We start from the raw sequence: 226,785 nt of genomic DNA, 5'->3' as shown, positions 1-226,785 counted from the left end.
GCGACAGCACACGGCCGGCGTCGAAACCCTTCTCGAGGACGATGGTCCCGCCCTTCATGAGCACGGGCAGCGCGCCCATCCCGAGCGATGCCACGTGGAAGAGCGGTGAGATGAGCAGATTCACGTCGTTCGAGACGACGTCATAGTCAACGATGCAGTTGAGTGAAACCCAGGTCAGATTGCCGTTCGAGAGCAGGGCGCCCTTCGGTTTGCCGGTCGTGCCCGACGTGTAGATGATGACGGCTGGATCGTCGAGGACGACCGTCACGTCCGCATGCCCGCCCGCCGATTGGCGCATGAGCGTTGACAGCCCGGGGTGCGACGCGTCGCCTTCGGCCGTGGGGATGACGTGCGCGACCTTCGCTTCGCCGATCCCGGGCGCGAGGCGCTCCCCGAACTCGGGATCGTGAACCACCAGGCGCGCTCCAGAATCCGCGAGCATGTAGGCGAGTTCCGGCGCCGCGAGCCGCGTGTTCAGAGGTACGAAAATCGCACCCAGCTGGGCAGCGCCGAACAGCACGCGCAAGAAGTCCGGGCTGTTCTCACCCAGGTAGGCAACGGCATCGCCCTTGCGGATGCCGCGGTGCCAGAGCAGGGCCGACACCCGGTCCGCGTCATCGGCGAGTTCGCGATAGGTGAGGGTCTCACCCTCGCCGTGGATGAGCGCCACCTTGTCCGGGCTCTTCAAGCGGCGCGTGGACATCCACGCGCCCACACCGTGGTTGTGCATCGTCGGACGACCCGCGGCTCAGGCGTAGAAGCGCTGCAGGCTGCGCGCGACGACCGCCGGCTTGGTGCCGCCTTCGATCTCGATGGTCGCGTCGACCACCATCTGGATGCCCCCGCCGGCCTCGGTGACCTCCGCCACGGTCGCGGTGAGCCGGATGCGCGAGCCCGCGGGAACCGGCGAGACGAAGCGGACCTTGTCGAGGCCGTAGTTGACCTTCGTGGTCGCGCCCTGCACATCGAGCAGGTCGACCCAGAGCGGGATGAACAGGGCAAGCGTCAGGAAGCCGTGCGCGATCGGGGCGCCGAAGGGGCCTTCCTTGGCGCGCTCGGGGTCGACGTGGATCCACTGGTGGTCATCGGTCGCGTCGGCGAACGTGTTGATGCGCTCCTGCGTGACGTCGAACCAGTCGGAGTATCCGAGGTTCTGTCCGACGAGGCTCTGCAGGTCGGCGTAGGCGACGGTGGTGGTCATGATGTTCTCTCTTTCGCGTTGGCGGATGTCCGCGGGTCAGGTGAAGGCGTTCTCGCCGGTCAGGGCGCGCCCGACGATGAGGGCATTGATCTCGTGCGTGCCCTCGTATGAATAAACGGCTTCGGCGTCTGCGAAGAACCGGGCGGCATCGTGCTCGAGCAGGATGCCGTTGCCCCCGAGCACTTCGCGCGCGAGCGCGACCGTCTCGCGGGCGAACAGGGCTGTCTGCATCTTCGCCAGCGCCGAGTTCTCGTCGACGAACTCGCCCTCGTCCTGGCGGACCGAGAGCCGCGTCACGAGGGTGAGCGAAGCGGTCAGGTTTCCGAGCATCCGCGCGAGCTTCTCCTGGATGAGCTGGAACCCGCCGATCGGCCGGCCGAACTGCTCGCGTTCGCGGACATATCGGACGGCGGCTTCGAGAGCCCCGGCCTGCAACCCCGTGGCGATCCACGAGACGTCCGAACGCATCACCCGAAGGATGCGCGCCACATCCCGCCACGAATCGACGCGCTGCAGGCGGTCGGTCTCGGCCACGCGGACCCCATCGAGAGCGATCGTGTAGTTCTGCATCGGGCGGAGCGAGATCTTGCCCTCGATCCGGGTCAGGGTGACGCCGGGCGCATCGCGGGTGATGAGGAACGCCTTGACGTGTCCGTCGGCGATGTCGCGGGCGAATACCGCGAGCAGGTCGGCATCGCCGGCGCCCCCGATCCATCGTTTCGCCCCGTCGATGACCCACTCATCGCCGTCGCGCCGGGCCGCTGTCGAGAGCCCTCCGGCGATGTCCGATCCGTGGCCGGGCTCGGTCAGCGCGAACGTGCCGCGGACATCGAACGACGCGATCCGCGCATCGAGCGCGGCGACCTGTTGCGGCGAACCACCCAGGGCGACGGTCGATCGGAAGAGCCCGGACTGCGCGTTGTACAGCGTCGCGACCGACGCATCCGTTCGCGCCAGCACGAAGTTGCGGTAGCCGGAGAAGAGCGACGATCCCGCCTCTTCGGGGGTTACGCCCTCCGGATGCATCAGCTCGAGCGGGATGAGTGCGTCGAGTACTGCGGCGGGCATCGTCGCCGTCTCCCACGCATTCGCCAGCAGGGGGCGCACGTCGTGATCGAGCACATCCCCCAGCCGGGCGAGCGCCCCGCGGGCGGCTTCGCTCAGGTGAGCGTCGGCGAGCCCGAGCGGATCGAATCCGAACGGCTCGGTGCTGCGGAGAGTGAGGAGGCTCACAATTCAGCCCAGCCCCAGCAGGCGCACCGCGTTCTGCTTCAGAATCCCCGGCATCACCTCGGGCTTCAGGGCGGTCTGCTCGACGTCCCGCATCCATCGGTCGGGCGTGAGCAGGGGGAAGTCCGAGCCGAACAGCACCCGGTTCTTCAGATACGAGTTGGCGGCGCGCACCAGCTCGGAGGGGAAGTACTTCGGGCTCCAGCCCGACAGGTCGATCCACGTGTTGTGTTTATGCGTGGCCACCGAGAGGGCCTCGTCCTGCCACGGGACGGAGGGATGCGCCATGATGATCTGCAGCTCGGGAAACTCGGCCGCGACCGTGTCGAGCAGCATGGGGTTCGAGAGCGCGAGGCGGAATCCGCGCCCACCGGGCATTCCTGCGCCGATTCCGGTCTGGCCCGTGTGGAACAGGGCCGCCACCCCCGCGTCCTGGAGTGCCGCGTACAGCGGGAACCAGGCGGGGCTGCTCGGATCGAAATTCTGCACCGTGGGGTGGAACTTGAACCCGCGAACGCCGTGATCCTCCACCAACCGCCGAGCCGTGTCGATGGCGGCGACGCCCTTGTGCGGATCCACGGAGCCGAACGGGATCAGCACATCGTTGTTGCGCGACGCGCCCTCGGCGATCTCTTCGCTCGAGATGGGCGAGTGTCCGAGGGCCGTCTCGGAGTCGACCGTGAACACGACTGCCGCCATGCTGCGCTCGCGGTAGTACGCGGCGACCGAGTCCAGGTCGGGCTGCCCGATGTCCGAGCTGAAGTACTTCGCGGCCGCTTCGGAGAGGTCGGGCGGGAGCGACGCGTGGCCATGTCCGTCGAGTTCGATGTGCACGTGCACGTCGATGGCGCGGATGACCTCGAGGTCGAGGGCGGGTTCGTATCTGCTCATCGTCGAGAGGTTCGTTTCGGTCGGGCGCGTGGGCGGTCAGGCCTGCGCGGGCCGCTGGTGCTCCTCGGGCAGGGGCGGGAACGTCTCCCCGACGCTCTGCCCGTGCTCGGAGATGAGGGCCGGGAAGTCCGCGGCGAGGTCGTCGGCCGACCATCCGCCCTCGTGATACGCCGTGGCCACGGCCTCCGGGTGCGACCAGATCTGCACGCGGTCGCCGCCGACGCCGATCGCCTGACCCGTGACATCCGCCGCAGCGTCCGAAGCGAGGTAGGCGATGAGCCCCGATACGTCGTCGGAGGTGCCGAAGCCGAGGTCGTGGCGGAAGAAGGCGGGCATCGGCTCGCCCTTCTGCTCGGCCTCGACGGCCGCGGCGAAGTACGGAACGGTCGCCGTCATGGCGGTAGCGGCGACGGGGATGACCGCGTTCGCCGTGATGCCGGCTCGCTTGAGCTCGAGCGCCCACGTGCGGACCATGCCGACGATGCCGGCCTTCGCGGCGGCGTAGTTCGTCTGTCCGAAGTTGCCCCGCTGGCCTGTCGGCGAGCCGATGCAGATGATGCGCCCACCCTGGGCCTGCTCGCGCATGCGGATCGCGGCCTCCCGCACGCACGTGAACGTGCCGCGCAGGTGGACCCCGATGACGGTGTCGAAGTCGTCGTCGCTCATCTTCCACAGCACGGTGTCGCGCAGCACGCCCGCGTTCGTGACCAGGATGTCGAGACGCCCGAACTCCTCGAACGCGGTGTCGACCAGGCGCTTGGCGGTCTCGGTCGGACCGACCGGTGCGACGACGGCGACGGCTTTGCCCCCGGCCGCTTCGATCGCGGCGACGGCGTCCGCGGCGATCTGCTCATCGACGTCGTTGACGACGACCGATGCTCCTTGGCGAGCGAGTTCGGTGGCGTATGCCAGCCCGAGGCCGCGCCCCGAGCCGGTGACGATGGCTACTTTGCCTTCCAGCGACATGGATGACTCCTTCGTGTCTCTGCGTCCCATTAGAGACCCGACAGTTGAGATTGTCAATTATTGAAAGTTCCCATCTTTGCTAGGATCGCTCCCATGAGCGCCGAGCAGCCCGCCGTGACCCGGAAGGGAAGGCTCAGTGCTGCCCTCGGGGACGACCTGAGCTTCCTGCTGGCCCGCGCGAACGCCTACTCGCTCGCCGCCGGCAATGCCGCGCTCGCAACGATCGGGTTGCGGGCTCGCTCGTACTCGGTTCTCGCGCTGGCCGCAGACGGCTCACGTCCGTCCCAGCGTGATCTGGCCGATTTCCTTCGTCTCGATCCCAGTCAGGTCGTGGCACTCGTCGACGATCTGCAGACGCGCGGGCTCGTCGCCCGAGAAGCCGATCCGGCTGACCGGCGGACGAACGTGGTCATCGCCACCGCCGCAGGGCGAGTGCTGTACGAGCAGGCCCGCGCCGAGGCGCAGCGCGCCGAGGAGCAGGTCTTCGCGCGTCTTGCGCCACGCGAGCGCGAGCAGCTGGCGAGCCTGCTGCAACTCGTCGCCTTCCCCGACTGATCCGCTCGCGGCCGAATCCCCTCACATGCGGTGATCGATGTCGCCTCCGTACGCGTACCGTGGAGGGGTGAAGATCACCGGATCGTCGGACTGGCGCGAAGACCTCCCCTTCGACGTCCCCGTGCTCGTCGCGGACCTGGTTCCCGGAGAGCCCACCCGCTGCTCCGAGTGCGGCATCGCCTCCGAGCCCCGGGACCGCACCGAGTTGTGGGCCGTCAAACGCCGCAATCCGAAGAGCCACGCGGGTGTCGTGCGCTTCCACTGCGCGCTGCATCTGCCGCCCCCGCCGGCTCCCGTCGAGTCCGAGCCCGATGCCCGACTGCGACGTTCGACCGCTCGCGCGGCACGCGCCGCTGCGCCGCGCCGGCCGGTCGTGCCGGAGCGGATCGCACCCGTCTGCCCGACATGCTTCGTCGAGGTGCCGCCGACCGGAGTCTGCGGCATGTGCGGCGAGCGGGTGGCGTAAGCCGCCGCCCAGCCCCGCCTGACCGGCCCCCGCCTCACCCGCCCCGCCTGGTCAGTCCCTCGGCACCGGTCGGGATCGGGGTGATTCGAGCACGAACCTCGGCCGCCCGGCGAAGACGCCCGTGACCGATTGCGCGACGAGCACGAGCATGAGAAGCGCGAGCGAGAAATTCCAGCCGCCGAGTCCCGCGTGCAGCCAGCCGAACAACACCGGTCCCGCGGCGGCGATCAGATAGCCGACGGACTGGGCCATACCCGAGAGAGCGGCGGACACGTCCGATGTGCGAGCGCGCTGGGCCATGAGTGTCAAGGCCATGCTGAGCGAAGCGCCCGACGACAGGCCCGCGATCAGCACCCACACGACGATGCCCTCCGGCGCCAGCATCAGGCCGGCGATCCCTGCTACCCCGACGATCGGAATCGCCGCCGGCACGTATCGCTCGGCGGGCCCGCGAAGCAGGAGCGGGACGATGATGGACCCGGCGATGGTCGTGAGCTGGTAGATCATCACGTCAAAGCCGGCGACCACCTCGGATCGTCCGATCGACGTGGAGATCGCGGCCAACCACGTCAGCATCATGTAGAACGTCGCGGCTTGAAAACCCATGTAGGCCGCGACCTGCCAGGCGAGCGCGTCGCGCCAGATTCCCGTGCGGACGCGTGCTGTGACGGGGCGGGCGAGATGCACCGCGTGGTGGCCGCGCGTGGCCCACGCCCAGACGCCGATGGCGGGGATCAACAGGCCGGCGCCCGTGACCAGCAGCGCGATGCGCCATCCGGACTGTTCGTCGCCGAGGAACGACAGCGGTACGGCGACACCTGATGAGATCGCACCGACGCCCCCGAGCAATCCCGTGTAGGCCGCCATCACGACCGGCACGCGTGTCGGGAAGTCCCGCTTGATCACGGCGGGCATCAGCACGTTGGCGATCGCCAGGGCGAGACCGATGAGCACGGTCCCGATCCACAGGCTGACGGTCGGACCGGGCAGCGAGCGCACGATCGTGCCGGCGAGCAGCACGAGCAGCGAGCCCAGCACGACCCGGGACATCCCGAACCGAAGACTCAGCCCGAGGGCGAAAGGGGACACCGCCGCCCACGCGACGAGCGGTACGGCCGCGATCAGGCCGAGCGTGCCGACCGAGAGTCCGGTGTCGGTGCCGATCTGATCGAGCAGGGGTCCGACCGCCGTGATGCTCAGTCGCATGTTCGCAGCGACCAGGCACACGGCGACGAGCAGGGCCGCTCCCGCGCCCCGCGAACCGGGGCCTTGCGTGCCGGTCGCGACGGGATCCGCGGGATCGGATCCCGTCGCGCTCGTCATCTCCGACGCATCCGTGCGAGATTCGTCGTTGGAGCCCATGATCACCGGACTATAGCCGACGTTTCCGGCCCCACTCCGGTGCGCTCCCGCCCACTGGAGGGGGCGGCTACAGCGCCGTCGAGAGCGGCCACCCCGTGTACGCCTCGGCCAGGTAGGTCCGTCCCGCCTCGGACTCCACGACGCTTCGCAGCTCGCCGACCTGGCGCAGACGATCGAAGTCCGAGGCCTCCGGTGCGACGTGCAGCATGCTCGTCATCCACCACGAGAAGTGCTGCGCCTTCCAGATGCGCTGCAGGGCCGTCTCGGCGTAGGCGTCGATCAAGCGTTCGTCGTTCTCGAGCAGCAGCGCCCGGAGGGCGCGTTCGAGAAGGAGCACGTCGGCCACGGCCAGGTTCATACCCTTCGCGCCCGTCGGTGGCACCGTGTGGGCGGCATCGCCGACGAGCGCGACGCGACCCGCGCGCAGTTCATGTGCCACGAAGCTCCGGAAGCGCAGGACGTCGCGCTGGAAGATCGGACCCTGCTGCAGAGTCGTGCCCGGCACGCGGATCTGCAGCTGTTCCCAGATTTCTTCTTCGCTCAGCGCTGTCGGATCGGCTTCCGGGTCGCACTGGAAGTACATGCGCTGAACCGTCGCGCTGCGCTGGCTGATCAGCGCGAACCCGTCGGCTGAGTTGCTGTAGATGAGTTCTTCCGAGCTCGGCGGCGCCTCGCAGAGGATGCCGAACCACGCGAAGGGGTACTCGCGGAAGAATCCGCCGGTCGACGAGCCCGTGACGGCCGCGCGGGCGACGCTCCGTGAGCCGTCCGCACCCACCACGAACTCGGCGTCGATCTCGAAAGGCGTGCCCTCGGCATCCTCGGCGAACACCCGCGGGCGATCGGTTTTGGCGTCCTCGATGCGCAGCGCCGTGACCCCGAATCGCAGGTCCTGGCCGCCCGCGAGGCGAGCCGCGATGAGATCCTTGAGTACTTCGTGCTGGGGGTAGAGCCAGACGCTCCGGCCGGTGAGGCCGGGGAAATCGATGCGGTGGCCCTGGCCTTCGAAGCGCAGTTCGATGCCATCGTGGCGGTGCCCGACGGTCCGGACTCGGTCCGAGGCGCCCGACGAGTCGAGGACGTCGACCGTGCCGTGCTCGAGGATGCCGGCACGGATCGTGCTCTCGATCTCGTCGCGCGTGCGCTGGTCGATCACGACCGACTCGATGCCCGCCGCAGCGAGGAGGTGGGAGAGGAGCAGCCCCGCGGGCCCGGCTCCGACGATCGCGACCCGGGTGCGGACGGTCTCTGTCATGGTGGCGTCTCCTTCGACGTGGTGTTCCCCTCAGCATCCCGCCGTCCCCACCATCGCGCACGCCATTTCCCATTGAATGGGCACCGTCCCTTCAGTGCGGCGCGAGACTTCACCTACGTCATGTAATCGCGGCAGAACGGTGACATAGCTGACGTCGCGGGGAGGGACGGGCTAGGGACGGTCGGCGGACAGGGCTGCCGAGATTCCGGTGGAGGCGCGGCGGAGCTCGTCGAGCGGCCCGGCCGTGGGGGCATCGCGGGGGAGGACCATAGACAGGGCTGCGATGACCGCGCCCCGGGCATCCCGGATGGGCACCGCGATGCCCGTCGACACGCTCTCGATCGACCCGGGCGCGACGACGTACCCCACGCGCCGGATGTCATCGAGCACACGCGCGAGCTCGCCCCCATCCGTGATGGTCTCGGCTGAGACGGCAACGAGCGGACCGCCGAGAACACGCCGGCGCAGCTCCTCGGGTCCGTAGGCGAGCAGCACGAGGCCGGACGACGAGGCGTGCAGGGGCAAGCGCCCGGCGATGCGCGTGATGTTGGCGCCGGCCTCGGGGTGCGAGAGGCGCTCGACGAACAGGGCCTCGTCCAGTTCGAGCACCGCGAGCTGGGTGTGCTCGCGCACCCGAGCCTGCACCATCGTCATCCAGGGAAGCGCCGCTTGGCGCAGGCGCAGCGCGCTCGATCCGCGCAGCGCGAGCTCCCACAGCCGCATACCGAGGCGGACGCGGTGCTCCTCGTCGCGCTCGAGCAGGCCGGCGCGCACCAGCTCGTCCACGATCCGATGCGCCGTCGACGACGGCAGCCCCGAACGGCGGCCGATCTGCGCCGCGGTCTGGATCGTGCGGTCGGCGCCGAAGGTGTCGAGTACGCGCACGATCCGCTCCGCCATCGTGTCGCCCGTCGGCGAGTTCGCCATCCGCCCAAGATAGCCTCGGTGAGGGAGGGGGAGCGACGATGCGGAGCGACAGCACGATGCGGAGGGACGAAGGGGCTGACGGTGTCCTCGAGCGCGCCCTCGACGTGCTGCAATGCTTTTCGGATGACGAGCCGGCGCTCTCGGCCGCCGTCATCGCCGAACGAACGGGCCTCGCGACATCCACCCTGCACCGGCTGCTGACCCGCCTGACGGCGCTCGGACTCCTCGCCCGCGCCCCGGGTCATCGCTACACGATCGGGGTGCGCCTGTGGGAGCTCGGCGAGTTGTCGCCGCTCTCGGTGCGCCTGCGCGAGACCGCGCTTCCGCTCATGGTGCGGTTGTATGAGGCGACGGCCGAGAACGTCCACCTGGCGGTGCTGGATGCGCCCACCCCCGAGCGGGCGACGGCGCTGTACGTGGGTCGGGTGACGGGTCAGACATCCATTCCCACTCTCAGCCGTATGGGTGGTCGGCACCCCCTTCACACCACCGGGGTCGGCAAGGCGCTGCTGGCGACGCGCGAGGAAGACTGGCTCGCGGAGTACTTCTCGACGCCGCTCGTGCGCGAAACGACGCACTCGATCACGACGGAAGACGTGCTGCGCAGCGAGCTCGCGTTGGCGCGTCGGCGCGGGTACGCCACGACGCGTGAAGAAATGACCCTCGGCAACATCTCGGTTGCAGCACCTCTCGGCAGGGTTGCGGGACTCCCGCCCGCAGCCATCGGCATGGTCGTGCGACTCGAACGAGCGGACGAGCGGCGGCTGGCTGCGCTCGTGACGCAGGCGGCGGCGGATCTGACGCGGATACTGCGTGACGAACATCCCACTCAGTGAGAATCGGTCCCGGATGCCCGGGGTGCGCCTGTCACCCTTTCGATAGCTCTTTGTCGAAGGAGACACCATGACAGACACATCCCCGCAGGCGGCGGCACCCGAGTCCTTGCTCGCCTCGCCGGACATGCCCTCGCAGCGCGAGATCAACGCCGAGATCGCCGAGATCCACGCCGATCACGCCGCCCGTGAAGCCCGTGGCGAGACACCCGCCCCGACGACGCTGTACGACTTCGCGCCCTACCGCTCGAGCGTGCTGCGCCATCCCACCAAGAACCCGCGCCTGGTCGACCCCGAGACGATCGAACTGTGGTCGCCGGCGTTCGGCCAGCGCGATGTCGCGGCGATCGAGACGGACCTGACGCTGCAACACACGGGCGAACCCCTGGGCGAGCGCATCACGGTGTCGGGCCGCGTGCTCGACAGCTGGGGCCGACCCCTCGCGAATCAGCTCGTCGAGATCTGGCAGGCCAACTCGGCCGGGCGCTACATCCATCAGCGCGACCAGCATCCCGCGCCGCTCGATCCGAACTTCACCGGGGCCGGCCGGACGATCACGAACGACAACGGCGAGTACTTCTTCACCACGATCAAGCCCGGTCCGTACCCGTGGAAGAACCACGTCAACGCGTGGCGTCCGGCGCACATCCACTTCTCGCTCTTCGGCACGGGCTTCACGCAGCGCATCATCACGCAGATGTACTTCCCGGGCGACCCGCTCTTCGCGCTCGACCCCATCTACAACACCATCCGCGATCAGAAGGCCCGCGATCGTCTGGTCGGCGTCTACGACCACGACCTCACGGTGCCCGAGTTCTCGATGGGTTACACGTGGGACATCGTCGTCGACGGTCCGTCCGCCACCTGGTTCGAGCCCGAGGGAGAGCACTGATGACCACCGAAACGCGCCTGGAGCCCACCCCCGGCCAGACCATCGGCCCCTTCTTCGCCTTCGGCCTCAACTATCCGAAGATGCACGAGGTCACCTTCCCGCACTCGCCCGGAGCGATCGTGCTCTCGGGCACCGTCTACGACGGGGCCGGGTCGCCCATCCCCGACGCGATCGTCGAGATCTGGGGCGCCGACAGCGATGGCACCGTTTCGCGCGAGCGCGGGGCGCGTCGTCGCGATGACCACACCTTCACCGGTTTCGGCCGTGCGGCCACGACCGACGACGGTCGATTCGAGTTCTGGACGCGAAACCCCGGAGCGATCGACGGCAAGGCGCCGTTCTTCGCCGCGGTCGTCTTCGCCCGCGGACTGCCGAACAAGCTGCACACACGCATCTACCTCCCCGAGGATGAGGCGCTCCTCGCGGCCGACCCGTTGCTGGCGGACCTCTCCGCGGACGAGCGCGCTACGCTCGTGGCAACGCGCACGCCCGACGGCTACCTGCGGCACGACATTCGGCTGCAGGGCGAGAAGGAGACCGTCTTCCTTGCCTTCTGATGCAACCCCCGATCGATCCGGCGCGCGCGAGTCGTTGCCCGCGTTCGATGTGGGGTTGCTCTCGCCCGTGAGCGTCGGTCACGACGCCCTGGTCGCGGATCAGGCGGTTCTGGACGCGCTCGTGGCCGCCGAGGTCGCGCTCGTTCGTGCGTACGGAGCGGTCGGCGTCGCCCCCGCGGCGGTCGTCGAAGACGTCTCGTCCGCGCTCGGCTGGCAGGGTGACGGACGCGGATGCCTCGGGCACGGGCTCGATGCGGTCGTGCTGGCCGAGGCATCCGTCTCGGGCGGCAATCCGGTCATCCCCCTCGTCGGCGAGCTGAAGGCGCGGGTGCCCGAGTCCGCGCGGCGCTGGGTGCATCGCGGAGCGACGAGTCAGGACATCCAGGATTCCGCTCTGATGCTCGTGTCGTGCCGTGCGGGTCGGGCGATCGTCGCCCACCTGCGCAACGTCGAGGCCGAGCTCGCGACGTTCGCTCGCGCACATGCCGACGATGTCGCGGCGGCGCGCACGCTCACGCAACATGCCGTGCCGACCACCGTGGGTCTGCGGGCCGCCGTCTGGTTGCGCGGCGTGCGCCGGGCGACCGACCGGCTCGAGGCGGCGGTGACGGAACTTCCCGCCCAGCTCGGCGGTGCCGGCGGCACGCTCGCAGCGATCGTCGAGATCGCCGGCGCGGATGCGGCGGCTCGGCTGTCCTCGCCATTCGCGGCCGCGCTGGGCCTGGCCGTGCCGGATGCGCCCTGGCACACGAACCGGTGGCCCGTCAGCGAACTCGGCGACGCACTCGTGCAGGCGATCGACGCGATCGGCAAGATCGCGACCGACATCGCCACGCTCTCGCGCACCGAGATCGGTGAACTCGCCGAGGGCGCGGCCGGCGGGTCTTCCGCGATGCCGCAGAAGCGCAACCCCTCGGGCTCCGTGCTGATCCGCTCGGCCGCGCTCCGAGCACCTCAGCTCGGCGCGACGCTGCATCTGGCCGCCGCGCTCGCCGCGGACGAACGTCCGGATGGCTCGTGGCATGCGGAATGGCCGACGCTGCGCGAACTGCTGCGGCTGGCACTCGGGGCGACGGCGACCTCGGCTCGTGTCGTGGCCGGGCTGTCCGTCGATCGCGCGGCGGTCTCGCGCAACCTTGCGCTGACCGGAGCGCTCATCGTCAGCGAGCGCCTCTCGCTCACGCTCGTACCGCTCATCGGGCGCGAGCGTTTCGATGCGCTCGTGGCCGATGCATCCGGCGGCGCAGACCTCGCCGACCTCGTGCGGGCACTGCCCGAAACGGCCGAACTCGACGTCGACGCCCTCGTCGACCCCGCCCGATACCTGGGCCTCGCCGATGCGTACCTCGATGGCGCGCTACGCGAGCGCGGCCCGCACGGCGAAACACCGGAGGTTCTCTCATGACCGTCCCCCGCATCTCGATGACCGCACCGGCCGGCCCAGAAGGCGCGCCGGTCGTCGTCCTGGGGCCCTCGCTCGGCACCTCGACGATCCTGTGGGAAGACGTCTCGCCCTCATTGGCTGCCGACTATCGCGTCGTGGCGTGGGATCTGCCGGGCCACGGGGCATCTCCCGCCGCCGAGGAGCCGTTCACCGTCGGCGAGATCGCGGATGCCGTCGCCGGAGCCATCCGTGAGCTGGGCGGCGGTCCGGTCCGGTACGCGGGGGTGTCGCTCGGCGGTGCGGTCGGACTCGAGCTGTGCCTTCGGCATCCGGATCTCGTCGATCGGGCCGCGATCGTCGCGTCGGGTGCGCAACTCGGCGACTCGGTCGCGTGGCGCGAGCGTGCGGCACAGGCGCGCAGCCAATCCACGTCGAGCCTGATCGTCGGCTCCGCGCAACGCTGGTTCGCGCCGGACTCCATCGCGCGACGACCCGAACTGACGGGCCGGCTGCTGCACGCGCTGCAGGACGCCGACGACGACAGCTACGCGCGCTGCTGCGAGGCGCTCGCCGAGTACGACGTGCGGGATCGGCTGCCGTCCATCGGTGTGCCGATCCTCGCGGCGTGGGGCGAGTTCGACGCCGTGGCGCCCGAGGTGAAGGCGGTCGAGATCGCGGAAGGCGTTCGTGACGGTCGCGCGGCCCGCATCGACGGTGCGGCACACCTGCCGCCCGCCGAACAGCCCGAGGCGACCGCCCGGCTGCTGCACGAGTTCTTCGAGGGGACGAGCCGATGACCAGACCCGCGGGCGAAGGCCTGAGCGACCAGGAGCGCTACGACCAGGGCATGGTCGTGCGTCGCGCGGTGCTCTCGGACGAGCACGTGGACCGTTCGATCGCGAACACGACCGATCTGACGGCCGACTTTCAGGACTTCATCACGCGGGTCGCCTGGGGCGACGTGTGGTCGCGCCCCGGATTGCAGCGCCGCGACCGCTCGATCGCGGTGCTCACGTCGCTCATCGCGCTCGGGCATCACGAAGAGCTCGCGATGCACCTGCGCGCGGCCCTGCGCAACGGTCTGACCGTGGACGAGATCCGCGAGGTCATCCTGCAGTCGGCGATCTACGCCGGCGTCCCCGCGGCGAACACGGCGTTCCGCATCGCGACCGAGGTCTTCGCCGAGGCCTGAGTCCTGAGTCCTGAGTCCCAAGGGTCGCGGTGCCGACGGCATCCGTCCCTCCCCGTGCCCGGTGCATCCGTCCCCTGTCGTGGGGCAGGTTGCGCACCGTGGGGCGGGTTTCGTCGTGCCCCACAGCACTCGAGGCGCCCCACTTCGTGATCTTTGGTCTGGTCAATGCAGCCAAGCGGCGGTAGACTTGGACACCTAGCGAACAACTGTTCGCACAGCGAACATGTGCAAGGAGGCGGCATGATCGACAAGACCGTACCGAGCGTCGCAGAGGCGGTCGGTGACATCCCGGATGGCGCGACCGTCATGATCGGCGGATTCGGCCGCGCCGGTCAGCCGGTCGAGCTGATCGACGCGCTCATCGCCCACGGCGCCAAGAACCTCACGATCGTCAACAACAACGCCGGCAACGGTGACACCGGGCTCGCGGCGCTGCTGGCGAACAAGCAGGTCCGCAAAATCGTCTGCTCGTTCCCGAGGCAGAGCGACTCGTGGGTTTTCGATGGCCTCTACCGCGCCGGAGAGATCGAGCTCGAACTCGTGCCGCAGGGCAACCTCGCTGAGCGCATCCGTGCCGCCGGCGCGGGCATCGGCGCCTTCTTCTCACCGACGGGCGTCGGCACGGAGCTCGCCGATGGCAAGGAAGAGCGCGAGATCGACGGCCGTCGCTACGTGCTCGAATACCCCATCAAGGCGGACTTCGCGCTGATCAGTGGGCTGCGCGCCGACCGTTGGGGCAATCTCGTCTACCGCGAAACCGCCCGCAACTTCGGACCGATCATGGCCTCGGCCGCGACCACGACGATCGCGCAGGTCGACGAGCTGGTGCCCCTCGGCTCCATCGAGCCCGAGACGGTCGTCACGCCCGGCATCTTCGTCGACCGCGTCGTCGCGGTCGGCCACCGCCCCTGGCTGCGCGACGGCGAGTTCGTCGGCGGCGTCGACATCGAAGGTCGTCCGATCGAGGCATCCGCGTCCGACACGAAGAAGGAGGATGCCGCGTGAGCACCCGTATCAGCCGCGACGACCTCGCGAAGCGCATCGCCGCCGACATCCCCGAGGGTGCGTACGTCAACCTCGGCATCGGCGCGCCGACCCTCGTCGCGAACTTCCTGCCCGCCGATCTCGAGATCATCCTGCACACCGAGAACGGACTGCTCGGCATGGGACCGGCGCCCGAGCCGGGTCTGATCGATCCCGACCTCACCAACGCCGGTAAGCAGCCCGTCACGGCGCTCGCGGGCGCGGCGTACTTCCATCACGCCGACTCGTTCGGCATGATGCGCGGCGGCCACCTCGACGTCTGCGTGCTCGGCGCGTTCCAGGTGGGGCAGAACGGCGATCTCGCCAACTGGTCGACGGGCGCACCAGGCGCGATCCCCGCTGTCGGCGGTGCCATGGACCTCGCGATCGGCGCGAAGGACGTCTACGTCATGACTGACCTGCTCACCAAGCAGGGCGAGTCCAAACTCGTCGAGTCCTGCACCTATCCGCTCACCGGCGTCGGCTGCGTCAGCCGCGTCTACACCGACCACGCCATCTTCGACGTCACGCCCGACGGCTTCGCCGTGCGCGAGGCGTTCGGCGACAACACCCTCGACTCCCTCGCCGAGCTCACCGGGCTCACGCTCATCCCGAGCGCAGAGGATGCCGGGGCCCCGACATCCTCGGAAGGAAAGACAGCATGAGCGCCACCTACGTGTACGACGCCGTCCGCACCCCGTTCGGCCGCGCGGGGGGAGCACTCTCCGGCATCCGTCCCGATGATCTCGCCGCCGTCGTGATGAGGGCCGCGGCAGAGCGCACGGGTCTCGACCCGGCGCGCATCGACGACGTCATCTTCGGCGACGCCAACCAGGCGGGTGAGGACAACCGCAACGTCGCCCGTTTCGGCGCCCTTCTCGCGGGGTTCCCATCCAGCGTTTCCGGAGTGACGGTCAACCGCCTCTGCGGCTCGGCCGTCGAGGCCGTGATTCAGGGATCGCGGGCCATCGAGGCGGGAGACGCCGAGATCATCCTGGCGGGCGGCGTGGAGTCGATGAGCCGCGCACCGTTCGTCGTCGAGAAGTCGCCGAAGCCGTGGCCGGCGACGGGCAACCCCACGATGTGGAACACCTCGATCGGCTGGCGCATGGTCAACCCGGCGCTGCGCGAGGACTGGACGATCAGCAACGGCGCCTCCGCCGAGAAGCTCGCCGAGATCTACGACATCTCGCGCGAGGCGCAGGACGAGTTCGCGCTGCGCAGCCACCGGCAGGCGGCCGAGGCATGGGAGGCGGGCGTCTACGACCGCGAGATCGTGCAGGTCGAGGGCGCCGAGCTCGCGCGCGACGAGGGCATCCGTCCCGATACGACGCTCGAGAAGCTGGGGGGGCTCCGGGCACTCTTCGCCAAGGACGGGTCGGTCACGGCGGGCAACGCGTCGTCGATCAACGACGGCGCCTCCGCCGTGCTGCTCGGCGCCGAGGGCGCTCTCGACATCGAACCCCTCGCGCGCATCACGGGACGCGGTGTCTTCGGCAACGATCCGGACGTCTTCGGCATCGCGCCCGTCGAGGCCGCCAACCGCGCCCTCGCACGCGCGGGCCGCACGTGGGCCGAGGTCGACTTCGTCGAGCTCAACGAGGCGTTCGCGTCGCAGTCGCTCGCGTGCCTGAAGCTCTGGCCCGAACTCGATCCCGCCAACCTCAACATCCACGGTGGCGCGATCGCGATCGGCCACCCCCTCGGAGCCTCGGGTGGACGCATCATCGGGCACGCCGCCCACGAGCTCGCGCGCCGCGGTGGCGGTGTCGCGGTCGCGGCGATCTGCATCGGCGTGGGACAGGGTCTCGCCGTCGTCCTCGAGCGCTAGAGCATGGACCAGGACGAAGCGGATGCCGCGGCATCCGGGACGTTCGTGCAGTCGTTCGCCCGCGGGCTCGGCGTCATCCGCGCGTTCGACGCGGATCATCCGGAGCTCTCGCTCAGTGATGTCGCCCGGCGTGCCGAGCTGACCCGCGCCGCGGCTCGGAGGTTTCTGCTGACGCTCGAGACGCTCGGTTACGTCCGTAACGACGGCCGGATGTTCGCCCTCACCCCGCGGGTGCTGGAACTCGGCTTCAGCTACCTCTCGGCGCTCTCGCTGCCCGAGATCGTGCAGCCGCACCTCGAGCGGCTCTCGCGTGAGGTCGACGAGAGCGTGTCGGCCGCCGTGCTGGACGGCACCGACATCGTGTACGTCGCGCGCGTGCCGACACGGCGCATCATGAGCGTCCGCATCACGATCGGGACGAGGTTCCCGGCCTATGCCACCAGCATGGGGAGGGTGCTCCTGGCCGGGATGCCGGATGAGTCGCTGCTGGGCGTGCTGGACGCATCCGATCTGCGGGACCTCACGGGGCGAACGGTAACCGACCGATCCGCGCTCTCCGACGAGATCCGGCGCGTCCGCGAGCAGGGCTGGTCTCTCGTGGACGGCGAGCTCGAACCGGGACTGCGGTCGATCGCCGTGCCGCTGCACGATCGCGACGGCCGGGTCGTCGCGGCGCTCAACGTGTCGACGAGTGCGACGCGAGATTCGGCCGAACGTGTACGGGATGCCTCTGTGCCACCGCTTGTGCGTGCCGCGGCCGCGATCGAGGCAGAGCTGCGCCTGGTCTAGCCGCGCGTCGACCGCTGGCCGAGCTGTCCCGACCGTCGCGGCGAGCCCGTATAGACCCGCTCGATACGTCGCATCGACAGGATCACGTTCCCTTATGCGATGGTGGCGCGGAAGATGAATTGGCGGGGCAGAGTCGTGCCCGCATGGTTCGTGAGGGATCGAAGACGATCAGAACCCACGTCATGCAATCCCGTCGCACTGCTGTAATCCCTCACCACCCGGGACAGAGAGGTTCTCACCATGACCACCACCCCGACTGCCGTGAGCAGTGTCAGCATCGTCGGAAGCGGCGTCGCGGGACGGGCCGCGGCGATCCAGCTCGGGAAGGCCGACGCGGATGCCGGCGGCCTGATCTTCGGCATCGCGCAGAAGATGGCGCAGCCCGCATGACCGGCGTGCAGACCGGCGTGATCGACGTGCACGCGCACGTCTTGCTGCCCTCGCTCCACGCCGAGGTCGAGCGCCGAGCGCCCGACCTCGTGGCTGAGGCCGCCGCGCTCGACCTGCGCCGCAACGGCGCCGCGAGCCAGGCAGTCTCGGGGCCCATGATCGGGCAGCGCATCCCGAAGCTGACCGATGTGAACGTGCGGCTGGCTGACATGGACGCCCAGGGCGTCGAGCGCCAGTGGGTCAGCGCATCGCCGAACCACTTCTACCCGTGGGCGCCCGAGGGCCTCGCGGTTTGGGTCGCGGGCGAGGCGAACCGCCTGATCGCGGAGTATGTCGCGCAGGCCCCGGACCGCCTCACGGGACTCGGGCTGGTGCCGATGCAGCACCCCGAGCGGATGGTCGAGTACCTCGACGATGCCGTGCTGGGCCGCGGGCTCGCGGGGGTCGAGATCTCGTCGTTCGCCGGCGACGTGGAACTCTCGGACGAGCGTCTCGAGCCCTTCTGGGCGCGCGCCGCAGAGCTCGGGATCGTCATCTTCCTGCACCCGTTCGGCTGCAGCCTCGACGAACGCCTCGACAGGTTCTACCTCGCCAACACCGTCGGGCAGCCGACCGAGAACGCGGTCGCGCTCTCGCATCTGATCTTCGCCGGTGTGCTCGATCGCCACCCGGGGCTGAAGATCGTCGCCGCGCATGGCGGGGGATACCTGCCGACGGTCATCGGCCGCTCGGACCACGCCTGGCGGGTGCGTCCGGATGCGCGGGGTTGCGAGCATCCGCCGTCCACCTATCTGCGCAAGCTCTGGTTCGACACCGTCGTGCACGACGAGCGCACCCTCCGCGCCCTGGTCGAGGTCGCGGGCGAAGACCGCGTGGTGCTGGGCAGTGACTACCCCTTCGACATGGGTCTCGACGAGCCGGTCGCGAAGATCCGCGAGGCGGGGCTGTCGGAAGAGATCACGCAACGCATCCTCGGCGGCAACGCGGCAGCACTCCTCGAGATGAAGAGCCGGGTATGAGGCTCGCCCGCTGGCAGGACGGCGACCGCACCGTCGCCGGATTGTCGTGGGTGCCGAGGTCGTGCCGTTCCCGGACGGCGAGGGTGTGAGCGCGTGGGTCCGCGTGCGAGCGGCCCGAGGTCAGCGCACGCCTTTCATCAGCTTCAGCACCGGACGCACGGCGAGCACCATGCCCAGCCCGACCACGATGGCGATCGTCCCGAGGACGGCGAAGTAGGGCCCCTCGTCGTTCACGTCGAAGAACTGCGCCAGCCATCCCGAGATCGCCGTGCCGAGCGCGACCGAGAGGAAGAACAGCGCCACCATCTGGGTGTGGAACATCTCGGGCGCGAGCTTTGTGCTCACCGAGAGTCCGATCGGCGACAGCAGCAGTTCGGCGACCGTGAAGACGAACAGGATTCCGACGATCGCGAGCAACGGCGTGGAGTTCGCGCCGCCACCGGCGAAGGGCAGGAACAGCAGGAACGCGACACCCATGATCGCGACGCCCATCGCGAACTTGACCGGTGTCGACGGCTGACGGCGCCCGAGCTTCAACCACAGGGCCGAGAAGACGCCCGACAGGATGATGATGAACACCGGGTTGATCGACTGGACCCACGAGACCGGCATCTCCCAGCCGAACAGGTTGCGATTGAGTTTCTCGTCCGAGTAGATCGTCAGGATGGTGAACTGCTGCTGGTATAGCGACCAGAAAGCCACGCTTGTGATCCACAGAGGGATGAATCCGAGGACCCGCGAACGCTCGGTGGCCGTGATGCGCTTGCTGGACAGGATGACGACGAAGTACGCGATCGTCGCGACGAGAGTGACCACGATCACGACGAGCGAGAGGTTGTCGACCCGCACCACTCCGACCAGCACGGCGACGGCGACGAGGGCGATCCCGGAGAGTGCCGCCCCGATCACGAGGGCCCGACGGGAGCGGGGCAGCGGATTCGGCACCCGGCGCGCCTCGTCGGGAAGCTGTTTGCGTCCGAACGAGTACTGGATCAGGCCGAGTGCCATGCCCACCGCCGCCAGGCCGAAACCCCAGTGGAACCCGAGCGTCGTCTGAAGCAGGCCGGTGAGCAGCGGCCCGAGGAAGGCCCCGAGGTTGATGCCGAGGTAGAACAGCGAGAAGCCCGAGTCGCGGCGCGGGTCGTCGGCCGAATAGAGCGTGCCGACGACGGAGGTCGCGTTCGCCTTCAGCCCGCCCGACCCGACCGCTACCAGCACGAGCCCCACGCCGACGCCCGAGACGCCCGGGAGCAACGCGAGCGCGATGTGTCCCGCCATGATCACGATGGCGCTGGAGAAGAGCACGCGCTCCGAGCCGAGCAGGCGGTCGGCGATCCATGCCCCGAGAATCGTCGACAGGTAGACGGCGCCGCCGTACGCCCCGACGATTCCCGCCGCGATCGGTTTGGGGATCGCCAGGCCGCCTTCGGCGACCGAGTAGTACAGGTAGATCAGCAGGATCCCCTGCATGCCGTAGAAGCTGAAGCGCTCCCACATCTCGACGCCGAAGATGTGGGCGAGCTCCCACGGCTGACCGAAGAAGCGGGTGTCGCGGTTGCCCGATTGCCGGGTTGCGGATGCTTCGTCGGTCGGCGTCGGCGCCGAGCCCTGGTGCTCGCTCATGGGCGCCAGGCTAGTAGGCCCCGACTTACCGGGTCGGCCGCCGCGCTCGCCATCCGGGTTCCGGGTCAGCGTCCGTCGGGAATCGACGCGTGATCCACGGGCGTCGCGTGCCGTGGGATCAGCAACGACAGCACGAGGGCGATGACGGCGGCCCCACCGGCCAGCAGGAAGCTCGTCTGGAACGCCGCGGCCGTCGGCACGGCGACACCTTCGTACGGTTGCGACATCGCCGCGAGCACGGCCCCGAGGACGGCGGCCGCCGTGCTTGTGCCGACCGAGCGGAAGAGGGCGTTCAGGCCGTTCGAGGCCCCGGTCTCGTTGGCCGGAACGGCGCGCATGATCAGCATCGGCATACCCGCGAAACCGAGCCCGATACCGACGCCCACGAGGATGTTGGCGAGCAGGATGTGCCAGACCTCGCTCGAGAAGAAGTAGACGAATGCGTAGGCGACGACGAGGGCGATGGCGCCGCCGGTCAAGAGCGCGCGGGGCCCGATCGTGCGTTCCAGGCGTCCGGCCAGCGGAGAGATCAGCATCATGACGAGTCCCGCGGGCATGACGACGAGCGCCGCTCCGATCAACGAGAGCCCGAGGCCGGCACCCGATCCGACGGGCAGCTCGAGCAGCTGGGGGAAGACGATGTTCGAGCCGAACAGTGCGAAGCCCATCCCGATCGAGGCGAGGTTCGTGAGCAGGACAGGGCGGCGGGCCGCTACGCGCAGGTCCAGCAGCGGTTCCGCGGTGCGCAGCTGATACCAGCCCCACACGAGCAGGACGGCGATGCCACCGAGACCGCAACCCAGCGTGGGTGCGGACGCCCAGCCCCACTCGTTGCCGCGCGAAACGGCGAGCAGGATGCCGGTGAGGCCCACAGCGAGTCCGAGCGCCCCGATGTAGTCGAATCGGCCGGGGGTGCGCAGCACACTCACCGGCACGATCCAGACGACCAGTACCAACACGATCGCGCCGAGTCCGGCCGCGACCCAGAACAGCACGTGCCAGTCGGTCCGCTCGGTCACCAGGGCGCTGAGCGGCAGACCCAGCGCACCGCCGACGCCCATCGTCGCGCTGATCAGGGCGACGGAGGTGGCAAGCCGGTCACGGTGGACGACATCGCGCAGGATCGAGATGCCGAGCGGGACGACGCCCGTGACGGCCCCTTGGAGTGCGCGCCCGACGATGACGCCGACGATATTGCTGGAGAGCCCCGCGATGACGGACCCGACGATCAGGCACGCCAGCAGTGCGATGACGATGCGCCGCTTGCCGTACATATCGCCCAGGCGTCCGGCGATCGGGGTGACGACGGCGGCGGTCAGCAGAGTCGCGGTGACGACCCACGCGGTGTCTTCGCGCGAGGCGTTGAGCAGCTCGGGAAGCTTCGCCTGGATGGGCACGACCAGCGTGTACATGAACGACGCGCAGAGCCCCGCGAGGGCGAGAACGGCGACGATGGCGCCCTGCGGGGGGATACGTGTCAGGCGATTTCTGTCGCCTGCTTCACGTGAACCCACCGACTCAGGCTATCGGCGGGTCGGGAGGTTGCGGGCCGCGGGCACCCAGTGAGAGGGAGCCGGCGCTCACAGGACCGCGCCGTCGCGCTCATGCAACGACGTCGCGCAGACCCTGTTCGATCACGTCGAGCCACCCGCCGACGTTCGTGCGCGCCTCAGGGGTGTCGGGGTAGCGGCAGCGCAGGTGCAGGCCGTCGTCGTTGACGATGAACCAGATCATCACGCCGTCCGTCTCGATGACGGCCGAGACGTACTGGATACCCAGTGCACCCTCGACGGGGGGCAGGCGCCGGGTGTCGAGCCAGGAAATCGCGAACATGCCGGGCCCCGCGGGCATGCCGCCGTAGGGCGCAAAGATGGGTGCGAGCGGATACGAACCGAGGGTGAGCGCGTCTTTGACGGCGCCGGCGGATGTGACGGGGTCGCTCGCGGCGAACTGGATGACCGAGTTGGTGATGAACCAGCCGACGGAGTCGTGCCAGCGCGGCTCGTTCCGGCTGTGCACCGGGAAGACGGCCCGAAGCGGCGCCCCACTCATCCGCGCCGTGGTCTCGGCGAGCACCGACAAAGCGAGCGCCGTCATCCGCACGCCTCGGTCGGTCGCGCGTGCCTCGAAGACGCGGGTCTCTTCCGCCGACAGGACGTCGCGCACCTCGACGACCTCGCGGCGCGGGGACGAGAGATCACCGAGGGGGAGGGGGAAGGCGGGCATGGCGCCGCCCTCGATCTCCAGGATGTCGCTCCAGCGCCGCCTGACATCCGCCGGAGCCGGAGGCATCCGTTCCAGTACATCGGAGTGCTCGACGAAGGATGCCGCGGGCACCGGTTCCCCGCCCGGTTGCCCGGCCAAGCGGGTCATCATGTCGCGCACGAGCACGAGCAGCGACCACATGTCGACGTGGGCGTGGTCCGAGCCGATCACCGCCGTCGGGCGGGGGTCTAGCGGGTCGGGGGCGTCGGGAATCACGACGCACACCCGGTGGGAGGGCCGCTCGAAGGGTGAGCAGGCGGTGTCGAGCACCCCACGCAGCACATCGCGGGTGAGTTCGTCGTCGCCGACCGGATGCTGCAGCCACTCGCCGCCCTCGATCTCGACCTCGTGCAGCGCGAGCTCACCCGCATCGTCGTACGAGAAGGCGCTTCGAAGCGTCCCGTGCCGGCCGATCACCGCCATCCACGCCGCCGCCACATCATCAAGGCTCGCGCCCACCGGAAGGCGGAAGGCGACCGCCATCCATGAGCCCGGGCGGGCGCCCTCGCCGACGTGCCGACGCTGGTCGAACGAGATCGGCAGCCGTCTGCCGCGCCGCTCGCTCGCGCGCGTGGCGAAGCTCATCAGGGTGCCCCGCGGCAGGGACATCTGGGCGACATTCGTCAGGCGCATGGCGCCGTAGTCTAGGGGGCGAATATCTCGTGCCTGTGACTCCCGCCTGCAACCGGAGGTTTCGTGCCCACACTCGACGTCGGGGGTGCCACGCTCGACTACGACATCACGGGCGACAGCGGCCCCCTCGTGGTTCAACTGCACGGTCTGACGTCGAGCCGCGTCCGCGACGCCCAGCTGGGGCTGGATCTGGGTCGCGCGCTCCGCGACCACCGCGTGCTGAGGTACGACGCGCGCGGGCACGGCGGGTCCACGGGCAAGAAGAATCCGTCGAGCTACCGCTGGGATCGCCTGGCGCAAGACCTGCTCACGCTGCTCGACCACGTCGCGCCGGGCGAGAAGGTGCACGGTATCGGCCCCTCGATGGGCGCGGGCACCCTGCTGCATGCCGCGGTGCGCAAGCCGAAGCGGTTCGCGAGCTTGACCCTCGTGGTGCCCCCGACCGCGTGGGGCAGTCGCCGGGCGCAGGCGGCGACGTATCTGCAGAACGCCGACCTCGTCGAGCAGCACGGTATCAGCGCCTTCGTCGAGGCGGGCAGCACGGCGCCCGTTCCGCCCGCGCTCGCCGATATGCCCGAGACGCGGCCCTCGATCCCTGAGAAGCTGCTCCCGACGGTCATGCGCGGGGCGGCCTCGACGGACCTGCCCGACCGCAAGGCCATCGCGCGCATCGACGTGCCGACGCTGATCCTCGCGTGGACGGGTGATCGGACGCATCCGGTCAAGACCGCGAACAAGCTGCACGAGCTGATCCCCGACAGCCGGATCGTCATCGCGCGGACGCCCTACGGGATCATGGCGTGGCCCGGTCTGTTCGCCGAGCATGTGGCGACCGTCGGCTCAAAATGAGGGTGGTGCCCGCTCGCTCCCTGAGCTTGGCCTCCCGCTCCCTGAGCTTGTCGAAGGGTGCTCGTGTGGCCGCGTTGCTCGTCTCCGTGCTCGCGGCCGGGCTGGCGCTGGCGGCCTGCGCTCCGTCCGATCCGCCGTCGGACTCGTCGCTCGGGGCCCTGCCGCCGGGAGTGAGCGTCGAGCTCATCCAGTTGCGCTCGGATGTCGTCGATCGCGCCGCCCAGGTCCGGTTGGTGAACGCGGGCGAGGACGATCTGGTGATCACGGGGCTCGAGATCATGGATCCGCGGTTCGAGGAGTCCATCGTGCGCGACAAGCGCGCGCAGGTCACTTCTGGGCGCACCCTCGACATGCGGATCGCCCTGCCGTCGGTCGCGTGCGACGCGGACGCGGCGGACGATGCGGCGACGATCGAGCTGGCGTACGAGGTGGACGGACGAGCCGCGACCGCCGCGGCATCCATCGCCGACCCGCTCGCGTTCATCCCGCTGCTGCACGAGAAGGAGTGCTTGCGCGAGCGCCTTGCGGACGTGGCGGTGCTGTCGTGGTCCGGATTCGAGGCGTCGGATGCCCTGGCCCCGGCGCACCTGACGCTCGAGATCGATCCCTCGGGCGGCGGCGCTTCGGCGCGCGTCGAGACCGTCGAGACGACCCCGCTGCTGATGTTCGACGCGGCGGGTGCGGCACCGTTCGTCGTGCGTGCCGAGGTCGAGGGTTCGGGCTCGCCTCAGCGGGTTCGGGTGCCTCTCGTGCCGCTGCGCTGCGATCCGCACGCGGTGATGGAAGACAAGCGCGGCACGATCTTCGATGTGACGGTCTCGGTGGGTGGTGTGGTCGGTGTCGTCGAGGTCGCGGCCCCCGCCGAGGTCAAGGGTGAGGTTCTGCGGTGGGTCGCCGCGTGGTGCGGTTTCGGCGGTTAGGCCGTGTCGCGGCCGAGCGCCTCGAGCAGTCGCAGCCACACCTCGCTGAGCGTTGGGTAGGACGGCACGGCGTGCCACAGACGCTCGATCGGAACCTCGCCGACGACTGCGATGGTCGCCGAGTGCAGCAGGTCGGCGATCCCTGCGCCGACGAAGGTCGCGCCGACCACCGTGCGGGTGGCGGGATCCACGATGAGTCGCGCGCGCCCCGTGTAGCCCTGCGCGGTGACCGAGGCCCCGGCGACGTTGTGAAGGTCGTAGTCGACGACCTTCACGTCGCGGCCCGCGCGCTCGGCCTCGGCCGCGGTGATGCCGACCGCCGCGACCTCGGGTTCGGTGAAGACGACCTGCGGCACCGCGGCGTGATCTGCGGTCGCGACGTGCCGGCCCCAGGGGGCGTCGTCGATCGGCTGTCCGAGGGCGCGGGCCGCGATGACGTCACCGGCGGCACGCGCCTGGTACTTGCCCTGGTGCGTCAGCAGCACACGGCCGTTGACGTCGCCGACCGCGTAGAGCCAGCCCGGGTCGTCGCCCTCGGCACCGACCGGCTCTCCGTCTGCGTCGAGCACGCGCAGGGTGTCGTCGGTCTCCAGCGAGCGCCCGGCCTCGAGGTCGATCGAGTCGAGGCCGATGTCGTCCGTCCGGGGGTGCCTGCCCGTGGCGATCAGGATCTCGTCGGCCTGTAGTTCCTCGGCATCGGGGGAGTCGCCGAGTGAGATGGTGAGCGAGCCATCCGCCGTCCGTTCGATGCGCGCCGCAGAAGTCTCGGTGCGGACGTCGACGCCCTCATCGCGCAGTGCGTCGAGCACGAGTTCGCCTGCGAACGGTTCGTTCGCCGTGAGCAGCGCATCGCCGCGGACGAGCATCGTCACTCGCGAGCCGAGGCTCGAGAACGCCGTGGCGAACTCGGAGGCGACGACCCCGCCGCCGACGATGACGAGGCGCTTCGGCACGGTCTGTCCTGCCGCGGCTTCGCGGTTGGTCCAGGGCGACGCATCCGCGAGTCCCGGGATGTCGGGGATGACCGCGGATGTGCCCGTGCAGACCGCAACCGCGTGACGAGCGACGAGGGTTTCGACCGAGCCATCCGGGGTCGTCACCTCGACACGACGCGCACCGGCGATCCGTCCGTGTCCACGGACGAGGGTGATGCCCGCGCTGTCGAGCCACGACACCTGACCCGCGTCATCCCATCCCGACGTCGCCTTGTCGCGGAAGTGCAGCGCCGCCTCGGCATCGAGGGGAGCGCCGAACGCCTCCCGCGCGCCGGGAACGCTCCGCGCCGCACGCAGTGCGGCACCCGGTCGCAGCAGAGCCTTCGTCGGCATGCACGCCCAGTACGAACACTCGCCGCCGACCAACTCGCCCTCGACGATTGCGGCGGTGAGTCCGCCTTGCACGGCTCGGTCGGCGACGTTCTCGCCGACGGGCCCCGCACCGATCACCACGACATCGAACACGCGCTCGCTCATGCTCCGATGCTAGGCCTGCGGTGCCACTCGGGGGCAGGTCGCCCCAGAACCGGCGGCCTCGCAGAGCGCCCCGGACTAAGATCGGGGAAGGATGCCGCGGCTCTGCCGCTCCAGTGATGACAGCCCCGCCGCGCCCGTGATCTCGCGCTTCGTGCGCCCACCCGCCCCGCCGCCACCCCGACCATTGGAGCCACCATGGCCGAACAGTCCCGCCTCGATAAGGTCATCGCCCTCGCCCGCCACCGCGGGTTTGTCTTCCAGGCCGGTGAGATCTACGGCGGTTCGCGTTCGGCATGGGACTACGGTCCCCTCGGCACCGAGCTCAAAGAGAACATCCGACGCCAGTGGTGGCAGACGTTCGTCCGCGGCCGGGGCGACATGGTCGGCCTCGATTCGTCGATCATCCTGCCCAAGCGTGTGTGGGAAGCATCCGGTCACGTCGCGACCTTCACCGACCCGCTCGTGGAGTGCCTGCACTGCCACAAGCGCTTCCGCGCCGACAACCTGATCGAGGACTTCGAGGCACGCAAGGGTCGTCCGGCCGAGAACGGACTGGCGGATGTCCCGTGCCCGAACTGCGGCACGAAGGGTCAGTACACCGAGCCTCGGGCATTCTCGGGCCTGGTGAAGGCCTACCTCGGGGTCGTCGATGACGAGACCGGCCTGTACTACCTGCGCCCCGAGACGGCGCAGGGCATTTTCGTGAACTTCACCAACGTGCTCACGGCGTCGCGCAAGAAGCCGCCGTTCGGCATCGGCCAGGTCGGCAAGTCGTTCCGCAACGAGATCACGCCGGGCAACTTCATCTTCCGCACGCGTGAGTTCGAGCAGATGGAGATCGAGTTCTTCACCCCGCCGGCCGAGGCGCAGGAATGGTTCGAGCACTGGGTCGAGGCCTGCTGGGACTGGTTCATCGACCTCGGGATCAACCCCGACAACATGCGTCGCTACGACGTGCCGAAGGATGACCGGGCGCACTACTCCGCGGGCACGATCGACGTCGAGTACGCGTTCGGGTTCCCGGGCAAGCAGTGGGGGGAGCTGATGGGTGTGGCCAACCGCACCGACTACGACCTCACGAGCCACAGCGAGGCATCCGGTCAGAGCCTGTCGTATTTCGATCAGGCGACCGGCGAGCGCTACACGCCGTACGTGATCGAGCCCTCGTTCGGACTGACGCGCGCGATGATGGCGTTCCTCGTCGACGCGTACCGCGAGGAGCAGGTACCGAACGCCAAGGGCGGCACCGACACCCGCACGGTGCTGGGCCTTGACCCGCGCCTCGCGCCCATCAAGGTCGCGGTGCTGCCGCTGTCGCGCAACGAGCAGCTCTCGCCCATCGCTCGCGAGCTCGCCGCCGACCTGCGCGGCGACTGGAACATCGACTTCGACGACGCCGGGGCCATCGGGCGCCGGTACCGTCGCCAGGACGAGATCGGCACCCCGTTCTGCATCACGGTCGACTTCGACTCGCTCGAGGACCGCGCCGTCACGGTCCGCGATCGCGACACGATGGCCCAGGAGCGCGTTCCGCTCGACGAGGTCCACGCGTACCTCGCCGCGCGCCTGAAGGGCGCCTGACCCGCGTCCTCCTTCGCCGAGACCGCCGGTTGTTGCCGAGTGCGCCGGCTATCTGCGGTGAATAAGCGGCCCGCTCGGCGCTAACCGGCGGTCTCGCGCTTCTGCGCGGGGCCGTCTTCGACGAGTGCACGGCTTACGCCCGAGTGCACGACCTATGCACGGTGCGCACGTCGTGCACTCGCGCGTAGATCGTGCGTTCGCGGGACGCGGTGACGAGCTGGGGGCCTCGGCATCCGGGTGACCCATCCTTCGCCGAGTGCGCCGGTTGTTGCCGAGTCCGCCGCTTATCCGCGGTGAACAAGGGGCCCGCTCGGCGCTAACCGGCAGTCTCGGTGCCCACACCGGTGCCGAGGCCCGCGCCCGCGGAGAGCGCGCGTCAGGCCTCCTTCGCCGCGGCCTTCATCGCCTGCTTGTGCTCGCGAACCTTCAGCAGCGACTCGGGACTGACGATGTCGGCGACGCTCCGGAACGAACCGTCTTCACCGTAGGGAGCGGATGCCTCGCGCCATCCGTCCCCCGTGTATCCGTACTGCTTGCCGAGCAGGGCGAGGAAGATCTTGGCCTTCTGCTCACCGAACCCCGGCAGGGCCTTGAGGCGCTTGAGCACTTCGCGCCCGTCCGGGGCATCGCGGGTCCAGAGGGCCGAGGCATCTCCGCCCCAGTCCTCCTCGATCGCGGTGCACAGCGACTGCACGCGACCGGCCATCGACCCGGGGTAGCGGTGCACGGCCGGCGTCTTCTTGAACTCTTCGGCGAGCTGGTCGGGGTCGTAGTGGGCGAGTGTCGCGGCATCGACCGACCCGACGCGCTCCTGGATCTTGAGCGGACCGGCGAAGGCCGTCTCCATCGCCACCTGCTGGTCGAGCAGCATCCCGATCAGCAGGGCCAGGGGGTCATCGCTCAAGAGGCGGTCGGCGGCGTCGTCGCCCGTGATGTGCAGCGTCATGCCAACAGTTTCCCACCCCGTCGCGTCGGCGTGTTCGGGTCGCCGGATGTCCCGTCCGCACGACCCGGACGGGACGCGCCGGGTCCGGGTCCCGGTTCGACGGCGCGTCGCGGTTCGAATCGTGCGGACGGCGCGCACCCCAGGCTGCGGGCGCCGGCCGGGTCGGGGCGGCTCAGGCCGGGAGCCAAGCCTCGGCGAACGCCTCGGGGGTCAGGGTCTCGAGGTCGGAGACGATGGCCCGCATCGTCTTCTCGAACTCCACGACCGAAGACTCGCGGATGCGTCGAACCTCACCGCCGTCCGCGATCCGGGTGATGACGATGTCGCTCAACGCGGGAGCGTCCCCGACATCCACCAATCCGGCGACGAGGGTTCCGACCCACCGCGCACCGCGGGCGATCGGGCCGAGCTGCCGGTCCTCACCGGTCACACGGTAGACATCGCGCGCGAGGGCCCCGGGCTCAGCGGGCGGGGTCACGGGTCAGGCGACGCCGTCGACGACGGCCGCGGAGTCCCGCAGCGCCGCGGCATCCCGCGCCGTGGAATCCTGCGCGCCGACGTCGATGCCGAACAGCGTGCCGAGAGCCGCGACGTAATCGTCCGCGCGCCCGCGGGCTGCGAGGTCCTGGGCGCGGCTCGTCGGCACATGCAGCAACCGGCCGACGAGATGGCGCATCGCCTGTTCGGTGCGACCGTCTTCGTCTCCGCGTGCCCGGACGCGCGCGATCTCGTCTTCCAGCACCGCGAACGCGTGCTCGCGGAGCGCCACGACAGCGGGCGCGAGGCTCTGGCGGCGACCCGCGAGCGCAAACTTCTGCGCGGCATCCCGCACAATCTCGCGCGCCTCGGCGGTCGCCTGCAGCTCTTCGAGGGGGGCATGCAGTCGCACGGTCTCGAGGTCGAGCAGGTCGACGCCCGGGACCGTCACGACATCGGGGTCGACGTTGCGTGGCAGACCGAGGTCGATCACCAGGCGTCGCGCACCCGCCGCGTGGGGCACGGGACATTCCGCAGCCCCGGCCGGAGTGATGCGGCGCAACTCGCCCGAGAGCTCGGAGCGCCCGCGCTGCAGCAGGGCCGCATCGAGGACGTGGTGGTCCACGCTCGTGCAGGTGATGACGAGGTCGGCGGATGCCGCGGCGCGCGCATAGCCTCCGTCGTCGATGGAGGCGATGCCGTGCTTGGCAGCGAAGACCTGCGCGCGCCCCGAGGGCGAGAAGACCGTGATGCGCTCGGCGCCATGATCGCGGAGAGCGGCAAGGGTGGCGGCGGCGTACGCCCCGGTGCCGACGAGGAGGACGTCGAGGTCGGCCCAGTCCGCAACTCGACTGTCGGCCAACTCGAGCGAGAGGCGGACGAGGGAGCGCCCGGCCCGGCCGATCGCGGTGGCGTTCTTCACGCCTCGCTGCGCCTCGCTCGCGCGCTGGAACAGACGCTCGAGCTCACCCGAAGTGGTGCCCTGTCGGCGTGCGTCGGTCAGCGCCCGGCGCACCTGACCCGCGATCTCGCCCTCGCCGACGACGACGGACTCGAGGCCCGAGGCAACGGCGAAGAGGTGCTCTGCGACGTCCGGACCGGTGACGACGCGGTACGAACCCTCGAACTCGGATGCGGCGACGCCCGTGGCGGCCTCGGCCGCGAGCAGAACGGCCTCGACGCCGACCGGCCCTGCGGCGGTAACGGGCTCGTCCATGTCGACGTACGCCTCGAAACGGTTGCACGTCGCCAGCACGACGGCTCCGCGGACGCACGAGTCGTGCTCCGCGATGAGGGGAGCTATATCGGTCGTGTGTACGCTGAGCCGCTCGAGAAGGTCGAAGGCGGCGGTCTTGTGACTCGCCGAGATACACAGCAGCACACACCCAGCCTACCTTTCGTGCGCACCCCTGGCCGTGCGTGCGGGAGTTCGCCCTGACGCCGGGGCGCGAGGGAGGATGGAGTCATGCAACTCTCCGACGCCCCGCTCCTGCGCGCCCTCCGTGGCGACCGACCCGATCGCGCCCCGGTCTGGTTCATGCGCCAGGCGGGTCGATCCCTGCCCGAATACCGCGAACTGCGTGTCGGCACGCGGATGCTGGACGCCTGCCTCGACCCCGAACTGGCCTCCGAGATCACGCTCCAGCCCGTCCGCCGCCATCACGTCGACGCCGCCATCTTCTTCAGCGACATCGTCGTTCCGCTCCGCCTCGCCGGCGTGGACGTCGAGATCGAACCCGGTCGAGGCCCGGTCTTCGCGAACCCGATCCGCAGCGCGGAGGATGTCGCACGCCTCACGGCGATCGATCCGGCCGAGGTGGCGGAGGCATCCGGTTCCGTGGCCGAAGCGATCGGACGCGTCACCGACGAGCTCAGAACGACGCCGCTGATCGGTTTCGCGGGTGCCCCGTTCACCCTCGCCGCGTACCTCGTCGAGGGTGGCCCCTCCAAGGAGCACATGCGGGCGCGCGCGATGATGCACGCCGACCCCGCGTCGTGGCACGCGCTCGCCGACTGGCTCGGGCGGGTCGCCGGGGTCTTCCTCGACGTGCAGGTGCGCGCGGGAGCATCCGCCGTCCAGCTCTTCGACTCGTGGGCCGGTTCGCTCTCGCGTGCCGACTATCGCGCCTTCGCTGCGCCCCACTCGCGCACGGCGGTGGAGGCCGTGGCCGGCCGGGTGCCCATCATCCACTTCGGCGTCGGTACCGGGCCGATCCTCGACGACATGCGTCTCGACGGCCTGGCCGACGCGGTCGGCGTCGACTGGCGCACGACCCTCGACGACGCCGCCCGTGTGCTCGGCCCCGACGTCACCGTGCAGGGCAACATCGACCCGGCGCTGCTGCAGGCGCCGTGGCCCGTGCTCGAGGCGCACGTTCGCGACGTGCTCGAGCGTGGACGCGCGGCGCGCGCCCACATCCTCAACCTGGGGCACGGCGTCACTCCCGACACCGACCCCGACGTGCTGACCCGCATCGTGCGACTCGCACACGGCGAGGACGCATGAGCCCAGACGCTTCGCCGCCGTTCTCGGCCGAACTGATCGAACGGGCCCGCGATACGCGGGTCGTCGTCGTCGGCGGTGGGATCGCGGGCCTCGTCGCGGCCTGGGAGTGCGCGCGGATCGGGATGGACGTCACGGTCCTCGAGGCGTCGTCGCGAGTCGGCGGGGCGATCCGCACGGCCGAGGTCGGTGGGTTGACCCTGGATGTCGGGGCCGAAAGCTATGCCACGCGCGGCGGGCACGTGCGACGCCTGATCGACGAGCTGGGCCTCGGGGCTGAGGTCGTCGCGCCGAGCGGCGGTCGTGCGTGGCTCGGCGGGATTCCCGGCGTGCCGGGCGGCGCGGCACCGCTTCCCGCGGGAGGAGTGCTCGGTATCCCGGCGAATCCGTTCGACCCGGATGTTCGCCGCATCATCGGCTGGTCTGGAGCCTGGCGTGCATACCTCGATCGCCTGCGCCCGGTCTTGACGATCGGCCACACCCACAGCCTCGGTTCCCTGGTCTCGACGCGGATGGGCTCGCGCGTGCTCGACCGTCTCGTCGCCCCCGTCGTGCAGGGTGTCTACTCGGCCCGCCCCGCCGACATCGACGTCGACCTCGCAGCGCCCGGCCTGAACGCCGCGCTCACCCGCACAGGATCACTCAGCGGTGCCGTCTCGGTGCTCAGCGCCGAACGTGCGACGAAGGCGCCCGGAGGTGCGGTCGAGGGAATCCGCGGGGGGATGCAGCGCATCGTCGATGCCCTGCTCGCCCGTCTCGATGAGCTGGGCGTGACCGTGCTGACGGAGGCGCCCGCGACTGCACTGAGGCGGAACGCGGACGGGTGGCAGGTCGACATCGAGGGCACCCTCGGTGGAGGAACGGGCACCCTCGCGCCGGGAACGGGCACCGTCGCGCCGGGAATGGGCACCCTCGCGGCGGAAGCCGTGATCGTCGCGACGGAGGAACGGATGGCACGGGCTCTGTTGCATCCCTCGGTTCCCGCGCTGGACGCCGGAGCGCGTGAGGCACCCACAGGCACATACACACCCACAGGCACATACGCACCCACAGGCACAGACGCGCCGGGAGCGAGCGGCGCAAGCCCAGGCGTCGCGCCCGAGATCGAGGTCGTTTCGCTGGTCCTCGACGCGCCGGCGCTCGACGCAGCACCCCGCGGCTCGGGCGTGCTCACCGTGCCCGGTTCGTACACCGCCAAGGCCCTCACCCACGCGACCGCGAAGTGGGCCTGGCTCGCCGAAGCCGCGCGGGCGCTCGCACCGCACCGCCACGTGGTCCGCGTGTCGTTCGGCAGCCAGGGTGAACCCGCCGCGACCGCCGGGCTGACGGACGAGGATGCCGCCGCGCTTGCGCTGACCGAGGCATCCGCACTCCTCGGCGTTCCGCTGGACTCGAGTCAGCTGGTCGGCGCGCACCGCGAGCGCTACACGCAGAGCCAGCCGGCATCGGTCATCGGTCGTGAGGCGCAGACCGCGGCGGCCCGCGCCCACATCGCCGCGATGCCGGGCCTCGGGATCGTCGGCGCGTGGGTTTCGGGAACAGGGCTGGCGCAGGTCGTCCCCGACGCGCTGACCGAGAGCGAACGCGTGCGCACCGCCCTTTTGTGGGACAGGGGGCCATGATGTCAACCCGGATGCCGAAATTGGCATACGGGACTAACCTAAAGACTCGGACCGAAGATCTAAACGACGTAGCACGAGTGTGAGGAGATCCCTATGAAGGGCAAAGTGGGACTCGTGATCGGCTTGGCGGCGGGGTACGTCCTCGGAACCCGCGCGGGACGTGAGCGGTACGAACAGATCAAGGAACAAGCCCTCAAGGTGTGGAACCTCGACCCCGTGCAGAAGCAGGTCGACCGCGCCAAGGACTTCACGACTTCCACCGCGATGGCGATCCCCGGCGCAGTGTGGAACGGCGCCGTCAAGGTGACCCGCGCGGTGCAGGGCAAGGACGCCACCCCGGGTCAGCGACTCGACGCGGCGATCAAGGCCGGCAAAGACGGCTCGGAAGACGTGGCCAAGGCCGCCGAGCGGTCCGTCTCGAACATCGAGAAGAAGATCGACGACGCGTCCACCGACGGCGCCAAAAAGAGCTGACCGTGGCATCCCCCCGAGGTATGCGAGACCGCGCCGACGACTCTCTGTTGACGCTCGTCGGTGACGTTCCCGAACTCGTCCGCAACCTGGTCGTCGCCGAGGTCGACCAGGCGAAGTCGTGGCTTGCCAAGACTGCCAAGGACTACGGGATCGGCGCGGGATGGCTCGTCGTCGCCCTCGCCGTTCTGTTCTGGACGATCCCCGTTTTCGGCACCGCGGCCATCGCGGGGTTGGCGACGGTGTGGCCGGTGTGGCTGTCGGCGCTGGTAATCGGTGCGGGCCTGCTCGTCGTGGTCGCGATTCTGGTGCTGCTCGGCATCGCCCGATTCAAGCGAGCTTCGCGGCGACAGAGTCCCATCGGCGCCGTGAAAGAGGACTTCGACATCGTCCGGGAGGTACGCGATGAGTTCTGACCCCACAGGTTCGGACATGGCACGCCAGCCTCGTCCCCATAGCTCGCCGCGTCCCGACAGTCTTCTCGTCCCGATGCCGCGGACCCTCGTGCCGCAGCTCGGCGACCCGGTCGCCCAGGCGCGGGCCGAGCTGAAGGCTGCGCTCGCGGCAATCGAGGAGAAGGCAAACCTCCCCAAGCGCGCGGCGCGCGTGACGGACAAGGCGGTGCACCGCGCCCGAGCTTTCGCGAAAACCCGGCCCCTACAGGCGGCCGCCGTCGCTGTCGGCGTGGCCGCGGTCGTCGGGCTGGCCGTCTGGGAGGGCGTGCGCCTGTATACGGCGCCGCGCCGCTGATCGGTGCAGGGCTGATCGGCCAGGTTTGGCCGATCCGAAGCGCTGGGTGAGACTGGGGAGTATGACCGTGAGTCACGCGCACTCGTCCACGCCCGCCGACGACACAGCAACCGAGCATCCCTCGGGCTTTACGCTGTGGGCTGTCTGGCGACGCGATCCCGATCGGCCCGTCGTCGCGGTCGACGAGACCGAGCTCGAAGACATCGTCGCGCTCATCGAAGAGGGCGGCGTTACGGTGCGCGGCTTCTACGACGTGAGCGGGATGCGTGCCGACGCCGACCTGATGGTCTGGCTGCACGGCGACAACGCGGAAGATCTGCAGCGGGATCTGCGGCGCCTCCGACGCACGGAGCTGCTCCGCAACCTCCTTCCGAGCTGGAACGCGATGGGTGTCCACCGTGACGCGGAGTTCAATCGCGCGCACGTGCCCGGATTCCTGCGTGGTATCGAGCCGAAGGGCTGGCTCTGCCTGTACCCGTTCGTCCGGAGCTACGAGTGGTACCTGCTGCCCGAGGCCGACCGGCGACGGATGCTTGCCGAGCACGGCCGCCAGGGTGCGGCGTTCACCGGGGTGCTGGCGAACACCGTCGCGTCGTTCGCGCTCGGTGACTACGAATGGCTGCTGCCGCTCGAGGCGGACGATGTGGTCGAACTCGTGGATCTGATGCGCGACCTCCGCTCGACCGAGGCGCGCATGCACGTTCGTGAAGAAGTGCCTTTCTACACGGGACGTCGCTTGCTGCTCAGCGAGGTGCCCGAGGTCTTGCAGTGACGCGTCGAGCCGCGGCGCGTGCCGTGACGGGCGCAGCGTGAAGGCCGGAACGCTCAGGCTGGGAACGCGGCGCAGTGCCCTCGCTCTCGCGCAGTCCGGACACGTCGCCGACGCGATCACCGCGGCGACCGGCGTGCCCGTCGAACTCGTGCCGATCGTCTCCGAAGGGGACGTCACGCGCGCCCCGCTCGCCCAGCTCGGCGGTACGGGCGTCTTCGCGACCCGTCTGCGCGAGGCCCTCCTCGCCGGTGAGTGCGATCTGCTCGTCCATTCGCTCAAAGACCTTCCGACCGCCGAAGCGCCGGGTCTGCGCGTAGCGGTGACCCCGCGCCGGGCCGACCCACGCGACGTCTCGGTCACCCGTGGCACGCTGCTCGCCGGCTTCGGTACGGGAGAGAACGTCACGGCGACGATCGGTACCGGTTCGCCCCGCCGCCAGGCCCAGCTGCGCCGACGGGCTCCGCGCGTGCGGGTCGCCGAACTGCGCGGCAATGTGGACTCGCGCCTCGCACGAGTCCGCGACGGAGAGCTCGACGGCGTGGTGCTGGCGGCTGCGGGGCTCACGCGACTGGGTCTGATCGAGACGGGCGGCGGCGAGGCCGTGTGGGGCAGCGGTTCGGCCGAAGGCCTCCTGCTGGAGCCGCTCGGGCTGGCGGAATGGCCGACGGCAGCGGGGCAGGGCGCTCTCGCGATCGAGGTGCGAGCGGATGCTTCGCCCGACATCCTCGCGGCCATCGCACCGCTCGAAGACCCCGCCACCCGATTCGCGGTGACGATCGAGCGCACGATCCTGGCGGGAATCGAGGCCGGGTGCCATGCTCCGGTCGGTGTGCACGCGAGCGTGACCGACGACGATGTGCGTGTTCGCGCCGTCGTGTACGCGGTCGACGGTTCGCACAGGGTCGGGCTCGATCACGCTGAGCCCCTGGCTAAGGGGTATATTCGACAAACGGGCGGCGGCGATGGCGCGAACGCCGCCGACAGTGCGGACCCGACCGTGCGAGCAGCGCTGATCGGGTCTGCGATCGCACGTCGTCTCCTTGATGGTGGGGCAGCCGACTTGGTGTCACGAGAGTTTTCCACATGAATTCAGCAGCCGAGCGTCCCGCGAAAGCGGTGAAGCCCCTCACCGGGTGGCGCGTGCTCGTGCCCCGTGGGGGACCCTGGGGCGATGGTGTCGCCGCGAGTCTGCGATCGCAGGGGGCGACCCCAGTCGTGGCGCCACTGATCAACTTCGCTCCGACCAGCGACCAGGCGTCCCTCGATGCGGCTCTCGACGATCTGGTTGCGGGCCAGTTCGACTGGCTCACGGTCACCAGTGCGACCACCGTCGACGTGCTCTACGCCCACCGCGTGCACATCCCGGTGTCGACCCGTGTCGCCGCCGTCGGCGAGACCACCGCCGCGGCCCTGCAGGCCGTGGGGTACCGGGTCGACCTCGTTCCGACCCAGGACAACTCGGCCGCGGGCATGGCTGACCAGCTGATCGCCCTCGAGCCGGAACCGCGACGCATCCTGACGCTCCGCAGCGAGATCGCCAAGCCCGTGTTGACGCGGCGCCTGAGCGACGCGGGTCATCACGTCCGCAGCGTTGTGGCCTATCGGACGATCGGTGTTCCCGTGACCGAGCGCATCGCGCACGATGTCGCCAACGGCCGCATCAACGCGATTTTGGTGACGAGTGGGTCGGTGGCAGAGCAGGTGCACCTGCAGTTTCCGGAGATCCCCGCGGGCACCGTCATCGCCGCGATCGGTCCGCGCACGGCCAAGGACGCACGGCGCGCGGGGCTCGACGTCGACGTCGTGGCAGAACAGCAGACCGTCTCTGCCCTGATCGACGCGGTCTCGCGGCTCGCCTTGCCGCATGCCGCCGACGAGTTCTCACCGTGACTTTTCCCGAACGTCGCCCCCGCCGCACCCGCCAGTCGCCCGCGATGCGACGCCTCGTTCGTGAGACGCGTCTCGCCCCGGAGCAGCTGATCCTGCCCGTCTTCGTGCGCGAAGGACTTGGCGAACCTCGCGCGATCGAGTCCATGCCGGGGGTCGTCCAGCACACCCTCGATTCTTTGCGCGCGGCCGCGTCCGCAGCTGCGACGGCCGGAATCGGCGGCATCATGCTGTTCGGTGTGCCCGAGGTCCGCGACGCGGTCGGCTCGGGCGCCGACGACGACAACGGCATCCTCAATGTGGCGACGCGAGCCGTGGTCGACGAGGTCGGCGACGCGATCGTCGTTCAGACGGATCTCTGCCTCGACGAGTTCACCGATCACGGCCACTGCGGTGTGCTCGATGCGCGCGGACGCGTCGACAACGACGCCACGCTCGAACGCTACGTCTCGATGGCGCTGGCGCAGGCCCGTGCGGGGTCCGAGATGCTGGGCCTGTCGGGCATGATGGACGGCCAGGTCGCGGCCGTTCGCGCCGGCCTGGATGCGGCGGGCTTCGCGGACACGACACTGCTCGCCTACGCCGCGAAGTACGCGGGGTCTTTCTACGGCCCCTTCCGCGAGGCCGTCGACTCGCAGCTGAAGGGTGACCGTCGTACCTACCAGCTCGATCCCGGCAATGCGCGCGAGGGCGTGCGCGAGGCGATCATCGATGTCGAGGAGGGCGCCGACATCGTGATGGTCAAGCCCGCGCTGCCCTACCTGGACGTGCTCGCGTCGGTACGGGCCGCCGTCGACGTGCCCGTCTGGGCGTACCAGGTGTCGGGGGAGTATGCGATGATCGCGGCCGCGGCAGCCAACGGGTGGATCGACGGCCGGGGCGCCACGATGGAGGCGCTGCTCGCCATCCGTCGCGCCGGCGCGGGTGCGATCCTGACCTACGCCGCCATCGAAGCGGCCGGTTGGCTGCGCGACGACATCACGTGAACGGCGAGAATTGAATCATGGATGATCGCAACGCCCTCCTGTTCGACCGCGCCCGCTCGGTGATTCCCGGCGGTGTCAACTCGCCGGTCCGGGCCTACGGTTCGGTGGGCGGCGCGCCGCGGTTCATGGCGTCTGCGCGCGGTGCCTACATCACCGATGCGACCGGTCGCGAGTATGTCGATCTCGTCGCTTCGTGGGGCCCGGCACTGCTCGGCCATGCCGCTCCCGAGGTCGTGGAGGCGGTGCGGGACGCCGCGGGCCGGGGGCTCTCGTTCGGTGCACCGACCGAGGCCGAGGTCGAGTTGGCGGAGCTCATCGCCGCGCGCGTGAGCGTCGGCGAGCATCGCCCGGTGGAACGCGTGCGCCTGGTCTCGACGGGCACCGAGGCGACGATGACGGCGATCCGTCTCGCCCGCGGCGCCACCGGCCGCGATCTGCTCGTCAAGTTCGCCGGGCACTACCACGGCCACTCCGACGGGCTGCTGGCGTCGGCGGGCTCCGGCCTTGCGACCCTGGGTCTGCCGGGCTCGGCGGGCGTACCGGCACCCATTGCCGCGCAGACGCTCGTCATTCCGTACAACGACCTCGACGCCGTGCGTGAGGTATTCGCGGTGCACGGCGACCGCATCGCGGCCGTCATCGTCGAGGCCGCGGCCGCCAATATGGGCGTCGTCGTGCCTCGGCCCGGTTACAACGCCGAGCTCAGCAACATCGTTCACGCGCACGGCGCGCTGCTCATCCTCGACGAGGTGCTGACCGGATTCCGCGTCCACCCCGCCGGCTACTGGGGCCTGCAGCAGGACGCGGGCGAGACCTACACGCCCGACCTCTTCACCTTCGGCAAGGTCGTCGGCGGCGGGATGCCGCTCGCGGCTCTCGGTGGTCGGGCCGACGTCATGCAGATGCTCGCTCCCACCGGGCCCGTGTACCAGGCGGGCACCCTGTCGGGTAACCCGCTGTCGGTCGCGGCCGGGCTCGCGACGCTCCGCGCAGCGACGCCCGAGGTGTACGCGCGGGTGGATGCCGCGGCATCCGTTGTCGCCGATGCCCTGACCGCTGCGTTGGGTGATGCCGGCGTCGCCCACTCCGTCCCGCGCGCCGGGAGCCTGTTCGGTGTCGCATTCGCGCCGCAGGCGCCCCACGACGACGACACGGTGCACGCTCAGGATGCCTGGCGCTACCCGGATTTCTTCCATGCCATGCTCGACGCCGGCGTGGCTCTGCCGCCCAGCGTCTACGAAGCCTGGTTCCTCACCGCCGCGCACGACGACGCGGCCCTGGGACGCATCGTGGAGGCGCTGCCGGCGGCCGCCCGAGCCGCGGCCATCGCCGTCGCCACGACACGCTGACACCGGCGCGCACCGGCAGCGTCCTCGCCGAACGGACCCGACACGCCGTCTCTGCCGGGCGCGAACGGCGTGTTGCGTCCGTTCGGGAGGCAGCGATCGTTGCTGCACTGTGAGCAAAGCGATCGTCGAGCCGTAGCTCCCGCTGGCAGACTAGAAGAATGGTGACGCTGCTCCTCGACTCGGAACGACTCGAGGTCGTGCTGTCGCCGATCGAGCGTGCCGTGGGATTCCGGCGGGGGAATATTCAGGTTTTGCGTGAGCAGATCGCCAAGGTCATGCTCACTGACGACGCGTGGATCTGGCTCCGCGGTGTGCCGAGCCCCGCCACGACGGTGCCGAGCGTCATGGCGATCGGCACGTGGAAGACCGGTTCGGGACGGGACTTCGCCGTCATCCGAGGCCGTCGGCCCAGTGTCGTCATCGACCTCGAGGGGCACGAGGACTACGAGCGCCTTCTCGTCACGACGCGCCACGGCCTCGAGCTCGTCCGAGCTCTGCGCCTCGAGGGCGACCACGACAAGCGCCCCGGCTCCGAGACCGACCCCGAGTCAACCGTCTGACGCGCGCGCGTCGCGCGGTGACGGCGTTCAGGTGACGTCGCGCGTCCAGCTGGCGATGTGCCCGATCAGCAGCAGGATGAGCGCGTAGGCGAGCAGGACGATCCCGCCGTGCCACCATTCCAGGTTTTCGCTCGCGCCTGCGCCCATCACGTTGTAGATGCTCGCCCCGATCAGTGCGTCGCTCGCCGCACCAGGCAGAAAACGGGTGACCTCGGCGAGCCAGTCGACGAACCCTCCCGCCAACCGAAGGAGCGGCTCCACGAACTGCGTGAAGGCGAGGACGATGACGATCGCGACGACCTGGTTGCGCACCAGCGTGCCGACGCCGATGCCGACGAGGGTCCACAGCACGAGCGCGAGCAGGGTGCGGGCGAACAGCGCCCAGGTGTCGCCCGAGCCCAGTTCGGTGTCCAGCCCGAAGCCCGCGAGAACCCCCGCAGCGGGTGCCGCCGCCGAGATCACGGCGATCAGCCCGTACATCGCCCCAATGACGACGCCGGCCGCGAGCTTGGCCCACAGCACCAGGCCGCGCTTCGGGGTGGCGAGAAAGGTCGGGGTCAGCGTCTGGTGGCGGAACTCCGTCGTCACCATGAGCGTGCCGATGAGGAGCGGGAAAACGTATCCGATCGAGCCGCCGATGCTGTAGAGCACCGGAGCCAATCCGTCGGCGGGAACGGGCGGGGCACCGGCGCCGCCGGTCAGGTCACCGGATGCCGAGGCCGCGAACACGAAGGCAAGGCCGGCGGCCGTGCTGCCGACGTAGAGGACGAGGACGATCGCGAGGATCCACCATCCGACGGTCGAGAAGACCTTCGTGGTTTCGGACCGGGTAGCGGCGACCAGGCTCATGATCGCTCCTCGTCGTCGTCGTTTTCGCGGGGTTTGTCTTTTGCGCCGGTGTCGGTGCGGTTGGCCCGCTCGTCCTGATCGTCATCGTCGTACGCCCGGGGCACGACCTCGATGACGCCCGTCGCGGCCACGGCGAACGAAGACACGGGGGCGAAGGTCGGCGAAGCCTGTTCTTCGTCCTCGTCATCATCCGGGTCAGACGCCGTAGACGCGGCGGTCGGCTTCTCCGCGACGGGCTCGTTGTCCGAGGTCTCGGGAACAACGGGTTCGGTCGTGACGGGCGCGTCAGCTAGGGGCGCGTCAGCGACGAGCTGGTCGGAGACGGATTCTTCGGCAACCGCTTCTGAGGCAACCGCTTCTTCGACAACCGCTTCTTCGGCAACCGCTTCTTCGGCAACCGCTTCTTCGGCAACCGCTTCTCGGGGCGCGTCTTCTTCGGCGGCTGGTTGCTCGGGCAGGGGAGCGGCTCCCGGAACTGTCGTGTGCGACGTCGCAGCGCTCGGATGCACCCGAGCGCCGTTGACCAATTCCAGGAAGACCTCTTCGAGCGAGGGCCCCTTCTTCTGCAGCCCTGAAAGGGCGACGCCGGCCGCGAGGGCTATGGCGCCGATGTCGGCGGGATCGCCACCGCGGACCGAGACCCCGGTCCGCAGGTTCTCATAGGCGACGCCGGCCGCGGTGAGGGCGTCGGCAAGGCCCTGCCGGTCGGGCGAGTCCACGACGACGGCCTGTTCGGCGGGCTCGGCGAGGTCTTCGACCGACCCCTGGAAGACGAGGGACCCGTTCGAGATGATCAGGAGCCGGTCCGCGGTCTGCTGCACCTCGGTGAGCAGGTGCGACGACACCAGCACGGTGCGCCCCTGGCGGGCGAGCTCGCGGAGCAGTCCGCGCATCCAGATGATCCCCTCGGGATCGAGGCCGTTCGTCGGCTCGTCGAGCACGAGTACCCCGGGGTCGCCGAGCAGGGCGAACGCGAGTCCCAGGCGTTGACGCATTCCGAGCGAGTATCCGCCGACCCGTCGACCCGCGACATCCGCGAGTCCGACGGTCGTGAGCACCTCGTCGACGCGCGTGCGCGGCAGCCGCGCGGCCTGGGCGTAGACCTTCAGGTGGCTGGCGGCGGAGCGCCCCGGGTGGAAGCTTGCCGCCTCGAGAGCGGCACCGACCGAACGCAACGGCGAGGCGAGGTCGGCGTAAGCCGTACCGCCGATGGTCGCCCGGCCGCTTGTGGCGCGCACGAGCCCGAGCAGGATCCGCAGCGTCGTCGTCTTTCCGGCGCCGTTGGGCCCGAGGAATCCGGTCACGACTCCCGGCTCGACGCGCGCCGAAAAGTCCTGGACGGCCGCCACCGCACCGAATTGTTTGGTGACTCCGGTGAACTCCAGAACCTCGCCTTGGGGCATGCCGTACCTCTCTCTCGGACGCCGTACCCCTCATCTTGACCGATTTACGGGCGTGAGACGGGATCCACGCAGGGGAACCGGCGGTACGGTCGGGACATGAGAACGCAGCCCCTCGAGTCCTCGCGCGTCTCCGCTCGCTTCACCCGGGGTGTCGGCCGGCTCGTGCTCGAACGGCCCGAAGCGCTCAACGCGCTCGACCTCGGGATGGTGCGCGGCTTGCGCGAAGCGCTCGAGGCGTGGCGCGACGAACCCGATGTCGAACGCATCCTGCTCGAGGGCGCGGGTGATCGCGGGCTGTGTGCCGGCGGGGATGTGCGGGGCCTGGCCGAGAGCATCATGTCGGGCAACGCCGAGGCTGCCGGGATGTTCTTCCGCGAGGAATACGCGCTGAACGCCGCCATCGCCGAGTACCCGAAGCCGATCGTGGCGCTCGCGGATGGCGTCACCATGGGCGGCGGCATCGGCCTCGCGGGGCACGCCGCCGTGCGCATCGTGACCGAGCGCTCGGCCCTCGCGATGCCCGAGACGCGCATCGGTTTCACCCCGGATGTCGGCGGCACCTGGCTCCTCGCCCGCGCCCCGGGACGGGTGGGGGAGTATCTCGCTCTGACGGGCGGGACGATGTCGGCAGCCGACGCGATCTACGCCGGATTCGCGGACCTGCTGGTGCCATCCGAGCGATTGGACGCCGTCCGTGAGGCCCTCGAATCGCGCGCCGACCCGGGCGGTGCCACCGAGGTCGCGATGCTGTTCGACGAGTCGCCCGAGCTGTCGGAGCTGGCCCGCCGACGGCCGTGGATCGACCCGGTTTTTGCGGCCCCCGACGCGGCGTCGATCATCGTGGGGCTCCGCGAACGGCCCGAGCCGGAGGCATCCGCCACGGCCGAGCTGCTCGAAACGCTTTCTCCGACCGCGCTGACCGTGACGCTGGCCTCCGTTCGCGCGGCCCGCACCGATGCGAGCCTGCGCACGACGCTCGAGCGCGAGTACGGGTTGGCGATGTGGTTCGCCCACACCCAGCCGGACCTGCCGGAAGGCGTTCGCGCGCGTCTGATCGACAAGGACGGAGCGCCGCGCTGGCGACCGGCGTCGCTGGCCGAGCTGCCGGACGACCTCGTCGAGCAGGCGTTCGCCTTCCGTCCGGACGTGCCGCTCTGGGGCTGAGGGGGCAGCAGGGCTGACGGCCGGGCGCGGTATCCCTAGAGTGACCCTATGGAACGGTCGGAGCCCCCGCACCGCAGACGCCGCTACTCGGTGGGTGTGGCGCTGGACTGGTTCTTCTTCGTCTTCGCGGGGCTGGCGGCTATCTGGCTCGCCTACCTCGGGTTCACCGAGACGTTCCGCGTCGGGTGGTGGGGCATCCCGTTCGCGATCGTGTTCTGGGTCATGCTCGCCTACCTCGTGCTGCCGCGGCTCCATCGCATCCTCACGACGATCTACGTACCCGACTACTTCATCGGCCGCACGCGCACGAGCGACGGGCTGCTGGGTGACCCGGTCAACCTGGCCTTCCGCGGCACCGCCGAAGAGATCGAGGCCGCACTCCAGGCCGCGGCATGGCGGCGCGCCGACCCGGTGACCCTCGCGTCGTCGTGGCGGATCATCACGTCGACCCTCAGCCGCCGCAGCTACGACGAAGCGCCGGTCAGCCCACTGTTCCTCTTCGGCCGGCAGCAGGATTTCGCCTACCAGCAGGAGGTCGACGGCAACCCGGCGCAGCGCCATCACGTGCGCTTCTGGAAATGCCCGGACGGATGGCTGCTGCCGGGCGGCACACGAGTCGAGTGGCTCGCCGCGGGTACCTTCGACACGGCGGTGGGGCTCTCGCTCTTCACCCTGCAGGTCACCCACCGCATCGATGCGGATACCGACATCGAGCGCGACCACATCATCCAGACGCTCGTCGCAGCCGAGCCCACCATCCGCATCGACGTCATCAAGGACTTCTCGAGCGGCTATCACGCACGCAACGGCGGTGGCGACACCATCCGCACGGACGGGGATCTGCCGATCGTGGATGTCTCGGGCGTCCCGGTGCCGGCCGTGCACGGTTTGCTCGCCGCCGAAGGGAGCGTGTCGTGATGAGAACCCCCGAGAAGCGCCCCGCGTTCGAATCTCCCGGCGACCTCGTCCGGCCGGTCGGCTACGACCCGGACATGCCCCGGCCGGCGGCGATCAGCGCCGGTGCCGGACTGGTCATGTTGCGGGTGCTCGCGGGCTTCCTGTGGCTCGCGGCTCTGGCCTTCAACTGGGGCGACGTCGCGCACAGCATCGAGGTCGAGCTGGGCGATGACGTGACGCTGCCGGAGGATGTCAAGGCCATCGGGCTCGCCTTGATCCTGACGGTCGGCGGGGTCGCCACGCTGCTCGAGGGCGTCCTCGCGGTGTTGATCTATCGCGGACACAACTGGGCGCGTGTGCTCGTCATGCTCTACGCCGTCGCGTCGATCTCGGCGGCGTTCACGACATGGTGGGTCGGTGGCCAAGACATCCGGATCGAGACGACCCTCGTGACGCTGAGCCTCGACATCCTCGTGCTGTTGGCGCTCTCGAGCCGGCAGGCCGCGGCGTACTCGCGTCGTCGTCAGCTGCGCTGACAGGTCCCTCTGGGTCGTCAGCTGCGCTGACAGGTCCCTCTGGGTCGTCAGCTGCGCTGACAGGCCCCTCCCCGGCTGCGGGCGTTAGCCTGGAGTCCGCCCTTTCGGCGGCGGAGGAGGCAGCGCGGTGTTCGACAGTCCCCTCTCGACGTCTGCCTACGGTGTGCTCGGCGTCGAACCGGACGTCGACGATGAGCAGCTGCGCAGGGCCTATCGTCAGCGCCTTCGCGCGACGCATCCCGACACCGGGGGCGACGCCGCCTCGTTCGGTCGGGTGCAGCGTGCCTGGGAACTGGTCGGCACGCCGGCGGCACGTGAGGCGTACGACCGCGGCCACGGGTTTGCCACGTTCAGTGCCGATGGCGGTGCCGGTGCAGGCGCCGACACGGATCCGTCCGGCTGGCGTCCGGCGCGTGCGAGCGCCGACACCCGGCCGCGCGCGCGAGCGCACGGCCACCCGGGCGGTTGGAGGCGGGAGCGCTACCTCACACTGATGCGCGAGTGGATCGGCCGAGGCATCCCTCTCGAGGACCCCTACGCCCCGGCCCTGGTGCGATCCGCCCCGCACGAGATCCGGCGCCTGCTGGCAGACGCGCTTGCCGAAGAGGCGACAGCACGCATCGTCGCGGACCTCGGCATGGGCTTCACGGTCTGGCATGACGTCGCGGCTTCCGGCCGGCGCAGCGATGATCCCGACGCCAAGCTCGACCACATCGTCCTCGGCCCGAGCGGACTCTACGGGGTGCTGTCGGAGGACTTCGGTGGACCGGTGACACTCCGCCGCGGCGAGCTGCAGGGCGATGACGTCGAGGGGTCACCGATCGGCGACCTGATCGCACGGATGCGTGTGGTCTCGCGGGCGGCGGGCGTGCGCTTCAGTGGTGCGATCGTCGTGCTGCCGGACGACGATCTGCCGCAGGCGATCCTGGACGCCGGTCGCGTGCGGGGACTCCCGGTCGTGGTGTGCGGTCGGGCCGCGCTCGCGACGGTGCTGCGTCGTGGCATCCCGGGCGCCCGGGATATGGGCGGCAACGAGGTCTTCGACGTCCGCACCCGGCTGCAGCACAGCGTGCGTTTCGTCTGACTCGTCGCCGTTCGCCCGCGGCTCAGTCGGCGATGCCGAAGAGTTGGAGCGGATGCGTCATCCGCCACCACGGGCTCGGTCCCGTCACCTCTGCCGCGAGGACCGCATCGACCTCGACCTCGTCGACCGGCCCGCTGACGGTCACGGTGCCCGCGGAAGCGCTGTTCGCCCAGTCGTCGCCCAGCGACAGGTCGGAGGCGGCGGCGGACGCGGACCCGTTCCACAGGATGACCGATCCGTCCGTCGCCGTCACGATGTAGACCGGATCGGCCCACAGTGTGGAGATCGTTCCGACGACCGAACCCGCGGGCAGGGCGATCGTCGGGGAGAGTTGCGCGTCGAGACCGTTCAGCAGGTCTCGCGCGGTGGCGAAACGCGTCTCGCTGTCGGGTTGCCCGAGCGCCGAGGCGTATGCCCGCACCGTCGTGTCGCCGATCGTCACGTCGCGCGCCGCCAGCAGGTTGTAGTCGCCGAAGAGCAGGCCGGTTTTGACGCCCACGAAGCCCGGCTCACCGAGGAGGGCGTTGGTGTTCTCGACCAGACCGGCGCCGGGAATCTCGACAGAGGGCTTGGCCACGATCTCGGCGATGACAGGGTTTGCGAGAGCCCGGCGGGCGAGCGCGACGAGCGCGGCGGGCGTCGCCGTGTTGCGGGGGCTGATGCCCGACGAGTCGACGACGGTGATGCCCGCCAGGCCGTGCTGGGTGAGCCACTGCATGGCCGCTCGTGCGTAGACCGTGTCTGAGGGATAGAGGCCGTCCACGAGTTTGTCGGCGTAGTTGCCGGCCGAGCCGATCAACATCCCCTCGAGGAGCTGGTACTGCGTCAGCGTTCCGCCGACGGGAACATCGAGTGCGGACTCATCGGCGGCGAGCGTGTTCTGGTATGCCGTGCGGTCGGCTCGCGTGAAGGTGTACTCGGGCCCTGTCTCGCCCACCGCGAGCGGAAGTGCGTCCAGAACGACGAGTGCCGTGATGACCTTCGTGATGCTGGCCATCGGAACGGCCTCGTCCGAGCTCGCGGCGGTCGTGCCGAGCCCCTCCACACCGAGGGAAGCCGACCCTGAGGCGGGCCAGGCGGGGGTCGCCGCGACACCCGCTGCCGTCTGCACGGCGACGGCGTCGACGCGGGGGGCGACGGCGTAGAGCGGCCAGACGAGCATGGCGATGACGTAAACGAGTGCCAAACCGACGACGCTCCCGAGCGGCACGAGCACACCCGGGCGAAGCGGGGAGCGACGCGGCCACCGTTCGATCAGTTCCGCATCCGGGTCGATCTCGGCATGGCCCACGGTCGACGTGCCGTCTTCTCGCACCCAGGTGAGCGCTCGCGTCGTCGTCGGGACCTCGGTCGGGACCCCTTTCGCGGGCCGGCCGGTGGCGGGCGTCTCGGTGAGCGTCGTTGCTGCGCCGAGCGTGGGTGTCGCGTCGACCCGCGCGGGCGCCTCGCCAGCGCGTGCGGGAGTGGCGGGGTCGTGCACTGGATCTGCGACGACGGTGGGTGCCACGGCGGGTTCCGCGGTCACATCCGTCGCGCCTGTTTCGTTCCGACGCAACGCCCGCCGGCTGAGCACGGGCTCGTGCGGCGGGTCGTTCGAGATCATTCGCCTACGGTACCGCGACAGCTATACTCATCCCGTCAACCACGGGAGTCCGGTGTGCCGGGCTGAGAGGAAGCGACCACGCTTCGACCGTCGAACCTGATCTGGGTCATGCCAGCGCAGGAAGGAGCACTAATGGGTACGTCCACGTCCACATCGGCCCCCGCATCCACCGGGCGTCGCGGATTCGCCGCAATCACCTGGCGCTGGAGGGTCGTCGACATCGTCGTCGCCAGCGTCATCGGCGTCGCGTGCGCCGCCATCTTCCTCGTCTGGAACATCGGATACGAGGGGCCGACCTCGGTCCTCTCGCCGCTGCTTCCGGGTCTGCAGGGTCTGCTCGCCGGTCCCTGGCTCATCGCGGGTGTCCTCGGTGCCCTGATCATCCGCAAGCCGGGGGCCGCCCTCTACACCGAGCTGCTCGCCGCCGTGATCTCGGCGCTGGTCGGCAACCAGTGGGGGCCGCTGACGATCGTGTCGGGACTCGTGCAGGGTCTTGGCGCCGAGCTCGTCTTCCTCGTGTTCGCGTACGCCGTCTGGCGCCTGCCGGTCGCGATCCTCGCGGGCGCCGGTGCGGGGCTCGCCTGCGGAATCAACGACCGCATCCTCTGGTACGCGGGCGCCGACACGACCTTCACGATCGTCTACATCGCTGCCACGACCATCTCGGGCGCCGTGATCGCGGGCGCGGGGGCGTGGTTCGTCGCGCGCGGACTCGCGGCGACGGGTGCACTCGGGCGCTTCGCCTCCGGACGCGAGGTGACGCGGCGCGTCTGACGTGACGGATCCTTCGATCGCGCCTCGTGCGCTGATCCGACCCGCCTCGGTCGAGGCGCGGGGCTGGGGCTGGCGCTTCGCCTCGCGTCTCGACTGGGCGGTGGCGGATGCCTCGTTCCGCATCGAACCCGGCGAGCGCGTCCTGCTGCTCGGCGCATCCGGGGCCGGCAAGTCGACCCTGCTGCACGCGCTCGCCGGAGTGCTCGGGGGCGACGACGAGGGCGAGTCGCGCGGCGAGCTCACGATCGACGGCCTGCCCCCCGCTCGCGCCGCCGGGCGCGCCGGGCTCGTCCTGCAAGACCCCGACAGCCAGGCGATCCTGGCTCGGGTCGGGGACGATGTGGCTTTCGGCGCCGAGAATCTCGGAATCCCCCGCGATGAGATCTGGCGGCGGGTGCGTGAGTCGCTCGATGCGGTGGGCCTCGACGTGCCGCTCGATCGGTCGACCTCCGCGCTCTCGGGTGGACAGAAGCAGCGCCTCGCGCTCGCGGGCGTGCTCGCGATGCGCCCGGGGCTCATCCTGCTCGACGAGCCGACGGCCAACCTCGATCCCGAGGGCGTACGCGAGGTGCGCGACGCGGTCGAGCGGGTGGCCGAGCGGACCGGTGCGACCTTGATCGTCGTCGAGCACCGCATCGACGTGTGGTTGCCACTCGTCGATCGGGTGATCGTGCTGGGCGAGACGGGCGGCGCCGAACGCGACGGTGCCGAACGTGGCGGTGCCGAACGTGACGGTGCCGAACGTGACGGTGCCGATGTCGGCGTGCTTGCCGACGGAGACACCGCTTCCGTGCTCGGTGCCCTGGGCCCCCGCCTGGCCGCGGGCGGGGTCTGGGTCCCGGGCATCCCTCCCCGGCATCCCGCGCCGCCCGTACTCGAGCCCGGTCCGGTCGTTCTCGGGGCACGCGACCTGCGGGTCGGTCGGGTCAAGGGCGTGCCCGTCGCGGGCCCGGTTCACATGGACGTGCGCGCGGGCGAAGTCCTCGGCATCACCGGGCCGAACGGGGTCGGCAAGTCGACCCTCGCGCTGACCCTCGCGGGGCTCCTGCCCTCGCTCGGCGGTCGGGTCGAGGCATCCCGTGTCCTCGCGGACGGCCCGCAGCGCGATCCCCTGAAGTGGACCTCGCGCGCGCTTCTGACCCGCATCGGCACCGTGTTCCAGGAGCCCGAGCACCAGCTGCTCGCGACGACCGTGCGCGGAGAGCTCGAGATCGGCCCGCGCTCCCTCGGGCTGACGGAGGGCGAGATCGCGCGCCGCGTCGATGACCTGCTCGTGCGGCTGCGGTTGGACCGGCTCGCCGCGGCGAACCCGTACACACTGTCGGGCGGTGAGATGCGCAGGCTCACGGTCGCGGCGACCCTCGCGACGCGGCCACGGGTGATCGTGCTCGACGAGCCGACGTTCGGTCAGGATGCCGTGACCTGGGCCGAACTCGTCGCCATCATCGCCGAGCTGCGAGAGGGCGGCACGGCGGTCGTCGTGGTCACGCACGACGACGGCGTGCTCGATGCCCTGCACGCGCGCCGCTTCGAGCTCGAGGCGCCGGCATGAGCGCGACCGTCGGCATCCGGAGCGGTCCGATCGCCACCATCAACCCGGTCGCCAAGCTCGCGGCCGCCCTGCTGATCGCGGTGCCGCTCGTGCTGACGATCGATGCGGTCTCGGCGGCGACCGCGCTGACGCTCGAGCTCGTGCTGTTCGCCCTCTCGGGCCTCCGGTGGCGCGAATTCTGGTTGCGCACGCTGCCCGTCTGGATCGCCGCTCCGCTGACGGCGGTCACGATCGCCCTGTACGGGGCACCATCCGGAGCGGTCTATTTCGAGTGGCTGTTCGTTCGCGTGAGCGACGGATCTCTCGAGTTGGCGCTCGCGACGTTCTTCCGTGTTCTGGCGATCGCGCTGCCCGGAGTGGTGCTCTTCGTCACGGTCGACCCCACGGACCTCGCCGACGGTCTCGCGCAACTCGTGCACCTGCCCGCGCGGTTCGTGCTCGGGGCTCTCGCCGGGATGCGGCTGCTCGGGCTGCTGGGCGACGACTGGCGGGCGCTCGCCCTCGCGCGCCGGGCCCGTGGGGTCGCGGATGTCGGTCGGGTGCGACGCACGCTCGGCATGGCTTTCGCCCTGTTCGTGCTCTCGATCCGGCGGGGGTCGAAGCTTGCGACCGCCATGGAGGCCCGCGGGTTCGGCGGGCACATCGTCGATGCGGACGGGCGGCCCGTGCCGCGCACCTGGGCGCGGCCGTCGCGCTGGGGCACAAGCGAATGGGTGCTGCTGGCGTCGGGCGCCGCGATCTCGGCCACCGCTATCTCGGTCGCCGTGGCAACCGGCAGCTGGAACTTCATCCTCGGCCCCGCCTGACTCCGCCACCTGCGCGCGAGCCTTCACCTATGTCTTGTTTTGCGCGCCGTTCGGTGACATAGATGACGTTTCGCGCGCCAGGGCGGGAACCCGGGCGCGCGCGGCGGGGACCGCGTGTCGCATAGGCTGGAACTGAATGCCAGCGGTTCGAAGGAGAGCGCATGCAGATCGAGAGAGCAGGAGCCCTCGTCACGGGCGGGGCGAGCGGGCTGGGTCTCGCCACCGCACGACGCCTGGCCGCGGATGGTGCGCTCGTCACGATCCTGGATCTGCCGACATCGCGCGGGGCCGAGGTGGCGGCCGAACTCGGTGGTGTCTTCGCCGCCGCGGACGTCACGAGTGTCTCTGACGTCCGGGCCGCTGTGGCCGAGGCATCCGCTCTCGCCCCGTTGCGGGTCGTCGTGGCGTGCGCCGGGATCGCGACGGCCGCGAAGCTGCTCGACCGGGACGGAAACCCCACGCCCCTCGAGGACTTCGAACGCACGGTGCGCGTCAACCTCGTCGGCACCTACAACGTCATCGCGCAGTCCGCCGCGGCGATGATCGCAACGGAACCGAATGCTTCGGGCGGACGTGGTGTCATCGTCACGACGGCGAGCGTCGCCGCCTTCGACGGCCAGATCGGGCAGCCGGCCTACTCCGCCAGCAAGGGCGGGGTGCACGCGATGACGCTGCCGATCGCGCGCGAGCTCGCGCGCCACGGCATCCGGATCTGCACCATCGCGCCGGGCATCATGGAGACCCCGATGCTGCACGGGCTGCCGCAGGCGGCGCAGGATTCGCTCGGCGCACAGGTTCCGTTCCCGCCGCGCCTCGGGCGGCCCGACGAGTTCGCGGCCCTCGTGGCGCACATCGTCGACAACCGCTACCTCAACGGCGAGACGATCCGCCTCGACGGCGCGATCCGGATGGCGCCCAAGTGAGTGCCACACGCGGCGCGTTCACAATTCAGTCTCGGGGGTTGGGTGACTTCCGTCGGCTCGCGGAACGGAGGGGCTTCCACTCCGCGCGCCACTCGCATCGAATGAATACCGAACAGCTCGGTAAGGAGAACGCAGCATGACCGACTCGATTCTGTACGCCCGCGACGGCGCGCTGGCCCGACTGACCCTCAACCGACCGGGGTCGCTCAACGCGATGGGGTTCGAGATGGGTGCTCGCTGGCGCGACCTCGCGCGCGAGATCACCGCCGACCCGACCGTCGGCGCCGTGATCCTGGATGCCGCGGGCCCGGCCTTCTGCGCCGGAGGAGACGTCGTCGAGATGGCGACCTCGGGTGCCGCCGGCGCCGACGTCACCGCGGCAGCGCACACGATCCACGAGGGCATCCGCGTGTTCGTCGAGTCGGACAAGCCCGTCGTCGCGATCGTGCAGGGCGCCGTCGCGGGCGGGGGCCTAGGCCTCATGCTCGCGGCGGACTACATCGTCGCCGGCGACCGTGCCCGCTTCGTCAGCAAGTACGCCAACATCGGCCTCACCCCGGACCTCTCCGTCTCGACCCTGCTGCCCGCGGCCATCGGACAGACGCGGGCGCTCCGGATGCTGCTCGACGACCTCACGATCGACGCCGCGATGGCGCTCGAGTGGGGGCTCGTGACCGAGCTCGCCGAGGATCCCGCGGCCCGCGGTGAAGAGATCGCCAAGTTCTGGCTGAACGGCGCGACCGCCGCGTTCGGGCAGGCCAAGCGCCTCGTGCGCGCAGGCTCCCGGCGATCGTTCGCCGACAACCTCGACGACGAGGCGCGCACGATCGGCGCGGCCTTCGACACCCCCGATGCCCGGGCTCGGGTCGCCGCATTCGCCGCGGCATCCGCCCGAGCAGCTGCCCGCACCGATGCTCCGAAGGAGACCCCGTGACCGACCAGACCCTCGCCGGCAAGACCATCCTGATGTCCGGTGGCAGCCGCGGCATCGGACTCGCGATCGCGCTGCGCGCGGCGGCGGATGGCGCGAACATCGCGATTCTCGCCAAGACCGACACGCCGCACCCGCACCTGGAGGGCACCGTCCACTCGGCCGCCGATCGCATTCGCGAGGCCGGCGGACAGGCGCTGGCGATCGTCGGCGACGTGCGGAACGACGACGACATCACCGAGGCCGTGCTGAAGACCACGGGCGAGTTCGGCGGGATCGACATCGTCGTCAACAACGCCAGTGCGATCGACCTGTCGGGATCGCTCGACCTGTCGCCGAAGAAGTACGACCTGATGCAGGACGTCAACGTCCGCGGCACCTTCATGCTCTCGCGCGCGGCCGTTCCCCTGCTCCGCGAGAGCGGCAACCCGCACATCCTGTCGCTGTCGCCCCCGCTCAACCCGTCGCCGCGCTGGCTCGGCGCGCACACGGGTTACACGCTGTCGAAGTTCGGGATGACGATGGTGACGCTCGGGCTGGCGGCCGAGTTCGCGCCCGACGGGATCGCCGCGAACACGCTCTGGCCACGCACGACGATCGCCACGGCGGCGGTGCAGAACCTGCTCGGCGGCGACCGGGTGATGGCCGCGAGCCGCACGCCCGAGATCTACGCCGACGCCGCGTACCTCGTGCTCACGTCGCCGTCGCGCGAGAACACCGGGCAATCGCTGATCGTCGAGGACGTGCTCGAAGAGAGCGGCGTCACCGACTTCTCGGGGTACGCGGCGGTTCCGGGGACGCCGGACGACCGGCTCTTCCCCGACATCTTCCTCGACTGAGGCACGTGTCATGCCCGTGATGAGCGCCGGCATCCTGCTGTATCGGATCCCCCCGCACGTCGACGCCTTCGAGGTTCTGATCGCGCACATGGGTGGACCGTTCTGGGCGCGCAAGACCGAGGGCGCCTGGTCGATCCCCAAGGGGGAGTTCGACCCGGATGCGGAGTCCGCCCTCGATGCGGCGCGGCGCGAATTCCGCGAGGAGCTCGGCGTCGAAGCTCCCGACGTCGCGTACGCCGAGCTCGGCACGTTCGCGTACGCGTCGGGCAAGCGCGTCGTCGTGTTCGTGGGGGATGGCTCCGCGTTCACCCCCGCGGAGTTCACGTACGGCACGTTCGAGTTGGAGTGGCCGCCCCGCTCGGGCCGCAGCGTCGCGTTCCCCGAGGTCGAGGACGCGAGGTGGGTTGCAGCGGGTGAAGCATCCGCACTGCTCGTGAAAGGTCAGCGCGCCGCGCTCGAGGCGCTCGCGCAGAATCTCCGCGAGGCGGCCGGCACCGGCTGAGCCCGCTCAGCCCAGGCGTTTGCGCAGGAACACCTGCTGGATGCCGTCATCGCCGTCGACCCGCTCGCTCTCGACGTATCCCTCGCGCTCGTACAGCCGCAGGTTGGCCTCGCTGAGCGACCCCGTGAACAGCTCCGCTTCCGTTGCCCCCGCGTCGCGGCCCGCCGCCTCGACGGCGTCCAGAAGGCACGATCCGATCCCGTGCCCCTGCTGATCGGGAGCGATCGCGAGCCGACCGATCAGGAGCAGGTCCCCGTCGCGCCGGGCGCGGACGGCACCCACCATGCGCGGCCCGAGGTGCGCGACGCATCCGTCGTTCTGCTGCAACTCGGCCTCGACCTCGGCGAGCGTCTGCGTGAGCGGCGGCATGTTCGGCGTGCCGTAGATGAGGGCTTCCTGCACGAAGGCGGCGCGCTGCAGGGTCATCACCTCGCCCGCGTCGCCCGGTCGGATGGGTCGCACGGTGATCTCGTCACTCACCTTTTCCACGGTAGTCGTCCCGTAGCCTGGAATCATGACCTCCCTGCCTCCCGAGTCCCCCGTCCGCCCGACGGGCCCGGGTCCCGTGCGCCAGGTGCGCCCGGCGACCGAGGGATGGCAGCAGCAGAAGGATGCCTCGGGCAAGCCCCTGCTGCAGTTCGCGAGCCCCAAGCGGGGCAAGCCCCCCGTGCACCTCGCCGACCTCACGCCCGAGGCGCGCGTCGAGCGCGCGAAGGAGCTCGGCCTGCCGGGCTTTCGCGCCAAGCAGATCGCGACGCACTACTTCCGCCACCACACGTCCGACCCGGCGCTCATGACCGACCTGCCGGCTGAGCGTCGCGAAGAGCTCGTCGCGGGATTCCTGCCGCCCCTGCTGACCGAGGTCCGGCGTCTGCAGACCGACGGCGGCGACACGATCAAGTTCCTCTGGAAGCTGCACGACGGTGCGCTCGTCGAGTCGGTGCTGATGCGCTACCCGGGTCGCATCACCCTGTGCGTCTCGTCACAGGCCGGGTGCGGCATGAACTGCCCCTTCTGCGCGACCGGTCAGGCGGGGCTCACGCGCAACATGTCGGCGGCCGAGATCGTCGAGCAGATCGTGCGCGCCAACGCGCTGATCGCGGCGGGCGAGCTCGGCGGCAAGCACTCCGACGACCACAGCATGGAGCGGGTCAGCAACATCGTCTTCATGGGCATGGGTGAGCCGCTCGCCAACTACGCCCGGGTCATGCAGGCGGTCCGCGTGATGGTCGCCCCGCAACCCGAAGGCCTGGGCATGAGCGCCCGCGGCATCACGATCTCGACCGTCGGGCTCGTCCCGGCGATCCTGAAGCTCGCCGAGGAAGACATCCCGGTCACGTTCGCGCTGTCGCTGCACGCGCCCGACGACGTCCTGCGCAACGAGCTGATCCCGGTCAACTCGCGCTGGAAGGTCGATGAGGCCCTCGATGCCGCCCGCAACTACTTCGAGAAGACCGGTCGCCGCGTGTCGATCGAGTACGCCCTGATCAAGGACATGAACGACCACGCCTGGCGCGCCGACCTGCTCGCCGACAAGCTCAATGCCCGCGGGCGCGGCTGGGTGCACGTCAACCCGATCCCGCTGAACCCGACGCCGGGGTCGATCTGGACCGCATCCGAGAAGTCGGTGCAGAACGAGTTCGTCCGCCGCCTGAACGACGCGGGCATCCCGACGACCCTCCGCGACACCCGCGGTAAGGAGATCGACGGGGCGTGCGGTCAGCTCGTCGCGACCGTCGAGGATGAGGCCGCCGCGGCCGACGCCTGATCGGGCGATCCCGCGCCGCACGCCGCCGCGTCGAGATCCAGGATCTCGAGGAGCCGGAGCGCGGCAGGCTCGGCGGTGCTCGAGGCTATCGCCGACACGATCCACACGGGCGTCTCGTCGGGCGGCAACGTCACGGTGACGAGGCCATCGGCCTGTGGTTTCGCGGCCACGTGCTGCGGAACGAGCGCGATGCCGAGGCCCCGGTGGATGAGGTCGAGCAGGGTGTGGATGTCATCGACCGTGCACGGGATGCGCCGCGGAATGCCGTGCGCGGCGAACGCGGAATCGGTGAGGGTGCGAACGCCCCAGGATTCACGGAAGTCGATGAAGTCCCGCTCGCGCAGCTGCGTCCATTCGACACGGCTCGATGCCGTCAGCGGGTCTCCGGGCGGGACGAGCAGCACGAGCGGGCGCCTGCCCAGTTCGGCGGGTCGCATCGACGCGAGGTGGTCCGTCGTCGCGACGAACGCGACGTCGAGGTCGCCCGCGCGGACCTGCGCGGCGAGTTCGTGCGACCCGGCCTGGACGAAGTGGATGTCGACCAGCGGATAGCGGCGGTGGAATCTCTCGAGGAGCGGCGGGACGTCGACGACGCCCAGGCACTGCTCCGCACCGACCCTCAGCGTTCCGGCGAGCTGGCGGGTCGCGCGGACGACGGCGTCCCTGCCCGCCGAGGCCTGCGCGAGCATCTCCCGGGCGAAGGGCAGGAGCGCACGTCCGGCGTCCGTCGCCACAACGCGCCGTGTGGTTCGCGTGAAGAGGCTCGTCGCGAACTCCTCCTCGAGGCTGCGGATCGCGGCCGAGAGACCGGACTGCGAAACGCCGCAGACGGATGCCGCTCGCGTGAACTGCTGCTCCTCGGCCAGCGTGACCAGGTACTCCATCTGTCGAAGATCCACTTATCGATCATCCTTCTGAATCACAGAACACACAGTTGTTGGACTTCTAGCATCCCTCCTTCTAGCGTTGAGAGGCAAGACGCAGAAGACGCAGGAATCGCGCGCACAAGCGCTCGATTCGAGAGAAAGAAGCACATGGTCAACTATCGCTATCTCGGCAACTCCGGTCTCAAGGTCTCGGAGATCACGTACGGAAACTGGGTGACCCACGCCTCGCAGGTCGAGAACGACGCGGCCATCGCGACAGTGCACAAGGCGCTGGATCTCGGCATCACGACCTTCGACACCGCGGATGCCTACGCCAACACCGCCGCGGAGTCCATCCTCGGCGAGGCGCTGAAGGGTCAGCGTCGTGCGTCGCTCGAGATCTTCACGAAGGTCTACTGGCCCACCGGCCCCATGGGCCCGAACGACTCGGGCCTCAGCCGCAAGCACATCATGGAGTCGATCGACGGCTCGCTCCAGCGTCTCGGCATGGACTACGTGGACCTCTACCAGGCCCACCGCTACGACTACGAGACCCCGCTGGAAGAGACGATGCAGGCCTTCGCCGACATCGTGCGGCAGGGCAAGGCGCTCTACATCGGCGTCTCGGAGTGGACGGCCGACCAGCTCCGCGCCGGTCACGCGCTCGCGAAGGAGCTGAAGTTCCAGCTCGTGTCGAACCAGCCGCAGTACTCCGCGCTCTGGCGCGTCATCGAGGCCGACGTCGTCCCGACGTCGGAGGAGCTCGGGATCTCGCAGATCGTCTGGTCGCCGATGGCGCAGGGCGTCCTCAGCGGCAAGTACCTGCCGGGCCAGGCCGCGCCCGCGGGATCGCGTGCCACGGACGAGAAGAGCGGCGCGAATTTCATCAAGCGCTTCCTCGACGACGACGTGCTGACCGCCGTGCAGAACCTGAAGCCGATCGCCGAGCAGGCGGGCCTCACGATGCCGCAGCTCGCGATCGCGTGGGTGCTGCAGAACCCGAACGTCGCCGCGGCGCTCGTCGGCGCCTCGCGTCCCGAGCAGCTCGAGGACTCGGTCAAGGCGTCGGGTGTCGTTCTCGACGCCGACACGATGGCCGCGATCGACGCGGCCCTTGAGTCGGTGGCGGAGAAGGACCCGGCCCAGACCCTCGAGGTCTCACCGAAGTCCCGCCCCTAGCGCCGAGCGCACGACTTCGTGCCGAGTGCACGACCTGCGGACCGTCCGCAGGTCGTGCACTCGCGCGTAAGTCGTGCACTCGCGCGTAAGTCGTGCACTCGCGCGCAGGTAGAGGCTGAGGGTCAGCGGCCGTTCTTCGGGGCGACGGACACGTCCAGGACGGGGTGCAGGCCGCCGAGGGACGACCACGCGCTCTCGACGCCCTTCGCCGCGTGCTCCGAGGACCGCACTGCGCGCTCGTCCGCCCAGGCGTTGAGCACGTGACCGGAGTGGCCGCGCACGTGCTCGAGCACGACATCGGGCATCCCGGACGCGCGGCGCGCATCGCGGGCCACGATCAGCCGCTCGAGGATGTCGACGTTCTTGGTGGGCGCGCCGGTGGAGGTCTTCCAGCCCCGTCGCCGGTGCCCGTCCATCCACTTCGAGTACGTGTCGATCGCGTACTTCGAGTCCGCCTGCACGACGAGTTCGGCCACGTTCGGGTGATCCTCGATGGCCTTCAGCAGCCCCAGCAGTTCGCCGATGTTATTGGTGCCCTCGCGGATCGAGCCGGACGCCCAGTGCCCGTCTTCACCCACCCAGGCCCAGCCGGCGGGACCGGGGTTGCCCTTGCACGCGCCGTCGGTCGCGACGAGGTAGCGGGAGGGTTCGGTCACTCGGGCAAGGCTACCGGCGCTCGCGGGTCAGCCCCGCACGCCGGCGTCGGCGCCTAAACCGTCGGGGTCGCCGCCGCGGCCAGTCGGATCCATGTTTCGACGACCGTGTCCGGGTTGAGCGAGATCGACTCGATCCCCTCTTCCACGAGCCACTCGGCGAGATCCGGATGGTCCGACGGGCCCTGCCCGCAGATGCCGACGTACTTGCCGCGCGCCAGGCAAGCCGTGATCGCCATCGACAGCATCTTCCGCACCGCGGGGTTCCGCTCATCGAACGTCGCCGCGACGAGCGAGCTGTCGCGGTCGAGCCCGAGGGTGAGCTGCGTCATGTCATTGGAGCCGATCGAGAACCCGTCGAAGTAGTCGAGGAACTCGTCCGCCAGCAGGGCGTTCGAGGGCAGCTCGCACATCATGATGACCTTGAGGTCGTTCTCGCCGCGGCGGAGACCGTTCTCGGCGAGCAGTTCGACGACCGCATGACCCTCACCGACGGTGCGGACGAACGGCACCATGATCTGCACGTTGGTGAAGCCCATCTCGTCGCGCACGTGGCTGAGCGCCTCGCACTCCATGTCGAAGCACGGGCGGAAGTCGGGGGAGATGTATCGCGAGGCGCCGCGGTACCCGAGCATCGGGTTATCCTCGTGCGGCTCGTAGCGGTCGCCGCCCAGCAGATTGGCGTACTCGTTCGACTTGAAGTCGCTGAGGCGCACGATGACGGGCTCGGGCCAGAACGCCGCGGCGATCATCGAGATGCCCTCGGCCACGCGCTGCACGAAGTAGTCGCGCGGCGACGAGTAGGCGGCGGTCGCCGTGCCGATCTGCTCCTTGAGGTCCGCCGGGAGGGTGTCGAATTCGAGCAGCGCCCGCGGATGGATGCCGATCTGCCGGTTGATCACGAACTCCAGGCGCGCGAGGCCGACGCCGTCGTTCGGCAGGCGCGAGAACGAGAACGCCTGGTCGGGCGTGCCGACGTTCATCATGATCTTCACCGGAGCCTTCGGCATCCGATCGAGGTGCGTCAGCTGCTCTTCGAAGTCGAGCAGCCCGCGGTACACGAACCCGGTGTCGCCCTCGGCGCACGAGACGGTGACCTCGTCGCCATCCGTGATCACCCGTGTCGCGTCGCCCGTGCCGACGACGGCGGGGATGCCGAGTTCGCGCGCGATGATGGCGGCGTGACAGGTGCGGCCGCCGCGGTTCGTGACGATCGCGCTCGCGCGCTTCATGATCGGCTCCCAGTCGGGGTCCGTCATGTCGGCGATCAGGACCTCTCCGGGCCGGAACTCGTCCATCTGCGATACATCCCGCAGCACGCGCGCGGGGCCCGAGCCGATCCGCTGGCCGATCGCTCGCCCCGCGACGGCGACCTCGCCCGAGTCGTTCAGCACGAAGCGACGGATGACTCCGACATCCGTCCGCGACACGACCGTCTCGGGACGAGCCTGCACGATGTAGAGCCCGCCGTCGATGCCGTCCTTCGCCCACTCGATGTCCATCGGACGCCCGTAGTGCTGCTCGATCACGAGGGCGTGACGGGCGAGCTCGGTGATGTCGTCGTCGCTCAGCGAGAAACGGATGCGGTCGGCCTGCGGCACGTCGACGAACGCCGTGCTCGCGCCCGCGTGACGGTCATCGGTGTAGCGCATCGCGATCGCCTTCTCGCCGACCGAGCGCTTGAGGATCGCCGGGCGATCAGCGGCCAACGCGACCTTCGACACGTAGAACTCGTCGGGATTGACCGCGCCCTGCACGACGGCCTCGCCGAGTCCGTACGAACTCGTCACGAAGACCGCGCCGTCGAACCCCGACTCGGTGTCCACGGTGAACATGACCCCGGCCGCGCCGAGGTCCGAGCGCACCATCCGCTGCACGCCGGCCGAGAGGGCGACGTCATGGTGCTCGTACCCGTGGTGTGCGCGATAGGCGATCGCGCGGTCGTTGTAGAGCGAGGCGAAGACGGAGCGGATGGCGCCCAGCACGTTGTCGATGCCCGAGATGTTGAGGAACGTCTCCTGCTGACCCGCGAAGGATGCATCGGGCAGGTCCTCTGCAGTCGCGCTCGAGCGCACGGCCCAGGTGACGTCCGCGCCGGTGTCGGACGTGAGTCGTTCGTACGCGGAGCGGATGTCCCGCTCGAGGTCTGCGGGCAGCGTCTGCTCTTCGATCCATGACCTGATCTCCGACCCGGCCGCCGCGAGACCCGCGACGTCCTCGACATCGACGACGTCGATCCGCCGGCGGATGCGGCCCTCCAGGTCGTCCGCGGTCAGGAACGAGCGGTACGCGTCGGCGGTCGTCGCGAATCCTCCCGGCACCTTGACCCCGAGAGCGGACAGGTGCGAGACCATCTCGCCGAGGGAGGCGTTCTTGCCGCCGACACGGGCGACGTCGGCCATGCCGACCTGATCGAACCAGAGGATGTTCGTCATGAGAGAACCTTTCGAAGGGGATGAGCACACGCGGTAGGCGGTGGGCGAGAGGGGTCAGGGGCGGAGGCGCAGGGACTGCATGATGACGGCGGACATCTCCTCGACGCTCTTGGTGGAGGAGTTCACGAACGGGATGTGCGCTCGCCGGTAGAGGTCTTCGGCTCGGCGCAGCTCGAGGGTGCACTGGGCGAGGCTGGCGTAGGTCGAGTTGGCGCGCCTCTCGTGGCGGACCTGGCTCAGGCGGAGGGGAGTGGTGGTCAGGCCGAAGCACCGCGCGCGGTACCGCTCGAGTTCACGAGGCAGGCCCTCGGTGGGGTAGTCGTCGTCGGTCAGGGGGTAGTTCGCCACGAGCAGCCCGTATTGCAGCGCGAGATACATGGTCGTCGGGGTCTTGCCGCACCGCGACGGGGCGACGATGACGACGTCCGCCTGGTCGAGCGCGCGGAAGCTCTGGCCGTCGTCGTGCTCGATCGCGTATTCGACCGCCCGCATCCGCGCGAAGTAGCGCTCCGTATCGCCCACGGTGTGGAACTGACCGAGCTGCTCGGATGCCGTCGTTCCGAGCGCGCCCTCCAGCTCGGTGAGGTGGCCGCTCAGCAGGTCGATATGGGTGGCGCGTGCCGCCCGGATGGTCGCACCCAGTTCGTGCCCCTTGACCGTACTGAAGACGATCGGCTCGGTGCCCGAGGCTCCCGCGGACTCGATCTCGCGCACTACGGCCTGAGCCGCCGGAACGGAGTCGATGAAGGGCAGAGTGCGTCGCGAGAAGGTGACGCCCGGAAAATTGGCCAGCAGGGCGTTGCCCAGGGTCTCGGCTGTGATCCCGGTGCTGTCTGACACGAAGAAGGCCGTGCGATCGGGCTGTCTTGCGCTCACGCCGGTGCTCACCACGGGTGCTCTCTCTCGGGGCGCGGGTGCGCCCCTCGAATCGAACCTAGGAAACTTCGGCAGGTCTCAGTGCGCGATGTGGCCGAAAGTTCGGCGAAACTTACGCCGACGGTAGGAACTCGTGTGCTCTAGCTCGTGCCGGCTCCGGCGCGTTCGGCCCGCCACTCCTCCGCCAATCGAGGCATCCGCTCGGCGAGATAACGCAAGAAGTCCGCGGTGTCACGCGCACGATCGACCGAGAGGGGGGCGTCGACGTTCTCGTCGGCGATGGCGTCCATCTGCGTCGCCAGGTTCGCGTACAGGGGAGCATTGACGGTGATCATGTCCGCCCACGCGTCATCAACGAGGTCGTAGCGGTCACGGCGATCACCCGGGCGAGGCAGTCTCTGGATGAGGCGCATCGACACGAGGTACCGCACGGCACCCGACACCGCAGCCGCGGAGACGCCCAGGCGATCCGCCAACTCGGCGGCGGTGTAGCCCTCGTCAGGCGAGCCGACGAGAGCCATCATGACGCGCGCGGGCATCCGTGCCATTCCTGCGGCGGCCAGCAGCGCGGCCGCCTGCTCGGCCGGCTCCGTCCCGGGATGCTCCATGATCCGAATCTATCCGCCGGTCACCAGTTCCCGGCGCCGCATGAGGCCCAGCGACCCGATCGCCCCGACGGCCGTCGTGCCGAGCAGCCACCACAGTCCGCGCATGTCGACGGTGTCGCCCTCGATCAGCGGTGCGATGCCCACGGGGGAGAGGTCCGTGAGCCACGCCGGGAATCCGAACAGCGGGCCGAAGAGCCCGAGCACCATCCCCACCAGCACAAGGGTCCAGCCGAGCGCGATCGTCGCGCGCGGCAACACGACGAAGACGAGGGCGGTGACCACGAGGAAGACGGATGCCGCGGCAACCTGTCCACCGCCGACCACCCCGACGTCTCGCATCAGGGCGAGATCGCCGCCCTGTCCGACGATGCCGAGCGCCGCTCCGACGACACCGGCGAACACGACCGTCACGAGGGCGACGAACCCGATCACGAGGTACCCCCCGAGCCACCGCACGCGGTGGATGGGGGTCGCGAGCAGCACCTCGGCGGTGCCCTGCGTCTCCTCTTGGCGGGCGCGGCAGACGGTCTGCACGGCGGCGCATGCGGCGAGGACACCGAGCATCGTGAAGAAGATCGTCACCGTACCCTGCTCGACGTTGCCGGCGCCGGCGATCTGTTCGAGCATCGCCTGGACGGTCGGGTTCGTCGACCCGATATCGGCCACGATCGACGCGAGCGACGTGGACAGGGCCCCGAGCAGGAGGCCTGCGGCAGCCCAGCCGACCACGGCTGCGCCGGAGAGCCGCCAGATGAGCGCCACCGGGGTCGCCAGTGCGGGGGACGCCTCGTCGCGGCCCGCTCGTTCCGCGACGAAGCTCTCGCCGAGATCGCGGGATCCTTGCGCGAGGACCGCCCCCGCGATGAGGGCCGCAGCGACCGCGATGGCGAGGATGAGGGGGGATGCATTGTCTGTGAATTTGGTCGATCCGTGTCGGCAGTTTGCGTGGGCAACGTGTCGCTCCCGGGCCGGTGGGCTGTTCGGAATCAGCACTGAGGCTCTGCCGACTTCGTATGGCAATGCTGGGTCCTACGCGTGACGATCGGGCTGGCTTGCTTCGGGTTGTACGGTCCAGCTCGGCGCGTGGTCAGTACCGATGGACTCATCGTTTTCCGCGTCGGTGCTCGTTACCTGGACGGTTCCGGCGGCGTGGTGCACCGGTGCGTATACGGTGTACAGGCGTAGCGGTTGATTGCCCGTATTGCGGACGTCGTGCCACGTTCCGGCAGGTACTTGAATTGCCCACCCATCTGAGACGGCCTGTTCGAAGTCGAGTTGGTCCTTGGCGCTGCCCATGACGGCTTGGCCTTGACCGGCGTCCACGCGCAGGAACTGGTCCGTATCCGGGTGGCATTCCAGGCCGACGGACTCGCCAACCGGGATGGTCATCAGCGTGACTTGCAGATATTTCCCGGTCCAGGCGACAGTGCGGTAGTTCTCGTTCGCTTGGGTCGCCGCCTCGATGTCGAAGGCGTGCGGGCGCGGGCCGATGTCTGTTGTATCCATGGTTGTTCTTCCTTTATCGAGTGCCGAGGTGGAGCGATGGTGACTGATTGAAGGCAGTACATCCCGGTGGTGGCGATATGTGGGGCTTCCGCGATGCGGCTTAGATGAGGCCGGTTGTGCCGAGGAGGGTGCCGACGGCGAAGGTGGCGATCAGGGCCAAGGCCCCGCCGGCGACGACCCTGAGGGTTGCCGTCAGTGGGCGGCTGCCGCCGAGGAGGGCACCGATCGCACCGGTCCCGGCGAGGGCGATGAGTACGACGACGAAGGTCACCGGCACGCGGATGGTGTCGGGGGTCAGCAGGATGGCGAGTAGAGGAAGTATTCCTCCGATGAGGAAGGCTAGGGCCGAAGCGCCCGCTGCGTGCCAGGGGCTGACGACGTCAGCCTCATCGATGTTGAGTTCCATCGACAGGTGCGCTTTGAGGGCGTCCTTGGCCGTGAGCTCGAGGGCGACTTGCTGCGCGGTGTGTGGCGACAGCCCTCGGGCCTCGTAGAGCGCAGAGAGTTCGGCGAGTTCGCCTTCGGGATCGTCCCGCAGTTCGGTCCTTTCCTTCTCGATCAGGGCACGTTGGCTGTCGCTTTGGCTACTCACGGAGACGTACTCGCCTAGCGCCATCGAGATCGCACCGCCGACGAGAGCGGCAGACCCGGCGGCGACTATCGCGGCGGTGGAGGAACCTGCGCCGGCAACACCGACCACGATGGCGGCAACGGAAACGATTCCGTCGTTCGCGCCGAGCACCCCGGCGCGCAGCCAGTTCAGCCGGCCGGCCAGGCTTCCCGAGTGCGGCTCATCGCGCGGGACTGCGGACTCTGTCGGTGCGTGTGTCATCAGTTTTCCATGTCCCCTGACCACACGGCTGTCGCGCCGCTGTGGCCGATCAGGATGGCTTGCACTGTCGTGCCGCCGGATACCACAAGGGCGAGCACCAGGAGGGTCGCGGGGATCCATCGCATTCTTCCCTTCACCTCCGGTCGCGGCGCGACTGCGGAATCTGGCGCACGAACCGCGGCGGCCTGGGCACGCTTTTCACGGATGTTCCACCAGAGGAGTGCCGCGGCGATGAGCACGAGACCACCGACCCAGGGCAAGAGACCGTCGGCCAGTTCGGCGTGAGTTTCGATCAGCGCGTTCTCCCCGACGCGCGCTTCCAACTTTTCACCGGATTGGGTGGATAGCGGCACGAGGGCAAGTGCGAGGAGGCAGATACCCAGCGTGAGATAGCCGGCCCATCGGCGAAAACGCGGCCACGCAGCGGTGAGAATGACGAGCACGGCTGCCAGCGGGACGATGACTTCCGTGGCGTGTACGACGAGGGGATGCAGCGGGAGGCCGAAGAACGTGTCAAACATTTTGCTCCTAGGGAGGGTGGGCGACGGTTCGCTGTCCTCGAGGGTAACGCTAAGCCGCGAACCCTCGAGCCACCACGGAGGGTAGCCTGCGCTTTGGTGGGAATGGCGGCCGGATCTACCAACGTCCGGAGACCTCCTTTCCCCGCAGATGGCCAAGACTTTCGGTTTGGGTAGTTGAGGTTTCCCCGAACGGTGGTTGCCGGCGATGGCGCTTGTTCGCCGCACGAACGACGGGTCTTGCGTGTTAGGTCACGGCTGACAGAATCGCCGCAGACGCTGTTGACCTCAGTTCACCCTGCGGATGTGGCCGCCGCTAGGGGCGAAGGTCCCGCGCGAACCAGGCGCACAGTCATGGCGATCGTTGTCGCACCGCTTTCTGGTGCAGCACCGGTCATGCACGGGTGGGCTGGGCCCGCTCGAGGCACTGGCGCTTCCTCGGAAATCAAAGGCGAGTCCTATGAAGTTGCTGTGGGCGGACCATTCTTAGAGCTGTCTCAGCGGCCGGGTCGGACGATTCAGATATGACCAGCCTTGCCACTAGACCCACCCGCTCGACGCCTCGCGTCGCGTCGCACGCAACACGGCCCGTGCTGTGGCGGATGGGCGCGACCACTGTCATCTGGTTGACGAGTCTGTTCGTCGTGGCGTTGTGGGTCGCGGGCGGTGGTGTAACGAGTGTCTTCGCCGTTAGCGGAGAGACATTGACGACGCTGGGCCGGCTGGCCGGCCTGGTTTCTGCAAACCTGCTGCTGTACCAGGTGCTACTGATGGCGCGGGTCCCCATTTTTGAGCGCGGTTTCGGACGTGAGGCGATCACGCGGATGCACCGGTTCGTCGGCTTTTGGTCGTTCTGGCTCCTCGCCGCACACATCGTGCTGCTTGTGGCCGGGTACTCGGTTGCCGCGAATGTGAATCCCCTCGCCCAGTTGTGGGACTTCGTGTGGAACTACCCGGGGATGTTGCTGGCAACGGCAGGCACGCTGGCGATCCTCATGGTGGTGGTGACCTCGATTCGACGCGCCCGCCGCCGCCTCCGCTACGAGTCCTGGCACCTGCTCCACCTGTACGCGTACCTCGGTGTCGGCCTGGCACTTCCGCACCAGCTGTGGACGGGGGCAGACTTTCTCTCCACGCCGGTGGCGACCGCGTACTGGTGGGCGCTGTGGGCGGCAGCTGCAGCATCTGTCCTGGTGTATCGGGTCGGCGTACCGCTGTTTCGATCGTGGCGGCACGGGATCCGTGTCAGCGGTGTCGACCTTGACGGTGCACGCGGAGTGACCGTACGCATGTCCGGCCGGGCGATGAACCGGCTGGGTGCGCGTGCCGGGCAGTTCTTCATCTGGCGCTTCCTCGACGGCCCCGGGTGGACACGCGGTCACCCGTTCTCACTCTCCAGCGCGCCGACCGGGGACCGGCTGTCGATTTCGGCGCGGTTCGCGGGGGATGGCACCCACCGACTGGCCACACTGCACCCCGGAACGCGTGTCCTCATCGAAGGACCCTACGGTCATATGACCGGTGCGTTGCGGACCGGATCGAAGCTGCTGTTGTTCGGTGCGGGAGCCGGTGTCGCCCCACTCGTCTCTCTCCTGGAGGCGGAAACGTTCCAGCCCGGCGACGCGACTCTCATCACTCGGGACTCGGATCCGGCCGACGGTCTCCGGCAGTCCGTTATCAGAGACCTGGTCGCTCACCGCGGGCTTCGACACGTCCCGTTGCCCGGGCCGCGCTCCACAGGCAGCTCACCCTGGATGCCCGCAACCCACTCTGCATGGCAGGGACCGGACCTCATCCGGCACCTGGCCCCCGACATCACGTCGTACGACGCGTACCTCTGCGGGCCCATTCCCTGGATGGCCGACCTTGAACGCGACCTCCGGCACGCCGGGCTCGCGCCCGAACGCATCCACTCCGAAGCGTTCACGATCTGACACGGAGGACCCCATGAAGAAGATCATCTACGCGCTCCTCACCACGCTCACCGGGCTGGTGCTGCTCTTCAGCTACCGGACATCTCTGGACGCCATCCCACCGACCGCGACTGAACCCGCCGTCAGCGGATCCACGACTACCGGGACCACCGCCAGCGGTGGAACTACCGGGGGCGATGCCAATCTCAACGGCAGTGCTTCCTCACCCCCGAGCCCGTCTCCGACGGCCGCGTCGTCGCTCGCTGATGGCACGTACACGGGCGATTCAACGGGCACGCGATACGGGCCCGTGCAGGTGCAGGTCACCGTCGCGGGGGGTCAGATTAGTGATGTGCAGGTGGTGGACTACCCGGACGGCAACGGTCGTGACCGTCAGATAAATCAGAACGCGATCCCGCAGCTTGTCAGCGAAACGGTGCGAGCGCAGAGCGCGCAGATCGACATGGTGTCAGGTGCGACGTACACCAGTCGCGGCTACGTGACCTCTCTGCAAAGCGCGCTCGACCAGGCGCAGAGCTGATGCGCGCCATCATCCCTCCCCGCCACGTGTGGGTCGAAGAGATCATGGGGATACCGATCAGCGTCCACGTCCGCTCCCGCGGCCCGCAACCGGCCACCGGCACCCGGCGTGCCGTGGACGCGTGCTTCAGCGAGCTCCGCGACATCGACCGTGTCTTCTCCACCTATCGGGACGACTCCGATATCAATCGGATCCGCAGGGGCGAGCTGACCATCAAGGACGCGGACCCCAGGGTTTCGCGAGTCGCCGAGCTGTGCTGTGAGGCCGAGCGCGAGACGAATGGGTTGTTCTCGGCCGACTGGCAGGGCTGGTTCGACCCGACCGGCCTAGTCAAAGGGTGGGCGGTGGAAATAGTTGCGCGCACACATCTCGCGTCGTTGGTCCCGCAGGACATCGCTGTTGGCATCAACGCGGGCGGCGACATGCAATTGTTCACCGCCCCCGACACCGACTGGCGCTGGAATGTCGCGATCGCGGACCCGTGCCACCCGGGTGAGGTAGCGGCGACCATCACTATTGAGAACGGGGCTGTCGCCACCTCAGGAGTCGCGGAACGCGGTCGGCACATCGTCGACCCGCGAACAGGCAATCCCGCAGTCACGGTAGCAAGCGCAACCGTTGTAGCCGATGGTCTCGCCCAGGCGGATCTCTGGGCGACGGCGGCGGTGGTCGCCGGCTACGCGGACCGGTCGTGGATTTCCCGCGCAGAGACTCGCACAGGCCTCATCATCGCGGCGGACGGGCGAACCTCACGTTGGCTCGGGAGAACGTGCGTTGACACGGTTGCCGTGTGATCAGGCCGCAGGCAATCGCACCAAGAAGGTCGTCCCTCTATCGGAAGTTGCTTCCACCTCGATGGACCCGCCCGCCCTGACGGCGATGTCGCGCACGAGGGAAAGGCCGAGCCCGAACCCACGCCTGCGGCCGCTGTCCGCCGAGCGGGCGAAACGGTCGAACACCCGGTCGACTGCGATCCCGGAAATGCCGCCACCTTCGTCGGCGACCCGGATGAGCGCGAACGACTCCGCGCTTCTGACGGTGATGCGAACGATTCCATCCTCGGGGGAGTGTTGGACGGCGTTGTCGACGAGAGCGACTATCGCCCTCATCAGCGTGACCGGCGGCACCCGCACCGCCACATCCTGGTCGGCATCGACGATCAGGGTCACGGATGCCTGATCGGCAAGCGCCTGCAGGGATGCGGCGGCAGCCTCCGCGGCGACAGACACGAGCGCCGGACCTGCTGCGGCGGGTGTGTTCTGCTCTGCCGATATCAAGAGGTCGTTGAGCACGTCGTTCATCATGGTCGCATCCCGACGCAAAGCCGCGAGGTTGTCCTCGATCGGCTCACCTCGCGCATGTCGACGCTGCAGGACCTGTATTCGGCTGGTCAGGGTGGTGAGTGGGGTGCGCAGCTCATGGCTGGCGTCTGCAACGAAATCTTGCTGAAGGCGGAGGGCATCACTGAGAGGTTGCACAGATCGCCGCGCTGCGAGCCACGCGACGACCGCTAAGAGCAGCACACCGACGACCCCGAGGAGGATCACAGCCGGCAATACCTTATCGATGTCGACGACGAAGTCGTCGCCAGAATGATCACCGCCTACCCCCGGGCCGTGTTCTGCCCCCTCCCGGCGAGAGGTGAGCAGGATCACCAGAACGAGGAGGCCCACACCTGCGGCGATGATGAGTGCCGACGCGACTCCTACGTACAGGCCCACGGCGCGGGACGCGCGGCGAACATAGAGGAAGTCGTTGCTCATGACGGACTCCCGGCCCGGTATCCGCGGGAACGAACGGTCTCGATCATGTCGGGAGTGGACTTACGCCGCACGTAGTGCACGTAGGTGTCGACTGAGCTCGTTGTCTCGCCATCAGGAAAGACCGCGCGGACGATCTCTTCACGACTGAACACGTGGTCGGGACTGCTGGTGAGGAGTGCGAGCAGAGCAGATTCAGTCGCCGTGAGCGAGATCCGGAAGCCGGACGGGTCGTAGAGCGCCTGCGACTCCGGGGTGAAAACCCAGTCCCCGATGCCACGCCGTTCGCCGTCTGCGCGGAATGCGCGGCGCAGGGCACGTAGCCGCGCGAGCAACTCGCCATAGTCGAACGGCTTCACCAAGTAGTCATTGGCGCCGCCATCCAACCCGGATACTCGATCGTCGATTGTTCCGAGCGCGGTCAGCATGAGAATCGGAGTTGTGATCCGGGCAGCACGGACTGACCGGATGAATTCCACGCCGTCCATCCCCGGCAGTCGACGATCCACCACCATCACGTCGTATGGACGGCCGAGCGCCTTTCGAACACCCGACTCCCCGTCCGTCGCGAGATCGACGGTATACGCGTCGGACAGCATCTCCACGGTAAGAGCGGCGATCTCTGCGTCGTCCTCGACGTAGAGAAGTGAACCCCTCTCGGTGCCCGGAGTGCGGTCCATGCGCCCCCTCCCCGGAGTGCGGTCCATGCGCCCCCTCCCCGAAGTGATTCTCCAGCTTAGGCGCCAGGGCATGTATCGCGACTTGTGCGGCGGCCGAAGGCTCCCACCCGCGTACCCGCATCACGCACGAGGGTCTCAGTTAAGTACAGCTTTTCAAGACATCGGCCCCCACCTTTCGCCCCGGTCGGCGTCAGCGTGATTCCGCGGCGCGAGTCGTCTCGGAAAGTTGTCTTGCCGTGATCTGTCTTACCCCGCTGCGTTGCTGGGTTTATTGAGGCACACTGGCGGTATGAGGCTTTTGGGATACACGCGAGTGAGCACGTCCAGTCAGGATGCGCAGCTGCAGCTCGACGCGCTCGTCTTAGCCGGCGTGCAAAAGCGCGACGTGTTCGCGGACGTCACGTCGGGAAGTCGGGCGGCGATCGAACGCCCCGGGATGAAGAAGCTTCTCGAGCATGCTGCCGAGGGCGACACGGTGGTCGTCTGGCGGGTTGACCGTCTCGGCCGTTCTCTGATCGACGTGCTGAACACGGTGAACCTGTTGCGCGGGCGGGGCGTGCACGTCCGATCCATCTCGGACGGGATCGACCCTGCGACATCGACCGGGCGGTTGATGTTGAACATGCTGGCCACCCTCGCGGAGTACGAGCGCGAACTGATCGTCGAGCGAGTCACCGCCGGGATAGCGGCCGCCCGACAAAACGGGACACGGTTCGGCCGCCCCGTGTCCGACCCCGCGGTGATTGCGGACAAACTTCAGCTGGCAAGGGAGGCGCGGGCGAAGGGACGCACCGCTGAGGACGCTGCCCGCCTGGTCGGGTGGAGCCGCGCCACTCTCTACCGTCACCAGCAAGCGGACGCTGCGCGCGGAAGCGCCGCGATGTAGGTGAGGCGTGGACGCCGAGGAGCGGTGGCGGGTGCTTCGACTTCATGTCGAAGACCAGGTTCCACTCGCGGCCCTCGCCCGCGACACCGGAATCAGCGCCCGCACACTGCAACGCTGGCACCGCCGCTACCTGGACGGCGGGATCTCCGGACTGGACCTGCAGCCCCGCATCGACGCAGGAACCCGGCGCACAGCTCCCGAGACCGTCGCGTTCATCGAACGGCTCGCGCTGACCAGACCACGGCCGAGCCTCGCGACGCTTCATCGGCTGACCGTTGCGGAAGCGACCCGGGAAGGTAGGCCGGTCCCCAGTTACGCGACGGTGCGAGAAGTCGTGCGCGGGCTTGATCCTGCGCTTGTGACGCTGGCGCTGGAGGGGCCGGCGTCGTACCGCGACCGGCACGAACTTGTCCTTCGCCGTCGTGCTGACCGGCCGAACCAAACCTGGCAGTCCGATCACACCGAGCTAGACATCCTCATCGTCGGCTCCGACGGGAAGCCGGATCGACCATGGCTGACGACGGTAATGGACGACTACTCTCGTGCGATCTGCGGATACACCGTCTTCACCGGGGCACCCTCGGCGCTGAACACGGCACTCGCGCTCCGTCAAGCGATCTGGCGAAAGACCGACCCGGCATGGGCCATGTGCGGTCTCCCCGACATCCTGCACGTCGACCACGGCTCTGACTTCACCAGCCACCATCTTGAGCGCACCGCGATCGCGTTGCACATCCGCATCATTCACTCGATCGTTGGCCGCCCTCAGGGTCGAGGCAAGATCGAACGATTCTTCGGCACGATCAACACCGAACTCCTCGCCACACTCCCCGGCCACCTCGGACCAGGCAGCCGCACCCCTACACCGTCGATGGATCTACCCGCGTTGGATCAAGCGATTGGGGCGTTCATCACCGTCTACAACGACCGACCGCACTCCGAGCTTGGAGTTTCGCCGAGGGACGCATGGGTCGCCGACGGCTGGCTTCCGCGGATGCCCGACAGTCTCGAGTACCTCGACACACTCCTCCTTACTGTGCCGAAGAACCGGATCGTGCAAAGAGACGGGATCCACTTCCAAGGCCAGCGCTACCTCGCTCCCACCCTCGCCCCGTTCGTGGGACACCCGATCACGATCCGGTACGACCCGCGCGACATCTCCGAGATCCGCGTCTACGACCACGACACCTTCATCTGCGTCGCCATCGACGAAGCCCACCCGAACCTCAGACTGAGTCTCCGCGACGTCGAAACCGCCCGACGAGCACGCCGACGCGAACTGCGCAAGATCATCAACGAGCGCATCCCGACTACCGCCGCCCGACCTGAACTCCGCCGCGCACCTCAGCCGGCGCGGCGGAACAGGCTGCGCACCTATGAAGAGGACGAGTGATGGGCCAGGCATTCATCGTGACCAAGGAGCACCGACGCTTCATCGAGTTCGCGAATGCCGTCCGGAAAGAGCGAACCATCGGCATCTGCCACGGCGACGCTGGCGTGGGAAAGACCCAATCCGCCCGTAGATACGCCAACTGGGACACTCTCGAGCCGTACATCGATGAGTGGGGACCGCGCAGCGATGCGGACGATGCGTTTTACGCTCTGGCCAACCGGTCCCGCACTGTCTTCTACACGCCAGAAGTTCTGCCTCGACCAAAGGAACTCGTCCGCGAGATCGGTCATTGGCAGATCAAGGTGGACATCTGCGTGGAGGAACACCAACGCACGATCGGTAACGTCACCGGCCAGCGCTCACACAAGAATTCCTTCGTCGAGCTGCTCATCATCGACGAAGCCGAACGGCTCACCCCGATGGCCCTTGAACTGCTCCGGGACCAGCACGACCGCACCCACCTCGCCATCATCCTGGTCGGCATGCCCGGCATCGACCAACGCTTCAGGCACTACCCGCAGCTGTACAGCCGGCTCGGGTTCTCCCACCACTATCGAGCGCTGGGACGCGACGAACTGCTCTTCGTCCTCGACAGACACTGGAAACGAATCGGACGCACCCTCGACCCTGAAGACTTCACCGACGCCCAGGCCATCGCCGCCATCGAACGAATCACGCGTGGCAACTTCCGGCTTCTCGAGCGCCTCTTCCCCCAGATCGCCCGGATACTCAAGATCAATCAACTCGAAGCCATCACCGACGACGTCGTCGAAGCCGCCGCAAGCATCCTCGTCATCGGCGACTAGACGACACCGAGCAATCAAAATCCGCCGCCACCAAGACCTGAACTCCACATGCATTGTCCTCGGAGAAGGGGCGGGTGTTCTCGGCCCAACCGACGGGCGAGAGCCAGGTGAGCCAGGAGCTGTCTATGCGTTGCAGGTCATCACTCGGGGTGCCCAGGGCGTTGCCCAACCCGGCCACGACGAACAGCGCGAGCAGAGTCCAGACGGATGCGGAGTTGGCGCCTCGTGACGTTCGGAACAGCTGGCCCCCGACGAGCCCGACACCGAGGAAGACGAGCCCGACCGAGCCGGCCGCGCCGCCTGTGACGACCGAGCCGACCGGCTCGAGCCCCGTCGCGATGAACGCGACGGCGACAAGCGCCGCGAGAAGCAGGTTGGACAGCGTTCCGTGGACGACGGTGGCTATAAGAGGCGCAGAACGCGATGCGGGCGTGGCGCCGAGCAGCTCCGCACGCCCCGTCTCCTCCTCGCCACGTGTGTGGCGGACCGCGAGGAACGTGCTCATGAACGCCGCGAGCAGACAGAGCCACGGGAGGATCAGGAACGTGATGAACGCGCCTTCGTCGGCGCCCGACGGCAGGCCACGAAAAAGCAGGATGACGGGGTTGGCGATCGCCGCTGCGAGCAGGGACGTGCGGTCCTGGGCGGTCCCGTATGACTCGGAGACGCCGATGTACGCGAAAGCGGCGAGCAGCGATGTCCCGATCGTCCACATCGCGATCTGCAGTCGGTCGCGCCGGATGCGCTGCCCGAGCAGCGTGGCGACGCCGTTCATCGCGCCCCGCCCACGCTGGTTTCGCTGCGCCCGCCGTCGCGTTCGCCGAAGTGACCCCCTTCTCCGTAGTGCCGCAGGAACAGCTCCTCGAGCGAGGGAGGTGTGATGTTCAGGCCCTGCACCTTCTGGCGGGCGAGTTCGGGGAGTACGTCCGTGACGGCATCGGAGTCGACGGTGAAGCGCACGCGTCCGTCTTCGACGACGAGGTCGTGTGCCCCGGGGAGCGCCTCGTCGCCCCGTGCTGGGGTCGGCGCGTCGAACGAAATCTCCGTTCGCGTGAGGTGCCGCAACTCTGCGAGGGTTCCCGTCTCGACGATTCGACCGGACCGGATGATGGACACCCGGTCGCACAGCTGCTCGACCTCGGACAGGATGTGGCTCGAGAGCAGGACGGTGGCCCCGGCATCCCGGATCCGCGCGATCTCGCGGCGGAACATCACCTCCATGAGGGGATCGAGTCCGCTCGTCGGCTCGTCGAAGATGTAGAGGTCTGCGGCAACCGACAACGCCGCGATGAGGGCCACCTTCTGGCGATTGCCCTTGGAGTACGCCCGACCCTTCTTGCGGGGGTCGAATTCGAAGGCAGCGCCCAAGCGCTCCTTCTCGGCGCGGAACACGGGGTCCCGCGTGTTCGCTCCTCGAAGGCGTGCAAGCAGGTCGATAGCTTCGCCGCCCGACAGGTTGGGCCACACGCTCACGTCGCCCGGGATATAGGCGATGCGCCGGTGGATGGCGACCGCGTCGTGCCACGGGTCGAGTCCGAAGACGGATGCTTCACCCGAGGTGGCGCGTGCGAGCCCCAGCAGCACCCGGATGGTGGTGGATTTTCCGGCGCCGTTGGGGCCGAGGAATCCGTGTATCTGACCCGCGTCGACCGCCAGGTCGAGGCCGTCGAGGGCGTGAACGCGACCGTAGTACTTCGTCAGATTGCGTGCGGAGATCACAGGGTTCTGTGGCGTGGACATGCCTCGGAAGGTACACCCGTTTCAGGAAATTGTGAATACGAGAAATTGGCGGAGGAGGCAACCTTCGACGCTCTGCAACGCCATGTATACGCTGTCAGGCAGATTACTGACATAAATGCCCATGGAAGGTGTTTTTGTATACACTATTCACGTCCGCGATGAGGGGAGTGTGCTGTGCGAGCCAGCGATCGAGCGTACGCGACCCTCCTCCGCGAGATCCAGGACGGTGACCTCGCACCCGGTGCCGTTCTGGCCGAGGTCGAGCAGGCCACTCGGCTCGGCGTCAGCCGCACGCCTCTTCGTGAGGCCCTCGGCCGCCTCGCCGCAGACGGGCTCGTGGTCCAGCAGTCGCCGCGGGTGACGGTCGTCGCCGCGATCGACATCGCGGACATCCGTGGTCTCTTCGAAGTGCGGCGCGCGCTCGAAGAAGCAGCCGCACGCCTCGCCGCTGAGCGAGGCGACGCCACGGCCTTCGCGGACCTGGCTCGCGCGTTCGGGGAGGCCGACCTGACGGCCTCCGAGAGTGTCGAGGACTACTACGAATTGATCAGCCGCTTCGAGCGCCAGCTCGACAGCTCGGTCGCGAACGTCTTCCTGACCGCCGCCCTGAGGAACGTCCGCACGCACCTCGTGCGTGTACGGCGGCTGGCGCGCGACAATCCCGATCGCCTCGAAGCCTCCGCCGGCGAGCATCGGCTCATCGCCTCGGCGATCGCGGCGGGTGACGCTGACCTCGCGGCTCATGCGACCCACGTGCACCTTCACAACGCGCTCGAGAGTGCGCTCGCCAACATCTCCGAACTGTCGAACATCCCCGCCCCGCTTCTGGAAGGCACCTCATGACCCAGCTTCACCACGTCCGCGTCCACCGCAGCGACGAGAACCTCGACCGTGAGGGCCAGCTCGCGTGGAAGATCGCCGCGGTCGCGACAGACCCGGTTGCGGTCGAGTCGGCGGTCATCGACATGATCATCAACCGCGTGATCGACAACGCGGCCGTCGCCGCGGCCTCGCTGACTCGCGCCCCCGTCAGCGCCGCGCGCCAGCAGGCCCTCGACCACGCCGTCTCGGCGAACGGCCACGGCGGCACGATCTTCGGATGTGCGATCGAGCGCCGGACGAGCCCCGAGTGGGCGGCGTGGGCGAACGGCGTGGCCGTTCGCGAGCTCGACTACCACGACACCTTCCTCGCCGCCGAGTACTCGCATCCGGGCGACAACATCCCGCCCATCGTCGCGGTCGCGCAGCACGTCGGCGCGGATGGTGCCGCGCTCGTCCGCGGACTCGCGACGGGGTACGAGATCCAGATCGACCTGGTGCGTGCGATCTCGCTGCACAAGCACAAGATCGATCACGTCGCCCACCTCGGCCCCTCGGCAGCCGCGGGCATCGGCACGCTGCTCGACCTCGACGCCGACACCATCTACCAGGCCGTCGCACAGGCGCTGCACACGACCACGGCCACGCGGCAGAGCCGCAAGGGCGAGATCTCGACATGGAAGGCGCACGCCCCGGCCTTCGCCGGCAAGATGGCGGTCGAGGCCGTCGACCGGGCGATGCGCGGCGAGACGAGCCCGTCGCCGATCTACGAGGGCGAGGACGGCGTGATCGCGTGGTTGCTGGACGGCAAGGATGCGTCGTACGACGTTCCGCTGCCCGCGCCGGGTGAGGTCAAGCGCGGCATCCTCGATTCGTACACGAAGGAGCACTCGGCCGAGTACCAGGCGCAGGCGTGGATCGACCTGGCCCGCAAGCTTCACGAGGGCCGCCCTGAGCTGGCCGACCCTACGCGTATCGAGAGTGTCGTGCTGCACACGAGCCACCACACGCACTACGTGATCGGCTCGGGGGCGAACGACCCGCAGAAGTACGACCCCACGGCCTCCCGCGAGACCCTCGACCACTCGATCCCGTACATCTTCGCCGTCGCGCTCCAGGACGGCGGATGGCACCACGTCGATTCGTACACCCCCGAGCGCGCACAGCGCCCCGACACCGTGGCGCTGTGGCAGAAGATCACGACCGCCGAGGACGCCGAGTGGACCCGCCGCTACCACTCCGAGGATCCGAACGAGAAGGCATTCGGGGGTCGCGTCGTGATCACCCTCACGGATGGCACGGTCATCGAGGACGAGATCGCGGTGGCTGACGCGCATCCGCTCGGCGCTCGACCCTTCGCGCGGTCAGATTACGTGCGCAAGTTCCGCCTGCTCGCCGAGCCCGTGCTCGAGCCGGCCGAGATCGAGCGGTTCCTTTCGCTGGCCGAGCGGCTGCCCGAACTCACCGCCGATGAGGTTCGGGAGCTCACGTTCGTCGCGAAGCGCGGTGTGCTCGAGGCGGCGCCGGCGCCGAGGGGCCTCTTCTGATGCTGTACGCCACGACCCCGGCCGCCGAAAAGCGCCGCCTGTTCCGCGAGCGCCTCGCCACGGGCGAACTGCTGCGGTTCCCGGGCGCGTTCAACCCCCTGAGTGCTCGGCTCATCGAGCGCAAGGGCTTCGAGGGCGTCTACATCTCGGGCGCGGTGCTCGCGGCCGACCTTGGCCTTCCCGACATCGGCCTCACGACCCTCACCGAGGTCGCCGGGCGCGGACAGCAGATCGCCCGGATGACCGAGCTGCCCGCGATCATCGACGCCGACACGGGCTTCGGCGAGCCCATGAACGTCGCGCGCACGATCCAGACCCTCGAGGACGCGGGCCTGGCGGGGGCCCACATCGAAGACCAGATCAACCCGAAGCGGTGCGGGCACCTCGACGGCAAGGCCGTGGTTGACGAGAACACCGCGATCAAGCGGATCCGCGCCGCGGTCGACGGCCGCCGCGACCCGAACTTCCTCGTGATGGCCCGCACAGACATCCGTGCTGTTGAGGGAATGGATGCCGCGACGGACCGCGCCCGTGCGCTCGTGGATGCCGGGGCCGACGCGATCTTCCCCGAGGCCATGCGCACGCTCGAGGAGTTCGCCGCGATGCGCGCCGCGGTCGACGTGCCGATCCTGGCCAACATGACCGAGTTCGGCAAGAGCGAGCTGTTCACGGCGGATCAGCTGCGCGATGTGGGCGTGAACATCGTGATCTGGCCCGTCTCTCTGCTGCGGATCGCGATGGGTGCTGCCGGGCGAGCCCTGGACACACTCGACACCGAGGGGCATCTCACGGGCAAGCTGGATGAGATGCAGCATCGCGCAGACCTGTACGACCTGATCGACTACGAGCAGTACAACCGCTTCGACACCAGCGTCTTCAACTTCACCATTGCGAAGGAGTGACCATGACCGACATCGAGATCAAGAAGGGCCTGGCGGGAGTCACGGTCGATTACACCGCCGTCAGCAAGGTCAATCCCGAGACGAACTCTCTGCTCTACCGCGGCTACCCCGTGCAGGAGCTGGCGGCGACCCAGCCGTTCGAGGCCGTCGCCTACCTGCTGTGGCACGGAGAGTTGCCGGATGCCGAGCAACTGGCCGAGTTCGAGGCATCCGAGCGCGCGCAGCGATCCCTCGACGACAACGTGAAGCAGACGATCGACCTGCTGCCGCTCGACGCGCACCCGATGGATGTCGTGCGCTCCGCCGTATCTGTGCTCGGAGCGTCGGCAGCGGATGTCTCGGACAACTCACCCGCCGCGGACCTCGCCAAGGCGAAGCTGCTGTTCGCGAAGATCCCGGCCATGGTCGCCTATGACCAGCGCCGTCGCCGCGGGCAGGATGCGACCCCGCCGCGGGCGGATCTGGACTACTCGCGCAACTTCCTCTGGATGACTTTCGGCGAAGAGCCCGACGAGGCCGTCGCCCAGGCATTCAACGTCTCGATGATCCTGTACGCCGAGCACTCCTTCAACGCCTCGACGTTCACGGCCCGCGTCATCACGAGCACCACGGCGGACCTGTACTCAGCCGTTGTGGGGGCGATCGGGGCACTCAAAGGCGCACTGCACGGTGGCGCGAACGAGGCTGTCATGCACATCTTCGACGAGATCGGCACCGCCTCGAACGTCGTGCCGTGGCTCGATGACGCCCTCGAGAACAAGAAGAAGATCATGGGCTTCGGGCATCGGGTGTACAAGCGCGGCGACTCGCGCGTACCCACGATGAAGGCCTCGCTGGATGAGCTCGTCGAGCACTACGGCGCCCGCGATCTCGCCGATCTGTACGCGGCGCTCGAGGCTGAGTTCGTCGGCCGCAAGGGGATCTATCCCAACCTCGACTACCCGTCGGGCCCGGCATACCACCTGATGGGCTTCGACACCCTGACCTTCACGCCGCTGTTCGTCGCCGCGCGGGTGACCGGATGGACCGCGCACATCATGGAGCAGACGGCGTCGAACGCCCTCATCCGCCCGCTGTCGGAGTACATCGGACCCGATGAGAGGCACGTCCCGGGCAGCTGAGGCTCGACACCCCGACGAACGGACGCGGCCCCCCACCCGAAGGTGAGGGGCCGCGTCCGTCGCTTGTGCGGGGTCAGTCCTGTAGCTGGTTCCGCCGGCGCATGGCGTACAGTGCACCGCCCGCGACGAGCAGCATCGTGGCCCCCAGGGCGAGGCCCATCGGCAGCTCCGATCCGGTCGTGCTCAGCTGGCCCGCACGGACCACCGTGACGCCGATCCGCAGCGGCTCGAGGCCCTCCGATGTGATGACCAGCGTGTGCGCACCGAGAGCGAAGTTCGCGGGGATGGCCACCGAGAACGCGATGCGCCCCGAAGCATCCGCCGGCGGGATACCCGTCACGACGATCGGATCGCTGAAGAGCGTCGCTCCGACGACCTGGCCGGGCTTCAGCCCCGTCAGGACGACGTTCAGCGTGCCGCCCTGCTCGACGTTGCCCGAGCCGACGTTCACGGTCGCCCACATGTCGTTCGTGGGGGTCGTGGGCGTGGGGCTCGGCGTCGCCGTCCCGACGACCGCGCGGCCGAGCGGTGCCGGATCGACGGTCTCGAACTCCTCGAAGTACGCCACGGATGCCGACAGGTCGACCTGCCCGGTGTCCGTCCGCTCCGTGCCCTGGGCGAAGGTGACGAAGTTGTCGCCACCCGCCGCGAGGAACGAGTTGGTCACGATCGTGACCTCGTCGCCGGGCTCGACCGCGGAGCCGTTCAGGCTCATCGACAGGATGCGCGAGCCGGATGCCGCGGCCGCGTCGTACGTGTACGTGAAGCCCTCCGAGATGCCGAGGTGCAGCTTCGGTCGCGAAGAGCTGACGGGCTGCCACTGCTCCTCGAGCACCTGCATCAGCTGCGCGCCGGTGAGCGTCATCGTGACCAGCGTGTTGGCGAACGGCTGGACGTTGGCGACGTCGCGGTATGTCATCGTGCCGTCCTCGCCGTACAGCAGGTCGGCGCGGAGCCCTCCGGGGTTCATCAGGCCGATGACCGCAGGCTCGCCCGCGTAGTCATCGTTCGACGTCGCCCAGAGGTACATGTCGGCGACCAGGTTGCCGAGCGTCGACTCGACGCCGCGGTCATCGCCCGGGGGCGTTCCGCCGCGCACGATGTCGGCGCTGATGGCGCCCACCTCGACCGCGCCCGCTTCCTCGGCGGCAGCCGAGGCTTCGTCGACGATCTCCTGCACGGTCGGGTCGGCCGGGTAGTGCGGGAGCTCGTCGTCGCCGACCAGCGGCACGAGCGAGCCCGCGATCGACACGAGCTCCTTCGATTCGGTGTCCACCGAGATGTCGAGCTTGCCGAGCGTCGTGCCGTACTGGTGGGCCTGGATCACCGGACGCTCCGTCCCGACGACGCCCTCGACGGGTACCTCGCAGACGTAGGACTGGTGGGTGTGGCCCGAGACTATGGCGTCGATCTCGACCGAGGCGCCGTTCACGAGGGCTGCGTAGTCCGAGTCGCCCGAGGCGATCGTCGTGCAATCCTCGGTCGGTGCGCCGTCGTGCGTGAGCAGGACGATGACATCCGCCGCCTCCGCTTCGGTGATGTCCGCAGCGACGCGGTTGGCCGCCTCGAGCTGGTCACCGAATTCGATGTCGGCGATGCCCGTGGGTGTGACCATTCCGGCCGTGTCGGGGGTGACGGTGCCGATGAAGGCAACCCGCACTCCGTCGATGTCCTCGACGACGTACTCCTGCAGGGCGGGGGTCTCGGTGCCCTTCAGGTAGACGTTCGCGCCGAGGCCGAACTGTCCGCCGCCGAAGCGGGGCAGCACGCGGTCGGTCAGGTCGTCGAAGCCGGCGTCGAACTCGTGGTTGCCGACGGCGCTCACATCGAGGCCGGCGGCGACGAGTGCGTCGATCGTCTGGTTGTCCTGCTGGATGAACGACGTGAACGTCGAGGCGCCGATGTTGTCGCCCGCCGACACGAAGAGCGTGTTGGGGTTAGCGGTCTCGAACGAGTCCACGGCGCCCGCGAGCACGGCGGCGCCGGCCTCGCCGTTGCCGAAGTTGGCTTCGAGGCGGCCGTGGAAGTCGTTGATCGTCAGGACCTGGATGTCGGTTGTCTCCGGGGCCAGTGCGTCATCGATTGCGAAGAGCGTCGTCGTTCCCGAGACCTCGTTGCCGACGGCGAGCATCGGCTCACCGGTGGGGGAGGCGTCCGCCGAAATGAACGTGATGCCCTCGGGGCCGAGGTCGCCGGCCGCGGACAGGACGGACGAGGGGTCGTCAGCGTCTTCGACCGAGACCGAGAAGTCGCGGTTGTTGATGTAGGTGACGAACTCGGATGCCGCGGGCGAGGTGACGTCGTAGACGGCGATGCCGCCCACCCGCTCGAAGCCGATGAACGCGTACGTGCGTCCGCTCAGCTCACCGATCACGACGCTTTCCGGCTCGGGGCCCTTGTCGTCGGAGCGACCCTCGAGGTTCGACTCGGAGTGGTTCGAGTTGAAGTACTCCGGCGCCGCGGCGTGCGTGATCTCTTCGAAGTCCGAACCGGAGTCGAAGACCTGCTCGCCGGACGTGGTCCAGATCGAGAAGGAGCGCGCCCCGAAGGAGTAGAGCTCTTCGTAGCAGGTGGCGTCCGCATTCAGCCCATCGGCAGTGGTCACGTTCAGGCGGCCGAGGTCGGCGTCGCCGGTCATGTCGGCGAGCGGGCTGGACTCGCAGATGGGAAGGAGCCCATCGTCACCCAGGTCCTTCACGCGTGCACCCTCGACATAGTCGCCCCACTCGCGGGCGTCTCCCTCGTTGGCGGTGACCAGGTAGGTCTGGCCACCCGCGCTGTACGAGGCCATGCCGTCGGGCATGTAGATGCCGTTGAGCCCATCGAAGGTGCGCAGGTTGAAGGTGGGGGCATCCCGGGGGTCGCGGTCGCTCGCGTCCAGCGCGTTCTCTGCGAGCCCGTGGTCCTTGAATCCGAGTGGCCACAGCGCCGTGACGGTCGCGGACACGAGGTCGATCTCGGCGATCGCGTTCGCCTCCTGCAGAGCCGCGTAGGCGGTCGTTCCATCGGTGACGATGTACTCCGGCTCGAGGTTGCGCGAGACCGGGAAGTCAGCCCCGACGGTGGGGCCGAACACGCGCACGCCGTCGGGCAGGTTCTCGCCCTCGAAGGCATGGAAGTCCGCGATGCGAACGGCGCCCTGGTCGGGCGCGGCGACCGTGCCGAGTGCGGGCAGCGCGACGACGCCGATCGACCCTTCGGGGTCGTTCGTGAAGTCGTCAGAGGGCTCACCCTCGTTCGCCACGACGGCGTAGGCGCCGTCGGCCGTAACGGTCACCATGTCGGGCAGCGCCCCGACGGCGACACTGCCCAGAATGGTAGGCGCATCTGCGTTTGCGTCGAAGAAGACGAGGGTTCCGGCATCGGTCTTCGTCTCGTTCTCGAAGGCGACGACGCCCAGGCCGTCCTCGCGGACCGTGACCGAGTTCGCAACGCCGGCGCTCTCGATCGCGTACAGCTTGGCGATGGCCGTCGGATCCGAGTAGTCGAGCACGTCGACGGCGCCGGCCTGCGCGTTGACCACGAACAGGCGGTCGCCGTGCGCGGCGACGATTTCTGCGGCGGAGGCGTCGAAGACGCCGGTCTCGAAGGTACCCACCGGAGAAAGCGACAGTGCGGCGCCCTCCGAGGAGTATGTGATCGGGTCGGCGACGATCGCCGCGGTGGCCGGCGACGGAGCCGGCGCAACGATCAGGGTGGCGGCCGCTATCGCTGCGGCGGCGGGGAACGCGACGAAGCGAGCGCGTCGCGGTCGGGATGTCAGGCTAGGCATGGAGTCCTTTGGGTCGGCATCTCGTGCGGGCGGATCGCCCACGCTCCTGCCTAACGAGGTGTGGTGTCGCACGGATGACCGGTGGTGTCGTGCCGGTGAACGGAGCGCGAACCCCGTACGAAGACCGGCGGGGCGCCCGGGCGACAGGCCTTGCCGCACCCGGCGAATAGACTCGAGCGGAAGGAGTGGGCCCCATGAAGACGCCGCTGCCGTTCACCCGCACGGCATGGCCGGGGGTCGCGGCGTCGAATCGGGACGCCCCGAAACCGGCGCCTCGATCGCAGGCGCATCGCATTCGGGGCCTGACACGCGGCCAGTGGCTCGCCGCCGTTGTGATCGGCGGGGCCGCGATCCTCTTCGCGACCGGCATGGTCATCGCGCTGACCCGCTGGGTCGTGAGCCTCGACGAGGTCCGTGCGTTCCTCATGACATACCCCGGCATGTACACGCCCCCGATCGCCGTGGCGCCGGGCTTCCCCGCGTGGGTGCAGTGGCAGCACTTCTTCAACGTCTTCCTCATGGTGCTGATCATCCGTACGGGGTGGCAGGTACGCACGGAGAAGCGACCGGCCGCGTTTTGGTCACCGCGTTCGAACAAGAAGCGCCGCATCAGTCTGAACCTGTGGTTTCACAACGCACTCGACCTGCTCTGGTTCGCAAATGGCGTGATATTCGTTGTGCTGCTCTTTGTCACAGGGCACTGGGTGAGGCTGGTCCCGACCAGCATCGAGGTGTTTCCGAACGCGGTGTCGGCGGGGCTGCAGTACGTGTCGCTGAACTGGCCGACCGAGAGTGGCTGGGCCAACTACAACAGCCTGCAGCAGTTGGCGTACTTCACGACGGTGTTCATCGCGGCGCCGCTCGCCGCGATTACGGGAGTGCGGATGTCGGGGGTCTGGCCGAAGAATGCCGCCCGACTGAACCGGGCGTTCCCGATCGAGTGGGCGCGGGCCCTGCACTTCCCGGTGATGCTGTACTTCGTGGTGTTCATCATCGTTCACGTCACCCTCGTGTTCGCGACGGGGACGTTGCGCAACCTGAACCACATGTACGCCGGAAACGACGGCCTCGGCTGGACGGGCTTCTGGATCTTCTCTGCCTCGACGGCCGTGATCGTCGCCGCGTGGATCGCCGCGCGCCCGGTGGTGCTGGTGCCTATCGCGCGCCTGTTCGGCACGGTCAAGACCCGCTGACGCCGCCCGTCGCCCGACGGCGGCTATGACGGCCAAACACCTCTTTCGCGACGAGACACCTCCAGCCACAGGGTGTTTGGCCGCAGGATGGGTGTTTCGGCGACGTAGCGGGCGGCGGGCGGGCGGGAACGCGGGCCGGACCCGGGGGATATCCCCCTGTGGAGTTTCCGGATGCCTCGGGCGCGCGCCAATAGGGCCCAGGCCTACCGTGGAGCCATGTCCAGCACAGTCCTGACCGAACCCCGCGTGCGGTCGCCCCTCGCCTCCCCGGGACGCATCTCGCTCTCGGCCCTCCACCTCGTCGCCCTCGGCCTGGTGGGCCCGATCGTCTTCACGATCCTCATCACCCTGCTGAGCGTCGGCCTGAGCCTCGTCCTCGTGGTCGGGATCGGCCTGATCTTCCTGATCGCGTTCGTCTATTCGCTCTTCGCGATCGGATGGCTCGAGACGGCGCGCATCGACGGGCTCTACAACTTCGGGCTCCCGGTGCGGCGCGCCCGGCGCAGTCCCAAGTCCGGTTTCGGCGGCTTCCTGCACACGATCTGGCTCCAGTTCATCGATCCCGGGATGTGGCGCGGGGTCGCGAACTTCGCGATCGCGTCGGTGCTGGGAATGATCGTCCTGGGGTTTCTGGGTCTTCTGACCTCGGGCATCGTGCTCTCCTTCGCCCCGATCTTCGCCGATGCTGGCACGGTTCCGCTCGGCAATACGGGGCTCGATGTCGCGACCGCGTGGGCCGTACCCGCGGGCGTCATCGCGGCGATCTTCTCGCTCGCGGCGATCATCGGGCTCGCCATCCTGCAGGGTGTGATCGCCCGCGCCGTCCTGGTTCCCTCCCGCGAGGCGCAGCTCGCCGAAGCGGCGCGCGCCTCTAACGTGCAGCGCGCCGGTGCCGTGCGCTCGGCCGAGGTCGAGCGGACGCGCATCGAGCGCGATCTGCACGACGGGGTTCAGCCCCGACTCGTCTCGGTCGGCATGACGCTGGGTCTTGCCCAGCAGAAGGTGGATGACGATCCGGCCGCCGCCAAGGCGCTCATCGCCGAGGCGCACACCTCCACCAAGGCCGCGATCACCGAACTCCGTCAGCTCGCCCGGGGAATCCACGCATCCGTGCTCGATGACCGCGGACTCGACGCCGCGCTGTCGGCGCTCGCCTCGCGATCGCACATCCCCGTCGTGCTCGACGTTCGCCTGACCGCGCGGTGCAGCAAGGCGGCCGAGGCGGCCGCCTACTTCGTCATCGCCGAGTCGCTCACCAACGCCGCCAAGCACTCGCGGGCGAGCGAGGTGCGGGTCCTCGTCCGAGAACGCGAGGGCGGCATGCTGTGGGCCCGCGTCGAAGACAACGGCATCGGCGGTGCGCACGTCACCCCCGGCGGCGGCATCGACGGCATCTCGCAGCGCGTGATCGGGGCGGGCGGTTCGTTCCGCCTCGACAGCCCGGTCGGTGGACCGACGACCGTAGAGGTGAGTGTGCCGTGCGCATCCTGATCTGCGAGGACTCGGTCCTGCTACGCGAGGGGCTCGTGCGCCTACTCGAGGACGCCGGTCACACCGTGGTCGCTGCCCTTCCCGAGGCGTCGGAGCTGGACGCGCGGGTGGCGGCGGATGCGCCGGAGCTCTGCATCCTGGACGTCCGGCTGCCCCCGACCTTCACCGACGAGGGTATCCGTGCCGCTCTGCGCCTGCGCGCGGCACACCCCGATCTACCGGTGCTCGTGCTCTCGCAGTACGTCGAGGAGCGGTACGCGACCGACCTGATCGCCGGTGAGGGCGGGGCGTTGGGGTACCTGCTGAAGGACCGCGTGGCCGATGTCACCGAGTTCCTCGAGACGGTCGCCCGGATCGGCGCTGGAGCCACAGTCTTCGACCCCGAGGTCGTCGCCCAGTTGCTCGGACGCCGTCGCCGGGACGAGAGGATGCGCCGCCTCACCGAGCGCGAGCGCTCCGTGCTCTCGCTCATCGCCGAGGGCAACTCGAACCAGGCCATCGCCCGCGCCCTGCACGTCAGCGAGGGCAGCGTCGAGAAGCACATCACGGCCGTCTTCCAGAAGCTCGATCTCGAGCAGGACGACTCCGGCAACCGGCGGGTGCTCGCAGCACTCGCACACATCGAACACGGCGGCGACGCGAACTACGGCGACGCCCCTCAGACAGGAGCACTCCGATGACCGACCAGCTCACACCCCCGGCGCCGCCCGCACCTCCCGCACCCCCGACGGGCGCGGAGGACGGCCCGGGCCCCGTGCCCGAGAACAGGCCCGGTCCAGCCTCGCAGTCCGCGAAGGTCGTCGCGATCCTCACGGCGTCGCTCGGCGGCGTCATCGCCCTCGCACTCGTGGGCGGCACCGTGATCTCGACGATCGCTGCCGCATCAGTGCGCACCGAAACACAGGCCGTCGACGCCACCGGCGTGAACGGGCTCGACGTCGACGTGTCGGCCGGATCCTTCCGCATCGACTTCGCCGACGTGGACGACGCGACGCTCGATGTGACGGGTGGATGGGCCGGCGGCGGATGGACTCTCGAGCGCGACGAGGACGAGCTCATCGTGTCGGCGCCCGACTGGTCCTTCGGTGGCGGGTGGCTCTTCGGCGGCGATGTCCGCGCGACGCTCACGCTGCCGCGCGAGCTCGAGGACACCGTGCTCGATGCGCAGTTCACCGTCGCTGCCGGCGACCTCGACGCCTCCGGTCGTTTCGGCGAACTCGAGGTCGATCTCGGCGCCGGAGAGGTGAACGTCTCGGGTGAGGCGCGCGATATCAGCGCGGACATCAGCGCGGGCCGCGCCGAACTCGACCTGTCGGGTGTGCAGTCCGCGGATCTCACGGTCAGCGCCGGCCAGCTCGACGGTCGATTCGACGGTTCGCAGCCACGACTCGTCGAGGTGAATGTCAGTGCCGGATCCCTTGACCTGGCCCTGCCGGACGGTGACTACGACGTCACGTCCAACGTGTCTGCCGGCCAGCTCGACAATCGGCTCGATACGTCGGCCTCGGCGTCGAACCGTATCGCGGTGGAGCTGTCAGCGGGTCAGGTCATCCTGCGCAGCGCCGACTGAGAACGCGCCGTTCGGTCGATTCGGGCTCGCTCGGTGGATCTGATCCGCAGAAGGGACCCGAATCGACCGAGTCGCGCGTGAGCCGAGGCTCAGCGGACGAAGCGGACTTCGGTGATCGTCTCGCCGAGGAAGGGCTCCTTGTGCGATGCTCCGTCGAGCGTGAAACCGTTGCGGTGGTAGAAACCGTGGGCCCGCGGGTTGTCGTCCGCGACCCAGAGGTAGACCTTCTCGTCGGCTGGGACGACGGCGTCGAACAGTCGCTGACCGATGCCCGTGCCGTGCCAGGCGGCGAGCAGGTAGATGAAGTAGAGCTCGCGCGACCGCGGGGCGTCATCGTCCCGGGCGGGACCGGCGCCGGCGAAGCCCACGATCTCGCCATTCACGAGGGCGGCGTACTGGATGTAGTCGGGGCCCTGGTTCATCCAGTGGGTCCACAACTCGGCCATGCGCCGGGCGGATACGCTCTCGAGCGCAGCGCGGCTGATGAGGTGGTCGTAGGTCTCGTGCCAGCAGGTGGCGTGGACCCGACCCAACGCCTCGGCGTCTACGTCTCGAACAGGGCGGACAACGACATCGGTCTGGAGCTCGGCTTCCATGGCGAGACTCTACGTCAGCCTCCCGCGCGGGGGAAATCGAGGTGTGCACGGGGAGGGGATACCTCCGGCTCCGGTCTACCGAGCCCCCGGCAACCTGTCGGGAGCACACAACGAATCTCGGCGGATTCGACGGCAGGGTCCGGCCATCGGTAGCGTCACGCCTCGTGAATGTGATCTGGCGCACGCTCCTCGTGATGCTCGCCGCGCGGCGTCGGCTGCGGCGCGAGGGGCTTCTTCCGCCCACGACGGTGGGACGCATCCGGCTGCGGACTCTCCCCACGGACATCGACGTCCTGCGGCACATGAACAACGGCCGGTACCTCTCGCTGTTCGACCTCGGGCGCTGGGACCTGCTCGTGCGCACGGGGCTCGCCGACGCGATGAGGGAGCACGCCTGGTACGCGGTGGTTTCGAGCGAGACGATCACCTTTCGAAAGTCGCTCGGGCTCTGGCAGCGCTTCACGCTCGAGTCGCGCCTCATCGGCCACGACGATCGGGCGATCTACCTCGAGCATCGCGCCGTCGTGGACGGCGAGATCTATGCACGCGCCATCATCCGTGCCCGGATGCTGAAGCGCTCGGGCGGTTCGCTCGGCCACGAGGAGCTGTTCGCGGCGGTCGGGCGTCCCGAGGGATTGCCCGAGGTGCCGGACTGGGTGCACGAGTGGGCCGCGGCATCCACCCTGCCCTCGCCCCGATCGGCGGCGCCGAGCGACTGGTCCTGACCCACCGCTCCTGACGGCGCGCGCAGATCGACGCGCCGAGGTGAGCCCGGCCCGCTCGAGGCCTCGGACGTAGTCTGAGGAAATGCCGCAGCCCGAGCCGAACGACGCCTCGTCCGAGCGGACGAATGCACGCGAGGAAGAGGCCGTGCGCCTCGCCGAGAAGTGGGTCGCCGAGTCCGCCGAGGGTGCTGTCGACCCCGCGGCGCGTCGCCTGGCCGGGATCCTCGGTGACCGAAACGGATTGCCCTTCACCGTGGGGTTCGTCGACGGGGTCATGCGTCCCGAGAGCTTGGTGGCCGCAGCGTCCCACCTCCACCGTGTCGCCCCGCTCGTCCCCGAGTTTCTGCCCTGGTATCTCCGAGCGGCGGTGCGACTCGGTGGCCAGGTGGCGCCCGCCCTGCCGAGCCCCGTCGTGCCGATCGCGAGGCGCGTGCTGCGCGAGATGGTGGGGCACCTGGTCGTCGACGCACGTCCCGCCAAGCTCGGCCCGGCGATCGAGCGGCTGCGCGCCGACGGGTCGCGTCTGAACCTCAACCTGCTGGGCGAGGCGGTTCTGGGTGAGACCGAGGCGCGGCGGCGGCTTGACGGCATCCATGAACTGATCCTCCGCCCGGACGTCGATTACGTGTCGGTCAAGGTCTCGGCGATCGTGTCCTCCGTGTCGATGTGGGCGTTCGACGACACCGTCGAGCGAGTCGTGGAGCGCCTGCTTCCGCTCTACCTCAGCGCGGCAGGGGACGGCACGTTCATCAATCTCGATATGGAGGAGTACCGCGACCTCGACCTGACGATCGCGGTGTTCACCCGCCTGCTCGAGGACCCGCGCCTGGCCTCGCTCGAGGCGGGCATCGTGTTGCAGGCCTACCTGCCGGATGCCCTCCCCGCGCTGCGCGAACTGACAGCATGGGCTCGCGTCCGGGTCGCGTCGGGAGGTGCACGCATCAAGGTACGCCTGGTGAAGGGTGCCAACCTCGCCATGGAGCGGGTGGATGCCGTGATGCACGGCTGGACGCTGGCGACCTACGACAGCAAGCTCGATACCGACGCCAACTATCTGCGCTGCCTGGACGAGGCTCTGCGCCCCGAAGCGACGGCCGCCGTGCGGTTGGGAATCGCCGGACACAACCTGTTCGACATCGCCTACGCCTGGCTGCTCGCCGGCGAGCGCGGCGTGCGGGAAGACGTCGACGTCGAGATGCTGTTGGGAATGGCGCAGGCGCAGGTCGCCGCCGTCGAGCGCGAGGTGGGACGGGTTCTGCTCTACGTCCCCGTCGTCCGGCCTGACGAATTCGATGTCGCGATCAGCTACCTCGTTCGTCGCTTGGAAGAGAGCGCGTCGAGCGAGAACTTCCTGTCCGCCGCCTTCGACCTTCATCACGACCCGGCCCTGTGGCAGCGGGAACGCGCGCGCTTCGGATCGTCCATCGCCCGTGCATCCGAGGCCTCCCTGCCGACAGGCCCGCGCCGTCGTCCCCGGGCCGCCGTCGTCACGCGCGAACCCTCCGTTGCCGGTGATCTGGACCTGGACGAAACGCTGCCGGCCATCCGTCGCCCCGCGCCCTCGGAGCCCGATGCGGGACTCACGCAGGTCGTGCTGGGCATCGCCGAGGGAGCCAACGCGGGCACGCTCGGCGAGATCGACGCCCCCGCGCCGTCGCCCTTCCGGTTCAGCGACGACCTCGTCGAGACCGCGGTCTACGCGCCGCGGGAAAAGGACGCGGATGCCGCAGCTCTCGGCCCCTCGAACGCCCGGTTCTCTAACGCCCGCGACTCCGACCCGTCACTGCCCGAGACACGTCTGTGGGCGGGCGACATCCTGGCCCGCGTGCCCGGCTCCGAGGCCGGAATCCGCACGATCCTCGCCGCCCGTGTCGACTCCGAGTCGCGGCTCGACGATCTCGTTTCTCGGACGCGCGAGGCGGGCGGCGCCTGGGGTTCGCGTTCCGCCGCTGAGCGTGCCGCGGTTCTGGTGCGTGCTGCATCCGTTCTCGAAGCCCGTCGCGGGGACCTGATCGAGGTCGCCGCATCGGAGACGGGGAAGGTGTTCGCGGAGGCGGACGTCGAGGTCAGTGAGGCCGTCGACTTCGCCCGCTACTACGCCGCCACCGCACGCGAGCTCGACGCCGTCAGCGGCGCCGTTTTTGTACCCGCGCGGTTGACCCTGGTCGCACCGCCCTGGAATTTTCCGCTCGCGATCCCCGCCGGTGGTGTGCTCGCGGCGCTCGCCGCCGGATCCGCGGTCGTGTTCAAGCCCGCGCCCCAGGCGCGGCGCTGCGCGGCCGTGCTCGCCGACGCCCTGTGGGACGCCGGGGTTCCCCGTGACGTGCTCGCCCTCGTGGATATCGAGGAGGGCGAACTCGGACGGCAACTCGTCACACACGAGGGCGTCGATCGGGTCATCCTCACGGGTTCGTGGGAGACGGCGGCGCTCTTCCGCTCATGGCGCCCCGATCTGCCCCTGCTCGCGGAGACGAGCGGCAAGAACGCGATGATCATCACGTCGACCGCGGATCTGGATCTCGCGGCACGCGACCTGGTGCGAAGCGCGTTCGGGCACGCCGGACAGAAATGCTCGGCGGCGAGCCTCGCGATCCTCGTCGGCCCGGTCGCGCGGTCTCGCCGGTTCGCCCGCCAGCTCGTCGATGCGACCGCGTCGCTGCGGATCGGGATGCCCGAGGATCCGCGCTCCGATGTCGGACCCCTCATCGAGCCCCCGACGGGCAAGCTCGACTGGGCGCTGACGACACTCGACGACGGCGAGCGCTGGCTCGTGAAGCCACGGCCGCTGGATGCCCAACGGCGGCTCTGGACCCCCGGCATCCGCACCGGTGTGGAACCGGGTTCGCGCTTTCATCGTGAGGAGTTCTTCGGCCCGGTTCTCGGAATCATGCGTGCCGGTTCGCTCGAGCAGGCCATCGAGTTGCAGAACGCCGTCGACTACGGGCTGACCGCCGGGCTCTACACGCAGGACCCGGCCGACCTGCAGCGGTGGCTCGAGAGTGTCGAAGCCGGCAACCTGTACGTCAATCGCGGGATCACGGGCGCGATCGTGCGGCGCCAGCCGTTCGGTGGCTGGAAACGTTCGTCGGTCGGCGCCGGAACTAAGGCCGGTGGGCCGAACTACCTGGTGGGCCTCGGCTCGTGGCGACCCTCGGCGGGCGGTGCGCGCTCGACGTCGCTGCACCTGCGCGGGTTGGACTCGCGCCTGACCGCGATCATCGAGGCGGCTCAGGCCACGCTCGATTACGAGGCCTTCGAGTGGGTGCGCCGCGCAGCCCTGTCGGACGCCATCTCGTGGGATCGCGAGTTCGGGCAGGTGCGCGATGTCTCGCGCCTCGGCGTCGAGCGCAACCTCTTCCGATACCGCCCCGTCCCCGTCGCCGTACGCGCGGCGGGAGACGCCGACTGGCGTGCCGTGCTGCGCGTGGTGCTCGCCGGCGTTCGTGCTCGGTCGCGCTTCTCGCTGAGCGCGCCGGTTGCGCTCCCGCCCGCGGTTCGACGCGTCCTGTCCGAGCTGGACGTGGAGGTGCGCGTCGAAACCGATGAGCAGTGGATCGAGAGGATGGCGAAGCGCGCGGCCGAGGTCGTGGCGGCGTCCCTGCTCTCGGCGGGCGCGGACGACGTGGCTGTCACCCCCGAGCCGCGTGCGCGTCTGGTCGGGTCGCCGGGGGCCGTCGCGTCCCTGCGCGCGGCCCTCGCGGAAGCCACGGGCGGCCACCCCGACCTGGCCGTGTACGCCGACGAAGTGACGACCGCGGCCCGGATCGAACTGCTGCCGTTCCTGCGTGAGCAGTCGATCTCGATCACGGCCCATCGCTTCGGCACGCCCGACCCGTGGAGCGAATCCGTCATCTAGAGGTATTCGTCTTCCGAGAAGACCCGAGATAAAGAATTTATCTATCTGGACCTTGCCGCGGTCGCCCGCGACTATGGCTGTGGGGGGATGAGTAACGCCGTCCGGATTCGGGCTCGACGGCGGGTCTCTCTCGCTGAGTGATCAGCGACCCCGGTCGCCCGCAATCTGAGTCGGGCGGCCGGGGGACGCCTCACGTTCGAGAGGTCTCGCGCGTGCTGTCCTCGAGGGGAACGGTGAAGCCCTCGATCATGCCGAGGATGCTTATCCCGAACAGCGTCCACTCGCCGCTCGGTATGTCGGCGCCGTCGGGGACGTCGTACATCGGATGGTTCAAACCCTCCGCCGCGCGAATCGCAAAGCCCTCGCCGAGCGCCGCCATCGCTTCCGTGAAATCGACGATCGTCATGGGCTCACGCATCCGGCGCTCGTATCGCTGAAGCAGAGCGCCGTAGAGCGCGGCGAATGCATCGATCGACTCGCGATGCCGCACGGCGCTCGCCGCGCGAAGCTCGGGCCACGCTCCCGCGGCGGTTCGGAGCGCAAGCGCTGTGATGAACGCATGGGAGTCGCGGGACTCGGGCTCGAGGTGGAACTTCGAGGAGTAGGTGACCTGGTCGAGCGCCGCCGCGCGCACCACTTCCACGAGCGGACCGTTCGCGGCCAGGATGTCTTGGATCGCGATCATCGCACTCGTGACCGGCGGGGCGAATCGCACGCCCACCATGGCGACGGCGAGATCGCGATGGAAGTCGTCCTGATCGGCCCAGATCCGGTACGCCGCGCCTGTTGTCAGGCCCACGGAGCGGAGTACCTCTTGCAGTCGGACGTGCTGCACGCCGGCGGTGACCCCTCGTTCGAGCAGCAGATGGATGGCTGCTTCGAGGATGAGTGTCCGAGTTTCGTCGGCGGAACGGCGCGGCATGCCCATAGCCTGGCAGGATTCCGGGGCGGTTTCCGTCTCACTTCGACGCATGTCAAGAATAGTTGACATGCGTCGCGCGGTCGCAGTACCGTAGCGATGTCAATAATTCTAGACATCGGAGCGATCGTGGTCTACGAAGAACGCAATACCTGGGTCGGGCTCATCGTCAGCGTGGTCGGTGTGGGCGTCTATGTGCTGCTCGTGCTGCAGCAGGCCGGCGACGGTCCGCTGACCGACGTCGTCTGGTGGCCGATCATGCTGTGGACGATCGTCGGAAGCATCGTCGCCTCCATCGTGATCAGCATCCTGTGGGGGATCCTTGCCGGTATGCGCGATCGCGACGGCGTCGGAAAGTCCGATCAGCGCGACCGGGACATCGCCCACATGGGCGGCCGCGTCGGACAGGCGTTCATGGTGATCGCGGGACTCGGCGTGATCGTGCAGAGCGCTCTCCAGGTGGATTGGTTCTGGATCGCGAACACGATGTTCGCGGGATTCGCCCTCTCGGCGTTCGTCGGGGGAATCGCGAGCGTCGTCGCCTATCGGCGCGGGCTCGTCTGATGGTCAAACCCACGCGGGTGACCAACTCGATCCGCACCATCCGTGAGAGGGCCGGTCTCACGCAGGCCGAGCTCGCCGCCCGGATCGGGGTGACGCGACAGACCCTCATCGCGATCGAACAGGGCAAGTACTCACCGAGCCTCGAACTCGCGTTCCAGATCGCGCGCGTCTTCGCCGTCGGGCTCGACGACATTTTCCAGTACCCCGCCGACCACTCTGCGAAGGACACTTCATGATGGATGCATCGGTCCCCGAAGCGATGACGGCTTGGCGTCAGACGGCCTACGGTGGCCCCGAGACCGTGCAGTCCGCGCGTATCCCGGTGCCCCGTCCAGGCGCGGGCGAGGTTCTCGTGCGCGTTCGGGCGACGGCCCTGCATGCGGGTGACGTCCACATCATGCGCGGCGAGCCTCTGCTCGTCCGGGCCTTCTTCGGGCTGCGCGGACCGAAGGCCGTGACGCGCGGGATGGATGTCGCGGGCACGGTCGTTGCGGTCGGGCCCGGGGTGGGCGCGCTCGCTGTCGACGATGAGGTCGTCGGGGAACTGCCCGGCGGCGGGCTCGCGGAGTATGCGATCGCCCCCGTCGCGCGGGTGGTGGCTCGACCGGCGACGATCGACGCGGTCGTGGCGGCAGCGCTGCCCGTGTCCGCGGGGACGGCGTGGCAGGCGCTCGACCTCGCGGGCGATCGGGCGGGGACCGGTCGGCGCGTGCTCGTGATCGGGGCGAGCGGGGGAGTCGGCACCTACACCGTTCAGCTCGCTGCCCTCTGGGGAGCCGAGGTATGGGCGGTCTGCGGGGCTCGCAACGAGCGACTCGTCGCCGATCTCGGTGCCGTGCGGACGTTCGACTACGCGCGGGTCGACGCCGGGGCATCACCGCCCGAGTTGCCCGCGGCATCCTTCGACGCCGTCATCGACATGGTCGGCCGCGCGCCGCTGCGTGCCCTTCGCCGACTGGTCGCGCCCGGGGGTTGCGTCGTCATGGTGTCGGGCGAGGGCGGACGCGTGCTCGGCCCGATCGGACGGATCCTGCGTGCCGGGTTGCTCTCCCTCACCCCGGGTCCGCGACTCAAGCCGCTCGCCGCGACCGCCAAGCCCGACATCACCCGTCAGCTTCTGGCGCTGGTCGTCGAGGAGCGGTTGCGCCCGGTGATCGAGCGGACATACGACCTGGCAGAAGCAGGGTCGGCGCTCGCGCACGTCGACGCGGGCCATGCGGTCGGCAAGGTCGTCGTCTCGGCCGGGTGAAGGTTGTGCGACGGGAGTCATGTCCCACTTTTCCTCGCTTTCGGTCCTTCATAGCGGCAGAAAGTGGGACATCAGCTTCAGGGATGTCCCACTTTTCGGTGATTCCGCCCGCCATACCGAGCGGAAGCGGGACATGGACGCTGGGGCGGGTGATCGCGCGGAAGGCCCCCCGGGTGAGAGAATGCCCGTGGCGTGTTCGTGCCGACCTTTCCTCGCCGCCCCCGGGGGCCCGAGTCGAAGGGCCGCCGAACCTCAGGACAGCGTCCGCCGCACCTCTACCGCAGGAGCAGAGATGTCGACGCACCCCGTTTCACCCGCCCCCACCTCGTCCGCCGAGCGCGTGGCGCAGCACCGCCGGTACCTGATGTGTCGGCCCGACCACTTCACCGTGAGCTACAGCATCAACCCCTGGATGGTGCCCAGCCGCCCGACCAACACCGAGACGGCGTTGCGGCAGTGGCAGAACCTCTACGACACATACGTCGCGCTCGGCCACGAGGTCGAGCTGATCGATCCGGTGCCGGGGCTCCCCGATATGGTCTACACGGCCAACGGCGGATTCCTGATCGACGGCGTCGCGTACGGACCGAAGTTCCACTTCCCCGAGCGGGCTCCCGAGGCCGCGCACTTCAACGCCTGGTTCGCTGCCAACGGATTTCAACTCACCGAGGCCGTCGAGGTCAACGAGGGCGAGGGCGACTTCCTGCTCGTCGGTGACACGATCCTCGCCGGTACGGGATTCCGCTCGACGGGCGACAGCCACCGCGAGGTGGGCGAGGTCTTCGGACGCGAGGTCGTGAGCCTGACCCTGACCGACCCCCGGTTCTACCACCTCGACACCGCGATCGCCGTGCTCGACCCCGTGCATGGTGCCGATCACGGGGGACCCGACCACGCAAACATCGCCTACCTGCCCCAGGCCTTCGACGACGCGAGCCAGGCGATTCTCGCCGAGCGCTACCCCGACGCCATCCGCGTCTCGGAGGCCGACGGTGACGTCTTCGGCCTGAACTCGGCGAGCGATGGGCTGAACGTCCTGATCTCGCCCCGCGCGACGGGCTTCGAGGCGCAGCTGCGCGAGCGGGGTTACAACCCGATCCTGATCGATCTGTCCGAACTGCTGCTCGGCGGCGGCGGCATCAAGTGCTGCACGCTGGAACTGCGCGCTGCGAGCGGGGAACTGCGGGGACGCGCATCATGACGAATCTCGATACCGCCAGCATCCGCGTCGTCGCGCTCGAAGACGAACACCTCGCCCACAACTACCACCCGCTGCCCGTCGTCATCGCGCGGGGCGAGGGCGCATGGGTGACGGATGTCGAGGGGAAGCGATACCTGGACCTGCTGTCGGCCTACTCGGCGCTGAACTTCGGCCACGGGCATCCAGCCATCCTCGAGGCCGCCCACGAGCAGCTCGATCGCCTGACGCTGACCAGCCGGGCGTATCACAACGATCGCCTCGGCCCATTCGCCGCGGCACTTGCCGAGCTCGCGGGCAAAGACATGGTGCTGCCCATGAACACGGGCGCCGAGGCCGTCGAGACCGGCATCAAGGTCGCCCGCGCCTGGGGGTATCGGGTGAAGGGCGTCGCCCCGGATGCGGCGACGATCATCGTTGCAGACGGCAACTTCCACGGCCGCACGACCACGATCGTCGGTTTCAGCGACGACCCGCAGGCGCGCGACGATTTCGGGCCGTTCGCGCCGGGATTCGTCCATGTACCGTTCGGCGATGCGTCCGCGATCGAGGCGGCGATCGACGAGAACACCGCGGCCGTGCTGATCGAGCCGATCCAGGGCGAAGCGGGAGTGATCGTGCCACCCGAGGGGTACCTCCGCGCGGTGCGCGAGATCACCGAGCGTCGCGGCGTGCTGATGATCGCGGACGAGATCCAGTCCGGACTCGGCCGGGTCGGCACGACCTTCGCCTGCGATCGCGAGGGCGTCGTGCCCGACGTGTACCTGCTGGGTAAGGCGCTGGGTGGAGGCATCCTGCCGCTGTCCGCGGTCGTCGCCAACAAGGATGTGCTGGGAGTCATCCGGCCCGGCGAGCACGGGTCGACGTTCGGCGGCAACCCGCTCGCGGCGGCCGTGGGGCTGCGGGTCGTCGAAATGCTCGCGTCGGGCGAGTTCCAGGAGCGTGCCCTCGCACTGGGCGAACACCTCGGGGGGAAGCTCGCCGAGCTGGTCGACTCGGGTGTCACGTCCGTTCGTCGGGCGGGCCTGTGGGCCGGGGTCGACATCGATCCGGCCGCAGGCACGGGACGCGAGGTAGCGGAGCGCCTGCTCGCGCGAGGTGTGCTGGTGAAAGACACGCACGGACAGACGATCCGGATGGCTCCGCCCCTGGTCGTGCGGGCCACCGAACTGGACTGGGCGGTCGAGCAGTTGCGGGTCGTGCTCGCCGGCTGACGCCTTCCGGTCCACGCTCGCCACCGACTCCGCTGATTACTCGCGAGCCCGCCGGTAATCCACCGCATGGAACGGGCCATCTCGGCGACAACCGGCGCACTCGGCGGGTCACGTCGAGGGGGGCGGCCGGAACGACCGGGCGAGACTCAGCTCACGCTGATGCTGAGCTCGTCCCAGCCCGTCGCGCCATCGGGCACGACGGGCTGCACGTCGCTCGTCTGCGTTTCGCCGTCGACGTTCGTCGCGCGGCAGCGAATCGTGTGCTCGCCGGATGTTGCGGCCCACGGCAGGCTCCACTGCACCCACGTGTCGTCCGAGATCGCGGTGGCGAGCGTCGCGTCCTGCCAGTCACCGCCATCTATCTGCACTTCTACACCCGAGATGCCGACATGCTGCTGCCACGCCACCCCCGCGATGACCGTGTCGCCGGCCGCAAGCACCGACCCGCTGCGGGGGACATCGATGCGCGACTGGAGCTTGATGGGGCCGAGTTCGGACCATCCGCGGTCGGTCCAGTACGCGGTCGCATCCGCGAAGGTCGTGACCTCCATCTCGACGACCCACTTCGTCGCGGAGACGTAGCCGTACAGGCCGGGGACCACCATGCGCACGGGGAAGCCATGCTCGGCGGGCAGGGGGTCGCCGTTCATGCCCACCGCGAGAATCGCATTGCGGTCGTCGGTCAACGCCTCGATCGGGCTGCTCGCCGTAAAGCCGTCGATCGAGCGCGAGAGCACCATGTCGGCCCCCGCCGTCGGGCGCGCGCGCTCGAGCAGCAGCCGAATCGGATAGCCGAGCCACAGGGCATTTCCGATCAGATCGCCGCCCACATCGTTCGAGACGCAGGTCAGGGTCGTGACGCTCTCTTCCAGCGGCAACGCGAGCAGCTCGCCCCACCCGATCGTGATCTCTTCTTCGACCATCCCGTGGATCCGCAGCGACCACTCGGCGGGGTCGACCTGCGGCACGATCAGCGCGGTGTCGATGCGGTAGAACTGGTCGTTCGGCGTGATGACCGGGGCGAGGCCCTCGATGTTCAGCTCGGCTCCGGGCGGCACGGGTGCCGCCGTGGTTGCGGGAGCGGGAAGACGGATGGCGTCGCGAACGACCGTCGCGGCTCTGCTCCCCGAGCGCACCACAGTGGAACCGACGGCGGCGAAGCCTCCGATCACCGCGGCCCCCACGCTCCAGACGAGGAAGCGACGTCGATCCGGATCGGCACCGTCCCGGCCGGGAATGCTGGGCGCATCCGTCGCCGTATCCGACACCGCCGCGCTCGCCGGGGTCCGCAACGGGAGCCGTCGCACGATCAGGCCGAGGGCGACCGCGGCCGTCACGGCCGAGATCACCGAGGGCAGCCACGACACCCCCGTCGCGTTCGCCCGGGTCACGGCGGCCAGAACGCCGAACGCGCCGAGAGCCAGGACGATCACGCGTCCCCAGGGCGGGCGTCGCGCTTCGAGCAGGCCCGCCACCGCGGCGACAAGCGCGAGGACGACGGCGATGCCGGTGAGGAGCGCGATCTTGTCGAGCGTGCCGAACAGGGCGATCGCCAGGTCCTTGGCCCACGGTGGGGCCAGGTCGATCATGAGCGAGCCGATGCTCGCCGTCGGGCTGGCTGTGGGCGAGATGATCGCTGCGGCCAACTCACCCAGGCCGGCCCCGAACGCGACCGCTGCGATGCCGGCCCAGCCGGCGGCGACGCGACTCGGTGCGCGCTCACTCTGCGTCATGGTGAGAGCCTACGCGCGCGCACGAGGGGGCGGGCGGGGCCGAGCAGTGCATTCGCTATGAGGCATCGCGGAGGGTGGAGCCCGCGCCGGGACCGAAACATCGCGGCAACACGGCCGGGGCTAGGCTCGGTGCATGGGTGACCTTTTCGACGGCTACGGCTCGACTCTTGCGCCGCGGAAGACAGCCGGGGGCCTTCCCGCCTATGACGAGATGTTCGGTGGGCCGGAGCATCCGGGGGCCCTCGCGGAGTCCCGGCAGGCGTATCGCGAGCTCTATCAGGCTCTGGCGCGGATGACTCAGGAAGAGCTGCGCGGGCGCACCGACTCGCTCGCGAGCTCGTATCTGGCGCAGGGTGTCACGTTCGACTTCGCGGGCGAAGAGCGGCCGTTCCCGTTGGATGCCGTCCCGCGCATCATCGACTTCGACGAGTGGTCGCATGTCGAAGCGGGAATCAAGCAGCGCGTTCGTGCGCTTGAGGCGTTCCTGGATGACGCGTACGGACGCCAGAACTGCGTCCGCGACGGCGTTATCCCGGCGCAGCTCATCGCCTCGTCGCAGTACTTCTATCGGCAGGCCCACGACATCCATGCCGCCAACGGCGTGCGCATCCAGGTGTCGGGAATCGACCTGATCCGCGACGAGCACGGCCAGATGCGGGTTCTCGAAGACAACGTCCGGGTGCCGAGTGGCGTGAGCTACGTGATCTCGAATCGTCGGGTCATGGCTCAGACGCTGCCCGAATTGTTCGTGTCGATGCGGGTCCGGCCGGTCGGCGATTACCCGAACAAGCTTCTCGCCGCGCTCCGGGCATCCGCCCCGCCCGGGATCGACGAGCCGAACGTCGTCGTGCTCACCCCGGGCGTTTACAACTCGGCGTATTTCGAGCACACGCTGCTCGCCCGGCTGATGGGTGTCGAGCTCGTCGAAGGCCGCGACCTGCTGTGCGCCGGCGGCAAGGTCTTCATGAGGACGACCCGCGGCCCGCGTCGCGTGGACGTCATCTACCGCCGCGTCGACGACGACTTCCTCGACCCCCTGCAGTTCCGCGCGGACTCCATGCTCGGCGCCCCGGGCCTGATGCTCGCCGCGCGCCTCGGCAACGTCACGATCGCGAACGCCGTGGGCAACGGTGTCGCCGACGACAAGCTGCTCTACACGTACACGCCGGACCTGATCCGGTACTACCTCTCGGAAGAGCCGATCCTGCCGATCGTCGACACGTGGCGCCTTGAAGATCCGGGCGCTCTCGAAGAGGTCCTCGATCGCCTGCCAGAGCTGGTCGTTAAGCCCGTGGACGGCTCGGGCGGCAAGGGCTTGGTCGTGGGGCCGGATGCCTCGCGCGCCGAACTCGATCAGCTCCGCAAGCGCCTCATCGCCGACCCCCGCGGCTGGATCGCGCAGCCCGTGATGATGCTGTCGACCATCCCCACGCTGGTCGAGGACGGGATGCGTCCGCGTCACGCCGACCTGCGGCCCTTCGCTGTCAACGACGGCGACGACATCTGGGTGCTGCCCGGCGGGCTGACCCGCGTGGCGCTGCCCGAGGGCGAACTCGTCGTCAACTCGAGCCAGGGCGGCGGATCGAAGGACACCTGGATCGTCGGCGGCTCCGCCCCGACCCACATCGAATATGGCCAGGGACACGGCATGGCCGGACTGGTCGCCGACCAGGCATCCACCATCACCGAGTCGATCTCGATCATCTACGCCGAGGACGGCGACGAGGAGCAGTCCGAGGTCACGCATTCGCCGCAGGATCGCCCGCGCAACCGCTCCGAACAGCAGGAACAGCAGCAGCAGAGCGGGGAGGAAGCGCCATGCTGAGCCGCATCGCCGCACTTCGACACGCGCCCTGCGGGCGCTGCTCAGTGACCGGAAAGGACGGCTCATGCTGAGCCGCATCGCCGAGAGCCTGTTCTGGATCGGCCGCTACATCGAGCGCAGTGACGGAACCGCGCGCATCCTCGACGTCCACCTGCAGCTCCTGCTCGAAGACCCCTGGATCGACGAAGAGACGGCCTGCCGCGCCATGCTCACGGTCATGGGTTCGACGGCGCCGGCAGCCGCCGAGAGCGTCCGCCGCGAAGACGTGCTTTCGCGACTCGCCGTCGACCGCATGAACCCCGCGAGCATCGCCTATTCGCTCACCGCGGCTCGGGAGAACGCCCGTCGTGCCCGCGAGATCGTCTCGACCGAGCTCTGGGAGGTTCTGAATACCACGAGCGCCCGGATGCCTCGCCGCCTGCAGACCGACAAGGTGCACGAGTTCTTCCAGTGGGTGCGCGAGCGCGCGGCCCTCGCGACCGGTATCGTCGACTCGTCGACCAGCCGAGACGAGTCGTGGCAGTTCTTCACGCTCGGGCGGAGCATCGAGCGCGCCGACATGACGGCACGTCTGCTCGCGACGCGGTCTCTGACCGAGGCGTCCGGTCCGTCGTGGACGACGATCCTGCGATCGTGCGGCGCCTACGAGGCGTATTTGCGGACGTACCGCGGCATGCCGAGTGCGAAGAACGCCGCCGAATTCCTTCTGCTCGACCGCCTGTTCCCGCGATCGATCATCTACTCCATCCAGCGTGCCGAGGACTGCATGAGCGCCATCGACCCCCGCGAAGATCGCGTCGGCCACTCCAACACGGTGCTGCGGGCGCTCGGGCAGATCCGTAACGACCTCGAATACCGGCCGATCGGTGAGATCCTCGGTGAGCTGCCGCGGCACATGGATCGGGTGCAGCGCGTCACGCGCGAGGCGTCCGAGGCGATCCGCGCCCGGTTCTTCCCGACGCAGGCGGAGCCGAGCTGGATCGGAGAGATCTCGTGAAGCGCCTGAGGATCGAGCACGCGACCGGCTTCTCATACAAGGGGGATGTCTCGGCGTCGTACAACGAGGCTCGGATGCTTCCCGGCACCACGGATAGCCAGTTCGTGCTGAGCTCGTCGCTCGATATCGAGCCCTCGACATCCGTCAACACCTACGTCGACTACTTCGGCACCCGGGTGAGCGCCTTCGACGTGCTCTCGCCCCATGCCGACCTGCAGATCACCGCTCGCAGCCTCGTCGAGGTCCGCCCGCGGCCCATCGAGCACAGTGGCATCACGTGGGAGCGGCTCGCGGTCGAGGCGGCTCGATCGATCGAAACGGTCGAGCAGCTGACCCAGACGAACCGCACGATGCCCCACCCGGATGTCGCCGAGATCGCTCGGACCATCGCCTCCCAGCACGATGACCCGGGCCGAGCGGCACACGACATCGTCGTCGCGATCGGCGACGCGGTGGAGTACATGTCCGGCGTGACCGGGGTGCACTCGACGGGCGCCGAGGCGTGGGAGGCCCGCAAGGGCGTCTGTCAGGACATGGCGCACATCGCTCTCGGGGCGCTGCGCTCCGTCGGGATCCCCGCGCGGTACGTGTCGGGATACCTGCACCCGAAGCCCGACGCTGCGGTCGGTGTCGCCGTCACGGGCGAATCTCACGCCTGGGTGGAGTGGTTCGCGGGCGAGTGGCAGGGGTTCGACCCCACCAACAACATCGAGATCGGCGACCGTCACGTGCTCGTCGGGCGTGGCCGCGACTACAACGACGTACCGCCGCTGCGCGGTGTGTACGCGGGACCGTTCAAGAGCCAGCTGTTCGTGCGCGTCACGATCACCCGCGAAGCCTGACCCGGCTGTTCGGGCCAGGCATTCCTGAGGCCCGAGACCGGGCGAGGGAGTCAGTGGTCCCGGAGGGCGCGGATCAGTTCGTCCTTTTTCTTGCCGGAGTAGCCGGACAGGCCCAGTTCCTTCGCGCGCTTCTTCAGCTCGGGGACCGTCCAGTCTTCGTACCTGCCGGACTGGCCGCCTGTGCTGCCGACGCTGGACCTGCCGGATTTGGTACCGCCGGTGGCATTGGAGATCCGTGCCGCCTTCTCTTTCGAGGCGCCATCGTCGCGCAGTGCCTCGTACATCTCCGGGTCCTTCAGGCGTGAGTCCTTTCCCTGCGGCATGACCGCCTCCTCTCGGTAAGACGGCAAACCAACCACGAGCGCGGGCGCACACGGAAGAGAGTTGACAACGCGCGGTCGTGGATATCGGCGGCGGAGGGCACGGGGCCGTTCGGCCGGGCTATGCCTGGGTCGGGTTCGCGCCGGTGACGACCGAGATCGGCCGAGTCTGATCCAGCGCCAGCGCGAAGCGGCGCGTGCGGTGGCGGTGCAGGCGGCCCGAGGCCAGCAGCCAGGTCGCCCCGATGATGAACGCCGTCAGGCCTGCGGCCGAACCGACGAGGATGGCCGCGCGCGGGCCGAGTTCGGCCGCGACCCAGCCGACGATCGGTGCGCCGATGGGTGTGCCGCCCATGATGACCGCGAGGTAGAGGGCCATGACGCGCCCGCGCAGGCTCGGTTCGGTCGTCGTCTGCACGTAGCCGTTGGCCGTCGTCAGCATCGTCACGATCGACAGGCCCACCAGGATCTGGGTCGCGGCGTACGTCCAGTACGTGGGCATCAGGACGGATGTCGCGGATGCCAGGGCGAATCCGATGGTCGCCAGCACGATGACCCGGAGGCGTGCCCGGTCGCGCCGGGCGGCGAGCAGCGCGCCGGCCACAGAACCGATCGCGAGGATCGACGAGAGAAGACCGAAGCCGTCGGCTCCCTGACCGAACTCGAGCGCCATGGTGGACGCGAAGATCGGGAAGTTCATGCCGAACGCGCCCACGAGGAAGACCATCACGAACACGACGATCAGATCGGGCCGGCCGCGCACGTAGCGGAAGCCGTCGGCGATTCGCGATCCGGTGCGCGAAACGGCGCGGGGCACGAGTTCGCCCTGGCGGATCAGCAGGAGGGCGACCACGGTCGCGAGGAAGGTGACCGCATTGACGAGGAACACCCATCCCGTGCCGACCGCGACGATCATGAGCCCCGCCACCGCGGGGCCGATCAGGCGGGCGCCGTTGAACGAAGCCGCGTTCAGGGCGACGGCATTCGAGGTGTTCTCGCGCGAGACCAGGTCGGTCACGAACGTCTGACGTGCCGGATTGTCGAAGGCCATGACGACGCCGAGCGCGAGCGCGAAGGCGTACATCAGGGGCAGGGTCATGGCGCCGGCGAGGAGTAAGACGCCCAGCGCGATGGCGAGCAGCAACAGGATGCTCTGGGTGAGCATGAGCAGCCGCCTCCGCTCGAACCGGTCGGCCACCCAGCCCGTCACGCTCACGAGCAGCAGAGGTGGTCCGAACTGCAGAGCCATCGTGATGCCGACGGCGGTGGCGTCGTTGTCGGTCAACTGTGTCAGGACGACCCAGTTCTGGGCGGTCGACTGCATCCACGCCCCGACATTGGAGACGAGTGCGCCGATGAACCAGACCCGGTAGTTGAAGATCGAAAAAGATCGGAACATCGCGCTCATCGTTCGGAGATCCGTGCCAGCAGCGCGGCGGCCTGCGCGAGTGTCTCCCGTTCCGCCGGCGTGAATTCCGAGAGGGTCGCCTCGAGCCAAGCGTCACGTAGACGCGCGGTTTCGGTGATGACATCGTGCCCGGCAGTGCTCAGGGCGATATTGACCTTGCGGCGGTCGTCCTCGTCGGGCGTGCGGGTGACGTATCCCCACTCCTCCAGGCAGTTGACCGTGCGATTCATGGATGGGGCGGACACCCGTTCGCGCTCAGCGAGTTCGCCCAACGTGTGCGGACCCTTCATGCGCAACCAGCCGAGCACAGCGATCTGTCCGTCGCTCATCGTGTCGACCGCGCGCTCCGCCCGGAGGCGGCGCGAGAAGCGCATCACGGACATGCGTAGCGCGGAGGCCTCTTCGTAGAGGCCGGGCGACGTCGTGGTGAGGTCGTCACGGGGGGCGGCGGAATCGGTGGTGGTCATTTCGATAGTTAGCCTACCTCATTACCCATGCTAACGATATCGAGGAACACCTCGAGTGACCGACGAGGGCCCCCGGTAGAGTCGGGCGCATGCCGGAGTTCATCGACGCGCACGGCGTCGCGATCGTCTATGACGTCCATCCCGCGACCACCGCCCCGCGCGCCGTCGTCCAACTGCTCCACGGAGTGGGCGAACATGCGGGTCGATACGGCACCCTGATCGCTCAGCTCACCGCCAACGGGTACATCGTGTACGCCGACGACCACCGCGGCCACGGGCGCACGGGGCTACGTCAGCACGGGGATCCCGCTCGCCTCGGCCGCCTCGGGCCCGGGGGAATGCCCGCGACCGTCGCCGCGCTCAGGCAGTTCACCGAGCTGATCCGCGCCGAGAACCCGGATCTTCCGCTCGTGCTGCTCGGCCACTCGTGGGGCTCGTTCCTCGCGCAGATCCTCGTGAACGACGACCCCGAGGCCTACGACGCCGTTGTGCTCACCGGCACTGCCCTGCGCTGGCCGGGGTCGCTCAACGCGGGCGCTCTCAACGCGCCCTGGAAGGGACCGGATGCGACGGGTCGCGAATGGTTGTCGTCGGATCCTGCGGTGGGTGCGGCGTTCGGCGAAGACCCTCTGACGACGGATCGACCGCTGCTGGCGCTGTTCGGACCGATCGATGCCGCCCGCCTGTTCGGCCGCCCCGCACGAGGGCTGCGCGACCGTCGGACGGCTGACCTGCCCGTGTTGATCATGGTGGGACGCGAGGACACGGTGGGCGGCGCCGCATCCGCTCATCGCCTGGCGCGCGCCTATCGCGACCGCAGCGGCCTCGACGACATCACCACGCTCATCTACCCCGGTGCCCGGCATGAGGTGTTCAACGAGGTTCAACAGGCCGATGTCCGTGCCGACCTGCTGGCCTGGCTCGAGAAGCGCTTTCCCTTTCGCGCCTAGTCTGGAGCCATGCACGGCGAATACAAGGTCCCAGGCGGCAAGCTCGTCGTCGTCGACCTCGAGACACGCGACGGCCTGATCTCGGACTTCCACCTGGCCGGCGACTTCTTCCTCGAGCCCGACACGGCGCTCGAAGCCATCGACTCCGCTGTGCAAGGCCTCCGCGAAACGGCGGATGTCACGGCGATCGCGGCGGCGGTACGCGCTGCTCTTCCGCCCGACACTCAGATGCTCGGTTTCACCCCGGAGTCCGTCGGCACCGCGGTGCGGCGGGCGCTCGTGACGGCTCCCGGTTGGAGCGACTTCGACTGGGAGGTCGTGCACGAGCCGGCCGTCTCGCCGCGCATGAACCTCGCGCTCGACGAGGTGCTCACGGCTCGAGTCGGCGACGGGCGGCGGCGACCGACCCTGCGCATCTGGGAATGGGACGAATCCGCGGTCGTGATCGGATCGTTCCAGTCGTTGCGCAACGAGGTAGACCCCGAGGGTGCGGCACGGCACGGATTCGATGTCGTCCGTCGAATCTCGGGCGGCGGGGCGATGATGATGGCCGCGGGCCAGATCATCACGTACTCCTTATACGTTCCGGCGGCTCTCGTCTCGGGCATGACGTTCGCCGACTCGTATGCGTTCCTCGACGACTGGGTGCTGCAGGCGCTTCGCTCGCTCGGCATCGAGGCGACCTACCAGCCGCTGAACGACATCGCGAGCCCCACGGGCAAGATCGGCGGGGCGGCCCAGAAACGTCTCGCGAATGGCGGGGTGCTGCACCACGCGACGCTCAGCTACGACATCGACGGCCAGATGATGACCGAGGTGCTGCGCATCGGTCGCGAGAAGTTGAGCGACAAGGGTACGGTATCTGCCGCGAAGCGGGTCGACCCGCTTCGTCGGCAGACCGGGCTCGCCCGCGACGTCGTGATCGAGCGTTTCATCGAAACTTTCACGCGCCTCTACGGTGCCGAGCCCGGGCATATCACGGCCGAGGAATATACCGAGGCTGAGGAACTCGTCGAGTCCAAGTTCGCGACCGACGCCTGGCTGCGCCGGGTGCCGTGACCGACGCGGCGCCGGACGCGGTCGTCGTCGACGCGGAGCCCGGAGCATCCGTCGTCGTCGTCGAGGGCGACAACCTCGCGGCGATGGCAGCGATGCCGGATGCCTCGTACGCACTCGTCTATCTCGACCCGCCGTTCAACACGGGTCGGGTACAGGGCCGAGCGGTTCACACGTCCCGTCCCCTCGTGACCGAGAACCCCGCTGGGCCGCAGCCCATCGAGGGAGGCGGTGTGGCAAGCACCGCCCCGGTCTTCCGCGGTTTTCACGGCCGCGACTACGAGCGGGTCGTCGGGCTTCTTCGCTCGTACGACGATCGCTTCACCGACTACTGGGACTTCCTGGCGCCGCGCCTCGCCGAGGCCTGGCGTCTTCTGGCGGCGGACGGCACGCTGTACCTCCACCTCGACTACCGCGAGTCGCACTACGCCAAGGTCGCGCTCGATGCGCTCTTCGGGCGGGACTGCTTCTTGAACGAGATCATCTGGGCGTACGACTACGGGGCGAAATCGCGCAGCCGATGGCCGACCAAGCACGACACGATCCTCGTCTACGTCAAGAATCCGTCGAACTACGTCTTCGATTCCGACGCCGTCGACCGCGAGCCGTACATGGCGCCGGGACTCGTCACCCCCGAGAAGGCGGCGCGCGGCAAACTGCCGACGGATGTCTGGTGGCACACGATCGTGCCCACCACCGGTCGTGAGAAGACCGGCTATCCGACGCAGAAGCCCGAGGGGATCCTGCGGCGCATCATCTCGGCATCGACGCGGGTCGGGGATGCCGTGCTCGATCCCTTCGCGGGCAGCGGCACGACGGGCGCGGTCGCCGGTGGGCTGGGGCGGCGTGCGGTGCTGATCGATCACAACCCCGACGCCATCGAGGTGATGGCGAGACGGATGCCCGAGGCCGAGATCCGGCGTCAGCCGAGCGCGACCACCGAGGCGTAGGCGTCCGAGACGACGTCGGGAGATGAGCTTCCGACGTCGAACACCCGCGCGGCGCCGCGTCTGCCGTTGGATGTTGCTGCCCACCCGGGTTCCCCGTCGCGCATGAACTCCACCGCGGCTCCGTGGATCGAATCGGCGAGTGCGCGCGGGGGAGCGTCCCCGGCGATGGCGCTCACCCGCGGTGCATCCAGTACGTCGAAGAGGAAGGGCACATCGAGGCAGTGCAGGGCGATGCCGTGGGTCGGCGAGACCCACGAGAGTCGGTACAGCCAGGTGCGGGCGGTCGGCGCATCCGTGCTCCCCGCTGCGATGGCTCGGGCGTCGGCGACGCGCGCCACGCCCGCGCGGAACGTGTGGTCGGTCACGTACCGGCCCACCAGCCGCCCGGCCCCCCGTTTGCGAACCGCACGATTGCCTTTCAGGTAGCCCGAGGCAACCCGCCGGCTCGCGCCGAGAGCTCGCAGGGCGAGGCGCGCAGGGACGAACCGCAAGATCTTCGAACCCATCGTGATCATGGTGAACTCGTCGTCGTTCGCGCCGATGACGAGTGGCTTATCGGCGCCGACTCCCGTGCGGAGGGATTCGAGCGGCGGTCGGGGAATCAGGTCGCCGTCGACGACCGGGCCGAGGCCGACACCGTCGCGCAGCAGGCCGCGGGCGACGGCGAGCCCCTTCGCGTCCGGCTCTTGCGTGGCGCGTTCCTGGGCGTCGACGATCACCTCGGGGTCGACCGTGGCGAAGCCCTCTCGGTCGGGCGCGACACCGAGGTGCTCGGCGAGGCGAGCACCGATCGCGCGAGCACGATCCACCGCGATGTCGCCGAGGGCGGGGGAGGAGCACCAGACCTGGTGGAACAAATGTTGTGCCGACGGCATCCCGAGCAACGTCAGGACGGCACCGCCACCCGCCGACTGCCCGGCGATCGTGACACGGTCGGGGTCGCCGCCGAAGAAGCCGATGTTCGCACGTATCCACTCCAGGGCCGCGAGCCAGTCGCGCACGGCGCGGTTCTGCGGTGCTCCGTCGATCCATCCGAAGCCGTCGAAACCGAGCCGGTACGAGAGCGTGACCGTCACGACCCCGTCGCGGGCGAATGCCGCACCGTCGAACCAGGGGCTGGCAGGCGAACCGGTCGTGTACCCGCCGCCGTGAATCCAGACCCACACCGGCAGGCGCGCGCCGGGATCGGCGGCGGGGGTGAAGACGTTGACGTTCAAGGTGGCATCGCCCGGGACGGGCGGTTCGGGAATCAGGGTCGTGTCGGCGAAGTCGTGCCGCAGGGGAGTGGGGCCGTAGGCGGATGCATCACGCACCCCGGCCCAGGGGCGGGGAGCTGCGGGGGCGGCGAAGCGCAGGTCGCCGACGGGCGGTTCGGCGAACGGGATACCGAGGTAGGCCTCGCCGGTGCCGCCGGCCGTGCTGTGACGAATGCCACGCACGGCTCCCTGCAGCGTGCGTGCTTCGGGGGCGGCCGGGCTCATCGCGTGGTCTCCTGTCGGGGGTCGAGGGCGCCGAGGAGGGCGTCGATCGTTCCCGCCATGTCGAGGTTCGGATCGAGCAGCCAGTGCGTCTGCAGACCGTCGGCGAGAGCGTGCACGACCGTCGCGAGGGTGGCAGCCGGGATGGTATCGACGATCCGCCCCTCGGCCTGGAGAGTCGTGATCGCCGGGATCAGGAGCTCGCCGAGGTAGCGCTGACGGTCGAGGAAGAACTCGTGCGCCGGATGCTCGGGCGCTGCTGCGTCGACCGAGATGTGCGCGAACAGCTGCACCAGGCCCGGTACATCCGCGTTGTGCCGAACGATCTCGAGGAAGGATGCCAGCACTGCTTCGGCAGCATCACCGGGTGCCCCCTCGCTCTCCGGCCGGGGCGCATGCGCCGCGTGGTCGACCTCGTCGCGCTTGCGGAGGATCGCGGTGTACAGCTCTTCCTTGCTGTCGAAGTAGTGCAGCAGTCCCGCTTGACTCAGGCCAGCGGCGTCCGCCAGCTCTCGAACCGACGTGCGGCGCAGGCCTTCGCGAGCGATCACGTCGAGCGCTGTCGTGAGGATCTCTTCGCGTTTGGCAACGCCCTTCGCGTAGGAGCCTCGTCGATTCATGGGTAGAGCGTAGACCGGATGCCTCTTGCCAATAAAAACCGAGCAGCATACGCTTTTTATGGCGCATGAAGTTCGCACGCCATCCACGAGGGAGTGAACATGTCCGATTCCGTCACCCAGCCATCCGTCGCCGACCTGACTCTCGAAGAGAAGGCGTCGCTCACGAGCGGGGCGGATTTCTGGACCACCACGGCCATCGATCGTGCCGGCGTACCCAGCATCATGATGACCGACGGGCCGCACGGCCTGCGCAAACAGGCCGACGGCAACGATCACGTCGGCCTCGCGAACAGCGTGCCCGCGACCTGCTTCCCGCCCGCCGTCGGGCTCAGCGCGACCTTCGATCCCGAGCTCGCGGTACGAGTCGGCGAAGCGTTGGGTGTCGAATCCGCCATCGAGAATGTCGCCGTCATTCTCGGCCCCGGCATCAACATCAAGCGCTCGCCGCTCTGCGGCCGGAACTTCGAGTACATGTCCGAAGACCCGATCGTCTCGGGTGTGATGGGTGGCGCGCTCGTCCGCGGCATCCAGTCGCGCGGGGTCGGGGCGTCGCTCAAGCACTTCGCCGCGAACAACCAGGAGACCGACCGGCTGCGCGTCTCGAGCGATGTCGACCCGCGCCCGCTGCGCGAGATCTACCTCCGCGGGTTCCAGATCGCCATCGAGGGCGCACAGCCGTGGACGGTGATGTGCTCGTACAACCGCATCAACGGGGTCTATGCGTCCGAGGACCCGTGGCTGCTGACGAGCGTCCTCCGCGACGAGTGGGGATTCGAGGGGCTCGTGGTCTCGGACTGGGGTGCCGTCAGCGATCGCGTCGCCGGAGTCATCGCGGGACTCGACCTCGAGATGCCCTCGAGCGGCGGAGCAACCGACGCGCAACTCGTCGCGGCCGTGCGGGACGGATCGCTCGACGAGGCCGCGCTCGATGTCGTCGCGCGCCGCGTGCTCGACCTGGTGCAGAAGGCCGGTCGGCGGCCCGCTATCGACGGTCACCTCGACATCGATGCGCACCATGCGTTGGCCCGCGAGGTCGCCGGACGGGCGATCGTGCTGCTGAAGAACGATGACCGCGTGCTGCCGCTCGCCGCCGAGCAGAAGGTCGCCGTCATCGGTGCCTTCGCCGAGACGCCGCGCTTCCAGGGCGCCGGGTCATCGCTCATCAACCCCACCCGGCTCGACAGTGCCCTGGATGGCTTCGCCGAATACGCGGCTGAGGGCGCCGTGACGTACGCGGCGGGCTTCGCCCTCGATGGTTCGGGTGATGCCGACGTGCTCCGCGCCGAGGCTGTTGCTGCGGCATCCGCGTCCGAGGTCGCCGTCGTCTTTCTCGGTCTTCCCGCGTCTGCTGAGTCGGAGGGCTTCGACCGCGAGCACATCGATCTGCCGGCGGATCAGCTCGCACTGCTCGACGCCGTCCTGGTGGCGAACCCGCGCACGGTCGTCGTTCTGTCGAACGGCGGGGTCGTGGCGTTGCCCTTCGCCGACCGGGTTCCCGCGATCATCGAAGGATGGTTGCTCGGTCAGGCCGGGGGGTCGGCCACGGCGGACGTGCTCTACGGCGCGGTGAACCCGTCGGGGCGCCTCGCCGAGACCATCCCCGTGCGGCTCGAGGACAACCCCTCGTACGGCAACTTCCCGGGCGAGCACGGTCACGTGCGCTACGGCGAGGGCTTGTTCGTCGGGTACCGCTGGTACGACGAGCGCGGCCTCGACGTGACGTTCCCCTTCGGGCACGGCCTGTCGTACACGACGTTCGCCTACGGCGAGGCCCAGGCATCCGTTCGCTCCGACGGCGACATGGCTGTGCGTATCGCCGTGACCAACACGGGTGAGCGGGCGGGCCGCGAGCTGGTTCAGGTCTATACGGCACTGCAGGGATCGGCGGTGCAGCGGGCGCCGCGCGAGCTCAAGGCCTTCCAGAGCGTTGCGCTCGAGGCGGGCGAGACGCGTGAGGTCGAACTGATCGTCCGGCGCGACGACCTGGCGTACTGGGATGTGCGCGTGGACCGCTGGGTCGTCGAGGGGGGCGAGTACGAGGTGCACGTCGGTGCCTCGAGTCGCGACATCCGTTCGGTTGCTTCGGCCGAGGTCGCGGGCGACGAACTCGTTCTCCCGGCCTCGCTCAACTCATCCATCACCGAGCTTCTGGCGCACCCCGTGCTGGGTGAGCGGATGCGTGCGCTCGTCGCCGCCGCGTTCGGGCCGGGAGCGGAGTCCGAGGGAGCGCTTCAGGTTCTCGGATCGTTCCCGATCGGTCGGCTCGCCGCCTTCCCCAATGTGCCCGCGACGCGGGACGAGATCGAGCGGATGATCGCTCAGGCCTGACCCGCGGGGGTCAGCCACAGTCGCCGAAACACCCCGCGTGCGCCGAGACACCCCACGACACGGGGTTTTTCGCGGCACACGGGGTGTTTCGCGGGATGTGGCGGGGCGACCGGCGCGCCGGTCGGGCGGAGCGGATGCCGAAGGTCAGGCGTCGCGACCGGCCCCACGAGAGGGTGTCACCGTGAAGATGTGCGGTGCGGCGTAGCCGCGCTCCGCGAAAGCGGAGGTCGCGGCATCCGTCACCCTGCCCACGAGGCCCTCGGCGACGAGCGCGATCGCCGCTCCGCCGAAGCCGCCGCCCGTCATCCGCGCGCCGACCGCTCCAGCCGCGAGCGCGGCGTCCACCGCGGTATCGAGTTCGGGTGTCGAGATTTCGAAGTCGTCGCGCATCGAGGCGTGCGAGGCGACGAGCAGGTCGCCGATCGCGTGGGGTCCGCTTTCGCGCAGGGTCCGTACGGTGTCGAGCACGCGATAGTTCTCGGTGACGATGTGGCGGACGCGCCGGAATGTGACGTCGTCGAGCAGCGCCTGGGCCCGAGGGAGGTCGTCGAGCGTCAGGTCGCGCAGCGCGGGCACACCCATCGAGGCCGCGCCCAGCTCGCACGACGCACGCCGTTCGCCGTAGCCGCCGGTCGCGTGCGAGTGCTTGACCCCTGTGTCGATGACGAGCAACCGGAGATCCGCCGCGTCGAACCCGAGGTCGATGCTCTCGGTCGCGAGCGTCCGGCAATCCAGGAACGTTGCGGCGTCGGCGCGCCCGAGCATCGAGGCGACCTGGTCCATGATGCCCGTGGGGGCGCCGACGGCGTCGTTCTCGGCCGTCCGACCGATCTTCGCGAGCTCGAGCGGAGAGAGGCCCAGGGCCCAGAGATCATTCAGCGCACTCGCGGTCGCACCCTCGATCGCGGCCGACGACGACAGGCCGGCCCCGATCGGAACATCCGACGAGAATGCGAGGTCGAGGCCCGGTAGTTCGCGCGCATCGATGCCGGTCGCCCGCAGCGCGGCCCAGGCGACCCCGAGCGGATAAGCGGCCCACTCCGGGATGCCGTGGTCCGGGTGGTCGAAGAGCGACGGCAGGTCGTCGAGTGCCACCTCGACCGGCGTCGGATCGAACGTCGACGTCACGCGGATGATGCCGTCATCGCGGCGGGACGCTTTTGCGCGGGTGCGGTACTCGATGGCGAACGGCAGGACGAAGCCCTCGTTGTAGTCGGTGTGCTCGCCGATCAGGTTGGCGCGCCCCGGGGCCGACCAGACGCCGGAATCGCTCGCAGGTGTGGGGATCATCGCTCGATTGCCTCTCGGATGCGGGCGGCGGCGTCCTCGGGGGCGATGTCACCGATCCATGCGCCCATCGCCGCCTCGGAACCCGCGAGGTACTTCAATTTGTCCGCCGCGCGCCGCGGGGAGGTGAGCTGCAGGTGCAGACGCACGGTGTCGCGCCCGGTGTGAACGGGCGCCTGGTGCCAGGCCGCAATGTACGGAGTCGGGGTTTCGTAGATGCGGTCCACGCCGCGCAAGAGGCGCAGATAGACATCCGCCAACTCGTCGCGCTCTTCCGGGCTCGTGGCGGCGAAGTCGGGTACGTGCCGTTTCGGTGCGAGATGGATCTCGACGGGCCAGCGGGCCGCGAACGGCACATACGCGATCCAGCGGTCCGATTCGAGGACGACACGGGGTCCCGCGGTCTCGAACGCGATGATCCGCTCGAACAGATCGGGCCCCTCGCGATCGATGGATGCGAGCAGGGTCGATGTGCGGGGGGTGATGTAGGGGTACGCGTAAATCTGACCGTGAGGGTGGTGCAGCGTCACGCCGATCTCTTCGCCGCGGTTCTCGAACGGGAAGACCTGCTGGATGCCGGGAAGTGCCGAGAGCGCCGCGGTGCGATCTGCCCACGCCTCGATCACGGTGCGGGCGCGCGTCGTCGTCTGCGTGCCGAAGGATCCCTCGTGTTCGGGGCTGAAGCACACCACCTCGCAGCGACCGACGGACGAGCGGGTGCGGCCGAGTCCGGGGGCGACGAGGTCTGCCAGACCGTGTGGGGGATCGTCGGCGCGGGGGGCCGTGTCGGTCGGTTCGGCCAGACCGGGCCCGAATGACGGCGACTTGTTCTCGAAGACCGCGACGTCGTACAGGGAGGGGATCTCGGAGGGGTTGGTGGGGGTTTGCGGCGAAAGCGGATCGAGGTGGGCGGGCGGAAGGAACGCCCGGTTCTGTCGCGCGGCGGCGACCGAGATCCAGTCGCCGGTCAAGGCATCGCGGCGCATGGTCGCGGTGGCCGGCCGATCGCCGAAGGCTCGGGAATCGATGGCGCGCTCGGAGCTGAGCGCAGTGCCCGGGTCGTCGTAGTAGAAGAGTTCGCGGCCGTCCGCGAGGAGGCTGGCGCGGCGGACGACTCCGCCCGAGAGGGGCACGGCGTCAGGGAGCATGTTCACGATAACACGCTATATTCCGGGGCTGATATCGTCAACATCGGAGGCATAAATGGCGAACTCGCGGCGACCGTCGATGGCCGATGTGGCGGCTCTCGCCGGTGTTTCGGCTCAAACGGTGTCGCGGGTCGTGAACGCGAGCCCACGCGTCGACCCCGAGACGCGGCACCGGGTCGAGGCCGCGCTGGCGCGATCCGGGTATCGCGTGCACCGCGCCGCGCGCGCCTTGCGAACAGGGCGGACCGGCATCATCGGCGCCGTGGTCTCCACGCTGGCCACGGTCGGCAACTCGCTCATGCTGCAGTCGGTCGTCGACGAAGCATCCGTCCGCGGATACTCGGTCGTCATCGCCCGGATCGGTACGGACGGACCCGCCGAGGCTTTCGAACGTCTGCGCGAACAGGGGGTCGACGGTGCGATCGTGGTGAACGAGGCATCCGCCCTGCTTCGGGACGTGGCGTTGCCCGACGAGTTGCGCCTCGTCGTCGTCGATTCGCCGCCCGACCCGCGCTACGCCGGAATCGAGACGGCGCACGCCGACGGTTCCGCCGCGGCGACACGTCACCTCCTCGAACTCGGCCACCGCACGATTGCGCACATCGCCGGGCCCGACTCTTCGTATGCCGCCGCCGAGCGCGAGCGTGGCTGGCGCGAAACGCTCACGGCCGCGGGGTGCGCCCCCGGGCCCGTGGTGCGAGGGCAGTGGACCTCGGCATCGGGATTCGAGGCGGGGGGATCGCTCATGGATGTCGGCACGGCGACCGCTGTCGTCGTCGCCAACGATCAGATGGCGCTGGGGGTGCTGCGCGCGGCGACCGAACGCGGCATCCGGGTGCCCGAGCGGCTCAGCGTGGTCGGGTTCGATGACGTCGACGACGCCGCGAACTACAGCCCCGCGCTCACGACCGTCCACCAGCCCTTCGATGAGCTCGGACGCCGTGCCGTGGCTGCCGTCCTGGGCGATGCCGAGCCGGGCTCGCGCGAGGTCGTGGCCGCGCCCCTCGTCGTGCGCGCCAGTACGGGAGCGATCAGCGCACGCGCGTGAGTTCCAACAGCGTCGCAAGTGACCGCCGCGAGAGAATGGGCAGATGCCCCGGATCGTGATGGCGCCCGACAGCTTCAAGGGCACGCTGACCGCGACGGATGCTGCGAACGCCCTGGCCGACGGTTGGGGCTCGGTACGCCCGGGCGACGAGATCGTGTTGGCGCCGATGGCCGACGGTGGCGAGGGGACGCTCGACGCCCTGGCGGCGGCCGTCGCCCGCGCGGTGCGTGTGCCCGTCACGGTGCCGGGCCACGATGGAACTCCTATCGAGGCCATGTGGCTGCGTCTGCCCGCACCGGACGGTGCGGGAGACGGTGCTGAGGGCGGGGTCGGTGTCGTCGAGCTCGCGCAGACCTCGGGCATCGAGCTGCTCGGCGGCCGGCTCCTTCCGTGGACGGCGTCCACGCGCGGGTTCGGCGTCGCGATAGCGGACGCGCTCGCGGCCGGAGTCTCTCGCCTCGTGCTCGCTATCGGCTCGAGCGCTTCGACGGACGGTGGGGTCGGTGTGCTGCAGGCCCTGGGAGCCCGCTTCACGGACTCTGGGGGTGCCTTGATCGGCGACGGCGTCGCGGGGTTGGAGCAGCTCGTCGCGGTCGACCTCGAGGGACTCGCCGCCCTTCCGCCGGGCGGCGCCCGGGTGCTCACCGACGTGACGAACCCGCTTCTCGGTCCCCAGGGGGCGGCGTCGGTGTTCGGGCCGCAGAAGGGCTTGGATGCTCAGGGCGTCGCCCGCGCCGACGTGGCGCTCGCGCGGTTGGCGAGCCTGGTGCCGAGCTTCGACCCCGCAACCCCGGGTGCGGGTGCCGCCGGCGGTACGGGTTGGGCGTTGGGTGCGTGGGGCGCTGAGCTGGTCGCCGGGGCGCCCGAGATCGCGGCGCTCACGGGCTTGGCCGACCGGGTCGCGTCCGCTCAGCTCGTGATCACGGGCGAAGGGTCGTACGACCCGCAGTCCGCGGCGGGCAAGGTCCCGGCTTACGTAGCCTCACTCGCGCACGGCCGCACGGCCCTTGTCGCGGGCCGTATCGACCCGGACGCGGACACTTCGCCGTTCGCGACATCCGTCTCTCTCGCCGACCTGGCGGGTTCTCTCGAAAGCGCGATCAAGGATCCTGCCGTCTGGCTCCGCGCCTCGGGGGCCCACCTCGCGCGGGAACTCGGCCCCCCGCTCGCGGGCGACACCTGACTCAGTACGTCGAGCTCGAGCGCTGGACGTCAGTCGCCGAGGGCTGCCGCGACGACCGCGCGGGCCTCTTCCTGCACCTCGGCGAGGTGTTCGGGCCCACGGAGCGACTCGGCGTAGAGCTTGTAGACGTCTTCCGTGCCGGACGGGCGTGCGGCGAACCACGCGTGCTCCGTCTGCACCTTCAGCCCGCCGATCGCCGCACCGTTGCCGGGAGCGTGCGAGAGCTTCGCCGTGATCGGCTCTCCCGCGAGTTCTGTTGCCGTGACGGCGTCGGGGGACAGCTTCGCGAGCGTCGCCTTCTGCGCGGGCGTCGCGGGCGCGTCCACCCGCTGGTAGGCGGATGCGCCGAATTCGGCTTCGAGTTCGGCATACCGCGCCGACGGGGTCTTGCCGGTGACGGCGAGGATCTCGGCGGCGAGCAGGGCGAGCAGGATCCCGTCCTTGTCGGTCGTCCACACCGAGCCATCCGTCCGCAGGAACGAGGCGCCGGCGGACTCTTCGCCCCCGAAGGCGACCGAGCCGTCGAGCAGCCCGGGCACGAACCACTTGAAGCCGACCGGCACTTCGAGCAGGCGACGACCGAGTGATTCGGTGACCCGGTCGATGATCATCGACGACACGAGGGTCTTGCCGACGGCCGCGCCGGCCGACCAGCCGGGTCGGTGCGAGAAGAGGTAGTCGATCGCGACGGCGAGGTAGTGGTTGGGATTCATCAGGCCGGCGTCGGGCGTGACGATTCCGTGGCGGTCGGCATCCGCATCGTTGCCGGTCAGGATGTCGTACTCGTGGCGGCGGGCGACGAGCGATGCCATCGCGTTCGGTGAGGAGGGATCCATGCGGATCTTCTCATCCCAGTCGAGCGTCATGAATTTCCACGTCGGGTCGACGTCGGGGTTCACGACCGTGAGGTCGATCCCGTAGACCTCGGCGATCAGAGCCCAATACTCCACCGACGCCCCGCCGAGGGGGTCGGCGCCGATGCGGACGCCTGCGTTCTTGATCGCATCGATGTCGATGATGTTCGCGAGGTCCCGTACGTAGGCGTCGCGGAAGTCGTACCGTCCGAGCCCGTCGATGTCGATGTCGGCGTGGCGGACGCGCGCGACCCCTTCGAGGCCGGCCGTGATCAGCGCGTTGGCGCGGTCCGCGATCCAGGACGTCGCGTCGGTGTCTGCCGGACCGCCGTGCGGCGGGTTGTACTTGAAGCCGCCGTCGCGCGGCGGGTTGTGGCTCGGCGTGACGACGATGCCGTCCGACCGACCCGCGTCATCCGCCGCAAGCGCGCGGTTGTATGCGAGGATCGCGTGGCTGAGGGCCGGCGTCGGCACCCACGATTCGCGCGCATCGACCCGCACGTCGACACCGTTCGCGACGAGAACCTCGATCGCCGTCCGCTCGGCGGGCAGCGACAGCCCGTGCGTGTCGCGTCCGAGGAACAGGGGGCCCGAGATGCCCTGCGACGTTCGGTAGTCGACGATCGCCTGGGTCGTGGCAAGGATGTGGTCCTCGTTGAAGCTCGTCGACAACGACGAGCCGCGGTGGCCGCTCGTGCCGAAGGCGACGCGTTGCTCCGGAACGGAGACATCCGGCTTCAGGTCGTAGTAGGCGGCGATCAACGCGTCGACGTCGATCAGATCGGATGCTTCGGCTGGCTGTCCTGCGCGGCTCATCGTCCTAGTCTGCCTCGCCCGAGTGGCCGACGGCACCCTCACGCGGATGTCGATATGGTTCGAGAACCGACGGTGCGACGAAAGTGGAGCTGATGGCGGACCAGACGCGGGTCGCGATCGTCGACGACCACGAGCTCGTGGCGATGGCGGTGCGCGAAATCATCGACGACACCCCGGGGCTGGTGTTCGCCCGGCACGAGATGTCCATGGCCGCGCTGGTCCGGCGCGGGCGAGACGCAGACCTCGTCGTGCTGGACCTGAGCCTCGGCGATGACACCACGCCCGGCGAGAACGTGGAGGCGGCGGCGAAGTGGGGAGCGTCGGTCCTGATCCTGACGGCCGCCGAGAATCCCTACCTCGTCCGTGAGGCGTCTCGCACCGAAGCCCTCGGAATCGTTCGCAAGTCCGCTCCGCCTCGCGTGATCGCCGACGCGCTGCTCGCCGCGGCGCGGGGCGAGTACGTGCCCACGACGGAATGGGCATCCGCGCTCGACACAGATCCGCTGCTGCACGCCGCCCCGCTCACCGCGCGCGAGCGCGAAGTGCTCGGATTGTACGCGGTGGGGATGGGTGCGAAAGAAGTCGGAGCCGCGCTGTTCGTGAGCGAGAACACCGTGAACGACCACCTGCGTCGCATACGTACGATCTACCACCAGCTCGGTCGCCCCGCAGCGACGAAGGTCGAGCTCTACCAGCGCAGCCTCGAAGACGGGTTCCTGCCGGCTCCGCGCAGTGGTTGATTCGCCCCCCGGGGTGCGGGATGGCGCCGCATCGCATGCCGCCGAAGTGTCGACGCTTCGCCTCCTGCTGATCGGCGTGGCCGTCTCGGTCGTGGTGTCGGTCATCGTCACGCTGGCCGTCGCGGATACGCGCGGCCGAGTCCCGGTGCCCGGGTGGTTCAGCATCCTGCTCGCATCCGCTTTCGCCGCGCTCGTGGTGGTGGGCGCCGCCGCACCCTGGCTCAGGGCTCGGGCGCTCAGGTGCGGTGCAGCGGTCGGGGTCGCCCTGTTCTTCGCGGCGCTGGTGCTGTTCGCGCCCGCGAGCGGTGCACTCGGCGGAACCGGATCGAACGGCACCCTACCCTGGGCGTTGACCGCGTTCGGCGGCATCGTCGTGGCGGCGGTCGTCACCGGCGGGGCTCGGCTCGGATGGTCGTTGATCGTGGCGTGGATCGTCATCGTGGCGTGGTTTCGGCTGCTTCTTGGTGGATACTCGCTCATCGGCCTCGCTAACGACGCGCAGGCGCTGACAACCGCCGCGACCCTGTGTGTGATCGCTGTTCACGCCGTGAGAGCGAGCCGCGAACTGGACGCGGCGGCATCCCGCGCCGAAACCATCGGTGCCGAGCAGGGCGCGGCCCACGGTCGGCTGGCGGCGCGCGCGCGGGTCGCCGCTTTCGTCCACGATGAGGTGCTCGCGGCTCTGCGCGGCGCGGCGGGTGGCGCGCCCGAACAGGCGGACGCCGTACGGGCCCAGGCCCGGCGAGCCACCGCCGTGGTCGGTGCGGACCGAGGGGCGAGCGACTGGGTGGAGAAGCTTCGTGCGATGGCGGATGCCGCGGGTGCCGAGCTGCGGATCGACCGCGCTCCGCGTGCTGTTGTACCGAGCGCTCTGGCCGTCGAGGCTCTTCTGATCGCGGCTCGTCAGGCGCTCGACAACAGTGTCAGGCACGCCGGCCCGTGTGATCGTCGGATTCTACTCGAGATGGATGAATCCGGGGTGTCGTTCGTCGTCGTGGATGACGGTGTCGGATTCTCGCCGGAGTCTGTCCCTCCGGGACGCCTGGGTATCGCTGCCAGTATCGAGGGCGCGATGCGCGACGTGGCAGGCGGAACTGCCCGGGTGACGGCGAGTCCCGGTCGGGGCGTGAGGGTCGAGCTTCGCTGGGACGACACCCCGCAGATCGAGGGAGATTTCGTGGAACGCCCCCCGCTGCCGCCCCGTCGCGGAGCCCGCGCGGACGTGGTCGTCGCCGGGACCCTTTTTGTCGTCGCCCAGTCGCTCGTCGCGGGGGTGGCGTCGGCTGCGGGCCCGGGTAGCGGCGCGGTGCCGTTGCTCGTTCTCGGGGGCATCCTCGTTTCTGCCGCCTTGACCATTCCCGCACTGCCCATTCGGGGACCGCTCTCCCTTCGACAGCGGGGAGCGCTCGCCGTACTGCTGGTCTGCATCGCCGTTCTCGGCGGCCTGTGGGGCACGCCGGCGCCACTGACATACGGCAGCGCGTGGTTCGTGCCCGCCGCCGGGTTCGTGCTCGTTGCGGTGGCGCTCAACGCGCGTCCCGTATTGGCGATCTCCGGGCTCGCCCTGCTGCTGGTCATGCTCGTCGTGGATGCCGTCGTGCGCGGGGGTGACCCCGTGCAGCTCGTCAGCATCGTTGTGCGAACGGCGACGATCGTGGGCCTCGGAACGCTGCTCTCGGTCGCGATCGTGCGCATGCGCCGGTCGACACGCGACTATGCCCGGCGCGCGGTGCGGATCGTGGAACAGCGGGAATGGGATGCGGCTGCTCGCCGGGAACTGGAAGATCACACGGCGGCGCTGGACGAACTCGCCGGACCCTTCCTCCTGCGGGTCGCCGCGGGAGAACAGCTCCATGCGGACGATCGAGCTCACGCGCGCGCCATCGAGGGGCGTCTGCGGGACGGGTATCGCGCGGGCCGACTGTTGCACGAGCCGCTCATCGAGGCGGCGATGCGGGCCCGCACGCGCGGCGTCGACGTCGTGTTGCTCGACGACTCGGGTGAGGGAGGAGTCGAGCCCGCTCTCACCACGGAGATCGCCGCCTGGATGACGGAGCGGCTGGACGCGGCTGACGAGCGCTTCGTGGGTCGACTGCTCCCACCGGGGCGCCCGTTCGCTGCTCAGGTCGTCGTCGACGGTCGGGCGCTGACGTTCGCGAGGTAGGTGAGCAAACTCTCATCTTTTCGGCGTAATTCGCGCGGGATTTCGGGGATTTCCGGGGTTCGGATGTCGGTGGTCGTCCGTAGACTTTCGAACATGCATTCGAACAGTCTCGGACTCGATGACCAGGCGGGTGACCTTGCGGACCGTTTCGCCGAGGCGTCGCGGGTGCTCGCGCAGGCTCAGGCCGCGCAGGCGCGCTTGTTGGCGGAGGCAGCAGGCCTCGGGACGCGTCGAGTCGCAGAGCTCGCCTCGCCCTCCTCGCGTGAGGCCGAGTTGCCATTCCGTTCTTTAGCGGCGGAGTTGGGCGCTGCGGCGAGCATGTCGGACCGAACGGTACAGCGCCGGATGAATGATGCGGCGGTGTTGGCGGAGTCGTTGCCGGCGACGTTCGACGCTTGGGACGAGGGTCGTATTGGCGCGGGGCATGTAGCGGTGATCATGGAACACGCACTGCCGTTGACGGATCCGGATGCGCGCGCGACGTTCGAGGCCGAAGCGCTGATCCGGGCCGAGGGCACCACACCGGGGAGGCTCGGGGCGTCGTTGGCGCGGCTCGCGGAGTCCCTGCAACCGCGCCCGTTGACGGAGCGTCACAGGGAGGCACGGGCGTCGCGGGGCGCGTGCGTGCGGGACATCGGCGACGGCATGGCCGAGTTCATCTCAACCCAACCCGCGGTGCTGGCCCACGCCATGCACGACCGTCTCACGCAGCAAGCCCAGGCGCTGAAGAAGGCCGCTCCGGACGACGCGCGAACGTTGGATCAGATCCGCGCGGACTTGGTGGCGGACATGTTGCTCACCTCGGCGCCTTCCGTGGAAACCGGTGCGGGGATGACGGGCGGGGCCGGCGCTCTGGGGGCGATCCGCGGGATCGTGAACGTCACCGTCCCCGCTCTCGCGTTGGCAGGCGTGACCGATGAACCCGCAGAGCTGGTTGGTCGCTGCCCGATCGACCCCGCCACCGCCCGCCAGCTCGCCGGACACGCGACCGGGTGGGATCGGGTCTTGGCTGACCCGATCACCGGGTGTGTTCTCGCGGTTGATCGGTACACCCCGTCGGCGGATATGAAGAGGTTCCTCCGCGCGAGGGATCAGCACTGCCGATTCCCCGGATGCAGGCAACCCGCACACCGGTGCGACCGCGATCACACCCTCGACTACGCCCTCGGCGGCGAAACCAGCACCTGCAACCTCGCGTGCCTCTGCAAACGGCACCACACCCTGAAAGGCGAAACAGCCTGGACCGTCCGACAGCTCGGCGGCGGAATCCTCGAATGGACCTCACCGGGCGGTCACGTCTATATCGACAAGCCGCCCTCCACCATCCACTTCACGCCAAGCGTGGATCCGCCCCCGTTCTGAGGCATCCGCGCGCCCGAGCGTTTCGTCTCGCTGCGCTCGCTCAACGACCGCCCCGCTTCCGGTCATTGAGCGAGGCCCGCAGGGCCGAGACGAAATGACGCACCCCTGCGGTCACTGAGCCTGTCGAAGTGACCCGCTGTGCCCTGCCCGCGTGGCTCCGCGCTCCCTTCTACAGGCTCAGGGAGCGATGAACGCTCTCCGCGGTGCCCAGAACCACTGGTTTCGGTGGCTGGAAGCCGCATGTGGCGCAGGCGCACGCCCCTAGCGTGAGCAAAGTCCCCACACCCTGCAGTTTTCCTCTCCCCAAGGAACCCCATGAACAAGGTCGTCAAAGGCACCATCGCCGCCGCATCCGCTGTCGCTCTGTTCGGGGGTGGTGCTGGATCGCTCGCCTACTGGCAGGCCACCGCCAACACTGATGGGCTGCTGCTTCAGATGGGTCACGTCGAGATGTACCGCACGGGCGCGGCGGGTTACGCCTTCAATGACGAGTCGGTTTCCGCTGACACCCTGGAGGGTGGGACGTGGCTGGTGCCGGGGGACGTGGTCACCTACTCGCAGAGCTATCAGATCGACGTGCGCGGAACCGACGCTGTGCTCAGAGTGCCCGAACTCGACTTCACCGGGACCCCGGACTACGTCCTCGAGGCGATCGAAACCACACTCGAGGTGATTCCGAACGGGGCGTACTCGCAATTCTCGGCGACGAACGAAGCACGAGCCTTTAACGTCACGGGTTACGGGTCGTTCACTGTCAGGATCACGATAGAGGTGCCCGAAGAGCTTGAGGACGACGAGCCGATGGTTGACCCCATCAACCTCACTGAACTCCAACTCACGCTGACGCAGGTTGCCGAGCCGCTGCCTGACGCCGTCGGCTGACCCGGTCGGTGGTCCGCTCGCTCGGTCGCGGCCTGGCGTGGGGCGCATTCGCCCTCGTCGGGCTCGCCGCCGTGCTGGCCCTCGTCGTTCCCACGGTGATCGGCGCTGAGCGATACACGATTCTCGGCAGCTCGATGGAACCGGCGATCCCGCTCGGTTCGCTCGTCGTCGTGCAACCCCGAGAGTTCAACGACGTGCGGGTCGGCGACGTGGTCACCTACCAGCTCGAATCGGGCGAGGCGACCGTCGCGACGCACCGGGTCGTCGGGGAAGGGCTGGTAGGTGACGGCGAACGTGTCCTCGTGACCCAGGGAGACGCGAACGACACCGCCGACCTCGAACCCGTTCGCGAGCCGCAGCTCCGGGGCGTACTGGTCTACAGCATTCCGCTGCTCGGCTGGATGAATGTGCTCATCTCGGGTGAGCTGCGGATGTGGGTCGCTCCCGTCCTCAGCGGTGCGTTGCTGCTCTACGCCGTCTGGATGTTCGTCAGCGCCTGGCGCGATCGCCGATCTCGGATGGCCGAGGAGCAGGCCGAGGATATGTCCGAAGTGCCGGCCGAACGGGTCCCGCAACTGCAGGACTAGGCTGAGTGCTCGTGACAGCCGCCTCCGAAATCGCCTCCGAACCCGCTCGTCGCACGTACAGCTTTCTCGGCCCGGCCGGAACGTTCACAGAAGCAGCGCTCGCGCAGGTCCCCGAGGCGCGCGGCCACCACTGGGTTCCGGTCCACAACGTGGGCGAAGCGCTCGCCGACGTCATCGAGGGCCGCTCGGACGCCGCGATGATCGCGATCGAGAATTCGGTCGACGGCGGCGTCTCGACAACACAGGATGCCCTGGCGACCGTCCCGGGCCTGCGGATCATCGGCGAGTACCTCGTCCCCGTGAACTTCGTCCTCGTCGCCCGCCCCGGAACAAAGCTCTCCGACGTGTCGCTCGTTGCGGGGCATCCCGTCGCCTACGCGCAGTGCCTGCAGTGGTTGACGCGCGCGCTGCCGGCCCACGCGCACATCCCCGCCGCGAGCAACGTCGCCAGCGCGGTCGGCCTGCTCGACGGCACGAGCGACGCGGATGCCGCCATCGCGCCCCCGACGATCACCGAGCATCACGACCTCGAGGTGCTGGCCGAGAACATCGGCGACAATCCGAACGCCGTGACCCGCTTCGTCCTCGTCGGACGAACGGTAGCGCCCACCCCGCCGACGGGGGCCGACAAGACGTCGCTCATCGTCGAGCTCCCGAAGGATTACCCCGGTGCGCTGCTCGAGCTGCTGGAGCAGTTTGCGACCCGCGGCATCAACCTCAGCTTGCTCGCGTCACGTCCCATCGGTGACGCCCTCGGTCGCTACCGTTTCGTCATCGACGCCGACGGCCACATCCAGGACGAGCGGATGGCCGATGCGCTGCTGGGTCTTCGCCGCTTCAGCCCGAAGGTGATCTTCCTCGGTTCGTACCCGCGCGCCGACCGCGCGGTCGTGCGCTACCCCGACCGCTATTCCGACGACATCTTCGTCGAGGCGCGCGACTGGCTGCGCGGACTGCTCAGCGGCGAGCCCGACCTCTGAGCCCGACCTCTGAGCCTGGCTGCCGCAGCGTCAGGCGACCGGCGCGAGCAGGTTCGTAGCGACGAGTTCGAGGGTCTGCGCGCGACCGGCGGATGTCTCGAGCGCTTCGGAGTCGTAGGCACCCGCGACCGGTGACAGCATGACTTCGTCGACCCCGTGTCGGGCGGCGAATGCGGCGACTCCGGATGCCACGTCCGCGCCGGAGCCGATCAGCCACCGTGCCTTCGCAGCATCCATGAACGACACGGCGAGCCCGTCCGAGAGGCCGCCGGTACCGTCGCGTTGCGCGGCCTCGGCCTGCTCGACGGACTCGAGCGGCGTGAGGGGCTTGTTGGTGCGTAGTCGCGCCATCATGCGCAACTGGGGCAGTGCCCGAGCATCCGCCTCTTCCGCCGTCGGCGCGGCCACCGCATTGATCGTGAGCAGTGTCCGCGGCGCGGGGTGCGCTTCGTTCGGGACGTACTGGTCGCGGTACAGCGACAGAGCGCGCTCGAGGCCCTCGCCCGAGAAGTGGTTGGCGAAGACGTACGGCAGGCCGAGCGACGCGGCCAGCTGGGCGGAGTAGTCGCTCGAACCCAGCAACCACACCTCAGGGGAAGCGGAAGCCGCGGGGGTGGCATGCACGGTGTACTCGCCGCCGCTGGTGAAGCGCAGGGTCGCGCCCTCCGGGGAAGACAGGGCCAGGATGTCTCGGATGTGATCCGGGAATCGGTCGACGTCGCTCGTCGCGCCCGACTGGCGGAGCAGCTGCGTGATGACGGGGTCACTGCCGGGCGCGCGACCGATGCCGAGGTCGATGCGCCCGGGCGCGATGGCTTCGAGCGCCGCGAACTGCTCGGCGACGATGAGGGGTGCGTGATTCGGCAGCATGACGCCGCCTGAGCCCACCCGGATGCGCTCGGTGCGGGACGCAGCGGCCGCGATCAGCACGGGCGGGGTCGTCGACGCGACGGCGGGCATGTTGTGGTGCTCGGCGAACCAATAGCGCCGGTAGCCCAACCGGTCGGCGTGCACGGCGAGGTCGAGGGATGCCGCGACCGCCTGTGCGCTGTTCTGGCCCGCGCGAACGGGCACGAGGTCGAGAACCGACAGGGCGGGGGCTGCGTGAGAAGTCATCAGCATCCTCAACGGCGAGAGGCGTGCTCCGCATTCCCGCAGTGCGCGGGCTTGTCGAAGGGTCCGACGCGAGGCTCAGGTGCGGCGCATCCGTTCGTACGCGTCGAGCGCGGCTTTGCGGGTTTCGCCGAGGTCGACGATCGGTTCGGGTGCTCGCCCACGCCCGTACTCCGGCGCCCAGCGCCCGATGTATTCACCGTGCGGGTCGAACTTCTTCGCCTGCAGCTCGGGGTTGAAGACCCGGAAGTAGGGAGCGGCGTCCGCACCGGATCCGGCCACCCACTGCCAGTTGAAGGGGTTGCTCGCGCCATCCGCGTCGACGAGGGTGTCCCAGAACCACTCTTCGCCGTGCCGCCAGTCGATCAGCAGGTTCTTGATCATGAATGACGCGGTGACCATGCGCACCCGGTTGTGCATGATGCCGGTGTGCCAGAGCTCTTTCATGCCGGCGTCCACGAGGGCGATGCCGGTGCGTCCCTGCTGCCATGCCTGCAGCGCGCTCGGCTTCAGCTTCGGCCACGGGAAGTCGTCGAACTCGCGCCGCAGGTTGACGGTTGCCAGGTCGGGGTTGTGGAACAGGACGTGCGCGGCGAACTCGCGCCATCCGATTTCGGACAGGAATCGCTGGGCCGCAGCCGCCCGAGGACCGCCCGGCGTCTTGCCCCCCTGAACGTCCGCAAGCGTGGCATGCCACACCTCGTAGGGGCTGATCTCGCCCCAGCGCAGGCGCGGCGACAGGCCGGACGTCACCCCCGCGGCGGGTTCGTCCCGGGCCCGGTCGTAGTCGTCGAGGTCGTCGCGCAAGAACTCGTGCAACCGCGCGCGTGCGGCGGGCTCGCCCGGTTCCCACGTCTCGCGCAGGCCCCCGGCCCAGTCCGGATCGGTCGGAAGGAGCGCCCAATCGTCCAGCGCATCGCTGTCGATGTCGGCGGCGCCCGTGAGCTCGCGAGGCGCGGGAATCGGCGCGCGCGGTGCCGGAAGGTTGCGGCAGGCCCGCCAGAACGGCGTAAAGACGGAGTACGGCTGCCCGGCACCGGTGCGGACGGTCCACGGTTCGAACAGCAGTGAGGCGCCGAATGACTCGACGGTCACATCGTCGTCGCGCAGGCCGGTCTTGAGCGCGGAATCGATCTCGCGCTCGGCCCCGCCGTAGCGGCGGTTCCAGAACACGGCGCCGGCCGACGCATCCGCCACCGCTTGTCGAACCTCGCGCTCCGCCGGCCCGCGGCGCAGGACGAGCTGGACCCCCAGCTCGCGCAGACTCTCGCCGAGCGACGTGAGGCTGCCGTGCAACCACCAGCACGCAGCGCCGCCGAGGGGACGGATGCCGTCCGAGACCTCGTCGAGCACGTAGAGCGCGATGATGGGGCCGCCGCGTTCCACGGCCGCGCGCAGTGCAGGGTTGTCGGCGATCCGGAGGTCGTCGCGGAACCAGACCAGTGACGCGGAAGGCATCGTCAGAAGTCGGACGTGTCGTGGCCCTCGGGCACGACGATCGTCAGGCCGCCCTGTTCGATGGTGCAACGGATGCGTACGGCTTCGCCGAGTTCGTCTCCATCCAGCTCGATCGGCTGAGCGGGGGACGTGGCGAGCTCGATGGCCTCGTCTTGCAGGAAGCGCACCGAGCTGTTCCTGCCACGGCGCTCGAGCACCCGACGACCGGCGCGGAAGCGCCGCAGGACACTGTTGTCCCACCAGACCTTCCGCCAGACGCCCAGCCATCCGAACCATCCGGAGGGCTGGATGACGGCGACATCCAGCAAGCCATCGACGATGGATGCTTCGGGAATCAGAGCGATGCCCGCGGGAAGGGCCCCGCAATTCGCGAACAGGACGCTCTGCACCTTGGCGGCATGCAGACGGCCGTGCTCCATCTGATACATGACGCGGAAGGGCTTCGCCGTGGCGAGCGAGCGTGCGGCGCCGTCGACGTACGCGACCCAGCCGACGGTCTTCTTCAGCTGCGAGTTGGTGTTGGCGATCATCGCGGCATCGAGGCCGATGCCCGCCATCACGACGAAGGCGTGGCGCTCGCGGCTGCCGTCGGCACGGCGGATGTCGGCGAATCCGATGTCGACCGGATGCGTCGTGCCGGTGAACGTCGCCGCCACCATGGGCTCGGAGTCCCCCAGGGGCAATCCCAGGTTGCGCGCGAGCAGGTTGCCCGTGCCGCTCGGCACGATCGTGAGGGCGATGCCGGTGCCTGCCATCGCCTCGGAAACGGCACGCACGGTACCGTCGCCGCCCGCGACCATCACGGCGTCGACGCCTTCCTTGAGCGCCTGCCGGGTGACGTCGTCCCCCAGGTCGTCGACGGTCGTCTCGAAGAACAGAGGTTCGGCCCAATCGGCTTCCGCGGAAAGCCGCGTCACCTGGTCGCGGAGCCGGTCCTTGTCTACCTTGATGGGGTTGTAGACGAGTGCGGCGCGCTTTCTCGGAGTCGGGTCGGCGTCCATGGACGTCGTTTCGCCCTCGGGCGTGACCTGCCGCGCTTCTCCGGTCTCCCCGTCCGTCGTGTCTGGCTCGACGTCTTCGGGTTCGCGGATGACATCGTCCGGCTTCGCCGCTTCTTCCGGGTCGGGCTTGTCCTCCGGGCCGTCGATGGGCTCCGAGTCGTCGTCGAAGCCCTTCGGCAGTCCATCGACGTCGTCGAGGCTCTCCGCGTCGTCCGGCACCTCGGGATTCACGGGCGCATCGTCGGGTACATCGTCCCCTGTCGCGGCGTCGTCGTCGGGGGGAGGGGATGAGGCCGCAGTCATGGTTCCCACCATAGGCTCAGCGGGCGCCAGGCCGGGGATCGCGTGGTATTCGCGCAACTAGACTTGACGGATGATCGACCCCGTGCTTCTTCGCGACGCCCCCGACCTCGTCACCCGCTCCCAGGTCGCCCGCGGGCACTCGCCCGAAACCGTGGAAGCCGCGCTCGTCGCGGATCGCGAGCGCCGCGCCGCGATCACCGCGTTCGAAGAGTTGCGTGCCGCCCAGAATGCGTTCGGTAAGGACGTCGCGAAGGCGCCGAAGGACGAGAAGGCCGCGCTCGTCGCCGAGGCCAAGGGTCTGGCCGACCGCGTCAAGCAGGCGCAGGCTGCGGTCGCCGTGGCCGAAGAGGCCGCGGACGCCGCCTTCGCCAAGATCGAGAACATCATCATCGACGGTGTGCCCGCCGGCGGCGAGGCCGATTTCGTCGAGATCCGTCGCGTCGGCGAGGTGCCGACCTTCGACTTCGCACCGCGCGATCACCTCGAACTGGGTGAGTTGCTCGGTGCCATCGACATGGAGCGCGGGGCCAAGGTTTCGGGTGCACGTTTCTACTTCTTGAAGGGCATCGGCGCGCGCCTCGAGATCGCGCTCATGAACCTGGCACTTAACTCGGCCCTCGAGGCGGGGTTCATCCCGCTCATCACGCCGACGCTCGTCCGTCCCGAGATCATGCGTGGCACGGGGTTCCTCGGTGAGCACTCGGACGAGGTCTACCACCTGCCCGACGACGACCTCTACCTGACGGGGACGAGCGAGGTCGCGCTCGCCGGGTATCACAAGGACGAGATCCTCGACCTCGCCGACGGTCCCCTGCGTTACGCCGGCTGGTCGACCTGTTACCGCCGCGAAGCCGGATCGCACGGCAAGGACACCCGCGGCATCATCCGCGTGCATCAGTTCAACAAGCTCGAGATGTTCGTCTACACGACGCCCGAAGAGGCCGAGAAAGAGCATGAGCGCCTGCTCGGCTGGCAGGAAGAGATGCTCGGCAAGCTCGGCCTCACCTACCGCGTGATCGATGTCGCCGCGGGGGATCTCGGATCGTCGGCGGCTCGCAAGTTCGACATCGAGGCGTGGATTCCGACGCAGGATGCCTATCGGGAGCTGACCTCGACGAGTAACTGCACGACGTATCAGTCGCGTCGCCTCGACATCCGTCACCGCCCCGACGGCGGGCGCACGCAGCCGGTCGCGACGCTCAACGGCACGCTGGCGACCACACGCTGGATCGTGGCGTTGCTCGAGACGCACCAGCGCGCCGACGGTTCGGTATGGGTGCCCGAGCCGCTCCGCCCCTACCTGGGTGGGCTCGAGGTCCTGGAGCCGATCGCGTGACGGACGCCCGTATCCCCGACACGGGCGAGGTGGAGGTCGTCGAACGTGACGAGGCCGCCGAGATCATCGAGCACGTCGCACACGACTCCGTCGATCCCGAGATCACCACTCTTCCGCTGCTGATCGTGCTCGACATCGACGGCACCGTCCTTCTCGAAGACGAGACGCTGAGCCCCGGGATCGTCGAGGCCGTCGCCGACGCCCGCGCGGCGGGCAACGAGGTCATGCTCGCGACGGGACGCAGCTGGGAGGGAACCCGAGGCATCCTACGCGTGCTCGAACTCGACCCCGAGTACGTCGTGTGCTCGAACGGCGCCGTGGTCCTGCAGCGCCGTGATGCCGGACAGGTGCACTACGAGCGCGTGCACACGGAGACGTTCGATGCGACCGAGGTGCTGACGCTGCTGCGGCAACACCTGCCCGACGCGAAGTACCTGGTGGAGCTGCCCGGTGGTGAGCGGTACTACACCGACTATCTCGATGACTGGAACCTGCTCGCCGCGCACCGGGTGCCGTTCGAGGAGCTGGGCAGACACCCCGTTTCGCGTGTCGTCGTCGTATCGCCCGAGCACGCCGAGGGCGACTTCTTGCGGCTCGTCGATGAGATCGGCCTCACCCAGGTGTCGTACGCGATCGGCTGGACCGCCTGGCTCGACATCGCGCCGCAGGGAGTCGACAAGGGCACCGCCCTCGAGCTCGTGCGCGGCTGGCTCGGCATCCCGCCCGACCGGGTGCTCGTGATGGGCGACGGGCGCAACGACGTCGGCATGTTCCGTTGGGCCCTCGAAAACGGCGGTCGGGCGATCGCGATGGCTCAGGGGCCGCAAGAGGTCCTGGACGCTGCGGGCGAGATCACTCTCTCGGTGCAAGAGGGCGGCGTCTCGGACATCCTCCGCCGCCTGTAGCCGGGGTAGCGCGGAGTCGTTCGCGATCCGCCGCGCCGAGGAATCCGCTTTCAGGGCCTTGCCAGCACTTCCTGCGAAAATAAGCCCCGACTGGCGAAAATGAGCGTGACGCTCTGTCGAGTACACTCGGTGCCTGTCGACGAAGTGCTGCGGTGCTTCGCCGGGAGGGTTGTCCGAGCGGCCGATGGACCTGGTCTTGAAAACCAGTGGGCAGCAATGTCCCGTGGGTTCGAATCCCACACCCTCCGCACGAACACCCGGCGGACCCGACCGCCGAAAGGACGCGAGTGAGCGAGACGAGCCAGGCCTCGAAAAGCCAGGACGCGAAACGACGCAAGACCGTCGCGCGTCACGGCAACCTCTCGTCCCCGAGCATCGGAGGGCAGATCGCGCGCTTCGTGGCGGTTGCGCTCGCCGTCGTCCTCGTCGCAGGCCTCGGAGTCGTCGGTTACACGACCTACACGGCCGTCGCCGACTTCTCGGCGAGCGCCGTCGAACTCGAAGGGCAGGAGTCCGTTCCGCCCGACATCGGTGAGATCGAGGGCGGGGTCAACCTGTTCGTGGCGGGAACGGACGCGTGCGAGCCCGAGTACGCCGCCTATTTCGGCGAGCGGTGCACCGGGCCTGACGCAGGCGGGGAGCTCAACGATGTGAACATGCTCGTCCACATCTCCGATGAGCCTCGTCGTGTCACGGTCATCAGCTTCCCGCGCGACCTCATGATCCCGATCCCCGAGTGCACCGACCCCGACACGGGCCGGACCACCTCGGCGATGACGAAGCAGCCGCTGAACTCGACGTTCTCGTACGGTGGCTTGGCCTGTGCCGTCAAGACGATCTCCGAGCTGACGGGTCAGAACATCCCGTTCGCGGCATCCGTCACATGGGGTGGAGTGATCGAGATCACCAACGCCATCGGCGGCGTCGAGGTCTGCATCGCCAACGGCATCAAGGATTACCACACGGGCATCGACTGGGAGGCGGGAAACCGCACGCTCGTCGGGCTCGAGGCGCTGCAGTTCTTGCGCACCCGTCACGGAGTCGGTAACGGCGGTGACCTCGGTCGTATCTCCAACCAGCAGCAGTACATGTCGCGCCTCGCCCGCAAGCTGATCAGCGACGAAGTGCTGTCGAACCCGGCGACGCTCTACTCGCTGGCCGGCACCGCGCTGACGAACATCGATCCCAGCACATCGCTGACGAACCCCCTCACCCTCACGCAGATCGCTCTCGCCGTCAGGAACGTCCCCTTCGACGAGATCGTGTTCATCTCGTATCCCGTCAACGGCGATCCCGCGGATCCCGACAAGGTCGTGCCGAACTACACGGCTGCGGACGCGTTGTGGGCCGCGCTCGAGACCAACCGTCCGTTGCAGCTGACGGGCGAAACGGGTCAGGGTGACGGTGTCATCGTGCAGACGCCCGAGCCGACCGACCCCGTCGAACCGACCGAAGCCGCGACCCCGGAGGCGACCGTGGCACCCGAAGACGAAGCGATCGCCCTGCCGCCTGCGGTCACGGGACAGACGGCCGCGCAGGAGACCTGCTCGAACGGCAACGGCTGAGCGCCCATCCCTCGACCTCGCTTCGTGATGGGGCGCGCGATCGGGTTAGTATTGCGGAGTGCATTCGCGGACGTTCGCGTCGGAATGCCTGGAGACGTCGCATAGTCCGGCCTAGTGCACCACCCTGCTAAGGTGGAGTCCCCTTACGGGGACCGAGGGTTCAAATCCCTCCGTCTCCGCCACATTCTGATCATTCAGATCCCCGTGTTTACGGGATTATCGCGCGGTAGGTCAGTCGGCAGTTGAGGGTTCTGCCCACATTTTGCCCACGACCTCACTCGACCGAGCACGGTCTAGCGCCTGCGAAACAGCGTCAAGATCGTCTTCGAAGAGGTCTGCGTACACGTCGAGAGTCATGGCCGCAGACGCGTGGCCGAGCATTCGCTGGATGACTTTCACATTGGCGCCAGCCTGCACGGCGAGCGAGGCTGCCGTGTGGCGTAAATCATGCAGCGTAAGAGGTGGGACACCTGCTTCCCGGGCAGCGGTCTTGAACCACGACTTCGAACCCGAGCTTGTACGAGTGCGCTTTCGGAAGCCACCGCCGTCGGCGGGAAAAACGAGTTCGGTTGGCGTCCGCCCCCGGATGAGCCCCGCGAGTTCATCGCGGAGGAATCTAGGCAGCGGCACAGGGCGAATCTTGTGGGATTTTGGGGTGCCCTCGTGGATCACGTTAGCGACTTCGACAGCGTTGCGCTCGACCCACAGACGAGACCGACCGAGGTCGAGATTCTCGACGCGGAGTCCGACTGCTTCGGCCCAACGGATGCCGGTGTAAGCCAGGACGAGCACGAGCACACGGTGCGGTCCGCTCGCGAGGGCGAGCTGTTCGACTTGACCATGAGTGAGGTACACGTGGCGGGTGGGCATCTTGCGGGGCAGGCCGACCTTCGCTCCTCGCGCCGGGTTGACTGCGATTCGTCGATCAAGCACTGCGTCATCGAGGATGGCCGCGAGCACGCCGAAGGTGCGGATGACAACCGTCGCTCCCGCTTCCTCCTTGAGCTCGCCGACCCATTTCTTGACATCCGAGTGAAGGATGTCCGTGACCAGTGTCTTTCCCCAACGCGGCTCGACTCGTTTTCGCCAAGCCACCTCCACCGGCGCAAAAGCGGAGGGCTTGAGGGAGGTCTTCTTGGTCTCGAGCCAGGCTGGCCCCAGTGCGCGTACCGTCACGCGGGAGTGGGTGGGATCGACATAGGTCCCGGTTGCCTTGTTCACTTCGACGGTGGCGAGAAAGAGCTCGGCTGCGCGCCGGGTCCGAAATCCGCGCCGATCGGTCTGGCTGTTGTCGGGCTTGCGGTAGCGGACGCGATACCGCTTCCCCGACTTTGTCTCGTAGCTGCTGACGCTACCCATCCGCTTGTCGGCCGGCGATATAGCTCATGCCTTCGAGGCGTCCTGTCGTGCGGGCTTTGGAGATCCAGTCCGCGGCGGTGCGGTAGGGCACGTTGAGTTCGGCTTGGACGGCTTTGGTGGGGGGCTGACCCGAGAGTGCGGCGGCGCTGTAGATCAGTTCAACGAGATCCATACGCGCATCTTTGTTCGCGCGTTGCCGGGCGTGTTCTGCCATCCATTCGGGAATAAGGCGTCCCTCCGCGGTGGTGAGTTCGCTCACCGTGGTGGGATCGTTCCCGTCGTCGAGGGAGATCGCGATGCATGACGGTGTTGCTGCCTGCACGATTTCCTGGACGCGTACGCGACGGAGGGCAGCGCCATTGATCTCGCCGCCGGGCTCAGCATTGACCACGTTGACCGACGTGACGCGATAGCGCCCGAGTTCGTTGTCGTAGAGGGCCTGCACGGTCGTGTCGTACGGGACGTCGCCTTCTTCGACGGTCGCCCGGAAGGCCGGGACGATGCGCAACGCGGACCCGATCGCGAGTGTGGCGTCGCGCCAGGTGACGGGGTCGCCTTCGAGTGTTCGCACGTCGACTATCACCCCCTTAGTTTGCCTCTCCGCGTCACGAATATGCATGTATAACCGTGACGCAGTCTGTCACATCTGGTTCACTCGCGTCAAACCTTGTCGGGTATACGCAACGGAGTTGGATCATGGCAAACCCCACGAACACGATGCGAACGGGACTGGCCCACACGTTCCTCAGCCCGGATGAAGTCGCGGCGATGCTCCCGGGGGTGACCAAGGGGAAACTCGCGATGTGGCGGTACGAGGGCAAGGGCCCCCGCTACCGCAAGCTCGGGCGCACAATCGTCTACGCGCTCGACGAGTTGGAGGAGTGGATCGAGGCGTCGACCTGCGATCGCACGTCCGAGGCGGTGTGACTCGTGACGTGGATGACGAGGGCAGAGGCCGAGCATGAGTTTGAGCGCACGCAACTGGGTGTGGGAGACGGACAACCGCCCGAGGATCGCGACCGATACGCCCGCAGGCCTGGAAGATGTGCCCTGGATACCACTGACCCCGGCCGAGAAGTTGGTGCTGCTGTGCCTGGCGGGGCTGGAGAGCGCGGCGGAGGGGTACGCCTACCCGTCATACGCAACGATCGCGCGCCGCACCTGCCTGAACGTGCGCACCGTGCAGCGGGTGGTGAAGGTGCTCGGCGAGTCGGGGCTGGTCCACGTCGCACGGGATCGTCGAGTCGACGGGCGATGGCTGTCGTGCATCTACCGGTATCCTGCAGTGCCCGAGGAGTACCGGGCGAAGGTTCGGCGTGGATGCACAAACGCCGATTCGCGACCGCACCCCCGGGCGGCAACGGCGTTATCCACAGTCTCGGCCCCAGGCCTCATGGCTGACCTGGTTCGATGCGCCACGTGACATCACGCCGATACGGGCGGTCGGGGGTGTCGGTCTGGTGTCTTGTCGCTATCGGTCTCACGCCGAGAAGGGTGTCGGCGTCACGTCCCGCGCCTCAACCCGCCCGCGAAAGCGCCTGCTCATCCCCCGACAAACGCAACGCCGATCACGAGCAAGGCCCCAGTGGGAACGTCGCTCCCAACAACAGAACAGCAATGCACGCAGGCACTTTCTGTGTAACGCTGTCGCGGTTGTGCATATTCGCGTAGCCTTACCCCATGCGAGGTGGGCTCGAGCGATGGAAGCGCGGTGTCGACTCCGGTGGAGTCCGGCAGGCTGTCGCCTACGCCTTCGATGGCACGTGTGACTCGCATACAGCTGCGCCGCGCGGTACTGACGCGCTCGCCGGATACTCCGCCGGTGCATCCGTCACCCGACTCGCTGTCGAAGCCGGACAGATCCGCGAGGACGCCCTTGACCCGACCTCGCTTCGCCGGTGGGTGAATGGCGAAGACCCAGCGACGGGGGAGCGTCGGGGACGCGACCTCCAGTCGCCCGATGCTGACCTGATCCTTGATGGGACGATCAACGCCCCAAAATCGTTCAGTCTCGCCTCACTTATCTACCCCGAGCTCGCCGCCGAGTTCGAGGCGCTACAGGATCGCCTGCGGGACCGTATCGTCGTCACCTGGCATCGCGAGCTCAACGCGCGGCGCGGCGCAGGCGGCAGCATCCGTGAGGGGCTGCAGAGGATCGAAGTGGTCGAGTTGCGCCACCGACGGTCTCGGGCGCTCGATCCACACATCCACCGGCACCTGTGGCTGAACGTCAAAGTGCAGGGAATGGACGGCAAGTGGTCGAACGTCGACTCACGGGTTGCGATGAAGCTGCACACGGTCATCAACGCCGAGGGTGAGATCGCGGCTCGGACTGACCCCGAATGGACCGCCGCGCTGGCCCGCCACGGATACACCCTCGATGAGCACGGCGAGATCGCTCAGGTCGCGCATGCCGTGCGGCCTATGTCGCGCCGATCGAACCAGATCGAGACCAACCGGCACGCGAAGATGGCGGAGTGGCGCGCCGCACACCCGGGACAGGAGCCATCCCACGACGTTCTCGCCGCGATCGATCGGTGGGCTTGGGCCCAGGGACGCCCGAACAAGCCCAGCAACATTGATGAGAATGACTGGGAGCAACGGGTCCGCGACGAGCTTGCATCGCTCGATCCCGCGCTGCTCGGTGCTTGGCCGTCTGCAGAGCCGCACCAGGTCGTGATCGCAGATCTCGATCGGGACCTGCTCGCGCGCATGGCGGTGGTGGATGCGGACAACCGCTCGGCGAGTAGCGGTGGCCGGTTCAGCCTGTTCGATGTTCGTGCGGGTGCGATGCGCGCGGTGGCAGCATCCGGCGTCGTCGCTGACCGCCAACTGCTTGACCATGTAATCGACGACGTAGTCGCGCGAGCCGTTCGCGACGTTGTGGATCTGCTGGATGACCGTGCAGGCGTCCCGGCCCACGTGAAGGGCTTCATGGCGGTCACGACGGCTGCTCTCAAGACCGACCTCGCCGAGCAGTTCGAGCAACTCTCCGAGCAGGGCGCGAGGGTTCCGCTCGAAGCCATCCGAGCGATATCGACGAGCGTTCTGCCCGAAGGTCGTGAGCTCGACACAGGACAGCTCAACGCTGCCTCCGCGATCGCCGGGACGGATCGGCTGGTCGCGGTGACCGGTCCCGCTGGCACGGGCAAGACGACCATGCTCGTGACGGCAAAGCGGGCCCTCGAGCGGCAGGGCAGGGCGATGCTGGTAGTCGCGCCGACGAAGAAGGCCGCGAGCGTCGCAGCCCACGAGATCGGTGCAGACGCATCGAGCTTGCACGCTCTGATGCTCGACTACGGATGGCGCTGGCACACCGACGCCGCCGGCGCTGAGCAATGGCGGCAACTCGACATGGGCGACACGGACGCGACGGGGCAGGTCTACGGCGGGCCCCGCCGATTCCGTATGACCGCTGGCGATCGGATCGTCGTTGATGAGGCCGGCATGGTCGACCTACGCGTAGCAACCGCGCTCGCAGCTGTCGCCGCTCAGACCGGTGCCGGAATCGCGATGGTCGGAGATCACCTACAAGCTCGCCCCGTCGGACACTCGGGTGCCATGGCCATCATGGTTCGACGCTCGACCGCAGCCGTCGAACTCACCGCGGTACATCGCTTCCGCGATCCCACCTATGCCGCGCTGACGCTCCGCATGCGCGACCCGCGCACGAAGGACGACGCACTCGACGTTGCCCGTGAGCTTGATGCTCGGGGGTCGATCCGTCGCGCCGCGAACGAGGAGGAGGCGGAGCAAGTCATGGTTGATGAGTACTTCTTCTGGGCGTCCGCAGGTAGGCGTGTGGCTCTGGTGACGGCGACCAACGCCGAAGCCCAGTCGATTAACGAAGCTATCCAAAAGCGACGGGTCGACCAGGGCGAACTCGACTCGGCGCGCACCGTCATTGGCAGGGACGATCAGTGGTTGTTGGAGGGCGACGTTGTCCAGACGCGTCGGAACGACAAGGGTCTGGGAGTCGAGAATCGCGCGATGTGGACCGTCGGTCGCATCGAGTCGGATGGAGTCCGGCTCGTGAGTGTTACTGATTCTGGCGATACTCGACTTGTCCCTCTCGACTATGTCGCTGAGCACGTGCACCTCGCCTACGCGTCAACGGTCCATGGCATTCAAGGCGAAAGCACAGACGCCGCGCTCGTTGGTCCAGGCGTCGATGCGGCCGGCATGTATGTCGGGATGACCAGAGGACGCGCTGTGAACTCCGTGATTGCCCTCGATCCCGGCGTGGACGCAGTCGAAGAGCTCGCGGCCCGGATGCTGCGCCCTTCGATGGAACCCACGATGGAAGAGAATCGGCAGGCCGCGCGGCTCGAGCTTGGCCGGGCAGCGACCACGCTGCCAGAAGGTATCGAGCAGGGCACAAGGCCGCAGATCGTGAAGTCCGACCCGATCGTCTCATCGACGCCGACCCATGGCGGAGCCTCACTGAGCTGACGGCTAGCCATGGTTACGGCACGAGATGATCGACGAGGGTGAGTGGGATCACTCCACGCGGTCGACTGCCGATGCCCAGACCCACACGCGTTGATCCTTGCCGTCCAACAGGAACTTGACCTGCACGGCCCGAGGAGTCCAGGCGACCGCATCTCCCTCGATTGCGAGGCGATCGCGCCGAATCGGACCCAAGCGCGCACGCGCCGTGGTTGAGGATCGGTGGTCACCGGGTAGAGGTCGAAGCGCAGCTCGCGCTCGGTGAGTGCCTGGATCGGATATTTTGCCGCGAGCTGGTCGAGGATCTTCTGGTTCATGCGCTCGTCGATCTGGGCGGCATATCGACGATTCGTGCCCACAATCCCTCCCATCGAACATCCGTTCTAAATGGTACGACCCATGGAAGTCATCACGAACTCCCATCCGTGACATGCAGGAGCGGGCGGGAGTAACGTAACTCCCGCCCGCTCTGTCTTTGCGGATGGGCGTCAACACCCGTGCTGTGTTCCAGCTGTGCACTGGTTTCGCGGCGGGTATGGTCCAGCGAGAGCGCGGCAAGATAATAAACCTCGCCTCCCTACTCTCCTTTCAGGGGGGTCTCCGCGTGCCCGCCTATGCCGCCTCGAAAGGGGCAGTCACGCAACTCACCAAAGCATTCGCCAACGAATGGGCCCGACATGGAGTGAACGTGAATGCCATCGTCCCAGGCTACTTCGCGACCGACATGAACAGCGCGCTCGTCGCAGACGAACAGCGCAATGGCCAGATAATGACGCGCATACCCGCAGGGCGGTGGGGTGAACCCGATGATATCTCCGGTGCGGCCGTCTTCCTAGCCTCGTCCGCATCGGACTACGTGCATGGGATCAGCCTGCCCGTCGACGGGGGATGGTTGTCCCGATGACCAGCGCCCGTACCCCACGCACGTCGATGCTCGCGAAAGATCCGGTGATCGTCGTTCTGCGAGCGGAGCACGCGAAGGAATATCAGTCGGTCATCCTCACTTCTATTGGGCGGAGTGCACACGATCGAGTTGACGCTCACAACCGCGGTCAAGATATTTCCCTCTTCCACCGTCGGACCCGGCTATGTCGGGCAGTTCCGCGGTCCGTTCCCCGACCTGCAAGCCATCAAGCGGAGGAGCCGAGGAGGCGGCCGCGATCGCATGGATCCGGGCCGGTGCCGTCGCGGAAAGCATCGGCAGACCACACTCCGGGGGATGGGTTCGCTGGCAGTGACCTTACCGCTCTGACCGAGCGCGCCTAGCCCTTCTGGACATCACCAAGAGGATGGCGAGATGACCGTTTCAGGCTTCACCGTGATGGGCGACACAGTGGCGCGGGATCACGACCGTCATAGTTTGCGGCGGAGAGGACGTCTTCACCAGACCCGGTGACGGCACTGTCCCCGGGCGGTGTCGGCGCAAGAGGAAGCGTGAAGCAGGCGTCCCTCACACGTCGGAAAGCGCGCGGGCTGCTCCAATGGGTTGTGACAGGCCCAGTTGCACATGGGTAGCATGACGAGTCATGAGCGAGATCCGGCGGGCGAGCGATGTGATTCCGCGTTTGACCCTCGCGGATGAGGTGGCAGCTAAACTTGTCGAACAAATCACGGCGGGGGAGTACCGCGTGGGCGACCGCCTACCCTCCGAGCAGAAGCTGGCGGAGCAGTGGGACGTAGGTCGCAGCTCGATGCGAGAAGCCGTGCGCACACTGCAAGCCGCTGGGTATCTCCGCAGTACGCAGGGGAGTGGCGTGTTCGTCGTTAGCACCCGCGCACAGACGATCGCCCCCGTGGATCAATCTCTCGTCGGCGGATACACCATGGGCGATCTTTTCGAGGCGCGGGTTGCCATCGAGGGGAAGGCGGCGGAGCTTGCGGCGAAGCGGGGCTCTGAAGCGGACCGGGACGCCTTGACCGCAATTATTGAATCCGGCGCGGATCGAGCCATCAGCTTCGAGGCGTTCGTCCGCCTGGATGCCCGCTTTCATCGGCGGGTAGCCGAAGCGAGCGGTAATCCGCTGCTGCTGCATATGTGGGACTCGCTGGCGCCGCAGTTCGAGGAGTACTCATTCCGCGTCGTGGGCCTGCCCGGCCGGCGGCGGCGCGCCCATGAGGACCATCGCGGCATTGCGGACGCAGTCATTGCGGGCGACGCCGAGTCCGCGTCGAGGCGCGCCGAGGAGCACGTGATGACGGTGCAATGGGAAGTGGGCGCGGGAGACCGCACGAGGGGGTCGTGACCGCGCGCTAAGAAGCCCGGTCGGGCAGCGCCGCGATGGTATCCGCCGTCCGCGCGCGGTTGAGCGTGCGACGCGCGGTCTGCATGTGCATGACCATGGCCGCGCGTGCACCTTCCACATTTCCTTCGACGATGCACTCAGCGATCGCCTGATGCTCGATGCACGCTCGCTCCACCGCGCCAGGGACGTCGTCGGTCGCCTTCCTTACCGCGACGAGCGTGTTGGACACGGCCGCGAGAGCGGCTGCGTACGCGGAATTCATAGATGCCTGTGCGATTGCAGCATGAAACTCCACGTCGCGTCGGTATGCGTCGACACCGGATGCTGCGGCCTCTTCGTACCGTCGAAGCGCCTGCGCGACAGCGGCCCGCTCGGCAGGACCCGCCCTTTCTGCTGCGCGGGCAGCGGTCTCGGTCTCTAAGAGCATCCGGAACTCGTATAGGTCGTCTATCGCGGTGTCGGTGAGCAGCACCTCCAGCGTCTGCTGCTCCATGGCCCGGCGACCATCGACTCCCAGCACGGTCGTTCCCCGACCGGGGCGAACGTCGAACACCCCCTGCGACACTAAAGACTGGATCGCCTCTCTGAGCGTGTTGCGCCCGACGCCGTAGCGCACGGTGAGCTCGCGCTCGGGAGGCAGTTTAGATCCTACCGGGAACTCGCCGGACCGGACGGCGTCGAGCAGGCGGCCGGCGACGGCTTGCGAGAGGTTCTGCCTCATTGCACTCCGGGTGATTTCGCGAAGACGGATTATCGAACGGCGACGATCGCGCGTCGCGCTGCCAGGGACTCGACCTCGTCGCGCCGCGCGCTGGAGGTATCGCCGGGTGTCGTCATCACTAGGGCACCATGAGCGACGCCCAACTCCAACGACCACTCGAGCTTATGGTCGCGAAGCAGCCCGTAGGCGACCCCCGCGACGAAGGAGTCACCGGCACCGACCCGATCGAAGATGTCCAATTGCTCGAGGACGGATGACGAGATCACGCCGGTGCTCGGAGTCCACGCGACGGCTCCCCAATCGTTTGTCGATGCCGACCGCACCACGCGGTGGGTCGCAGCGATCATCGAGAGCTGGGGGAATCTGACTTCGGCGTCGAGGACCATGCGCGAAAACTGATCGATGAGCGGGAGGTCATCGATCTGGGGGTCCTCGCCGATGCTGAGACGGTACTCCGGCTCGTTCGTGAAGAGCACGTCCACGTACTCGAAGATCTGCCGGACCACGCGGGCGTGCGACTCGTAGTCGCCGAGCGCGTGCCAGAGGCTCGGGCGGAAGTTGACGTCGTACGAGACGAGGACTCCGTGCTTCTTCGCGGCCCTAACCGCCTGGAGTGTGAGCCGCAGGGTGGACTCCGAGAGAGTCGTGAAGACACCCCCGGTGTGCAGCCACCGCACACCGCGCTCGCCGAAGAGTTGCTCCCAGTCGATGTCGCCCCGTGACAAGCGGGAGGCCGCACTCTGCGCACGGTCGGACACCCCAAATGCTGGACGAGTGCCGAATCCGCGCTCGGTGAAATTCAATCCATTGCGCGCGAGATGACCGGTACCCCCGTCATTGGACCAAGAGATCAATGACGTGTCGACTCCGCCCTGGCGGATGAGTCCACGTATGAGCGCTCCCACCTCGTTGTCGGCCAATGCGGTGATTATGCCACTGCGCAGCTCGAAGCAGCTGCTGATCGCGTATGCCACGTTGAACTCGCCGCCGCCGACGTGAGCCTCAAAGCGTCGGGCGTCACGGATGCGGGTCTCGCCAGGATCCAATCTGAGCATAACCTCGCCCAGCGACACCAGATCGAACTCTCTACCGTCCGCGGGGGGCACGTTCAACCCGCTCGTCATCGCCTCTCACCTTCGGTGCTGTAGTGCGGCCGGCCGGCACGCCGGGCACGCTCTACGACATTCGCCACCCTCGCCTCGCGTCGCTCGTGACTTTCGGTCGGGTCGAGAAACCAGCTTCCCCCCACGGCGATGACGCTGGGGATTGCCAAGTACGCCTCGAACGTCGTGTCGTCGATGCCGCCCGTCGGAAGGAATGCGATGTCGGGGATCGGGGCGGACACGGCCTTCACCCAGGATGGGCCACCGCACACCGACGCCGGGAAGAACTTGACCGTGTCAAGTCCGGCGCGACGGGCCACGAGGGCCTCCGAGGGCGTCGCGACCCCGGGGAAGACGGGGATGCGCTGCCCATCGCTCCATGCGAGCACATCGGGGTCGAGGCCGGGAGACACGAGGAACTGCGCGCCGGCGTCCACCGCCGCGCGGGCGTCATGCACGGCGCGTATGGATCCCGCGCCAACCACGGCGCGCGATTGCGCTCTTGCGGTGGTGATCGCTTCGAGTGAGTACGGCGTGCGCAGTGTGAGCTCGATCAGCGGCAGTCCGCCTCCGGTCAGGGCCTGCAGGACGGATTCCAGGGCCTCTTGGTCCTCGACGGTGACGACGGGCAGCACGCGGTGTTCGGCGATCGCGCTCTTCACGCCGGTGTGATCAGATGTTGTCATAGCTCCTCCGAATATGGGATAAAGCCTACCAAAGAATGAGGCGAACATCCGCATACCTTTGACATTGTGGGGGAATGTGACTAACTTGATCCCATCATCTGATGACCTGCGTTTGTAGAGCAGCTCATTTGACCATTTCAGGTGGAGGCAACGGCGCATGACCAACGATCTGCTTCTCGAAGCGAGAGGGATCACCAAGAGCTTCGGCGGCAACAGTGTCCTGCGCGGTGTCGACTTCGACGTGAGGCCCGGAGAGGTCCACGCCCTGCTCGGTGAAAACGGCGCGGGAAAGTCCACCCTCACCAAGGTCATCGGCGGCGTTCACAAGGCGGATGAGGGCACCATTACCTACCGGGGTGAGCCGGCCGACTTCCGCGATCCCGGCTCAGCTGTCCGAGCGGGCATCAGCACCGTGTATCAGGAGCTCAACCTGATCCCGCATCTGGACTGCGCCGCCAACATCTTTCTCGGCCGCGAGCCCGAGACGGCCCTTTTCACCCATAGTCGACAGATCCGTGCGGACTCCGCCGCGGCACTGGCCGAGATCGGATCGCGAGCCAAGCCCACGACGACGGTGGCCGACTTGTCCACCGCTGAACGCCAGCTCGTTGAGATTGCCAAGGCGCTGGCCACGAACGCGCAGCTCATCATCATGGACGAGCCGACCGCGGCCCTCTCCTCCGGAGAGATCGAGCGACTCCACGAGTCGATCCGCCGCCTCACCGCCCGCGGCATCTCGGTCATCTACATCAGTCACAAGCTGGACGAGGTCTTCCGCATCGCCGATCGAATCAGCGTGATGCGCGACGGCAAGCTCCGCGCGACGGTGACGCCCACGGAGTCGAGCCGGGAGGAGGTCGTGTCCCTCATGCTCGGGCGAGACCTGGCCGCGGAGAAGCGCGAGCTCGACTCCGAGCACGCCGATCGCTTCTCCGGCGACCCAATGCTCGAGGTGAACGGGCTCACCGTCCGCGGCAAGGTCACGGATGTCTCGTTCAGTGTGCGGCCGGGCGAGATCCTCGGCATGGCGGGCTTGGTGGGCGCGGGCCGCACCGAGACCGTTCGTGCACTCGTCGGGCTCGAACGCGTGTCGTCCGGAACGATCGTTCTCGACGGCAAGAAGTTTGTCCCGCGCACCCCCGCCAAGGCGATCTCTGCGGGCATGGTCCTGATCCCGGAGGACCGCAAGACCCAGGGTCTTCTCCTCGGCTCGAGCGTGGAGGACAACGTGGCGCTGCCGCACCTCCGCGCGCTGTCCACCGCGCTGTGGGTCCGCCGCAAGCGCGCCAAGGCCCTCGCCGAGCGGTGTGTCAACGAGTTCGACGTGCGTCCGGCCGTGATCGACAAGGCCACCATGTTCCTCAGCGGCGGCAACCAGCAGAAGGTGCTGATCGGCCGCTGGTTACTCGAGAAGTACAAGGTTCTGATCTTCGACGAGCCCTCCAAGGGCGTGGACGTCGGCGCACGGTCCGGTATCTGGCGGATGATCCGCGAGGCCGCCGCCGAGGGCGCAGCCGTCGTGGTCATCTCTTCGGAGACCGAGGAGCTCACCGCTCTCGCGGATCGGATCGTCGTCATGCGGGGCGGAGCCGTCTCGCGCGAACTCGTCAACCACGCACTAACGGAAGGCGAGGTCATGGAACATGCATTCTGAAACCACCACAACGGTCGAGACGGAGCGGCGAGGCGCGAGCCTGTCCGGTGTCGAGCGCCGGGAGAAGGTCCTCGGACTGCTGTCGAAGACGCAGTCGGTCGTCGGACTGGTGCTCGTCTGCGCGATCTTCGCGCTCCTGTCCGATGCATTCCTCACCGAGTACAACCTGCTCAACATCCTCCGCCAGAGCGCGGTGACCGCCATCCTCGCCGCGGGCATGACGTTCGTGATCATCTCGGGCGGCATCGACCTCTCCGTCGGCTCCGTCGTGGCGCTCACGGGGGTCGTGGCGGCGGGCCTGATGAAGGACGGCTCGCCGGTGTGGATCGCGATCCTCGTCGCGCTCGCCATCGGGCTGGCATTCGGCGCAGTGAACGGGGTGGCGGTTGCGGTCTTCAAGATCCCGGCATTCATCGCAACGCTCGGCACGCTAACCATCGGATCCAGCCTCGCCCTGGCGTACACACAGGGACTGCCGATCAGCGGCCTCCCGCCGGAGTTCACGTACCTGGGGCAGGGATTCGTCGGCCCGATCCCGACCCCCGTCGTCATCGCCTTCCTTGTCGTGGCGCTGTGTGCCTTGCTGCTGGGCCGCACACTCATCGGCCGCTATGCGTTCGCCATCGGCGGCAATGAGAAGGCGTCCTTCCTCTCGGGCGTCCGCACGACGCGCTGGAAGATCATCATGTATGCGCTGCTCGGAGTGCTCGGCGGTGTGGCCGGGGTCGTGCTCACTGCGCGTCAGAACTCCGGCCAGCCCACGGCAGGCGCCGGAATCGAGCTCATTGTGATCGCCGCCGTCGTTATCGGCGGCACGAGCCTCAGCGGCGGACGCGGATCCGTCTGGGGATCCATCGCGGGCGCGTTGCTGATCACGGTCATCAACAACGGCCTCAACCTCTTGAACGTCTCCCCCTACTTCCAGGGGATGTTCGTCGGCGGACTGATCCTCCTCGCCGTCGGACTCGACTGGAGAAACCGCAAGTCCAATGAATAGAAAGAACAAAGGAGTTCCGATGGGAAATCACATGCGCCGAGCCGCCCTGTTGGTGGCGGCCGTCACAACGAGCGCTGTCATGCTCGCCGGCTGCTCCGGCACGTCCGGAGACTCCGGCGACGCCGGCGATGACGCGATCGTTATCGGGCAGAGCCTGCCCACGCTGGACAACCCTTGGTACGCAGCATTCGCGCAGGGCTCGCAGGACATGGCAGATTCCCTCGGGGTCGAGCTGCGTCTCGTGACCAACCCCGCGAACACCCCGTATGAGCCCGCATCCCAGATCGCTTCGATCGAGAACCTCATCGCGCAGCGGCCCGACGTCATCCAGATCGATCCGACGAGCACCGACGCCATCAACGGCGCCATCGACGAGGCGCGCGCGCAGGACATCCCCGTCGTCACCGACGGCATCAACGTCAGCACCGAGGTGGACGCATCCGTCGTCGCCGACAACAAGCAGGGCGGCGAACTCGCCGGCGCCTGGGTCGCCGAGGCGCTGACCGACGGCGGCGAGGTGGCAGTGCTCGAGGGCACGCCTGGCCGCGACATCATCCAGCAGAGGCAGGACGGGTTCGACGAGGGTCTCTCGGCCAACCCGGCCGCGGAGATCGTGGCCTCGCAGATCGCGAATCTCTCCCGCGAGGAGGGTCAGACAGTCTCGGAGAACATCCTCCAGGCCAATCCGGACCTCGCGGCTCTGTGGGGAGCATCCGACACGATGGCCCTCGGTGCGCTTGAGGCGCTGAAGGCTCAGGGACTGGCGGGAGAGGTGCTGCTCGGCGGATTCGATGGCACCCCCGACGCCTTCGCCGCTATCGCCGCGGGTGAGATGGCGTTCACGATCGACCAGGTTCCCTACGAGATGGGTGCTGTCGCGATCGCGCTGGCCTACCTCATCGCCACCGACGCGGATCACGACGGCGAGGTCATCCTCGACACAAAGCTCGTGGACAGCGCGAACGTCGCCGACTACCTCGACGACGTCGATGCGGCGAACGCAATGACACTGGCGGCCGTACTCGAGCGTTTCGGCCTCGACAAGTAGGACCAATCGTGGGGGTGCGGTCATCGACCGCGCCCCCACCCTTCTGAGGAGACGACATGTCCAAGCGACTGTTCTTTGCCGGCGACCGTCAGGTTGCGGTGCTCGACGGGCCGGACAGGTCGGCGGGCCGCGACGAAGTCGCGATCCGCATCGATGCCGCCGGCGTCTGCGGGAGCGACCTGCACTACCTGTACCGGGTGCCGTCGAGCGAGCGGGGCAAGCCCCGACTCGGCGTCACCATCAACCCCGACGCGGTGCCGGGACACGAGCCCGCCGGAACGGTGACCGCCGTCGGGGACGGTGTCGACACCCTCGAGCCGGGAGACCGTGTGATCGTGCACCACATCTCGGGTTGCGGACACTGCGACTGGTGCATCCGCGACCTGCCGATGCACTGCGCCACCAAGAAGACCTATGGGTTCGACATCGACGGGGCTTTCGCCGGGCAGATGGTGGCCAAGGCCAAGGACGTCGTCAAAGTGCCGGACGGGATCTCGATGCCCGTCGCGGCCTACTGCGCGTGCGGCGCCGGGACGGCCTACAACGCCCTACGCAAGCTCGGCCTCACGAGCGCCGACACCATCATCATCTTCGGACTCGGGCCCGTGGGTCTCGCCGCGGTGGCGTTCGCGCACGACTTCGGGGCGCGCGTCGCCGCGGTCGATGTCTCGGCCGAACGACGCGAGCTCGCCGGGCGTGCGGGAGCCGATCTGCTGATCGATCCGCGCGAGACCGAGGCGGCCGCCGCGGTCCTCGAGTGGAACGGTCGCGGTGCGTCCGTCGGCCTCGATGCATCTGGGAATCCGCACGCGCGTCATCAACTTCTGGACGCAATGACGATCCTCGGCCGTGTCGCCTTCGTTGGCGAGGGCGGGGACGTCCGAATCGACGTGAGCGAGCAGATCATCCACAAGCAGCTGACGGTCGTCGGCTCCTGGGTGTTCGGGCTGAGCGAGCTCGGCGGGGTGCTCGACTACGTCGCGGAGCGCGAGGTCGATCTCGCCTCCCTCGTCACCGACGTCTACGACATCGCCGCCGCCGCCGAGGCATTCGCCGTCGCGGACGCCTCCGCCAGCGGCAAGGTCGTCATCACGATGGGCGGCTCCACGGCCTCCACGGCCCCCACTCCCGAGAACGCCGGTGGCGCTTCGTGAGGATCGCCGAGATCAACACCTATCTGCTGAAGGCTCCCACCGAGTCGGCGTTCTACTCGTCGCAGGGACTGTTCACGGGTCGCAAGAGCCTGATCGTCGAGATCGTCACTGACGACGGGACGAGCGGATGGGGCGAGGGAGGGCAGTACGGACCTGCCGAGCCGGTCCTGGCCTGCATCCGCGATGTCCTGGCACCGAAGCTGATCGGCGCGGACCCGCGCACCCCGGGGCTGCACTGGGAGAACCTGTACGCGGCATACCGGGACTTTGGCACGCGGGGACCCTACATCGAGGCCCTCAGCGCCCTGGACATCGCAATGTGGGATCTCACGGGCAAGTCGTACGGCGTGCCGGTGGCCAAGCTCCTGGGTGGCGCGTTCCGGGACTCGGTGGCGGCATACGGCACGGGCTTCTACTATCCGGCCGACGACCCCGCAACGGTCGACGCCGGTTGGATCCGGGCCGAAGCCGCGGCGAAGCTCGACGCGGGATTCGGTGCCCTGAAGGCGAAGGTCGGCCTGCTGCCGATTCGGGACGACATCCACCGCATGGAGATCGTCAGAGAAGCTGTCGGCGACGATGTCGCCCTCATGGTCGACAGCAACCACGCCTATAACTTGGCAAGCGCACGCACTGTCGCAGCCGAGCTGGGTCACCTCGCGTTCCGGTGGTTCGAAGAACCCGTAGTCCCGGAGGACAAGGCGGCCTACCGCGCCCTCCGCGAAACGTCGCCCGTGCCCATCGCCGGTGGTGAGGCGGAATTCACCCGGTACGGCTTCGCCGAGCTGATCGGCGGCGGATGCGTCGACGTGGCTCAGCCCGACCTCGCGGTCGCCGGCGGGATCTCCGAGTGGCAGAAAATCCACACCATCGCCCAGGTCGCCGGTGTCACCGTGATCCCGCACATCTGGGGATCGGGCATCGCGCTCGCCGCCGCGCTGCAGGTGCTCGCGGCCACTCCGCCGAACCCCTACACGGCCCGGCCCGTGCCGCTGCAGAACGAGCCCGTCCTCGAGTTCGACACGACCGATAACCCGCTGCGCCGCGACCTGCTCACGGAGCCGTTCACCATCGACGGGGGGCGGGTCGCCGTGTCGGGCGCCCCCGGCCTCGGCGTCGAGGTGGATCGTGATGTCCTGGGCAGGTACGACGTCCTGACGCGCGCATGAGGTCGAGGAGGGGCCGGGCGAGAGGCATCCGATCGCTCACGTGACTTTGTGACTCCCGGGTCCTCGTACGCCCACCCCGCATGACAACTCCGAAGGGAAAACCCATGACGAACGAACAGCGACACGTCCTCGTGACAGGAGCCGCCGAGGGTGTCGGGAGATCAATCGCGCGCACGCTCGCGAAGGATGGCGCACGGGTCGTGATCGCCGACATCCGAAGCGCCGACGAGACGATCCGGCTCATCCGAGAAGACGGCAGCGCAGCCGACCAGCTCCACTGCGACGTGTCCTCCGAGGCGAGCGTCCGTGAAGCGGTCGCGGCAGCAGCGGAGCTTCTTGGCGGCCGCATCGACGTCCTGGTCAACAACGCGGGTATGAACGGCCACTACCACCTCCTCGAGGGGATGCCCCTCGAGGAGTGGGAGGAGACGCTGCGCATCAACCTCACCGGCACGATGCTCGTGACGAGGGAGACGATCCCCCACCTCGCGGCCCAGGGGGCGACGATCGTCAACATCGCCAGCAACGTCGGCAAGCGCGGTCTGCCCTATCGGGGAGACTACGTGGCCAGCAAGTGGGCGCTGATCGGGCTGACGCAGACGATGGCGCTGGAGCTCGCACCCCGCGGCATCAGGGTCAACGCCGTCTGCCCCGGGCCTATAGAGGGCAACCGGATCGAAGACGTGATGCAGCACCACGCGGATGTCGAGGGCACCACAGTGGTCGAGATGCGCGCGAAGTGGGAGGCCGAGGCGCCCCTCGGACGCTTCGTGACTCCCGAAGAGGTCGCATCCGTCGTGGGCTTCCTCGCCGGCGAACAGAGCAGCGCGATGACCGGCCAGGCGATCAACGTGACGGCCGGACTGGTCATGCACTGATGAGCGCGGAGGAGACCGTCGCGGAACTGGCAATCGCCAGCGCGAACGATCTCGGCGAGAGCATCGTCTGGAACTCGGAGACCGACGAGCTCGCCTGGGTCGACATCCATCGCGGAAAGCTGGAAAGGCGAAGCGCCGACATGTCCAGGTCGACCGCCGACCTTCCGGCCCGGATCGGCGCGATCGGCCTGCGGGCCTCCGGGGGGTTCGTGGCGGCGTTCGCCGCCGGCTTCATCCTCCTCGACGCTAATGGCCGCCTCGACAGCGACCTCATCGAGATCGAGCCTGATCTACCGACCACCCGCCTCAACGACGGCAAGGTCGACCGTCAGGGCCGCTTCATCTGCGGTGGCATGGATGAAGCGCAGAACCAGCTGGCGCTGTCCGCGGTCTACCGGCTTGACCCGGATGGGACCCCGCACAGGATCATCGATCGGGTCGCCTGCGCGAACAGCATCGCCTTCAGCCCGGATGGCGCTTTGATGTACTTCTCGGACATGCCCTCGGCGCGGATCCTCGTCTACGAGTACGACGTCGACGAAGGCATCCCGCACGACCCGAAGGTGTTCGCGGACGGCACGGAGCATCCGGGTCTTCCCGACGGTTCCACGGTGGATGCCGACGGGTGCCTGTGGAACGCGCGGTGGGGCGCCGGAACCGTCGTGCGATACACGCCCGACGGTTCCGTCGACGCGGTGGTGCGGGTACCGGCGACGAACCCCACCTGCGTGGCATTCGGAGATGCCGACCTGTCGACTCTGTACATCACGAGCGCGCGCTTCGGAAGAACGGATCAGCAGCTCGCCAGGGAGCCGCTTGCGGGCGGGATCTTTGCCGTGACTCGCAGCGCACGGGGAGTGCGCGAGCCGCACTTCGCAGATTGAGATGTCGCGAGGCTGGTACAGAAGCTGGACGGCGAACATCAAGAAGTTCAGTCGTTGGAGCGGGATAGATCCGGCGTACATTCCGAGCGTCGGCTTGGTCGCTTTAGCGGAGGCTCCGCGTGATCTATAACCGGTGGGTGATCGTGTGCGAGCCCGCCAGTAGCCGCTCCGCGTCCTAGACGGTGTCGCTCCCCCGACGTAATCTGGCTGCCGAGGTTGGAAAGAGGTCTGTCCTCCAATTCTCTCCACGGGCCCGGAGACCTAGCCTGTCCGGGGCGGCGCAGCCCCCTGGGCTCCGTTCCCACGCACTGCCCACATCCGAACACGAACGAGACGGACCGAAGGGGGCCGAACATCTTGCCGACGGCTTCCTTGGCCTTTCCTTTCAGATCCTCAGTGCTGTGATGTCATCTCCGATACCCATAGGGTTCTCCTTTCAACCCTACAAGCCGGAACTGACGATGTCAGGGTCGGTGGGGGGCTTGGGCCTGTAGAGTCACGACTACGACGCCCAGTCCCCGCGTCCCGGTAGCAGGCGTGTGCGCCTTCTGCTGGTTTGGAAAGCGAGGGGCTGATGGCGGGAGCGGGGAGCGGTGCCGGTGCGTCCGGCCCGTCGCAGTCCGACGGGTTGCACGCCAGCTTCTTGGCGCGCCTACCCGTCGATGGAGCGTCGGTGTCGGTGGTGACCGTCGCAGGGAACCATTCCACGGTGTCCTCCAGCGATGCCCTCGCGACCCGTCTCGAGCAGCTGCAATATGACCTCGGGGAGGGGCCGCACTACCGGGCGCTCGAGATGCGGAAGCCCGTGCTCGTGCCTGATGTGCGATCGGCCGATCACTCACGGTGGCCGACGTTCGGACACGCCGTTGTGGAGACCCAGGCGAGGGCGTTGTTCTCCTTCCCGCTGCGCATCGGCGCGGCGATCGTGGGCGTCGTGGACCTGTACCGCCTAGCACCGGGCGAGCTTTCCGACGTCGATGTCGCCCCCGCCGTAGCTCTTGCCGGAGCTGTCGCGGGGAAAGCGGCAGCGTACGCGGCTGCCGATGCGGACGGCGACGGACGGGACGAGTCGGCGCTCGTGGCAGGCACGCGGCGCCATGTCCACCAGGCGACCGGCATGGTTTCGGTGCAACTCGACACCTCGGCCAGGGACGCATTCTCCCGACTTCGCGGGCACGCGTACGCCGCCGGTCGGAGTGTGGATGACGTGGCGCATGACGTGGTGACACGGGTCCTTGACTTCACCGAGCCGACAGGTGGCGAGACAGCGTGATGCGCGGGAAACTGGACGAAGGACAAAGATGATGGCTGAACTATCGCGGGACGCCCGACTCAGCGCGGCTTTTGTGAAGCTCGCGGATACGTTGGTCGACGACTACGACGTGGTCGACCTGCTCGACACGCTCGTGCACGAGTGCACTATCCTCGTCGATTCCGATGCAGGTGGGTTGCTGATCGCCGACACGGATGGATGGTTACAGCTGATCGCGTCCACCAACGAAGAGGCCGAGTTCGTGGAGATCATTCAGCTTAACGCGGGCGAGGGGCCGTGCGTGGAAGCGTTCAAGACTGGCAAAGGCGTGACGATCCCGGATATGTCCCAGGAAGATCGATGGCCGGCATTCCGCGACGCGGCGACCAAGCAAGGCTTTCGTTCGATGCACGCATTCCCGATGCGGTTACGTGGACACACAATCGGCGCGATGGGACTTTTCAGCGCCACCACAGGCGAGCTCAGCGAGTCGGATCTCGCGGTCGCTCAATCCCTGGCTGATGTTGCCACCATCGGCATTCTGCAAGAACGTTCACTGCGCGACTCCACACTCGTCGCTGACCAACTACAGCGCGCCCTGGACAGCCGGGTCATCATCGAGCAAGCCAAAGGCGTGATCGCCGCGCAAACCGGCGCCGACATGCACACTGCTTTCACCATCGTCCGGGACTACGCCCGCCACAATCAACTCAAACTCAGTACCGTCGCCGAGCAGGTCGCCGAACGCTCACTCACTCTGCCCGCCAGCACCCGGGTCACAACCAATTAGCCGCACTCTGCCGTCGCCCGCCGCACGCGCGGGCTCGACAATGATTCGCTGCTCGATAATCCGTCCACCGACAAAACCAACGCGATGCTCACCCGCTGCATGATGAATATGACAGCGACGTAGGCGACGTAGATCGCCCTCTCGCCGGTCGTCGAAGCAGTCTCGGCGGCGCTCAGTGAGGCAGGCCGCGGGTGTGTTGTGTCTTCCGTCATTCTGCAGCACCACTCGTTCCCCCACCAGCCGTGTGAGGGCTTTCCGGGCCAGGTCGTCGCCAAGCATGCAAGCCTGGGTGTCTCGAGTTGGTCGACAGCATGGGTCGAGAGTCCCGGCGGGATGTTGCACTACTTCTCGTAGGGGTTCGGCATGAGCGTGTACTTTGTTTCGAGGTATTCGTAAATGCCCTCAGTCCCGCCCTCGCGGCCGAGGCCGGATTGTTTCACGCCACCGAACGGGCCCGCGGCGTTCGACACGACACCGACGTTGAGGCCCATCATGCCGGTGTCGATGAGATCGATCATGCGTTGGCCACGCGCTGTGTCCCGTGTATACACGTAGCCGACGAGATGTTCTACGAGCGCGCCGACATCGTTTAACTCGTCAACGCCTGGTCCTACCCGCAACACGTTCACGAGCTCGAGCAGAAGGCACCCGACTACGAGTGGCGAGCCAACGACGGGGGAGACGGAACGGGTGCTCCCGAGGAAGTGCGTGAGCTCGCCAACGACGCCCGGAGCCAGGCGCAGCTTTACCGCAATCTGGAGGCCGCTGAGCAGCAGCCCACTGCGACGGATGCGCCAGCACCGGAGGTGCAGGCCAATCGCTCCGAGGCGCCCGTCTACGACTCCGCAGAGCGACGCCAGGATAAGGCCGCGACGATGGAGAAGTCTGGTGTCGAGTAGTCGGACGTTCGCACCCGGATGTGGGTGGATGTCGATCAGGGACGTTCGCTCGCCGAGGCCGTCGCTGCAGGCAAGGGCACGGGAACGCGTGCTGCCCCGGGTGTGCGGGCCCGTGGCACGCGCAGGAACGAGCGCTCCCGCTGAACACAAACACAGCGCATCGTCATGTTTGTCTCGGCCAGACCACCGCGAGGCTCGCGTGAATGGGCGCTACCGCGGGGACGGAGATCGGCGCCTGCACGTTCAAGCAGGCCACGGACGCTGAATGGAGTAGCCAGTTGTCTTCTGTAGGTCGGGGATCCTGAGGCCGCTTTCGTAGAAAGCGCTCAGCTGTGCGTCCAGGGGCATCGGCGACCTCATCGTCGAGGCGTTCGTATCGAGCAACAGGGGGTGCTTCGATCTTGCCACCTGGCTCTCCTCCGGTTTGAAGATCCCCGCCTGATCCATGTTCCGCAGAACATTCGTGCTCTTTCTGCCGGCAAAGTCGGGCGACTCCCGAGCGCGATTGTCAGCGCATCCGTGTTCAGCATGCCCTCGATGAATCAGCCATGCACGCCCGTCAGCAGTTCTCGCACGGCTGCGTCGATACGGCTGTCGGCGAAGACGAGCGCACACAACAACAGCAGGGGTGCCTCGGGTCGCCTGCCCCGAATTGCGGTCAGGAGCTCGTCGTCCTGAACGACCTCAGTAGTGATCGCGTTGACGGCGCGCGACCCGGACGGCCGTGGAGCGTACTGCACTATGTCGTCCCAAAGAGGCTCCAGTACGTGGTCCGCATGCACCTCTTGAGCGGTCGTGACACCCGGAACGAGCAGGGCCAGATGGTCCAGCACGTCGGGGAGCGAATGAATTTCGTCAGAGGCAGCTCACCCATCGGCCGGACTGGCATGCATACTCCTCAGACGCGTCGCGGCCCGCTGTCGGGCCGCGAAGGCGGCGTCGCCTCGAGGTAAACCTACCGCGGGGGTGCAACGGGCCAGTGGAGCTCTCGCTTGTCAGTGTGTAGTTGGGCGTAGCAACGCATCAGCGAGGAGGAGTCGGGCGCGGTCCGCCGGCATCTTGTAGCCATCCTTCAGGTTCGCGAAGTCGCGCCGGTCGAACTGCTCGATGTGAAGTGCGAGCATCGCCTCTTCGACGTCCCCCACATCGACGTTATTGATCTCGCGCCAGCCGACCAGAAGTTTGTCGCCCGCGGGAAGTTGCCAGACGAATCGTCCACCTGCGTGGCCGGCAGATCGCCCGCGGCCCTGTTTCGCGTAAGCCCGCAGCCGTTCCTGGAGACCGAGTCGACTTCCGGCTTTGCCCACGTAGACGACCTCGGCGTCGTCCCTCCATGCCTTCTGCAGCACTTCAACCTCGACGGTCAAAGGTCGGCCCTTGTGGGGACCTCCCACGTTCTCCGAGAGAAAGAGGGGATGAGGCCCGGGCTGCCGCACTACGACGTAGACGCCGTGGCGCGGGGGAAGATCTGCCGCGACGAGAGCGCCAAATGGTTTCCAGCCACAAAGCCCCAGCGTTCGAACCCAGAACGGGTCCACTCGATCTGAAAGGGCACGTGCTCAGTCCATCGCAACTGGGCGGTAGGGCGCATCCCTCCAGGAGGTCGGCCCGTTACCATGAGCGCACACCGAGACTTTGGGGGCGTCATGGCCAATGAGACCGACGAGCCGCAATCCGACGAAGAGCCCACCACGGGGCCGACCGAGCCGGAACAGCTGGACGAGGAAGGCGCCGACCCGGCCGCGCAGGACGCAGAGGAGTTGATCAACGATCCCGAGCCTGCACTGCGGAAGCTTCGACTCGACCCAAATTTCTACTCACGGGTCGGAGAGGGCTTCCGCGCTCTCCGCGAGGGTATGAGCGAGTTCTTCGTCGCTAGCGACAGGGGAGCAGGTCGAACGAAGGACACGGCCGAGCGGGTGATCGACTTGGTCGAGAAGGAGTTAGACCGCGAAGGGCTGAGCCCTCAGGAACGGCTGGAATTCCTACGGGCCGGAGAGCGCATGGCCAACCAGGTTGGCAACAGCGAAAAGGACGTGCGTGAGTCCAACGAGCGAACCTTGACCAAGGTAGTCGCCATCGCGGCCGGTGCGGTTGTTGGCGTCGTGGTGCTCGGACACCTGGGTAGGGACGGGAAGCTGCCACCAAGCGTCTGAAAAAACGGTCATTACCAGCGAAACCCCAGATCAGGTGGATTAGAGACGATCGCTGCAATCGTGCAAAGACGGTCGCAGCTCGGCGACCGGCACTGGCGATGTCAAGTGACATGGTGGATACGGCCCCCGGGTGTAGGTTGTCGACCCCGTGAGGTCCAATGCCATTCGGCGCGATTGCGAATCCGTAGATCAGCGAGGACGACGAAGCTTCCAGCGTGCCTGCGTACACAGAGACCGCGGCAGCAGACTCAGCCGGTTAAGGAGTCGAAGTGGGCAACTCGACTTATACGTTGCTGCGGGGGCGGGGAACGGCGTGGCGACTAGCGTCCCCAGAGCTTGGACGAGGGCTGCCGCCTCGATCTCGGGTGATTGCCGCCGCGGTCGCGAGCAAGTCGGGAACGAACTCGAGCATTTCTTTGAGCGGCTTTACGGGGGAAGCCAGTGAGATTGCCGCGATCTCGCCGTCGCCTTCGAAGATTGGTGCCGCGATGCAGTGCACGAGCGGTTCCGCCTCGCCGTCGTCGATCGCCCACCCACGTTCCCGGATGCTTTCCATGTCCGTCAAGAACGCCTCGCGGGTAGTGATGGTCGTGGGTGTGTACCTCGTGAACGTCAGCTCGTCAGCCAGTGCGCTGAGTTCGTGTGCAGGAAGGAAGGCGGCCGTCGCCTTGCCGATCCCGCGGCAGTGCAGCTCACCTCGCTTCCCGACGCGTGACCACATGCGTACGGCAGCCTGACCGTCGATCTTGTCGATGTAGACGACGTCAGTTTTCTCGCGGACTGCGAGGTGGACGGTTTCCTTCGTCTTGTCGTGTAGCTCGTGGAGGTGGGGGGACGCGACGGTGCGCAGGTCGATCTGGTCCAGTGCCTGCTGCCCCAGCGAGATGAGCATCGACCCTGGGCTGTACCGCAGATCCGGGAGCCGTCGAGCAAAACCCCGGTCCTCAAGCGTCCTCAAGATGCGAAGTGCGGTGGATCGATGAACCTCGAGCTCTCGCGCCATCTCGCTGATTGAACGGGGACCGTCAGTCAGCAGCGCGAGCGCGGTGAGCGCCCGGTCCACTCCCTGCGGACCGCCATCGTTGCCGTTCCGTTTCATCGCTTCTCCTTCGCCTGCCGAACAACCCCTCCACGTCATCGCAGGGGTAGAGCTTGTTGTCGCGCTCGCGCCCGAATGGCGAACCAATTGACACCACTAGAGCATTTCTCGTAAAGTGTTGCACAGGCACCAACGGTGTTGCAAGGGCTGCAACACAGCATCAAAGGAGTTGCTCGTGATTCTGAAGAACCGAGGCCGTGGCCTTCTTGCCGTCGCTGGGACCATCGCTGCCGTCGGCGTGCTTTCGGCATGCAGTGGTCTGACCTCCTCCGGCGCCCCTTCTGGCGCCGGACAGGATGACGGCCCCGCGACCGTCGCCATGCTTCTGCCGGAGAATGTCAACCCGCGCTGGGAGAGCCAGGACGCTCCGTTCTTCGAAGAGCAGCTGAAGAAGTTGATCCCCGACGCGACCGTCGAGGTCTACAACGCCAACAACGACGCGTCGAAGCAGCAGCAGCAGGCCGACCAGGCAATGACCAAGGGCGCAGACGTGCTCGTCGTGATTCCGGTAGACGCTGCAGCCTCGGGCGTCATCGCGGACTCCGCCGCCGCCTCCGGCGTTCCCGTCGTCGCGTACGACCGCATGATCGACTCCGAGAACGTGTCGGCCTGGATTCAGGCGGACATGGTCGCCGTTGGCGAGGCGCAGGCACAGTGGCTCGTGGACCACACGAAGGCCGGCGACAACCTGATTCAGATCAAGGGCTCACCCACCGACACAAACGCTCGCCTGTTCGACGAGGGTTACCAGAACGTCCTCACGCCGCTGTACGAAAGCGGTGAGCGCGTGATGGCCTACGACACCTGGACGCAGGGCTGGGACCCCGCGATCGCCCGTACCTCCGTGGACCAGGCGCTGACCAAGCTCAACAACAACGTCCAGGGCATCCTTGCCTCCAGCGACGGAAATGCGGCCGCGTCGATCGCGTCGCTCGAAGAGCAGAACATGGCCGGCAAGGTTCCAGTCACCGGGCTGGATGGCACCGTACAAGCGCTGCAGCTGATGCTGCAGGGCAAGCAGGGTATGACCGTGTGGCGTCCGTTCGACCAGATGGGCGAGAAGACCGCCGAGGTGGTCCAGCGCCTCCTCGCCGGCGAGTCCATCGATGACATCATCACCGGAACCGTAAAGAACGGCGTCGACGCGGATGTCCCCCAGATCCAGACTGACTTTTATGTCGCCACTGACGAGGAAGGCATCCAGTACATCATCGACAAGGACCCGTCCATCGAGAAGACCGACGTCTGCACCGGCGCCACCGCCGCGCTGCCCTTCTGCACGGAGTAATGATCGTGGAACCCATCGACAACGCGGGGGCGCCCACTGGCGCCCCCGCCGCCCACGGCCCTGAGCCGCTTCTGAAGGCCAGCGGCATCCGCAAACGGTTCGGCGCAGTTCAGGCCCTCCGCGGCGTGGACTTCGAGGTCCGTGCGGGCGAGGTCATGGCACTGCTGGGCGACAACGGTGCCGGCAAGTCCACGCTGGTCAAGGTCCTCTCCGGGCATCACCAGCCTGATGAGGGTGAGCTCACCTTCGACGGCGAGCCGGTCGAGCTAAAGACGCCGCACGACTCGTCGGCGCTCGGGATCGAGACCGTCTACCAGGACCTCGCACTGTGCGACAACCTCGACGTCGTCGCGAACATGTTCCTCGGACGTGAGAAGCACTGGATGCCGGGCCTGCTGGGCCCTCTGCGCGAGGTCTCGATGGAGAAACGCGCACGTGAGGTCCTGAAGTCCTTGGGCGTGCGCACCCTGCAAGACCCGCGGACCAAAGTGTCCGTGCTCTCCGGAGGCCAGCGCCAATCGGTCGCCATTGCCCGCGCGACGATGTGGAACTCCCGCATCGTCATGCTGGACGAACCCACCGCCGCCCTCGGCGTGGAACAGACCGCACAGGTGCTGAACCTCGTCCGCACGTTGCGCGAGAACGGCCACGGAGTCGTCCTCATCACCCACAACATGAGCGACGTGTTCAAGGTCGCCGACCGCATCACCGTTCTGCGTCTCGGCTCCACCGCAGACGTCTTCACCGTCAAAGACACGAACCCTGAGACGGTCGTCTCCTCCATCACCGGTGGACGGGCACTCGTCGGAGAAATGGCATGACTTCCACCACCACGCGGACCGCGAAATCGACAGGCCCCGACACGACCACGTTCCCGGCCGAGCCGGAACAGCGCGGGTTCCTGAACCGCCAGATCACCAACATCCGCCACGGCGAGCTCGGCGCCCTCCCCGTCATCCTGGCGCTGGCCGCGATCTGGATCTTCTTCGCGATCAACCAGCCGCTGTTCCTCTCCTCCCGCAACATCACGAACCTGCTCCTCCAGGCCGCTGTGGTCGGCACCCTGGCGATGGGACTTACCATCGTCCTGCTGCTCGGAGAGATCGACCTGTCGATCGCCGCAGTCGCGGGCGTCTGCGCAGCCGTGATGGCTCAGATGATCAACGGCAGCATCCCGATCTGGCTCGTGCTCTTGGTCACCATGGCCACCGGCGTTGCGATCGGCGCGTTCCAAGGATTCTTCGTCTCCGTCGCAAGAGTGCCATCCTTCGTTGTCACATTGGCGGGCCTGCTCGGATTCCAGGGCCTAATGCTGGCGTTGCTGGGAGACAACGGCGCCATCAACGTTGATGACCCCTTCGTTCGGTCCTTGACTACCACCTATCTCTCCCCGGTCGCCGGCTACGGACTCGCCGCCATCATCCTCGCCGTCTACGTCGGAACGAGCCTCTGGAACCGCCGCCAGCGTGTCGCCGCAGGCCTCCCGGTCCCCCCGGTGCAGAACATGCTCATCAAGGTAGTTCTGCTCGCCGTCCTGTCACTGGCAGCGATCACGGTGCTGAACAGCTACGCCGGCCTCCCCCTGATCGTGGTGCTCGTGCTCGCCCTATGCGGCCTGCTGACCTGGGTGCTCGGGCGCACCAAGTATGGCCGGTTCGTCTACGCAGTCGGCGGCAACGCCGAGGCCGCGCGCCGCGCCGGCATCAGCCTGGTCGGCATCCGCATGAGCGCCTTCATGCTGCTCGGCCTAGTCGTCGCGCTCGCCGGCATCTTCGGCGCATCCCGCTACGCCTCGGTATCGTTCAACGCTTTCGCTGGCGGCTCCCTGCTGCTGGAGGCAATAGGCGCAGCTGTGATCGGCGGCACCAGCCTCTTCGGCGGACGGGGCCGAGTGATCAACGCTCTACTCGGTGCACTGGTCATCGGAAGCCTCTCCAACGGTCTGGATCTGCAGGGCGCCGGCTCGGCACAGAAGCTGATGTTCTCCGGCGGCATCCTGCTGCTCGCCGTCACCCTCGACGCCGTCTCCCGCCGCGGCCGCACCAGAGCCTGACCGCTCGGACGTCACCCGACATCTCACCTAGAAAGAACCCTCCGCACATGCGCTACGTCACCCTCCCCGCCGTCCCCGTACAGGCCTCAGTTATCGGGCTCGGCACCATGATCTTCCACACCGACACCCAGGACCGAGACTTCGCGCTGCTCGACGCGTTCGTCGACGGCGGCGGCACCTACATCGACACCGCCGAGATCTACGGCGCCGTCGAACAGTTCGGCCTGTCGGAGATCGTCATCGGACGATGGCTGCAGGAGCGTCCGGGGATGCGCGACAAGATTGTCCTGGGCAGCAAGGGCCTCATCCCCGGTACGTGTGAGCAGCTGCACCCGGGCGGCGCGCAGATCACCCCGGAGGGCATCGATCAGGCCATCCCCGGCTCGCTGGAGCGGTTGCAGACGGATCGGCTGGACATTTGGATGTTCCATCGCGACAACGCGGACCTGCCTGTCGGGCCTCTCGTCGAAGCCCTCGACCGCCACGTCAAGGCTGGACGGATCCTCAGCTACGGCGCTTCAAACTGGAGCACCGAGCGGATCGACGAGGCCATCCGGTACGCGGAGGAGAACAGCCTGACCCCGATGCAGTCCGCGAGCCCGCAGTTCTCGCTCGCGAAGGCCAAGGAGCCGTACTGGCCGGAGACTGTCGTCACCACGGGGGATGACCAGAAGTGGTTCGCCAGGCGCAACATGCCGCTGGTCGCGTGGTCGGCGCTCGGTCGCGGGTTCTTCGCCTTGGCAAACCCCGACGACCTGAGCGACAAGGACCTGGTGCGCGTGTTCTACAACGACGACAACTTCGCGCGCAAGCAGCGCGCCGAGGAACTCGGCCGCCGCAAAGGCCTGTCCATGTTCGAAGTGGCCCTCGCCTACGTCACCAGCCAGAGCTTCCCCGTGATCGCCCTGAACGGTGCGGCCACCACGGACGAGATCGCGACATCGCTGAAAGCCGGCGACCTCGAGCTCAGCGACACCGAGCGCGACTGGCTCGACCTCCACACCGACACCCAGCCGTTCAACTGACCCACCCACCCTGATTCGGAGAACAAAAGTGAGCAACGTGAAGCGCCTGTACATCGGCGGCGAGCTGGTCGAGTCCGGCGAGACCCACGACGTCATTTCCCCCGCGACCGGTGAGGTCGTCGGGACCATCGCGTGGGGCGGCGAGAAGGAAACCCTGGCCGCGCTCGCCGCCGCCCAGGCCGCGCTGGACTCCTGGCCCACCACCCCCGTGGAGGAGCGCATCTCCTGGATGCTGAAGCTCCGCGACGAGGTCGTCGCACACGCCGACGAGCTGCGGCAGGCCGTGGCCGACGAAGCCGGCAAGCCCTGGGAAGAGACCGCCGAAGACGTCGACGGCGTCATCGACTCCCTCACCTACTACGCCGACGAAATCCGCAGCTTCCTCGCCCCCACCGAGCTGCCCGATCTGGACGGCTCCTACCGCAACGAAATGATCTACGAGCCCGTCGGCGTCGTGGGTGCGTTCCTCGCCTGGAACTTCCCTTTGTTGAACCTAGGCTACAAGCTCGGCCCCGCCATGGCGGCCGGCTGCCCGATCGTCATCAAGCCGTCCAGCAAGACCCCCCTGTCGGCCTACCTCATCGGAGAGCTGTGCGCGAAGGTCGGCCTGCCCGCCGGGATCGTCAACATCGTCTCTGGCGACAACGCCGCTGTCGGCGACACGCTGTCAGGCAGCACGATCCCCTCGATGCTCACCCTGATCGGCTCGGGGAGCGTGGCCCGACGCATCATGGAGCGCGGCGCGTCCTCCATCAAGCGCTACTCCATGGAGCTCGGCGGCAACGCCCCCGCGCTCGTGTTCGACGACGCCGACCTCGATCTCGCCGTCGACATCGTCGTCGGCTTGAAGTTCAAGAACGCCGGCCAGATCTGCGTCACCCCGAACCGCGTCTTCGTCCACGCCGACGTCGCCGACAAGTTCACCGGCATGGTCGTGGAGCGTGCAAACGCGGTCCGGATCGGCTTCGGCCCGGAAGGCACCGTTGACATGGGACCGCTCATCGACGGGAGCGCGCTGGGCCGCATCAAGGGCCTCGTCGACGACGCCGTCGCCGATGGAGCCGAGCTGCTCGTCGGCGGTGGCCGCGCCGAGTCCGAGGACGGCGGCACCTACTTCCAGCCCACCGTCCTGCGGGACGTCACCGCGGACATGCGCATCTACAAGGAGGAGATCTTCGGACCGGTGGTCAGCATCGTCACCTTCGAGGACGAGGCCGACGCTCTTGCGCAGGCCAACAACACCGATGCCGGCCTGTCGTCGTTCATCTTCACCCCCGACGCCGACCGTATCAACCGCGTCTCCCGCGGGCTCCGCTTCGGCGAGGTGCAGGTCAACGGCGTCAAGTACGGCATGGACATGCCCCACGGCGGCATCAAGCAGTCCGGCCTCGGCCACGACGGTTCCCGATACGCCCTGCACGATTACCTCGCACCCAAGCGCGTCAGCTACGGGATCACGGAAGCGGCGAACCCATTCAAGAAGAGCGCGCCCGCTGAGGTCGTCGACGCCGCCGCCATCAACTGAGAGAAGAGACGAAGCACTCGCTTCCGGTCCACCCCATGAAAATCACCAGCGTCAAGAGCCGCATCCTCTCCTACGACATGGAGGAGGAGTTGGGCTACTCGCAGCAGTATTACAACCGCCGCACCGCACACCTCGTCGAGGTCCGCACCGACGACGGACTGGTGGGCTGGGGCGAGTGCTTCGGAGCCGGGAGCTTCGCTCTCGGCAATAAGGCGATCGTCGAGCAGGTCCTCGCACCCCTGTTCATCGGAGAAGACCCCCTGGACCGTGAAGTCTTGTGGCACCGCGCCTACAAGATGATGCGCGATCACGGCCAGAAGGGCATGCCTCTCGAGTCGCTCTCCGGGATCGACATCGCCCTGTGGGACATCGCCGGAAAGGCCGCAGACCTGCCGCTCTACAAGCTGCTCGGCGGAGCATTCCGCAAGGAGCTGCCCGTCTATGGCTACGGGATGATGCTCAAGCGCGGCGACGACCTCCCCCGCCGCTTCCACGACGAGGCGCTCGGGCTGAAAGACCGCGGCTACATCGGCCTGAAGATGAAGGTCGGAATCGGGCCGCGCGAGGACATCAAGCTCGTCGAAGCCGTGCGCGATGCACTCGGCCCCGACGGCATGCTGATGGTCGACGCGAACCACGCCTACACCGCAACAGAGGCGTTCGTCGTTGGCAAGGCGCTCGGCGAGCTCGACGTAGAGTGGTTCGAGGAACCGGTCGCGCCGGAGGACCGCGACGGCTACCGGTTCCTCACCTCCAAACTCGACGTGAAGATCGCCGGCGGAGAGACCGAGTTCACCCGGTGGGGATGGCGGGACCTGCTGGAAGGCCGCGGCGTCGACATAGCCCAACCGGAAGTCTGCGCGGTGGGCGGTGTCAGCGAATACCTGAAGGTCCTCTCGCTCGCGCACACCAACTTCATCCCGGTGATCAATCACGTGTGGGGGTCCGGGGTTGCCATCGCCACGAACCTGCATCTGCTCGCGGCGATGCCTGATCTGCCCGGCGCGATGAGGCCAGTGCAGCCCATCCTCGAGTGCGACACCACTCCGCACATGTTCCAGGACGAGATCCTGACCGAGCCGCTGGACATCCACGGACAGGTCGCCGAGCGTGGTGTCGCACGAATTCCCGAAAAGCCCGGTATCGGTGTCGAGATCGACCTCGACGCCATCAAGCGGTTCGAGATCGCGTGATCGGGGCGGAAGTGACTTTCATCGGCGTCGACTGGGGCACGAGCTCGCTGCGCGCCTACCTGCTCGACGATGCGGGGACGCTCCTCGACCAGCGTTCCGGCCGCGACGGAATCTCCAAGTCGCCCGGAGAATGGAAGCAGACGCTCCTGCGCTACATCGGCCCGTGGGTCGAGGCCGGCGCACGCGAGGTCGTCCTGTCCGGAATGATCACCAGCCGGCAGGGCTGGGTTGAGACACCATACGCCACGCTCCCCGCAGACGCGGCGCGCATCGCTGAAGGCATGATCCACCGCACCGAGGCGGGTCTCGACCTGTGGTTCGCACCCGGCCTCGCCCTCGTCGACGACGGCCGCACCCTTGACGTGATCCGGGGCGAGGAGACGCAAATCCTCGGCCATGTCAGCGACCATGACGCCGGCGCGAAACTGATTATTCTCCCCGGCAGCCACTCCAAATGGGCGCTCGTCGATGGGGGCACGGTCACCTGGTTCTCTACCTTCCTCACCGGAGAACTGTTCAACGCGATCGCAGAGCACACGCTTCTGCGAGCCACCCTGACCGACGAGCCCAGTGCGGAGGCGTTCGGCCAGGGGGTCGCGCTGGGCTCGTCACAGAAGCCCGGCGACGGTGGGTTACTGCACAAGCTGTTCTCGCTGCGGGTGCGCGCCCTTGCCGAGCCTGGAGGGGTGGTCTCTCGCGACCTTCTGGCGGGCCTCATCTTCGGAACCGAGATTCAGGAAGCCATCCAACAACTGGCGACGCTTCCGCCCGCCCTTGTCATCGGTAACTCTGCCCTCGCGCGGCAGTACCTGGCAGCACTGCGAATCATAGGCGTCGAGGCGCACATGGGCGACGAAGACGCCGCGGCAGCCGGATTGTTCAAGCTGTTCCAGGATCGGAAGGTACCCAATGGACTTTGATACCGCGTTCACCGAACTACCGCTCATCGCCATCCTGCGGGGACTGACCGCTGAGGAATCCGTCGAAGTCGCATCCGGGCTCGTCGATGCTGGATATCGGGCCATCGAAGTGCCTCTCAACTCCCCTGATCCACTGCAAACCATTCGCAACATCGCCGACGCGTTCGGTGACCGGATCGCCGTGGGCGCCGGGACGGTATACACCGGCGCCGAGGTGCGCACGGTGCAGCAAGCCGGCGGCACTTTCATCGTCTCGCCGCACCTGTCGGTCGAGGTGATGAGCACTGCGAACCAGCTCGGCATGCAGACCTGCCCCGGAGCGCAGTCCCTGACCGAGATTGCGAATGCGGTCGCGGCCGGCGCCACCGTCGTCAAACTGTTTCCCGCCCAAGCTCTATCCCTCGATGCGTTCAAAGCGATGCTCGAAGTCACCCCGAAGACCACCCGGCTCGTCCCGGTCGGCGGCATCGACGTGAACAACATCGGCGACTACAAGAGAGCCGGCGCCGCGGGAATCGGACTCGGATCTTCGCTCTATAAAGCTGGACGATCCTCGGAGGAGGTGGCCCAGCGAGGCAACGCTCTCGCTCAGGCCTGGAACGCGGGGTAGGACCCCGACGACAGAGCCGAACCGCTCCTCGTCATCTAACGCCTATGGGCGCCGGACTGGCAGCCCCGTCTACAAACGCGCCTGCCTGCACGCATCAAGGAGAACGAAACGTGCATACCATCGTCATCACCGACGCCGACTACGAATCGCTCGAACCCGAGTTCGAAGAGGCGGCGGCCGCCGGTGTGCAGCTCGTGGTGCGCTCCTGTCGCACGGAGGATGAGGTCATCCAGGCAGGGCAGGGTGCAGACGCGCTCATCGTCCAGTACGCGCCGATCACCGCACGGGTGCTGGATGCTCTGCCAAACATCCGCGCTATCGGCCGCTACGGTGTCGGACTGGACATGATTGACCTCGCCGCTGCTGCTGAGCGCGGCGTCGAAGTCCGCGGCGTGCCTGATTACGGAGTCGAAGAAGTCAGCGATCACGCGATCGCCCTTACGCTTGCAGCCGCAAGGGGGCTCGGGCAGCTCGATCGAGCGATGCGCCGCGGCGAGTACGATGTCACGGCGGTAAAGCCGCTATACCGCATCCAGGGGCGCACGTTCGTCACCCTCGGACTCGGACGCATCGGCGCCGCAACCGCGCGCAAGGCGCTGGGACTCGGATACCAGGTCAAGGCCTACGACCCCGCGGTAACCACCGCTGCGCTACAAGGCCCCCTCGCGGACGTCGAACTGATTTCGTTCGACGAGGCCGTCGAGTCCGCTCACGTGCTGTCCCTCCACCTACCGCTTACCGCGGACACCACCCACCTCATCAACGCCGACGTCCTCCGCAGAATGCGTTCAGACGCGATCCTGGTCAACACCTGCCGAGGTGGTGTTGTCGACACCGGCGCCCTCGTAGAGGCCCTCCAGTCACACACGATCGCGGCAGCAGGCATCGACGTGTTCGAGGAGGAGCCTGTGCCGGCTACTCACCCGCTCCTCGCGCTCGACAATTTGGTCCTCACGCCCCACGCGGCGTGGTACTCCGAGCAGTCATTCGAGATCCTCAAGCGCCGCACGATCCAAACCACAATCAGCGCACTCGAAACGGCGCTGCAGCAGGGGACGACAGCATGACGATGCCAATCACTCCAACGATGACAGCGGCGCTCTGGCATGGGGCGGGGGACGTCCGAATCGAGGAGGTCGTGGTCCCTGCCCGTCAGCCTGGGCAGGCACTCGTGACGATCGAGCGGGTAGGGCTGTGTGGAACGGACATCGGCATCGTCGGCGGCACTCACCCCCGAGCCCGTGGACCGCTCATCTTCGGCCACGAGATGGTCGGACGCGTCGTTGAATCCGACGACCCCAATCTGCCCGCCGGCACCCGTGTCGTCCCCGAGCCTCTCATCAGCTGTGGGCACTGCCGTGCTTGCCGCACCGGCGACGCGCACGTCTGCCGAACATTGACCATGTACGGCATTGACCAGCCCGGCGGCCTCGCGGCCTACGCCACCTTCCCCAACGAACTCCTGCATGCCGTTCCACCACACCTGGCGCCTGACGTCGCTGTACTCGCTGAGCCTCTCGCGGTTGCAATCCACTCCGTCGCAGACGTCGATGTGCGCGGCGGGATCATCGCGGTTGTCGGCGGCGGGCCGATCGGACTGCTCACGGCGATCGCGGCACGCGCCGAGGGTCTTGGTGACGTCATCATTGCCGAACCCCACGAGGGTCGTCGACGAACCGCGCAGGCCCTGGGATTCACGTCAGTCGAAAGCGTCGACGAACTGCGCAAGCTGTTGGTTGCGCGCACAGACGGCGAAGGGGCGGACGTGACATTCGACTGCGCGGGGCACCCATCCGTCGCGATCGAGCTCAGCGCGCTCACTCGTGTTCGCGGCACCATCGTTCTCGTCGCGGTCTACAAGAAGCCCGCCCCCCTCGACCTGCGCGCCATCAACTTCACCGAGCAGCACCTAGTCGGCACACGCGTCTACCGCTCCGAGGATATCGACACGGCCATCACGCTGCTCGCCGGCGACACCGTCGACTGGTCCGCCTTCGGTGTAGTGCAATTCCCGCTCCATGACGTCGACCAGGCTCTCGACGCAGCCTCCAACGGCACTTTCGGAACGAAAGTAGTCATCATCTGCGGAGGCGACGATGTCTGAACTCCATTCCCTTCCGTACCGGCTGGTCGGCTCAGAGGCGGTGGTTACGGGTGGCAACGTCGGGCTAGGAGGGGGAGTGACTGCCGCGCTGCTCCGAGGCGGCGCGAACGTCACGGTGCTCAGTCGATCGGAGCCCGATCCCGCACTCTCAGGAATCGCCGATGCGTCCGGACTTACCTTGCGTCACATCGCGGTCAATCTCGCAGACGAACGTGAGACCGAACACGCCCTCGACTGGCTGCTGAGCAAGATCGAGATCGACATCCTGGTGAATAACGCCGGTGTGCAACGGCGGTATCCCGCGGAGAACTTCCCCACTGACGAGTTCGACGCGGTGTTGGACGTAAACCTCCGAGCTGTCTTCCATGTCACGCAACGAGTTGCTCGGCCGATGCTGGAGCGAGGCCGGGGACGCGTCATTTCGATCGCCTCACTACTGAGCTACCAAGGGGGGTTGAACGTCGCCGCCTACGCAGCTAGCAAAGGCGCAGTCGCGCAGCTGACCAAAGCTCTCTCCAACGAGTGGTCCGGCCGCGGAATAAATGTTAACGCTGTCGCCCCGGGCTACATGCAGACGGCACTCAACGAACAGCTAATCGCGGACCCCGTCCGCTCCCGTCAGATCTCCGAACGCATCCCCGTCGGTCGATGGGGACAACCAGACGACATCGCCGGAGCAGTGTGCTTTCTGGCATCGACCGCAGCGGACTATGTCACGGGCATTGTTCTGCCCGTCGACGGAGGATGGCTCGCGCGCTAGAAGACAGCGTCCACGAAGAACATCGTCGGGCCCGACGGCTGCACTCACACCTTCGCCTGCCTCGCTTCGCTCGCGCGATCGCTTCGACCGCCGCTGATGCGACAGCAGCGGGCGAATCAGTCGTGGGAACGCTCGGTGGGCCTCATTCGGAGGGTTGAAGTGACGCGTTGGATGGAAACGAACCATTGCTCGGTAGCGGTGTCGATGTCGCCAATTATGGTGCGCATGTTGGTGAACCGGTCGCGGATTGTTCCGGATCGGAGTAGTGGCTCGAGGTGGGCGACGCGGTTACGCAGTCGGTAGATGCCGTCGACTGATGTGACGAGCTGTCGGACGGGGCGGTTGAGGCTGGGGAACGCGTCCGAGATTGCGTGCTCCCACAGATATTGCGGCCTGGATCGCGGTCGGGCAGGAGAAAGCGCCAGGTGCCGAGCGAGAGCTGTGCGAGCAGATCACCATGAGTTGCTGTTCGGGCGTGGTGGCGCAGAGCACGATCCGCGCGTGCCCTGGCACTATCGAGCTCGGATTGGCGGACAAGACGGCGTAGGAGCGGCGCGGGATCGAGCAGCCAGTCGCGACCGAAGCGCGCCCCGGACTGCCGATCGACCTGCTGTGCGTTCCAGATGGATAGTTGTGCGTCGATCGCGTTGCGAAGCACGACCTCGAACACGTGGAGTGCCTCGTGGGCTGCGCCGGAGATCTCGATGTTCCACTGATACAGCTGCAACGCGAGCTTTTCATTGCCGTTGGCGGCAGCAAGATAGGGCGCAAGTCGCTGGGTGGTGAGAAACGGTTCCAGTACGCGGAACAGCGGGCGCTCCGGCTTCTGGACGACGTCACTCATCTGGCCTAAACTAGCTGGTGAAAGCGGAGGCAGGTCTCTCCGTTCGATTTCTACACTGGCCCGGCGAGTTGCCCTCGTTCGGGCCAGTGGCATATCCGGCCCCCGTGCCCACAGGCTGCCCACAAGTGAACAGAATCGAGACCAACCGAAACGGGTTGAGTGCCGCGAACGAAGATCTGACATCCGCCTGATTCCGGGCTTCCTGATCGAACCAGGTCGGACTAGGTCGGGACTCATTGGGTTCAAATCCCTCCGTCTCCGCCACTAAATACCTGATCAGCGCATGTTTCGGATCGCTTCTGCCGCGAATCTGCCATTTTCTGCCTCATTGCACGATGGATTTGTTGAACAGACCTCGCAAGTACGCGAGTGACTTTCTGGCAATCTGCGAAGCCTCTCCGCGGATCGACGAGTTGGGCAACGCTGAAAACGCCGCCGATGGCGCCAATCCCTCCGTCTCCCGCTCCAGCGCTACGGCGCAAGTCGAGCCATGCGATCCGATCGCATCGCCGACTCTCCTCAAGTAAGTAGTGAGCTACTGATTGCACTGCGACCGAGCCTGCAACGGTGCATGTCGGTGTCGTCCTTCAGAATGGAACCGTGCCCGCCGTTGCCCAGGTTCTCGAGCTCACCCACCTCGCCGAGGGCGACGCCGCCTGGAAGCTTCTCCGCGCTGACAGTGCACCGGTGATCGCCGGTCTCCTCGGTATCCACCTTGGAGGCGATGAACGCAGGGTCGACGCCGAGGAGTTGTACGAGCGGATCGATGCCGATCTCGAACGGCTCCGCGCGCAGGGCATGTCATTGCCTCTCACCGCGAAGGGGTACTGCGGCGAGTGGCGGTCCGTCGGATTTCTGGTGCGCCGGCCCTCATCGGAAGCGCGCGGTGAGACGCTCGAACTCTCCCCGGACGCGATCGCCGGGATCCGATTCCTGCAGGGCCGCGCCGCTCCGCGATCGAGCGTGACCGAGTCGCGGCTTGCGAGCCTCGCTGCTCAGCTGCGTCGGCTCGCGATCGACACCGATCCCGATGTGTCGGCGCGCATTGTGCTGCTCGAGCAGGAGATCGAAAGGATCGAGCGACGAATCGAGAGCCTGCGTTCCGGTGACGAAGCCACGATCGACGAGGACCGGGCGCTCGAACGCATTCGAGACGTCCTGGCGCAGGCAGCGGAAGTGCCCGACGACTTCGCGCGCGTACGTGCCGAGTTCGAGGCGCTCAACGCATCGCTGAGGGCGAAGATCGTCGAGTCCGATGTCTCTCAGGCCTCGGTCGTCGATGAGGTTTTCCGTGGAATCGACCACATCTCCGACTCGGATGCCGGGCGCAGTTTCGCTGCTTTCGCGCAGCTCGTGCTGGACCCTGCGCTTGGTGCCGCGTTCGAGGCCGATATCCGTCGCATTCTCGACCGCGGGTTCGCTCGCGACCTTACGTCGGACGAGCGGCGGGCGCTGCGCTCCTTCCTGTCCACTCTCAAGGGCCGGAGCGCCGAGATCCATGACGTCATCACGTTGTTCGCGCGGGCGCTCCGACGTTACGTGCAGTCGCAGGACTATCAGCGCGACCGGGTACTACGGACCCTGCTGCGGGAGGCTCAGCACGCGGGTGTAGTGGCCGCGGCGCAGACGCGTCCGTGGCAACCGACGTCGCTCATGCTGGATCTCTCTGCCGTGGCGCTGTCGAGCGTTGGAGCGATCGATCTCCACGATCCGGCGGAGTTCGCTGCTTCGGAAGATGTCGTCACACAGATTGCATCCCTCGCGAGTCTCGAAGACCTGCGCAGGATCGCTCGCGAAACGGAGATTGACTTCGACGAACTGACCCGGAACGTGAATGGCCTACTTGCCGAAGTGCCGTCGTGCACCGTGGCGGATGTGCTCGCACGATATCCGGCGACGCAGGGTGTGGGCAGCGTGGTCGGGCTTCTTTCGATCGCGGCGGAGCAGGGCACCGTCGATCACGTGCCCGAGGTGCTCTCGTGGCGCGGTGCTGATGGCGTGGCGCGCGCGGCGCTTGTCGCAACCCATCGATTCACGGGAGCGGTGACATGAGCGATCCGACCACGGCCCGTGCCGCCGCCGGCGAGCCCACCGGCCTTTGGCGCGGCGATGCGGGGGATCTTCCGGATCGCACGCGGCGTGCGCTGCTGCGTCTGGTGCGTGGCCCCTATCTCTCGGGTGCACGGGAGGCGCTGCTCTGGGCGGTGCTCCTCACCGATGAGGCTGTGATCCGCTCGCGGCTCGCCGACCTCTTTCTGGAGCTGGTGATCGACCGTGATAACGAGTTCGCTTTCGTCCGCAACGCTCCCTCCGGCGATGCACCGAAGGCGGTGCGGTCCGAGGCGCTGACGTTCCTCGACACGGCGATGCTGCTCGTCCTTCGCCAGACGTTGCTGAGCGAGGGGGGCCGCGGTCGCGTGATCGTTGGACAGACGGAAGTGTTCGAGCAACTCGCCGTGTTTCGCACCGCCGATCGCGACGAGAAGGACTTCGCGAGTCGGGTCAACTCTTCGTGGAACAAGATGCAGAACAAGCTCCGCGTTCTGCACGCCGTCGGCGATGACCGCGCCGAGATCTCACCAGTACTTCGCCTGCTCGTCGACGCCGACCAGGTCCGCGCTATCACCGCGGAGTACCAGCGGATCACCAGCGATGGCGACGGGGAAGACACCGAACCGTCGATGAATGCTGAGGGCCAAGCCGAATGACGACGCTGACCTTCCCCATCGACGAGCCGGAAATCGATCCGGACAGGCCAGGCCAATGGCGCCTCGCCCAGATTGAACTCATCAATTGGGGCACGTTCACCGGCCACGTGGCGATAGACCTCGCGCGCGCTGGCCACTTGTTCACCGGCGCGTCGGGCTCGGGCAAGTCTTCGCTGCTCGACGCGATCGCCGCCGTCCTCACTCCCGACAAGTGGCTTCGACTCAATGCGGCAGCTCAGGACGGCTCTTCCCGGCAGAGTGATCGGACGCTGATGAGCTATGTGCGTGGGGCATGGAACAAGGAAGCGGACGAGAACGCCGATCGAGCCACGACGACTTATCTTCGCTCGAAGGCGACCTGGGGCGGCATCCTGCTGCGGTATCAGAACCTCCGCGACGAACCGGTCGTCCTGATGCGTGTGTTTCACGCGGCGGGAACGCGCGCCGATCCGTCGGCGCTGAAGGACGCACGAATCTTCGGTCGCGGCCAAGTGGAGCTTCTCGACATGAAGCCGCACGTCGAGGGCGGCATCGATGCGCGACGCATGTCGAAGGCCTTCCCCGATGCGCTGATCACGACCGGCGGACGGCACGGTCGGTTCCACGAGCGCATCGTCCGACAATTCGGCTTCCGCGGCGAGGCCACGCTCCAGCTTCTTCATAAGACCCAGTCCGCAAAAAACCTCGGGACCCTCGACGCGCTGTTTCGCGGGTTCATGCTCGACCAACCGGGAACCTTCTCACGCGCTGAGACTGCGGTCGAACAATTCACGGAGCTGGATGCCGCACACAAGCACGTCGTCGATCTTCGCAAGCAGGTCGACGCGCTCCGCAAGGTCGACGAAGCAATCACGGCGTTCGATATGGCGGGTGTCGAGATGGCGGCGATCTCAGACCTCCACGATGCGGTCGAGCCCTTCACCTCATCGCTCAAGCTCCGGCTCGCACGAGCGGCGGCCGGGCCCGCGCGAGCCGCACTGGCCCGCGCAGACAGTGAGCTCAGTAACGCCACGAGAGAACAGCGATCGGCCAGCGAGGCATTGGAGAATGCGAAGGCCCAGGTGCGAAACGAGGGTGGCGCGCGCGTGGAGCTGCTGCAGGAACGGATCGACAGTGCCAACCGCGACGAGGACATCGCTGTCAACCACCGGGCACAACTCGCTGCCGAGCTGGCCCGGATCGGCGCCCCGATGCCCGACGACTCGGTACAGTTCGCCGAGCTCCTCGCGGCCGCTGTCGCAGAAGCGACGCGCGACATCCCCGCGGTGTCATATGACGTTCGCGACGCTGCCAGTCAGTCGCGGAAGGCGCTGGACGTGGTCACGAAGCAGATTCAGTCGCTGAGGGATCACCGGAGCAACCTCGACGAGAAGCTTCTCAGAGCACGGCGGTTCCTCGCGGATGCTGTCGGCCTGCCAGAGTCGGCGTTCCCCTTCGCCGGCGAGCTGATCTCGGTCACCGAGCAGCATTCCGCCTGGCGCGGTGCGGCAGAACGCGTGATGGCCCCGTTTGCGACGACGCTCCTCGTGCGCGATGAGCACCTCGTCGCTGCACGTCGCGCAGCAGAGTCGCGCACACTCGGCGTACGACTGGTCATTGAAGCTGTCCCACACTCCGTCGACGAGCCGCGTCGACCCAAGGATGCCCGGTCGCTCGTTCACCGCCTCGTGGTAAGAGATGGACCTTTCGCGGCGTACATCCGTAAGCGCATCGTCACGGAGTTCGACTACGCGTGTGTCTCGCATCCCGACGAGCTGGACGATGTCGAACGCGGGGTCACGATCGGTGGCATGGTCAAGCGCAACTCGCGCAGATACGAAAAGGACGATCGTCACGACGTCGCAGACGCCACAAGGTGGGTATTGGGCGGCGATACGGAAGCGCGACTCGAGGCGCTGCTGGAGCGGCGACGTCAAGCGACGGCCGCGATGGAAGAAGCAGAATCCCGAGAGGCCGTGGCCGACGACGCCCGCCAGCAGGGGGTGACGCGGCGCGACGTCTTCACGCGCGTTTCGACGTTCAGCTGGGAACGAGTGGACGTCGCGGCCGCAGCTGCCGCGACGGCGGCTCGGCGCGAAGAACTTCAGGCTCTCACCAGCGAGTCGGGAACACTCCGCGACGCCCAGAACGCTGCCGAGCGAGCGGCTCAGCGACTCTCGGAAGCCGACAATCAGCAGGCTCTCGCGCTCGGTGGCAGGGCCGTTGCCCACAAGCACGTCGAAAGCATCGCGGCTCAGATCGCGGACCTTGCGGCGGCCCTGCACGCCCCCGTCGATGAGCCGATCGCCGATGCACTCGAAGTCCGTTTCCGGGCTGAGAGGCGCTCGGTGAGCCTGGAAACGGTGGACGAGGTCGCCCGAAGAGTTCAGTCGGGGCTCTCTAAGGAGAAGGATGCGGCAGCGGGTCGCGCGGCGGACGCTGAAGCAGGCTTCGCCGGTCGGGCAACCGAATTCCGGCTCGGATGGCCTGCGGCATCGGCCGATCTGACGCATGAGATCTCTGACCGCTACGGCTATCGGGAACTACGAGAGGGGATCCTCGTCCGCGGGCTACCTGAGAAAGAGGCCGAGTTCCGCAAGCTTCTGCGCGAGCGATCGCAGGACGTCGTCGCACACCTGCTCAGCGACCTCCGCGACGCCCCGGGACTGATCCGAGAACGCATCTTTCCCGTCAACGCCTCACTGGGGAGGTCGCCCTTCGAGGGGACGGATCACTTCCTGGAGATCGACGTGAAAACGACCAGAACACCCGAGGTCGACGAGTTCCTCGCCGATCTGCGCCGCATAGTCGAAGGCAACTGGGCCGACGAGTCTGCAGCAGGCGCCGAGCAGCGTTTCGCCGTACTACAGCGCGTGATCGGTCGACTCGGATCAAAGGACCGCGTCGACATCGACTGGCGCACCCGGGTGCTCGACACCAGGCTCCACGTGAGCTTCCTCGCACGTGAGAAGGACGACGCGGGCCGTGTTCTGCGGGTGTACGACTCAGCCGAGGGTCTGTCAGGCGGGCAACGGCAGAAGCTCGTGATCTTCTGTCTCGCTGCGGCACTGCGATACCAGCTCACCGAAGAAGAGGATGAAGTGCCCCAGTTCGGGTCCATCGTCCTCGACGAGGCGTTCGACAAGGCCGACAGCAGATACACACGCAACGCGATGGAAGTGTTCCGTGAGTTCGGGTTCCACATGATCCTCGCGACGCCTCAGAAGCTGCTCCAGACGCTCGAGCCCTACGTCGGAGCGATCACCTCAGTGTCCAACCCCGACCGCAACGCGTCACGACTGGCGAACGTGGTCTTCTCCATCGAACAGCCGAAGGCCGCTGCCACGCCGCACGCGGAGCCGCGTGCATGATCACGCTCGTCACTCCCCCCGATGTGCGCGCGCGAGCGAAGAAGCTCTTCGACCGTGACGCGCGAACGTGGGCTGCTGAACAGCAGACGACGATCGTGCTCGACGCTCCACTGCATCCGCCAACAGAGCGGGAGGCCCTCGCTGACCTCGACCGGGTCCGAGCGTGGGTCGACTCGTGGCGAGGGGTGCGCGAAGACTCCGGTATCGAGCTTGAGTGGACCGTCCGCAGTTGGTCACGAGTCGGGTCGCAGGAAGTGCCCGTGCGTGCCATCGTGCGGGGCCCCGAGGCGATCGCTCGAGTCGCGGGTGAGACGGACAGCTGGCGGCGTCTGGTCGCACGTCTCGACGGGCTGAGGGCCGTAGTCGGCTCGGACGCGCAGGTAGCACTCCGCACCCATGCCCGCTCGATCGCCGACCTCGAGGACGACGATTTTGACAGGTTCGTCGACGTGCTGACCTGGCTGCGTGCGAACGCGGCGTCGGGTCGACTCATCCGGGAACTGCCGATTCGTGGCATCCACTCCAAGTGGATCGAGTCTCGCAGAGGAGTCGTGGAGGCGTTGCATCGAGCCGGGACCGGTGCGACCGGACTGGGACTCCGCGAGCCGTCGCCGCTCGTGCGGATCCGTGTGCTTGACCCATCGCTCTCGTTCCACGGGCTCACCGACGTGTCGGCGCCCGTCGACGAACTCGCAGCGATCCCTCTACAACCTCACCGAGTCTTCGTCTTCGAGAACCTAGCCACGCTGCTTGCCATGCCGAACGTCTCCGAAGCGGTGGCGGTCCACGGCGGAGGGCACCGTGTCGATCTTGTCGCTCGGCTCCCTTGGGCGCAGACCGTCACCTACTGGGGCGATCTCGACTCACACGGATTCGCCATTCTCAACCGACTCCGAGCCAGGGGGGTCGAGGCAACCTCGGCGTTGATGGATTCCGGGACCCTCTTCGACCACCGGGATCTCTGGGGGATCGACCCCGAACCGCACGTCGGCCTGCTCGACCGACTCACGCCCGGTGAACGCGGGACGCTCCAATCGTTGAGCGCCGAGGGCAACGTCCGACTCGAGCAGGAACGCATCCCCTGGAGCTATGCGCTAGCCAGGCTCGGAGTGTCCTGACGTGTCGTGGACTTCGATTGCCGGCAAAGAAAAGTGGGGGGCAAAGGATAAGGGGCCTCGGCTTGCGCCGGGCCCCTTATGTATAAGCACCGATCCGCCGAGCGTCCGGTGTTTGTACGTCTAGTCTAGCCTCTGTGCCGCCGCTTGAGCCCGTGAGTTCCCGATTGATCGGTGACCCACGGTTGCAGCGGCTTCTCATCGATATGGGCGGGGATCCCCCGAGAGCCCACGAACTGTTCCAGTGGAACGTGCACGCCTCGGGCGCGGCGATGGAAGCGATCCACGTCTTCGAGCTCATTCTCCGCAATGCCATTGATCGTGAGCTGCGCGTATGGAACCAGGGCATGGCTGGAACGCCCGACTGGTTGCACCGGCCGCATCCCTACCTCCAACGGGCGCTGTACCGACCCGAGATCTCGAAGGCCTCGGCGCGGGCTCGGCGGATCGCCGCTGAACATGGTCGGCCGTTGAACCACGACGACATCCTCGCGCAGATGTCGCTGGGCGCCTGGCGGTACATTCTTCCCTCGAAAGCGAACAAGTCGAAGCAGAAACTGTGGGACGTGGCCATCAAGAATGCCTTCCCCGCGTGGCCAGGCGACTGGTCGGCAGACAGCGTCGTGAACCGGGTCGCGAACGTCCACGGACTCCGCAACCGCGTCGCCCATCTCGAGCCGCTGCACCGGTACGACCTGCGGCGGGTGAGACGAGACATGCGCAGTGTGTGCCACGCGATCGGGCCGGACGCCGCCCGCTTCTTCGTACAGACCGAACGTCTGCTCCCCGTTATCGAGTCGAACCCCGCAAGTCCCTGCTGAACCACTCGAAGCTGCCACGTTTCTGCCACAAATCGAAGCCGACCGACCTGATCGAGACGGCACATCGCAACGTTAGAATCCCTGGAATCAAGCGGGTTCACTTCGGTCCGATTGCCGTCGGCGCGAGTTCAAATCCCTCCGTCTCCGCCACAAAAGCCCAGTTCAGCGGGCTTTCATTATCGCAGCCGACCTCGTACCTCTGCGGAACTCGCTGCTCGAGGGACGTGTGCGTCAGCCCCGCACCTGCGCGCTTCCCGCCGCGGGAAGTTGGATGCGCAGAACCGTTCCCTCGCCGAGAACCGACGACACGGAGATGTCTCCTCGATGTGCGCGGACGATTTCGCGGACGATGGCCAGCCCCAAACCCGTTCGCTGCACCGCCTCGTCTCGGGTATTCGTTGCTCGGAAGAAGCGGTCGAACACCAGAGGGATCTCATCCGCCGGGATGCCCATTTCCGTGTCGGTGACGTCGATCGTGACGCTCGGACCCCCGTCCGGCCCTCTGCCCGGTATCACCTCGACGTCGACGCGCCCCGATGGCGGCGTGAACTTCACCGCATTCTCTAGCACGTTCGTGAACGCCTGTTCGAGCTGGTCCTCGTCCCCCTCGACGATCGTGGCGACGTTGCCGCCTATCCTGAGGCTCACGTTCCGAGAGTCGGACAGCGTGCGCAGCGATTCCTCGACCCGGTGGAGCATCGGACCGATCTCGAACGACATGGTGTTGGGGGTAACGCCAACGGAATCGAGCCGTTCGAGAACCAGCATGTCGCCAGCGAGGTCCTGGAGTCGACGCGCACTGCGCTCGATGACCGCCAGCATGTTCTTCGTGACGGGGGCCAACGGCGCTGCGTCGTCATCGAGCACCAGGTCGAGATAGCCCAATATCGACGTCAATGGCGTCCGCATCTCATGGCTGACGGTATGGATCACGTCGTTCTTGGACTTGTCCAGGTTCTTCAGCTGTCGGACCAGGTGTTCTTGGCCCTCCAACAAGCGAGCGAGCGCGGCGTGGCGAGACATCACCGTCAGGGCGGCCAGAGCAATCGTGGACGCGGCCAGCACCAACGCGATCGCAGGCACAGAGTTCTGAGTGGCGAAAAGCAGTACGCCGAGGCCGGCCAGGACGGCCAGGGCGGGGACGGGAAGAATTCGCACATGCGCGGCGGCGGTCCGCGGGTCGGGTTCGATCCGGGTGACCCCGTCTACCGAAATCGCGGCACAGGCGATCGCGGCGGTCCACGCAGCGTCGAGCGGGGTGCCGGTGGTGTAGCCGCCCCCGTGTGCCAGGAGGGCATAGGCGATGTCCGCTCCCGCGAACAGGAGGAACCCGAGGACGAGGAACTGCCACCGAGGCCCGATTCTCAAGGCCGGTGACGCGGAGATCGCGACGACAACGGTGATCAGGAGGAGGTCGAAGAGGGGGTAGAGGGCGGCGATGGCGCCGTTGAGGGGGGCAGCACCCGTCGTGGCGTCCGTGAAGACGGGGCCGAGGATCACGGCGAGCACGGCGGCCGCGCCGAGCGACGCTACCGCTCCGTCGAAGAGCGCGGATTTTACGGAGCCGTGGGACTGGCGCACGACCAGCACCAGGAGGGCAGCCATCGTGAGGGGGTAGTAGAGGAGGTAACCGAGGTCGGCGAGCGATGGCGAGGCGAGTTCACCCGAGGAGTCCATCGCGAAGGCGTAGAACGTTTCGCCGGCGGCGTTGAACGTGACTCCGGCCGCGGCCAGGATCACCTCCGGCCTCGAGAAATCCGTTCGCACCGCGACGAGCCAGAAGACACTGACGGGGACCCATTGGGCGGTTATCGACAGCCATATGTTCACCAGCGTGGAAGCCGGATCGCCAGGAAGCAGGAGTGCGCCGAAGTAGACCAGATTGACGATCACGGTGAGAGTGAGGAGCGCGCGGATGGTCCCGTTTAGGCGTCCGCTGCCGCCAGGCGACTGCTGGGCGCGGCCAGACCCGCTTGCAACCGACACGGTCGCACATCCGATCGCCTCACCGGTATCGCAGATCGCTTGTGTACCGTGCCGGTTCTCTTCGCGCCTATGCGAAAATCGTCGGCTGATGAGTGGGTGATTCGAATTAAGCGTAGTACGGGGTCTCGTCGTTCCTGGGGGATGTGTCCGTTGGTCGCGTGTCTGTTCAACGCGGCAGTTCATCGTGGACGCACGAAACGCGGTTCGGCGATGATGAGGACATGATGTCGCTTCACGGCCTCGAGGCCCTCAATCGGGCGTTCGCGGAGGAAGCGGCGGCGGTGCAAGCCGATGCCGTCGTGCAGAGCTCGATCTGGCCGACCGCCGGGCAGATGATCGATCATCTCGGGAACGTTCAGGCCTGGGTGACGGAGATCGTGCGTACTGGCGCAGCGGCGGACCGCAAGGCCTTCGTCCGCGCCGAAGATCGGGATCGCGTCGAGTGGTTCGCGCAGACGAGCGAGACGCTCGTCTCGACGCTCGCAGAGGCGGATGCGGATCGCGCGTGCTGGACCCTGTTCGAAGCGGCACCCGTCGCGTCGTTCTGGGGGCGACGGATGACGTACGAGGCTGCCAAGCATCTCTGGGACCTCCGCACCGCCGGTGACGCGACGCCACGGATGCCGGATGAACTGGATCTGAGACAACAGGCCGATGCCATCGATGAGTTCGTGGAGCTCTTCGTGCCCGCCGCGCGGCAGCGCGGGATCGAACCGCTTCCGCACGATCTCTTCCTGGCGGCGGACGACATCGACCGCAGCTGGGGAATCTCCGCCGACTGGAACGTGACCGGAATCACGCGGGCAGACGTGCCTGCGGGTTCTGAGGTGCTGCGCGCGGACGTCGGCGATCTGGCCCTGGTGCTCTGGGAGCGCGCGGACCCGTGGATGCTGTCCGATCGTTTCCGCATCGAGAACGGAGACCTGGCGCTGCGTGCGCTCGTTGACACCCCCGTGCACCTGTAGTCGGGATGATCGCGCAGCCGTAGCGGGCTCACCGTGTGCTGCTCGGGATGGGCGAAGCCCTGGATAGCACGTTGGCCGCCGCTGTCAACGCCCCATCCGTTACGAGGCCTCTGCGCTTGACTGTTCCGAACGAACCCCGCAGGGGGGTTCCTCGCGAAGGAAGGCCGCATCATGACCGCTTCACCGTCCGAGCTCGACAAGCTGGGTGAACTGCTGAAGAAGTTCCGTTTCGCGATGCTCACGACACGCACCGCGGAAGACAAGCTCACGGCGCACCCGCTGACCGTGCAAGAGGCGGAGTTCGACGGTGACCTCTGGTTCATCATCGGGAAGGATGCGTCGGCGGTCGAGGACATCGCGCGCAACCCGAGCGTGGGCGTCTCGTTCAGCTCGAACGACTCGTGGGTTTCGCTCGCGGGTACCGCGATCGTGGTGGACGACCTGGCCAAGCTGCGCGACCTGTGGAACCCCGCCGTCGGTGCGTGGTTCCCCGACGGCCCCGAAGACCCGAACGTCGTACTGCTCAAGGTCGACGCTCTCAGCGGTGAGTACTGGGACAGCCCCGGTGGCAAGGTCGCCACTCTGATCTCGCTCGTGAAGAGCAAGGTCACGGGAGAACAGTTCAAGGCGGACAACGAGAAGTTCGACCTCTGACGTCGTAAGTGGGGCGGCGGACGGATGCCGATGCGGCGAGAACGTAACAAGGTCCGCACGATCGCGTCACCTGGCCGAAACAGGACGTTCCTACGGTTGAACTAACCAATTCACTCGGGCGGAGCAGCAGGCGTACGAGTGGCTCGATCTGGAAGTTCTCGACCGGACGGATCCCTCCATGGCCTCTGCTGCACTCGTCACCGCACCCACCGCTACTGCACGCTCCGCCGCCACTCGGACACGCTCGACCACGGATCTCGGCGTCGCTCCAGGCTCGAAGACGGCGGTGTCGATCCGTGGGGCGGACAAGATCTTCTCGCTGGGCCGGGGCAAGCAGTTGCAGGCCCTGGCACAGGTCGACATCGAGATCGAAGAGGGCGAGTTCGTGGCCATCATCGGTCCATCCGGGTGTGGCAAGTCGACGGTCCTGCGCCTCGCGGCAGGGCTCGACGAGCCGACGAACGGAACCGTCGAGATCTTCGGTGCGGAGCCGCGCCAGTTGGCGAAGCAGCACCGGCTCGGCGTCGCGTTTCAGGAGCACGCCCTGCTGCCCTGGGCCTCCGTGCGATCGAACATCGCGCTGCCCTACAAGGTCGCCGGCCGGAAGGTCGACGACGTCCGGGTCGACGGACTCATCGAGCTCGTCGGGCTGAGCGGTTTCGAGAAGGCGCGGCCCAAGCAGCTCTCGGGCGGCATGCGCCAGCGTGTGTCCATCGCACGCGCCCTCGTCTTGAGCCCGGATCTGCTTCTGCTGGACGAACCCTTCGGCGCCCTCGATGCCGTGACACGTCGACGGATGAACGCCGAGCTCGCGCGCATCTGGGGCGAGGAGAAGATCACCTCCATCCTCGTGACCCACGATGTCGACGAGGCGCTCATCCTCGCCGATCGGATCATCGTGATGACCGGACGCCCCGGGCAGGTCCGCGAAGTGAAGAAGGTCGACTTCCCCCGCCCCCGCGATGCCGAGACCACGCGCTCTCCCGAATTCCATGCCCTCGTCGACGAGCTCACGTCGCTCCTCGATGCCAGCGAAAGCGCCGCGGCGTGAAGCCCACCCGCAGATCCACCAAAGTCATCTACGGAGTTATCGGCAGTGTGCTGCTGATCCTGGGCGCCGAACTCATCGGACAGTTTCAGCTTGCGGGTAGGGCGTGGCCCCCGTTGACGGATGTCGTGGCGTACGTCTCGACGCCGGCCGGCGCGAGCCTTGTGTGGCGGAACGCACTCGTCACGCTCTCGGCCGCCGCCCAAGGGTTCGTCCTCGGCGTCGCCGTTGCCGTGATCGGAGCGGCGCTTGCGCTCGTCGTCCCGCTGCTGCGTCCGGGATTCGATCGTTTCGCGGCCATCCTGCACGCGGTACCGACCATCGCCTTGGCGCCGCTTCTGATCACGACCGTCGGCCGCGAGGATACGCCGATGGTGATCGCGGCGCTGAGCGTCGGGTTCGTCATGTTCGTCACGATGACGTCGGGCTTCGCTCACACGAGCGCCGCACACGAAGATGTCTTCACCGTGCTGGGTTCCCAGCGCGTCCAGCGCCTCGCGCGTCTCGAAGTGCCGCAGGCGATTCCGGCCTTCTTCGACGGACTGACGCTCGCTGCCCCCGCCGCCGTGCTCGGGGCGACGATCGGCGAATGGTTCGGAGCCCCGATGGGGTTGGGGCTGGTGCTCGTCAGTGCCATGCAGAACTACCAAATGGCCCTGCTCTGGTCGGCGGCACTGGCGGCGACCATCATGTCGCTCGCGGCATACCTTCTCTTCGTCCAGCTGCAGCGTGTCGCGGTGCGGAGATTCGCATGAGCCGGCTGCGTGCGTTCGGTGTGGGCCTCCTGCACCTCTGGCCGATTGCACTGATCCTGATCGCCTGGGACCTCTGGATCGTGGTCAACGACTACACGTCGACCGTCGCTCCTCGACCGTGGAGCGTCATCACCGACCTCACGGCGGGTTTCGGTGACTACCTACCCTCCGTGCTCTACACCCTCGGGGTGTCACTCGGGGGACTGATCGGCGGCACGCTCATCGGTTTCGTCGCCGGTATAGCGGTGTGGTGGTCCGCTGCGTTGTCGGGCGTCGTGACACCGACGGCCCTCGTCATCCGCTCCGTTCCGATTACCGCGCTGATCCCGATCATCGCCCGGATCGTCGGCTACGGCGACGCGGCCGTGATCACCTCGACCGCGCTGATCTGCTTCTTCCCCGCCTTCGTCTTCACGTTGTCGGGTCTGGCCTCGATTCCCGAAGCCGGAGCCGATCTGTTCCGGGTCATGGGTGCCAACAAGCTGCAGGTACTCGGACGCCTCGGCATTCTCCATGCGCTGCCGAACCTCATGATCTCGGTGCGCATCACCGCTCCAACCGCGGTGCTGGCGGCCATGCTCGCCGAATTCCTCATGGGTACCAATGGACTCGGCGCCCTGTTCTCCGAGTCGCGCAGCTACATGAACATGGAGCGCGCCTGGGGCACCGCCCTCATCGCCACCATCGCGTCCGTGCTGGTGTTCCTCGGTGCGCGCGTGCTCGAGCGTCGCGTGGACGCGCGCGTCACCTGATCCATCCGATCCCTGATCCATTCCTACCGAGGTTGCGCAGGGGCGCAACCGTGGCGGGAGCCTTGCCGAAAAGCAGTCGATACGACCCGATAATCGCCCGACCAGATGCCCCAACCCACACAAGGAGCCACATGTCGCACCGTCTGTCAGCCGCCGCACCACAGCGCCGCAAGCGCATCTTGACCGCATCCTCGTTCGCGCTCGTCGCGTCGCTGGCGCTCGCCGGCTGCGCGGGCGCGGCGGGTGACGCCGAGAGTACCGAAGTCGGGGAGGAGCTCACTACCATCCGGGTCTCACTCGGATGGATCAAGAACGTGGAGTGGGGTGGGTTCTGGATCGCGGATGCCGAGGGCTACTACGCCGAAGAAGGCATTGAGGTCGAGTGGATCGGCGGCGGACCGAACGCGCCCACCACCATGGCGACCGTCGCCGCGGGCGATGCCGACCTCGGCATCGTGCCCGGCACGCAATCCTGGCTGCAGACCTTCGCGGACGGAAACGATTGGACCGCGATCGGCGCACTGTTCCAGGAGAGCCCCGGCGCGCTCGTGTCGCTCGCGGACGATCCCGTCACCTCCGCCGAAGACATGGTCGGAAAGACGGTGCTCGGCCAGGAGGGGACCCAGATCAACTATGATGCCGTCTTCGCGCTCGCGGGTCTCGAGCCCGACTACGAGTTCATCCCGGTCGGCTACGACATCGCCCCGCTCGTGGATGGCCAGGGCGTCGCGTACACGGCCTACGCGACCAACCAGCCGATCATGCTCGAGGAGCAGTACGGACTCTCGCCCGACGATTACGTCGTGACCCTCTATGCCGAACTCGGCATGCCCCTTTACGGCAACGTGGTCTACGGCGACTCCGCGTACATCGAAGAGAACGGCGATCTGATGGAAGGCTTCTTGCGGGCATCGATCCGGGGCTGGGAGGAGAACGGTGAGGACTTCGCCGTCGGAGCCCAGCTGTCGGTCGACGAGTACGGCGCCGATCTCGGCCTCGACATCGTGCAGCAGACCCGCGAGAACGAACTGCAGCAGCCGTTGGTCGTGGGGGAGTACGGCGACCCGCTGTTCTGGATGGACCCTGAGTTGATGCTCGAGGTGATGTACCCCGGCCTCGAAGCGGCCGGCTACACAGACCTTCCCGACCCGAACGACTACATCGACATGAGTTACCTCGAGGCGGCCCACGCCAGCCTCGAATAGACCCGTGAGACGGGGCTCGGGAGTTCATCCCGAGCCCCGTCCGCCACCCCGATCACGTCGATAGCGAAAGAGAAACGCATGACCCTCACCGAGTCCCTCACCCCCGATGCCGCCACCGTCAGAGATCTGCAAGCTCTCCCCAAGGGACACCTGCACCTCCATATGGAGGCGGCCATGCGGCCGGGCACGCTCGTCGACCTGTCGGGTGCGCTCGGGATCGAACCCGTCGTGACGAGCGGGTTCTCGGGGTTCACCGCGTTCAGCGAGACGTACCGCGGTCTTCTGGCGGCCATGGATCATCCCGACCACCTCGGAATCCTGATGGACCAGATCTTCGAGGATCAGGCGGCGGAGGGCGTCGCCTATCTCGAGCTCGGGGTGAGTCCCCGCTTCTACGCCGAGCGGTACGGATCGCTCGAGGCATCACTCGCCGAGATGCTCGACCTCGCGCGCTCCGCTTCAGCGACCCACGGCGTCGCGTTCGGCTTCATGCCGACGATCGATCGCACCGCCGGGCTCGAGAACGCCATCGAGGTCGCTCGTGCCGCGGCGCGTTTCGCCGGTGACGGGGTCGTCTCGCTCGGGCTCGCCGCGGACGAACGCGGCTTCCCCTGCGCCGACTTCGCCGAGGCCTTCGCGATCGGGCGGGCGGCGGGTCTGCAGTCGACACCGCATGCCGGCGAGCTGGTGGGACCGGAGTCCGTCTGGGAAGCGATCGACATCCTCGGGGCCGATCGGATCCTGCACGGCGTGCGGGCGGTCGAGGATCCGGAGCTGGTGGCCCTGCTTGCTGAGCGCGGCATTCCGCTCGATGTGTGCCCGACCTCGAACGTACTTCTCGACGTGGTGGCCGAGATCGGCGAGCACCCCCTGACGGTCTTGCTGGACGCGGGGGTCCGGTGCTCGATCAACGCCGATGACCCCATCTTGTTCGGCCCCGACATCCTGGCCGAGTACGAACTGTGCCGCTCGAGCCTCGGCATGAGCGACGAGCAACTCGCCGCGTGCGCGTGGACCTCGATCGAGACGACGCTCGCACCCGCGGACGTCAAGGCCGCTGCGAAGGCCGCGATCGACGGGTGGCTGGCGGCATGAGCAAGACACTCCACTTCGGTGTCTTCGAGGTCATGGGTCCTCAGGTGGGCGGCACGTACAGCTGGGCGCACCCCCGCAGCGAGGGCCTGTCGTACCTCGACCCGACGTACTGGATCCGGATGGCTCGGATCCTCGAAGACACGGGCTTCGATTTCCTCTTCTTCGCCGGCGGGTACGGGTATCCGCTGATCGACGGTGATCTGCCCCATGTGGCGACCGAGAAGGCCATCAACTTCCCCAGCCTGGATCCGGACTACCTGATCCCGATCCTCGCCCAGCACACCGACCGGCTCGGCTTCGTTGTCACGCAGTCGACGGGCCTGGACCATCCGGTGCAGCTTGCCCGTCGATTCTCGACCCTCGATCACCTGACCGGTGGGCGCATCGGCTGGAACATCGTGACCGGGGCATCGCAGAACGCCATCGCCGACGTGTTCGGTCACGACAGCATGGTGCCGCACGACACCCGGTACGAGATGGCGGCGGAGTATGTCGAACTCGCCGCCCGCTTCTGGGAAACCGCGTGGGATGACGACGCGTTCGTCGGCGATCCCGCGACGGGCATCTTCGCGAGGCGCGACGGAGTGCACCGCGTCACCTACGACGGAGCGCACTACCGGTCGCGGGGCTACTACGGGGCGCCCCCCTCGCCCCAGCGCACGCCGGTGCTGTTCCAGGCCGGCACGTCGCCGGCCGGCCGGGCTTTCGCCGCCGCGAACGCCGAGTGCGTGTTCGTGCAGGCGACGACCCCGGCGCGGACCGCCGTGGCGGTGGCCGATATCCGCCGGCTCGCGGGCGAGGCCGGGCGCGACCCCGAGGCCATCACACTGATGTGCGGTCTGACCGTCTTCGTCGGCGAAACCGAAGCCGATGCGTTGCGATACGAAGCCGAATTCGATGCGATGCAGACTGACGAGATCGTGGCGTCGCTGTACGCAGGCAATACGGGCATCGATCTACTCGCGCTCGATGCCGACAAGACTCTGCACCAAGTGCTGGATGCGGGTGGGCCGATCGGACAGATGGGTACGAGCAACATCGAGCGCTTCCTCGGAGACGCCGAGGGCAATGGTGCGCCTACCGTGCGGCAAATCCTCGATCAGTTGCGCGGCCGGGGGACGCGGGGCTTCCGCATCGTCGGAAGTCCGGTGCAGGTGGCGGATCAGATCGAGGCGCTGATCTCGGCGACCGACCTCGATGGCTTTCTGATCGAGCCGGTCTTCCCGCCCCATGATCTCGAGGACTTCGGGCGCTGGGTTCTGCCGATCCTGCGCGAACGCGGACGGCTCCGCGATGGTGAGGCGGGCAACACGCTCCGCGCCCGGCTCTCGGAGATCTCGGGCCACGACCGACTGGGTGCGGCCACCCCGTCATCGCATCCCCCGTGACGGCGGGCTGAGCCGCACCCGACGGGCCTTCAAGCCGCCGCCCGTAAGATGAGCCGGGTGGAGAACACGCCGGAGCGACAGCGCCTGCTCGGCTTGGTCGTCGACCTCATCCTGCGCGATGGGGTCATCGATCTCAGCCTGAGCGCTATCTCGCGTGCGATCGGCTCGAACAATCGCATGCTGCTCTACTACTTCGGCTCGAAGCAGGAGCTGATCGGCGAGGCCGCGCTCGTCGCGTTCGACAGCTTCCCGCGGTTGCGTGACATGTTCGCCCGACTGAGCCAGCCGGGGGATCTCGAGCAGCGCTTGCTCACAGCGTGGGACGATCTCGCCGACCCCGACAGTCGGCCGTACGTCCGACTGTTCTTCCAGCGGTTCGGCATCGCCATGCGAGATCCGGACGAGTGGGGGGACTTCATCGAGCGCGTCGGTCGGGAGTGGATCGAAGAGGTTCGCGACACGCTCGTGGCGGATGGCTTCTCACCCGAGGACGCGCTGTCCGGCGCGACCCGGATCATCGCGCTCCTTCGGGGCCTGCAGTTTCTGCTGCTGTCGGGCGTGGATCCCGCTCAGCTTCGTTCGGCCTACCGCGACGCCATTCGGGATCTCGCAGCTGCAGCTGCCCTCGCGCCGGCTTCCGTGCCCTCCGCCTGACGAGTCGGTTCGCCGCTTCGCCACCTCGCGTGGTCGTCCAGGTTTTTCGGGACGGTGACACGGTCGAAACAATCACGCCCTAGCTTTGAACTGTTCAGTTCAGTTCATTTCATCCCCGTCAGTGGCGAGAGGCGAAGACATGGGTTCCGAAAGCACGAAGCAGCCATGGAAGATCGGAATGTTCCAGTGCGCGGGACTCATGGGCGCGTGGAAGCTGCCCGAGAACACCGCAACCGACTTCCTCGACCTGAACCACTGGCTGACGATGGCCCGACGATGCGAAGAGGCGGGCGTCGACTTCCTGTTCTTCGCCGACGACTACGGCTACCCGGTCGTCGGAGACGGCATCCCGGCGACGGCGCTACGCGGCGGCGTGCAGTTCCCGAAAGCCGACCCCACGATGATCCTGCCCGCGCTCGCCGCCGTGACGGAACGGCTCGGCCTGGTCACCACGCTGTCGACCACGGTCGAGAAACCCCCGATGGTCGCCCGCAAGATGGCAACGCTCGACCACATGACGAACGGACGCATCGGCTGGAACATCGTGACCGGCGCCGGTCAGAACGCGTCCGCACGCCTGTTCGGCTTGCCGATGACCGAGCACGACAAGCGCTACGAGATCGCGGCGGATCACGTCGACCTCTCCCTCAAACTGTGGGAGGGATGCTGGGACGCAGACGGCCTCGTGATCGACCGGGAAGCCGGGATCTTCGCCGACCCCGACAAGGTTCGTGAGATCGAACACCACGGTCCGCACTTCGATGCAAAGGGCCTGCTCACGGTTCCGCCGGGACCGCAGCGGACACCCATGCTGTTTCAGGCCGGCGCATCCGTTCCCGGTCGCGACCTGGCGGCCAAGTACGCCGAAGCCGTCTTCCTCGCCGCGGAGGTGCCGGCGCTCACCGCCCAGATCGCCGATATCCGTCGCCGCGCCGAGGAGTACGGCCGCGATCCGCGCTCGATCAAGTGCCTGATCGCCGGCACGTTCGTCGTCGCCGAGACGGAGGCCGAAGCCCACGCCCTGCGCGCGCGCCAAACGGGCACGCGGTCGCTCGAGGACGCGGCCGCTTCGTACGCCTTCTTCACGGGGCTCGATCTGTCCGTCATGGATCCCGACAAGCCGCTCGACGTCGAAGCGGCCCTCACCCAGACGGGTCGCACGAACGTCGAGCGCTTCCTTGGTCCCGACGCGCCGACGGTCCGCGAGATCCTCGAGGAGTTCCAGCGCAACAGCGTGATGGGCGCCCCGTTCATCGGTGACGCCGCGGAGGTCGTCGACCAGGCACAGGCCGTGATCGAGGCGACCGACGCCGACGGATTCCTCGTCCAGCCCGATCACACGGGCACCTTCGACAGCTTCATCGATCTCGTGATGCCCGAGCTGCGTGCACGCGGTCTCGTGGCTACCGACCTTCCCGCTATGACGCTGCGCGAGCGGCTGCTCGGAACCGGCACGCCGCACCTTGCGCCCGAGCATCCCGGGGCGGCCTACCGACGCGACGTCGCAAGCGCTAAATCACCGGCCACCGCGTAAGGAGCGAATCATGACGCGAATCACGACCAAGAAGCTGGCGATCGGCATGTTCCAGAACGGTCGTGCGCGACAGACCTGGGCGATGTCGGGCCGCGAGGATGAGCCGAACTACACTGACCTCGAGTACTGGACCGAGCTTGCGCGCAAGTGCGAGGCGGCGGGTGCGGACTTCCTGTTCCTCGCGGACTCGTACGGCTACCCGACGCTGAACGACACCGTCATCCCGACGGCGATCGAGCGGAACGTGCAGTTCTCGACCGTCGACTCGCAGATGCTGATGTCGGCGTTGGCGGCCGCGACGAAAAACCTGGGGCTCGTCACGACGGTGTCCACGATGGTCGAGAGGCCGCCCATGGTGGCGCGCCAGTATCGCAGCCTTGACCACTTCTCGAAGGGCCGCATGGGGTGGAACATCGTCACGGGTTCGGCGCAGGCCGGGTCCGCGCTGCTGTTCGGCGAGCCGCTGATGCCACACGATGACCGGTATGCGCTGGCCGACGATCACGTGCAGCTCTCGCTGAAGCTGTGGGAAGGATGCTGGGACGACGACGCCCTCATCCGCGACAGCGCGACGGGGATCTGGGCAGACCCTGCAAAGGTGCACGAAATCATCCACGACGGCCCGTTCTTCTCGTCGAAAGGCGTGCTCGTCACGCCGCCGAGCCCGCAGGTCACCCCGACGCTGTTCCAAGCGGGCGCGTCCAGCGCGGGGCGAGAGCTCGCGGCGACGTACGCCGAGGCGGTATTCCTCGCGGCCGAGTCGAAAGCGCTGGCCGAGCAGATCGCCGACATCCGCCTCCGTGCCGAGGCGAAGGGCCGCGGTCGCGACGCGATCAAGTGTCTGATCGCCGGGACCTTCCGCATCGCCGAGTCGGAGGAGGAGGCACGCGCCGCGCACGAGGCCCAGATTGCGGGTATTTCTCTCGAGTACGCGGCGGCCACGTACGCCTACTTCACGGGCGTCGACCTGCTGTCGTTCGATCTCGACCAGCCGATGCCCGCGAGCACGGCGAAGACCGACAACGGGCGAACGAACGTCGAGCGATTCCTCGGTCCGGATGCCCCGACCGTGCGGGAGATCCTCGAGGAGTTCCGCGCCAACGGCGTCATGGGCAAGCCCTTCCTCGGGACTGTCGAGCAGGCAGTCGACCAGGCCCTGGCGCTCATCGAAGGGACCGATGCCGACGGTTTTCTCGTCCAGCCCGACCCCGACGGCAGCCACGACATGTTCTTCGAGAAGGTCATGCCCGAGCTGCGCCGTCGCGGTGTCATCAAGGACGAGTTGCCGGGCGCCACCCTCCGCGAGCATCTGTTCGGGGAGGGTTGCGTCCGGTTGCCCGATTCGCACCCGGGTGCCGCCTTCCGGCGAACGGGAGTGCTCGTCTAGGCGTCGTCAGCCTGCTCGTCCTCTTCGGGCTCGAACGTCGAGCTGGTACCCGTGTGTCCCTCGCCGACGCCGCCGGGGAATCGGGGATCGTGCCGTCCTTGCCGAGTCCGCCCGGCTTCTGCGTCGCCTCGTCGTTCTCGGCGTCCGACGCATTCTCGAGATCGCGGTCTTCCGTCATGGTGTTCCCTTCGTCGCGGTGAAGCTTAGGCATCCGTGGAAGATCCCGCTCCAGGGTTGACAGGGGCGTCAGGGGGATCGATGAGTACCCCGGATACAGCGGATAGAGTCGAGGGATCTGTGCTCGCCGGGGATTCGCATCGACGACCCGTGGCCGGGAGCACCCGCAACGTTGGAGGTTCCGCCGTGTCCACGATCGACTACGACGCACATCGCGATGACTGGGTGGCACGCGAAGAACTCGCCGAGCGCCTGATCCCGCAGATCGGGCGTCTGTATCGCGACCACGGGATCGTCACCTCGGTGCACGGTCACCGCATCATCAACCTGTCGGCGATCGGGGTGATCGAAGCTCAAGAGCGGGCCCGTCAGCTCGGCCACGAAGAACTCACGCTCGAGCAGACGGACGCCGTGCTGAAGGCGCTCCTGGCGATTCGACCCGGTCCTGCCTCGGTCGATGTCGCGCGGCTCGCACTCTCGCTGCGTGAAGCCGGGACGGGCGTAGATGTCGAGGCGCACGTGCGGGCGGCGTTCGACGGCATGGAGGTCCATGACGCCGAACGCAGCACGGACGTCGTGCTCTACGGATTCGGGCGCATCGGTCGACTCCTCGCTCGTATCCTGATCAGCCACGCGGGCAACGGTCACGGTCTGCGTCTGCGTGCAATCGTCGTGCGGCGGGGATCCGACAACGACCTCATCAAGCGCGCGAGCCTCTTGAGCCGCGATTCGGTGCACGGTTCGTTCCCGGGCACGGTCGAGGTCGATGAAGTGAACGATGTGATCGTCGCCAACGGCACCCGCATCCAGGTGATCTACTCCAGCGATCCCGCCGCGACGGATTACACGGCGTACGGCATCCGGGACGCGGTCGTCGTCGACAACACCGGTCGCTGGAGGGACGAAGAGGGCCTGTCGCAGCATCTGCGGAGCCCCGGCGTCGCGCGCGTCCTGCTGACCGCCCCGGGAAAGACGCCGCTGAAGAACATCGTCCACGGCATCAACGACGCCGACATCACGCCCGAGGACCGCATCCTCTCCGCCGCTTCGTGCACGACCAATGCGATCACACCCGTGCTGAAGGCGATCGATGAGGCCTACGGCGTCGTCCGCGGTCATGTCGAGACGGTGCACTCGTTCACGAACGATCAGAATCTCACCGACAACTTCCACAAGGGCGATCGGCGCGGGCGCTCGGCGGTGCTCAACATGGTCATCACCGAGACCGGTGCGGCCAAGGCCGTCGCAAAGGCGCTACCCGAACTCGCCGGGAAGCTCACGGGCAGCAGCATCCGCGTCCCGACGCCGGACGTCTCGCTCGCCATCCTGAACCTCACGCTCGAACGCCCGGCGACCAAGGACGAGGTAAACGACTACCTGCGTCGGGTCTCGCTGCACTCGAAGCTGCGGCAGCAGATCGACTACGTCGAGTCTCCCGAGATCGTCTCGACGGACTTCGTGGGGTCGCATCGCGCGGGCATCGTCGACGGGCTCGCGACGATCGCCGACGGCACGAACATGGTGCTCTACGTCTGGTACGACAACGAGTACGGATACTCCTGCCAGGTCGTGCGCGTCCTGGAGAAGATCGCGGGAACGCACCCGGTGGTGGTCCCGACGCGCGTGGACGTGCGACTGGCTACGACCGGCTAGAGCCTGTCAGCTGCGAGCCGCGTCGGCATCCGTCCCGGGCTCGTCTCCGTCGGTCTCGGCGGGCGCGGTGGGTGCATCCGGATCGACCTGCACAGGAGGCTCATCCTGAAGGTAGGCCCGGTCCGTGTCCGGATTGCCGCTGCCGTCCTGGCCGAGGCTCGTGGGGGTGTTGCCTGCATCGTTCGACATGAGTTCTCCTCGTCGGAAGTGGCGGTTGTGGATCACGGCTGATCACCGTATGCATCCAGCGAACCCGGTCTCGGTGCGGAACGCATCGGGGTTGACAGAGTGTTGTGGAGGATGAGTTGTCAACGGTCTGCGGGTTTCGTCATCACGCGCCTACGCTCGCCCCATGGCGGTGACGGAATTGTGGTTGGTCAGGCACGGCGAGAGCGTCGGGAATGTGGCAGCGACCCGGGCGCATGCCGAGGGACTCGATGTCATCCCCCTCGATCTGCGGGATGCGGACGTGCCGCTCTCGTCAACGGGCGAAGACCAGGCGCGCGCCCTCGGCGAGTGGCTGTCGGGCCACCGAGCCGAGATCGACGCGTACTGGGTGTCGCCGTACCTGCGCGCGCGCCAGACGCTCGACGTGGGGCTCGGCGACGAACGACCCGGCGCCGAGCCGATCGTGGTCGACGAGCGGTTGCGCGATCGGGAACTCGGCATCCTCGACCTTCTGACAATGCAGGGAGTTGAGCGGTTCCATCCCGAAGAGATGGAACGGCGCCGGCACCTCGGCAAGTTCTACCATCGGCCCCCGGGCGGAGAATCGTGGGCGGACGTCGCCCTCAGGCTGCGTTCGTTCCTGCGCGACGCGCTCTCCGGTCCCGAGGAGCGGGCCATGATCGTTGCGCATGACGCCGTGGTGATGCTGCTGCTGTACGTCCTGCTCCCTCTCGACGAGGCGGAACTGCTGGATTTCGCGGCCGCCAACACGGTCGACAACGCCTCGGTCACGCACGTCCGTCTCACCGAAACGGGGTGGGAACTCGTGGAGTTCTCGAGCGTCGGACACCTCGAGCGCGAGGGCGCTCCCGTCACCGAGCACGCGGGGAGCCCCGATGTCCAGCCCGAGTGAGACCGTCACCCCCGAAGTGCTCCGGGAATGGGGGATGCCCGATCCCGGCAACTCCAAGAAGACGCGCGGACGCGTGATGGTCGTCGGCGGGTCGCGGCGCTCGCCCGGGGCGATCCTCCTTGCGGGCGAAGCCGCACTGCGGGTCGGCGCCGGCCGCCTGGGGCTGGTCGTGCCCCTCTCGATCGAGGCGCAGATCGGTGTTGTGATCCGCGAGGCCGCGGTCTTCTCGCTTCCCGAGCAGGCGACCGACCCCATCGACGGACATCTGCGTGACGAACTCGCCGCCGCCGGTGCCGTGCTGGTCGGGCCCGGTTTTGACGAGCCGGACGAGACGCGTGCCACCCTCGAGGCGATCGCCGACATCGGCGTCGCCTGCCTGGTGCTCGACGCGTTCGGGCTCGGCGTCCTGCCCGACATCGATCGAACCCTCCTCCCGGATACGCTCATCCTGAACCCCAACGAGGAAGAAGCCGCCCTGCTGCTGGGCCGGGAGCTACGCGATGATCGAACCGGCGATCTCCTCGAGATCGCCGAGCGATACGATGCCGTCGTCAACTGTTATGGCCACGTCGTCAGCCCCTCCGGTGAATCGTGGCGTGTCTCGGCGGGTGGCGCCGGGCTCGGAACCTCGGGGAGCGGTGACGTGCTGGCGGGCGCGATCGCCGGCCTGGCGGCGCGCGGACTGCCCGCGGAACGCGCCGCGGTCTGGGCGAGCTGGGTCCACGCGAGCGCAGGTGACCGACTCACGGAGCGTCCCGGTCTCGGATTCCTGGCCGGGGATCTCGCCCGGGAGCTCACGCCCGTGATGAACGGGGCGCTGGGCGAGTTCACCTCGGCGTAACCTCCGGACGGGAGGATGCGCCCATGTCGATGTCCGAGCCTTTCATGCCCGCCGATGAGCCCCGTCCGGAGCGCCCCCCGACCGATCGCGACATCGACACGGATGTCGATGTGATCCGGGACATCGGTGACGGAGATTCCGAGACGAATGCGCCGGCGGGATTTCCCGCTAACACGGTCTTCCACGCCCCGACGCCGGGCGACCGGTTGACCGAGGACGCTCTCGAGAAGGACCTCGACGAGGAGTAGCGTCCGACCGCCCGGGATGCGCCGGTCGGATCGCACGTCTGTGGTCAGCGCGTGGCCGCTCACGAGGACCGCGCGCGATATGGCGGACCCCCACAGGGGTCATCGGTCCGGGTACCCGTGGATGGCGAAGAATTCGCCGTGCGTGCCCGAGATGGCACGGCGGACGACGTCGAACGCCCAGTCGAGCGCCGCGGAGTGCTGCGCCGTCGTCCGCGCGAACAGAGAGACGTCGACGCTCGCCATGTCGAACGGCAGCTGGCGGACCACCAGCGGCCAGGACGTCGCCCAGCCCGCGCCGATCGTGTCGGGTACCGTGGCGATCATGTCGGGGCGTGCCGCGAGCAGCGGTGGGATCGACGCGAAGTGGTTGACGCTGACCGGCTCGTCGAGGACCGCGCCCAGGCGGCTGAGCGCGGTGCGCAGATTGGGACGGCCGGAGTCGCTCGCCACGACGACGTGCGTCGCGGCGAGGTAGTCCTCGAGACTGACTTCGCCGCGGGCGAGCGGATGATTCTGCGACATCAGGATCGCGTAGCCCTGCGACTTCAACACGACGTGGGGAAATTCACCGGTCACGCGGGATGAGGTCACGGCGAGGTCGATGCTTCCGCGCGCGAGCCAGCCCGGCAGCCGATCGACGTCCAGCGGCACCACCTCGAGGCGAGCGTGGGGCGCGGCGGTGCGCACGGCATCCAGGATTGCGGGGAAGTAGCCGATCTCGCCCAGCTCGGACAGGGCGATCCGGAAGACACGATCGAACTCCGCTGGCTCGAACCCGTGCACTGAGTCGAGGGTGCGGTCGATGCGCGCGAGGGCATCGCGGAAGTCGGGGTAGAGCGAGCTGGCAAGTTCGCTCGGCTCCATGGTCCTTCCGACGCGCCGGAAGAGCGGGTCATCGAGCTCGCGCCGTAAGCGCCCGAGCGCCTGGCTGACCGCGGGTTGCGTCACATACAGGCCCTCCGCTGCGGCGGTCAGGCTTCGCGTTTCGTAGATGGCGACGAAGCTGCGCAGCAGGTTGAGGTCCACGGGCACTCCACTCCAATGTGACGGGTACGGCCACGACGCGCGGATGACGGACACGGTCGCGGACGACTTAGGCATCCTTTCCTCAGCATAAGCACCGCTTATGGATATCGCACGCGCCGATGCATAGGCTGACTGTGAGCCACATCCGGCGGATCACCCGCCGCGAACGAAGGAGTTCTCGTGTCCGAATCTCTCGCCGCCGCAATCGCCCGTGTCGGAAGCCCCGTCGATGTCCTCCGCAACGCGCCGGCTCGTCCCACCGTCTTCCCGGTGACGCCGGAGTTCAGCAACTGGCGCTCCGAGCAGTTGTCGTGGCGCACCTCGGTCGCCCTACTCGACCAGTCCCACCACATGACCGACCTGTTCCTGACCGGCCCCGACGCGCTGAAGCTGCTGAGCGACGTGGGCGTGAACAGCTTCGCCAACTTCCGGGTCGACAATGCCAAGCAGTTCATCGCGGTGAACAGCGACGGCTACCTGATCGGTGACGCGATCCTCTTCTACCTCGCCGAGGAGTCGTTCGACCTCGTCGGGCACCCGATGGTCATCGACTGGGTCCAGTACCACCTCGAGACGGGCGACTACGACGCCACGTTCGAACGGGACGGCAACTCCATCGTGCGCGCCGGCGACCCGAAGCTGTACCGCTACGAGCTGCAGGGCCCGAACGCGCTCGCGCTCATGGAGAAGGTCACCGGCGCTCCCGTGCCGCCGACGAAGTTCTTCCACATGGCGACCTTCACGATCGACGGCGTGACCGTCCGCTCGCTCCGCCACGGCATGGCGGGTCAGCCCGGCTTCGAACTGTTCGGCCCCTGGGCCGAGGGCGAGCGCGTGCGCTCCGCTCTGATCGAGGCCGGCGAAGAGTTCGACCTCGTGCTGGTCGGATCGAAGGCATACTCCTCGGCGAACCTCGAGTCGGCCTGGGTGCCGTCCCCGCTCCCCGCGATCTTCACGGGCGAGGGCACTGCCGCGTACCGCGAGTGGCTGCCCGTTGCCCGGGCCGGGTCGCTCGCGGGCAGCCTGGCCTCTGACGACATCACCGACTACTACGTCACGCCCTACGACATCGGCTATGGGCGCAGCGTCGCATTCGATCACGACTTCATCGGCCGTGCGGCGCTCGAGCGCCACGCTGCGGAAGCACCCCGAACGAAGGTCACGCTGGTCTGGAACGAAGAAGATGTCGCGGCCGCCGTGCAGTCCCTGCTCGAGCCCGGCATCCCCGCGAAGTACATCGACTTCCCGAAGGCGCGCTACGGGCTGTACCAGGTCGACCGGGTGCTGATCGACGGTGAGGATGTCGGCATCTCGCACGACGTCGGCTACATCACGAACGAGCACGCGTTCGTCTCGCTCGCCAGCATCGCCACCGAGCACTCGGCACCGGGCACAGAAGTGCACGTCCTCTGGGGCGAAGAGCCGAACTCGCAGAAGCCCGCCGTCGAACCCCACCGCCAGATCGCGGTTCGTGCCACGGTCGAGCCCGCGCCGTATTCGGCTTTCGCGCGGGACAACTACCGGGCGAGCTGAGCGCGAGCCGTCTGCCCACGGGGCGGGGTTAACAAGCAAGAGACCCCGGAGTACTCTCCGAGGTCCCCCGTTCTTGTGCAGACGGGTCAGGCGTCGCGGATGTCTTCCTTGACCTCGTTGCGGGTCTTGACCGAGTCGCGCTCGGCTTCGGCCTTCTGCACCTCGGCGTCGGCTTCGGCTTTGGTCCGCTTCACCTCGGCGTCGGCCTTGGCCTCGTCGATCTTGTCGCCGAGGCGGTCTGTGGTGTCCTCGAACGCGTCCTTCGCCTTGCGGCCAGCGGTCTCGGCGGTCTCTTTGGCATCGTCGATGAATCCCATGTCTGGCTCCTTTCGAGTGGGTGTTTGTCGAAGCTAGGCCAGTTCGCGTGTGCGGGTGGAGGGGTTGCGCGGGGCCGCGCCGGTTGATACGACACTGGCGTCCGACGGGAGCGCGCCCATATCTTCGGGTAATGGCCAGCGAGGCGACGTTCTCCACAATCCTGTTCCAGCAGGGCAACAACACGGGTATCGAGGTTCCCCCTGGGGTGGTCGAAGCCCTGGCCGCCGGTAAGCGGCCCGCCGTGATCGTGACCGTCAACGGCTTCGAATACCGGAGCACCGTTGCTGTGATGGGCGGTCGCTACCTGATCCCCTTCAGCTCGGATAAACGCGCGGCGACGGGCCTGGCAGGCGGCGACGCGATCGACGTCGGGCTCGCCGTCGACGCGGCACCGCGCACCGTCGAGGTTCCCGCGGACCTCGCGCTCGCGCTGGATGACGCGGGTATGCGCGCAGCGTTTGATGCCCTCGCCCCGAGCGCCCGCAAGGCGCACGTCACGTCTGTCGAGTCCGCGAAGGCAGCCGAGACGCGAGCGCGTCGGATCGACTCGCTCGTCGCGAAGCTCGTGGGCTGACCGCGACGCGAGAGCTTTGCTCGGTTATAACGAGCGGCGCCGCCTGAGCTCGAGCGCCACCAGTCTCCCGGCGATACCGACGAGGATGACGGCCGCGCCGCCGACCAGAGCCGGCAGGGGAAGGGTGAGGGCGAGGACGCCGCACCCGACGCCGCCGAGAACCTGCAGGATGCGGGGGAAACGGCGTTTCTCCCCGCGTTGACGGAACGCGGCCGCATTCGCGATGAAGTAGTAGATGAGAACCCCGAAAGACGAGAAGCCGATCGCGCCGCGCAGGTCGACGGTCGCCACGGCGGCGACGACGACGATCGCGATCGCGATCTCGGCGCGGTGCGGCACACGGTAGCGGGGGTGGACCGCCGCGAGATAGCGGGGCAGATCGTCCTCGCGTGCCATAGCCAGGGTGGTTCGGCCGATGCCGGCGATCAGCGCGAGCAGCGCGCCGAGCGATGCGGTCGCCGCCCCGAAGCGGACGATCGGCCCCGCCCATGCCCAGCTGGAAGCGGCCGCGGTCTCGGCGAGGGGAGCTTCCGCCGACGCCGTTGCGTCGGGACCGAGCGTCGCGAGAACCGTGACCGCGACGACGGCGTAGACGACGAGCGCCAGCCCGAGGGCGAGCATGATGGCCCGCGGAATGTTCTTGGCGGGATCGCGGACCTCTTCCCCCATCGTCGCGATGCGGGCGTATCCGGCGAACGCGAAGAACAGCAGACCGGCGGATTGCAGGATGCCGTAGCCACCGCCCGTCCACAGGTCCAGGCCGGCGAAGCCTTCGGTGCCGTCCGTGCTCGACCATCCCGCTGCCACGACCACGGCCAGAGCCAGCAGCACGATGACGACCAGCACGCGGGTGAGCGCCGCCGTGCGGGTCACGCCGAGCAGATTCACGATCGCCAGGGCTGCCACGGCGGCGATGGCGACGGCTCGCTCCCATCCGGGGGGAGCGGCGTAGGCGGCGAATGTGATCGCCATCGCCGCGCAGCTCGCCAGCTTGCCGACGATGAATGCCCAGCCCGCGATGAAGCCCCACCACGGGCCGATCTCGGCCCGGCCGTAGGCGTACGTGCCCCCCGAGGTGGGGTGTGCGGCGGCAAGTTGAGCGGATGCGGCGGCGTTGCAGTACGCGACGAAGCCGGCGATCGCGAGGCCGATCAGCAGGCCCGCCCCGGCCGCCTCGGCTGCCGGCGCGAATGCAGCGAAGACCCCGGCTCCGAGCATCGAACCGAGACCGATGAACACCGCGTCGCCGAGACCGAGACGACGCGCGAGCGTGGGCGGGGGAGTCACGGCGCAGACTCTAGTGGTTGGAGGTGTCGGTCACGGTTCGGTACGTGTTCGCATTCGAGATCGCGCGGCCGGAACTTCGGTCACGGCGGCGTCTTCTCGTTCTTCCCGCTGTTCCTCTTGCAGCCGATCGGCTACCTGATCCTCGGCTTCGGCAAGTCGGAGTACCGCCAGGTCTGACGCAGGGAACGCGAAACGGCGGGGCGCCCGAGGGTGCCCCGCCGTTTCGTTTGATCTGAGCTCAGCCGCGCGAGCCGGTCGAGTACGAGCGTCCGCGCGAGCCGCCGCGGCGACCGCCGCCGGCTGCGGGACGGGCGGAATCGCCGTGGGCGTTGTCACCGCGCGGCGCGCGGTTACCGTCACCACGGGGTGCCGCGGGACGGCCGCCACCGTTACCGCGACCCGAGGCGCCACGGGGGCGCTGCGGGGCGTGGGTGCTCGCGACGATCGGTGCGGGCTTGACGTAGGCGGCGGTATCGCCGACCAGGGTCACGACCCGGGCGTCGTCCGCACGCACCTTCTCGAGCGGTGCGGTGATGTGCGCCTTGCGCAGCAGATCGGTGACATCGCGACGCTGGGCCTCGAGAGTGACGGTCACGACGGTGCCCTCAGCGCCGGCGCGAGCCGTGCGACCCGAGCGGTGCAGATACGCCTTGTGCTCGACGGGCGGGTCGACGTGCACGACTAGCTCGACATCGTCGACGTGGACTCCGCGCGCGGCGACATCCGTCGCGACGAGCACACGCACGCCACCCTTGGCGACATCGGCACCGAACGCGGCGAGGTTGCGCTCACGTGCGCCCTGGGCGAGGTTGCCGTGCAGGTCGACGGCGGGGATGCCGGCGGCGGTCAGCTGCTTCGCGAGCTTCTTCGCCTGGTGCTTGGTGCGGGTGAACAGGATGCGTCGGCCGGTGCCCGAGGCGAGACGCTGCACGAGCGCGGTCTTCTCGTCGGTGCCGTCGATCACGAACACGCGGTGGATCATCTCGCCCTGCGGGACGCTCTCGTCGTCGACCTCGTGGCGAACCTCGTCGCGCAGGAATCGACGGACGAGGCTGTCGACTCCGCGGTCGAGCGTCGCGCTGAACAGCATCCGCTGCCCGCCCTGGGGCGTCGCGGCGAGGATGCGGGTGACGCCGGGCAGGAACCCGAGGTCGGCCATGTGGTCGGCCTCGTCGAGCACGGTGATCTCGACGCGGTCCAGGCGCACGACGCCCTGCTTCATGAGGTCTTCGAGGCGGCCGGGGCAGGCGACGACGATGTCGACGCCGTTGCGGAAGGCCTGCTCCTGCGGGCGCTGGCTGACGCCACCGAAGACGGTGGTGACGCGCAGGCCGACGGCCTCGGCGAGGGGGATCAGGGTCGCGGCGATCTGGGTCGCGAGCTCACGGGTGGGAGCGAGCACGAGGCCCCGGGGCTGTCCCGGTGTGCGGCGCGCCGCGGATGCGCCGCTCAAGCGGGCGATGAGCGGGAGGGCGAAGGCGATGGTCTTGCCGCTGCCGGTGCGGCCACGGCCGAGCACATCGCGACCCGCGAGCGAGTCGGGGAGCGTGTCGCGCTGGATGGCGAAGGCCTCGGTCTTGCCCGAGGCTTCGAGAACGGAGGCGAGCGGCGCGGGTACGCCGAGCTCAAGGAAAGTAGACATGGTTGTGCTTTCGGGTGAAATGCGCACCGAAACATCAGGCCGATGAAGGCCGGAGAGAGGCGCGAAGTGGGCGACGGCGCAGGATTGCGCATCGGTTCGCCGTTCGTGTAGAGCCACGGCCCAGAAGGCCGGGAAGCGTCACGACGACGCAGGCGGAATGAACCGCCTCGGCAACACTAACACGCGCCGACGATGTCTATCGCGTGACGGTCACCTGGAGATCCCCCCAGCATTCTCGGATCGGCATGAACGGGTGCGTAGTGTTGGCGACAGCGATCGGCACCTGCCGTTGGCACAGGCCCGGCCCACGCTCCCGTGGGCTGCAGATCGAGTAGGTGAAGCATCTCTACTATTGCTCCCCCCGCAGCCCAGCTTGGGCCCGTACGTCAGACGTACGCGAAGTCCGACACGTACCCGAACCTCACCCGTGCCTACACCGAGGTGTCGCAGGTGGTTCGCGAGACCGGGCTGCTGGCGCGGGCGCCGAAGTTCTACATCGCCGTCGGTTCCGCCCTGTTCGTCGCTTTCGCGGCGTGCGCGGCTGCATTCGTGCTGCTGGGTGACAGCTGGTTCCAGCTGATCGTCGCCGGCGTCCTCGGCATCATCCTCACGCAGGTGGCGTTCCTCTCCCACGAAGCCGCGCACAAGGCGATCTTCACGTCCGGCAAGGCGAACGACCGCCTGGCCAAGATCCTGGGCAACGGGATCGTCGGCATGAGCTACTCCTGGTGGGGTTCGAAGCACACGCGCCACCACGCCAACCCGAACCGCATCAGCCGCGACCCCGACATCGAGATCGACACGATCTCGTTCGTCGAAGAGGACGCGGCCAAGGCATCCGGTCTGCTGGGTTTCATCACCCGCCGCCAGGGTTACTTCTTCTTCCCCCTCCTCACGCTCGAGGGCATCAACCTCCACTTCCTGAGCATCAAGCACCTGGTCACGACGCCGGGTGTCAAGGGTCGCTGGTACGAGCTGACGCTCATCGCGCTGCGCTTCGCGATCCTGTTCACCATCGTGTTCGCGATGCTGCCGCTGGGTATGGCGTTCGCGTTCCTCGGTGTCCAGCTCGCCGTCTTCGGTGTCTACATGGGCGCGGCGTTCGCGCCGAACCACAAGGGCATGCCGATCATCGACAAAGACGCCAAGCTCGACTTCTTCACCAAGCAGGTCCGCACGTCGCGCAACGTGTCCGGCGGCTGGTGGGCCACCTGGCTCATGGGCGGCCTGAACTACCAGGTCGAGCACCACCTGTTCCCGAGCATGGCTCGCCCGCACCTCGCCAAGACGCGTGAGATCGTGCGCGACCACTGCAAGACGCTCGATGTTCCGTACACCGAGACGACCCTGCTGCGCTCGTACGGCATCGTCATCGCCTACCTGAACCGGGTCGGCCTCTCGGCTCGCGACCCGTTCGACTGCTACATCGTAGAGCGATTCCGCAAGGCTTGATCGTTTCGACCGATGGCGCCGGGGATTCGTCCTCGGCGCCATCGGCATGTGTCGGGCGATCCGGCTAACCTCGAACCGGGAGGGGACGTGGGCCCGAAAGCCTCACCGGCGAAAAAGTCCGACGACTCGGTGGTCGTCGCGGCCCCGTCGACGCGCCCGAAACTCGCCGAGATCGTCTCGGAGGGTCTCTACATCGCGTCGGCCGCGATCCGGCTATCGCTGAAGAACCGCATCCTGATGGACACGATCGGCGGCGGCGCCGGATACGACGTCGACAAGTTCATCCCGGATGCCCGTGCCGCGCTCCTCGCGCTCGCCGACGAAGCGGATGCCGCCGCCGAGCGGATCAAGAAGGAACGCAAGGACGCCTGGCGTCGATTCAGCGATCCGGACAGCACGCACGACTACGGCAGCCGCGATCTCGGCAACCTGCGTCGACGCCGGCGTCAGTCGCAGCGCGTCGCGAAAGAGCTACGGGCGCGCGCCGAGGACGATCAGGAATTGCGCCGCCTCGTCGAGGCCGCGCGTGACGCGGCCTGGGGGGAGTTGGCCGAGAACATCGACCGCACCCTGCGGGTCGAAGCTGCGCGACCCGACCTCGAGCCCGGCTACGCGACGATGCGCGAGGCGCGGATGCAGGCGCTCCGGCTCGTCGATCTGAGCAAGCTCTCGTCGGTGCAGCGGCAGCGGCGCGCGACCGAAGCGGAGCGAGTCGAGAGCGCAGACGACGACTGACGAGGCGCAGATGGAGCGCGAACGGGGCACGATTCGCGGGCGCCTCGCGCGTGGGGTATCCTGGACGCTGGTCTGCGCGGGTCTTCGGACGCCGCGGGATCAGGATCGCGCTCGTAGCTCAATGGATAGAGCATCTGACTACGGATCAGAAGGTTGGGGGTTCGAGTCCCTTCGAGCGCACACTGTGTTGAGACAGTGAATACCGAAAGCCCGCGGATATCCGCGGGCTTTCGTGTCTCCGGGCGGATCGTCGCTTCCTTGTTGAGTAGCCTCGGACGATGTCCCTCGCATTAGTCACCGGCGCCTCTCGCTCCAACAGCATCGCCGCAGGAGTCGTCCCGCGTCTTCGCGCCGACGGTTGGGAGGTCGTGACGAGTGATCTCGGCGACGGCGACTACCCCTGCGATCTGTCCACCTCGACCGGACCCGACGAGCTGATCGCGCGGGTGCGCGACGAGCGCGGACCGATCGCCGCGCTGGTGCTGAGTCACGCGCACGATGTCGAATCCGGCATCCTCGACACCACGGCAGAGAGTTTCGACCGCCACGTTGCCGTCAACGCTCGGGCGGCGCTTCTGCTGATCGCCGCATTCGCCCGCCAAGTACCCGAGGAAGGCGGCGTTGTGGTCGCGTTCACGAGCGACCACACGACCGGCAACCTGCCCGATGGTGCTTCGAAGGCGGCGCTCGACCGGATCGTGATCTCGGCGGCACGAGAGCTCGGCCCGCTCGGCATATCGGCGAACGTCGTCAATCCCGGCCCGATCGATACCGGATGGATGGATCAGAATGTCCGCGACACGCTGACGCCGTACCAGCCGATGGGACGCCTCGGCACGCCGGGCGACATCGCGCCCGTGGTGTCGTTCCTGCTGTCCGAGGAGGGACGCTGGGTGTCGGGTCAGTTGCTGCACACCGACGGTGGATTCTCGGCACGGTTCTGAGCCCGCGCCGAGAACTTCGTTTTGAGGAGGAGGAGGCGGGACCGCTGAACTCAGTCGAGTCCGGCGATCTGCTCGTCGATGGCCACCGCACTCAGACGCTCATTGAGGACCATGAGCCCGGCGCCATGGATGCCCGCGCTCGACCCGCCTTCCGCAGGCACGATGCTGAGGTGCTGCGTCGCCAGCGGGATCGATCGTTGATACACGACCTCACGCACCCCGGCGATGATCTCCTGCACGTTCACGCCTAGCTGTCCTCCGATCACGACGACCGAGGGATTGAGGATGCTGACACATGCCGCGGTCACTTTGCCGATCACCCGCCCTGCCTCTCGTGCCGCGGCGATCGCGGATGGGTCGCCGGTACGGACCCGATCGATCACGTCGGACGCCCCCACCGTCGTGCCGTCCTGACTGAGCTCGGCCGCGATCGCGGGTCCGCTCGCCATGGCCTCGAGGTCGCGATCGTCCGCGACACCCGGAATCTGGACGTGCCCGATATCACCGGCTGACCCCCGGGCGCCCCTTTGCAACTCGCCGCCCAGGATGATCCCGGCGCCGATGCCCGTGGCTACCTTGATGAAGAGCAGATCGTCTACCCCCGGCCAGCGGGTGGCGCGCTCGCCGAGCGCGAGAAGGTTCACATCGTTGTCGACGAGCACGGGAGCATTGAGCCGCCGCTGAACGAAAGCGGGGATATCGAAGCCGTCCCACCCCGGCATGATGGGCGGTCGGATCGGCCTGCCCGTCGAATGCTCCACGGGTCCCGGTACTCCCACACCGATGCCGAGGAGGTGCCCCGGATCCCGACCCGTCGCCGCTAGGAGTCGCTCCGCTGTATCGAGCGCCCATGTCAGGATCACCGACGGGCCATCCGCGATATCGAGCACCCGACTCTCCTCGGTCAGCACGTCTCCGGACAGATCGAGGATGCCCACGGATCCGTGGGTGGCGCCGAGATCGATGCCGATACACACCCGCGACGTTCGATCGAACAGGAGGCGCGCCGCAGGGCGCCCACCGGAGGACGCTGAGGTTCCCGTAGGCGTCACCAGACCGAGCGCGGACAGGGCTGCCAGACGATTCACGACGCTCGTGCGCGCCAGCCCCGTCTCATCGACCAGTTCGGCGCGGGTCCGCGGCCGCCCGTCGCGCATCAGTTGGAAGAACTCTCCGGCACCCGCAGCAATCATGTCCCCTGCATCCTCCCGACGGTCAGACCAGATTAGTGGTCCTATCGACACCATGAGAACTGAACGTCTGCCTCTGGGAAGGATATTTGACCGATCAATGTCATAAGTGCTACATTCATGTCCTCAGCATTGTCTACGAGGGGGTAGAAGCGTGAAATTCGCTTACGAAGCAAACGCATGGGGTGGCGTCATCGGGACGCCAGGTTCCGTGACGAATCTGGGATCAGGCTTTTACGAAACGCCGGGGGACGTGAACCGCACGCTGGAATCGATTGCCGCGGCCGGGTACTCCGGTCTCGAGCTCTTCGACGGAAACCTGCTCCCTTTCGAGGGGTCGATCGACGGATTCTCTCAGGCTGTGGCTGCACAGGGTCTCGCAGTCGCCGGCGTTTACAGCGGTGGCCACTTCATCTACCCTGATGCGCACGAGGATGAACTCGCTCGCTTCGATCGCTCGATCGCTCTCGCTGCTGCGGTCGGCGCCCGTCACTACGTCATCGGAGGCGGTGCGATCCGATCGAGCGGGCGACGCGATGAGGATTACCGCGTCGCAGGGGAGTTCCTCGACCGTATCGCGGAACGCGCCACATCCGCCGGCCTCGTCGCGAGCTACCACCCTCACCTGGGCAGCCTCGCGCAGGCGCCCGATCAGATCGATGCGCTCTTCGCCGAGACGTCCATCGGCCTCTGCGCCGACGTGGCTCACATCGCCGCGGGCGGCGGAGACCCGGTGAATGTCATCGCCCGTTACGCGGACCGTCTTGCCTACGTCCACTTGAAGGATGTCGAGGCGACAACCAACGCGTTCCTCCCGCTCGGCGAGGGCGTACTGGATCTCGATGCCGTCATCGACGCGGTCGTCGAGGCGGGCTACGACGACTGGATCACCGTCGAACTCGACGGGTACCCAGGCGACCAGGACGCCGCCGCCGCACGAAGTCTTCGATTCCTCCAGGGAACCAAACTCGCCTGATCTGAATTCGTTCACCTCGCCTGTCAATCACGCAGTCCCACAGCAAAGGAGCAATAAGGATGAAACTCAAGACAACGATGGTTGCGCTCGCCGCAGCCGTGAGCATCGTCGCGTTGGCGGGCTGCACGCCCGCAGGCGGCGGAACCTCGAACGAGGTGGACCCGGAGATCTCTGCCGAGATCGACGCCGCACTCGCCGAGATCACCGGCCAGGTGCTCAGCACCGGCCCGAACGGTGAGGAGCCTTCTTCGGTCGACGCCACGGTCGTGACGGATGCGCAGGCCGAAGAGGTCGCAGCGATGGGTCTGACGGCGGCGATCGTCATGCACTATGGCGGCAACGACTGGGCCAACGCTCAGATCGCCGGGCTCAACGCCGAGTTCGATCGACTGGGAATCGACGTTATCGCGACGACCGACGCCGATTTCGATCCCGCGACCCAGGTGTCGCAGATCGAAACCGTGCTGACCCAGAACCCCGACATCATCGTCTCCATCCCCACCGATACGGTCGCGACGGCGAGCGCTTACCGGAAGGCCGCAGCACAGGGCGTGAAGCTCGTCTTCATGGACAACGTGCCCGAGGGCTTCGTCGCCGGCCAGGACTATGTGTCGATGGTTTCGGCCGACAACTACGGCAATGGCGTGACGTCGGCATATCTCCTCGCGCGGTCGCTCGGCGGCGAGGGCACGATCGGCGTCATCTACCACGAGGCCGACTTCTTCGTGACGCAGCAGCGCTACGACGGCTTCAAGAAGACGATCGAAGACGAGTTCCCCAACATCGAGATCGTGCAGGAGCAGGGCATCGCGGGACCGGATTTCGCCGGTGACGCACAGGGCGTGGCGAACGCGATGCTCACGCGCAACGCCGACCTCGACGGCATCTGGGCCGTCTGGGACGTGCCGGCCGAGGGTGTCCTCGCCGCGGCCCGCGAGACGGGTCGCACCGACATCAAGATCGCGACGCAGGACCTCGGTACGAACGTTGCGATCGCCCTCGCGAAGGGGGAGATGATCGTCGGTCTCGGCGCCCAGCTGCCGTACGACCAGGGAGTCGCTGAGGCGGATCTCGCCGCATTGAGCTTCCTCGGCATCGACGTGCCCGCGTACGTGGCGCTCAGCTCGCTGCCCGTAGACCACGAGAACGTTCTCGAGGCCTGGGAGCTCGTCTACAACTCCGAAGCGCCCGCATCCGTGCGTGACGCATACGTCGACTAACCCGACGTCACCCGTCCGTTCTGTGGGGACGGCTCGAGTGGCCGTCCCCACAGAACATCCGAACGTTAACGAAAGGCAGAACATGCAGGACATCAACATCGCCATGATCGGTGGCGGATTCATGGGCAAGGCTCACTCGCTCGCGTACGCCGCGATGCCGATGTTCTTCTGGCCGGCGCCGGCGCGTCCGGTGAAGAAGATCCTCGTCGACGTCACCGACGAACTCGCGCGCTCCGCAGCGGACCGCTACGCGTGGGAGGGATCGTCGTCCTCCTGGCGCGATGTTGTCAACGATCCCTCGATCGACGTGATCGACATCGCGACTCCCAACAACCTGCATGCCGAGATCGCGATCGCCGCCGCTGAGGCAGGCAAGCACATCATCTGCGAAAAGCCCCTCACACCCACCGCCGAAGAGGCGGGGCGGATGTATGAGGCCGCCAAGAAGGCCGGCATCGTGACGGCCGTCGCCTTCAACTACCGCCGCACACCCGCTGTGGCGCTGGCGAAGAAGTACATTGATGAAGGAGCCATCGGCAAGATCCTCAACTTCCGGGGCACATACCTGCAGGACTGGAGCGCCGACCCGAACTCGCCGCTCAGCTGGAGGTTCCAGAAGAAGGTCGCCGGATCCGGCGCTGTCGGTGATATCGGCTCGCACGTCGTGGATCTCGCTCGGTATCTCGTCGGCGAGATCGCCGAGGTCACGTCCGTCGTGTCGACCTTCATCCCCGACCGTCCGCTGCAGTCGGGTGGTCTAGATGCGCTGGGCGGTTCGTCGAAGAGCGACGGTCCGCGGGGTCCCGTCGACGTCGACGACGAAGCGATGTCGCTGGTTCGTTTCCGTGGGGGCGCCGTTGGCTCGATCGAGGCGACGCGCAATGCCTGGGGCCGGAATAACTACATCACCTTCGAGATCCACGGCACCGAGGGATCGATCTTCTTCAACTACGAGAACCGCGACGAGTTGCAGGTCGCGTTCAAGGGCGATGCCGCCGACCGCCGTGGGTTCCGCACCGTCTATACGGGCCCGAACACCCCGTACGGCGAATCCTTGTGGCCGATTCCCGCACTCGGTATCGGCTACGGAGAGACCAAGATCATCGAGGCCCACGACTTCCTGAAGGCCGTCGTCGAGGGCGGAACGGTGTCACCGAACTTCGCCGACGGTTACCAGGCCGCGCTCGTCGACGACGCGATCTTGGAATCGGGCCGCACGGGCCAGTGGGTCGCTGTTCCGGATGCCACAGCAGTGCTCGCTTCGGATGGCTGACGTGCCCGTCGCCCCCGCGGTTCGTATGCGGGCGATCGTGAAGAGCTTCGGACCCGTCGAGGTTCTGAAGTGCGTCGACATGGACATCGTCGCCGGCGAGGTGCACGCCCTGGCGGGCGAGAACGGGGCGGGCAAGTCCACACTGATGAAGGTGCTCCAGGGGGTGCATCCGATCACGTCGGGAACGATCGAGGTCAAGGGCGAGCCCGTCGACATTCGTAGCACGGCGGATGCGGAGCACGCCGGCATTGGGATGGTCTTTCAGGAGTTCAGTCTCATTCCCTCGATGACGGTCGCGCAGAACATCTTCCTCAACCGCGAACTGAAGGACGGCATCGGGCTGGTCGACGATCGCGCCGCCGAGCGGGCCGCGAAGGAGATCTTCGACGGCCTGGGCGTATCGATCGACCCCCGGTCGCGGGTGGAAGATCTGGGGACGGCCTACTGGCAGCTCGTGGAGATCGCAAAGGCTCTCGCCAAGGACGCGAGCGTCCTGGTTATGGATGAGCCCACCGCCAGCCTCGCCAAGCACGAGGTCGAGAACCTGTTCGCCCTGATCGAGACCCTGAAGAGTCGTGGCATCGCGATCGTCTACATCTCGCACAGGATGGATGAGATCCGCCGGATCGCCGATCGCATCACGGTATTGCGTGATGGCCGGGTCGTGCTCGCGTCGGTCGTGGCAGAGCTGAGCGCCGCCCAGATCATCGAGGCCATCATCGGTCGACGACTCGCGAGCGACCTGGTCTATCAAGACCGCGCGCTCAAGGCGGACGCCCCGGTGCTTCTGAGCGCGGAAGACATCGCCAGCAGCACCGTGCTGCAGTCGGTGTCGCTCACCATCCGCGCCGGCGAGATCGTCGGTCTCGCCGGACTGATGGGAAGCGGTCGTACCGAATTCGCCCGCGTCGTTGCCGGGATGGACCGACCGACCCGCGGCACCCTGAACATCGACGGCGCACGCGTCCGCCTCTCATCGCCGATCGCAGCCCAGCAGGCGGGTGTGGCGCTCATCCCCGAGGACAGGCGTGAACAGGGCCTCGTGCTCGAGCACTCCGTCGCCGACAACCTGACCCTTCCGGTGCTCGATCGCGTCAAGTCTGGGGGCTTCCTGTCCCCCCGCAAGCTGCGGGCGCTCACGGAACAACTCGTCGGACGATTTGCGGTGAAGGTCGCCGACCCGTATGCCCCCGTTAGTCAGCTGTCGGGTGGCAACCAGCAGAAGGTCGTGGTGGCGAAGTGGATCAACACAGAGCCGCGCATTCTCGTGATGGACGAACCCACCTCGGGCGTGGACATCGGCACTAAGACGGAGATCCTCGACATCGTTCGGGCGTTCGCCTCGCAGGGCAATGCCGTGCTGTTCATCTCTTCCGAACTACCCGAGCTCTTGGCGGTCGCCGACCGCATCGTCGTCATGCGTGGGGGACGCTCCGTTCAGGAGCTCGCCCGCACCGATGTCGAGAGCGAAGAACAGCTTCAACTCATCATTCAAGGAGCAGCAGCATGAGTAGCGCCGCACCGGCCACCCGGCCCTCCCTCTTATCCCGCGCCATCACCCGTCTGGACTGGCGCAGCAACATCATTTACATCGCGTTCGTGGTGGTGTTCGTCCTGTTCGCGATATTCCTCGGCGGTGACGGCTTCCTCTCCACCAACAACATGCTGAATATCGTGCGGCAGACCGCGACGATCTCGATCATGGCCGTGGCGATGACCTTCGTGATTGCGGCTGCCGAGATCGACTTGAGCGTCGGCTCGATCGCGGGCCTGGCGTCCGTCGTGACGGCGATGACGACGGCGCAGTTCGGCCTCGTGCCGGGAATCCTCGCAGGTCTGCTCGCCGGCGCGGTGATCGGCGCCATCAACGGCGGACTCGTCGCGCTGTTGAAGATCCCGTCGTTCCTCGTGACGCTGGGGATGTTGGGACTCGCGGCCGGGCTCGCGCAGTGGATCACCTCGTCCGCCCCCCAGCCCATCACGGACCGCCTTTACGTCACGATCTTCGGCGGCAGTGACTTCGGGCCCGTGCCGGGGCTGCTCGTCTGGACCGTCGTTGCGGTGGCCGTCGGATGGCTCGTGATGAACCGGACCGGATTCGGACGCAAAGTGCTCGCCACAGGTGGAAACCCCACGGCCGCGGCCTACACGGGCATCAATACTGCGCGTATCAAGTTCACGGTGCTGTTGATGTCGGGCGTCGCGGCGGCGGTCGCGGGCATGCTCTACGCGGGACGCCTCGAGTCGGGCCGTTTCCAATGGGGCCAGGGCGATGAACTCACCGTCATCGCGGCGGTGATCCTCGGCGGCACGAGCCTGTTCGGCGGTCGCGGTGCCATCATCGGCACCCTGTTCGGTTCCCTCTTCATGGGGTTGATCAACAACGGCCTCATCCTCGCAGGCTTGGATGTCGCCCAGCAGCAGGTCGTGCGGGGCGCGATCATCATCGCCGCTGTCGCCCTGTCGAGGAAGAAGTGATGAACCGTCCACCCCTCCGGAGCGGCATCATCGGCACGGGATTCATGGGCCGTGTCCATACGCGCGCCGTCCGGTCGATCGGCGGCACTGTGTCGGCCTATGCCGGCCGTGACCTCGGGCGCACGCGGGCCGCGGCGGACGAAGCGAATGTGCCGCTCGCTCTGACCCCGGAAGAGCTCGTCGCTCATCCCGAGGTAGACCTGGTCCACATCTGCACCCCGAACGCGCAGCACCTGGCGCTCGCCCTCGCGGCGATCGACGCGGGCAAGCACGTCGTCTGCGAGAAGCCGCTCGCGCTCACCGCGGCGGACGCATCGCGGCTGGAAATCGCCGCGAACACCGCCCGGGTCGTGACCGCGGTGCCCTTCGTCTACCGGTTCTACCCGACGGTGCGCGAGATGCGCGCCCGAATCGCGAAGTCGGGCGAGCGGATCTGGTTGGCCCACGGGCACTACCTGCAGGATTGGCTTTCGGACCAGTCGAGCTACAACTGGCGTCTGACCGACGGGGCATCCCGGGCCTTCGCTGACATCGGCGTGCACTGGTGCGACCTCTTCGAGTTCACGACGGGGCACCGCATCCAGAGACTGCACGCGTTGCAGTCGCGGTTGCACGACACACGCCACTCAGACGACGGCGAAGTCCCCGTCTTGACGGAGGATGGCGTGACCATGATGTTTCAGACCGACCGTGGCGCGACCGGATCAGTCGTGATCTCGCAGGCGACCCCGGGACGCAAGAACCGTCTCTGGCTCTCGCTGGACGGCGAGACCCGATCGTACGCCTTCGACCAAGAGAAGCCCGACGACCTCTGGGTTGGGGCGATCGAGGGTGTCTCCGTTCTCCCCAAGGGCTACGAGACGTTCTCTGACAAGGCGGTCGATCCGTATGTCACCGTCCCGTCGGGTCACCCGCAGGGCTATCAGGACAGCTTCTCGTTGTTCATGCGGGATGTGCACGCAACCATCGAGGGCAGGGCAGTCGACGGACTGCCGACCTTCGCGGATGGCGTGCGCGCCGCCCGGCTGACGGAAGCAGTGATCGCGTCGTCGATGTCTGGTCAGTGGGTCGATGTCTTCGCCGCTAACGAACGTGAGGTGAGTGCCGCATGAGCGCATCTACGCATCCGGTCACGCTTTTCACCGGGCAGTGGGCGGATCTCCCGTTTGAGGAGGTGGCACGATTGGCGGCGTCGTGGGGCTACGACGGCCTTGAGATAGCAGCCTCCGGCGATCATCTCGATCTGCAGCGCGCCGAGGACGACCCCGGTTATCTCGCGTCGCGCATCGAGATCCTCGATCGTTATGGCTTGCGGGTGTACGCGATCTCGAATCACCTCGCGGGCCAGGCGGTGTGTGACTCGCCGATCGACTTCCGACACAAGGCCATCCTCCGACCGCATGTGTGGGGTGACGGGGACCCGGAGGGCGTGCGGCAGCGTGCCGCCGAGGACATGAAGCGGGCCGCTCGTGTGGCGCGTCGGCTGGGGGTCGATACCGTTGTGGGGTTCACCGGGTCATCGGTGTGGCCTTACCTGGCGATGTTCCCGCCCGTGCCGGCATCTGTCATCGACGCCGGCTACGAGGATTTCGCGGCACGGTGGAACCCGATCCTCGACGTGTTCGACGCCGAGGGTGTGCGGTTCGCGCACGAGGTCCACCCCGGCGAGATCGCATACGACTACTGGACCAGCGTTCGCACGCTGGAGGCGATCGGGCACCGCGAGTCGTTCGGGTTCAACTGGGACCCCTCGCACATGATGTGGCAGAATATCGATCCGGTCGGCTTCATCTGGGACTTCCGCGAGCGGATCTATCACGTCGACTGCAAAGACACGCGGCTGCGTCCGCCGAACGGCCGTGCCGGTGTTCTCGGATCGCACCTGCCCTGGGGCGACCCCCGTCGCGGCTGGGACTTCGTGTCGACAGGGCACGGCGACGTGCCGTGGGAGGATGCCTTTCGCGCGTTGGAGTCCATCGGTTACCGCGGCCCCATCTCCATCGAGTGGGAGGACGCCGGAATGGACCGATTGCATGGTGCTGCCGAGGCGGTCGCCTTCGTCCGGTCGAAGCTCTGGAAGACGCCGACCGATTCGTTCGACGCAGCATTCTCGAATCAGTGACGGGGCGATAGCAGATGGCTTCAGGATGCCGTCGTGACGGACGCCGCTTTGATCCTCGCCGCGAGCGGCCCGTTATGCGGTGACCGCACTGGCCAGACTGTGCCTTCAGCGACGCGGCGGTCGGTCCTCGCGCTTGGCCGACCCGCCGAAGCGGTCCGGCTTCAGCTCGATGAGCTTGCCGCTGATGCGGGTGTTCTCGAGGCGCTTCAGGGTGTCGCGCGGGAGGTCTGCCGGCAGCTCTACGAGCGAGAAGTCGGGGCGGATCTGGATGGCGCCGAAGTCCTCTCGGCGGAGTCCGCCCTCGTTTGCGAGCGCACCGACGATCTGCCGCGGCTCGACCTTGTGGCGGCGCCCCACGGCGATCCGGTAGGTCGTTCGCGCACCGCCACCGCTGCGAGGGCCGCGGTCGGAACGGTCGTTGCGGTCACGTCCGCCGCGCTCGGGGCGGTCCTGCGAATCACGCGAGAAGCGAGGCTCGGGTGTGGCATCCGGGTCGAGCAGCAGAGGCGTGTCGCCCTGCGCGACGACCGCGAGGGCCGCGGCGACATCCGCTTCGGGTACGTCGTGATGCTCGACGTAGTGCGCGACGATGTCGCGGAAGAGGCCGATCTGCGCCGGATCGGCGAGTGCGGTCGTGATCGCGTCGTCGAAACGGGTCAGGCGCGTCGCGTTGACATCGTCGACGCTCGGGAGCTTCATCTCGGTCAGCGGCTGGCGTGTGGCCCGCTCGATCGAGGTCAGCATGCGGCGCTCGCGCGGGGTGACGAAGCTGATCGCCGCGCCCGTGCGCCCCGCGCGGCCCGTGCGGCCGACGCGATGGACGTACGACTCCGTGTCGATCGGCAGGTCGTAGTTGACCACGTGGCTGATGCGGTCGACGTCGAGACCGCGGGCCGCGACATCCGTTGCCACCAGGATGTCGAGCTTGCCGCTCTTCAGCTGATTGACCGTCCGCTCGCGCTGCGCCTGGGCCACGTCACCGCTGATCGCCGCAGCCGTGTACCCGCGGGCGCGCAGCTTCTCGGCGAGCGTCTCGGTCTCGTTCTTCGTGCGCGTGAAGACGATCATGCCCTCGAAGTTCTCGACCTCGAGGATGCGGGTGAGGGCATCGACCTTCTGCGGGTACGACACGATCAGGTACCGCTGCGTGATGTTCGCCGAGGTCGTGGTCTTCGTCTTGACCGTGATCTCTTCGGGATCGTTCAGGTACTGAGCCGAGATGCGGCGGATCTGCGCCGGCATCGTCGCCGAGAACAGGGCGACCTGCTTGGTCTTGGGCGTATCGGCGAGGATCGTCTCGACATCCTCGGCGAAGCCCATCTTGAGTATCTCGTCGGCCTCGTCGAGCACGAGGTACTTCAGTTCCGAGAGGTCGAGGGTGCGCTTCTCGAGGTGGTCCATGATGCGGCCGGGGGTGCCGACGACGATGTGGACACCGCGGCGCAGCGCGGAAAGCTGCTGGCCGTAGCCCTGTCCGCCGTAGACGGGGAGCACGTGCACGCCGCGCAGGTGCGACGCGTACTTCTCGAACGCCTCGCACACCTGCAGCGCGAGTTCGCGGGTAGGCGCGAGCACGAGGGCCTGCGGGGTCTTCTGAGACAGATCCAGTCGGGACAGGATCGGCAGGGCGAACGCAGCCGTCTTTCCCGTGCCCGTCTGGGCGAGTCCGACGACGTCGCGGCCCGCGAGGAGCGGGGGAATCGTGGCGGCTTGGATGGCGGAGGGCGTCTCGTATCCGACATCCTTCAACGCCTTCATCACCGCGTCATCGAGGCCGAGATCGGCAAAGGTGGGCTCCGGGCGGGCAGGCTCTGCCTCGACGGTGTCATTCTCGCTGGGGTGGGCCATGGTTTCGACGGTAGTCCTCCAGCGGTTCCGCCGCGACTCGGCGAGTCGCACGTCTGCGCCCCGGGAACGCCGCGCTAGCGGCCAGCGAACACGGCCAACCCGATGAAGATCAGCCCCCCGACCCCCAGGAGCGCGGCCGAGGCCCACCGATAGTCGCCATGCGTGATGCGGGCGTACAGCTCGGTCACACGACCCGAGAGGGTCGGAAACCGGGACCAGATCCAGGCGATCACGAGGAACGGACCGACCAGCGCGATCAGGAACACGACGTACGCGGCGATGCGCAAACCGATGTGCTCGGTCAGTCCTGCGGTCACTCGCCCCGTCATATACATGATGGGCAATGTGGTGAACCCGATCACCGCACAGCTCAGCCCGAGCGGAAAGTAGCTGATCGCCGGGGCATTCTGTGCCCGCGCTCGCACGGGACGGACGGGACGTGTCGGAACGCGCAGCACCCAGCCGACGACCAGCGCAGCCATGACCAGGAAGATCACCCCGACCGTCGCGTCCACCGCGCGGCTCAGCAACGCGGTATCGACGTCGCCCCGGATCGCGAGGACGAGGTTCGTGGGATCGAAGGTCTGCAGGAGTGCGAAGAGCACGGTCGCGCCGGTTGCGAGGCCCGCGACCATCCAACTCATTCGGGCGGCGACGTGCAGGTTGCGGGCGAGCATGTCAGCGGTGGCGCCATAGAGCGCGGGATTCAGCCCCATCGTCAAACCGAAGCCCACGAGAGTCGACAGGGCGACGACCCACCTGGCCAGATCCTGCACGCCGTGATCTCCCGCCCGTTTATCGCTCGCACCCCGGGGGCGTCGCTCGCTCGTCCCAGCAGCGTAGCCGTAGGGTGGGCTCACCCACCTCCCGGCCGAAAGGGCGACCGATGCGCGTACTGGTCACGAGTTCGAGAAACACATTTGCACTCGACGCCATCCGAAAGCTTGGGACGACGGATCACACGGTCGTGGCAAGCGACACGTATGCCGGCGCGGTCGGGAGCCACTCGAAATATCTCGAAGCGCACGAGGTGACCGCGTCGCCCCGCTTCGAGACCGACGCGTTCATCGACGACATCAACCGCATCGTCGAGAAGTACGACATCGACGTCATCCTGCCGACGTTCGAGGAGGCGTTCTACCTCGCGGCGCGCAGGGCCGACCTCGCGGACGGCGTTCGGCTCTACGCCGGAAACTTCGACAAGCTCGCGCGCCTGCACGACAAGGCCAGCTTCCAGCGTCTCGTCGCGGAGGCGGGTGTTCCGGTTCCGGAAACCGTCGTGGCGACGGACGACGCGTCGCTCGCCGAGGCGATCTCTCGCTTCCCCCGATTCTTCGCTCGTGCCGCCTTCTCCCGCGGGGGCGTGGGCCTTCTCACCAACACCGGACCGCTCGCCGGAAAGGTCGAGGCGAGCGACTGCCACCCCACGCCCGACCAGCCCTGGCTGGTTCAGCCGTTCGTCGACGGTCCGATGATCTGCACCTACAGCACCATCGTCGACGGTCGCGTCACCTCGCACTGCACCTATCGTGCGCCCGAGCAGTGGGCGCACAGTACGGGCATCACGTTCCTCGCGATCGACAGCACCCGCACGCTCGACTACACCCAGCGGATCGTCGATGCGCTTGACCCGGGCTTCACGGGGCAGCTGTCGTTCGATTTCGTGGACAACGACGGTGAACTCTTCGCGATCGAATGCAACCCGCGGCCGACCAACGGGATCATCCTGCTCGGCGCGGAGGAGTTCTCGCGGGCCCTCGTCGGCGAGGGCGACGGGGTGGCGGTCGTCGAGCCGGGCGTCGAACGAGAGGTGAAGCTCGCCGTGCTGGCCGACTGCTTCGCCGAGCCCCTCAGCCATCTGCCCACCTCCCTCCACGATCTGATTCACGTGCGGGACGTCGGATCGCAGTGGCACGACTCCCTCGCGATGATGTGGAGCCCCGCGACGCTCATCCACGGCGCGAAGCTCAGCCACGGCGACCGCAAAGAGCTTCTCGCGGCGCTCGGCGACGACATCGTCTGGAACGGCGAGCCCATCGCCGGGATGACCGAGGCGGACGCCGAGGCGCTCGAGGCCGTCCACGAGCAACGGATCTAGCCGAAGCGGTTACCGCCAGGCGGTCTCGACGCGGCTCATCGCCCCGAGCGCCCTCGGCAGGAGACCCGCGAGCCCGGGGCGGGGGAGCGCGTCCAGTCGGCGAGCGAGCGCGGGCAACCGGTCCGTCGTCCCGTTCACGAGATGCCGCATCGCGTTGAGCAACGGCGCCGGATGCGTGTCGAGAGCGCTGTGGCCGTTCTCCAGGCCGATGACGGCCGCATCGGGCAGCTGAGTCGCGAAGCGACGGGCGGCGGCGGGCGGTGTACGCAGGTCTCGGGACCCCACGAGAACGACGACCGGCCAGACGAACGAGCTGGCCTCGCGGAGCAGGTCGAACGGCTCGTGAGTGAAGGGCGGGAACCGGTGCGCGAGCGGCGCATAGGTCAGCGCCGGATCGAGCGGGTGCCCATCGGGTGCGGCCCCATAATCGAGCTCGCGGAATCCGATCGCTCCGGCGATCTCGAACTCGTAGAAATACGGGATTCGCGCGATCGATTCACCGCGCCCCGCATACAGCTCGAGCGACCTCCACGCCAGGCTCCTGGCCCCCGCCAGCCTGCCCGCGAGGAGTGGGCGCAGCAGCTCGTCGCCCCCCAGTTCGTAGGCAGCGCGGATCACTTCGAGCAGATGGGCCCCGCCCTGGCCCGTGTCGATCAGGCGGCGAACGGACTGTGCGGCATCCGTGTCGGCATCCCAGAACAACTCGCGGATCCGCCCACGTTCGAGGGCGAGGTCGCTCGTGGACTGCAGTGCCGAATCGAGGATCATGCCGGAAACCCGTTCGGGGTGCCGCGCGGCGAAGGACGACGCGAGGTAGCTGCCGTAGGACGATCCCACGATGTAGGCCGAGCGCGCGCCCTCGCGATCCAGCACCGCGGCGATGTCATCGACCACGTCAGTGACCCACATCGCCGAATGGGGAAGGGGTCGCCCCGAAACGTCGTCGCGGGAGTGGCCGACGCCCCGATGCTCGATCATGATGACGTCGAGCCCGCGGTGTGCCGCCCGCCGGCGGAAGGCGCGGTAAGGCTGGATGGACGCGAGTCCCGGCCCGCCCGGGATCACGACGAGCGGGGTATCGGTCGGCGGCCCGGACCTCGTGTAGGCGAGGCGGAACGCGGGCGCACGGTCGGTGGCCGGTCGGAGTGCCCGCTGGATGCGTGTCACGTCCCGAGCGTATTGCGTCAATCTCCGGCTCGCGCGGAGCTTCGAGCTCCGCGCGTGACAGTCTGAGAGCTATGCCTGCTCTTCGCGATGCCCGCACCTACGACCTGGACGACCTGCGCGAGCGGGTGTTGCGCGAGAGCGGCGGGGCGGTGGATGACAGCATCCCTCAGCTCGCCGAGGCCGACCCGGAGCTGCTGGGCATCGCGATCGTGCTCTCCGACGGATCCGTCCGGACGTCCGATCAGGCGGACGTCGCGTTCAGCGTGCAGTCCGCCGCCAAGCCGTTCCTGTTCGCCCTCGCCCTGCTCGACACCGACGGGGACGTGCTCGACCGGATCGGGATCGAACCGACGGGCGAGGCATTCGATGCGATCAAACTCGAGAGCGGTACCGGGCGGCCCCCGAACCCCATGGTCAACGCCGGTGCGCTGCTGACCGCGGCGGTCGTCGACGGCGACGGTGTCGAGGCGCGGAACGCACGCATTCTGCGCGGCCTGTCGGCCTTCGCCGGGCGCGAACTCGTTGTCGACGAGCATGTCGCCCGAAACGAACACCTGCTCGGGGATCGAAACCACGCGCTCGCGCACCTGATGCGTTCGGAGGGCACCCTGCGGGTCACGGCAGACGACGCCGTCGCGGTCTATGCGCGGGCGTGCGCCGTGCTCGTCGATGCCGAAGCGCTCGCCGTGATGGGGGCGACGCTGGCGTGCGGCGGGGTCAACCCGGTCACCGGCGAGCGCGTCGTGCCGGCTCAGGTCGCGCGCGACGTCGTGTCGGTCATGGCCACCTGCGGTGTGTACGACGGATCGGGACGATGGATGCGCCGCGTCGGCATTCCCGCGAAGTCGAGCGTCTCGGGCGCCATCGTGCTCTCCGTGCCCGAGACCCTCGGCGCCGCGGTCATCAGCCCGCCCCTCGACGAACAGGGGACGAGCGTCCGCGGCAGCCGAGCCTCCGACCTGCTGAGCGCCGAGCTCGACCTGCACGTGTTCGGCTCGCTCGGCGACTGATCAGGTGTTCTGCGGGAACCCCAGGTTGATTCCGCCGTGGCTCGGGTCGAGCCAGCGGGCCGTGACCGCCTTCTCGCGCGTGAAGAAGTGGAAGCCCTGTCGGCCGTAGGCCTTCGAGTCGCCGAAAGCGGAGGCCTTCCAGCCGCCGAACGAGTGGTACGCGACCGGCACCGGAATCGGCACGTTGACCCCGATCATCCCGACCTGGATCTCGTACTGGAAGCGCCGTGCGGCACCGCCGTCGTTCGTGAATATCGCCGTGCCGTTGCCGAAGGCGCCCGAGTTGATCAGCTCGACGCCCTCTTCGTAGGTCGCGACGCGCACGATCGAGAGCACCGGCCCGAAGATCTCCTCGATGTACGCCGCCGAGGTGGTCGGAACCCGATCCAGCAGCGTGGGGCCGAGCCAGAAACCGCCGGGCGCTCCGTCGGGCACCACACCCCGACCATCCACCACGATCTCGGCGCCGTCGTTCGCCGCCACATCGATGTACCCGGCGACCTTGTCGCGGTGCTCGCGGGTGACGAGGGGACCCATGTCGCAGCCGCGTCGACCGTCGCCGATGCGCAGTCCGGACATCCGTTCGCTGATCTTCCCGATCAAGTCGTCGGCGACCGGCTCGACGGCGACGACGACCGAGATCGCCATGCAGCGCTCGCCGGCCGAACCGAAGCCGGCGTTGACCGCGGCGTCGGCGACGAGGTCGAGGTCGGCGTCGGGCAGCACCAGCATGTGGTTCTTCGCGCCGCCCAGAGACTGCACACGCTTGCCGTGGCGCGCGGCCGTCTCGTAGATGTAGCGCGCGATGGGGGTCGAGCCGACGAACGAGACGGACGCGACATCCGGATGCTCCAGCAGTGCGTCGACCGCGACCTTGTCGCCGTGGACCACGTTGAAGACGCCGTCCGGAAGCCCTGCCTCGGTCAGCAACTCGGCCATCCACATCGCCGCCGACGGGTCCTTCTCGCTGGGCTTGAGCACGACGGTGTTGCCCGAGGCCAGGGCGATGGGGAAGAACCACATCGGCACCATGGCCGGGAAGTTGAAGGGACTGATGATCGCCGCGACACCGATGGGCTGGCGGAACGAATAGACGTCCACGCCCGTCGAGGCGTTGATCGAGTAGTCGCCCTTCAGGATGTCGGCGAAGCCGAGGGCGAACTCGAGCACCTCCTGGCCGCGGGCGATCTCACCCAGGGCGTCCGAGACGACCTTGCCGTGCTCGGCCGTGATGAGTTCGGCCAGCTCGGGCTTGCGCTGCTCCAACAGCTCGCGGAACCGGAACAGGATGGCCTGGCGGCGCGCGATCGAGGTGTCGCGCCAGGCGGGGAACGCGGTGGTCGCGGCCTCCACCGCGGCGTCCACGTCGCCAGACTCGGCGAGAACGACGGCGCCGCTCTGCTCACCCGTGGCGGGGTCGTAGACCGTGCCGAGTCGACGGTCCTCGGAGTCGTGCCGCTCGCCATTGATCCAGTGCGGGATGCGCGTGGTCATTGTTCTCGTTTCGCTCGTAGATCGGGTCAGTCCATGACGACGACGGCACGTCCGGTGATCTCGCCCCGGGCGAGGGCCTGATACGCGGCATCTGCATTGTCGAGGGTGTAGCGGCGCGTGACAAGACGTGCGGTGTCGAACCCGCCCGCCGCAGCGATGTCGACGACCGCGGGCAGGTCCTCGCGCGTGCGTGCGCCGAAGGACCCGGTGATCGTGTAACCACGCCGAACGAGCGGGGTGATCTCGACCTCGGCGGCAGCATCCCCCGCCGCGATGCCGATCGCCACCATCCGGCCCCCGTCGGCGAGCAACCCGATCGCCTGGCGGAAGGTCGCGGGGTGGCCGAGCGCCTCGAACGCGACATCGATACCCAGCCCGCGACCGAGGCCACCGGTGATCTCGCGGACGGCGGCCGCGGCATCCGTCTCGCGCGAATTGACCGTGTGCGTCGCGCCCAGAGCGGTGGCGGCCTCGAGCTTGTCGTCCGCGACGTCGATCGCGATGATCGGATCGGCGCCCGCGGCCCGCGCCATCTGAACCACTCCGCTGCCCACGCCCCCGACCGCCACGACGGCCACCGCGTCGCCGGGCTGGACATCGCCCGCGCGGTGCACGGCACCGTATGCGGTGAATGCGGCGCAGCCGAGGACCGCCGACGTGACGGGGTCGAGGTCGTCCGGCAGTCGCGTCAGCGCGGTGATCGGCACGACCGCGTACTCGGCCAGCCCGCCCATCGAGTACATGGCCAGGAAGGAGCCATCCGGCATCGAGAGACGGCTCTCGCCGTCGTACAGCGTGCCTTTCAGGCGGTTCTGTCCGAAGAACTCGGCGCACAGGTCGTCGCGCCCGCGGGAGCAGGCGGGGCAATCGCCGCAGGGCATGATGAAGGCGCCGATCACGGTGTCGCCGATCGTGAGAGCCGTGGTCGGGGGAGTGCCATCGCCGAATGCGACGAGCGTGCCGCTGATCTCGTGGCCCATCACGGCCGGTCGAGGAAAGCGCACCTCGCCCTTCATGACGTGCAGGTCGGTGTGGCAGACGCCGCACGCGATGATCTTGACGAGTGCCTCTCCTGCCCGCGGCACGGGACGCGGCACCTCGAGGATCTCGAACCCCGGGCCTTCCGCGCGCAGCACGGCGGCCTTCATCGTCCGGGGCGCTGTGGCAGTCATGGTGATCCTCGACGTCATCGTTCAGGGGCTCGTGTTCGCAAGCATGGCAAGTTCACCACGGGCCGAGCAAGCGAGATCGGTGCGCTTGTCGGTGAATGAAAACGTGTGTGGAGCGGCAGCGAAATCTTGGCACTCTCACGTGCCGAGTGCTAATATTCGATTGTTGAGTCGAGTCGACTCAACTCCTCTCAACTCCACATCGAATCCGTTCATCGCCGGACGCGAATCCGGCACGACAAGGAAGGACACCACCATGGCGACATACGACCCGTTCCGCGACCTCGACCGCCTCGCGACGAGCCTTCTGGATGCGCGGCGAGGCCCTCGTCGCATGCCGATGGACCTCTATCGCGATGGCGATCACTACGTGCTGACCGCCGATCTGCCCGGGATCGACCCGGGGTCGGTCGACATCGACGTCGACGGTCAGCTGCTGACGATCCGCGCCGAGCGCACGCTTGCGGCCGGCGAGGGCGTCAAGTGGATCACCCGCGAGCGCGAGGCCGCGAGCTTCCTGCGCCAGCTCAACCTCGGCCAGGGTGTCGACACCGACCGCATCTCCGCGAGCTACAACAACGGTGTGCTGTCGGTGACGATCCCGGTTAGCGAGCGCGCCAAGCCGCGCAAGATCGAGGTGGCGACGGATGCCGACGCTTCCGTCATCGCAGCGCGCGAGTCGGGAGCCGACGCCTCGGGGCCGCAGCTCATCGAGCAGTAGTCGGAACTGCCGCACACGTAACGGATGCCGCGCCCTTCGGGGTGCGGCATCCCGCGTTCCTGGCTGCTCAGCCGGTCGTCTCGCGCAGCTTCGCGGTCAGGCCGCGGAGCGCTTCGAGTTCGTCGTCGCTGAGCCGGGACATCCGCTCGGCGATCGTGCGTGCGTGCTGTGTCGCGACGACGCGAAAGGCGGCCGCGCCTTCCTCGGTCGCGCGTACGAGCGCGCCGCGGCCGTCGTCGGGGTCGGCGCACTTCGTGACCAGACCGCGGACCACCATGCGGTCGACGAGCCGCGATACCGATGGCTGGCTGACGAGCATCCGTGCGGTCACATCGCGCAGGCGCGCGGTCATCTCGGGTCCGCGGGTCACCGTCAACAGCACGTCGTACTCGCCCTGCTCCAGGCCCGTGCCGCGGAAGTCGCTGCTGATCTCGGTGAACACCTCGTGCTGCGCTCGGAACAGACTCTCCCACGCTTCCACGGCGAGGCGGCGGTTCGTCATGCCGTACAGGCTACTTGCCCGCGGCCCGTGGCGGGCGGGTGGCAGAACGCCCGTGTCTAGGCTGGGCCCATGCGTGCACTGCTTCGGACGGGACTGACCGGTGCGATATCGATGGCGGTGTCGTTGGTCGTCGCTCTGGGCGTGGGCGCCGGTGTACCGTCGGCATCCGCCGCTGAGGGAGTCGCGGGATCGGGTTATGCCGCAGCCGTTCCGAGCGACGTCGCCGACTTCTCGTTCGCGAGCCTCGACGCCGAATACACGCTGACCCGGGCCGAAGACGGCACCAGCCGGATGCGGGTGGTCGAGACGTTCGTCGCCGTCTTCCCGGAGTCCGACCAGAACCGGGGCATGCGGCGGCTGATCCCCAACAGCTATCTGGACGCACCCCTCTTCCCCTCTCTCATCTCGGTGACGGACGAGACGGGCGCCGAGCGGCCGGTCGAGACCGACGACGAGGACGACTTCCTCATCGTGACCTCGCGGGCGGACGACTACGTCCACGGTCCGCAGACCTACGTGTTCACGTATGACCTGCGGAATGTCACGCGAAACTTCGACGACACCGCTGCCGACGAGCTGTACTGGGATGTCAACGGCGAGGAATGGGCGCAATCATTCGACCGCGTGGATGCACGTTTGGTGCTCGACGGCGACCTGGCCGACGCACTGACCGGCGATGTCGCGTGTTATCAGGGGTCGACCGGCGCCACGGATGGCTGCGAGATCGTGATGGCGGCCGACTCGGCCGGTGCGATCGTCACGGCTCGTTCGGGACCTTTGGCGCCGCGGCAGACGATGACGATCGCGGTCGCCTTCGAGTCCGGCACGTTCGCCGCGTTCGATTCGTCACCCTTTGCGTCGCCGGTCGGATGGCTGCAGGGCGGGGCGACGCTCGTCGCTGTGCTGGCCGTGGTCTGGGCTGCGATCATCCGTCGGCGTCGGCTGCGTGATGAGCCGGGTCGGCCGACGGTGATCGCCGAGTACGACCCGCCGCCCGGGCTCGATGCGCTCGAGTCCGCGGTGCTGTGGGGTGCGCAGACGAAAGGCATCCCCGCAGAGGTGCTGGAGCAGGCCATCGCGGGCTCGATCCGAATCGTCGAGGGTGAGCGCAAGTGGGGAAGTCAGACGTTCGAGCTCGAGCTGGTGGACCGATCGCTGGCCGACGAGAACGGCCGGGAGCTGCTCGACGGCATGTTCCCCGATGGAAAGACGACGTTCACGCTCGGCAAGAGTGACGCGCGGGTGTCGCGGACGGCGCAGAAGATTCTGAAGGAGGCGGATGCGACGCTCACCGCGATGGGTGTGCGGCGCGAGGTGCCGGGTATTGTGCGAGCACGGCCGATCCTGGTCGGAGTCCTCGGGGCGGTCGCGTCCGTGATTCTGGGCATCGTGGGTCTCGAGGGTGGGGTCACAGCCGCCTGGTCTGTTCCGCTGCTCGTTGCGGCGCCCGTCCTCGCGATCACGGCGGGTGTGCTGGTCTCGCGCCGGCCGTTCACCTCGCGCGGTGCGGAGCTGCGCGACCACCTGGCCGGGGTGAAGGTTTTCATCGAGTGGGCGGAGGCGGACCGCATCCGGATGCTGCAGTCGCCGCAGGGCGCCGAGCGCTCGTCGATCGCCGTCGACGATCCACGCCAGATGATCCGGTTGTACGAGCGCCTGTTGCCCTACGCGGTGGTGTTCGGCCAGGAGAAGAAATGGGCCGAACATATCGTCGTCTACTACGGAGATTCGACCCCCAGTTGGTACTACGGCACGAGTGCTTTCAGCGCGGCTGCCTTCTCGTCGAGCATCTCTTCTCTGTCCTCGAGCTCATCGACGGCCTCCACCTCGGGCGGATCGTCCGGCGGCGGGTCAGCGGGCGGCGGCGGCGGCGGAGGTGGCGGGGGCGGGGTGTAGGCCGGTAGCCCGGCCCCTACCCCTACCCCTACCCCTACCCCTACCCCTACCCCTACCCCTACCCCTACCCCTACCCCTACCCCTACCCCGACCCCTACCCCTACCCCTACCCTCAATCGCCCCGGGGCACGTGGAG

At 67.8% G+C, this 226,785-nt stretch carries 212 protein-coding genes, 3 tRNA genes, 1 pseudogene and 1 riboswitch (1 of these 217 only partly in view); of the genes and pseudogenes, 146 read left to right on the top strand and 70 right to left on the bottom strand.

Translation table 11 applies throughout. The features are described 5' to 3' along the window. The 5 genes in view from ACIQ0W_RS01080 to ACIQ0W_RS01060 are tightly spaced (at most 36 nt apart) and all read right to left on the bottom strand, a layout consistent with a single transcriptional unit that may run on beyond the window. On the bottom strand, window positions 1-730 hold the 5' end (the start) of the coding sequence (locus ACIQ0W_RS01080) for a long-chain fatty acid--CoA ligase (protein ID WP_396641060.1). It extends 794 nt beyond the left edge of the window; the window shows 730 of its 1,524 coding nt (coding positions 1-730); the start codon lies at window positions 728-730; the stop codon falls past the left edge of the window. An 18-nt stretch (window positions 731-748) separates the two neighbouring features. Beyond that, the gene (locus tag ACIQ0W_RS01075) at window positions 749-1,201 is read right to left on the bottom strand and encodes a MaoC family dehydratase (RefSeq protein ID WP_396641059.1); all 453 of its coding nucleotides are present in this window, start codon (window positions 1,199-1,201) and stop codon (window positions 749-751) included. 36 nt (window positions 1,202-1,237) lie between these two features. Then, the gene (locus ACIQ0W_RS01070; protein WP_396641058.1) at window positions 1,238-2,434 is read right to left on the bottom strand and encodes an acyl-CoA dehydrogenase family protein; all 1,197 of its coding nucleotides are present in this window, start codon (window positions 2,432-2,434) and stop codon (window positions 1,238-1,240) included. Between the two features lie 3 nt (window positions 2,435-2,437). Continuing rightward, window positions 2,438-3,322, bottom strand: coding sequence for an amidohydrolase family protein (locus tag ACIQ0W_RS01065; RefSeq protein ID WP_396641057.1), 885 nt, complete (start codon window positions 3,320-3,322; stop codon window positions 2,438-2,440). Between the two features lie 36 nt (window positions 3,323-3,358). Continuing rightward, entirely contained in the window at window positions 3,359-4,288 is a 930-nt protein-coding gene (locus tag ACIQ0W_RS01060) for an SDR family oxidoreductase (RefSeq protein ID WP_396641056.1), read from the bottom strand. 93 nt (window positions 4,289-4,381) lie between these two features. Here ACIQ0W_RS01060 and ACIQ0W_RS01055 point away from each other — a divergent pair, with 93 nt between their 5' ends. Continuing rightward, window positions 4,382-4,843 (top strand): MarR family winged helix-turn-helix transcriptional regulator, encoded by a 462-nt coding sequence (locus ACIQ0W_RS01055; protein ID WP_396641055.1) that lies wholly within the window; start codon window positions 4,382-4,384, stop codon window positions 4,841-4,843. A gap of 67 nt (window positions 4,844-4,910) precedes the next feature. Further along, window positions 4,911-5,309 carry a glucose-6-phosphate dehydrogenase gene (locus ACIQ0W_RS01050; protein ID WP_396641054.1) on the top strand — a complete coding sequence of 133 codons (399 nt, stop codon included), beginning with the start codon at window positions 4,911-4,913 and terminating at the stop codon, window positions 5,307-5,309. A gap of 51 nt (window positions 5,310-5,360) precedes the next feature. Here the strand turns inward: ACIQ0W_RS01050 and ACIQ0W_RS01045 are convergent, their stop codons facing one another. From ACIQ0W_RS01045 to ACIQ0W_RS01035, 3 genes are all read right to left on the bottom strand, one after another. Beyond that, window positions 5,361-6,671 carry an MFS transporter gene (locus ACIQ0W_RS01045; protein WP_396641053.1) on the bottom strand — a complete coding sequence of 437 codons (1,311 nt, stop codon included), beginning with the start codon at window positions 6,669-6,671 and terminating at the stop codon, window positions 5,361-5,363. 67 nt (window positions 6,672-6,738) lie between these two features. Continuing rightward, window positions 6,739-7,926: a 4-hydroxybenzoate 3-monooxygenase gene (locus tag ACIQ0W_RS01040; protein WP_396641052.1), complete on the bottom strand. Its 1,188-nt coding sequence runs from the start codon at window positions 7,924-7,926 to the stop codon at window positions 6,739-6,741. 171 nt (window positions 7,927-8,097) lie between these two features. Continuing rightward, window positions 8,098-8,853, bottom strand: coding sequence for an IclR family transcriptional regulator (locus tag ACIQ0W_RS01035; protein WP_396641051.1), 756 nt, complete (start codon window positions 8,851-8,853; stop codon window positions 8,098-8,100). 38 nt (window positions 8,854-8,891) lie between these two features. On the opposite strand from ACIQ0W_RS01035, the gene ACIQ0W_RS01030 reads away from it, so the two are divergent. The 12 genes from ACIQ0W_RS01030 (at window position 8,892) to ACIQ0W_RS00975 (ending at window position 18,763) form a co-directional block, all read left to right on the top strand. Further along, window positions 8,892-9,689, top strand: coding sequence for an IclR family transcriptional regulator (locus ACIQ0W_RS01030; protein WP_396641050.1), 798 nt, complete (start codon window positions 8,892-8,894; stop codon window positions 9,687-9,689). A 67-nt stretch (window positions 9,690-9,756) separates the two neighbouring features. Beyond that, window positions 9,757-10,578 carry a protocatechuate 3,4-dioxygenase subunit beta gene (gene pcaH / locus ACIQ0W_RS01025; RefSeq protein ID WP_396641049.1) on the top strand — a complete coding sequence of 274 codons (822 nt, stop codon included), beginning with the start codon at window positions 9,757-9,759 and terminating at the stop codon, window positions 10,576-10,578. Then, the gene (gene pcaG, locus ACIQ0W_RS01020; RefSeq protein WP_396641048.1) at window positions 10,578-11,135 is read left to right on the top strand and encodes a protocatechuate 3,4-dioxygenase subunit alpha; all 558 of its coding nucleotides are present in this window, start codon (window positions 10,578-10,580) and stop codon (window positions 11,133-11,135) included. The genes pcaH and pcaG overlap by 1 nt, the downstream gene beginning before the upstream one ends. Next, the gene (locus tag ACIQ0W_RS01015; protein ID WP_396641047.1) at window positions 11,125-12,540 is read left to right on the top strand and encodes a lyase family protein; all 1,416 of its coding nucleotides are present in this window, start codon (window positions 11,125-11,127) and stop codon (window positions 12,538-12,540) included. Before pcaG ends, ACIQ0W_RS01015 begins: the two co-directional genes overlap by 11 nt. Beyond that, the gene (locus ACIQ0W_RS01010) at window positions 12,537-13,316 is read left to right on the top strand and encodes an alpha/beta fold hydrolase (RefSeq protein ID WP_396641046.1); all 780 of its coding nucleotides are present in this window, start codon (window positions 12,537-12,539) and stop codon (window positions 13,314-13,316) included. The genes ACIQ0W_RS01015 and ACIQ0W_RS01010 overlap by 4 nt, the downstream gene beginning before the upstream one ends. Beyond that, window positions 13,313-13,711, top strand: a complete 399-nt coding sequence (gene pcaC, locus ACIQ0W_RS01005) for a 4-carboxymuconolactone decarboxylase (RefSeq protein WP_396641045.1) — start codon at window positions 13,313-13,315, stop codon at window positions 13,709-13,711. The genes ACIQ0W_RS01010 and pcaC overlap by 4 nt, the downstream gene beginning before the upstream one ends. A gap of 240 nt (window positions 13,712-13,951) precedes the next feature. Then, the gene (locus tag ACIQ0W_RS01000; RefSeq protein WP_396641044.1) at window positions 13,952-14,716 is read left to right on the top strand and encodes a 3-oxoacid CoA-transferase subunit A; all 765 of its coding nucleotides are present in this window, start codon (window positions 13,952-13,954) and stop codon (window positions 14,714-14,716) included. Next, the gene (locus ACIQ0W_RS00995) at window positions 14,713-15,399 is read left to right on the top strand and encodes a 3-oxoacid CoA-transferase subunit B (RefSeq protein ID WP_396641043.1); all 687 of its coding nucleotides are present in this window, start codon (window positions 14,713-14,715) and stop codon (window positions 15,397-15,399) included. Before ACIQ0W_RS01000 ends, ACIQ0W_RS00995 begins: the two co-directional genes overlap by 4 nt. Continuing rightward, complete coding sequence (locus ACIQ0W_RS00990; protein ID WP_396641042.1) at window positions 15,396-16,565, top strand: thiolase family protein; 1,170 nt, start codon at window positions 15,396-15,398, stop codon at window positions 16,563-16,565. Before ACIQ0W_RS00995 ends, ACIQ0W_RS00990 begins: the two co-directional genes overlap by 4 nt. A 3-nt stretch (window positions 16,566-16,568) precedes the next feature. Then, a complete protein-coding gene (locus tag ACIQ0W_RS00985; RefSeq protein ID WP_396641041.1) occupies window positions 16,569-17,354 on the top strand; it encodes an IclR family transcriptional regulator C-terminal domain-containing protein in 786 nt (261 codons plus the stop codon). Window positions 17,355-17,594: 240 nt separating this feature from the next. Beyond that, complete coding sequence (locus tag ACIQ0W_RS00980; protein ID WP_396641040.1) at window positions 17,595-17,744, top strand: hypothetical protein; 150 nt, start codon at window positions 17,595-17,597, stop codon at window positions 17,742-17,744. After that, window positions 17,741-18,763 (top strand): amidohydrolase family protein, encoded by a 1,023-nt coding sequence (locus ACIQ0W_RS00975; RefSeq protein ID WP_396641039.1) that lies wholly within the window; start codon window positions 17,741-17,743, stop codon window positions 18,761-18,763. The genes ACIQ0W_RS00980 and ACIQ0W_RS00975 overlap by 4 nt, the downstream gene beginning before the upstream one ends. Window positions 18,764-18,883: 120 nt before the next feature. On the opposite strand, the gene ACIQ0W_RS00970 is transcribed toward ACIQ0W_RS00975, so the two are convergent. The 3 genes from ACIQ0W_RS00970 to ACIQ0W_RS00960 form a co-directional block, all read right to left on the bottom strand. Continuing rightward, window positions 18,884-20,386: a peptide MFS transporter gene (locus ACIQ0W_RS00970; RefSeq protein WP_396641038.1), complete on the bottom strand. Its 1,503-nt coding sequence runs from the start codon at window positions 20,384-20,386 to the stop codon at window positions 18,884-18,886. A gap of 65 nt (window positions 20,387-20,451) precedes the next feature. Next, on the bottom strand, window positions 20,452-21,858 hold the full coding sequence (locus ACIQ0W_RS00965; protein WP_396641153.1) for an MFS transporter: 1,407 nt from the start codon (window positions 21,856-21,858) through the stop codon (window positions 20,452-20,454). A gap of 130 nt (window positions 21,859-21,988) precedes the next feature. Further along, window positions 21,989-23,284 (bottom strand): peptide synthetase, encoded by a 1,296-nt coding sequence (locus ACIQ0W_RS00960; RefSeq protein WP_396641037.1) that lies wholly within the window; start codon window positions 23,282-23,284, stop codon window positions 21,989-21,991. 63 nt (window positions 23,285-23,347) lie between these two features. Between ACIQ0W_RS00960 and ACIQ0W_RS00955 the strand changes: the two genes are divergently transcribed. Next, on the top strand, window positions 23,348-24,133 hold the full coding sequence (locus ACIQ0W_RS00955) for an alpha/beta fold hydrolase (RefSeq protein WP_396641036.1): 786 nt from the start codon (window positions 23,348-23,350) through the stop codon (window positions 24,131-24,133). 65 nt (window positions 24,134-24,198) lie between these two features. Next, the gene (locus tag ACIQ0W_RS00950) at window positions 24,199-25,053 is read left to right on the top strand and encodes a hypothetical protein (protein WP_396641035.1); all 855 of its coding nucleotides are present in this window, start codon (window positions 24,199-24,201) and stop codon (window positions 25,051-25,053) included. On the opposite strand, the gene ACIQ0W_RS00945 is transcribed toward ACIQ0W_RS00950, so the two are convergent. Beyond that, the gene (locus ACIQ0W_RS00945; protein ID WP_396641034.1) at window positions 25,050-26,525 is read right to left on the bottom strand and encodes a dihydrolipoyl dehydrogenase family protein; all 1,476 of its coding nucleotides are present in this window, start codon (window positions 26,523-26,525) and stop codon (window positions 25,050-25,052) included. The genes ACIQ0W_RS00950 and ACIQ0W_RS00945 overlap by 4 nt on opposite strands. A gap of 195 nt (window positions 26,526-26,720) precedes the next feature. On the opposite strand from ACIQ0W_RS00945, the gene ACIQ0W_RS00940 reads away from it, so the two are divergent. After that, window positions 26,721-28,106 (top strand): glycine--tRNA ligase, encoded by a 1,386-nt coding sequence (locus ACIQ0W_RS00940; protein ID WP_396641033.1) that lies wholly within the window; start codon window positions 26,721-26,723, stop codon window positions 28,104-28,106. 376 nt (window positions 28,107-28,482) lie between these two features. On the opposite strand, the gene ACIQ0W_RS00935 is transcribed toward ACIQ0W_RS00940, so the two are convergent. From ACIQ0W_RS00935 to ACIQ0W_RS00925, 3 genes are all read right to left on the bottom strand, one after another. Then, window positions 28,483-29,052 carry an HhH-GPD-type base excision DNA repair protein gene (locus tag ACIQ0W_RS00935; RefSeq protein ID WP_396641032.1) on the bottom strand — a complete coding sequence of 190 codons (570 nt, stop codon included), beginning with the start codon at window positions 29,050-29,052 and terminating at the stop codon, window positions 28,483-28,485. Window positions 29,053-29,224: 172 nt separating this feature from the next. Continuing rightward, a complete protein-coding gene (locus ACIQ0W_RS00930; protein ID WP_396641031.1) occupies window positions 29,225-29,530 on the bottom strand; it encodes a hypothetical protein in 306 nt (101 codons plus the stop codon). Window positions 29,531-29,533: 3 nt separating this feature from the next. Continuing rightward, window positions 29,534-30,910 (bottom strand): glutamyl-tRNA reductase, encoded by a 1,377-nt coding sequence (locus tag ACIQ0W_RS00925; protein ID WP_396641030.1) that lies wholly within the window; start codon window positions 30,908-30,910, stop codon window positions 29,534-29,536. Between the two features lie 84 nt (window positions 30,911-30,994). Here ACIQ0W_RS00925 and hemE point away from each other — a divergent pair, with 84 nt between their 5' ends. The 11 genes from hemE (at window position 30,995) to ACIQ0W_RS00870 (ending at window position 40,429) form a co-directional block, all read left to right on the top strand. Then, window positions 30,995-32,035 carry a uroporphyrinogen decarboxylase gene (hemE, locus tag ACIQ0W_RS00920; protein ID WP_396641029.1) on the top strand — a complete coding sequence of 347 codons (1,041 nt, stop codon included), beginning with the start codon at window positions 30,995-30,997 and terminating at the stop codon, window positions 32,033-32,035. Then, window positions 32,032-33,654: a protoporphyrinogen/coproporphyrinogen oxidase gene (locus ACIQ0W_RS00915; protein WP_396641028.1), complete on the top strand. Its 1,623-nt coding sequence runs from the start codon at window positions 32,032-32,034 to the stop codon at window positions 33,652-33,654. The genes hemE and ACIQ0W_RS00915 overlap by 4 nt, the downstream gene beginning before the upstream one ends. Window positions 33,655-33,747: 93 nt before the next feature. Further along, a complete protein-coding gene (locus tag ACIQ0W_RS00910; RefSeq protein WP_100814712.1) occupies window positions 33,748-34,128 on the top strand; it encodes a hypothetical protein in 381 nt (126 codons plus the stop codon). Between the two features lie 2 nt (window positions 34,129-34,130). Continuing rightward, window positions 34,131-34,541 (top strand): phage holin family protein, encoded by a 411-nt coding sequence (locus tag ACIQ0W_RS00905; protein ID WP_396641027.1) that lies wholly within the window; start codon window positions 34,131-34,133, stop codon window positions 34,539-34,541. Window positions 34,542-34,557: 16 nt separating this feature from the next. Continuing rightward, window positions 34,558-34,875: a hypothetical protein gene (locus ACIQ0W_RS00900; protein WP_396641026.1), complete on the top strand. Its 318-nt coding sequence runs from the start codon at window positions 34,558-34,560 to the stop codon at window positions 34,873-34,875. A gap of 61 nt (window positions 34,876-34,936) precedes the next feature. Continuing rightward, on the top strand, window positions 34,937-35,647 hold the full coding sequence (gene hemQ, locus ACIQ0W_RS00895; RefSeq protein WP_100814714.1) for a hydrogen peroxide-dependent heme synthase: 711 nt from the start codon (window positions 34,937-34,939) through the stop codon (window positions 35,645-35,647). 37 nt (window positions 35,648-35,684) lie between these two features. Further along, window positions 35,685-36,734 (top strand): hydroxymethylbilane synthase, encoded by a 1,050-nt coding sequence (hemC, locus tag ACIQ0W_RS00890; protein ID WP_396641025.1) that lies wholly within the window; start codon window positions 35,685-35,687, stop codon window positions 36,732-36,734. Further along, complete coding sequence (locus ACIQ0W_RS00885) at window positions 36,731-37,537, top strand: uroporphyrinogen-III synthase (protein WP_396641024.1); 807 nt, start codon at window positions 36,731-36,733, stop codon at window positions 37,535-37,537. Before hemC ends, ACIQ0W_RS00885 begins: the two co-directional genes overlap by 4 nt. Continuing rightward, the gene (hemB, locus tag ACIQ0W_RS00880) at window positions 37,534-38,520 is read left to right on the top strand and encodes a porphobilinogen synthase (RefSeq protein WP_396641023.1); all 987 of its coding nucleotides are present in this window, start codon (window positions 37,534-37,536) and stop codon (window positions 38,518-38,520) included. The genes ACIQ0W_RS00885 and hemB overlap by 4 nt, the downstream gene beginning before the upstream one ends. 17 nt (window positions 38,521-38,537) lie before the next feature. Then, the gene (gene hemL, locus ACIQ0W_RS00875) at window positions 38,538-39,869 is read left to right on the top strand and encodes a glutamate-1-semialdehyde 2,1-aminomutase (RefSeq protein ID WP_396641022.1); all 1,332 of its coding nucleotides are present in this window, start codon (window positions 38,538-38,540) and stop codon (window positions 39,867-39,869) included. 158 nt (window positions 39,870-40,027) lie between these two features. Continuing rightward, window positions 40,028-40,429 carry a hypothetical protein gene (locus tag ACIQ0W_RS00870; RefSeq protein WP_396641021.1) on the top strand — a complete coding sequence of 134 codons (402 nt, stop codon included), beginning with the start codon at window positions 40,028-40,030 and terminating at the stop codon, window positions 40,427-40,429. Window positions 40,430-40,456: 27 nt separating this feature from the next. Here the strand turns inward: ACIQ0W_RS00870 and ACIQ0W_RS00865 are convergent, their stop codons facing one another. Both ACIQ0W_RS00865 and ACIQ0W_RS00860 read right to left on the bottom strand, forming a co-directional pair. Next, on the bottom strand, window positions 40,457-41,278 hold the full coding sequence (locus tag ACIQ0W_RS00865) for an ABC transporter permease (protein WP_396641020.1): 822 nt from the start codon (window positions 41,276-41,278) through the stop codon (window positions 40,457-40,459). Beyond that, on the bottom strand, window positions 41,275-42,681 hold the full coding sequence (locus ACIQ0W_RS00860; RefSeq protein ID WP_396641019.1) for an ABC transporter ATP-binding protein: 1,407 nt from the start codon (window positions 42,679-42,681) through the stop codon (window positions 41,275-41,277). Before ACIQ0W_RS00860 ends, ACIQ0W_RS00865 begins: the two co-directional genes overlap by 4 nt. A gap of 96 nt (window positions 42,682-42,777) precedes the next feature. On the opposite strand from ACIQ0W_RS00860, the gene ACIQ0W_RS00855 reads away from it, so the two are divergent. The 4 genes from ACIQ0W_RS00855 (at window position 42,778) to ACIQ0W_RS00840 (ending at window position 46,362) form a co-directional block, all read left to right on the top strand. After that, window positions 42,778-43,845, top strand: coding sequence for an enoyl-CoA hydratase/isomerase family protein (locus ACIQ0W_RS00855; RefSeq protein WP_396641018.1), 1,068 nt, complete (start codon window positions 42,778-42,780; stop codon window positions 43,843-43,845). 48 nt (window positions 43,846-43,893) lie between these two features. Then, complete coding sequence (locus ACIQ0W_RS00850; RefSeq protein WP_396641017.1) at window positions 43,894-44,763, top strand: LssY C-terminal domain-containing protein; 870 nt, start codon at window positions 43,894-43,896, stop codon at window positions 44,761-44,763. Continuing rightward, entirely contained in the window at window positions 44,763-45,278 is a 516-nt protein-coding gene (locus tag ACIQ0W_RS00845) for a hypothetical protein (RefSeq protein WP_396641016.1), read from the top strand. Before ACIQ0W_RS00850 ends, ACIQ0W_RS00845 begins: the two co-directional genes overlap by 1 nt. Window positions 45,279-45,405: 127 nt before the next feature. Next, the gene (locus tag ACIQ0W_RS00840) at window positions 45,406-46,362 is read left to right on the top strand and encodes a DnaJ domain-containing protein (RefSeq protein ID WP_396641015.1); all 957 of its coding nucleotides are present in this window, start codon (window positions 45,406-45,408) and stop codon (window positions 46,360-46,362) included. Between the two features lie 22 nt (window positions 46,363-46,384). Here the strand turns inward: ACIQ0W_RS00840 and ACIQ0W_RS00835 are convergent, their stop codons facing one another. Beyond that, window positions 46,385-47,965, bottom strand: a complete 1,581-nt coding sequence (locus ACIQ0W_RS00835; RefSeq protein ID WP_396641014.1) for a D-alanyl-D-alanine carboxypeptidase — start codon at window positions 47,963-47,965, stop codon at window positions 46,385-46,387. 31 nt (window positions 47,966-47,996) lie between these two features. Next, window positions 47,997-48,105: riboswitch (TPP riboswitch) on the top strand. Between ACIQ0W_RS00835 and ACIQ0W_RS00830 the strand changes: the two genes are divergently transcribed. The 7 genes from ACIQ0W_RS00830 to ACIQ0W_RS00800 all read left to right on the top strand — a co-directional run bounded on the left by ACIQ0W_RS00830 (window position 48,098) and on the right by ACIQ0W_RS00800 (window position 54,292). After that, window positions 48,098-48,739 carry an ECF transporter S component gene (locus ACIQ0W_RS00830; RefSeq protein ID WP_396641013.1) on the top strand — a complete coding sequence of 214 codons (642 nt, stop codon included), beginning with the start codon at window positions 48,098-48,100 and terminating at the stop codon, window positions 48,737-48,739. It overlaps the preceding riboswitch by 8 nt. A gap of 1 nt (window position 48,740) precedes the next feature. Then, entirely contained in the window at window positions 48,741-50,291 is a 1,551-nt protein-coding gene (locus ACIQ0W_RS00825; protein WP_396641012.1) for an ABC transporter ATP-binding protein, read from the top strand. After that, complete coding sequence (locus tag ACIQ0W_RS00820) at window positions 50,288-51,097, top strand: energy-coupling factor transporter transmembrane component T family protein (RefSeq protein ID WP_396641011.1); 810 nt, start codon at window positions 50,288-50,290, stop codon at window positions 51,095-51,097. Before ACIQ0W_RS00825 ends, ACIQ0W_RS00820 begins: the two co-directional genes overlap by 4 nt. 161 nt (window positions 51,098-51,258) lie before the next feature. Continuing rightward, window positions 51,259-52,020, top strand: coding sequence for an SDR family NAD(P)-dependent oxidoreductase (locus ACIQ0W_RS00815; protein WP_396641010.1), 762 nt, complete (start codon window positions 51,259-51,261; stop codon window positions 52,018-52,020). A 136-nt stretch (window positions 52,021-52,156) separates the two neighbouring features. Then, on the top strand, window positions 52,157-52,954 hold the full coding sequence (locus ACIQ0W_RS00810; RefSeq protein ID WP_396641009.1) for an enoyl-CoA hydratase/isomerase family protein: 798 nt from the start codon (window positions 52,157-52,159) through the stop codon (window positions 52,952-52,954). Then, window positions 52,951-53,790, top strand: a complete 840-nt coding sequence (locus ACIQ0W_RS00805) for an SDR family oxidoreductase (protein ID WP_396641008.1) — start codon at window positions 52,951-52,953, stop codon at window positions 53,788-53,790. The genes ACIQ0W_RS00810 and ACIQ0W_RS00805 overlap by 4 nt, the downstream gene beginning before the upstream one ends. 10 nt (window positions 53,791-53,800) lie before the next feature. Continuing rightward, on the top strand, window positions 53,801-54,292 hold the full coding sequence (locus tag ACIQ0W_RS00800; protein ID WP_396641007.1) for an NUDIX domain-containing protein: 492 nt from the start codon (window positions 53,801-53,803) through the stop codon (window positions 54,290-54,292). Window positions 54,293-54,298: 6 nt separating this feature from the next. Here the strand turns inward: ACIQ0W_RS00800 and ACIQ0W_RS00795 are convergent, their stop codons facing one another. Continuing rightward, on the bottom strand, window positions 54,299-54,718 hold the full coding sequence (locus ACIQ0W_RS00795; RefSeq protein WP_396641152.1) for a GNAT family N-acetyltransferase: 420 nt from the start codon (window positions 54,716-54,718) through the stop codon (window positions 54,299-54,301). 88 nt (window positions 54,719-54,806) lie between these two features. Here ACIQ0W_RS00795 and rlmN point away from each other — a divergent pair, with 88 nt between their 5' ends. Next, on the top strand, window positions 54,807-56,060 hold the full coding sequence (gene rlmN / locus ACIQ0W_RS00790; protein WP_396641006.1) for a 23S rRNA (adenine(2503)-C(2))-methyltransferase RlmN: 1,254 nt from the start codon (window positions 54,807-54,809) through the stop codon (window positions 56,058-56,060). On the opposite strand, the gene ACIQ0W_RS00785 is transcribed toward rlmN, so the two are convergent. Further along, window positions 56,012-56,959: a LysR family transcriptional regulator gene (locus ACIQ0W_RS00785; protein WP_396641005.1), complete on the bottom strand. Its 948-nt coding sequence runs from the start codon at window positions 56,957-56,959 to the stop codon at window positions 56,012-56,014. The two genes, rlmN and ACIQ0W_RS00785, sit on opposite strands and share 49 nt — an antisense overlap. Window positions 56,960-57,094: 135 nt before the next feature. Here ACIQ0W_RS00785 and ACIQ0W_RS00780 point away from each other — a divergent pair, with 135 nt between their 5' ends. Continuing rightward, a complete protein-coding gene (locus ACIQ0W_RS00780; RefSeq protein WP_396641004.1) occupies window positions 57,095-58,105 on the top strand; it encodes an aldo/keto reductase family protein in 1,011 nt (336 codons plus the stop codon). A 122-nt stretch (window positions 58,106-58,227) separates the two neighbouring features. Here ACIQ0W_RS00780 and ACIQ0W_RS00775 read toward each other — a convergent pair whose 3' ends face one another. From ACIQ0W_RS00775 to ACIQ0W_RS00740, 8 genes are all read right to left on the bottom strand, one after another. After that, window positions 58,228-58,761, bottom strand: coding sequence for a ribonuclease H (locus ACIQ0W_RS00775; protein ID WP_396641003.1), 534 nt, complete (start codon window positions 58,759-58,761; stop codon window positions 58,228-58,230). Between the two features lie 53 nt (window positions 58,762-58,814). Next, complete coding sequence (ppsA, locus tag ACIQ0W_RS00770) at window positions 58,815-61,193, bottom strand: phosphoenolpyruvate synthase (RefSeq protein ID WP_396641002.1); 2,379 nt, start codon at window positions 61,191-61,193, stop codon at window positions 58,815-58,817. 54 nt (window positions 61,194-61,247) lie between these two features. Next, window positions 61,248-62,069 carry a pyruvate, water dikinase regulatory protein gene (locus tag ACIQ0W_RS00765; RefSeq protein WP_396641001.1) on the bottom strand — a complete coding sequence of 274 codons (822 nt, stop codon included), beginning with the start codon at window positions 62,067-62,069 and terminating at the stop codon, window positions 61,248-61,250. Window positions 62,070-62,209: 140 nt separating this feature from the next. Further along, on the bottom strand, window positions 62,210-62,677 hold the full coding sequence (locus ACIQ0W_RS00760) for a GbsR/MarR family transcriptional regulator (RefSeq protein ID WP_396641000.1): 468 nt from the start codon (window positions 62,675-62,677) through the stop codon (window positions 62,210-62,212). 9 nt (window positions 62,678-62,686) lie between these two features. Continuing rightward, on the bottom strand, window positions 62,687-63,670 hold the full coding sequence (locus tag ACIQ0W_RS00755) for a hypothetical protein (protein WP_396640999.1): 984 nt from the start codon (window positions 63,668-63,670) through the stop codon (window positions 62,687-62,689). A gap of 36 nt (window positions 63,671-63,706) precedes the next feature. After that, the gene (locus ACIQ0W_RS00750) at window positions 63,707-64,183 is read right to left on the bottom strand and encodes a cupin domain-containing protein (RefSeq protein WP_128217837.1); all 477 of its coding nucleotides are present in this window, start codon (window positions 64,181-64,183) and stop codon (window positions 63,707-63,709) included. A gap of 100 nt (window positions 64,184-64,283) precedes the next feature. Beyond that, on the bottom strand, window positions 64,284-65,015 hold the full coding sequence (locus tag ACIQ0W_RS00745) for a VIT family protein (RefSeq protein ID WP_128217838.1): 732 nt from the start codon (window positions 65,013-65,015) through the stop codon (window positions 64,284-64,286). After that, window positions 65,015-65,536 (bottom strand): DUF2231 domain-containing protein, encoded by a 522-nt coding sequence (locus ACIQ0W_RS00740; RefSeq protein ID WP_128217839.1) that lies wholly within the window; start codon window positions 65,534-65,536, stop codon window positions 65,015-65,017. The genes ACIQ0W_RS00745 and ACIQ0W_RS00740 overlap by 1 nt, the downstream gene beginning before the upstream one ends. Window positions 65,537-66,057: 521 nt before the next feature. On the opposite strand from ACIQ0W_RS00740, the gene ACIQ0W_RS00735 reads away from it, so the two are divergent. Genes ACIQ0W_RS00735 through ACIQ0W_RS00725 form a run of 3 tightly spaced genes read left to right on the top strand, consistent with a single transcriptional unit; the run spans window position 66,058 to window position 68,781 of the window. Next, on the top strand, window positions 66,058-67,467 hold the full coding sequence (locus ACIQ0W_RS00735; protein ID WP_359921008.1) for a ferric reductase-like transmembrane domain-containing protein: 1,410 nt from the start codon (window positions 66,058-66,060) through the stop codon (window positions 67,465-67,467). Between the two features lie 13 nt (window positions 67,468-67,480). Next, entirely contained in the window at window positions 67,481-67,987 is a 507-nt protein-coding gene (locus ACIQ0W_RS00730) for an FMN-binding protein (protein ID WP_128217840.1), read from the top strand. Further along, window positions 67,987-68,781 (top strand): FAD:protein FMN transferase, encoded by a 795-nt coding sequence (locus ACIQ0W_RS00725; RefSeq protein WP_128217841.1) that lies wholly within the window; start codon window positions 67,987-67,989, stop codon window positions 68,779-68,781. The genes ACIQ0W_RS00730 and ACIQ0W_RS00725 overlap by 1 nt, the downstream gene beginning before the upstream one ends. Here ACIQ0W_RS00725 and ACIQ0W_RS00720 read toward each other — a convergent pair whose 3' ends face one another. Then, on the bottom strand, window positions 68,782-69,750 hold the full coding sequence (locus tag ACIQ0W_RS00720; RefSeq protein WP_128217842.1) for a sensor histidine kinase KdpD: 969 nt from the start codon (window positions 69,748-69,750) through the stop codon (window positions 68,782-68,784). Next, on the bottom strand, window positions 69,747-70,427 hold the full coding sequence (locus tag ACIQ0W_RS00715; protein WP_292903264.1) for a response regulator transcription factor: 681 nt from the start codon (window positions 70,425-70,427) through the stop codon (window positions 69,747-69,749). Before ACIQ0W_RS00715 ends, ACIQ0W_RS00720 begins: the two co-directional genes overlap by 4 nt. 289 nt (window positions 70,428-70,716) lie before the next feature. Between ACIQ0W_RS00715 and ACIQ0W_RS00710 the strand changes: the two genes are divergently transcribed. The 3 genes from ACIQ0W_RS00710 to ACIQ0W_RS00700 are packed head-to-tail and all read left to right on the top strand — an operon-like array spanning window position 70,717 to window position 73,512. After that, window positions 70,717-71,313, top strand: coding sequence for a recombinase family protein (locus tag ACIQ0W_RS00710; protein ID WP_128217851.1), 597 nt, complete (start codon window positions 70,717-70,719; stop codon window positions 71,311-71,313). A 7-nt stretch (window positions 71,314-71,320) separates the two neighbouring features. Further along, window positions 71,321-72,706 carry a Mu transposase C-terminal domain-containing protein gene (locus tag ACIQ0W_RS00705; protein WP_128217844.1) on the top strand — a complete coding sequence of 462 codons (1,386 nt, stop codon included), beginning with the start codon at window positions 71,321-71,323 and terminating at the stop codon, window positions 72,704-72,706. After that, entirely contained in the window at window positions 72,706-73,512 is an 807-nt protein-coding gene (locus ACIQ0W_RS00700) for an AAA family ATPase (protein WP_138173519.1), read from the top strand. The genes ACIQ0W_RS00705 and ACIQ0W_RS00700 overlap by 1 nt, the downstream gene beginning before the upstream one ends. On the opposite strand, the gene ACIQ0W_RS00695 is transcribed toward ACIQ0W_RS00700, so the two are convergent. Next, window positions 73,499-74,287 carry a hypothetical protein gene (locus tag ACIQ0W_RS00695; RefSeq protein ID WP_396640998.1) on the bottom strand — a complete coding sequence of 263 codons (789 nt, stop codon included), beginning with the start codon at window positions 74,285-74,287 and terminating at the stop codon, window positions 73,499-73,501. The two genes, ACIQ0W_RS00700 and ACIQ0W_RS00695, sit on opposite strands and share 14 nt — an antisense overlap. Further along, on the bottom strand, window positions 74,284-75,252 hold the full coding sequence (locus ACIQ0W_RS00690) for an ATP-binding cassette domain-containing protein (protein WP_396640997.1): 969 nt from the start codon (window positions 75,250-75,252) through the stop codon (window positions 74,284-74,286). Before ACIQ0W_RS00690 ends, ACIQ0W_RS00695 begins: the two co-directional genes overlap by 4 nt. Before the next feature lie 174 nt (window positions 75,253-75,426). On the opposite strand from ACIQ0W_RS00690, the gene ACIQ0W_RS00685 reads away from it, so the two are divergent. From ACIQ0W_RS00685 to ACIQ0W_RS00670, 4 genes are read left to right on the top strand one after another with little or no spacing between them, the layout of a single operon-like run. Next, window positions 75,427-76,095 carry a GntR family transcriptional regulator gene (locus ACIQ0W_RS00685; protein WP_396640996.1) on the top strand — a complete coding sequence of 223 codons (669 nt, stop codon included), beginning with the start codon at window positions 75,427-75,429 and terminating at the stop codon, window positions 76,093-76,095. Then, window positions 76,092-77,618: an MmgE/PrpD family protein gene (locus ACIQ0W_RS00680; protein ID WP_396640995.1), complete on the top strand. Its 1,527-nt coding sequence runs from the start codon at window positions 76,092-76,094 to the stop codon at window positions 77,616-77,618. The genes ACIQ0W_RS00685 and ACIQ0W_RS00680 overlap by 4 nt, the downstream gene beginning before the upstream one ends. Then, a complete protein-coding gene (gene prpB / locus ACIQ0W_RS00675; protein ID WP_396640994.1) occupies window positions 77,618-78,520 on the top strand; it encodes a methylisocitrate lyase in 903 nt (300 codons plus the stop codon). The genes ACIQ0W_RS00680 and prpB overlap by 1 nt, the downstream gene beginning before the upstream one ends. Window positions 78,521-78,522: 2 nt before the next feature. Continuing rightward, window positions 78,523-79,641: a bifunctional 2-methylcitrate synthase/citrate synthase gene (locus tag ACIQ0W_RS00670; RefSeq protein WP_396640993.1), complete on the top strand. Its 1,119-nt coding sequence runs from the start codon at window positions 78,523-78,525 to the stop codon at window positions 79,639-79,641. Between the two features lie 73 nt (window positions 79,642-79,714). Here ACIQ0W_RS00670 and ACIQ0W_RS00665 read toward each other — a convergent pair whose 3' ends face one another. Then, window positions 79,715-83,413 (bottom strand): choice-of-anchor I family protein, encoded by a 3,699-nt coding sequence (locus ACIQ0W_RS00665; protein ID WP_396640992.1) that lies wholly within the window; start codon window positions 83,411-83,413, stop codon window positions 79,715-79,717. 194 nt (window positions 83,414-83,607) lie between these two features. On the opposite strand from ACIQ0W_RS00665, the gene ACIQ0W_RS00660 reads away from it, so the two are divergent. The 4 genes from ACIQ0W_RS00660 to ACIQ0W_RS00645 all read left to right on the top strand — a co-directional run bounded on the left by ACIQ0W_RS00660 (window position 83,608) and on the right by ACIQ0W_RS00645 (window position 87,667). Continuing rightward, a complete protein-coding gene (locus tag ACIQ0W_RS00660; RefSeq protein WP_396640991.1) occupies window positions 83,608-84,606 on the top strand; it encodes a cytochrome b/b6 domain-containing protein in 999 nt (332 codons plus the stop codon). A 216-nt stretch (window positions 84,607-84,822) separates the two neighbouring features. After that, window positions 84,823-86,097 carry a histidine kinase gene (locus ACIQ0W_RS00655; protein WP_396640990.1) on the top strand — a complete coding sequence of 425 codons (1,275 nt, stop codon included), beginning with the start codon at window positions 84,823-84,825 and terminating at the stop codon, window positions 86,095-86,097. Further along, the gene (locus ACIQ0W_RS00650) at window positions 86,085-86,777 is read left to right on the top strand and encodes a response regulator (protein WP_396640989.1); all 693 of its coding nucleotides are present in this window, start codon (window positions 86,085-86,087) and stop codon (window positions 86,775-86,777) included. Before ACIQ0W_RS00655 ends, ACIQ0W_RS00650 begins: the two co-directional genes overlap by 13 nt. Then, entirely contained in the window at window positions 86,774-87,667 is an 894-nt protein-coding gene (locus tag ACIQ0W_RS00645; protein WP_396640988.1) for a hypothetical protein, read from the top strand. The genes ACIQ0W_RS00650 and ACIQ0W_RS00645 overlap by 4 nt, the downstream gene beginning before the upstream one ends. An 89-nt stretch (window positions 87,668-87,756) precedes the next feature. Here ACIQ0W_RS00645 and ACIQ0W_RS00640 read toward each other — a convergent pair whose 3' ends face one another. Beyond that, window positions 87,757-88,263: a GNAT family N-acetyltransferase gene (locus tag ACIQ0W_RS00640; protein ID WP_396640987.1), complete on the bottom strand. Its 507-nt coding sequence runs from the start codon at window positions 88,261-88,263 to the stop codon at window positions 87,757-87,759. 164 nt (window positions 88,264-88,427) lie between these two features. Between ACIQ0W_RS00640 and ACIQ0W_RS00635 the strand changes: the two genes are divergently transcribed. Then, window positions 88,428-88,988: a thioesterase family protein gene (locus ACIQ0W_RS00635; protein WP_396640986.1), complete on the top strand. Its 561-nt coding sequence runs from the start codon at window positions 88,428-88,430 to the stop codon at window positions 88,986-88,988. Window positions 88,989-89,070: 82 nt separating this feature from the next. After that, on the top strand, window positions 89,071-92,844 hold the full coding sequence (locus ACIQ0W_RS00630; RefSeq protein ID WP_396640985.1) for a proline dehydrogenase family protein: 3,774 nt from the start codon (window positions 89,071-89,073) through the stop codon (window positions 92,842-92,844). A 190-nt stretch (window positions 92,845-93,034) separates the two neighbouring features. Here the strand turns inward: ACIQ0W_RS00630 and ACIQ0W_RS00625 are convergent, their stop codons facing one another. Further along, the gene (locus tag ACIQ0W_RS00625; RefSeq protein ID WP_396640984.1) at window positions 93,035-93,766 is read right to left on the bottom strand and encodes a hypothetical protein; all 732 of its coding nucleotides are present in this window, start codon (window positions 93,764-93,766) and stop codon (window positions 93,035-93,037) included. Between the two features lie 96 nt (window positions 93,767-93,862). Between ACIQ0W_RS00625 and ACIQ0W_RS00620 the strand changes: the two genes are divergently transcribed. The 5 genes from ACIQ0W_RS00620 to rocD all read left to right on the top strand — a co-directional run bounded on the left by ACIQ0W_RS00620 (window position 93,863) and on the right by rocD (window position 97,988). Next, entirely contained in the window at window positions 93,863-94,327 is a 465-nt protein-coding gene (locus ACIQ0W_RS00620) for a hypothetical protein (protein ID WP_304690171.1), read from the top strand. Beyond that, window positions 94,327-94,563, top strand: coding sequence for a helix-turn-helix transcriptional regulator (locus ACIQ0W_RS00615; protein WP_396640983.1), 237 nt, complete (start codon window positions 94,327-94,329; stop codon window positions 94,561-94,563). The genes ACIQ0W_RS00620 and ACIQ0W_RS00615 overlap by 1 nt, the downstream gene beginning before the upstream one ends. Further along, window positions 94,560-95,576: an NAD(P)-dependent alcohol dehydrogenase gene (locus ACIQ0W_RS00610; protein ID WP_396640982.1), complete on the top strand. Its 1,017-nt coding sequence runs from the start codon at window positions 94,560-94,562 to the stop codon at window positions 95,574-95,576. The genes ACIQ0W_RS00615 and ACIQ0W_RS00610 overlap by 4 nt, the downstream gene beginning before the upstream one ends. A gap of 292 nt (window positions 95,577-95,868) precedes the next feature. Further along, a complete protein-coding gene (gene ddaH, locus ACIQ0W_RS00605; protein ID WP_396640981.1) occupies window positions 95,869-96,777 on the top strand; it encodes a dimethylargininase in 909 nt (302 codons plus the stop codon). Continuing rightward, complete coding sequence (gene rocD / locus ACIQ0W_RS00600) at window positions 96,774-97,988, top strand: ornithine--oxo-acid transaminase (protein ID WP_396640980.1); 1,215 nt, start codon at window positions 96,774-96,776, stop codon at window positions 97,986-97,988. Before ddaH ends, rocD begins: the two co-directional genes overlap by 4 nt. 146 nt (window positions 97,989-98,134) lie before the next feature. On the opposite strand, the gene ACIQ0W_RS00595 is transcribed toward rocD, so the two are convergent. Then, on the bottom strand, window positions 98,135-99,721 hold the full coding sequence (locus tag ACIQ0W_RS00595; RefSeq protein WP_396640979.1) for a molybdopterin-dependent oxidoreductase: 1,587 nt from the start codon (window positions 99,719-99,721) through the stop codon (window positions 98,135-98,137). Window positions 99,722-99,854: 133 nt separating this feature from the next. Between ACIQ0W_RS00595 and ACIQ0W_RS00590 the strand changes: the two genes are divergently transcribed. From ACIQ0W_RS00590 to ACIQ0W_RS00580, 3 genes are all read left to right on the top strand, one after another. Further along, entirely contained in the window at window positions 99,855-101,546 is a 1,692-nt protein-coding gene (locus ACIQ0W_RS00590) for a circularly permuted type 2 ATP-grasp protein (protein ID WP_396640978.1), read from the top strand. Window positions 101,547-101,610: 64 nt separating this feature from the next. Then, window positions 101,611-102,543, top strand: coding sequence for an alpha-E domain-containing protein (locus ACIQ0W_RS00585; protein ID WP_036300707.1), 933 nt, complete (start codon window positions 101,611-101,613; stop codon window positions 102,541-102,543). Further along, a complete protein-coding gene (locus tag ACIQ0W_RS00580; RefSeq protein WP_036300709.1) occupies window positions 102,540-103,385 on the top strand; it encodes a transglutaminase family protein in 846 nt (281 codons plus the stop codon). Before ACIQ0W_RS00585 ends, ACIQ0W_RS00580 begins: the two co-directional genes overlap by 4 nt. A 50-nt stretch (window positions 103,386-103,435) precedes the next feature. Here the strand turns inward: ACIQ0W_RS00580 and ACIQ0W_RS00575 are convergent, their stop codons facing one another. From ACIQ0W_RS00575 to ACIQ0W_RS00565, 3 genes are all read right to left on the bottom strand, one after another. Continuing rightward, on the bottom strand, window positions 103,436-103,708 hold the full coding sequence (locus ACIQ0W_RS00575; RefSeq protein WP_396640977.1) for a Rho termination factor N-terminal domain-containing protein: 273 nt from the start codon (window positions 103,706-103,708) through the stop codon (window positions 103,436-103,438). Window positions 103,709-103,826: 118 nt separating this feature from the next. Then, a complete protein-coding gene (locus tag ACIQ0W_RS00570; RefSeq protein ID WP_396640976.1) occupies window positions 103,827-105,104 on the bottom strand; it encodes an MFS transporter in 1,278 nt (425 codons plus the stop codon). A gap of 5 nt (window positions 105,105-105,109) precedes the next feature. Then, on the bottom strand, window positions 105,110-105,580 hold the full coding sequence (locus ACIQ0W_RS00565; protein WP_396640975.1) for a MarR family winged helix-turn-helix transcriptional regulator: 471 nt from the start codon (window positions 105,578-105,580) through the stop codon (window positions 105,110-105,112). 89 nt (window positions 105,581-105,669) lie between these two features. On the opposite strand from ACIQ0W_RS00565, the gene ACIQ0W_RS00560 reads away from it, so the two are divergent. The 3 genes from ACIQ0W_RS00560 to ACIQ0W_RS00550 are packed head-to-tail and all read left to right on the top strand — an operon-like array spanning window position 105,670 to window position 108,536. Next, entirely contained in the window at window positions 105,670-106,530 is an 861-nt protein-coding gene (locus tag ACIQ0W_RS00560; protein ID WP_396640974.1) for an alpha/beta fold hydrolase, read from the top strand. 9 nt (window positions 106,531-106,539) lie between these two features. Continuing rightward, on the top strand, window positions 106,540-107,589 hold the full coding sequence (locus ACIQ0W_RS00555) for a biotin/lipoate A/B protein ligase family protein (RefSeq protein ID WP_396640973.1): 1,050 nt from the start codon (window positions 106,540-106,542) through the stop codon (window positions 107,587-107,589). Further along, window positions 107,568-108,536 (top strand): DNA-methyltransferase, encoded by a 969-nt coding sequence (locus ACIQ0W_RS00550; protein ID WP_396641151.1) that lies wholly within the window; start codon window positions 107,568-107,570, stop codon window positions 108,534-108,536. Before ACIQ0W_RS00555 ends, ACIQ0W_RS00550 begins: the two co-directional genes overlap by 22 nt. Here ACIQ0W_RS00550 and ACIQ0W_RS00545 read toward each other — a convergent pair. Together ACIQ0W_RS00545 and ACIQ0W_RS00540 are read right to left on the bottom strand one after the other, a co-directional pair. After that, complete coding sequence (locus ACIQ0W_RS00545) at window positions 108,509-110,017, bottom strand: carboxylesterase/lipase family protein (RefSeq protein WP_396640972.1); 1,509 nt, start codon at window positions 110,015-110,017, stop codon at window positions 108,509-108,511. The genes ACIQ0W_RS00550 and ACIQ0W_RS00545 overlap by 28 nt on opposite strands. Further along, on the bottom strand, window positions 110,014-110,634 hold the full coding sequence (locus ACIQ0W_RS00540) for a TetR/AcrR family transcriptional regulator (protein ID WP_100814740.1): 621 nt from the start codon (window positions 110,632-110,634) through the stop codon (window positions 110,014-110,016). The genes ACIQ0W_RS00545 and ACIQ0W_RS00540 overlap by 4 nt, the downstream gene beginning before the upstream one ends. A gap of 99 nt (window positions 110,635-110,733) precedes the next feature. Here ACIQ0W_RS00540 and ACIQ0W_RS00535 point away from each other — a divergent pair, with 99 nt between their 5' ends. Then, window positions 110,734-112,962, top strand: coding sequence for a glycoside hydrolase family 3 C-terminal domain-containing protein (locus tag ACIQ0W_RS00535; RefSeq protein ID WP_396640971.1), 2,229 nt, complete (start codon window positions 110,734-110,736; stop codon window positions 112,960-112,962). 144 nt (window positions 112,963-113,106) lie between these two features. Here ACIQ0W_RS00535 and galK read toward each other — a convergent pair whose 3' ends face one another. Together galK and galT are read right to left on the bottom strand one after the other, a co-directional pair. Then, on the bottom strand, window positions 113,107-114,252 hold the full coding sequence (gene galK, locus ACIQ0W_RS00530) for a galactokinase (RefSeq protein ID WP_396640970.1): 1,146 nt from the start codon (window positions 114,250-114,252) through the stop codon (window positions 113,107-113,109). Beyond that, window positions 114,249-115,397 carry a galactose-1-phosphate uridylyltransferase gene (galT, locus tag ACIQ0W_RS00525; protein ID WP_396641150.1) on the bottom strand — a complete coding sequence of 383 codons (1,149 nt, stop codon included), beginning with the start codon at window positions 115,395-115,397 and terminating at the stop codon, window positions 114,249-114,251. Before galT ends, galK begins: the two co-directional genes overlap by 4 nt. Window positions 115,398-115,452: 55 nt before the next feature. Here galT and ACIQ0W_RS00520 point away from each other — a divergent pair, with 55 nt between their 5' ends. Together ACIQ0W_RS00520 and ACIQ0W_RS00515 are read left to right on the top strand one after the other, a co-directional pair. Continuing rightward, entirely contained in the window at window positions 115,453-116,445 is a 993-nt protein-coding gene (locus ACIQ0W_RS00520; protein ID WP_396640969.1) for a LacI family DNA-binding transcriptional regulator, read from the top strand. Between the two features lie 43 nt (window positions 116,446-116,488). Continuing rightward, on the top strand, window positions 116,489-117,628 hold the full coding sequence (locus ACIQ0W_RS00515; RefSeq protein WP_396640968.1) for a glycerate kinase: 1,140 nt from the start codon (window positions 116,489-116,491) through the stop codon (window positions 117,626-117,628). Window positions 117,629-117,657: 29 nt separating this feature from the next. Here ACIQ0W_RS00515 and pgm read toward each other — a convergent pair whose 3' ends face one another. Continuing rightward, on the bottom strand, window positions 117,658-119,298 hold the full coding sequence (pgm, locus tag ACIQ0W_RS00510; protein ID WP_396640967.1) for a phosphoglucomutase (alpha-D-glucose-1,6-bisphosphate-dependent): 1,641 nt from the start codon (window positions 119,296-119,298) through the stop codon (window positions 117,658-117,660). 92 nt (window positions 119,299-119,390) lie between these two features. Here pgm and ACIQ0W_RS00505 point away from each other — a divergent pair, with 92 nt between their 5' ends. From ACIQ0W_RS00505 to pheA, 6 genes are all read left to right on the top strand, one after another. Next, window positions 119,391-120,038 carry a response regulator transcription factor gene (locus ACIQ0W_RS00505; RefSeq protein ID WP_304690198.1) on the top strand — a complete coding sequence of 216 codons (648 nt, stop codon included), beginning with the start codon at window positions 119,391-119,393 and terminating at the stop codon, window positions 120,036-120,038. Then, window positions 120,031-122,202: an ATP-binding protein gene (locus ACIQ0W_RS00500; RefSeq protein WP_396640966.1), complete on the top strand. Its 2,172-nt coding sequence runs from the start codon at window positions 120,031-120,033 to the stop codon at window positions 122,200-122,202. Before ACIQ0W_RS00505 ends, ACIQ0W_RS00500 begins: the two co-directional genes overlap by 8 nt. A gap of 93 nt (window positions 122,203-122,295) precedes the next feature. Then, the gene (locus ACIQ0W_RS00495; RefSeq protein WP_304690201.1) at window positions 122,296-123,564 is read left to right on the top strand and encodes an HNH endonuclease signature motif containing protein; all 1,269 of its coding nucleotides are present in this window, start codon (window positions 122,296-122,298) and stop codon (window positions 123,562-123,564) included. A gap of 315 nt (window positions 123,565-123,879) precedes the next feature. Continuing rightward, on the top strand, window positions 123,880-124,446 hold the full coding sequence (locus tag ACIQ0W_RS00490) for an alternate-type signal peptide domain-containing protein (RefSeq protein WP_396640965.1): 567 nt from the start codon (window positions 123,880-123,882) through the stop codon (window positions 124,444-124,446). A gap of 8 nt (window positions 124,447-124,454) precedes the next feature. Continuing rightward, entirely contained in the window at window positions 124,455-125,033 is a 579-nt protein-coding gene (locus tag ACIQ0W_RS00485; RefSeq protein WP_396640964.1) for a signal peptidase I, read from the top strand. A gap of 11 nt (window positions 125,034-125,044) precedes the next feature. After that, window positions 125,045-126,013 (top strand): prephenate dehydratase, encoded by a 969-nt coding sequence (gene pheA, locus ACIQ0W_RS00480; RefSeq protein WP_396640963.1) that lies wholly within the window; start codon window positions 125,045-125,047, stop codon window positions 126,011-126,013. A 30-nt stretch (window positions 126,014-126,043) separates the two neighbouring features. Here pheA and ACIQ0W_RS00475 read toward each other — a convergent pair whose 3' ends face one another. The 3 genes from ACIQ0W_RS00475 to ACIQ0W_RS00465 form a co-directional block, all read right to left on the bottom strand. Next, window positions 126,044-127,129 (bottom strand): LLM class flavin-dependent oxidoreductase, encoded by a 1,086-nt coding sequence (locus ACIQ0W_RS00475; RefSeq protein ID WP_396640962.1) that lies wholly within the window; start codon window positions 127,127-127,129, stop codon window positions 126,044-126,046. A gap of 75 nt (window positions 127,130-127,204) precedes the next feature. After that, on the bottom strand, window positions 127,205-128,584 hold the full coding sequence (locus ACIQ0W_RS00470) for a cryptochrome/photolyase family protein (protein ID WP_396640961.1): 1,380 nt from the start codon (window positions 128,582-128,584) through the stop codon (window positions 127,205-127,207). A 2-nt stretch (window positions 128,585-128,586) separates the two neighbouring features. Continuing rightward, complete coding sequence (locus tag ACIQ0W_RS00465) at window positions 128,587-129,888, bottom strand: diacylglycerol kinase family protein (RefSeq protein WP_396640960.1); 1,302 nt, start codon at window positions 129,886-129,888, stop codon at window positions 128,587-128,589. 70 nt (window positions 129,889-129,958) lie between these two features. On the opposite strand from ACIQ0W_RS00465, the gene serS reads away from it, so the two are divergent. The 5 genes from serS (at window position 129,959) to ACIQ0W_RS00440 (ending at window position 133,876) form a co-directional block, all read left to right on the top strand. Beyond that, window positions 129,959-131,224, top strand: coding sequence for a serine--tRNA ligase (serS, locus tag ACIQ0W_RS00460; RefSeq protein WP_396640959.1), 1,266 nt, complete (start codon window positions 129,959-129,961; stop codon window positions 131,222-131,224). Then, window positions 131,221-132,129, top strand: coding sequence for an HAD family hydrolase (locus ACIQ0W_RS00455; protein ID WP_396640958.1), 909 nt, complete (start codon window positions 131,221-131,223; stop codon window positions 132,127-132,129). The genes serS and ACIQ0W_RS00455 overlap by 4 nt, the downstream gene beginning before the upstream one ends. Window positions 132,130-132,292: 163 nt before the next feature. After that, a tRNA-Ser gene (locus ACIQ0W_RS00450) sits at window positions 132,293-132,377 on the top strand. Between the two features lie 39 nt (window positions 132,378-132,416). After that, the gene (locus tag ACIQ0W_RS00445; RefSeq protein WP_396640957.1) at window positions 132,417-133,694 is read left to right on the top strand and encodes an LCP family protein; all 1,278 of its coding nucleotides are present in this window, start codon (window positions 132,417-132,419) and stop codon (window positions 133,692-133,694) included. Between the two features lie 90 nt (window positions 133,695-133,784). Beyond that, a tRNA-Ser gene (locus ACIQ0W_RS00440) sits at window positions 133,785-133,876 on the top strand. A 49-nt stretch (window positions 133,877-133,925) separates the two neighbouring features. Here the strand turns inward: ACIQ0W_RS00440 and ACIQ0W_RS00435 are convergent. Together ACIQ0W_RS00435 and ACIQ0W_RS00430 are read right to left on the bottom strand one after the other, a co-directional pair. Further along, on the bottom strand, window positions 133,926-135,053 hold the full coding sequence (locus tag ACIQ0W_RS00435) for a tyrosine-type recombinase/integrase (RefSeq protein ID WP_396640956.1): 1,128 nt from the start codon (window positions 135,051-135,053) through the stop codon (window positions 133,926-133,928). Beyond that, entirely contained in the window at window positions 135,046-135,624 is a 579-nt protein-coding gene (locus tag ACIQ0W_RS00430; protein WP_396640955.1) for a hypothetical protein, read from the bottom strand. Before ACIQ0W_RS00430 ends, ACIQ0W_RS00435 begins: the two co-directional genes overlap by 8 nt. 125 nt (window positions 135,625-135,749) lie before the next feature. Here ACIQ0W_RS00430 and ACIQ0W_RS00425 point away from each other — a divergent pair, with 125 nt between their 5' ends. The 5 genes from ACIQ0W_RS00425 to ACIQ0W_RS00405 all read left to right on the top strand — a co-directional run bounded on the left by ACIQ0W_RS00425 (window position 135,750) and on the right by ACIQ0W_RS00405 (window position 141,745). Continuing rightward, window positions 135,750-135,980 carry a helix-turn-helix transcriptional regulator gene (locus tag ACIQ0W_RS00425; RefSeq protein WP_396640954.1) on the top strand — a complete coding sequence of 77 codons (231 nt, stop codon included), beginning with the start codon at window positions 135,750-135,752 and terminating at the stop codon, window positions 135,978-135,980. A gap of 34 nt (window positions 135,981-136,014) precedes the next feature. Then, window positions 136,015-136,476, top strand: a complete 462-nt coding sequence (locus ACIQ0W_RS00420) for a helix-turn-helix domain-containing protein (protein WP_396640953.1) — start codon at window positions 136,015-136,017, stop codon at window positions 136,474-136,476. Window positions 136,477-136,733: 257 nt separating this feature from the next. After that, window positions 136,734-139,505 carry an AAA family ATPase gene (locus tag ACIQ0W_RS00415; RefSeq protein WP_396640952.1) on the top strand — a complete coding sequence of 924 codons (2,772 nt, stop codon included), beginning with the start codon at window positions 136,734-136,736 and terminating at the stop codon, window positions 139,503-139,505. Window positions 139,506-139,983: 478 nt separating this feature from the next. Continuing rightward, window positions 139,984-140,406, top strand: a complete 423-nt coding sequence (locus ACIQ0W_RS00410; RefSeq protein ID WP_396640951.1) for an SDR family oxidoreductase — start codon at window positions 139,984-139,986, stop codon at window positions 140,404-140,406. A 622-nt stretch (window positions 140,407-141,028) separates the two neighbouring features. Next, window positions 141,029-141,745, top strand: a complete 717-nt coding sequence (locus ACIQ0W_RS00405) for a FadR/GntR family transcriptional regulator (RefSeq protein ID WP_396640950.1) — start codon at window positions 141,029-141,031, stop codon at window positions 141,743-141,745. Between the two features lie 7 nt (window positions 141,746-141,752). Here the strand turns inward: ACIQ0W_RS00405 and ACIQ0W_RS00400 are convergent, their stop codons facing one another. The 3 genes from ACIQ0W_RS00400 to ACIQ0W_RS00390 are packed head-to-tail and all read right to left on the bottom strand — an operon-like array spanning window position 141,753 to window position 144,255. Then, window positions 141,753-142,466, bottom strand: a complete 714-nt coding sequence (locus tag ACIQ0W_RS00400; protein WP_396640949.1) for a FadR/GntR family transcriptional regulator — start codon at window positions 142,464-142,466, stop codon at window positions 141,753-141,755. Window positions 142,467-142,495: 29 nt separating this feature from the next. Further along, the gene (locus ACIQ0W_RS00395; RefSeq protein ID WP_396640948.1) at window positions 142,496-143,590 is read right to left on the bottom strand and encodes a sugar kinase; all 1,095 of its coding nucleotides are present in this window, start codon (window positions 143,588-143,590) and stop codon (window positions 142,496-142,498) included. Next, window positions 143,587-144,255, bottom strand: coding sequence for a bifunctional 4-hydroxy-2-oxoglutarate aldolase/2-dehydro-3-deoxy-phosphogluconate aldolase (locus ACIQ0W_RS00390; RefSeq protein ID WP_396640947.1), 669 nt, complete (start codon window positions 144,253-144,255; stop codon window positions 143,587-143,589). The genes ACIQ0W_RS00395 and ACIQ0W_RS00390 overlap by 4 nt, the downstream gene beginning before the upstream one ends. A 157-nt stretch (window positions 144,256-144,412) precedes the next feature. Between ACIQ0W_RS00390 and ACIQ0W_RS00385 the strand changes: the two genes are divergently transcribed. The 10 genes from ACIQ0W_RS00385 to ACIQ0W_RS00340 all read left to right on the top strand — a co-directional run bounded on the left by ACIQ0W_RS00385 (window position 144,413) and on the right by ACIQ0W_RS00340 (window position 154,435). Next, the gene (locus ACIQ0W_RS00385; protein ID WP_396640946.1) at window positions 144,413-145,909 is read left to right on the top strand and encodes a sugar ABC transporter ATP-binding protein; all 1,497 of its coding nucleotides are present in this window, start codon (window positions 144,413-144,415) and stop codon (window positions 145,907-145,909) included. Then, window positions 145,899-146,906 (top strand): ABC transporter permease, encoded by a 1,008-nt coding sequence (locus ACIQ0W_RS00380; RefSeq protein WP_396640945.1) that lies wholly within the window; start codon window positions 145,899-145,901, stop codon window positions 146,904-146,906. The genes ACIQ0W_RS00385 and ACIQ0W_RS00380 overlap by 11 nt, the downstream gene beginning before the upstream one ends. A gap of 19 nt (window positions 146,907-146,925) precedes the next feature. Continuing rightward, window positions 146,926-147,954 (top strand): sugar ABC transporter substrate-binding protein, encoded by a 1,029-nt coding sequence (locus tag ACIQ0W_RS00375; RefSeq protein WP_396640944.1) that lies wholly within the window; start codon window positions 146,926-146,928, stop codon window positions 147,952-147,954. A gap of 56 nt (window positions 147,955-148,010) precedes the next feature. Next, complete coding sequence (locus ACIQ0W_RS00370) at window positions 148,011-149,108, top strand: alcohol dehydrogenase catalytic domain-containing protein (RefSeq protein ID WP_396640943.1); 1,098 nt, start codon at window positions 148,011-148,013, stop codon at window positions 149,106-149,108. Further along, on the top strand, window positions 149,105-150,277 hold the full coding sequence (locus tag ACIQ0W_RS00365; protein ID WP_396640942.1) for a mandelate racemase/muconate lactonizing enzyme family protein: 1,173 nt from the start codon (window positions 149,105-149,107) through the stop codon (window positions 150,275-150,277). The genes ACIQ0W_RS00370 and ACIQ0W_RS00365 overlap by 4 nt, the downstream gene beginning before the upstream one ends. A 104-nt stretch (window positions 150,278-150,381) precedes the next feature. Then, window positions 150,382-151,155 (top strand): SDR family NAD(P)-dependent oxidoreductase, encoded by a 774-nt coding sequence (locus tag ACIQ0W_RS00360; RefSeq protein ID WP_396640941.1) that lies wholly within the window; start codon window positions 150,382-150,384, stop codon window positions 151,153-151,155. Further along, complete coding sequence (locus ACIQ0W_RS00355) at window positions 151,155-152,039, top strand: SMP-30/gluconolactonase/LRE family protein (protein ID WP_396640940.1); 885 nt, start codon at window positions 151,155-151,157, stop codon at window positions 152,037-152,039. The genes ACIQ0W_RS00360 and ACIQ0W_RS00355 overlap by 1 nt, the downstream gene beginning before the upstream one ends. A 574-nt stretch (window positions 152,040-152,613) precedes the next feature. Continuing rightward, the gene (locus ACIQ0W_RS00350) at window positions 152,614-153,312 is read left to right on the top strand and encodes a GAF and ANTAR domain-containing protein (RefSeq protein WP_396640939.1); all 699 of its coding nucleotides are present in this window, start codon (window positions 152,614-152,616) and stop codon (window positions 153,310-153,312) included. A gap of 31 nt (window positions 153,313-153,343) precedes the next feature. Continuing rightward, the gene (locus tag ACIQ0W_RS00345) at window positions 153,344-154,081 is read left to right on the top strand and encodes a GAF and ANTAR domain-containing protein (RefSeq protein ID WP_396640938.1); all 738 of its coding nucleotides are present in this window, start codon (window positions 153,344-153,346) and stop codon (window positions 154,079-154,081) included. Between the two features lie 198 nt (window positions 154,082-154,279). Further along, window positions 154,280-154,435, top strand: coding sequence for a hypothetical protein (locus tag ACIQ0W_RS00340; protein ID WP_396640937.1), 156 nt, complete (start codon window positions 154,280-154,282; stop codon window positions 154,433-154,435). Here the strand turns inward: ACIQ0W_RS00340 and ACIQ0W_RS00335 are convergent. The 3 genes and pseudogenes from ACIQ0W_RS00335 to ACIQ0W_RS00325 form a co-directional block, all read right to left on the bottom strand. After that, window positions 154,423-154,644: pseudogene (locus ACIQ0W_RS00335) on the bottom strand (aldehyde dehydrogenase family protein); the annotation flags it as partial. The gene ACIQ0W_RS00340 and the pseudogene ACIQ0W_RS00335 overlap by 13 nt on opposite strands. Before the next feature lie 878 nt (window positions 154,645-155,522). Continuing rightward, the gene (locus ACIQ0W_RS00330) at window positions 155,523-155,813 is read right to left on the bottom strand and encodes a hypothetical protein (RefSeq protein ID WP_396640936.1); all 291 of its coding nucleotides are present in this window, start codon (window positions 155,811-155,813) and stop codon (window positions 155,523-155,525) included. A 162-nt stretch (window positions 155,814-155,975) separates the two neighbouring features. Further along, window positions 155,976-156,347, bottom strand: a complete 372-nt coding sequence (locus tag ACIQ0W_RS00325; RefSeq protein ID WP_396640935.1) for a hypothetical protein — start codon at window positions 156,345-156,347, stop codon at window positions 155,976-155,978. A 279-nt stretch (window positions 156,348-156,626) separates the two neighbouring features. On the opposite strand from ACIQ0W_RS00325, the gene ACIQ0W_RS00320 reads away from it, so the two are divergent. Then, window positions 156,627-157,136: a hypothetical protein gene (locus ACIQ0W_RS00320; RefSeq protein WP_396640934.1), complete on the top strand. Its 510-nt coding sequence runs from the start codon at window positions 156,627-156,629 to the stop codon at window positions 157,134-157,136. 283 nt (window positions 157,137-157,419) lie between these two features. On the opposite strand, the gene ACIQ0W_RS00315 is transcribed toward ACIQ0W_RS00320, so the two are convergent. Continuing rightward, on the bottom strand, window positions 157,420-158,235 hold the full coding sequence (locus ACIQ0W_RS00315; protein WP_396640933.1) for an IclR family transcriptional regulator: 816 nt from the start codon (window positions 158,233-158,235) through the stop codon (window positions 157,420-157,422). Between the two features lie 175 nt (window positions 158,236-158,410). On the opposite strand from ACIQ0W_RS00315, the gene ACIQ0W_RS00310 reads away from it, so the two are divergent. The 11 genes from ACIQ0W_RS00310 (at window position 158,411) to ACIQ0W_RS00260 (ending at window position 169,713) form a co-directional block, all read left to right on the top strand. Then, the gene (locus tag ACIQ0W_RS00310) at window positions 158,411-159,523 is read left to right on the top strand and encodes a sugar ABC transporter substrate-binding protein (RefSeq protein WP_396640932.1); all 1,113 of its coding nucleotides are present in this window, start codon (window positions 158,411-158,413) and stop codon (window positions 159,521-159,523) included. Then, the gene (locus tag ACIQ0W_RS00305) at window positions 159,523-160,344 is read left to right on the top strand and encodes an ATP-binding cassette domain-containing protein (RefSeq protein WP_396640931.1); all 822 of its coding nucleotides are present in this window, start codon (window positions 159,523-159,525) and stop codon (window positions 160,342-160,344) included. Before ACIQ0W_RS00310 ends, ACIQ0W_RS00305 begins: the two co-directional genes overlap by 1 nt. Further along, entirely contained in the window at window positions 160,341-161,576 is a 1,236-nt protein-coding gene (locus tag ACIQ0W_RS00300; RefSeq protein WP_396640930.1) for a sugar ABC transporter permease, read from the top strand. Before ACIQ0W_RS00305 ends, ACIQ0W_RS00300 begins: the two co-directional genes overlap by 4 nt. A 47-nt stretch (window positions 161,577-161,623) precedes the next feature. Beyond that, entirely contained in the window at window positions 161,624-162,601 is a 978-nt protein-coding gene (locus tag ACIQ0W_RS00295) for an aldo/keto reductase (RefSeq protein ID WP_396640929.1), read from the top strand. Between the two features lie 28 nt (window positions 162,602-162,629). Then, complete coding sequence (locus ACIQ0W_RS00290; RefSeq protein WP_396640928.1) at window positions 162,630-164,126, top strand: aldehyde dehydrogenase family protein; 1,497 nt, start codon at window positions 162,630-162,632, stop codon at window positions 164,124-164,126. 35 nt (window positions 164,127-164,161) lie between these two features. Then, entirely contained in the window at window positions 164,162-165,319 is a 1,158-nt protein-coding gene (locus tag ACIQ0W_RS00285) for a mandelate racemase/muconate lactonizing enzyme family protein (RefSeq protein WP_396640927.1), read from the top strand. Window positions 165,320-165,330: 11 nt separating this feature from the next. Next, the gene (locus tag ACIQ0W_RS00280) at window positions 165,331-166,239 is read left to right on the top strand and encodes a 2-dehydro-3-deoxygalactonokinase (protein ID WP_396640926.1); all 909 of its coding nucleotides are present in this window, start codon (window positions 165,331-165,333) and stop codon (window positions 166,237-166,239) included. Further along, window positions 166,229-166,849: a 2-dehydro-3-deoxy-6-phosphogalactonate aldolase gene (locus ACIQ0W_RS00275; protein WP_396640925.1), complete on the top strand. Its 621-nt coding sequence runs from the start codon at window positions 166,229-166,231 to the stop codon at window positions 166,847-166,849. The genes ACIQ0W_RS00280 and ACIQ0W_RS00275 overlap by 11 nt, the downstream gene beginning before the upstream one ends. 110 nt (window positions 166,850-166,959) lie before the next feature. Continuing rightward, window positions 166,960-167,916 carry a C-terminal binding protein gene (locus ACIQ0W_RS00270; RefSeq protein WP_396640924.1) on the top strand — a complete coding sequence of 319 codons (957 nt, stop codon included), beginning with the start codon at window positions 166,960-166,962 and terminating at the stop codon, window positions 167,914-167,916. A gap of 2 nt (window positions 167,917-167,918) precedes the next feature. Then, on the top strand, window positions 167,919-168,953 hold the full coding sequence (locus ACIQ0W_RS00265; RefSeq protein WP_396640923.1) for a zinc-binding dehydrogenase: 1,035 nt from the start codon (window positions 167,919-167,921) through the stop codon (window positions 168,951-168,953). Then, on the top strand, window positions 168,946-169,713 hold the full coding sequence (locus tag ACIQ0W_RS00260; RefSeq protein ID WP_396640922.1) for an SDR family oxidoreductase: 768 nt from the start codon (window positions 168,946-168,948) through the stop codon (window positions 169,711-169,713). The genes ACIQ0W_RS00265 and ACIQ0W_RS00260 overlap by 8 nt, the downstream gene beginning before the upstream one ends. Window positions 169,714-169,927: 214 nt before the next feature. On the opposite strand, the gene ACIQ0W_RS00255 is transcribed toward ACIQ0W_RS00260, so the two are convergent. Then, the gene (locus ACIQ0W_RS00255; RefSeq protein ID WP_396640921.1) at window positions 169,928-170,557 is read right to left on the bottom strand and encodes a hypothetical protein; all 630 of its coding nucleotides are present in this window, start codon (window positions 170,555-170,557) and stop codon (window positions 169,928-169,930) included. A 600-nt stretch (window positions 170,558-171,157) separates the two neighbouring features. On the opposite strand from ACIQ0W_RS00255, the gene ACIQ0W_RS00250 reads away from it, so the two are divergent. The 5 genes from ACIQ0W_RS00250 to ACIQ0W_RS00230 all read left to right on the top strand — a co-directional run bounded on the left by ACIQ0W_RS00250 (window position 171,158) and on the right by ACIQ0W_RS00230 (window position 178,551). Then, on the top strand, window positions 171,158-172,609 hold the full coding sequence (locus tag ACIQ0W_RS00250) for a DUF3375 domain-containing protein (protein WP_396640920.1): 1,452 nt from the start codon (window positions 171,158-171,160) through the stop codon (window positions 172,607-172,609). Further along, entirely contained in the window at window positions 172,606-173,265 is a 660-nt protein-coding gene (locus ACIQ0W_RS00245; protein WP_396640919.1) for a DUF4194 domain-containing protein, read from the top strand. The genes ACIQ0W_RS00250 and ACIQ0W_RS00245 overlap by 4 nt, the downstream gene beginning before the upstream one ends. Beyond that, a complete protein-coding gene (locus ACIQ0W_RS00240) occupies window positions 173,262-176,615 on the top strand; it encodes an ATP-binding protein (protein WP_396640918.1) in 3,354 nt (1,117 codons plus the stop codon). Before ACIQ0W_RS00245 ends, ACIQ0W_RS00240 begins: the two co-directional genes overlap by 4 nt. Next, window positions 176,612-177,733, top strand: coding sequence for a DUF3322 domain-containing protein (locus tag ACIQ0W_RS00235; protein WP_396640917.1), 1,122 nt, complete (start codon window positions 176,612-176,614; stop codon window positions 177,731-177,733). The genes ACIQ0W_RS00240 and ACIQ0W_RS00235 overlap by 4 nt, the downstream gene beginning before the upstream one ends. Before the next feature lie 152 nt (window positions 177,734-177,885). Continuing rightward, on the top strand, window positions 177,886-178,551 hold the full coding sequence (locus ACIQ0W_RS00230; RefSeq protein ID WP_396640916.1) for a hypothetical protein: 666 nt from the start codon (window positions 177,886-177,888) through the stop codon (window positions 178,549-178,551). A gap of 231 nt (window positions 178,552-178,782) precedes the next feature. On the opposite strand, the gene ACIQ0W_RS00225 is transcribed toward ACIQ0W_RS00230, so the two are convergent. Continuing rightward, entirely contained in the window at window positions 178,783-180,537 is a 1,755-nt protein-coding gene (locus ACIQ0W_RS00225; RefSeq protein WP_396640915.1) for a sensor histidine kinase, read from the bottom strand. Window positions 180,538-180,758: 221 nt separating this feature from the next. Here ACIQ0W_RS00225 and ACIQ0W_RS00220 point away from each other — a divergent pair, with 221 nt between their 5' ends. From ACIQ0W_RS00220 to ACIQ0W_RS00165, 12 genes are all read left to right on the top strand, one after another. Then, window positions 180,759-181,502, top strand: a complete 744-nt coding sequence (locus ACIQ0W_RS00220; protein ID WP_396640914.1) for a maleylpyruvate isomerase N-terminal domain-containing protein — start codon at window positions 180,759-180,761, stop codon at window positions 181,500-181,502. Between the two features lie 171 nt (window positions 181,503-181,673). Next, on the top strand, window positions 181,674-182,156 hold the full coding sequence (locus ACIQ0W_RS00215; protein ID WP_396640913.1) for a pyridoxamine 5'-phosphate oxidase family protein: 483 nt from the start codon (window positions 181,674-181,676) through the stop codon (window positions 182,154-182,156). Between the two features lie 178 nt (window positions 182,157-182,334). Next, on the top strand, window positions 182,335-183,207 hold the full coding sequence (locus ACIQ0W_RS00210) for an ABC transporter ATP-binding protein (RefSeq protein ID WP_396640912.1): 873 nt from the start codon (window positions 182,335-182,337) through the stop codon (window positions 183,205-183,207). Beyond that, window positions 183,204-183,959 carry an ABC transporter permease gene (locus ACIQ0W_RS00205; protein ID WP_396640911.1) on the top strand — a complete coding sequence of 252 codons (756 nt, stop codon included), beginning with the start codon at window positions 183,204-183,206 and terminating at the stop codon, window positions 183,957-183,959. Before ACIQ0W_RS00210 ends, ACIQ0W_RS00205 begins: the two co-directional genes overlap by 4 nt. Further along, window positions 183,956-184,711: an ABC transporter permease gene (locus ACIQ0W_RS00200; protein ID WP_396640910.1), complete on the top strand. Its 756-nt coding sequence runs from the start codon at window positions 183,956-183,958 to the stop codon at window positions 184,709-184,711. The genes ACIQ0W_RS00205 and ACIQ0W_RS00200 overlap by 4 nt, the downstream gene beginning before the upstream one ends. A gap of 131 nt (window positions 184,712-184,842) precedes the next feature. Further along, window positions 184,843-185,916 carry an ABC transporter substrate-binding protein gene (locus ACIQ0W_RS00195; RefSeq protein WP_396640909.1) on the top strand — a complete coding sequence of 358 codons (1,074 nt, stop codon included), beginning with the start codon at window positions 184,843-184,845 and terminating at the stop codon, window positions 185,914-185,916. A gap of 78 nt (window positions 185,917-185,994) precedes the next feature. Then, on the top strand, window positions 185,995-187,011 hold the full coding sequence (gene add / locus ACIQ0W_RS00190) for an adenosine deaminase (RefSeq protein ID WP_396640908.1): 1,017 nt from the start codon (window positions 185,995-185,997) through the stop codon (window positions 187,009-187,011). Then, window positions 187,008-188,399, top strand: a complete 1,392-nt coding sequence (locus ACIQ0W_RS00185) for an NtaA/DmoA family FMN-dependent monooxygenase (RefSeq protein WP_396640907.1) — start codon at window positions 187,008-187,010, stop codon at window positions 188,397-188,399. Before add ends, ACIQ0W_RS00185 begins: the two co-directional genes overlap by 4 nt. Before the next feature lie 57 nt (window positions 188,400-188,456). Beyond that, on the top strand, window positions 188,457-189,053 hold the full coding sequence (locus ACIQ0W_RS00180) for a TetR/AcrR family transcriptional regulator (RefSeq protein ID WP_396640906.1): 597 nt from the start codon (window positions 188,457-188,459) through the stop codon (window positions 189,051-189,053). Between the two features lie 139 nt (window positions 189,054-189,192). After that, window positions 189,193-190,587, top strand: coding sequence for an NtaA/DmoA family FMN-dependent monooxygenase (locus ACIQ0W_RS00175; protein ID WP_396640905.1), 1,395 nt, complete (start codon window positions 189,193-189,195; stop codon window positions 190,585-190,587). A gap of 10 nt (window positions 190,588-190,597) precedes the next feature. Next, window positions 190,598-191,974 carry an NtaA/DmoA family FMN-dependent monooxygenase gene (locus tag ACIQ0W_RS00170; RefSeq protein ID WP_396640904.1) on the top strand — a complete coding sequence of 459 codons (1,377 nt, stop codon included), beginning with the start codon at window positions 190,598-190,600 and terminating at the stop codon, window positions 191,972-191,974. A gap of 363 nt (window positions 191,975-192,337) precedes the next feature. Beyond that, window positions 192,338-193,804: a glyceraldehyde-3-phosphate dehydrogenase gene (locus ACIQ0W_RS00165; protein WP_396640903.1), complete on the top strand. Its 1,467-nt coding sequence runs from the start codon at window positions 192,338-192,340 to the stop codon at window positions 193,802-193,804. 6 nt (window positions 193,805-193,810) lie between these two features. Here ACIQ0W_RS00165 and ACIQ0W_RS00160 read toward each other — a convergent pair whose 3' ends face one another. Beyond that, entirely contained in the window at window positions 193,811-193,993 is a 183-nt protein-coding gene (locus ACIQ0W_RS00160) for a hypothetical protein (RefSeq protein WP_396640902.1), read from the bottom strand. A 163-nt stretch (window positions 193,994-194,156) separates the two neighbouring features. Between ACIQ0W_RS00160 and ACIQ0W_RS00155 the strand changes: the two genes are divergently transcribed. From ACIQ0W_RS00155 to ACIQ0W_RS00145, 3 genes are read left to right on the top strand one after another with little or no spacing between them, the layout of a single operon-like run. Beyond that, entirely contained in the window at window positions 194,157-194,885 is a 729-nt protein-coding gene (locus ACIQ0W_RS00155; protein WP_396640901.1) for a histidine phosphatase family protein, read from the top strand. Beyond that, complete coding sequence (locus ACIQ0W_RS00150; RefSeq protein ID WP_396640900.1) at window positions 194,869-195,726, top strand: NAD(P)H-hydrate dehydratase; 858 nt, start codon at window positions 194,869-194,871, stop codon at window positions 195,724-195,726. Before ACIQ0W_RS00155 ends, ACIQ0W_RS00150 begins: the two co-directional genes overlap by 17 nt. Before the next feature lie 23 nt (window positions 195,727-195,749). After that, window positions 195,750-195,974, top strand: a complete 225-nt coding sequence (locus ACIQ0W_RS00145; protein ID WP_396640899.1) for a hypothetical protein — start codon at window positions 195,750-195,752, stop codon at window positions 195,972-195,974. 99 nt (window positions 195,975-196,073) lie between these two features. Here the strand turns inward: ACIQ0W_RS00145 and ACIQ0W_RS00140 are convergent, their stop codons facing one another. After that, on the bottom strand, window positions 196,074-197,075 hold the full coding sequence (locus tag ACIQ0W_RS00140; RefSeq protein ID WP_396640898.1) for a LysR family transcriptional regulator: 1,002 nt from the start codon (window positions 197,073-197,075) through the stop codon (window positions 196,074-196,076). Between the two features lie 105 nt (window positions 197,076-197,180). Between ACIQ0W_RS00140 and ACIQ0W_RS00135 the strand changes: the two genes are divergently transcribed. Further along, a complete protein-coding gene (locus ACIQ0W_RS00135; RefSeq protein ID WP_396640897.1) occupies window positions 197,181-198,533 on the top strand; it encodes an aminomethyl transferase family protein in 1,353 nt (450 codons plus the stop codon). Between the two features lie 86 nt (window positions 198,534-198,619). Here the strand turns inward: ACIQ0W_RS00135 and ACIQ0W_RS00130 are convergent, their stop codons facing one another. After that, window positions 198,620-198,850, bottom strand: coding sequence for a hypothetical protein (locus ACIQ0W_RS00130; RefSeq protein WP_396640896.1), 231 nt, complete (start codon window positions 198,848-198,850; stop codon window positions 198,620-198,622). 131 nt (window positions 198,851-198,981) lie between these two features. On the opposite strand from ACIQ0W_RS00130, the gene ACIQ0W_RS00125 reads away from it, so the two are divergent. Continuing rightward, window positions 198,982-199,425, top strand: a complete 444-nt coding sequence (locus tag ACIQ0W_RS00125) for a YdeI/OmpD-associated family protein (RefSeq protein WP_396640895.1) — start codon at window positions 198,982-198,984, stop codon at window positions 199,423-199,425. Window positions 199,426-199,449: 24 nt separating this feature from the next. On the opposite strand, the gene ACIQ0W_RS00120 is transcribed toward ACIQ0W_RS00125, so the two are convergent. After that, window positions 199,450-200,712 (bottom strand): APC family permease, encoded by a 1,263-nt coding sequence (locus ACIQ0W_RS00120; RefSeq protein ID WP_396640894.1) that lies wholly within the window; start codon window positions 200,710-200,712, stop codon window positions 199,450-199,452. A 238-nt stretch (window positions 200,713-200,950) separates the two neighbouring features. Then, entirely contained in the window at window positions 200,951-202,354 is a 1,404-nt protein-coding gene (locus ACIQ0W_RS00115; RefSeq protein WP_396640893.1) for a DEAD/DEAH box helicase, read from the bottom strand. Between the two features lie 342 nt (window positions 202,355-202,696). On the opposite strand from ACIQ0W_RS00115, the gene ACIQ0W_RS00110 reads away from it, so the two are divergent. From ACIQ0W_RS00110 to ACIQ0W_RS00095, 4 genes are all read left to right on the top strand, one after another. Continuing rightward, entirely contained in the window at window positions 202,697-203,806 is a 1,110-nt protein-coding gene (locus tag ACIQ0W_RS00110) for a fatty acid desaturase family protein (RefSeq protein ID WP_396641149.1), read from the top strand. 87 nt (window positions 203,807-203,893) lie between these two features. After that, window positions 203,894-204,541, top strand: a complete 648-nt coding sequence (locus ACIQ0W_RS00105; RefSeq protein WP_396640892.1) for an asparagine synthase — start codon at window positions 203,894-203,896, stop codon at window positions 204,539-204,541. 107 nt (window positions 204,542-204,648) lie between these two features. Then, a tRNA-Arg gene (locus tag ACIQ0W_RS00100) sits at window positions 204,649-204,721 on the top strand. Between the two features lie 98 nt (window positions 204,722-204,819). Beyond that, window positions 204,820-205,485 carry an SDR family oxidoreductase gene (locus ACIQ0W_RS00095; protein ID WP_396640891.1) on the top strand — a complete coding sequence of 222 codons (666 nt, stop codon included), beginning with the start codon at window positions 204,820-204,822 and terminating at the stop codon, window positions 205,483-205,485. Window positions 205,486-205,535: 50 nt separating this feature from the next. Here the strand turns inward: ACIQ0W_RS00095 and ACIQ0W_RS00090 are convergent, their stop codons facing one another. Further along, entirely contained in the window at window positions 205,536-206,678 is a 1,143-nt protein-coding gene (locus ACIQ0W_RS00090) for an ROK family protein (RefSeq protein ID WP_396640890.1), read from the bottom strand. 250 nt (window positions 206,679-206,928) lie between these two features. On the opposite strand from ACIQ0W_RS00090, the gene ACIQ0W_RS00085 reads away from it, so the two are divergent. The 7 genes from ACIQ0W_RS00085 to ACIQ0W_RS00055 all read left to right on the top strand — a co-directional run bounded on the left by ACIQ0W_RS00085 (window position 206,929) and on the right by ACIQ0W_RS00055 (window position 214,744). Then, window positions 206,929-207,651: a sugar phosphate isomerase/epimerase family protein gene (locus ACIQ0W_RS00085; protein ID WP_396640889.1), complete on the top strand. Its 723-nt coding sequence runs from the start codon at window positions 206,929-206,931 to the stop codon at window positions 207,649-207,651. A 59-nt stretch (window positions 207,652-207,710) separates the two neighbouring features. Next, window positions 207,711-208,871 (top strand): substrate-binding domain-containing protein, encoded by a 1,161-nt coding sequence (locus ACIQ0W_RS00080; protein WP_396640888.1) that lies wholly within the window; start codon window positions 207,711-207,713, stop codon window positions 208,869-208,871. 82 nt (window positions 208,872-208,953) lie between these two features. Next, window positions 208,954-210,144 carry a Gfo/Idh/MocA family protein gene (locus tag ACIQ0W_RS00075; protein WP_396640887.1) on the top strand — a complete coding sequence of 397 codons (1,191 nt, stop codon included), beginning with the start codon at window positions 208,954-208,956 and terminating at the stop codon, window positions 210,142-210,144. A gap of 1 nt (window position 210,145) precedes the next feature. Further along, window positions 210,146-211,654 (top strand): sugar ABC transporter ATP-binding protein, encoded by a 1,509-nt coding sequence (locus ACIQ0W_RS00070; RefSeq protein WP_396640886.1) that lies wholly within the window; start codon window positions 210,146-210,148, stop codon window positions 211,652-211,654. Further along, window positions 211,651-212,622, top strand: coding sequence for an ABC transporter permease (locus tag ACIQ0W_RS00065; RefSeq protein WP_396640885.1), 972 nt, complete (start codon window positions 211,651-211,653; stop codon window positions 212,620-212,622). The genes ACIQ0W_RS00070 and ACIQ0W_RS00065 overlap by 4 nt, the downstream gene beginning before the upstream one ends. Then, window positions 212,622-213,734, top strand: coding sequence for a Gfo/Idh/MocA family protein (locus ACIQ0W_RS00060; RefSeq protein WP_396640884.1), 1,113 nt, complete (start codon window positions 212,622-212,624; stop codon window positions 213,732-213,734). Before ACIQ0W_RS00065 ends, ACIQ0W_RS00060 begins: the two co-directional genes overlap by 1 nt. Continuing rightward, window positions 213,731-214,744: a sugar phosphate isomerase/epimerase family protein gene (locus tag ACIQ0W_RS00055; protein ID WP_396640883.1), complete on the top strand. Its 1,014-nt coding sequence runs from the start codon at window positions 213,731-213,733 to the stop codon at window positions 214,742-214,744. The genes ACIQ0W_RS00060 and ACIQ0W_RS00055 overlap by 4 nt, the downstream gene beginning before the upstream one ends. A 105-nt stretch (window positions 214,745-214,849) precedes the next feature. Here the strand turns inward: ACIQ0W_RS00055 and ACIQ0W_RS00050 are convergent, their stop codons facing one another. Together ACIQ0W_RS00050 and ACIQ0W_RS00045 are read right to left on the bottom strand one after the other, a co-directional pair. Then, entirely contained in the window at window positions 214,850-216,592 is a 1,743-nt protein-coding gene (locus ACIQ0W_RS00050; RefSeq protein WP_396640882.1) for a DEAD/DEAH box helicase, read from the bottom strand. A gap of 74 nt (window positions 216,593-216,666) precedes the next feature. Beyond that, the gene (locus tag ACIQ0W_RS00045) at window positions 216,667-217,368 is read right to left on the bottom strand and encodes a hypothetical protein (protein WP_304689751.1); all 702 of its coding nucleotides are present in this window, start codon (window positions 217,366-217,368) and stop codon (window positions 216,667-216,669) included. 191 nt (window positions 217,369-217,559) lie between these two features. Between ACIQ0W_RS00045 and ACIQ0W_RS00040 the strand changes: the two genes are divergently transcribed. Beyond that, window positions 217,560-218,690 (top strand): carbamoyl-phosphate synthase large subunit, encoded by a 1,131-nt coding sequence (locus ACIQ0W_RS00040; RefSeq protein ID WP_304689750.1) that lies wholly within the window; start codon window positions 217,560-217,562, stop codon window positions 218,688-218,690. Between the two features lie 9 nt (window positions 218,691-218,699). On the opposite strand, the gene ACIQ0W_RS00035 is transcribed toward ACIQ0W_RS00040, so the two are convergent. Next, window positions 218,700-219,857, bottom strand: coding sequence for an alpha/beta fold hydrolase (locus ACIQ0W_RS00035; protein WP_396640881.1), 1,158 nt, complete (start codon window positions 219,855-219,857; stop codon window positions 218,700-218,702). A 71-nt stretch (window positions 219,858-219,928) separates the two neighbouring features. Here ACIQ0W_RS00035 and glsA point away from each other — a divergent pair, with 71 nt between their 5' ends. Further along, entirely contained in the window at window positions 219,929-220,867 is a 939-nt protein-coding gene (gene glsA / locus ACIQ0W_RS00030; protein ID WP_396640880.1) for a glutaminase A, read from the top strand. On the opposite strand, the gene ACIQ0W_RS00025 is transcribed toward glsA, so the two are convergent. Further along, on the bottom strand, window positions 220,868-222,361 hold the full coding sequence (locus ACIQ0W_RS00025; protein WP_396640879.1) for a CoA-acylating methylmalonate-semialdehyde dehydrogenase: 1,494 nt from the start codon (window positions 222,359-222,361) through the stop codon (window positions 220,868-220,870). It lies immediately after the preceding gene. Window positions 222,362-222,387: 26 nt separating this feature from the next. After that, entirely contained in the window at window positions 222,388-223,533 is a 1,146-nt protein-coding gene (locus ACIQ0W_RS00020; RefSeq protein WP_396640878.1) for a zinc-binding dehydrogenase, read from the bottom strand. Between the two features lie 253 nt (window positions 223,534-223,786). Here ACIQ0W_RS00020 and ACIQ0W_RS00015 point away from each other — a divergent pair, with 253 nt between their 5' ends. Then, entirely contained in the window at window positions 223,787-224,251 is a 465-nt protein-coding gene (locus ACIQ0W_RS00015; protein ID WP_396640877.1) for an Hsp20/alpha crystallin family protein, read from the top strand. A gap of 67 nt (window positions 224,252-224,318) precedes the next feature. On the opposite strand, the gene ACIQ0W_RS00010 is transcribed toward ACIQ0W_RS00015, so the two are convergent. Further along, window positions 224,319-224,753, bottom strand: a complete 435-nt coding sequence (locus tag ACIQ0W_RS00010) for a MarR family winged helix-turn-helix transcriptional regulator (protein ID WP_396640876.1) — start codon at window positions 224,751-224,753, stop codon at window positions 224,319-224,321. A 69-nt stretch (window positions 224,754-224,822) separates the two neighbouring features. On the opposite strand from ACIQ0W_RS00010, the gene ACIQ0W_RS00005 reads away from it, so the two are divergent. Continuing rightward, a complete protein-coding gene (locus ACIQ0W_RS00005) occupies window positions 224,823-226,649 on the top strand; it encodes a DUF2207 domain-containing protein (protein WP_396640875.1) in 1,827 nt (608 codons plus the stop codon). The last annotated feature ends 136 nt before the right edge of the window (window positions 226,650-226,785 follow it).

This window comes from Microbacterium sp., assembly GCF_044340635.1.
Classification (GTDB): domain Bacteria; phylum Actinomycetota; class Actinomycetes; order Actinomycetales; family Microbacteriaceae; genus Microbacterium.
The sequence above is the reverse complement of the archived record's forward strand: the minus strand, read 5'-3'. Positions and strand labels throughout refer to the sequence as shown.

Coding starts and splice junctions, on each gene's coding strand:
- ACIQ0W_RS01075 (WP_396641059.1), bottom strand. CDS start 1,201: ATGACCACCACCGTCGCCTACGCCGACCTGCAGAGCCTCGTCGGACAG.
- ACIQ0W_RS01065 (WP_396641057.1), bottom strand. CDS start 3,322: ATGAGCAGATACGAACCCGCCCTCGACCTCGAGGTCATCCGCGCCATC.
- ACIQ0W_RS01060 (WP_396641056.1), bottom strand. CDS start 4,288: ATGTCGCTGGAAGGCAAAGTAGCCATCGTCACCGGCTCGGGGCGCGGC.
- ACIQ0W_RS01055 (WP_396641055.1), top strand. CDS start 4,382: ATGAGCGCCGAGCAGCCCGCCGTGACCCGGAAGGGAAGGCTCAGTGCT.
- ACIQ0W_RS01045 (WP_396641053.1), bottom strand. CDS start 6,671: ATGGGCTCCAACGACGAATCTCGCACGGATGCGTCGGAGATGACGAGC.
- ACIQ0W_RS01040 (WP_396641052.1), bottom strand. CDS start 7,926: ATGACAGAGACCGTCCGCACCCGGGTCGCGATCGTCGGAGCCGGGCCC.
- ACIQ0W_RS01035 (WP_396641051.1), bottom strand. CDS start 8,853: ATGGCGAACTCGCCGACGGGCGACACGATGGCGGAGCGGATCGTGCGC.
- ACIQ0W_RS01030 (WP_396641050.1), top strand. CDS start 8,892: ATGCGGAGCGACAGCACGATGCGGAGGGACGAAGGGGCTGACGGTGTC.
- pcaH (WP_396641049.1), top strand. CDS start 9,757: ATGACAGACACATCCCCGCAGGCGGCGGCACCCGAGTCCTTGCTCGCC.
- pcaG (WP_396641048.1), top strand. CDS start 10,578: ATGACCACCGAAACGCGCCTGGAGCCCACCCCCGGCCAGACCATCGGC.
- ACIQ0W_RS01010 (WP_396641046.1), top strand. CDS start 12,537: ATGACCGTCCCCCGCATCTCGATGACCGCACCGGCCGGCCCAGAAGGC.
- pcaC (WP_396641045.1), top strand. CDS start 13,313: ATGACCAGACCCGCGGGCGAAGGCCTGAGCGACCAGGAGCGCTACGAC.
- ACIQ0W_RS01000 (WP_396641044.1), top strand. CDS start 13,952: ATGATCGACAAGACCGTACCGAGCGTCGCAGAGGCGGTCGGTGACATC.
- ACIQ0W_RS00990 (WP_396641042.1), top strand. CDS start 15,396: ATGAGCGCCACCTACGTGTACGACGCCGTCCGCACCCCGTTCGGCCGC.
- ACIQ0W_RS00985 (WP_396641041.1), top strand. CDS start 16,569: ATGGACCAGGACGAAGCGGATGCCGCGGCATCCGGGACGTTCGTGCAG.
- ACIQ0W_RS00980 (WP_396641040.1), top strand. CDS start 17,595: ATGACCACCACCCCGACTGCCGTGAGCAGTGTCAGCATCGTCGGAAGC.
- ACIQ0W_RS00975 (WP_396641039.1), top strand. CDS start 17,741: ATGACCGGCGTGCAGACCGGCGTGATCGACGTGCACGCGCACGTCTTG.
- ACIQ0W_RS00970 (WP_396641038.1), bottom strand. CDS start 20,386: ATGAGCGAGCACCAGGGCTCGGCGCCGACGCCGACCGACGAAGCATCC.
- ACIQ0W_RS00960 (WP_396641037.1), bottom strand. CDS start 23,284: ATGCGCCTGACGAATGTCGCCCAGATGTCCCTGCCGCGGGGCACCCTG.
- ACIQ0W_RS00945 (WP_396641034.1), bottom strand. CDS start 26,525: ATGAGCGAGCGCGTGTTCGATGTCGTGGTGATCGGTGCGGGGCCCGTC.
- ACIQ0W_RS00940 (WP_396641033.1), top strand. CDS start 26,721: ATGGCCGAACAGTCCCGCCTCGATAAGGTCATCGCCCTCGCCCGCCAC.
- ACIQ0W_RS00935 (WP_396641032.1), bottom strand. CDS start 29,052: ATGACGCTGCACATCACGGGCGACGACGCCGCCGACCGCCTCTTGAGC.
- hemE (WP_396641029.1), top strand. CDS start 30,995: ATGCAACTCTCCGACGCCCCGCTCCTGCGCGCCCTCCGTGGCGACCGA.
- ACIQ0W_RS00915 (WP_396641028.1), top strand. CDS start 32,032: ATGAGCCCAGACGCTTCGCCGCCGTTCTCGGCCGAACTGATCGAACGG.
- ACIQ0W_RS00910 (WP_100814712.1), top strand. CDS start 33,748: ATGAAGGGCAAAGTGGGACTCGTGATCGGCTTGGCGGCGGGGTACGTC.
- ACIQ0W_RS00900 (WP_396641026.1), top strand. CDS start 34,558: ATGGCACGCCAGCCTCGTCCCCATAGCTCGCCGCGTCCCGACAGTCTT.
- hemQ (WP_100814714.1), top strand. CDS start 34,937: ATGACCGTGAGTCACGCGCACTCGTCCACGCCCGCCGACGACACAGCA.
- ACIQ0W_RS00885 (WP_396641024.1), top strand. CDS start 36,731: ATGAATTCAGCAGCCGAGCGTCCCGCGAAAGCGGTGAAGCCCCTCACC.
- hemL (WP_396641022.1), top strand. CDS start 38,538: ATGGATGATCGCAACGCCCTCCTGTTCGACCGCGCCCGCTCGGTGATT.
- ACIQ0W_RS00870 (WP_396641021.1), top strand. CDS start 40,028: ATGGTGACGCTGCTCCTCGACTCGGAACGACTCGAGGTCGTGCTGTCG.
- ACIQ0W_RS00865 (WP_396641020.1), bottom strand. CDS start 41,278: ATGAGCCTGGTCGCCGCTACCCGGTCCGAAACCACGAAGGTCTTCTCG.
- ACIQ0W_RS00860 (WP_396641019.1), bottom strand. CDS start 42,681: ATGCCCCAAGGCGAGGTTCTGGAGTTCACCGGAGTCACCAAACAATTC.
- ACIQ0W_RS00855 (WP_396641018.1), top strand. CDS start 42,778: ATGAGAACGCAGCCCCTCGAGTCCTCGCGCGTCTCCGCTCGCTTCACC.
- ACIQ0W_RS00850 (WP_396641017.1), top strand. CDS start 43,894: ATGGAACGGTCGGAGCCCCCGCACCGCAGACGCCGCTACTCGGTGGGT.
- ACIQ0W_RS00845 (WP_396641016.1), top strand. CDS start 44,763: ATGAGAACCCCCGAGAAGCGCCCCGCGTTCGAATCTCCCGGCGACCTC.
- ACIQ0W_RS00835 (WP_396641014.1), bottom strand. CDS start 47,965: ATGATCTCGAACGACCCGCCGCACGAGCCCGTGCTCAGCCGGCGGGCG.
- ACIQ0W_RS00830 (WP_396641013.1), top strand. CDS start 48,098: ATGGGTACGTCCACGTCCACATCGGCCCCCGCATCCACCGGGCGTCGC.
- ACIQ0W_RS00820 (WP_396641011.1), top strand. CDS start 50,288: ATGAGCGCGACCGTCGGCATCCGGAGCGGTCCGATCGCCACCATCAAC.
- ACIQ0W_RS00815 (WP_396641010.1), top strand. CDS start 51,259: ATGCAGATCGAGAGAGCAGGAGCCCTCGTCACGGGCGGGGCGAGCGGG.
- ACIQ0W_RS00810 (WP_396641009.1), top strand. CDS start 52,157: ATGACCGACTCGATTCTGTACGCCCGCGACGGCGCGCTGGCCCGACTG.
- ACIQ0W_RS00800 (WP_396641007.1), top strand. CDS start 53,801: ATGCCCGTGATGAGCGCCGGCATCCTGCTGTATCGGATCCCCCCGCAC.
- ACIQ0W_RS00795 (WP_396641152.1), bottom strand. CDS start 54,718: ATGACCCTGCAGCGCGCCGCCTTCGTGCAGGAAGCCCTCATCTACGGC.
- rlmN (WP_396641006.1), top strand. CDS start 54,807: ATGACCTCCCTGCCTCCCGAGTCCCCCGTCCGCCCGACGGGCCCGGGT.
- ACIQ0W_RS00780 (WP_396641004.1), top strand. CDS start 57,095: ATGGTCAACTATCGCTATCTCGGCAACTCCGGTCTCAAGGTCTCGGAG.
- ppsA (WP_396641002.1), bottom strand. CDS start 61,193: ATGACGAACATCCTCTGGTTCGATCAGGTCGGCATGGCCGACGTCGCC.
- ACIQ0W_RS00760 (WP_396641000.1), bottom strand. CDS start 62,677: ATGGAGCATCCCGGGACGGAGCCGGCCGAGCAGGCGGCCGCGCTGCTG.
- ACIQ0W_RS00750 (WP_128217837.1), bottom strand. CDS start 64,183: ATGGATACAACAGACATCGGCCCGCGCCCGCACGCCTTCGACATCGAG.
- ACIQ0W_RS00745 (WP_128217838.1), bottom strand. CDS start 65,015: ATGACACACGCACCGACAGAGTCCGCAGTCCCGCGCGATGAGCCGCAC.
- ACIQ0W_RS00740 (WP_128217839.1), bottom strand. CDS start 65,536: ATGTTTGACACGTTCTTCGGCCTCCCGCTGCATCCCCTCGTCGTACAC.
- ACIQ0W_RS00735 (WP_359921008.1), top strand. CDS start 66,058: ATGACCAGCCTTGCCACTAGACCCACCCGCTCGACGCCTCGCGTCGCG.
- ACIQ0W_RS00730 (WP_128217840.1), top strand. CDS start 67,481: ATGAAGAAGATCATCTACGCGCTCCTCACCACGCTCACCGGGCTGGTG.
- ACIQ0W_RS00725 (WP_128217841.1), top strand. CDS start 67,987: ATGCGCGCCATCATCCCTCCCCGCCACGTGTGGGTCGAAGAGATCATG.
- ACIQ0W_RS00720 (WP_128217842.1), bottom strand. CDS start 69,750: ATGAGCAACGACTTCCTCTATGTTCGCCGCGCGTCCCGCGCCGTGGGC.
- ACIQ0W_RS00715 (WP_292903264.1), bottom strand. CDS start 70,427: ATGGACCGCACTCCGGGCACCGAGAGGGGTTCACTTCTCTACGTCGAG.
- ACIQ0W_RS00710 (WP_128217851.1), top strand. CDS start 70,717: ATGAGGCTTTTGGGATACACGCGAGTGAGCACGTCCAGTCAGGATGCG.
- ACIQ0W_RS00700 (WP_138173519.1), top strand. CDS start 72,706: ATGGGCCAGGCATTCATCGTGACCAAGGAGCACCGACGCTTCATCGAG.
- ACIQ0W_RS00695 (WP_396640998.1), bottom strand. CDS start 74,287: ATGAACGGCGTCGCCACGCTGCTCGGGCAGCGCATCCGGCGCGACCGA.
- ACIQ0W_RS00690 (WP_396640997.1), bottom strand. CDS start 75,252: ATGTCCACGCCACAGAACCCTGTGATCTCCGCACGCAATCTGACGAAG.
- ACIQ0W_RS00680 (WP_396640995.1), top strand. CDS start 76,092: ATGACCCAGCTTCACCACGTCCGCGTCCACCGCAGCGACGAGAACCTC.
- prpB (WP_396640994.1), top strand. CDS start 77,618: ATGCTGTACGCCACGACCCCGGCCGCCGAAAAGCGCCGCCTGTTCCGC.
- ACIQ0W_RS00670 (WP_396640993.1), top strand. CDS start 78,523: ATGACCGACATCGAGATCAAGAAGGGCCTGGCGGGAGTCACGGTCGAT.
- ACIQ0W_RS00665 (WP_396640992.1), bottom strand. CDS start 83,413: ATGCCTAGCCTGACATCCCGACCGCGACGCGCTCGCTTCGTCGCGTTC.
- ACIQ0W_RS00660 (WP_396640991.1), top strand. CDS start 83,608: ATGAAGACGCCGCTGCCGTTCACCCGCACGGCATGGCCGGGGGTCGCG.
- ACIQ0W_RS00655 (WP_396640990.1), top strand. CDS start 84,823: ATGTCCAGCACAGTCCTGACCGAACCCCGCGTGCGGTCGCCCCTCGCC.
- ACIQ0W_RS00645 (WP_396640988.1), top strand. CDS start 86,774: ATGACCGACCAGCTCACACCCCCGGCGCCGCCCGCACCTCCCGCACCC.
- ACIQ0W_RS00640 (WP_396640987.1), bottom strand. CDS start 88,263: ATGGAAGCCGAGCTCCAGACCGATGTCGTTGTCCGCCCTGTTCGAGAC.
- ACIQ0W_RS00630 (WP_396640985.1), top strand. CDS start 89,071: ATGCCGCAGCCCGAGCCGAACGACGCCTCGTCCGAGCGGACGAATGCA.
- ACIQ0W_RS00625 (WP_396640984.1), bottom strand. CDS start 93,766: ATGCCGCGCCGTTCCGCCGACGAAACTCGGACACTCATCCTCGAAGCA.
- ACIQ0W_RS00620 (WP_304690171.1), top strand. CDS start 93,863: ATGTCAATAATTCTAGACATCGGAGCGATCGTGGTCTACGAAGAACGC.
- ACIQ0W_RS00615 (WP_396640983.1), top strand. CDS start 94,327: ATGGTCAAACCCACGCGGGTGACCAACTCGATCCGCACCATCCGTGAG.
- ACIQ0W_RS00610 (WP_396640982.1), top strand. CDS start 94,560: ATGATGGATGCATCGGTCCCCGAAGCGATGACGGCTTGGCGTCAGACG.
- ddaH (WP_396640981.1), top strand. CDS start 95,869: ATGTCGACGCACCCCGTTTCACCCGCCCCCACCTCGTCCGCCGAGCGC.
- rocD (WP_396640980.1), top strand. CDS start 96,774: ATGACGAATCTCGATACCGCCAGCATCCGCGTCGTCGCGCTCGAAGAC.
- ACIQ0W_RS00595 (WP_396640979.1), bottom strand. CDS start 99,721: ATGACGCAGAGTGAGCGCGCACCGAGTCGCGTCGCCGCCGGCTGGGCC.
- ACIQ0W_RS00590 (WP_396640978.1), top strand. CDS start 99,855: ATGGGTGACCTTTTCGACGGCTACGGCTCGACTCTTGCGCCGCGGAAG.
- ACIQ0W_RS00585 (WP_036300707.1), top strand. CDS start 101,611: ATGCTGAGCCGCATCGCCGAGAGCCTGTTCTGGATCGGCCGCTACATC.
- ACIQ0W_RS00575 (WP_396640977.1), bottom strand. CDS start 103,708: ATGCCGCAGGGAAAGGACTCACGCCTGAAGGACCCGGAGATGTACGAG.
- ACIQ0W_RS00570 (WP_396640976.1), bottom strand. CDS start 105,104: ATGTTCCGATCTTTTTCGATCTTCAACTACCGGGTCTGGTTCATCGGC.
- ACIQ0W_RS00565 (WP_396640975.1), bottom strand. CDS start 105,580: ATGACCACCACCGATTCCGCCGCCCCCCGTGACGACCTCACCACGACG.
- ACIQ0W_RS00560 (WP_396640974.1), top strand. CDS start 105,670: ATGCCGGAGTTCATCGACGCGCACGGCGTCGCGATCGTCTATGACGTC.
- ACIQ0W_RS00555 (WP_396640973.1), top strand. CDS start 106,540: ATGCACGGCGAATACAAGGTCCCAGGCGGCAAGCTCGTCGTCGTCGAC.
- ACIQ0W_RS00545 (WP_396640972.1), bottom strand. CDS start 110,017: ATGAGCCCGGCCGCCCCCGAAGCACGCACGCTGCAGGGAGCCGTGCGT.
- ACIQ0W_RS00540 (WP_100814740.1), bottom strand. CDS start 110,634: ATGAATCGACGAGGCTCCTACGCGAAGGGCGTTGCCAAACGCGAAGAG.
- ACIQ0W_RS00535 (WP_396640971.1), top strand. CDS start 110,734: ATGTCCGATTCCGTCACCCAGCCATCCGTCGCCGACCTGACTCTCGAA.
- galK (WP_396640970.1), bottom strand. CDS start 114,252: ATGATCCCCACACCTGCGAGCGATTCCGGCGTCTGGTCGGCCCCGGGG.
- galT (WP_396641150.1), bottom strand. CDS start 115,397: ATGCTCCCTGACGCCGTGCCCCTCTCGGGCGGAGTCGTCCGCCGCGCC.
- ACIQ0W_RS00520 (WP_396640969.1), top strand. CDS start 115,453: ATGGCGAACTCGCGGCGACCGTCGATGGCCGATGTGGCGGCTCTCGCC.
- ACIQ0W_RS00515 (WP_396640968.1), top strand. CDS start 116,489: ATGCCCCGGATCGTGATGGCGCCCGACAGCTTCAAGGGCACGCTGACC.
- pgm (WP_396640967.1), bottom strand. CDS start 119,298: ATGAGCCGCGCAGGACAGCCAGCCGAAGCATCCGATCTGATCGACGTC.
- ACIQ0W_RS00505 (WP_304690198.1), top strand. CDS start 119,391: ATGGCGGACCAGACGCGGGTCGCGATCGTCGACGACCACGAGCTCGTG.
- ACIQ0W_RS00495 (WP_304690201.1), top strand. CDS start 122,296: ATGCATTCGAACAGTCTCGGACTCGATGACCAGGCGGGTGACCTTGCG.
- ACIQ0W_RS00490 (WP_396640965.1), top strand. CDS start 123,880: ATGAACAAGGTCGTCAAAGGCACCATCGCCGCCGCATCCGCTGTCGCT.
- ACIQ0W_RS00475 (WP_396640962.1), bottom strand. CDS start 127,129: ATGACTTCTCACGCAGCCCCCGCCCTGTCGGTTCTCGACCTCGTGCCC.
- ACIQ0W_RS00470 (WP_396640961.1), bottom strand. CDS start 128,584: ATGCCTTCCGCGTCACTGGTCTGGTTCCGCGACGACCTCCGGATCGCC.
- ACIQ0W_RS00465 (WP_396640960.1), bottom strand. CDS start 129,888: ATGACTGCGGCCTCATCCCCTCCCCCCGACGACGACGCCGCGACAGGG.
- serS (WP_396640959.1), top strand. CDS start 129,959: ATGATCGACCCCGTGCTTCTTCGCGACGCCCCCGACCTCGTCACCCGC.
- ACIQ0W_RS00435 (WP_396640956.1), bottom strand. CDS start 135,053: ATGGGTAGCGTCAGCAGCTACGAGACAAAGTCGGGGAAGCGGTATCGC.
- ACIQ0W_RS00425 (WP_396640954.1), top strand. CDS start 135,750: ATGGCAAACCCCACGAACACGATGCGAACGGGACTGGCCCACACGTTC.
- ACIQ0W_RS00420 (WP_396640953.1), top strand. CDS start 136,015: ATGAGTTTGAGCGCACGCAACTGGGTGTGGGAGACGGACAACCGCCCG.
- ACIQ0W_RS00415 (WP_396640952.1), top strand. CDS start 136,734: ATGCGAGGTGGGCTCGAGCGATGGAAGCGCGGTGTCGACTCCGGTGGA.
- ACIQ0W_RS00410 (WP_396640951.1), top strand. CDS start 139,984: ATGGGCGTCAACACCCGTGCTGTGTTCCAGCTGTGCACTGGTTTCGCG.
- ACIQ0W_RS00405 (WP_396640950.1), top strand. CDS start 141,029: ATGAGCGAGATCCGGCGGGCGAGCGATGTGATTCCGCGTTTGACCCTC.
- ACIQ0W_RS00400 (WP_396640949.1), bottom strand. CDS start 142,466: ATGAGGCAGAACCTCTCGCAAGCCGTCGCCGGCCGCCTGCTCGACGCC.
- ACIQ0W_RS00395 (WP_396640948.1), bottom strand. CDS start 143,590: ATGACGAGCGGGTTGAACGTGCCCCCCGCGGACGGTAGAGAGTTCGAT.
- ACIQ0W_RS00390 (WP_396640947.1), bottom strand. CDS start 144,255: ATGACAACATCTGATCACACCGGCGTGAAGAGCGCGATCGCCGAACAC.
- ACIQ0W_RS00385 (WP_396640946.1), top strand. CDS start 144,413: ATGACCAACGATCTGCTTCTCGAAGCGAGAGGGATCACCAAGAGCTTC.
- ACIQ0W_RS00380 (WP_396640945.1), top strand. CDS start 145,899: ATGCATTCTGAAACCACCACAACGGTCGAGACGGAGCGGCGAGGCGCG.
- ACIQ0W_RS00375 (WP_396640944.1), top strand. CDS start 146,926: ATGGGAAATCACATGCGCCGAGCCGCCCTGTTGGTGGCGGCCGTCACA.
- ACIQ0W_RS00370 (WP_396640943.1), top strand. CDS start 148,011: ATGTCCAAGCGACTGTTCTTTGCCGGCGACCGTCAGGTTGCGGTGCTC.
- ACIQ0W_RS00360 (WP_396640941.1), top strand. CDS start 150,382: ATGACGAACGAACAGCGACACGTCCTCGTGACAGGAGCCGCCGAGGGT.
- ACIQ0W_RS00355 (WP_396640940.1), top strand. CDS start 151,155: ATGAGCGCGGAGGAGACCGTCGCGGAACTGGCAATCGCCAGCGCGAAC.
- ACIQ0W_RS00350 (WP_396640939.1), top strand. CDS start 152,614: ATGGCGGGAGCGGGGAGCGGTGCCGGTGCGTCCGGCCCGTCGCAGTCC.
- ACIQ0W_RS00345 (WP_396640938.1), top strand. CDS start 153,344: ATGGCTGAACTATCGCGGGACGCCCGACTCAGCGCGGCTTTTGTGAAG.
- ACIQ0W_RS00320 (WP_396640934.1), top strand. CDS start 156,627: ATGGCCAATGAGACCGACGAGCCGCAATCCGACGAAGAGCCCACCACG.
- ACIQ0W_RS00315 (WP_396640933.1), bottom strand. CDS start 158,235: ATGAAACGGAACGGCAACGATGGCGGTCCGCAGGGAGTGGACCGGGCG.
- ACIQ0W_RS00305 (WP_396640931.1), top strand. CDS start 159,523: ATGATCGTGGAACCCATCGACAACGCGGGGGCGCCCACTGGCGCCCCC.
- ACIQ0W_RS00300 (WP_396640930.1), top strand. CDS start 160,341: ATGACTTCCACCACCACGCGGACCGCGAAATCGACAGGCCCCGACACG.
- ACIQ0W_RS00295 (WP_396640929.1), top strand. CDS start 161,624: ATGCGCTACGTCACCCTCCCCGCCGTCCCCGTACAGGCCTCAGTTATC.
- ACIQ0W_RS00285 (WP_396640927.1), top strand. CDS start 164,162: ATGAAAATCACCAGCGTCAAGAGCCGCATCCTCTCCTACGACATGGAG.
- ACIQ0W_RS00275 (WP_396640925.1), top strand. CDS start 166,229: ATGGACTTTGATACCGCGTTCACCGAACTACCGCTCATCGCCATCCTG.
- ACIQ0W_RS00265 (WP_396640923.1), top strand. CDS start 167,919: ATGCCAATCACTCCAACGATGACAGCGGCGCTCTGGCATGGGGCGGGG.
- ACIQ0W_RS00260 (WP_396640922.1), top strand. CDS start 168,946: ATGTCTGAACTCCATTCCCTTCCGTACCGGCTGGTCGGCTCAGAGGCG.
- ACIQ0W_RS00255 (WP_396640921.1), bottom strand. CDS start 170,557: ATGAGTGACGTCGTCCAGAAGCCGGAGCGCCCGCTGTTCCGCGTACTG.
- ACIQ0W_RS00245 (WP_396640919.1), top strand. CDS start 172,606: ATGAGCGATCCGACCACGGCCCGTGCCGCCGCCGGCGAGCCCACCGGC.
- ACIQ0W_RS00240 (WP_396640918.1), top strand. CDS start 173,262: ATGACGACGCTGACCTTCCCCATCGACGAGCCGGAAATCGATCCGGAC.
- ACIQ0W_RS00235 (WP_396640917.1), top strand. CDS start 176,612: ATGATCACGCTCGTCACTCCCCCCGATGTGCGCGCGCGAGCGAAGAAG.
- ACIQ0W_RS00220 (WP_396640914.1), top strand. CDS start 180,759: ATGATGTCGCTTCACGGCCTCGAGGCCCTCAATCGGGCGTTCGCGGAG.
- ACIQ0W_RS00215 (WP_396640913.1), top strand. CDS start 181,674: ATGACCGCTTCACCGTCCGAGCTCGACAAGCTGGGTGAACTGCTGAAG.
- ACIQ0W_RS00210 (WP_396640912.1), top strand. CDS start 182,335: ATGGCCTCTGCTGCACTCGTCACCGCACCCACCGCTACTGCACGCTCC.
- ACIQ0W_RS00200 (WP_396640910.1), top strand. CDS start 183,956: ATGAGCCGGCTGCGTGCGTTCGGTGTGGGCCTCCTGCACCTCTGGCCG.
- ACIQ0W_RS00195 (WP_396640909.1), top strand. CDS start 184,843: ATGTCGCACCGTCTGTCAGCCGCCGCACCACAGCGCCGCAAGCGCATC.
- add (WP_396640908.1), top strand. CDS start 185,995: ATGACCCTCACCGAGTCCCTCACCCCCGATGCCGCCACCGTCAGAGAT.
- ACIQ0W_RS00185 (WP_396640907.1), top strand. CDS start 187,008: ATGAGCAAGACACTCCACTTCGGTGTCTTCGAGGTCATGGGTCCTCAG.
- ACIQ0W_RS00175 (WP_396640905.1), top strand. CDS start 189,193: ATGGGTTCCGAAAGCACGAAGCAGCCATGGAAGATCGGAATGTTCCAG.
- ACIQ0W_RS00170 (WP_396640904.1), top strand. CDS start 190,598: ATGACGCGAATCACGACCAAGAAGCTGGCGATCGGCATGTTCCAGAAC.
- ACIQ0W_RS00160 (WP_396640902.1), bottom strand. CDS start 193,993: ATGTCGAACGATGCAGGCAACACCCCCACGAGCCTCGGCCAGGACGGC.
- ACIQ0W_RS00155 (WP_396640901.1), top strand. CDS start 194,157: ATGGCGGTGACGGAATTGTGGTTGGTCAGGCACGGCGAGAGCGTCGGG.
- ACIQ0W_RS00150 (WP_396640900.1), top strand. CDS start 194,869: ATGTCCAGCCCGAGTGAGACCGTCACCCCCGAAGTGCTCCGGGAATGG.
- ACIQ0W_RS00145 (WP_396640899.1), top strand. CDS start 195,750: ATGTCGATGTCCGAGCCTTTCATGCCCGCCGATGAGCCCCGTCCGGAG.
- ACIQ0W_RS00140 (WP_396640898.1), bottom strand. CDS start 197,075: ATGCCTAAGTCGTCCGCGACCGTGTCCGTCATCCGCGCGTCGTGGCCG.
- ACIQ0W_RS00130 (WP_396640896.1), bottom strand. CDS start 198,850: ATGGGATTCATCGACGATGCCAAAGAGACCGCCGAGACCGCTGGCCGC.
- ACIQ0W_RS00125 (WP_396640895.1), top strand. CDS start 198,982: ATGGCCAGCGAGGCGACGTTCTCCACAATCCTGTTCCAGCAGGGCAAC.
- ACIQ0W_RS00115 (WP_396640893.1), bottom strand. CDS start 202,354: ATGTCTACTTTCCTTGAGCTCGGCGTACCCGCGCCGCTCGCCTCCGTT.
- ACIQ0W_RS00095 (WP_396640891.1), top strand. CDS start 204,820: ATGTCCCTCGCATTAGTCACCGGCGCCTCTCGCTCCAACAGCATCGCC.
- ACIQ0W_RS00090 (WP_396640890.1), bottom strand. CDS start 206,678: ATGATTGCTGCGGGTGCCGGAGAGTTCTTCCAACTGATGCGCGACGGG.
- ACIQ0W_RS00080 (WP_396640888.1), top strand. CDS start 207,711: ATGAAACTCAAGACAACGATGGTTGCGCTCGCCGCAGCCGTGAGCATC.
- ACIQ0W_RS00075 (WP_396640887.1), top strand. CDS start 208,954: ATGCAGGACATCAACATCGCCATGATCGGTGGCGGATTCATGGGCAAG.
- ACIQ0W_RS00065 (WP_396640885.1), top strand. CDS start 211,651: ATGAGTAGCGCCGCACCGGCCACCCGGCCCTCCCTCTTATCCCGCGCC.
- ACIQ0W_RS00060 (WP_396640884.1), top strand. CDS start 212,622: ATGAACCGTCCACCCCTCCGGAGCGGCATCATCGGCACGGGATTCATG.
- ACIQ0W_RS00055 (WP_396640883.1), top strand. CDS start 213,731: ATGAGCGCATCTACGCATCCGGTCACGCTTTTCACCGGGCAGTGGGCG.
- ACIQ0W_RS00050 (WP_396640882.1), bottom strand. CDS start 216,592: ATGGCCCACCCCAGCGAGAATGACACCGTCGAGGCAGAGCCTGCCCGC.
- glsA (WP_396640880.1), top strand. CDS start 219,929: ATGCCTGCTCTTCGCGATGCCCGCACCTACGACCTGGACGACCTGCGC.
- ACIQ0W_RS00025 (WP_396640879.1), bottom strand. CDS start 222,361: ATGACCACGCGCATCCCGCACTGGATCAATGGCGAGCGGCACGACTCC.
- ACIQ0W_RS00020 (WP_396640878.1), bottom strand. CDS start 223,533: ATGACTGCCACAGCGCCCCGGACGATGAAGGCCGCCGTGCTGCGCGCG.
- ACIQ0W_RS00015 (WP_396640877.1), top strand. CDS start 223,787: ATGGCGACATACGACCCGTTCCGCGACCTCGACCGCCTCGCGACGAGC.
- ACIQ0W_RS00010 (WP_396640876.1), bottom strand. CDS start 224,753: ATGACGAACCGCCGCCTCGCCGTGGAAGCGTGGGAGAGTCTGTTCCGA.
- ACIQ0W_RS00005 (WP_396640875.1), top strand. CDS start 224,823: ATGCGTGCACTGCTTCGGACGGGACTGACCGGTGCGATATCGATGGCG.